General features: G+C 68.7%; 202 protein-coding genes and 4 pseudogenes (2 of these 206 cut by a window edge). 77 read left to right on the top strand and 129 right to left on the bottom strand.

Going from position 1 to position 230,686, the window contains the following annotated elements:
• From era to hrcA, 6 genes are all read right to left on the bottom strand, one after another.
• Positions 1 to 856, bottom strand: the 5' portion of a protein-coding gene (gene era / locus BLU77_RS06090; protein WP_089772137.1) for a GTPase Era. The gene continues 80 nt to the left of window position 1, outside the view; 856 of the gene's 936 nt are visible here — the first part of the coding sequence; it begins with the start codon at positions 854 to 856; its stop codon lies off the left edge, out of view.
• Positions 853 to 1,305 carry an rRNA maturation RNase YbeY gene (gene ybeY, locus BLU77_RS06085; protein ID WP_089772136.1) on the bottom strand — a complete coding sequence of 151 codons (453 nt, stop codon included), beginning with the start codon at positions 1,303 to 1,305 and terminating at the stop codon, positions 853 to 855. Before ybeY ends, era begins: the two co-directional genes overlap by 4 nt.
• Positions 1,302 to 2,375 carry a PhoH family protein gene (locus BLU77_RS06080; protein ID WP_089772135.1) on the bottom strand — a complete coding sequence of 358 codons (1,074 nt, stop codon included), beginning with the start codon at positions 2,373 to 2,375 and terminating at the stop codon, positions 1,302 to 1,304. Before BLU77_RS06080 ends, ybeY begins: the two co-directional genes overlap by 4 nt.
• 96 nt (positions 2,376 to 2,471) lie before the next feature.
• On the bottom strand, positions 2,472 to 3,242 hold the full coding sequence (locus BLU77_RS06075) for a 16S rRNA (uracil(1498)-N(3))-methyltransferase (protein ID WP_089772134.1): 771 nt from the start codon (positions 3,240 to 3,242) through the stop codon (positions 2,472 to 2,474).
• Positions 3,239 to 4,360, bottom strand: coding sequence for a molecular chaperone DnaJ (gene dnaJ / locus BLU77_RS06070; protein WP_089772133.1), 1,122 nt, complete (start codon positions 4,358 to 4,360; stop codon positions 3,239 to 3,241). The genes BLU77_RS06075 and dnaJ overlap by 4 nt, the downstream gene beginning before the upstream one ends.
• A 32-nt stretch (positions 4,361 to 4,392) precedes the next feature.
• On the bottom strand, positions 4,393 to 5,439 hold the full coding sequence (gene hrcA, locus BLU77_RS06065; RefSeq protein ID WP_089772132.1) for a heat-inducible transcriptional repressor HrcA: 1,047 nt from the start codon (positions 5,437 to 5,439) through the stop codon (positions 4,393 to 4,395).
• A gap of 122 nt (positions 5,440 to 5,561) precedes the next feature.
• Between hrcA and BLU77_RS06060 the strand changes: the two genes are divergently transcribed.
• Positions 5,562 to 6,416 (top strand): DUF3097 domain-containing protein, encoded by an 855-nt coding sequence (locus BLU77_RS06060; protein WP_089772131.1) that lies wholly within the window; start codon positions 5,562 to 5,564, stop codon positions 6,414 to 6,416.
• Positions 6,417 to 6,875: 459 nt separating this feature from the next.
• Positions 6,876 to 8,567: an HNH endonuclease gene (locus BLU77_RS06055; protein ID WP_089772130.1), complete on the top strand. Its 1,692-nt coding sequence runs from the start codon at positions 6,876 to 6,878 to the stop codon at positions 8,565 to 8,567.
• A gap of 276 nt (positions 8,568 to 8,843) precedes the next feature.
• Here BLU77_RS06055 and BLU77_RS06050 read toward each other — a convergent pair whose 3' ends face one another.
• The 4 genes from BLU77_RS06050 to lepA form a co-directional block, all read right to left on the bottom strand.
• On the bottom strand, positions 8,844 to 9,671 hold the full coding sequence (locus tag BLU77_RS06050) for a hypothetical protein (protein ID WP_089772129.1): 828 nt from the start codon (positions 9,669 to 9,671) through the stop codon (positions 8,844 to 8,846).
• A 583-nt stretch (positions 9,672 to 10,254) separates the two neighbouring features.
• Positions 10,255 to 11,178 (bottom strand): hypothetical protein, encoded by a 924-nt coding sequence (locus BLU77_RS06045; protein WP_139177635.1) that lies wholly within the window; start codon positions 11,176 to 11,178, stop codon positions 10,255 to 10,257.
• 124 nt (positions 11,179 to 11,302) lie between these two features.
• Entirely contained in the window at positions 11,303 to 12,511 is a 1,209-nt protein-coding gene (gene hemW, locus BLU77_RS06040; RefSeq protein WP_089772127.1) for a radical SAM family heme chaperone HemW, read from the bottom strand.
• Positions 12,508 to 14,373, bottom strand: coding sequence for a translation elongation factor 4 (gene lepA / locus BLU77_RS06035; RefSeq protein ID WP_281242054.1), 1,866 nt, complete (start codon positions 14,371 to 14,373; stop codon positions 12,508 to 12,510). Before lepA ends, hemW begins: the two co-directional genes overlap by 4 nt.
• A 107-nt stretch (positions 14,374 to 14,480) precedes the next feature.
• Here lepA and BLU77_RS06030 point away from each other — a divergent pair, with 107 nt between their 5' ends.
• Positions 14,481 to 15,122, top strand: coding sequence for a hypothetical protein (locus tag BLU77_RS06030; protein WP_139177633.1), 642 nt, complete (start codon positions 14,481 to 14,483; stop codon positions 15,120 to 15,122).
• A 6-nt stretch (positions 15,123 to 15,128) separates the two neighbouring features.
• Here the strand turns inward: BLU77_RS06030 and BLU77_RS23060 are convergent, their stop codons facing one another.
• The 4 genes from BLU77_RS23060 to BLU77_RS06015 are packed head-to-tail and all read right to left on the bottom strand — an operon-like array spanning position 15,129 to position 18,518.
• On the bottom strand, positions 15,129 to 15,257 hold the full coding sequence (locus tag BLU77_RS23060) for a hypothetical protein (protein ID WP_342741454.1): 129 nt from the start codon (positions 15,255 to 15,257) through the stop codon (positions 15,129 to 15,131).
• 5 nt (positions 15,258 to 15,262) lie between these two features.
• Complete coding sequence (locus BLU77_RS06025; RefSeq protein WP_342741453.1) at positions 15,263 to 15,970, bottom strand: transglutaminase family protein; 708 nt, start codon at positions 15,968 to 15,970, stop codon at positions 15,263 to 15,265.
• The gene (locus BLU77_RS06020; RefSeq protein ID WP_089772124.1) at positions 15,967 to 16,899 is read right to left on the bottom strand and encodes an alpha-E domain-containing protein; all 933 of its coding nucleotides are present in this window, start codon (positions 16,897 to 16,899) and stop codon (positions 15,967 to 15,969) included. The genes BLU77_RS06025 and BLU77_RS06020 overlap by 4 nt, the downstream gene beginning before the upstream one ends.
• A complete protein-coding gene (locus BLU77_RS06015) occupies positions 16,893 to 18,518 on the bottom strand; it encodes a circularly permuted type 2 ATP-grasp protein (protein ID WP_089773017.1) in 1,626 nt (541 codons plus the stop codon). Before BLU77_RS06015 ends, BLU77_RS06020 begins: the two co-directional genes overlap by 7 nt.
• Positions 18,519 to 18,587: 69 nt before the next feature.
• On the opposite strand from BLU77_RS06015, the gene BLU77_RS06010 reads away from it, so the two are divergent.
• Together BLU77_RS06010 and rpsT are read left to right on the top strand one after the other, a co-directional pair.
• Positions 18,588 to 19,118, top strand: a complete 531-nt coding sequence (locus tag BLU77_RS06010; RefSeq protein ID WP_175476957.1) for a type II toxin-antitoxin system PemK/MazF family toxin — start codon at positions 18,588 to 18,590, stop codon at positions 19,116 to 19,118.
• Positions 19,119 to 19,300: 182 nt separating this feature from the next.
• A complete protein-coding gene (gene rpsT, locus BLU77_RS06005) occupies positions 19,301 to 19,561 on the top strand; it encodes a 30S ribosomal protein S20 (protein ID WP_089772123.1) in 261 nt (86 codons plus the stop codon).
• Positions 19,562 to 19,642: 81 nt separating this feature from the next.
• On the opposite strand, the gene BLU77_RS06000 is transcribed toward rpsT, so the two are convergent.
• The 5 genes from BLU77_RS06000 to BLU77_RS22555 all read right to left on the bottom strand — a co-directional run bounded on the left by BLU77_RS06000 (position 19,643) and on the right by BLU77_RS22555 (position 27,366).
• Positions 19,643 to 20,713, bottom strand: a complete 1,071-nt coding sequence (locus tag BLU77_RS06000) for a glycosyltransferase family 4 protein (RefSeq protein ID WP_245708689.1) — start codon at positions 20,711 to 20,713, stop codon at positions 19,643 to 19,645.
• Between the two features lie 141 nt (positions 20,714 to 20,854).
• Positions 20,855 to 21,859 (bottom strand): DNA polymerase III subunit delta, encoded by a 1,005-nt coding sequence (gene holA / locus BLU77_RS05995; protein WP_089773016.1) that lies wholly within the window; start codon positions 21,857 to 21,859, stop codon positions 20,855 to 20,857.
• Between the two features lie 100 nt (positions 21,860 to 21,959).
• The gene (locus BLU77_RS05990; RefSeq protein ID WP_175476956.1) at positions 21,960 to 24,656 is read right to left on the bottom strand and encodes a DUF7927 domain-containing protein; all 2,697 of its coding nucleotides are present in this window, start codon (positions 24,654 to 24,656) and stop codon (positions 21,960 to 21,962) included.
• 602 nt (positions 24,657 to 25,258) lie between these two features.
• The gene (locus BLU77_RS05985; RefSeq protein ID WP_089772120.1) at positions 25,259 to 26,641 is read right to left on the bottom strand and encodes a ComEC/Rec2 family competence protein; all 1,383 of its coding nucleotides are present in this window, start codon (positions 26,639 to 26,641) and stop codon (positions 25,259 to 25,261) included.
• A complete protein-coding gene (locus BLU77_RS22555) occupies positions 26,638 to 27,366 on the bottom strand; it encodes a ComEA family DNA-binding protein (protein WP_245708688.1) in 729 nt (242 codons plus the stop codon). Before BLU77_RS22555 ends, BLU77_RS05985 begins: the two co-directional genes overlap by 4 nt.
• Before the next feature lie 143 nt (positions 27,367 to 27,509).
• Between BLU77_RS22555 and BLU77_RS05975 the strand changes: the two genes are divergently transcribed.
• Positions 27,510 to 29,312 carry a helicase HerA-like domain-containing protein gene (locus BLU77_RS05975; protein ID WP_089773014.1) on the top strand — a complete coding sequence of 601 codons (1,803 nt, stop codon included), beginning with the start codon at positions 27,510 to 27,512 and terminating at the stop codon, positions 29,310 to 29,312.
• A 1-nt stretch (position 29,313) separates the two neighbouring features.
• Here BLU77_RS05975 and leuS read toward each other — a convergent pair whose 3' ends face one another.
• The 8 genes from leuS to BLU77_RS05935 form a co-directional block, all read right to left on the bottom strand.
• Positions 29,314 to 31,812, bottom strand: coding sequence for a leucine--tRNA ligase (gene leuS, locus BLU77_RS05970; protein ID WP_089772119.1), 2,499 nt, complete (start codon positions 31,810 to 31,812; stop codon positions 29,314 to 29,316).
• A 182-nt stretch (positions 31,813 to 31,994) separates the two neighbouring features.
• On the bottom strand, positions 31,995 to 32,561 hold the full coding sequence (locus BLU77_RS05965) for a CE1759 family FMN reductase (protein WP_089772118.1): 567 nt from the start codon (positions 32,559 to 32,561) through the stop codon (positions 31,995 to 31,997).
• The gene (locus BLU77_RS05960) at positions 32,558 to 33,004 is read right to left on the bottom strand and encodes a MarR family winged helix-turn-helix transcriptional regulator (protein WP_089773013.1); all 447 of its coding nucleotides are present in this window, start codon (positions 33,002 to 33,004) and stop codon (positions 32,558 to 32,560) included. The genes BLU77_RS05965 and BLU77_RS05960 overlap by 4 nt, the downstream gene beginning before the upstream one ends.
• 16 nt (positions 33,005 to 33,020) lie before the next feature.
• Positions 33,021 to 34,157 (bottom strand): LLM class flavin-dependent oxidoreductase, encoded by a 1,137-nt coding sequence (locus BLU77_RS05955; RefSeq protein ID WP_089772117.1) that lies wholly within the window; start codon positions 34,155 to 34,157, stop codon positions 33,021 to 33,023.
• 129 nt (positions 34,158 to 34,286) lie between these two features.
• On the bottom strand, positions 34,287 to 35,666 hold the full coding sequence (locus tag BLU77_RS05950) for a mannitol dehydrogenase family protein (RefSeq protein WP_089772116.1): 1,380 nt from the start codon (positions 35,664 to 35,666) through the stop codon (positions 34,287 to 34,289).
• Positions 35,663 to 37,099 (bottom strand): glucuronate isomerase, encoded by a 1,437-nt coding sequence (gene uxaC / locus BLU77_RS05945; protein WP_089773012.1) that lies wholly within the window; start codon positions 37,097 to 37,099, stop codon positions 35,663 to 35,665. The genes BLU77_RS05950 and uxaC overlap by 4 nt, the downstream gene beginning before the upstream one ends.
• Positions 37,100 to 37,160: 61 nt before the next feature.
• Entirely contained in the window at positions 37,161 to 37,673 is a 513-nt protein-coding gene (locus tag BLU77_RS05940) for a GNAT family N-acetyltransferase (protein WP_089772115.1), read from the bottom strand.
• On the bottom strand, positions 37,670 to 38,680 hold the full coding sequence (locus BLU77_RS05935; RefSeq protein ID WP_089772114.1) for a LacI family DNA-binding transcriptional regulator: 1,011 nt from the start codon (positions 38,678 to 38,680) through the stop codon (positions 37,670 to 37,672). The genes BLU77_RS05940 and BLU77_RS05935 overlap by 4 nt, the downstream gene beginning before the upstream one ends.
• 77 nt (positions 38,681 to 38,757) lie before the next feature.
• On the opposite strand from BLU77_RS05935, the gene BLU77_RS05930 reads away from it, so the two are divergent.
• From BLU77_RS05930 to BLU77_RS05900, 7 genes are all read left to right on the top strand, one after another.
• A complete protein-coding gene (locus BLU77_RS05930) occupies positions 38,758 to 39,582 on the top strand; it encodes a sugar phosphate isomerase/epimerase family protein (protein WP_089772113.1) in 825 nt (274 codons plus the stop codon).
• Between the two features lie 23 nt (positions 39,583 to 39,605).
• Positions 39,606 to 40,658 (top strand): Gfo/Idh/MocA family protein, encoded by a 1,053-nt coding sequence (locus tag BLU77_RS05925; RefSeq protein ID WP_245708687.1) that lies wholly within the window; start codon positions 39,606 to 39,608, stop codon positions 40,656 to 40,658.
• Between the two features lie 94 nt (positions 40,659 to 40,752).
• Positions 40,753 to 42,192 (top strand): NADP-dependent phosphogluconate dehydrogenase, encoded by a 1,440-nt coding sequence (gene gndA / locus BLU77_RS05920; protein ID WP_089772111.1) that lies wholly within the window; start codon positions 40,753 to 40,755, stop codon positions 42,190 to 42,192.
• A 14-nt stretch (positions 42,193 to 42,206) separates the two neighbouring features.
• Positions 42,207 to 43,115, top strand: coding sequence for an ATP-dependent sacrificial sulfur transferase LarE (larE, locus tag BLU77_RS05915; RefSeq protein ID WP_139177629.1), 909 nt, complete (start codon positions 42,207 to 42,209; stop codon positions 43,113 to 43,115).
• On the top strand, positions 43,108 to 43,695 hold the full coding sequence (larB, locus tag BLU77_RS05910) for a nickel pincer cofactor biosynthesis protein LarB (protein ID WP_342741452.1): 588 nt from the start codon (positions 43,108 to 43,110) through the stop codon (positions 43,693 to 43,695). The genes larE and larB overlap by 8 nt, the downstream gene beginning before the upstream one ends.
• Before the next feature lie 372 nt (positions 43,696 to 44,067).
• Positions 44,068 to 45,570, top strand: a complete 1,503-nt coding sequence (locus BLU77_RS05905) for a hemolysin family protein (RefSeq protein WP_089772110.1) — start codon at positions 44,068 to 44,070, stop codon at positions 45,568 to 45,570.
• Positions 45,567 to 46,613: a hemolysin family protein gene (locus tag BLU77_RS05900; RefSeq protein ID WP_089772109.1), complete on the top strand. Its 1,047-nt coding sequence runs from the start codon at positions 45,567 to 45,569 to the stop codon at positions 46,611 to 46,613. The genes BLU77_RS05905 and BLU77_RS05900 overlap by 4 nt, the downstream gene beginning before the upstream one ends.
• 55 nt (positions 46,614 to 46,668) lie before the next feature.
• Here BLU77_RS05900 and BLU77_RS05895 read toward each other — a convergent pair whose 3' ends face one another.
• From BLU77_RS05895 to BLU77_RS05840, 12 genes are all read right to left on the bottom strand, one after another.
• The gene (locus BLU77_RS05895) at positions 46,669 to 47,379 is read right to left on the bottom strand and encodes a vitamin K epoxide reductase family protein (RefSeq protein ID WP_175476955.1); all 711 of its coding nucleotides are present in this window, start codon (positions 47,377 to 47,379) and stop codon (positions 46,669 to 46,671) included.
• Between the two features lie 219 nt (positions 47,380 to 47,598).
• Entirely contained in the window at positions 47,599 to 49,305 is a 1,707-nt protein-coding gene (locus BLU77_RS05890; RefSeq protein ID WP_139177625.1) for an HNH endonuclease, read from the bottom strand.
• A 272-nt stretch (positions 49,306 to 49,577) separates the two neighbouring features.
• Positions 49,578 to 51,362: a metallophosphoesterase family protein gene (locus tag BLU77_RS05885; RefSeq protein WP_089772106.1), complete on the bottom strand. Its 1,785-nt coding sequence runs from the start codon at positions 51,360 to 51,362 to the stop codon at positions 49,578 to 49,580.
• Positions 51,363 to 51,457: 95 nt separating this feature from the next.
• On the bottom strand, positions 51,458 to 53,080 hold the full coding sequence (locus tag BLU77_RS05880) for a hypothetical protein (protein ID WP_245708686.1): 1,623 nt from the start codon (positions 53,078 to 53,080) through the stop codon (positions 51,458 to 51,460).
• 100 nt (positions 53,081 to 53,180) lie between these two features.
• Complete coding sequence (locus BLU77_RS05875) at positions 53,181 to 54,644, bottom strand: sulfatase family protein (protein ID WP_089772104.1); 1,464 nt, start codon at positions 54,642 to 54,644, stop codon at positions 53,181 to 53,183.
• Between the two features lie 45 nt (positions 54,645 to 54,689).
• On the bottom strand, positions 54,690 to 57,281 hold the full coding sequence (locus tag BLU77_RS05870; protein WP_089772103.1) for a GH116 family glycosyl-hydrolase: 2,592 nt from the start codon (positions 57,279 to 57,281) through the stop codon (positions 54,690 to 54,692).
• Positions 57,282 to 58,205: a carbohydrate ABC transporter permease gene (locus BLU77_RS05865; protein ID WP_089772102.1), complete on the bottom strand. Its 924-nt coding sequence runs from the start codon at positions 58,203 to 58,205 to the stop codon at positions 57,282 to 57,284. It abuts the gene before it with no gap.
• Positions 58,205 to 59,143: a carbohydrate ABC transporter permease gene (locus BLU77_RS05860; protein WP_089772101.1), complete on the bottom strand. Its 939-nt coding sequence runs from the start codon at positions 59,141 to 59,143 to the stop codon at positions 58,205 to 58,207. Before BLU77_RS05860 ends, BLU77_RS05865 begins: the two co-directional genes overlap by 1 nt.
• Positions 59,144 to 59,201: 58 nt before the next feature.
• Complete coding sequence (locus BLU77_RS05855; RefSeq protein ID WP_089772100.1) at positions 59,202 to 60,545, bottom strand: ABC transporter substrate-binding protein; 1,344 nt, start codon at positions 60,543 to 60,545, stop codon at positions 59,202 to 59,204.
• 43 nt (positions 60,546 to 60,588) lie between these two features.
• Positions 60,589 to 61,758 carry a glycoside hydrolase family 183 protein gene (locus BLU77_RS05850; RefSeq protein ID WP_245708685.1) on the bottom strand — a complete coding sequence of 390 codons (1,170 nt, stop codon included), beginning with the start codon at positions 61,756 to 61,758 and terminating at the stop codon, positions 60,589 to 60,591.
• Complete coding sequence (locus BLU77_RS05845) at positions 61,755 to 62,843, bottom strand: glycoside hydrolase family 172 protein (protein ID WP_089772099.1); 1,089 nt, start codon at positions 62,841 to 62,843, stop codon at positions 61,755 to 61,757. The genes BLU77_RS05850 and BLU77_RS05845 overlap by 4 nt, the downstream gene beginning before the upstream one ends.
• A gap of 265 nt (positions 62,844 to 63,108) precedes the next feature.
• A complete protein-coding gene (locus BLU77_RS05840) occupies positions 63,109 to 64,125 on the bottom strand; it encodes a LacI family DNA-binding transcriptional regulator (protein ID WP_175476954.1) in 1,017 nt (338 codons plus the stop codon).
• Between the two features lie 133 nt (positions 64,126 to 64,258).
• On the opposite strand from BLU77_RS05840, the gene BLU77_RS05835 reads away from it, so the two are divergent.
• The 4 genes from BLU77_RS05835 to BLU77_RS05820 all read left to right on the top strand — a co-directional run bounded on the left by BLU77_RS05835 (position 64,259) and on the right by BLU77_RS05820 (position 68,587).
• Positions 64,259 to 65,260, top strand: coding sequence for a LacI family DNA-binding transcriptional regulator (locus BLU77_RS05835; protein ID WP_089772097.1), 1,002 nt, complete (start codon positions 64,259 to 64,261; stop codon positions 65,258 to 65,260).
• 190 nt (positions 65,261 to 65,450) lie between these two features.
• Complete coding sequence (locus BLU77_RS05830; RefSeq protein ID WP_175476953.1) at positions 65,451 to 66,791, top strand: ABC transporter substrate-binding protein; 1,341 nt, start codon at positions 65,451 to 65,453, stop codon at positions 66,789 to 66,791.
• Positions 66,792 to 66,794: 3 nt separating this feature from the next.
• Positions 66,795 to 67,745, top strand: coding sequence for a carbohydrate ABC transporter permease (locus BLU77_RS05825; protein ID WP_089772095.1), 951 nt, complete (start codon positions 66,795 to 66,797; stop codon positions 67,743 to 67,745).
• Complete coding sequence (locus tag BLU77_RS05820) at positions 67,742 to 68,587, top strand: carbohydrate ABC transporter permease (RefSeq protein WP_089772094.1); 846 nt, start codon at positions 67,742 to 67,744, stop codon at positions 68,585 to 68,587. The genes BLU77_RS05825 and BLU77_RS05820 overlap by 4 nt, the downstream gene beginning before the upstream one ends.
• Before the next feature lie 264 nt (positions 68,588 to 68,851).
• Here BLU77_RS05820 and BLU77_RS05815 read toward each other — a convergent pair.
• The 4 genes and pseudogenes from BLU77_RS05815 to BLU77_RS22875 form a co-directional block, all read right to left on the bottom strand.
• Positions 68,852 to 69,456 (bottom strand): annotated as a pseudogene (locus tag BLU77_RS05815) (RraA family protein).
• A gap of 55 nt (positions 69,457 to 69,511) precedes the next feature.
• Positions 69,512 to 70,675 carry a mandelate racemase/muconate lactonizing enzyme family protein gene (locus BLU77_RS05810; RefSeq protein WP_089772093.1) on the bottom strand — a complete coding sequence of 388 codons (1,164 nt, stop codon included), beginning with the start codon at positions 70,673 to 70,675 and terminating at the stop codon, positions 69,512 to 69,514.
• A gap of 32 nt (positions 70,676 to 70,707) precedes the next feature.
• Positions 70,708 to 71,421 carry an alpha-L-fucosidase gene (locus tag BLU77_RS22880; protein WP_175476952.1) on the bottom strand — a complete coding sequence of 238 codons (714 nt, stop codon included), beginning with the start codon at positions 71,419 to 71,421 and terminating at the stop codon, positions 70,708 to 70,710.
• Positions 71,418 to 72,011, bottom strand: a complete 594-nt coding sequence (locus BLU77_RS22875) for an alpha-L-fucosidase (RefSeq protein ID WP_175476951.1) — start codon at positions 72,009 to 72,011, stop codon at positions 71,418 to 71,420. The genes BLU77_RS22880 and BLU77_RS22875 overlap by 4 nt, the downstream gene beginning before the upstream one ends.
• Before the next feature lie 137 nt (positions 72,012 to 72,148).
• Between BLU77_RS22875 and BLU77_RS05795 the strand changes: the two genes are divergently transcribed.
• Both BLU77_RS05795 and BLU77_RS05790 read left to right on the top strand, forming a co-directional pair.
• Positions 72,149 to 73,492, top strand: coding sequence for an ABC transporter substrate-binding protein (locus tag BLU77_RS05795; RefSeq protein WP_175476950.1), 1,344 nt, complete (start codon positions 72,149 to 72,151; stop codon positions 73,490 to 73,492).
• A 35-nt stretch (positions 73,493 to 73,527) separates the two neighbouring features.
• A complete protein-coding gene (locus tag BLU77_RS05790; protein ID WP_089772089.1) occupies positions 73,528 to 73,830 on the top strand; it encodes an aldo-keto reductase family protein in 303 nt (100 codons plus the stop codon).
• Between the two features lie 38 nt (positions 73,831 to 73,868).
• On the opposite strand, the gene BLU77_RS05785 is transcribed toward BLU77_RS05790, so the two are convergent.
• The 4 genes and pseudogenes from BLU77_RS05785 to ku form a co-directional block, all read right to left on the bottom strand.
• Positions 73,869 to 74,549 carry a hypothetical protein gene (locus tag BLU77_RS05785; protein WP_089772088.1) on the bottom strand — a complete coding sequence of 227 codons (681 nt, stop codon included), beginning with the start codon at positions 74,547 to 74,549 and terminating at the stop codon, positions 73,869 to 73,871.
• 75 nt (positions 74,550 to 74,624) lie between these two features.
• Positions 74,625 to 76,448, bottom strand: a complete 1,824-nt coding sequence (locus BLU77_RS05780; RefSeq protein ID WP_089772087.1) for an ABC transporter ATP-binding protein — start codon at positions 76,446 to 76,448, stop codon at positions 74,625 to 74,627.
• Complete coding sequence (locus BLU77_RS05775; protein ID WP_089772086.1) at positions 76,448 to 78,391, bottom strand: ABC transporter ATP-binding protein; 1,944 nt, start codon at positions 78,389 to 78,391, stop codon at positions 76,448 to 76,450. Before BLU77_RS05775 ends, BLU77_RS05780 begins: the two co-directional genes overlap by 1 nt.
• 199 nt (positions 78,392 to 78,590) lie before the next feature.
• Positions 78,591 to 79,486 (bottom strand): annotated as a pseudogene (gene ku / locus BLU77_RS05770) (non-homologous end joining protein Ku).
• A gap of 132 nt (positions 79,487 to 79,618) precedes the next feature.
• Between ku and BLU77_RS05765 the strand changes: the two are divergent.
• Complete coding sequence (locus tag BLU77_RS05765; protein WP_089772085.1) at positions 79,619 to 82,096, top strand: ATP-dependent DNA ligase; 2,478 nt, start codon at positions 79,619 to 79,621, stop codon at positions 82,094 to 82,096.
• On the opposite strand, the gene BLU77_RS05760 is transcribed toward BLU77_RS05765, so the two are convergent.
• Complete coding sequence (locus BLU77_RS05760) at positions 82,080 to 83,363, bottom strand: MFS transporter (protein ID WP_175476949.1); 1,284 nt, start codon at positions 83,361 to 83,363, stop codon at positions 82,080 to 82,082. The two genes, BLU77_RS05765 and BLU77_RS05760, sit on opposite strands and share 17 nt — an antisense overlap.
• A 317-nt stretch (positions 83,364 to 83,680) precedes the next feature.
• Here BLU77_RS05760 and BLU77_RS05755 point away from each other — a divergent pair, with 317 nt between their 5' ends.
• Positions 83,681 to 84,520 (top strand): LysR substrate-binding domain-containing protein, encoded by an 840-nt coding sequence (locus tag BLU77_RS05755; protein WP_089772083.1) that lies wholly within the window; start codon positions 83,681 to 83,683, stop codon positions 84,518 to 84,520.
• An 83-nt stretch (positions 84,521 to 84,603) separates the two neighbouring features.
• On the opposite strand, the gene BLU77_RS05750 is transcribed toward BLU77_RS05755, so the two are convergent.
• Positions 84,604 to 85,167, bottom strand: a complete 564-nt coding sequence (locus BLU77_RS05750) for a hypothetical protein (protein WP_089772082.1) — start codon at positions 85,165 to 85,167, stop codon at positions 84,604 to 84,606.
• Positions 85,168 to 85,324: 157 nt separating this feature from the next.
• Here BLU77_RS05750 and BLU77_RS05745 point away from each other — a divergent pair, with 157 nt between their 5' ends.
• Entirely contained in the window at positions 85,325 to 85,849 is a 525-nt protein-coding gene (locus BLU77_RS05745) for an SRPBCC domain-containing protein (RefSeq protein WP_089772081.1), read from the top strand.
• A 12-nt stretch (positions 85,850 to 85,861) separates the two neighbouring features.
• Here BLU77_RS05745 and BLU77_RS05740 read toward each other — a convergent pair.
• Positions 85,862 to 87,753, bottom strand: a pseudogene (locus BLU77_RS05740) (phosphoenolpyruvate carboxykinase (GTP)).
• A gap of 106 nt (positions 87,754 to 87,859) precedes the next feature.
• Between BLU77_RS05740 and BLU77_RS05735 the strand changes: the two are divergent.
• Positions 87,860 to 89,371 carry a helix-turn-helix domain-containing protein gene (locus BLU77_RS05735; RefSeq protein ID WP_089772080.1) on the top strand — a complete coding sequence of 504 codons (1,512 nt, stop codon included), beginning with the start codon at positions 87,860 to 87,862 and terminating at the stop codon, positions 89,369 to 89,371.
• Between the two features lie 110 nt (positions 89,372 to 89,481).
• On the opposite strand, the gene BLU77_RS05730 is transcribed toward BLU77_RS05735, so the two are convergent.
• The 5 genes from BLU77_RS05730 to BLU77_RS05710 all read right to left on the bottom strand — a co-directional run bounded on the left by BLU77_RS05730 (position 89,482) and on the right by BLU77_RS05710 (position 93,449).
• Entirely contained in the window at positions 89,482 to 90,303 is an 822-nt protein-coding gene (locus BLU77_RS05730; RefSeq protein WP_089772079.1) for an SDR family NAD(P)-dependent oxidoreductase, read from the bottom strand.
• Positions 90,304 to 90,330: 27 nt separating this feature from the next.
• Positions 90,331 to 91,629, bottom strand: coding sequence for an ester cyclase (locus tag BLU77_RS05725; protein WP_175476948.1), 1,299 nt, complete (start codon positions 91,627 to 91,629; stop codon positions 90,331 to 90,333).
• Positions 91,630 to 91,690: 61 nt separating this feature from the next.
• Complete coding sequence (locus BLU77_RS05720; RefSeq protein ID WP_139177623.1) at positions 91,691 to 92,107, bottom strand: cupin domain-containing protein; 417 nt, start codon at positions 92,105 to 92,107, stop codon at positions 91,691 to 91,693.
• A 265-nt stretch (positions 92,108 to 92,372) separates the two neighbouring features.
• A complete protein-coding gene (locus BLU77_RS05715) occupies positions 92,373 to 92,756 on the bottom strand; it encodes a QcrA and Rieske domain-containing protein (protein ID WP_175476947.1) in 384 nt (127 codons plus the stop codon).
• 78 nt (positions 92,757 to 92,834) lie between these two features.
• The gene (locus BLU77_RS05710) at positions 92,835 to 93,449 is read right to left on the bottom strand and encodes a TetR/AcrR family transcriptional regulator (protein WP_245708684.1); all 615 of its coding nucleotides are present in this window, start codon (positions 93,447 to 93,449) and stop codon (positions 92,835 to 92,837) included.
• A gap of 91 nt (positions 93,450 to 93,540) precedes the next feature.
• On the opposite strand from BLU77_RS05710, the gene BLU77_RS05705 reads away from it, so the two are divergent.
• Positions 93,541 to 94,227: a DUF899 domain-containing protein gene (locus BLU77_RS05705; RefSeq protein ID WP_089772075.1), complete on the top strand. Its 687-nt coding sequence runs from the start codon at positions 93,541 to 93,543 to the stop codon at positions 94,225 to 94,227.
• Positions 94,228 to 94,306: 79 nt separating this feature from the next.
• Here BLU77_RS05705 and BLU77_RS05700 read toward each other — a convergent pair whose 3' ends face one another.
• The 4 genes from BLU77_RS05700 to BLU77_RS05685 all read right to left on the bottom strand — a co-directional run bounded on the left by BLU77_RS05700 (position 94,307) and on the right by BLU77_RS05685 (position 99,907).
• Positions 94,307 to 97,009, bottom strand: a complete 2,703-nt coding sequence (locus tag BLU77_RS05700; protein ID WP_089772074.1) for an ABC transporter permease — start codon at positions 97,007 to 97,009, stop codon at positions 94,307 to 94,309.
• On the bottom strand, positions 97,006 to 97,752 hold the full coding sequence (locus BLU77_RS05695; protein WP_089772073.1) for an ABC transporter ATP-binding protein: 747 nt from the start codon (positions 97,750 to 97,752) through the stop codon (positions 97,006 to 97,008). Before BLU77_RS05695 ends, BLU77_RS05700 begins: the two co-directional genes overlap by 4 nt.
• Positions 97,749 to 98,363, bottom strand: a complete 615-nt coding sequence (locus BLU77_RS05690) for a PadR family transcriptional regulator (RefSeq protein ID WP_089772072.1) — start codon at positions 98,361 to 98,363, stop codon at positions 97,749 to 97,751. The genes BLU77_RS05695 and BLU77_RS05690 overlap by 4 nt, the downstream gene beginning before the upstream one ends.
• Positions 98,364 to 98,740: 377 nt before the next feature.
• A complete protein-coding gene (locus BLU77_RS05685) occupies positions 98,741 to 99,907 on the bottom strand; it encodes a Gfo/Idh/MocA family protein (RefSeq protein WP_089772071.1) in 1,167 nt (388 codons plus the stop codon).
• Positions 99,908 to 100,043: 136 nt separating this feature from the next.
• Here BLU77_RS05685 and BLU77_RS22545 point away from each other — a divergent pair, with 136 nt between their 5' ends.
• Complete coding sequence (locus tag BLU77_RS22545; protein WP_089772070.1) at positions 100,044 to 100,649, top strand: YbjQ family protein; 606 nt, start codon at positions 100,044 to 100,046, stop codon at positions 100,647 to 100,649.
• 70 nt (positions 100,650 to 100,719) lie between these two features.
• Here BLU77_RS22545 and BLU77_RS05675 read toward each other — a convergent pair whose 3' ends face one another.
• Positions 100,720 to 102,108, bottom strand: a complete 1,389-nt coding sequence (locus tag BLU77_RS05675) for a mycothione reductase (protein WP_089772069.1) — start codon at positions 102,106 to 102,108, stop codon at positions 100,720 to 100,722.
• Between the two features lie 324 nt (positions 102,109 to 102,432).
• Here BLU77_RS05675 and BLU77_RS05670 point away from each other — a divergent pair, with 324 nt between their 5' ends.
• Positions 102,433 to 103,644, top strand: coding sequence for an IS110 family RNA-guided transposase (locus BLU77_RS05670; RefSeq protein WP_089773008.1), 1,212 nt, complete (start codon positions 102,433 to 102,435; stop codon positions 103,642 to 103,644).
• Between the two features lie 57 nt (positions 103,645 to 103,701).
• Here the strand turns inward: BLU77_RS05670 and BLU77_RS05665 are convergent, their stop codons facing one another.
• Positions 103,702 to 104,364 carry a hypothetical protein gene (locus BLU77_RS05665; protein ID WP_089773007.1) on the bottom strand — a complete coding sequence of 221 codons (663 nt, stop codon included), beginning with the start codon at positions 104,362 to 104,364 and terminating at the stop codon, positions 103,702 to 103,704.
• Positions 104,365 to 104,433: 69 nt separating this feature from the next.
• Here BLU77_RS05665 and BLU77_RS05660 point away from each other — a divergent pair, with 69 nt between their 5' ends.
• The gene (locus BLU77_RS05660; RefSeq protein ID WP_089772068.1) at positions 104,434 to 105,300 is read left to right on the top strand and encodes an SDR family oxidoreductase; all 867 of its coding nucleotides are present in this window, start codon (positions 104,434 to 104,436) and stop codon (positions 105,298 to 105,300) included.
• Between the two features lie 22 nt (positions 105,301 to 105,322).
• On the opposite strand, the gene BLU77_RS05655 is transcribed toward BLU77_RS05660, so the two are convergent.
• Together BLU77_RS05655 and BLU77_RS05650 are read right to left on the bottom strand one after the other, a co-directional pair.
• Positions 105,323 to 106,327, bottom strand: a complete 1,005-nt coding sequence (locus BLU77_RS05655; RefSeq protein WP_089772067.1) for a pirin family protein — start codon at positions 106,325 to 106,327, stop codon at positions 105,323 to 105,325.
• Positions 106,324 to 106,689 carry a DUF488 domain-containing protein gene (locus tag BLU77_RS05650; RefSeq protein ID WP_089772066.1) on the bottom strand — a complete coding sequence of 122 codons (366 nt, stop codon included), beginning with the start codon at positions 106,687 to 106,689 and terminating at the stop codon, positions 106,324 to 106,326. The genes BLU77_RS05655 and BLU77_RS05650 overlap by 4 nt, the downstream gene beginning before the upstream one ends.
• A gap of 188 nt (positions 106,690 to 106,877) precedes the next feature.
• On the opposite strand from BLU77_RS05650, the gene BLU77_RS05645 reads away from it, so the two are divergent.
• Entirely contained in the window at positions 106,878 to 107,177 is a 300-nt protein-coding gene (locus tag BLU77_RS05645; protein WP_089772065.1) for a DUF1540 domain-containing protein, read from the top strand.
• Complete coding sequence (locus tag BLU77_RS05640) at positions 107,174 to 107,377, top strand: hypothetical protein (RefSeq protein WP_089772064.1); 204 nt, start codon at positions 107,174 to 107,176, stop codon at positions 107,375 to 107,377. Before BLU77_RS05645 ends, BLU77_RS05640 begins: the two co-directional genes overlap by 4 nt.
• 13 nt (positions 107,378 to 107,390) lie before the next feature.
• Here BLU77_RS05640 and BLU77_RS05635 read toward each other — a convergent pair whose 3' ends face one another.
• The 3 genes from BLU77_RS05635 to BLU77_RS05625 all read right to left on the bottom strand — a co-directional run bounded on the left by BLU77_RS05635 (position 107,391) and on the right by BLU77_RS05625 (position 110,655).
• Positions 107,391 to 108,674: an MFS transporter gene (locus BLU77_RS05635; RefSeq protein ID WP_245708683.1), complete on the bottom strand. Its 1,284-nt coding sequence runs from the start codon at positions 108,672 to 108,674 to the stop codon at positions 107,391 to 107,393.
• A 17-nt stretch (positions 108,675 to 108,691) separates the two neighbouring features.
• Positions 108,692 to 109,885: an amidohydrolase gene (locus BLU77_RS05630; protein ID WP_089772062.1), complete on the bottom strand. Its 1,194-nt coding sequence runs from the start codon at positions 109,883 to 109,885 to the stop codon at positions 108,692 to 108,694.
• Positions 109,886 to 110,025: 140 nt separating this feature from the next.
• Positions 110,026 to 110,655: a GntR family transcriptional regulator gene (locus BLU77_RS05625; RefSeq protein WP_089772061.1), complete on the bottom strand. Its 630-nt coding sequence runs from the start codon at positions 110,653 to 110,655 to the stop codon at positions 110,026 to 110,028.
• A gap of 139 nt (positions 110,656 to 110,794) precedes the next feature.
• On the opposite strand from BLU77_RS05625, the gene BLU77_RS05620 reads away from it, so the two are divergent.
• On the top strand, positions 110,795 to 115,129 hold the full coding sequence (locus BLU77_RS05620; RefSeq protein WP_139177621.1) for a lamin tail domain-containing protein: 4,335 nt from the start codon (positions 110,795 to 110,797) through the stop codon (positions 115,127 to 115,129).
• Positions 115,130 to 115,273: 144 nt separating this feature from the next.
• Positions 115,274 to 116,053: a class I SAM-dependent DNA methyltransferase gene (locus BLU77_RS05615; protein WP_089773006.1), complete on the top strand. Its 780-nt coding sequence runs from the start codon at positions 115,274 to 115,276 to the stop codon at positions 116,051 to 116,053.
• A gap of 3 nt (positions 116,054 to 116,056) precedes the next feature.
• Here BLU77_RS05615 and BLU77_RS05610 read toward each other — a convergent pair whose 3' ends face one another.
• From BLU77_RS05610 to BLU77_RS05595, 4 genes are read right to left on the bottom strand one after another with little or no spacing between them, the layout of a single operon-like run.
• Positions 116,057 to 116,968, bottom strand: coding sequence for an exodeoxyribonuclease III (locus tag BLU77_RS05610; RefSeq protein WP_089773005.1), 912 nt, complete (start codon positions 116,966 to 116,968; stop codon positions 116,057 to 116,059).
• A 31-nt stretch (positions 116,969 to 116,999) separates the two neighbouring features.
• On the bottom strand, positions 117,000 to 118,439 hold the full coding sequence (locus tag BLU77_RS05605) for a glucose-6-phosphate dehydrogenase (protein ID WP_089772059.1): 1,440 nt from the start codon (positions 118,437 to 118,439) through the stop codon (positions 117,000 to 117,002).
• 27 nt (positions 118,440 to 118,466) lie between these two features.
• The gene (locus BLU77_RS05600) at positions 118,467 to 120,242 is read right to left on the bottom strand and encodes a glycoside hydrolase family 15 protein (protein WP_089772058.1); all 1,776 of its coding nucleotides are present in this window, start codon (positions 120,240 to 120,242) and stop codon (positions 118,467 to 118,469) included.
• Between the two features lie 50 nt (positions 120,243 to 120,292).
• Positions 120,293 to 120,709: a nitroreductase/quinone reductase family protein gene (locus BLU77_RS05595; protein ID WP_089772057.1), complete on the bottom strand. Its 417-nt coding sequence runs from the start codon at positions 120,707 to 120,709 to the stop codon at positions 120,293 to 120,295.
• A gap of 56 nt (positions 120,710 to 120,765) precedes the next feature.
• On the opposite strand from BLU77_RS05595, the gene BLU77_RS05590 reads away from it, so the two are divergent.
• Positions 120,766 to 121,491 (top strand): M23 family metallopeptidase, encoded by a 726-nt coding sequence (locus BLU77_RS05590; protein ID WP_139177619.1) that lies wholly within the window; start codon positions 120,766 to 120,768, stop codon positions 121,489 to 121,491.
• Positions 121,492 to 121,602: 111 nt separating this feature from the next.
• Here BLU77_RS05590 and BLU77_RS05585 read toward each other — a convergent pair whose 3' ends face one another.
• The 5 genes from BLU77_RS05585 to BLU77_RS05565 all read right to left on the bottom strand — a co-directional run bounded on the left by BLU77_RS05585 (position 121,603) and on the right by BLU77_RS05565 (position 126,726).
• Complete coding sequence (locus BLU77_RS05585) at positions 121,603 to 122,406, bottom strand: ABC transporter ATP-binding protein (protein WP_089772055.1); 804 nt, start codon at positions 122,404 to 122,406, stop codon at positions 121,603 to 121,605.
• Entirely contained in the window at positions 122,403 to 123,440 is a 1,038-nt protein-coding gene (locus BLU77_RS05580; protein WP_089773004.1) for a FecCD family ABC transporter permease, read from the bottom strand. The genes BLU77_RS05585 and BLU77_RS05580 overlap by 4 nt, the downstream gene beginning before the upstream one ends.
• A 56-nt stretch (positions 123,441 to 123,496) precedes the next feature.
• Entirely contained in the window at positions 123,497 to 124,480 is a 984-nt protein-coding gene (locus BLU77_RS05575) for a FecCD family ABC transporter permease (RefSeq protein ID WP_245708682.1), read from the bottom strand.
• Between the two features lie 96 nt (positions 124,481 to 124,576).
• Entirely contained in the window at positions 124,577 to 125,683 is a 1,107-nt protein-coding gene (locus BLU77_RS05570) for an iron-siderophore ABC transporter substrate-binding protein (protein ID WP_245708681.1), read from the bottom strand.
• Between the two features lie 92 nt (positions 125,684 to 125,775).
• Positions 125,776 to 126,726, bottom strand: a complete 951-nt coding sequence (locus BLU77_RS05565) for an NAD(P)-dependent alcohol dehydrogenase (protein ID WP_089772054.1) — start codon at positions 126,724 to 126,726, stop codon at positions 125,776 to 125,778.
• 368 nt (positions 126,727 to 127,094) lie between these two features.
• Between BLU77_RS05565 and BLU77_RS05560 the strand changes: the two genes are divergently transcribed.
• Together BLU77_RS05560 and BLU77_RS05555 are read left to right on the top strand one after the other, a co-directional pair.
• Positions 127,095 to 128,195, top strand: coding sequence for an S-(hydroxymethyl)mycothiol dehydrogenase (locus BLU77_RS05560; protein ID WP_089772053.1), 1,101 nt, complete (start codon positions 127,095 to 127,097; stop codon positions 128,193 to 128,195).
• The gene (locus tag BLU77_RS05555; protein ID WP_089772052.1) at positions 128,195 to 128,815 is read left to right on the top strand and encodes an MBL fold metallo-hydrolase; all 621 of its coding nucleotides are present in this window, start codon (positions 128,195 to 128,197) and stop codon (positions 128,813 to 128,815) included. Before BLU77_RS05560 ends, BLU77_RS05555 begins: the two co-directional genes overlap by 1 nt.
• Here BLU77_RS05555 and BLU77_RS05550 read toward each other — a convergent pair.
• Positions 128,806 to 129,861: a LacI family DNA-binding transcriptional regulator gene (locus BLU77_RS05550; RefSeq protein WP_089772051.1), complete on the bottom strand. Its 1,056-nt coding sequence runs from the start codon at positions 129,859 to 129,861 to the stop codon at positions 128,806 to 128,808. The genes BLU77_RS05555 and BLU77_RS05550 overlap by 10 nt on opposite strands.
• A gap of 193 nt (positions 129,862 to 130,054) precedes the next feature.
• Between BLU77_RS05550 and BLU77_RS05545 the strand changes: the two genes are divergently transcribed.
• The 4 genes from BLU77_RS05545 to BLU77_RS05530 all read left to right on the top strand — a co-directional run bounded on the left by BLU77_RS05545 (position 130,055) and on the right by BLU77_RS05530 (position 134,592).
• The gene (locus tag BLU77_RS05545; RefSeq protein WP_175476946.1) at positions 130,055 to 131,467 is read left to right on the top strand and encodes an FAD-dependent oxidoreductase; all 1,413 of its coding nucleotides are present in this window, start codon (positions 130,055 to 130,057) and stop codon (positions 131,465 to 131,467) included.
• 53 nt (positions 131,468 to 131,520) lie between these two features.
• Positions 131,521 to 132,837, top strand: a complete 1,317-nt coding sequence (locus BLU77_RS05540) for an ABC transporter substrate-binding protein (protein WP_089772049.1) — start codon at positions 131,521 to 131,523, stop codon at positions 132,835 to 132,837.
• Positions 132,838 to 132,919: 82 nt separating this feature from the next.
• Entirely contained in the window at positions 132,920 to 133,732 is an 813-nt protein-coding gene (locus BLU77_RS05535; RefSeq protein ID WP_245708784.1) for a carbohydrate ABC transporter permease, read from the top strand.
• Positions 133,733 to 133,743: 11 nt separating this feature from the next.
• Positions 133,744 to 134,592 carry a carbohydrate ABC transporter permease gene (locus BLU77_RS05530; protein ID WP_175476944.1) on the top strand — a complete coding sequence of 283 codons (849 nt, stop codon included), beginning with the start codon at positions 133,744 to 133,746 and terminating at the stop codon, positions 134,590 to 134,592.
• A 58-nt stretch (positions 134,593 to 134,650) separates the two neighbouring features.
• On the opposite strand, the gene BLU77_RS05525 is transcribed toward BLU77_RS05530, so the two are convergent.
• The 7 genes from BLU77_RS05525 to BLU77_RS05495 all read right to left on the bottom strand — a co-directional run bounded on the left by BLU77_RS05525 (position 134,651) and on the right by BLU77_RS05495 (position 141,660).
• On the bottom strand, positions 134,651 to 135,184 hold the full coding sequence (locus BLU77_RS05525) for a DUF6318 family protein (protein ID WP_139177617.1): 534 nt from the start codon (positions 135,182 to 135,184) through the stop codon (positions 134,651 to 134,653).
• Between the two features lie 177 nt (positions 135,185 to 135,361).
• Entirely contained in the window at positions 135,362 to 136,351 is a 990-nt protein-coding gene (locus BLU77_RS05520) for a class I mannose-6-phosphate isomerase (protein ID WP_089772045.1), read from the bottom strand.
• Positions 136,348 to 137,559: an ADP-dependent glucokinase/phosphofructokinase gene (locus BLU77_RS05515; RefSeq protein ID WP_089772044.1), complete on the bottom strand. Its 1,212-nt coding sequence runs from the start codon at positions 137,557 to 137,559 to the stop codon at positions 136,348 to 136,350. The genes BLU77_RS05520 and BLU77_RS05515 overlap by 4 nt, the downstream gene beginning before the upstream one ends.
• Position 137,560: 1 nt before the next feature.
• Positions 137,561 to 138,451 (bottom strand): ketose-bisphosphate aldolase, encoded by an 891-nt coding sequence (locus BLU77_RS05510; protein WP_089772043.1) that lies wholly within the window; start codon positions 138,449 to 138,451, stop codon positions 137,561 to 137,563.
• Between the two features lie 38 nt (positions 138,452 to 138,489).
• Positions 138,490 to 139,347, bottom strand: coding sequence for a carbohydrate ABC transporter permease (locus tag BLU77_RS05505; protein ID WP_089772042.1), 858 nt, complete (start codon positions 139,345 to 139,347; stop codon positions 138,490 to 138,492).
• A complete protein-coding gene (locus tag BLU77_RS05500; protein WP_089772041.1) occupies positions 139,344 to 140,195 on the bottom strand; it encodes a carbohydrate ABC transporter permease in 852 nt (283 codons plus the stop codon). The genes BLU77_RS05505 and BLU77_RS05500 overlap by 4 nt, the downstream gene beginning before the upstream one ends.
• Before the next feature lie 190 nt (positions 140,196 to 140,385).
• Entirely contained in the window at positions 140,386 to 141,660 is a 1,275-nt protein-coding gene (locus BLU77_RS05495; RefSeq protein WP_089772040.1) for an ABC transporter substrate-binding protein, read from the bottom strand.
• A gap of 299 nt (positions 141,661 to 141,959) precedes the next feature.
• Between BLU77_RS05495 and BLU77_RS05490 the strand changes: the two genes are divergently transcribed.
• The gene (locus tag BLU77_RS05490; protein ID WP_175476943.1) at positions 141,960 to 142,775 is read left to right on the top strand and encodes a DeoR/GlpR family DNA-binding transcription regulator; all 816 of its coding nucleotides are present in this window, start codon (positions 141,960 to 141,962) and stop codon (positions 142,773 to 142,775) included.
• Positions 142,776 to 142,790: 15 nt separating this feature from the next.
• Here the strand turns inward: BLU77_RS05490 and BLU77_RS05485 are convergent, their stop codons facing one another.
• The gene (locus BLU77_RS05485; protein ID WP_139177615.1) at positions 142,791 to 143,555 is read right to left on the bottom strand and encodes a hypothetical protein; all 765 of its coding nucleotides are present in this window, start codon (positions 143,553 to 143,555) and stop codon (positions 142,791 to 142,793) included.
• Positions 143,556 to 143,662: 107 nt separating this feature from the next.
• Complete coding sequence (locus BLU77_RS05480; protein WP_139177613.1) at positions 143,663 to 144,256, bottom strand: DUF6318 family protein; 594 nt, start codon at positions 144,254 to 144,256, stop codon at positions 143,663 to 143,665.
• A 166-nt stretch (positions 144,257 to 144,422) separates the two neighbouring features.
• Here BLU77_RS05480 and BLU77_RS05475 point away from each other — a divergent pair, with 166 nt between their 5' ends.
• Positions 144,423 to 145,100, top strand: coding sequence for an HAD family hydrolase (locus tag BLU77_RS05475; protein ID WP_139177611.1), 678 nt, complete (start codon positions 144,423 to 144,425; stop codon positions 145,098 to 145,100).
• Between the two features lie 22 nt (positions 145,101 to 145,122).
• On the opposite strand, the gene BLU77_RS05470 is transcribed toward BLU77_RS05475, so the two are convergent.
• The 4 genes from BLU77_RS05470 to BLU77_RS05455 all read right to left on the bottom strand — a co-directional run bounded on the left by BLU77_RS05470 (position 145,123) and on the right by BLU77_RS05455 (position 149,047).
• Positions 145,123 to 145,731, bottom strand: a complete 609-nt coding sequence (locus tag BLU77_RS05470) for a ClpP family protease (RefSeq protein ID WP_089772036.1) — start codon at positions 145,729 to 145,731, stop codon at positions 145,123 to 145,125.
• A complete protein-coding gene (locus BLU77_RS05465; RefSeq protein ID WP_089772035.1) occupies positions 145,728 to 146,330 on the bottom strand; it encodes a ClpP family protease in 603 nt (200 codons plus the stop codon). Before BLU77_RS05465 ends, BLU77_RS05470 begins: the two co-directional genes overlap by 4 nt.
• Before the next feature lie 99 nt (positions 146,331 to 146,429).
• The gene (locus BLU77_RS05460; protein WP_089773000.1) at positions 146,430 to 148,115 is read right to left on the bottom strand and encodes a DNA polymerase Y family protein; all 1,686 of its coding nucleotides are present in this window, start codon (positions 148,113 to 148,115) and stop codon (positions 146,430 to 146,432) included.
• A gap of 5 nt (positions 148,116 to 148,120) precedes the next feature.
• Positions 148,121 to 149,047 (bottom strand): hypothetical protein, encoded by a 927-nt coding sequence (locus BLU77_RS05455; RefSeq protein WP_089772034.1) that lies wholly within the window; start codon positions 149,045 to 149,047, stop codon positions 148,121 to 148,123.
• A gap of 170 nt (positions 149,048 to 149,217) precedes the next feature.
• Between BLU77_RS05455 and BLU77_RS05450 the strand changes: the two genes are divergently transcribed.
• From BLU77_RS05450 to BLU77_RS05440, 3 genes are read left to right on the top strand one after another with little or no spacing between them, the layout of a single operon-like run.
• Complete coding sequence (locus BLU77_RS05450) at positions 149,218 to 149,745, top strand: YbhB/YbcL family Raf kinase inhibitor-like protein (protein WP_089772033.1); 528 nt, start codon at positions 149,218 to 149,220, stop codon at positions 149,743 to 149,745.
• On the top strand, positions 149,745 to 150,302 hold the full coding sequence (locus BLU77_RS05445) for a YbaK/EbsC family protein (RefSeq protein ID WP_089772032.1): 558 nt from the start codon (positions 149,745 to 149,747) through the stop codon (positions 150,300 to 150,302). Before BLU77_RS05450 ends, BLU77_RS05445 begins: the two co-directional genes overlap by 1 nt.
• 15 nt (positions 150,303 to 150,317) lie before the next feature.
• A complete protein-coding gene (locus tag BLU77_RS05440) occupies positions 150,318 to 151,289 on the top strand; it encodes a hypothetical protein (protein ID WP_089772031.1) in 972 nt (323 codons plus the stop codon).
• 15 nt (positions 151,290 to 151,304) lie between these two features.
• On the opposite strand, the gene BLU77_RS05435 is transcribed toward BLU77_RS05440, so the two are convergent.
• Genes BLU77_RS05435 through BLU77_RS05425 form a run of 3 tightly spaced genes read right to left on the bottom strand, consistent with a single transcriptional unit; the run spans position 151,305 to position 154,632 of the window.
• The gene (locus BLU77_RS05435) at positions 151,305 to 152,378 is read right to left on the bottom strand and encodes a dihydrodipicolinate synthase family protein (protein WP_089772030.1); all 1,074 of its coding nucleotides are present in this window, start codon (positions 152,376 to 152,378) and stop codon (positions 151,305 to 151,307) included.
• On the bottom strand, positions 152,378 to 153,421 hold the full coding sequence (locus BLU77_RS05430; protein ID WP_217632363.1) for an NAD-dependent epimerase/dehydratase family protein: 1,044 nt from the start codon (positions 153,419 to 153,421) through the stop codon (positions 152,378 to 152,380). Before BLU77_RS05430 ends, BLU77_RS05435 begins: the two co-directional genes overlap by 1 nt.
• A complete protein-coding gene (locus BLU77_RS05425) occupies positions 153,418 to 154,632 on the bottom strand; it encodes an Nramp family divalent metal transporter (RefSeq protein ID WP_089772029.1) in 1,215 nt (404 codons plus the stop codon). The genes BLU77_RS05430 and BLU77_RS05425 overlap by 4 nt, the downstream gene beginning before the upstream one ends.
• A gap of 169 nt (positions 154,633 to 154,801) precedes the next feature.
• On the opposite strand from BLU77_RS05425, the gene BLU77_RS05420 reads away from it, so the two are divergent.
• A complete protein-coding gene (locus BLU77_RS05420) occupies positions 154,802 to 155,815 on the top strand; it encodes a LacI family DNA-binding transcriptional regulator (RefSeq protein ID WP_175476942.1) in 1,014 nt (337 codons plus the stop codon).
• A gap of 57 nt (positions 155,816 to 155,872) precedes the next feature.
• Here BLU77_RS05420 and BLU77_RS05415 read toward each other — a convergent pair whose 3' ends face one another.
• The 6 genes from BLU77_RS05415 to BLU77_RS05390 form a co-directional block, all read right to left on the bottom strand.
• Positions 155,873 to 157,735 carry an HNH endonuclease signature motif containing protein gene (locus BLU77_RS05415; RefSeq protein ID WP_139177607.1) on the bottom strand — a complete coding sequence of 621 codons (1,863 nt, stop codon included), beginning with the start codon at positions 157,733 to 157,735 and terminating at the stop codon, positions 155,873 to 155,875.
• 345 nt (positions 157,736 to 158,080) lie between these two features.
• Entirely contained in the window at positions 158,081 to 161,611 is a 3,531-nt protein-coding gene (metH, locus tag BLU77_RS05410; protein WP_089772026.1) for a methionine synthase, read from the bottom strand.
• Between the two features lie 133 nt (positions 161,612 to 161,744).
• A complete protein-coding gene (locus BLU77_RS05405; protein ID WP_089772025.1) occupies positions 161,745 to 162,581 on the bottom strand; it encodes a class II fructose-bisphosphate aldolase in 837 nt (278 codons plus the stop codon).
• Positions 162,568 to 163,506: a 1-phosphofructokinase family hexose kinase gene (locus BLU77_RS05400; RefSeq protein ID WP_089772024.1), complete on the bottom strand. Its 939-nt coding sequence runs from the start codon at positions 163,504 to 163,506 to the stop codon at positions 162,568 to 162,570. The genes BLU77_RS05405 and BLU77_RS05400 overlap by 14 nt, the downstream gene beginning before the upstream one ends.
• On the bottom strand, positions 163,436 to 164,455 hold the full coding sequence (locus BLU77_RS05395) for an ROK family protein (protein ID WP_089772023.1): 1,020 nt from the start codon (positions 164,453 to 164,455) through the stop codon (positions 163,436 to 163,438). The genes BLU77_RS05400 and BLU77_RS05395 overlap by 71 nt, the downstream gene beginning before the upstream one ends.
• Positions 164,455 to 165,363 (bottom strand): SIS domain-containing protein, encoded by a 909-nt coding sequence (locus tag BLU77_RS05390; protein ID WP_217632362.1) that lies wholly within the window; start codon positions 165,361 to 165,363, stop codon positions 164,455 to 164,457. The genes BLU77_RS05395 and BLU77_RS05390 overlap by 1 nt, the downstream gene beginning before the upstream one ends.
• An 80-nt stretch (positions 165,364 to 165,443) precedes the next feature.
• On the opposite strand from BLU77_RS05390, the gene BLU77_RS05385 reads away from it, so the two are divergent.
• Positions 165,444 to 166,226: a DeoR/GlpR family DNA-binding transcription regulator gene (locus tag BLU77_RS05385; RefSeq protein WP_089772022.1), complete on the top strand. Its 783-nt coding sequence runs from the start codon at positions 165,444 to 165,446 to the stop codon at positions 166,224 to 166,226.
• Position 166,227: 1 nt separating this feature from the next.
• Here BLU77_RS05385 and BLU77_RS05380 read toward each other — a convergent pair whose 3' ends face one another.
• Positions 166,228 to 167,181: a 5'-3' exonuclease gene (locus BLU77_RS05380; protein ID WP_089772997.1), complete on the bottom strand. Its 954-nt coding sequence runs from the start codon at positions 167,179 to 167,181 to the stop codon at positions 166,228 to 166,230.
• Positions 167,182 to 167,349: 168 nt separating this feature from the next.
• On the opposite strand from BLU77_RS05380, the gene BLU77_RS05375 reads away from it, so the two are divergent.
• Positions 167,350 to 167,763 carry a hypothetical protein gene (locus BLU77_RS05375; protein WP_089772021.1) on the top strand — a complete coding sequence of 138 codons (414 nt, stop codon included), beginning with the start codon at positions 167,350 to 167,352 and terminating at the stop codon, positions 167,761 to 167,763.
• A 23-nt stretch (positions 167,764 to 167,786) separates the two neighbouring features.
• On the opposite strand, the gene BLU77_RS05370 is transcribed toward BLU77_RS05375, so the two are convergent.
• Complete coding sequence (locus BLU77_RS05370; RefSeq protein ID WP_089772020.1) at positions 167,787 to 168,788, bottom strand: NAD-dependent epimerase/dehydratase family protein; 1,002 nt, start codon at positions 168,786 to 168,788, stop codon at positions 167,787 to 167,789.
• A 139-nt stretch (positions 168,789 to 168,927) separates the two neighbouring features.
• Between BLU77_RS05370 and BLU77_RS05365 the strand changes: the two genes are divergently transcribed.
• The 5 genes from BLU77_RS05365 to BLU77_RS05345 all read left to right on the top strand — a co-directional run bounded on the left by BLU77_RS05365 (position 168,928) and on the right by BLU77_RS05345 (position 174,231).
• Positions 168,928 to 169,623: a TetR/AcrR family transcriptional regulator gene (locus BLU77_RS05365; RefSeq protein ID WP_089772019.1), complete on the top strand. Its 696-nt coding sequence runs from the start codon at positions 168,928 to 168,930 to the stop codon at positions 169,621 to 169,623.
• A gap of 111 nt (positions 169,624 to 169,734) precedes the next feature.
• Positions 169,735 to 171,135 carry an extracellular solute-binding protein gene (locus BLU77_RS05360; protein WP_089772018.1) on the top strand — a complete coding sequence of 467 codons (1,401 nt, stop codon included), beginning with the start codon at positions 169,735 to 169,737 and terminating at the stop codon, positions 171,133 to 171,135.
• Positions 171,132 to 172,073, top strand: coding sequence for a carbohydrate ABC transporter permease (locus BLU77_RS05355; protein WP_089772017.1), 942 nt, complete (start codon positions 171,132 to 171,134; stop codon positions 172,071 to 172,073). Before BLU77_RS05360 ends, BLU77_RS05355 begins: the two co-directional genes overlap by 4 nt.
• Before the next feature lie 11 nt (positions 172,074 to 172,084).
• Positions 172,085 to 172,963, top strand: coding sequence for a carbohydrate ABC transporter permease (locus BLU77_RS05350; protein WP_089772016.1), 879 nt, complete (start codon positions 172,085 to 172,087; stop codon positions 172,961 to 172,963).
• Entirely contained in the window at positions 172,960 to 174,231 is a 1,272-nt protein-coding gene (locus BLU77_RS05345; protein WP_089772015.1) for a glycoside hydrolase family 32 protein, read from the top strand. The genes BLU77_RS05350 and BLU77_RS05345 overlap by 4 nt, the downstream gene beginning before the upstream one ends.
• Here BLU77_RS05345 and BLU77_RS05340 read toward each other — a convergent pair.
• The gene (locus tag BLU77_RS05340; protein WP_089772014.1) at positions 174,197 to 175,246 is read right to left on the bottom strand and encodes a LacI family DNA-binding transcriptional regulator; all 1,050 of its coding nucleotides are present in this window, start codon (positions 175,244 to 175,246) and stop codon (positions 174,197 to 174,199) included. The two genes, BLU77_RS05345 and BLU77_RS05340, sit on opposite strands and share 35 nt — an antisense overlap.
• Before the next feature lie 330 nt (positions 175,247 to 175,576).
• Here BLU77_RS05340 and BLU77_RS05335 point away from each other — a divergent pair, with 330 nt between their 5' ends.
• The 9 genes from BLU77_RS05335 to BLU77_RS05295 all read left to right on the top strand — a co-directional run bounded on the left by BLU77_RS05335 (position 175,577) and on the right by BLU77_RS05295 (position 186,943).
• On the top strand, positions 175,577 to 176,635 hold the full coding sequence (locus tag BLU77_RS05335; protein WP_089772013.1) for an SH3 domain-containing protein: 1,059 nt from the start codon (positions 175,577 to 175,579) through the stop codon (positions 176,633 to 176,635).
• 447 nt (positions 176,636 to 177,082) lie between these two features.
• On the top strand, positions 177,083 to 178,702 hold the full coding sequence (locus BLU77_RS05330) for a PTS sugar transporter (RefSeq protein ID WP_089772012.1): 1,620 nt from the start codon (positions 177,083 to 177,085) through the stop codon (positions 178,700 to 178,702).
• A gap of 33 nt (positions 178,703 to 178,735) precedes the next feature.
• Positions 178,736 to 179,605 carry a beta/alpha barrel domain-containing protein gene (locus BLU77_RS05325; protein WP_089772996.1) on the top strand — a complete coding sequence of 290 codons (870 nt, stop codon included), beginning with the start codon at positions 178,736 to 178,738 and terminating at the stop codon, positions 179,603 to 179,605.
• A 20-nt stretch (positions 179,606 to 179,625) separates the two neighbouring features.
• Positions 179,626 to 180,411 (top strand): GntR family transcriptional regulator, encoded by a 786-nt coding sequence (locus BLU77_RS05320; RefSeq protein WP_089772011.1) that lies wholly within the window; start codon positions 179,626 to 179,628, stop codon positions 180,409 to 180,411.
• Between the two features lie 37 nt (positions 180,412 to 180,448).
• Complete coding sequence (locus BLU77_RS05315; RefSeq protein ID WP_175476939.1) at positions 180,449 to 181,078, top strand: HAD family hydrolase; 630 nt, start codon at positions 180,449 to 180,451, stop codon at positions 181,076 to 181,078.
• Between the two features lie 106 nt (positions 181,079 to 181,184).
• A complete protein-coding gene (hutH, locus tag BLU77_RS05310) occupies positions 181,185 to 182,759 on the top strand; it encodes a histidine ammonia-lyase (RefSeq protein ID WP_089772009.1) in 1,575 nt (524 codons plus the stop codon).
• A 137-nt stretch (positions 182,760 to 182,896) separates the two neighbouring features.
• Positions 182,897 to 184,594 (top strand): urocanate hydratase, encoded by a 1,698-nt coding sequence (gene hutU / locus BLU77_RS05305; protein ID WP_089772008.1) that lies wholly within the window; start codon positions 182,897 to 182,899, stop codon positions 184,592 to 184,594.
• Positions 184,595 to 184,701: 107 nt separating this feature from the next.
• Complete coding sequence (gene hutI, locus BLU77_RS05300) at positions 184,702 to 185,952, top strand: imidazolonepropionase (protein ID WP_089772007.1); 1,251 nt, start codon at positions 184,702 to 184,704, stop codon at positions 185,950 to 185,952.
• Positions 185,953 to 185,998: 46 nt separating this feature from the next.
• On the top strand, positions 185,999 to 186,943 hold the full coding sequence (locus tag BLU77_RS05295) for an agmatinase family protein (RefSeq protein ID WP_089772006.1): 945 nt from the start codon (positions 185,999 to 186,001) through the stop codon (positions 186,941 to 186,943).
• Positions 186,944 to 186,989: 46 nt separating this feature from the next.
• On the opposite strand, the gene BLU77_RS05290 is transcribed toward BLU77_RS05295, so the two are convergent.
• The 7 genes from BLU77_RS05290 to BLU77_RS05260 form a co-directional block, all read right to left on the bottom strand.
• The gene (locus tag BLU77_RS05290) at positions 186,990 to 187,868 is read right to left on the bottom strand and encodes a TrmH family RNA methyltransferase (RefSeq protein ID WP_245708680.1); all 879 of its coding nucleotides are present in this window, start codon (positions 187,866 to 187,868) and stop codon (positions 186,990 to 186,992) included.
• Positions 187,869 to 187,927: 59 nt separating this feature from the next.
• Positions 187,928 to 189,100 carry a glycosyltransferase family 4 protein gene (locus BLU77_RS05285; RefSeq protein WP_089772005.1) on the bottom strand — a complete coding sequence of 391 codons (1,173 nt, stop codon included), beginning with the start codon at positions 189,098 to 189,100 and terminating at the stop codon, positions 187,928 to 187,930.
• A 120-nt stretch (positions 189,101 to 189,220) separates the two neighbouring features.
• Positions 189,221 to 191,125 (bottom strand): ABC transporter ATP-binding protein, encoded by a 1,905-nt coding sequence (locus BLU77_RS05280; protein WP_089772994.1) that lies wholly within the window; start codon positions 191,123 to 191,125, stop codon positions 189,221 to 189,223.
• Positions 191,126 to 191,416: 291 nt separating this feature from the next.
• The gene (locus BLU77_RS05275) at positions 191,417 to 193,147 is read right to left on the bottom strand and encodes an ABC transporter ATP-binding protein (protein WP_089772004.1); all 1,731 of its coding nucleotides are present in this window, start codon (positions 193,145 to 193,147) and stop codon (positions 191,417 to 191,419) included.
• A 136-nt stretch (positions 193,148 to 193,283) separates the two neighbouring features.
• Positions 193,284 to 194,486 carry an SPFH domain-containing protein gene (locus tag BLU77_RS05270; protein ID WP_245708679.1) on the bottom strand — a complete coding sequence of 401 codons (1,203 nt, stop codon included), beginning with the start codon at positions 194,484 to 194,486 and terminating at the stop codon, positions 193,284 to 193,286.
• Positions 194,487 to 194,589: 103 nt separating this feature from the next.
• Positions 194,590 to 195,075: an NfeD family protein gene (locus BLU77_RS05265; RefSeq protein WP_089772003.1), complete on the bottom strand. Its 486-nt coding sequence runs from the start codon at positions 195,073 to 195,075 to the stop codon at positions 194,590 to 194,592.
• A 103-nt stretch (positions 195,076 to 195,178) separates the two neighbouring features.
• Positions 195,179 to 196,006 carry an ABC transporter ATP-binding protein gene (locus BLU77_RS05260; RefSeq protein ID WP_089772002.1) on the bottom strand — a complete coding sequence of 276 codons (828 nt, stop codon included), beginning with the start codon at positions 196,004 to 196,006 and terminating at the stop codon, positions 195,179 to 195,181.
• 129 nt (positions 196,007 to 196,135) lie between these two features.
• Here BLU77_RS05260 and BLU77_RS05255 point away from each other — a divergent pair, with 129 nt between their 5' ends.
• Positions 196,136 to 196,969, top strand: coding sequence for a hypothetical protein (locus BLU77_RS05255; RefSeq protein WP_089772001.1), 834 nt, complete (start codon positions 196,136 to 196,138; stop codon positions 196,967 to 196,969).
• On the opposite strand, the gene BLU77_RS05250 is transcribed toward BLU77_RS05255, so the two are convergent.
• Complete coding sequence (locus BLU77_RS05250) at positions 196,941 to 197,528, bottom strand: GNAT family N-acetyltransferase (protein ID WP_089772000.1); 588 nt, start codon at positions 197,526 to 197,528, stop codon at positions 196,941 to 196,943. The two genes, BLU77_RS05255 and BLU77_RS05250, sit on opposite strands and share 29 nt — an antisense overlap.
• Positions 197,521 to 198,716 (bottom strand): annotated as a pseudogene (glgA, locus tag BLU77_RS05245) (glycogen synthase). The gene BLU77_RS05250 and the pseudogene glgA overlap by 8 nt, the downstream one beginning before the upstream one ends.
• Positions 198,717 to 198,810: 94 nt before the next feature.
• On the opposite strand from glgA, the gene glgC reads away from it, so the two are divergent.
• Both glgC and serB read left to right on the top strand, forming a co-directional pair.
• Positions 198,811 to 200,055, top strand: a complete 1,245-nt coding sequence (glgC, locus tag BLU77_RS05240) for a glucose-1-phosphate adenylyltransferase (protein ID WP_089771999.1) — start codon at positions 198,811 to 198,813, stop codon at positions 200,053 to 200,055.
• A 25-nt stretch (positions 200,056 to 200,080) separates the two neighbouring features.
• Positions 200,081 to 200,725: a phosphoserine phosphatase SerB gene (serB, locus tag BLU77_RS05235; RefSeq protein WP_089771998.1), complete on the top strand. Its 645-nt coding sequence runs from the start codon at positions 200,081 to 200,083 to the stop codon at positions 200,723 to 200,725.
• 15 nt (positions 200,726 to 200,740) lie between these two features.
• On the opposite strand, the gene BLU77_RS05230 is transcribed toward serB, so the two are convergent.
• Complete coding sequence (locus BLU77_RS05230) at positions 200,741 to 201,271, bottom strand: SixA phosphatase family protein (RefSeq protein ID WP_089771997.1); 531 nt, start codon at positions 201,269 to 201,271, stop codon at positions 200,741 to 200,743.
• 122 nt (positions 201,272 to 201,393) lie between these two features.
• Here BLU77_RS05230 and BLU77_RS05225 point away from each other — a divergent pair, with 122 nt between their 5' ends.
• The 6 genes from BLU77_RS05225 to BLU77_RS05200 are packed head-to-tail and all read left to right on the top strand — an operon-like array spanning position 201,394 to position 207,344.
• The gene (locus BLU77_RS05225; protein ID WP_089771996.1) at positions 201,394 to 202,680 is read left to right on the top strand and encodes an extracellular solute-binding protein; all 1,287 of its coding nucleotides are present in this window, start codon (positions 201,394 to 201,396) and stop codon (positions 202,678 to 202,680) included.
• A gap of 13 nt (positions 202,681 to 202,693) precedes the next feature.
• Entirely contained in the window at positions 202,694 to 203,596 is a 903-nt protein-coding gene (locus BLU77_RS05220; RefSeq protein WP_245708678.1) for a carbohydrate ABC transporter permease, read from the top strand.
• Between the two features lie 3 nt (positions 203,597 to 203,599).
• A complete protein-coding gene (locus BLU77_RS05215; protein WP_089771994.1) occupies positions 203,600 to 204,457 on the top strand; it encodes a carbohydrate ABC transporter permease in 858 nt (285 codons plus the stop codon).
• 55 nt (positions 204,458 to 204,512) lie between these two features.
• Positions 204,513 to 205,100 carry a PadR family transcriptional regulator gene (locus BLU77_RS05210; RefSeq protein ID WP_089771993.1) on the top strand — a complete coding sequence of 196 codons (588 nt, stop codon included), beginning with the start codon at positions 204,513 to 204,515 and terminating at the stop codon, positions 205,098 to 205,100.
• 4 nt (positions 205,101 to 205,104) lie between these two features.
• Complete coding sequence (locus BLU77_RS05205) at positions 205,105 to 206,673, top strand: sulfatase (protein WP_089771992.1); 1,569 nt, start codon at positions 205,105 to 205,107, stop codon at positions 206,671 to 206,673.
• A 50-nt stretch (positions 206,674 to 206,723) separates the two neighbouring features.
• The gene (locus BLU77_RS05200) at positions 206,724 to 207,344 is read left to right on the top strand and encodes a GyrI-like domain-containing protein (protein ID WP_089771991.1); all 621 of its coding nucleotides are present in this window, start codon (positions 206,724 to 206,726) and stop codon (positions 207,342 to 207,344) included.
• Positions 207,345 to 207,368: 24 nt separating this feature from the next.
• Here BLU77_RS05200 and BLU77_RS05195 read toward each other — a convergent pair whose 3' ends face one another.
• The 3 genes from BLU77_RS05195 to fabG all read right to left on the bottom strand — a co-directional run bounded on the left by BLU77_RS05195 (position 207,369) and on the right by fabG (position 209,381).
• Positions 207,369 to 207,803 carry a hypothetical protein gene (locus tag BLU77_RS05195; RefSeq protein WP_139177603.1) on the bottom strand — a complete coding sequence of 145 codons (435 nt, stop codon included), beginning with the start codon at positions 207,801 to 207,803 and terminating at the stop codon, positions 207,369 to 207,371.
• Between the two features lie 20 nt (positions 207,804 to 207,823).
• Entirely contained in the window at positions 207,824 to 208,591 is a 768-nt protein-coding gene (gene fabI / locus BLU77_RS05190) for an enoyl-ACP reductase FabI (protein ID WP_089771989.1), read from the bottom strand.
• Positions 208,592 to 208,658: 67 nt separating this feature from the next.
• A complete protein-coding gene (gene fabG, locus BLU77_RS05185) occupies positions 208,659 to 209,381 on the bottom strand; it encodes a 3-oxoacyl-ACP reductase FabG (RefSeq protein ID WP_089772992.1) in 723 nt (240 codons plus the stop codon).
• A gap of 98 nt (positions 209,382 to 209,479) precedes the next feature.
• Here fabG and BLU77_RS05180 point away from each other — a divergent pair, with 98 nt between their 5' ends.
• From BLU77_RS05180 to BLU77_RS05170, 3 genes are read left to right on the top strand one after another with little or no spacing between them, the layout of a single operon-like run.
• The gene (locus BLU77_RS05180) at positions 209,480 to 209,785 is read left to right on the top strand and encodes a DUF3099 domain-containing protein (RefSeq protein WP_089771988.1); all 306 of its coding nucleotides are present in this window, start codon (positions 209,480 to 209,482) and stop codon (positions 209,783 to 209,785) included.
• A 20-nt stretch (positions 209,786 to 209,805) separates the two neighbouring features.
• Entirely contained in the window at positions 209,806 to 210,015 is a 210-nt protein-coding gene (locus tag BLU77_RS05175; RefSeq protein ID WP_089772991.1) for a hypothetical protein, read from the top strand.
• Positions 210,012 to 210,968, top strand: a complete 957-nt coding sequence (locus BLU77_RS05170; protein WP_089771987.1) for an SURF1 family protein — start codon at positions 210,012 to 210,014, stop codon at positions 210,966 to 210,968. Before BLU77_RS05175 ends, BLU77_RS05170 begins: the two co-directional genes overlap by 4 nt.
• Here the strand turns inward: BLU77_RS05170 and BLU77_RS05165 are convergent.
• Positions 210,941 to 212,539, bottom strand: a complete 1,599-nt coding sequence (locus BLU77_RS05165) for an ABC-F family ATP-binding cassette domain-containing protein (RefSeq protein ID WP_089771986.1) — start codon at positions 212,537 to 212,539, stop codon at positions 210,941 to 210,943. The two genes, BLU77_RS05170 and BLU77_RS05165, sit on opposite strands and share 28 nt — an antisense overlap.
• On the bottom strand, positions 212,536 to 213,486 hold the full coding sequence (locus BLU77_RS05160; protein ID WP_089771985.1) for a DUF368 domain-containing protein: 951 nt from the start codon (positions 213,484 to 213,486) through the stop codon (positions 212,536 to 212,538). The genes BLU77_RS05165 and BLU77_RS05160 overlap by 4 nt, the downstream gene beginning before the upstream one ends.
• 187 nt (positions 213,487 to 213,673) lie before the next feature.
• Between BLU77_RS05160 and BLU77_RS05155 the strand changes: the two genes are divergently transcribed.
• Together BLU77_RS05155 and BLU77_RS05150 are read left to right on the top strand one after the other, a co-directional pair.
• Positions 213,674 to 214,639 carry a GNAT family N-acetyltransferase gene (locus BLU77_RS05155; protein WP_245708677.1) on the top strand — a complete coding sequence of 322 codons (966 nt, stop codon included), beginning with the start codon at positions 213,674 to 213,676 and terminating at the stop codon, positions 214,637 to 214,639.
• A gap of 332 nt (positions 214,640 to 214,971) precedes the next feature.
• Entirely contained in the window at positions 214,972 to 216,588 is a 1,617-nt protein-coding gene (locus BLU77_RS05150) for an HNH endonuclease (protein WP_089771983.1), read from the top strand.
• 76 nt (positions 216,589 to 216,664) lie between these two features.
• On the opposite strand, the gene BLU77_RS05145 is transcribed toward BLU77_RS05150, so the two are convergent.
• The 9 genes from BLU77_RS05145 to BLU77_RS22540 are packed head-to-tail and all read right to left on the bottom strand — an operon-like array spanning position 216,665 to position 223,436.
• Positions 216,665 to 216,991 (bottom strand): hypothetical protein, encoded by a 327-nt coding sequence (locus BLU77_RS05145; RefSeq protein WP_139177601.1) that lies wholly within the window; start codon positions 216,989 to 216,991, stop codon positions 216,665 to 216,667.
• Between the two features lie 5 nt (positions 216,992 to 216,996).
• Positions 216,997 to 217,392, bottom strand: a complete 396-nt coding sequence (locus BLU77_RS05140; protein WP_245708676.1) for a metal-sulfur cluster assembly factor — start codon at positions 217,390 to 217,392, stop codon at positions 216,997 to 216,999.
• A 14-nt stretch (positions 217,393 to 217,406) separates the two neighbouring features.
• Positions 217,407 to 217,883 carry a Fe-S cluster assembly sulfur transfer protein SufU gene (gene sufU / locus BLU77_RS05135; RefSeq protein WP_089771981.1) on the bottom strand — a complete coding sequence of 159 codons (477 nt, stop codon included), beginning with the start codon at positions 217,881 to 217,883 and terminating at the stop codon, positions 217,407 to 217,409.
• On the bottom strand, positions 217,880 to 219,205 hold the full coding sequence (locus BLU77_RS05130; RefSeq protein ID WP_245708675.1) for a cysteine desulfurase: 1,326 nt from the start codon (positions 219,203 to 219,205) through the stop codon (positions 217,880 to 217,882). Before BLU77_RS05130 ends, sufU begins: the two co-directional genes overlap by 4 nt.
• An 8-nt stretch (positions 219,206 to 219,213) precedes the next feature.
• The gene (gene sufC, locus BLU77_RS05125) at positions 219,214 to 219,969 is read right to left on the bottom strand and encodes a Fe-S cluster assembly ATPase SufC (protein WP_089771980.1); all 756 of its coding nucleotides are present in this window, start codon (positions 219,967 to 219,969) and stop codon (positions 219,214 to 219,216) included.
• A gap of 14 nt (positions 219,970 to 219,983) precedes the next feature.
• On the bottom strand, positions 219,984 to 220,340 hold the full coding sequence (locus tag BLU77_RS05120; RefSeq protein WP_089771979.1) for a non-heme iron oxygenase ferredoxin subunit: 357 nt from the start codon (positions 220,338 to 220,340) through the stop codon (positions 219,984 to 219,986).
• On the bottom strand, positions 220,337 to 221,611 hold the full coding sequence (gene sufD, locus BLU77_RS05115; protein WP_089771978.1) for a Fe-S cluster assembly protein SufD: 1,275 nt from the start codon (positions 221,609 to 221,611) through the stop codon (positions 220,337 to 220,339). Before sufD ends, BLU77_RS05120 begins: the two co-directional genes overlap by 4 nt.
• The gene (gene sufB / locus BLU77_RS05110; protein ID WP_089771977.1) at positions 221,611 to 223,062 is read right to left on the bottom strand and encodes a Fe-S cluster assembly protein SufB; all 1,452 of its coding nucleotides are present in this window, start codon (positions 223,060 to 223,062) and stop codon (positions 221,611 to 221,613) included. The genes sufD and sufB overlap by 1 nt, the downstream gene beginning before the upstream one ends.
• Positions 223,059 to 223,436 carry a helix-turn-helix transcriptional regulator gene (locus BLU77_RS22540; protein WP_245708807.1) on the bottom strand — a complete coding sequence of 126 codons (378 nt, stop codon included), beginning with the start codon at positions 223,434 to 223,436 and terminating at the stop codon, positions 223,059 to 223,061. The genes sufB and BLU77_RS22540 overlap by 4 nt, the downstream gene beginning before the upstream one ends.
• A gap of 477 nt (positions 223,437 to 223,913) precedes the next feature.
• Here BLU77_RS22540 and BLU77_RS05100 point away from each other — a divergent pair, with 477 nt between their 5' ends.
• The 3 genes from BLU77_RS05100 (at position 223,914) to BLU77_RS05090 (ending at position 226,565) form a co-directional block, all read left to right on the top strand.
• Positions 223,914 to 224,792: an ABC transporter ATP-binding protein gene (locus tag BLU77_RS05100; RefSeq protein ID WP_089771976.1), complete on the top strand. Its 879-nt coding sequence runs from the start codon at positions 223,914 to 223,916 to the stop codon at positions 224,790 to 224,792.
• Positions 224,789 to 225,559 (top strand): ABC transporter permease, encoded by a 771-nt coding sequence (locus BLU77_RS05095; RefSeq protein WP_089771975.1) that lies wholly within the window; start codon positions 224,789 to 224,791, stop codon positions 225,557 to 225,559. The genes BLU77_RS05100 and BLU77_RS05095 overlap by 4 nt, the downstream gene beginning before the upstream one ends.
• Positions 225,560 to 225,620: 61 nt before the next feature.
• On the top strand, positions 225,621 to 226,565 hold the full coding sequence (locus BLU77_RS05090) for a COX15/CtaA family protein (protein ID WP_245708674.1): 945 nt from the start codon (positions 225,621 to 225,623) through the stop codon (positions 226,563 to 226,565).
• Here the strand turns inward: BLU77_RS05090 and BLU77_RS05085 are convergent.
• The 4 genes in view from BLU77_RS05085 to murJ are tightly spaced (at most 14 nt apart) and all read right to left on the bottom strand, a layout consistent with a single transcriptional unit that may run on beyond the window.
• A complete protein-coding gene (locus tag BLU77_RS05085; protein WP_342741451.1) occupies positions 226,562 to 227,218 on the bottom strand; it encodes an NUDIX domain-containing protein in 657 nt (218 codons plus the stop codon). The genes BLU77_RS05090 and BLU77_RS05085 overlap by 4 nt on opposite strands.
• Entirely contained in the window at positions 227,211 to 228,917 is a 1,707-nt protein-coding gene (locus BLU77_RS05080) for a CTP synthase (protein ID WP_245708673.1), read from the bottom strand. The genes BLU77_RS05085 and BLU77_RS05080 overlap by 8 nt, the downstream gene beginning before the upstream one ends.
• A 14-nt stretch (positions 228,918 to 228,931) precedes the next feature.
• On the bottom strand, positions 228,932 to 230,026 hold the full coding sequence (locus BLU77_RS05075; RefSeq protein ID WP_089771973.1) for a glycosyltransferase family 4 protein: 1,095 nt from the start codon (positions 230,024 to 230,026) through the stop codon (positions 228,932 to 228,934).
• Positions 230,019 to 230,686, bottom strand: the 3' portion of a protein-coding gene (gene murJ / locus BLU77_RS05070; RefSeq protein ID WP_245708672.1) for a murein biosynthesis integral membrane protein MurJ. It continues 958 nt past the right edge of the window; the window shows 668 of its 1,626 coding nt (coding positions 959-1,626); the start codon falls outside the window, past its right edge; its stop codon occupies positions 230,019 to 230,021. Before murJ ends, BLU77_RS05075 begins: the two co-directional genes overlap by 8 nt.

Here is a 230,686-nt window from a genome sequence, read left to right as displayed (position 1 = left end):
CAGCGCCGAGCAGCGCCTCGATACCGCGGCGTGCCCGAGTGCCGACCTCACGGAGCCGGGAACCGCGAGTGCCGATCACGATGGCCTTCTGCGAGTCTCGCTCCACAAAGAGGTTCACCCGCACATCCAGCAACTCACGTCCGTCCTTCGCTGGCCGCTCTCGCGGCACGATCTCCTCCACCACCACCGCCAGGGAGTGCGGGAGCTCCTCACGAACACCGTCCAGAGCGGCCTCCCGCACCAGTTCAGCTACCATCACGTGCTCCGGCTCGTCGGTGAGCTCGCCGTCCGGGTACAGCGGAGGCGACTGCGGCATGTGGCTGCGGAACACCTCCACGAGCTCGTCCAGCTGGTACCCGGTGGGGGCAGCGACGGGTATGACGTCGGCCCACTCGCCCAGCTCGGCCACCTGCAGCAGGTGCTCGGTCAGGCGCGGGCGACCGACGGCGTCGGACTTGGTGGCCACCGCCACCACGGGAGTGCGTGCCTCCGCGAGCCGGGCCGCGATGTACCGGTCCCCCGGTCCGACCTTCTGATCAGCGGGCAGGCAGAAGGCGATCGCGTCCACCTCGGCCAGCGTGCCGATCACGAGCTCGTTCAACCGCTCCCCGAGCAGGGTGCGCGGGCGGTGCACTCCAGGAGTGTCCACCAGGATCAGCTGAGTGTCGTCCCGGTGCACGATGCCGCGGATGACGTGCCGGGTCGTCTGCGGGCGACCCGAGGTGATCGCCACCTTCTGCCCCACCAGGGCGTTCGTCAGGGTCGACTTGCCGGCGTTCGGGCGACCCACCACACAGACGAAACCTGCGCGGTGATCGCGCGCCCCGCCGTCGGGCGCCTTCATCTGGCCGCTCATCGGCCCGCCAGGAAGGTGAGCAGGAGCTGGCGTTGCAGGCCGAACATCTCCTTCTCCTCCTCAGGCTCGACGTGATCGAAACCGAGCAGGTGCAGGATCCCGTGCGTGGCGAGCAGCAGCATCTCCTCCTCGGCCGAGTGACCGGCGGTGCGCGCCTGCTCCTGAGCCACGTCCGGACACACCACGATCGAGCCGAGCATGCCCTCAGCGCTGGGCTCCCCCTCCACACCCGGGCGGAGCTCGTCCATCGGGAAGGAGAGCACATCGGTGGGGCCGTCTTCGTCCATCCACCGCACGTGCAGCTCGGACATCACCTCGGTGTCGGCGAACCGGATCTCCAGCTCGGCCTGCGGGTGCACGTGCATCGCGTCGAGCACGTGCCGAGCCAACGCAGCGAACTCGGACTCGTCCAGGCGGTGCCCGGACTCGTTGGTGATCTCCACACTCATCGATGCCCCTCCGAGCTGCCTCGTGCCGGACGGGAGGGTCGCGAGCCTCGACCACCGTGCTCGGCGCGGGCCGAGGCACTGGGACGCTCCGTCTCGAACCGCGAGTAGGCATCGATGATGTCGGCCACCAACCGGTGCCGCACCACGTCGGCGCTGGTAAGTCGGCAGAACGCGACATCGTCGAGATCGGTGAGGATGTCCTGCACCACCCGCAGCCCCGAGTCCGCCCCACCGGGCAGATCGATCTGCGTCACGTCGCCGGTCACCACGATCTTGGACCCGAAACCGAGCCGGGTGAGGAACATCTTCATCTGCTCGGCTGAGGTGTTCTGCGCCTCGTCGAGGATGATGAACGCATCGTTGAGGGTGCGTCCGCGCATGTACGCCAACGGGGCCACTTCAATGGTGCCGGCGGCCATCAACCGCGGGATCGACTCCGGGTCCACCATGTCGTGCAACGCGTCATAGAGCGGGCGCAGGTACGGATCGATCTTGTCGTTCAGCGAACCGGGGAGGAACCCGAGGCGCTCGCCTGCCTCCACTGCGGGGCGAGTGAGCACGATCCGGTTCACCTGCTTGGCCTGCAGCGCCTGCACCGCCTTGGCCATCGCCAGGTAGGTCTTCCCGGTACCGGCCGGTCCGATCCCGAACACCAGGGTGTTCCGATCGATCGACTCGACGTACTCCTTCTGTCCGAGCGTCTTGGGCCGGATGGTCTTGCCCCGGTTGGACAGGATGTTCATCGTGAGCACCTGGGCGGGGCGATCGGTGGTGCTGTCGGTGAGGATCTTGATCGCCCGCTCCACTGCATCCGAGGTGAGCGGCGTGGCCGAGGAGGCGATCTCGCTGAGCTCGTCCACGAGCCGTTCGGCGAGGGCGACGTCGCCCGGGCGTCCGGTCAGGGTGACCACGTTGCCGCGCACGTGGACATCCACCGAGGGAAAACCTGCCTCGATGGCGGTGAGCACTTCGTCACGTTGACCGAGCAACGCGACCATGGGCACGTGCTCGGGAATGGTCACCTGATGCCGCACGGAACCGTCAGCGGCGGGAGAGCTGGAACTTGTCATGGGCGGGGCGGATGTCCCCAATCTTCCCCTCGTGGGTGGGCTCGGATATGTCGATCCTACCGAGGCGACCCGACAGGCGCCGACCTCATATCGTCCTCAGGCCCAGCGACCGAGCCGCTGAGCGAGTAGCGCCAGCGCGATCGGCCCGGCCGTCGAGGTGCGGAGCACGTGCGGACCGAGGCGGACTGCCTGCGCTCCGACTTCGGTCAGGGCTGTGACCTCCGGCTCGGAGAGCCCTCCCTCGGGACCCACAACCACCAACACTTGCTCGGCTGAGTCGTCGATGCTCGCCTCAGCGATCGGGGCGCTCGCCTCCTCGTGCAGCACGAGCACTGTGCTGCGTGCGTCGACGGCGGACGTGACGGTCTTGAGGACCTGGCGCCCCACCAGCAGCTCCTCGACCACCGGCACCCACGCCCGACGCGACTGCTTGGCTGCCGCGAGGGCGATCTGCTGCCAGCGGGCGACCCCCTTGCGGGCCTTCTCGCCCCGCCACTGGGCCACCGAACGTTCGGACTGCCAGGGCACCACCCGGTCCAGGCCCACCTCGGTGCCGGCTTCCAGGGCGAGCTCGTCCCGCCCGCCCTTGGCCAGCGCCTGCACCAGGACCAGCTCCGGATCGGGGGCAGGTTCGCTGCTGATCTTTTCGGCGGTGACCGTGACGGTGGCGTCCTGGCCACCCGACGTCTCAGTGACGGTGCCGGAGACCCGCAACCCTGCGCCGTCGACGAGGTCGATCACCTCACCGCTGCGTACCCGCCGCACCGTGACGGCGTGCCGGGCGTCTGCACCGGTGAGGACGACAGACCGGCCCGACCGGGCGCCGTCGAGATCGCCCGCGACCGCATGGAAGACGGGGCGGCTCACCGGCCCTGCAGCTTCTCCCGCAATCGGGAGAAGACACCGTTGCCGGCCGGTGCCAGACGAGCCTCCGGGCGCTCTTCGCTCCGAAGCCCGGCCAGCTCACGCAGCAGGCGCTCCTGGTCCTCGTCCAGCTTCGTGGGCACGGTGACCTGGACGTGCACGTGCAGGTCACCTCGTCCGCCACCGTTCAGGTGCCCGACACCCAGACCTCTCAGCGTGACGATCTCGTCCGGCTGGGTGCCCGGGCGGATGTCGAGCTCGCGGGTGCCATCCAGGGTCTCCAGCTCGAGCACCGTGCCCAGTGCTGCGGCTGTCATGGGCAGGTCAGTCGTGCAGTGCAGGTCGTCCCCGCGGCGCGTGAACAGCGGGTGCCGCTTCTCCCGCACCTCCACGTAGAGGTCGGCCGGAGGCCCACCGGCTGGTCCCACCTCACCCTGCCCGGTGAGCTTGATCCGAGTGCCGTCGTCGACGCCGGCCGGCACGTTCACCCGGACCGTCCGGCGGGTGCGCACGCGGCCCTCGCCGGCGCACTCGGTGCACGGGTCGTTGATGGTGGTACCGAAGCCGGAGCAGTTGGCGCAGGCGGAGGTGGTCATCACCTGGCCGAGGAAGGAGCGAGCCATCCGCTGCACCGAGCCACGACCGTGGCACATCTCACACGTGGTGGGGCTGGTGCCGGGCCGGCAGCAGGTGCCACGGCAGGTGGTGCACATGACGGCGGTCTCGACCTCGACGTCCTTGCTGACGCCGAATGCAGCCTCGTTCAGGTCGATGCTGATGCGCAGCAGGGCGTCCTGACCGCGGCGCGACCGGGACGCAGGTCCACGGGAGCCACCGCCACCGGCGGCTGCCTGGAAGAAGGTCTCGAAGATGTCGGAGAAGCCGAATCCGGCACCGGCGCCACCACCGCCCATCCCGGGCTGTCCGCCCATGTCGTACATCTGGCGCTTCTCGGGGTTGGAGAGCACCTCGTGGGCGGCAGTGATGTCCTTGAACTTGTCCTCACTGCCCGGACCGGCGACGTCCGGGTGGTGCTGCCGGGCGAGCTTGCGGTAGGCCCGCTTGATCTCCTCGGTGCTGGCGTCGCGGGAGACGCCCAGGGTCGCGTAGTAGTCGGTCACGTGTGGCTTTCTGGGTCGGAGGTCACGGTGGGTCAGCCACCGAGGAAGCGGGAGAGATAGCGGGCGACGGCGCGCACGGCGGCCATCGTGGTGGGGTAATCCATCCGGGTCGGGCCGAGGATTCCGAGCTGCCCGACCGACTCGGTGCCCTCGCCACCGTAACCGCTGGCGACGATGGACGTCTCCAACAGGTTCTCATGGTGCGTCTCGCTGCCGATACGCACCGCGAGCGGGTGGTCCCTGCGTGCGGCTGCCTCGACGTCCCCGGCAGCCATCTCGGTGAGCAGCCGCAGGAGCACGACGTGCTCCTCGAGCGCCTCGAGGACCGGGCCGATGGTGCCGGAGAAGTCCACGTCGGAGCGGGCCAGGTTGGCGGTCCCTGCCATCACGATGCGCTCTTCGGCATCTTCGGACAAGGTGTCGGTGATCGTCCCCAGCACGTCGGCGACCAGCGGGCGGTCGGCGGGTGCGAACGCCTCCTCCACACTCGTCAGCACCGAACGCAGACGAGCGGCGTTGCGGCCGGCGACCTCCGCGTTCACGCGGGCGCGCAATTCGGCGACCATCGTCTCGTCGAGCTCGGTGGCCGACTCGACCGTGCGCTGCTCGACTCGGCCGTTCGCCGTGATGATCACCACGAGGAGGTGACGCGGGCTGGTGGGGATCAGCTCGACGTGTCGCAGCGCGGAGCGACGCAACGACGGGTACTGGACGACGGCGACCTGCTGGGTGAGCTGAGCGAGCAGGCGGACGGTGCGCTCGAGCACATCGTCCAGGTCCACAGCACCGTCGAGCAGCTCACCGATCGCTCGCCGCTCCACCCCGGAGAGCGGCTTGATCACCGAGATCTGATCCACGAACAGGCGGTACCCCTTGTCCGTGGGGATCCGCCCCGCCGAGGTGTGCGGCTGGGCGATGTAGCCCCCCTCTTCGAGGGCCGCCATATCGTTGCGGATCGTGGCCGGTGAGACATTGAGGTTGTGCCGATCGACCAGGTTGCGCGAGCCGACCGGTTCGCGGCTGCGCACGTAGTCCTGCACGATGGCGCGCAATACCTGCAACTGTCGCTGCGAACTCACCGGATCACCTCCCTGGCTCAACAAGCACTCGACGTGGGCGAGTGCCAATTCTACGCGGTTGTCTCGCCCACTTCACCGCGTGGCTCCTGGGGCGCGCCTGCTGTCACCTCTACTCTCACAGCGTGACTCAGGATCGATACGGCACGGACGTGCTCTCCCAGGACCCGCACGAGCGCACCCGGGTGCGCACCCAGGACATCCCGGCTGAACCAGGGCTGGTGGTGGAGGATGTGCAATCCGGGTGGGTCGGTGCCGTGGTCCGCGTGGAGAAGAGCGGTGGCCAGCAGGTGGTGGTCCTTGAAGATCGGAAGGGGCGCACCCGCACCTTCCCGCTCGGCGCGGGATTCTGGGTGGATGGCAAGCCGGTGCGGCTGGTTCCCCATCGACCTGCCGCTGCACCCCAGGGACGTGCCCGGACGGCGTCCGGCTCGCTCGCCGTGGCGGACGCACGGGCGCGTGTGGCGCGGGGGTCGCGCATCTGGGTGGAGGGCCGGCACGACGCTGAGCTGGTCGAGAAGGTCTGGGGGGACGACCTGCGGATCGAGGGCGTCGTGGTGGAGCTGCTCGACGGTGTGGACAACCTGGAGGAGCGTCTCACCGAGTTCGGACCCGAGCCGGGGCGGCGTGTCGGCGTGCTGGTGGACCATCTCGTCTCCGGGAGCAAGGAATCCCGGGTGGCGAGCGAGGTGGTACGGCGATTCGGCGCGGACAATGTGCTCGTGGTCGGGCACCCGTACGTGGACGTGTGGCAGGCCGTCAAGCCTGCCCGGGTCGGGCTACAGGCATGGCCGCACGTGCCCCGGGGTACCGACATCAAGGTCGGGACCCTGACGGCGCTCGGCTGGCCGGCCAGCAATCAGGCCGATATCGCGCGTGGCTGGAAGCGCATCCTGGGCACGGTGCGCGACTATCGCGATCTCGAACCCAGTCTGCTGGGACGAGTGGAAGAGCTCGTCGACTTCGTCACTGCTCCATAATCCTGTTCGCACCTCGACGCTGGACCTGCCCGCTGGGCCTGTCCTGCTCGCCATAATCTTGCCGGCCGCCGTTCCGTGCTCTCGGGCCCGGTCGTGCCGTGCTTCCTGTAGTCGGGACCGGTGTGCAGGCGAGGCTCTGGCAATGTCCGGGGTGTCGGTTGCACACCACTGACCCGGGGCGCTCGTTTCTGTTTCCACAGGAACTGGCCTGGGTAAGTCCACTGTCATACCCCGCTGGAAGAATGTGGGGATGACGTTGACAACCACTGGTTCCATGTTCTCGGCACGGGTCGAGAACGAGCTGGCTGCCGTGTGGATGAGCATTCCTGAACCGCTGACTGAGGGATTCTGTGTCAATGGTCCAGGACGGGCTATCACCATCTCTCGTCTGACCGGAACTTATCCACAGGTGCCGATGCTGTCCAGCGCAATGTCAGTGCCCTCTGGGAGAATAAAGCCATGACCTCGACAGCCACTGGTTCCGCGTTCTCGGCTCCGGCCGGGAATGCGGTGTTGGCTGCTGTGCGCGAGAACCGGACTGCGGCTCGGGCGGTTGATGTGGCGTGTGCTGAGCTGGTGATCGCCTGGGTGGGTGAGCGGGCGATCGACCCGGCCACCCTGGGCGCCTTGAGGGGTGGGCCGGTGTTCGACCCGGACGAGCACGCGGGCCTACCGGTTCCGGACGAGCACGCCGGACTACCGGGGACGGAGCAGCCGATGCGTCTGGCCGGGGATGGTGCCCCGTTGGTCTCGGACCTGGAGTTCACTCGGTTGGCGACCGCACTGGGGCAGTCGAACGAAGCAGCCCTGGCCTATGTGGGCGTGGTGGTCGAGCTCGCCTACCGGCTACCCCAACTCTGGGAACGGGTGCGGGCCGGGCAGGTCAGCATCCACCGGGCACGGGCAGTGACCCGGATGACGAAACGCCTCCCGTTCGACGGTGCCGCCTGGGTGGACGCCCAGGTGGCCTGGACCATCGGATCCTGCACGACCGCGCAGATCGAACGCACCGTGAGTGCCGCGATGGCCACCTTCGACCCCGACCAAGCCGCGAAGGATGAGGAAGCGGCGTTGGAGGGGCGCCACTTCGACATCCGCCTCGATGAAGCAGGCACCACCGCAGCACCTGGACCAGGAGCAGGATTGGGTGTGGGGTCGGTGGTGCGGGTCGAGGGTGGCCTCGACCTCACCGACGCGTTGGATCTCGAGGCTGCGGTCACCGACCAGGCGCGGGTGCTGGCCGGGTTCCTGCCCGGCACGAGTGAGGATGTGCGCCGCTCCATCGCCATCGGCGACCTCGCCCGCGGACACACCACACTCCCGATCCCCACCACCCCCGGCAGCGGTGAGGGCGGCAGTGAAGGAGTTTCCGGCGGTGGCGCAGCACCGACCACCACGACCGGGACCAGTGTCGTGGGGGCGCCAGGTGCTACTGGTGGGATGGGTCGGACTGTGATGCTCTACCTGCACCTGCCCGCTGACGCCCTCAACGACCACACCGAAGCCGGCACCGGTGAGAGCTCCGGTACCGGTGAGGGTGCGGGTAACTCTGGTGAAACGGGCCCTGTGTTCGGATCCGGGATCGTGGGCCGGTGCGAAAACACCAAATCACCGGTCACCAAAGAACAGATCCGTCAATGGTGTTCCACTGCCGGCCGAATACTGGTCCGTCCCGTGATCGATCTGGCCGGGCGCACCGATGCCACTACCTATGAGGCCAGCCCGACACTCCGCGAGCAGATCATTCTTCGTGACGGACAGTGCCGGTTCCCCTACTGCCACCGCTCCGCGCGTTCCGCCGACCAGGACCACATTGTTCCCTTCGACCAGGGCGGCCGAACCAGCTCGGTGAATATGGCCGCCTTGTGCCGACGTCACCACCGGGCGAAAACTCACACCGGGTGGTCGTATTCCATGATCACCCCCGGCGTCTATCACTGGGCCGCACCCGATGGTGCGCATTACCTGGTCACACCCACCGGCACCTACCCCATTCCCACCGCCGGCACCAGCGTGGGGGCGCGAAACGGGCGGAGCAGCCCTCGTGGCGGCAGTCCGCCCGAAAGCAGGCACGACCAGCCACGCAGCGAAACGGTCACGGATCCACCGCGCCCAAACCCGCACGGCCACACCGACCCACCACCAGACTGACCACCCCGCCCCGAACCCCGCCGACACCACCCGTCGACGGGGCCACCGGCATGCTCAGATGCGCGCGGCGCTCGGCATCAACGTCGCTCCACCCGCCGATCGTGAGCAGACGCGTCACCGAGGACGTCGCCCAGCATGCGCGGTCGGCGCCGCGTCTCCAGAGTTCGGCGGGTTCCAGCCATCGAAGTCGGTGGAGACAACGACGGCTGGCCACACCGACGTGTGGCCAGCCGTGGTTGGAGGCTCAGCACACCCTCATGCGGGCGTGCCTATCGGCTAGCGCACGCTGGGCATCCGCCCCAGGTTCTGCTGATACATCCAGGCAGTCGCCAACACAACTAGCGGCACGGTGACAAGGGAGCCGATCCCGCAGGTGAGGCTCGCCACCATCCCTGCCACGATCGACAGCAGGATGAGAATGATGGTCTGTCCGGCGGTAGCGGTCGCCATCTTGATCGTGTTACCGATCGCTTCGAAGGTACTGTCCCGGCGGTCCACGAGGAAGTAGTTGGCGTAGATCGCGAAGAACATCACCACGAGGGGCCCCACGATCACGAACGAGGTGACAGCTGCCGCGAGCGAGATCAACAACGTCGCTAGCAGCACGTGGCCTGCGTTGGGGATTTTGAAGAAGTCCGCCACCGAGACCTGTTCACCCCGGACTACCTTGACGGCGGCGTTCGCCACGCCCGCCGCCGAGAAGACACTGACGAGTACGACGACGACGATGAACAGCAGGATCCCGAAGAAGCCTGCTCCGGTCAGCACGGCGATAGCCGCTTCGTCACCCATGCCTGCGCCAAAGACACCGATAGCGCTGAGCAGCGCGAACCAGAGCAACGTCACGGCCAGAATGATCGCGCCCCAAGCGAGCTGTCCGAGGACGAAGGTGCTCCAGTGCGCCTTGAACGCGTTCCATGCCCAGCCGAACGCATCCGTCGCCTGTGGTTCAGCAGCAACCGGCGCGTACTGGCCCAGCGGCTGGCCGTACGGGCCGGGCTGGGGCTGCTGACCATAACCACCCGGCTGCGGCTGGCCATACGGGCCCGGCCCCGGCTGGCCATAGGTACCGCCATGCGGCGGCTGCCCCGGTGCGGCCTGCACGGGCTGACCATACGGACCCGTCTGCTGGGGCGGCGGCTGCCCTGGTCCCGGCTGAACCGGCTGACCATACGGACCCGGCTGCGGCTGACCGTAGGCTCCGCCTTGCGGCGGCTGGCCGGACGCAGCGCCATAGGACGGAGGGTGAGCTGAACCCGGCTGTGTGGGCGGTCCGTACCCACCGCCGGGAGGAGGTGGCTGAGCCGGGACGGGACCTGGCTGCGGCGTGCCGTATGGAGCAGCCTGGGGAGGCGGCCCAGCGTGGGGCGGCTGGCCGGACGCAGCATCGTGCGGAGGTTGCTGCCCCGAACCACTCTGCTGGGCGGTTTCCGTCGGCTGCTCGGGCGGCTGAGGCTGCTCCGGTTTGGGAGACTCGTCTGGACCCTCCGGCCGCCACTGCTCGTGATCACTCATGACATCTCACTTTCTCCACCCGGACGGTATCCGCCCCTGAAGACGACGGCGGCGGCCCGTGGTGTCCCGAGCCGCCGCCATCCCACGTAACTTCGTCAGGCCTTCGGCGCGATCGGCTGACCGCTGAAGGAGCGGTAGGCGAACGCCGTGGCGACAGCAGCCATCGGCATCGTCACCAGGAGTCCCAGACCGCAGGGGATCGCCCGAGGATGTTGATCCCGAAAAGCGCCAGGATCAGCAGAATCGTCGATCCCGCGTTCTGCTGCACGAGCTGCGCGGATACCTTGAGCCCGTCCACCCAGGAGATGCCCCGGTCGACGATCGCCGACATCGTGAAGATCACGAACACCGAGGCGACCAGAACGACCAACGGACCCACGCCCGGGATCATGTTCACGATGCCGGAGGCGACACCCCACACGACGGCCCAGATCAGCGCATTCTGCATGTTCGGGACCTGGAAGATGTCCCCGAAACTCGGCTTGTTCCCGGCGGTCTCGCGCAGTGCCGCGTTCTGCGCCACGGCCTGAACGAACCCGAGCACCAGCGCGGCCAGAAGGCTAGCGATGAACCCCATCGCCGAGAACGACTGACTGGTCGCGAAGTCCATGCTGCCGCTGGACGCATCGAACGCAGCCTGCGCACTCGGATTGAGCAGGCTCACCAGCACGAAAACGACGACGACCAGAAGCGCGCCGACGATCCATACCAGCGGGTTCTGGAACACGGTCTTCCACGCGTACCCCAGCGCAGCACCCACGCCGAACGGCTGCGGGACACCGGCGCCGTAGCCGCCGTGACCGTACTGGCCCGGGTTCACACCCGGTGCCGGCGGCGGGCCACCGTAGCCCGGCCCCGGCTGCCCGTACTGTCCGGGCTGGCTCGGTCCCGGCGGCGGAGGCGCCTGGAACCCGCCCTGCTCCGGCGACGGAAATGCGCTCGGTGGCTGACCGGCCGCCCCGTAGGGTGGCGGCTGCTGACCCGGAGGAGGCGGCGGCGGAGTTGCGGGCTGCTGCGGGGTTCCGTACGGCTGCCCGTCGTGCGAGTCGTCTGCCGGACCCTGCGGCGGGCCCTGCTCCGGTGGTTGCTGGCTCATATCTCCTCAAGCTTCTGCGTCGGGGGCCGTCACAGTGACGGCGGGAACACGCTATCGGTTTCCTCGCTCCAGAGCCACGACCTGAGCGCCTGATACATCGGGGACTGCTCCCCATCGACGCCCGCTACGTCAGGCGCCGGACCACCGCATCGGCGAGCAACCGGCCCCGCAGCGTCAGGACAGCCCGCCCTTCCACGGCCGGCCCACGCTCGATCAGCCCGTCGCCGGCGAGCGCCGACAGCTGGTCCGCCAGCTCCGGGCCCACGTCCAGTCCCTCTGCGAGCCGCACACCGAGCAGGATCCGCTCGACCTCCCGGTCCTCGGCGCTCAACATCTCGCGCCCTGCCACCGGCAACCGGCCCGCCGCCAGCTGTGCCGCATACGGACGCGGGTGCTTGACGTTCCACCACCGTTGCCCGCCCACGTGCGAGTGCGCCCCCGGGCCGATCCCCCACCAGTCCGCCGACCGCCAGTAGGCGATGTTGTGCCGGCACCGGTCAGCCGGGGTCCGGGCGAAGTTGGAGATCTCGTACCAGTCGTACCCGGCACGCGCCAGCAGGGCCGCCGCCAACTCGTACTTGTCAGCCTCGTCGTCCGGGTCCGGCATCGGCAGCTCACCGCGCCGTACCTGGGCCGCCATCTTCGTCCCGTCCTCGACCACCAGGGCGTAGGCAGAGACGTGGTCGGGTTCGAGAGCCACGACCGCCTCGACCGACCGTTGCCACTGCTCCAGCGTCTCCCCGGGTGCCCCGTAGATGAGGTCCAGCGACACCGACAGACCCGCCTCGCGTGCCCACCGGACGACCTGGGGCACTCGTTCCGGGTCGTGCGTACGATCCAGGGTGGCGAGCACCTCTGGCACTGCGGACTGCATCCCGAACGACACCCGCGTGAAACCCGCCTCCGCCAAGGCCACCAGATCATCGGCATCCACCGAGTCCGGGTTCGCCTCGGTGGTCACCTCCACGTCCGGCGCCAGCCCCCACGTGGACTCCACCGCCGTCAGCATCGACGCGAGCTCACCGGGCGCCAGCAGGGTGGGCGTCCCACCACCGACGAAGACCGTGCGCACCTCCCGCCGCGGCACCCCCGCATCAGACAGGGCGTGAGCCGCCAGTTCGATCTCGCGCACCGCTGTGGCCGCGTAGTCGGACCGGCTCGCTCCCTCCCCCAGCTCATCGGAGGTGTAGGTGTTGAAGTCGCAGTATCCGCAGCGCACCCGGCAGAACGGCACGTGCAGGTAGATCCCGAAGTCTCGCCCGTCAGCACCGTCGGCGACCGACGGCGGAAGGAAACCCTCCACGGCCACCCCAGGGGCCGCCGTCGGGCTCATTTCTTGGATTCCTTGCCCCCTGCGCCATCCGAGGAGAGTGCGGCGATGAAGGCCTCCTGCGGCACGTCCACCCGGCCGATGGACTTCATCCGCTTCTTCCCCTCCTTCTGCTTCTCCAGGAGCTTGCGCTTACGAGAGATGTCACCGCCGTAGCACTTGGCGAGCACGTCCTTGCGGATCGCACGTACCGTCTCGCGGGCGATGATCCGCGACCCCACGGCCGCCTGGATCGGCACCTCGAACTGCTGACGGGGAATGAGTTCCTTCAGCTTGGCTGTCATCATCACGCCGTAGGAGTACGCCTTGTCCCGGTGCACGATCGCCGAGAACGCGTCCACCTGCTCGCCCTGCAGCAGGATGTCCACCTTCACCAGGTTCGCCTCCTGCTCGCCGGCCACGTCGTAGTTGAACGACGCAAACCCGCGGGTGCGTGACTTCAGCTGGTCGAAAAAGTCGAAGATGATCTCGGCCAGCGGCAGCGTGTACCGCAGCTCCACGCGGGACTCGGAGAGGTAGTCCATCCCCTCCATCGAACCGCGGCGGCTCTGCGCAAGCTCCATCACCGTGCCCACGAACTCCGACGGGGTCAGGATGGTCGCCTTCACGATCGGCTCACGCACCGACGAGATCTTCCCGGCGGGAAACTCGCTCGGGTTGGTCACCACGTGCTCGGTCCCGTCCTCCATGGTCACGTCATAGATCACGCTGGGGGCGGTGGAGATCAGGTCGAGGTTGTACTCACGCTCGAGCCGTTCGCGCACGATCTCCACGTGCAACAGCCCGAGGTAGCCCACCCGGAACCCGAACCCGAGCGCCACCGACGTCTCCGGCTCGTACACCAGGGCCGCGTCGTTGAGCTTGAACTTGTCCAGCGCGTCCCGCAGCACGGGGTAGTCGGAGCCGTCGATCGGATACAGCCCCGAATACACCATCGGCTGTGGTTCCTGGTACCCCTCGAGCGCCTGGTCCGCCGGCTTCTGCGCATTCGTCACCGTGTCCCCCACCTTGGACTGGCGCACATCCTTGACGCCGGTGATGAGATATCCCACCTCCCCCACACCGAGGCCCTTGGTGGGGTGCGGTTCGGGCACGGATGCGCCGATCTCGAGCAGCTCGTGGGTGGCACGCGTGCTCATCATGATGATCTTCTCGCGGGGTGAGAGAGAGCCGTCGATCACCCGCACGTAGGTGACCACGCCGCGGTAGGTGTCGTACACCGAATCGAAGATCATCGCCCGTGCCGGGGCGTCCGGATCCCCGACCGGGGCCGGGATCTGAGCCACGATCTGGTCCAGCAGCTCGGTCACCCCTTCGCCGGTCTTGCCGGAGACCCTCAGGCAGTCCTCCGGTTCTCCACCGATCAGGGCGGCGAGCTCCTCGGCGAAGCGCTCCGGCTGCGCGGCCGGAAGGTCGATCTTGTTCAGCACCGGGATGATCGCCAGGTCGTTCTCCAGCGCCAGGTACAGGTTCGCCAGGGTCTGCGCCTCGATCCCCTGCGCCGCGTCCACCAGCAGGATCGCACCCTCGCAGGCGGCCAACGAGCGGGAGACCTCATAGGAGAAGTCGACGTGCCCGGGGGTGTCGATCATGTTCAGGGCGTAGCCCTGCTCGCCGACTTGCCACGGCATCCGCACCGCTTGGGACTTGATCGTGATGCCCCGCTCACGCTCGATGTCCATCCGGTCCAGGTACTGGGCTCGCATCGTGCGGTCGTCGACCACCCCGGTCAGCTGCAGCATCCGGTCAGCGAGGGTGGACTTGCCGTGATCGATGTGCGCGATGATGCAGAAGTTGCGCAGCAGCTCCGGCGCGGTCGCGCTGGGCGTGATCTGAGTGGCGGCGGCCGGTGTCACGATGGGCACAGGAAGGTCAACCTCGATCAGAGTCGGTCGTGGACAGGATGGGCCCATGGTCCCACGCCACGGCCTGGTACCTGACATCAGGCGTGCTCGCGGGAGATGATGGCGTGGTGAGCGCACTAGACGAATCCATCGGAGCGTTCGCCCGCGGGATCGGGCGATTCCTACGCCTGCCCACCGGCGCCCTGCTCATCCTCGCGACGGCGGCCCTCACCCTGGCCACCGTGCTCGCCGTGGTGAACGCCCTCACTGCCGAACCGATGACAGTCGGTCATGTGGTGGTGCTGGCACTTCCAGTGCTGCTCGCTGCGCCCGTGGTCGCCTTCGCGATCCGCCGACGGCGGTGGTTGCGCCTGACCGAGACCTCCAGTGGGCCTGTGGTCAGTACCGAGGTGCTGGGCCCGGACGATCTCGCCGACCGGGTGGAGGAACAGATGCGGGGCCAGCCCGGCGCCGAGGACGTCCAGGTGGTGCTCGACGCGTTCACCGAGAGTCAGTTGCCCGCCGGTTACGGTGCCGGACGGATGGGCCGATGGCTCGGTTCGGGGCGCCTCGGCATCGTGGGCTATGCCTTCACCCGAGTGGAGAAGGCCCAGCGTGCCTTGCTGGTGGCCGCCGGCGGACCGATGCATGCTCCCTACCTGAAGGACGACCTGCGGATCAGCGGCCTGGCCCTGCTCGGCACCGTGCTGGTGGTCCCACTCGCCTCACTGCTGGCGATCATCCTGGCCCTGGTGCTGCTCACCGCCTGAGCCTCCTCACGCCTCCTGGGTGATGGTCACCTCGACCTGCTGGGTGGACTTCCCACCGCCCGCATACACCCCACGCATCGGAGTGACGTCCGGGTATTCGCGGCCCCGACCGACCAAAACGTGGTGCTCCTGCACCGGAATCAGGTTCGTCGGGTCGAAGCCGATCCACTCCCCGCACCAGTACTCCACCCAGGCGTGCGACTCCCCGTGACGGGGACCCCGATCTCGGCTCGGCTGGTCTGCGGGTGCAGATAGCCGGAGACGTACCTGGTGGGAATGTCCAAGCTGCGCAGGGCCCCCGCCACCAGGTGGGCCAGGTCTTGGCAGACGCCGTTGCGGGCGGCCCATGCCTCGGCTGCGCGGGTGTGCACCCCGGTCACGCCGGGCACGTACTCGACCTCCTCGCGTACCGCCGTGGCGACCGCCGGTGCCGCATCGACGGGCTCGAGATCTCCGGCCGCCGACCTGGCCAACTGGACCAGGTCCGTCGCCGGCTCGGTGGTCGGTGTGGTGGCCAGATACTCGCTCATCCGATCGCGCAGCTCAGGCGACCGGAGCGTGGTCCATCCCGCCGGGCTCGCCGACCGTACCGGCGCGGTCACCTCCACCCGTGACTCGGCCACCACCGCCAACTCGTCGTGCGCGCCGAGCATCTCGAACGCGGTGACCGATGCACCCCAGTAGTCGCGGTATTCCGAGCTGTAGGTGTATGGGGTGGCCTGCAGGCTCGCTTCCAGCACTGCCTGGCCGGGGAGCGTCGCGGGCCGCATCCGCACCTCGTTGTAGGACGCGGTGACCGTGCGGGCGTACTGGAACGCAGTGCGGTGCACGATGTGCAGTCGGCTCACAGTCGGTCTCCAATCCAGTCCTCGGCGACGTCCGAGGGAAAGTAACGCAGCCGGATCGCGTCGCTCGCCTCCGAGCAGCCCTCCTGGACGGCCACCATCTCGTCGGTGAGCGATCCCAGCAGACTCAGCAGGGGTTGATACTCCAGCCGCGAACGCACCCGGCCGAGCACCTTGCGGGCGTCCTCCTCGCCGAGACCGCGCCCGTCGATCGGGGCGAGCCGGCCCAGGCACCGTTCGGCCTGCTCCAGGGAGAACAGCACCGAGCGCGGGAACAGGCGGTCCAGCAGCAGGAACTCGGCTGCCAGTGCCTCCGAGTCCCGGCCCCGGTACGTGCGCAGGAACGCCTCGTGCGCACCGCACGAACGCAGCAGAGTGGTCCAGCCGGGTCCGCTGCCACCGGCGAGCGTGTGACTGGTGACCAGTCGGGCGGTCATGTCGGCACGTTCGATGCTGCGGCCGAGCAGGAAGAACTGCAGTGTGTCGTCCCGCCGGGTGGCGGCATCAGTGATCCCACCGACGATCGCCGCACGTTCGCGCACCCAGCCGAAGTACTCGTGCGGGCTGGAGGCGCGGATCCGGCCCGGCAGCGCGTTCCAGGACGAGTTCAGGCATTCCCACAGCTCGGAGGAGAGCACCTCCCGGGCCCGGCGGGCATTCTCTCGCGCCGCTGCGAGGGCCCCTGCGATGGAGCCCGGAGCGGTGCGATCGTAGGCCAGCATGTCCAGCACGGTGGTACGGGTGGCCTCAGTGTCCTCCGGTGGCGGTGGGGCACCCATCACGGCCAGGAGCTCCCGGCAGGCACCGTCCTCCTCCATCCACGGGTCCTCGAGGAGGTACTGCAGGTGGGCGTCGACGATCCGGGCGGTGTCGTCCGCGCGCTCGACGTATCGGCCGATCCAGAACAGGGACTCGGCGATGCGGCTCAGCATCCTGGCCTCCGGGCGGTGAATCGCCGGGTCGGCGGCTCGGTCGTGCCGGTGGCTCCGGCCTGTTGCTGCTGCTGGTTCTGCTCCCGGATCTCGGTATCGGTGGGGTTGGCGTCCTGGCGGACCCCGGCGGGCCCCGACGGCTCTGCGGTGTCGTCACGTGGCACCACGGCAGGGCGAGCACCGCGCCGGGACGCACCGAGCACCCAGGTGTCCTTGGACCCGCCACCCTGGGACGAGTTCACCACCAACTGTCCCTCGGCGAGGGCCACCCGGGTGAGCCCGCCGGGCAGCACCCAGACGTCGTCGCCGTCATTGACGGCGAACGGGCGCAGGTCGACGTGCCGGGGCCGCAGGGAGTCTCCGGCGAGAGTGGGCACAGTGGACAGTTGCACCACCGGCTGAGCGATCCAGCCCCGCGGGTCGGCCCGCAGCCGCGAGCGCGCCTGGTCCAGCTCGTCCCGGGAGGCTGCCGGGCCGATGATGATGCCCTTTCCTCCGGAACCGTCCACGGGTTTGACCACCAGCTCGTCCAACCGGTCCAGCACCTCGGTCAGCGAGTCCGGGTCCTCCAGCCGCCAGGTGTCCACGTTGTTCAGCAGGGGTTCCTCACCGAGGTAGTAGCGGATCAGGTCCGGCAGGTAGGTGTAGGTGAGCTTGTCGTCGGCCACCCCGTTGCCAATGGCATTGGCGATGGTCACCGAGCCGGCACGGGCCGCGCCGAGCAGCCCGGGGCACCCGAGCAGCGAGTCCGGCCGGAACACCACCGGATCGATGAAGTCGTCGTCCACGCGCCGGTAGATCACGTCGACACGGCGGCGCCCTTCGGTGGTGCGCATGTACACCTTGCCGCCGGCGCAGAACAGGTCCCGGCCTTCGACCAGTTCCACGCCCATCAGTCGGGCGAGCAGGGAGTGTTCGAAGTAGGCCGAGTTGTACACGCCCGGTGTGAGCACCACCACCACCGGCTCGTCCACACCCGAGGGTGCGGCGGCGTGCAACGCGTGCAGCAGGCGGCGCGGGTAGTCGGCCACCGGTCGGATCCGCATGCGGGCGAACAGCTCCGGGAAAGACTGCGCCATCGCGCGCCGGTTGGAGAGCACGTAGCTGACGCCGCTGGGCACCCGCACATTGTCCTCGAGCACCCGCCATCCGCCGGCCCCGTCGCGGATCACATCGATTCCGCCGACGTGCACCCGCACCCCGTTCGGGGGTTCGATCCCCCGCGCTGCCCGGGCGAAATGCCCGGACGAGACGATCAGAGCACGGGGCAGGACGCCGTCGGCGATCGCCTGCTGCGGACCGTACGCATCGGCGAGGAGTGCTTCCAGGGCACGCACCCGCTGCGCGATGCCCGGGGCGAGCACGTCCCACTCCTCCGCGGCAATCACCCGTGGCACCGAGTCCAACGGGAACGGCCGCTCCTCCCCGCCGACGTCGAAGGTGACCCCCTGCGCCAGGTAGGAGCGCGCCAGCGCATCGGCGCGTACCCGCAGCTCGTCGGCGTTCAGGCTGCCCATGGTGCGGTGCACATGCTGATACGGGCCCCGCACCTCGTGCCCGGGCTCGATCATCTCGTCCCAGGCCACGCCGTCGGGGTAACCGTCGAACAGATCTGCCATACCCCCGACGCTAGTGCCCCGATGTGTCGGGCGCGTGCCGAATGCGACCGCACCGCTAGCCTGGCTGCCATGAGCCTGCTGAGTCGTGCCGTTCGCGTGGTCGCCGACGTCGCCGTCGAGGCGATCCGTCACCAGAGCCGCCGGCGGCGCGGCGCATCCTCCGGCGCGCGGCCCGCACCGCGACAGGAGGGGGTGCACGAGTTCGACGGGCCGCTGCCCACGCTCGCATACGCGCCCCGCTCGGACGGCCGGCCCGACCCGGGCGAGGTGGTCTGGGCCTGGGTTCCTTACGACGAGAACAACGGCCAGGGAAAAGACCGGCCGGTGCTGATCATCGCCGAGCACGCCGGTGGTCTCCTCGGACTGCAGCTGACCTCCAAGGACCACGACCGGGACGCCGAGGATGAGGCACGCTGGGGCCGCTACTGGGTAGATGTGGGCAGCGGCGGCTGGGACTCGCAGCGGCGACCGTCGGAGGCGCGCCTCGATCGCGTGCTCTGGCTCGCCGACGATGCGGTACGTCGTGAGGGCGCCGCACTGGAGCGAGCCCGGTTCGACGACGTCGTCGCAGCGCTGCGTGACCACCGACACGGCGACTGATCTGCCGCACGGCTGCTAGAATCGGCCGCTGGACATCAGCGCGGGATCACCGATGCTCGCGCGATAGCCGCCCATCGACCCACCACAGGGCATCCCCACGCCCCGTCCCGCGGTCATGGGACGCCCTCTACGACGTCATCAATGAGAGTTTCGCGCAAGCGAACGCACGAGAGAGTCAACACGTGGCAAACATCAAGTCCCAGATCAAGCGGATCCGCACCAACGAGAAGGCTCGCCTTCGGAACAAGCGGTACCGTTCCGAGCTGAAGACCTACGTCCGCAAGGTGCGCGATGCCGTGGCCGCCGGTGAGAAGGAGACCGCCGACGCCGCGCTTCGTACCGCGACGCAGAAGCTGGACAAGGCGGTGAGCAAGGGCGTGATCCACAAGAACCAGGCCTCCAACCGCAAGTCGGCGCTGGCCAAGCAGGTCGCCTCGCTCTGAGCCGACCCGGCCATCACAGCAGGTGAACGGCGCTGCACCCGATCCGGGTGCAGCGCCGTTTCGCGTCCCGACGCCGCCGGATCAACGGACGGTGAGCGGCCGGGCCACGCCTTCGTAGTAGTCCACCAGCTGCTCGCACAGCGCGTGCCAGCTGCGCGGCAGGATGGCCCGACGGCCCGCCTCCCCCATCCGGGCCCGCATCCCCCGGTCCTGCACCAGGGTGCGGACTGCACCGTACAGAGCCGTGGCGTCGTGCGGGGCGACCAGGTATCCGGTTTCCCCCGCCTGCACCAGGTCCAGCGGTCCACCGACGGCGGGAGCCACCACGGGCAGTCCGGACGCCATCGCCTCCTGCAGGGTCTGCCCGAACGTCTCCGACGTGCCCGTGTGCACGAACACATCCAGCGCGGCATACGCCGCGGCGAGCTCGTTCCCTTCCATCCGGCCCAGCAGGACCGCGTCCGTGCCGTGCAGCGTCCGCTCGAGCGCGAGCCGGTCGGGGCCGTCACCGACCACCACCAGGCGGGCACCGCGCATGCGCGCGAGCGGCGCCAGCTCCGTCACGTTCTTCTCCGGCGCGAGTCGACCCACGTATCCGATCAGCGCCTCGCCATGTGGGCTGAGCCGTTCCCGCAGTTCGCGGCCGGCCGTGCTGGTGCGCCATCGGGGGTGGTAGAGCGCCGAGTCCACGCCACGGCCCCACCACATGGTGCGCTCGACCCCGGCCGCGGCCAGATCGTCCAACGAGGCGCGCGACGGCGCGAGGGTCAGATCTGCGAGCCCGTGCACGTGGCGAATCCACCGCCAGGCGGCGTGGTGGGTCAGGGAGAGGCCGTAGGACCTCGTGTACCGCGCCACGTCGGTCTGGAACACGGCCACCGACCCGATGCCCTGACGGCGCGCCAGCGCCAGGGCTTGGGCGCCGATCCCGAACGGGGCCGCGGCATGCAGGACGTCCGGCTGGAAGTCCAGCACCGCCTTCGTCAGCCGCCGGCTCGGGACCGCTGCACGGAAGCCCCGGTAGTCCAGCGCGGGAACCGGATGCACCGGGAAACCCGCGTATTCACGTGGCGCGGGGCCCGGACAGACCACGATCGCCTCGTGCCCGCCGGCGCGCAGGTGGTCGAGCACCCGCAACACGGAGGTCGTCACGCCGTTGAGGCTGGGAAGGAACGATTCGGTCACCACAGCGACTCGCACACGCGCCATTCTTGTGACGGCGTGTGAACGCAGCGCAGCGGGGGTCCGACTCTCTGGTGAACCTTCGGGAGCCGCAGCAGGCTCCTCCTGGCATCATCCTTCGCGTGCGGTGATCACGCGGAGCACGGCACGTTCGACGGCGAAGCGGGCGTCCCGCCCTTCACCCTTGACCTGAGCATCGGCATCGGCGACGGCGGTGATCGCCGCGGCCAGCCCGTCCGGGCCCCAACCGCGTAGGTCCCGGCGCGCCCGGTCGATCTGCCACGGCGCCATGCCCAGGTCCGCGGCTGTTCCGCGGCCACGGGCGGCAGCCACCTTCGCCAAGGTGCGTAGCTTCATCGCGAGAACGGCGACCAGCGGAACAGGATCCACACCGGTCTCCAGGGCGTGCCGAAGCAACGTGATTGCCTCGGTGCGCTCCCCCGCCACGGCGGCATCGGCCACCCGGAACCCGGTGGCCTCCACCCGGCCGCCGTAGTAGCGCTCCACGACGTCCGGGGTGATGGTGCCGGAAGTGTCGGCGATGAGCTGGGAGCAGCCGGCGGCCAGCTCACGCAGATCGGACCCGAGTGCTTCCACCAGAGACTGGACAGCCGGTCGGGTCGCGCGGCGTTCAGCGGAGCTGAACTCCGCTGCAGCGAAGTCCACCTTGTCCGAGTCTCGCTTGATCACCTCACAGGTGACCACCGGGTAGCCGGCCTTGGCGATCGCGTCGAGGAGCTTCTTGCCGCGGGTGCCCTTCTCGTGGCGGATCACCATGGTCACGTCGCTCACCGTCTGACCGGCGGAGGCCACATAACTGAGCGCGTCCTCGACGAAGGCGTCCGAGGCAGCTTCTGCGCCGGATACGACGAGGTGGCGGTGCTCGCCGAACAATGACGGGCTGGTCAGCATGTCCAGCTGACCGCGGTCATACACCCCGGCTTCGATCTGGGTGACCTCGGCCTCTGGGTCGTGCTCGCGGACGAGCGCCGCGACACGGGCGACGGCCCGATCGACGAGGAGTCCTTCGCCGCCGCGCACCAGCACGATCGGTGCAAGCGGGACGTCGCGCCAGGATGGGCCGGCGGCAGGGCGGGAACGACGAGCAGGAGGCACGTGCACAGCCTGCCATCACCTGCCCACATCGGGTAATGCGTGCCCGGGATCGGGGCGGGAAGCACGGTGGCTGCCCGCCCCGACCTTGGTCAGGGCAGCGCTACTTCTCGGCGGCGCGGTGTCGTCGCGCGCCCATGAGCACCAGTGCACCGAGACCGGTCATCAGCAACGCCGCAGGAATCACCCACGCACCCACGCGTGCGCCCGTCGCGGGCAGGTCCGGTGACGGCGGCACCTGGTGTTCCGTCGCACAGGTGGCATCGGGGTCGCAGACGCCGCGTGGATCGTCCGTGAGGACGACATTGTCGACCGCCAGGTCCCCAGCCCCGGTCACCGTGACCGAATAGGTGATCTCGACAACGTCACCGGGAGCCAGACTTCCCGTCCAGTCCAGGGTCGAACCATCAACCCTGATCGAACCACTGCTCGCCGACGCATCATCGTTGAAGGTGGCATCATCCAGCACGCCGGACAGGTCATCACTCACCCTCGCCTCAGCCACCGGCCCTGCCCCGGTATGGGTCACGGTCACCGAGTACGTGATGACATCACCCTGGCTGACCTGCGAACCGGGACCACCATCAGCGGACTTGGAGTACACGAACCCACCGACCCTGTTCTCCGTGACGCAGTCGGCATCCGAGTCACATCCCGGACTGGTCACCACATTCCGCAACGAACCATCACCAGTACCCACCGGCTGCACCGTCACCGAATAGGAGATCGTCACCACATCGCCGCGTGCCAACGTGCCGTCCCAGTCGATCGTGCCGGACTCGGAATCGTAGGACGCCGCACCGGCCGAGGCCTGCAGATCGTCGTTGTAGACCGCATCATCGAGCACCGCGGTGAGATCGTCACTCAACTCAGCCGGCACACTCCCCTGCCCGGACTGGGTCACGGTCAACGTGTAGGCGACCGTCTCGCCTTCTGCCACACCACCACCCGGAGCAGGATCGGCAGACTTCACCACGCCGTACCCCCCGTAGGGATGACTCGACTGGCACTCCTCGGCCGTGCCGCACCCATCACTGGCCACGGTGTTGTCGACAGAGGTGTCACCCGAACCGGTGACCATGACCGAATACGAGATCGTCACAACGTCATCGATGCCAAGATCACCACTCCACCTCAACTCCTGGGCGTCCTCGTCGAACTCCGCCGCACCAGCCGAAGCAACGAGATCACCATTCCAGACCGCGTCATCCAACACATCAGAGAGGTCATCGACCAACGACGCCCCCTCCACCGCCGCAGCACCCTCCTGTGCCACTGTCAGCGTGTAGGCAACCGTGTCACCATCAGTGACCGCACTACCAGGCGCCGGCTCAGCAGACTTCTCCACCGAGTAGTCACCAACCGGGTGCTCAGTCGCACACGCATCCGACCCACACCCCGGACTCGTCACAACGTTCCCCACCTGTCCGTCGCCAGACGAGACGTCTCCGGCGTCGTCGACAGTCACCGAGTACGTGATCCTGGCACTCCCGCCGTCGAGAAGTGTCCCGTTCCAGTTGAGCGTCGTGCCGGTGACGTCCACCTCGCCGGCAGTAGCGCTGGCGTCACCGTTGTAGCTCGCATCATCGAGCACATCAGACAAGTCATCGCTCACGTTGGCCGCTGCCGAGTCGTTCCCGATCTGCGCGACCTCGATCGTGTAGGTCACCACGTCCCCTGGGTGAACAGCCGTTCCCGGCTCCGGGTCGGAGGACTTCGTCACGACGTAGTTCCCCTCCGCGGCCGGGATTTCCACCGATGCCGAGACATCGACCGGGTTGAACGTCCAATCGTCGATCAGCCGAACGTCACCCCACGGGCCTGTCACACCGTCGTTGGGGTTCCGCGGCGTACAGGGCCAGCCATGCACACCACCGGACACCGAACTGTCCTGCCCGTCACGTCCGTCCAGAACGGGGGGTAGGCAGGACTGATCCCGCTCCTCAGTCTGCAGCTCGGAATCATTCCAGTAGAGCGTCGAGGTACCATCTGCGGTTCCGGTCAACGCCGTGACCGAAATTCCGCCGCGGGACTCGACATCGCCGTTCACGAAGTGAATCTCGCCAGCCTGGGTGATCCGCATCGTCGCGTTGAACCGGGTGGACGGTGAGATCGCGTTTCCTTCACCGTCCAAGCCGTCGAAGGCCACCGACGGTTCCGCGCCGGTGTTGACCGAGACGGGGATCGTGCGATCCACAGTGTCGTCGTAACTGCCGTTTCCATCGGCATCGATCAACAGGTCCGCGTTCCCGACATGATTCGTCTCGAAGGAGAACGTCCCCTCCCGCGTGTCCGGCGTGTCCGGCGTGAATCTCAGCTCCGACACTGTGGGGGGCTGCACGGGAGGCAGAATGAACTGGGTCGCACCGGTCGCATCGGCAGCCGACGCCGGAAGATCAGCCGCAGGAGGAGCGAAGAACATGTTGTACAGCGGGCCGCACTCCTGACCGGAGTTGCTCAGGTGATCGTCGTAGTACGGCCCCGACGGGCGGTCCTCCGCACTCTGATAGGCCGATTCACACGTGCCGTCGTAGACGACGCCGAACTGGTTGGACGAGAACAGGCTCTCGATACCGTAGAAGTCGAAGTAGGACACCTCGTACTGATGGCCGGATGCGCCCACGTACCAGAGCGTGAGGTCGACGAACTCCCGGTTCCACATCAGGAAGCGGTCCGTCCAGACCCGCCCCGGGATAGCCGTTCCGCCATCGGCCACCGTGATGTCCCAGGTGAATGCTCCACCGAAATCACCAGGACGATGCACATCGACCGTCCAGACACCGGATGTCTCCGACGTCATCGGCCCGATCTCACACACGGATCCGAGGGCAGCCCCAGCGGGAGTGGTGCACGTCTGCGTCGCACCATCCGGCGCCGTCACGGTGAAGACCGCAGAGCCAGTGAAACTCCAGCGATTGACCACTTCGAAGGCCGCCGACACTGTCTCCCCCGCATCGGCATACGCATAGAACGTCTGTGATTGGCGGATACCTGTGCCGTCAGGACTCGAAGCCGCGCTCGCCGCGGGAGCCGGCGCAACCGTCGCCTCCACGGCAGCAAGGCCCGTCGCAACGAGCAGCGCGACCGTGAACACTCCGGCCGCCCTGCGCCATCGCGCACGCCTGGACATGACGCTTCTCAATGCGGTACTCATCTGGTCCCTTCAGTGCCCTCGCTGGCCGATGCCTCTCCCCCGAGAGGACGCGAGTGCGCCACACATCGACCGCCGTTCGTCGCAGATTACCGTCTGGCACACGAGCGCACCGGATGAGATCTAGGTGACGCCCGGGTGAGAGCGGGGTGAAATCCACGAGACCGGCACACAAACCGGACCGCGAGTGAGCGGAACGGCGTTCGTTCGCGATCAGAACCCTCACCTCGACACTTCAGGACGCTGACGGTTCAGGCGATCTCGACACGTGCACCCGGAAGGGCACCGAACACCAACGCCACCGAGGAGATCCACGCAGTGAACCAGGACGCCGCGATGGCCACCGCGGAGGCCGTATCGGGCGCCCACGGCGCCAGCAACGCGGCCACCAGGCCGAAGATCGTGGCCGGTGCGACCGCGGGACCTGCCAGCAGGTTCGCGGGCACGGCATACAGCGGGACGGCAGGGTCGAGCAGCAGCAGGACGGGGGTGCAGGCCAGCTGCGCGGCCACCGGCACCGCGACCGCCCACGCCAGCGGCCGGGGCAGCCACTGGCCGAGCCGCTCTGCGAGCGGACCGGTACCAGCGAGCAGGCCACCCGTGGCGAGGACGGAGAGGGCGAAGCCGAAGGAGCGCACCATCCACGGATCCGCGGCCAGCAGCACGATCACGGCAGTGGCGAGCGCCGGGAGCGCGGCACGCGGCCGGCGTAGGCACAGCCCCACCAGGAGCACAGCGCCCATCACCGCCGAGCGCAACACGCTGCCATCCGGACGCACCAGAGCGACGAAGGCGATCAGTACGACCCCGCCGACCCCAGCACGCACCGCCCGCGGTGCCCAGAACATCACCAGGAGTACGACCGCGAGCACCAGCGCCACGTGGGCGCCGGACACAGCGGTCAGATGAGTCAGGCTCGTGTCCCGCATCGCTTGCTGCAGCGCGGGTGGGAGCCCGCGATCGTCCCCCAGCGCGATGCCGGGCACGAGCCCCCGTGCTGCCGGCGGCAGCTCGGTGCTCACCTGCACCAGGCCGCTCCGGAGTTCGGCAACAACGCTCCACCACCCATGCGGTGGGTCGCGTTCCCCCGAGCCGGACGGGAGGACGAGCAAGGCACGGTCGTCACCGCGTTCGGTGGCCGCCAGCCGGCCAACGACGCGCAACTCCGTACCGACGAGCAGGTCGCGCCAGCTCTCGTCCGCAAGCACGAGCACCGGGAGGTCGACGTTCGCGCCGTTCGCAGTGACGAGGATCGCATCAGCGCGGACCCCGGGCCGCCCGTCCAGAGGCACCGGCTCCTTGGTGAGGCGCAACCACACCTCAGCCGTGACGCCGTCGAGAGCCGCCACCTCCTCGGCGCGTTGTTCCACCCGCACGGCGAGGCCGGCCAGCACCACGGCCGCGATCAGCAGTGCAAGCACTCCGGTGGTGGTGCAGGCGTGACCGGTACGAGCATGGTGGCGCCGCCGATGGCACCGTCGTTGGTGCCGCAGCAGTACGGCCGCACCGACGAGCAGGCACAGCACCCCTGCCCAGGTCACCGAGGTCGGCGCGACCAGCCCCGCCCAGCACCCCGCCCAGGTGAGGCCCGCGGCCGGAGCGAGGCGCCAGTCATGCGCGGGAGATCCGCTCACACCCGGACCCGGTCCCGCACTCTCTCAAGCGTCGCCGGTCCGATGCCGGAGATCTCGAGCAATTGATCAACCGAAGCGAAGCCACCGGCCTCCTCGCGCCAGGCGATGATGTCGGCAGCCCGGGCCGGGCCGACTCCTGGCAGGCTCTGCAAGGCAGCGGCGTCTGCGGTGTTCAGGTCCACCACGGTGCTTCCGTCCTGGCCCGGAGTGCCCGGCCCCGCCGCTCCTGAGCTGTTGCCCCCCGGTGGTGCGTTCTCCTCCGTGGTCGGTAGATACACCTGCTGGCCGTCGATGACCGGTGCAGCCAGGTTGACGGCGTCGAGGTCAGCGTTCGGGACCGCTCCCCCGGCGCCGTCGATCGCATCAGCGACCCGCGACCCGGCCGGCAGCACGACCAGTCCTGGCTCGTGCACCGCCCCGGCCACGTGCACCAGAGTGTGTGCCTCGGACGCCCCGCCAGTCGGCTCCTGGGTGGGCACCGCGCTGGGCGTGGACACCACGCTGGGCATGGGCATCGGCGCCACGCTCACGGGCGGGGACCCCAGGACCAGCACACCCGCTCCGAGCAGACCGAGCACCAGCACCACGATCCCGACCCGGGCCACCACCACGGTGCGGATCCCCCGCTTCCCGGACCGGCGCCGTACACGCGTGTCGGAGGACGCCACGGCCGGACGGTACGCGGCCACGGTGGCGCGGCGGAGACGGTCACGGGCATCGCTCACGCGGGCACGCTAACCAGTGGTCCGACACGGGTGTGCGGTGCGTCTCGGCCCCTGTGGACAGCGGTGCATCGGGACGGCCGTGGGGATGAACATTCGTTGTCCATCGAGCGCCCCGGGTGCCGACCCCGCTAGTCTCGGCGCTCATGAGCGAGATGAGCGAGGCAGAACTGGCGGCACTGCGGGCAGCAGCGGCTCAGGCCGAGGCGGAGGCCGCGGCGGCGCGGGCCGAAGCAGCGAAGGCGGCTCTGGCGGCCGCGGAGGCGCGGGCGGGCACTGGGGCTGATCCTGCGCCCCGTGGGGTTGAGCCTGCGCCGTCGGCCCCGCCTGCGCCGTCGGCCCCGCCTGAGCCGGCAGCCCCGGCGGACCTGAGCGAGCAGGCGGCAACGATCGCGGCCGGCTACCGCACGGACGTCCCGCACCTGCCCCTGGGGGCCCTGGTGGAGGCGGACGAGCCGGTGCCCGGTGTGCAGATCGGAGTACCGCTCGCGGTCCTGAACCGGCACGGCCTGGTGGCCGGCGCCACCGGCACCGGGAAGACCCGCACCCTGCAGGGCATGGCCGAGGGTCTCTCCGAGGCGGGGGTGCCGGTGTTCCTGGCCGACATCAAGGGCGATCTCTCCGGCCTGGCGGTGCCGGGCGAGAGCAGCGACAAGCTCCTCGAGCGCACCTCCGGGATCGGGCAGGGCTGGAGCCCAACGGACTACCCGGTGGAGTTCTACAGCCTCGGCGGCATCGGCAAGGGCGTACCGATCCGCACCACAGTGACCGACTTCGGTCCATTGCTGCTCGCCAAGGTGCTCGACCTGAACGAGACCCAGGAGTCCGCCCTCACCCTGATCGTGCACTGGGCGGACCAGCAGGGCCTGGCGCTCCTCGACCTCAAGGACCTGCGGTCGGTGATCGCCTATCTCACCAGCGACGAGGGTAAGGACGAGCTGACGGGCATCGGTGGCGTGGCCAGCTCCACCGCCGGGGTGATCCTGCGGGAGGTCTCCGCCCTCGAGGCACAGGGCGGCGACGCCTTCTTCGGCGAACCGGCGTTCGCGACCGCAGACCTGCTGCGCACGGTCGAGGACGGGCGCGGGGTCATCTCCGCGCTGGAGCTGCCCGCCCTGCAGGACCGGCCCGCGGTCTTCTCCACCTTCCTGATGTGGCTGCTCGCGGACCTCTTCGGCGAACTGCCAGAGGTGGGGGACGCGGAGAAGCCGAAGTTGGTGTTCTTCTTCGACGAGGCGCACCTGTTGTTCAACGGGGCGTCGAAGGCATTCACGGAACAGGTGGTGCAGACTGTCCGGCTGATCCGCTCCAAGGGGGTCGGCATCTTCTTCGTCACCCAGACGCCCAAGGACGTGCCCGACGACGTGCTGGCGCAGCTGGGCAGCCGGGTGCAGCACGCGCTGCGGGCACACACCCCGAACGACGCGAAGGCGCTGCGTGCCACGGTGCGCACCTACCCCACCTCCGGCTACGACCTCGAGGAGTTGCTCACCTCGCTCGGCACCGGTGAGGCGGTCGTCACCGTGCTGGACGACGAGGGGGTCCCCACCCCGGTGGCGTGGACGCGGATGCGCGCCCCGCGCGCCTCGATGGACCCGGCCCCCGAGCAGGCCATGGACCAGCGGATCGCCGCCTCACGGGGTCAGGAGAAGTACGGCGCCGCGGTGGACCGGGAGTCCGCCTTCGAGCTGCTCTCCCAACGCATCGAGGCCGAGGAGAAGTCCGCCGAGGAGGAAGCGGCAGCAGCGGCGAAGGCCGACGAGCTCGAGGAGATGGAGGCCAAGCTCCGCAAGGAGGCCGAGTCCGCCCGGAAAGCCGAGGAGCGTGCGGCGCAGCAGCGGGCCCGGGCGGGCCGGTCCGTGCTCACCTCGGTGCTCCGCAGCGCCGGCACGGTCGTCGCCCGGGAGGTCACCCGCTCGCTGTTCGGCACCCGGCGGCGCCGCCGCTGACTCAGGCGGGCACGATGTTGACCAGCTTGGGGGCGCGCACGATGACCTTGCGCACCCCGGCGCCGTCCAACGCACGCTGCACCCCGGGTGCGGCCAGTGCCAGAGCCTCCAGGTCGCCGTCGGAGATCGACGGGGAGACCTCCAGACGGTCGCGCACCTTGCCCTTGACCTGCACCACGCAGGTGACGGTGTCCTCCACCAGCAGCGCCTCGTCCACCTCCGGCCAGGAGGTGCGCGCGATGGTGGGCTCGTGGCCGAGCCGCTCCCACATCTCCTCGGCCGTGTAGGGCGCCACCAGGGAGAGCAGGATCGCGACCGTCTCGGTCGCCTCCCGCACCGCCGGGTCGGCCGGGCCGCAGCCGGAGTCGATCGCCTTCCGGGTGGCGTTCACCAGCTCCATCGTGCGGGCCACCACCACGTTGAACCGGTGCGCCTCGATCAGGGAGGCCGCCTCGTGCAGGGTCTTGTGAGTCACCTTGCGCAGGGCGGGATCGCCCTGGACTACCGAGGTCCCGACGGCGGAGGTCACGTCTCCCGCCAGGCGCCACGCCCGCTGCAGGAACCGCAGCGACCCGGCTGGGGACATGTCCGCCCAGTCGATGTCGTCCTCCGGGGGGCCGGCGAAGACCAGGGTGAGACGCACGGCGTCCACCCCGAACTCGTCCAGCTGCTCACCGAGGTTCACGCCGTTGCCCAGGGACTTGCTCATCTTCTTGCCCTGGTTGATCACCACGCCCTGGTTCAGTTGGGCGGCGAACGGCTCGCGGACCTCCAGCAGGCCCATGTCGGCCAGGACCTTGGTGAAGAAGCGCGCGTACAGCAGGTGCAACACGGCGTGCTCCACACCGCCGACGTAGATGTCGGCCGCCATCCAGGCGTTGGTGAGCTCGGGGTCGAACGCCTGGGTGTCGTCGTTCGGTGAGCAGTACCGCAGGAAGTACCAGGAGGAGTCCACGAAGGTGTCCATCGTGTCCGTGTCCCGCTTCGCCGGTGCGCTGCAGCTCGGGCACGGCACGTTGACCCAGTCGGTGGCGGTGGCGAGCGGGGAGACACCCTTGGGCTTGAGGTCGGCGCCGCGCATGTCGGGCAGCGTGACCGGCAGCTGGTCCTCGGGCACCGGCACGGCGCCGCAGGACTCGCAGTGGATGATCGGGATCGGGCAACCCCAGTAGCGTTGCCGGCTGAGCAGCCAGTCACGCAACCGGAAGTTCACGGCGCCGGTTCCGGTGCCCGCGGCCTCCAGCCGCTCCACGATCCGGCTGATCCCGGTGGCCTTGTCGCTCAGGCCGTCCAGTTCGCCGGAACTGACGTAGGTGCCGTCGCCGGTGGTGGCGATCCCGGAGGTTTCCGGGTTCTCCTCGCCGGTGTCGATCACGCGACGCACCGGCAGGTCCATGGCGCGGGCGAAGTCCAGGTCGCGCTGGTCGTGCGCGGGCACCGCCATGATCGCGCCGGTGCCGTAGTCGGCCAGCACGTAGTCGGCGGCCCACACCGGCACCTGCTCGCCGTTGACCGGGTTGGTGGCGGTGATGCCCAGGTCCACGCCGGTCTTCGGCCGGTCGGTGGACATCCGCTCGATGTCGGACTCCCGGCGGGTCTGCTCCAGGTACTCCTGGTAGGCGGTGCGGCGGTCCGGGGCCACGATCTCCCCGGCCAGGCCAGCGTCGGCGGCGACCACCATGAAGGTGGCGCCGTAGAGGGTGTCCGGGCGGGTGGTGTAGACGGTCACCGACCGGTCCGAGCCGTCGGCCAGGTGCAGGCTGAAGTCGACGTGCGCACCCTCGGAGCGGCCGATCCAGTTCCGCTGTGCCGTGACCACCCGGTCCGGCCAGGTCGGGCCGAGCGTGTCCAGGTCGTCCAGCAGCTCCTGGGCGTACTCGGTGATCCGGAAGTACCACTGGTTCAGCTCACGCTTGGTGACCTCGGCACCGCACCGCTCGCACCGCCCGTCCACGACCTGCTCGTTCGCGAGCACGGTCTGGTCGTTCGGGCACCAGTTCACCGGCGAGTACTTCTGGTAGGCCAGACCACGCTCGGCGAACTTCAGGAACAGCCACTGGGTCCAGCGGTAGTACTCCGGGTCGGAGGTGTGCAGCCGGCGGGACCAGTCGAAGCTGATGCCGAACTTCTTGAACGAGGCCGCCTGGGTCTCGATGTTGCCGTAGGTGTAGGTGGCGGGGTGCTCGTCATTGCGGATGGCGGCGTTCTCGGCCGGCAGGCCGAAGGAGTCCCAGCCCATCGGGTTCATCACCTCGAACCCGCGCAGCCGCCAGTACCGGGCGATCACGTCGTGCAGGGCGGTGACCTCGGCGTGCCCCATGTGCAGGTCCCCGGAGGGGTAGGGGAACATCGTCAGCGCGTACTTCTTCTCCTTCGCGCCGGAGACCACGGCAGCGTCGTCGGCGCGGAAGGGCTGGAGCTCCTCCCACACGGGGAGCCACTTTGCCTCCAGCTCGTGCGGGTCGTAGCCGGCCGGTTCGCTGCTGCGTGTCTCGCTCATCCCTCGTCTTCCGTTCGTGGGGTCCTGGGCACAAAAAAGCCCCTCACGCAGAGGGGCGGCCGCGGCGATGGAGTTACCGTCGCGGCTCGGTAAGGAGCAGGACCGACGTCATGGGCACATGGTAGCGCACCGCGTCACCACGAGGGTGGCCTGGATGTCGCGATCGCGCCGGATCTCGACACTCATGCCACCCTCGCGGCAGCCTGGGTGAGACGGGCCGCCTCTCGGCCCGCACGCTCGACGCGGGCCGCCAGCTCCGCACCGGGCGCTCCGGCGACGGCGAAGTCGTCCTTCGCGGCGTAGACAGCCGTCGGCACCACGAGGGCGCCGAAGTAGGCGAACAGCGGCCGCATCGCCTGGTCGATCATCAACTGGTGCCGCGAGCTTCCGCCGGTGGCGGCGAGGAGCACCGGCTTGCCACGCATCGCCACCGGGTCCACCAGGTCCCAGAACCCCTTGAACAATCCGGCGTAGGAGCCACGGAAGACGGGTGTCCCGGCCACCACCAGATCGGCGCGCTCTACGGCCCGCAGCGACTCGTCGAGGGTCGCCGACCCCAGCCCCATGACGGTCGCCTCCGCGATGTCGGAGGCCAGGTCGCGCACGTCGATGGTCCGGGTGCTCACTCCGGGTGCCGAGGCCGCGACCTCACGCACCAACGCGTCGGTGAGCGAACGGGTACTGGAGGGGAATCCCACTCCCCCGTTGACGGCCACCACCTGGATGGCCTCGTCTGTCTGTGTCGTCATGCCGATCCCTCCTCGTGGGTGGCTCGCTGGAGCTTGGTGCAGATCCGTACCAGCTGCGCCTGTTCGTCCTCGGTGAGCACGCCGTCGACCATCCCGGTGATCGAGCGGACGTGCCTGCGGCCGACCCGGCGCTGCAGCTCGGCCCCGCGCTCGGTGAGCGCGACCACCACACCGCGACCATCGCCGTCAACCACTCTCCGCTCCAGCAGCCCATCGGCGGCGAGCCGGTCCACCATCCGGGACAAGCTCGGCTGGCTGAGCAGCAGGTTCGGCACCATGTCCCGCATCCGTGCCGCGCCACCGCACCGGGAGAGCGTGAACAGCACGTCATACTCCCGGGCGCTGAGCGGCTCGAAGTCCTTGGCAGCCTCGAAGTGGCGCATCAGGTGCACCTGCGCGCGGAACAGCGCCTCCCAGGCGGGGGCCGCCGTCGTGGCACTCATCGTGCCCTCCTCGCGCTCATCGGGGCACCGCACTGCCGGACATCGGGTCCACGGCGAACTGCGGGGTGAGGTCCACCGGTCCACCGGCGGCCTCCACCCGGGCGGCGTGGGTGGGCCCGTGCGGTACGTGCGCGGGCCGGTTCTTGGCCAACTCCTTGCGCAGCACCGGCACTACTTCATCACCGAGCAGGTCGAGCTGCTCCAGCACGGTCTTCAGTGGCAGGCCGGCGTGGTCCATCAGGAACAACTGGCGCTGGTAGTGGCCGAAGCTCTCGGTGAAGCTGAGGGTCTTGTCGATGACCTCCTGCGGGCTGCCCACGGTGAGCGGGGTGGCCTCGGTGAACTCCTCCAGGCTGGGGCCGTGCCCGTACACCGGCGCATTGTCGAAGTACGGCCGGAACTCGTTCACGGCGTCCTGGGAGTTCTTCCGCATGAACACCTGGCCGCCGAGCCCGACGACCGCCTGGTCGGCGCTGCCGTGCCCGTAGTGCTCGAACCGCTCCCGGTACAGCCCGATCAACTGCTGGAAGTGCTGCTTCGGCCAGAAGATGTGGTTGGCGAAGAACCCGTCCCCGTGGAAGGCGGCCAGCTCGGCCACCTGCGGGGTGCGGATCGATCCGTGCCACACGAACGGGGCCACGCCGTCCAAGGGGCGCGGGGTCGCGGTGAAGCCCTGCAGGGGCTTGCGAAAGCGGCCCTCCCAGTCCACCACCTCCTCGTCCCAGAGGCGGCGCAGCAGCTGGTAGTTCTCCACGGTCAGCGGTACCGCCTGGCGCGGGTCCTGCCCGAACCAGGGGTAGACCGGTCCGTGGTTGCCGCGCCCGAGCATCAGGTCCACCCGGCCGCCGGCCAAGTGCTGCAGGTAGGCGTAGTCCTCGGCGATCTTCACCGGGTCGTTCGTGGTGATCAGGGTGGTGGACGTGGACAGGATGATCCGCTCGGTCTGCGCGGCCACGTACGCCAGGAACGTCGTAGGCGAGCTCGGCACGAAGGGCGGGTTGTGGTGCTCGCCGGTGGCGAACACGTCCAGACCGACCTCCTCGGCGTGCTTGGCGATGGTCGCCATCGCCATGATCCGCTCGTGCTCGGTGGGTGTGCGGCCGGTCGTGGGGTCCGTGGTCACGTCCCCGACGCTGAAGATCCCGAACTGCATGATGTCCCTCTCGTCTGCTGCCGTGGTTCTCACGGTACCTAATTCATGCGTTTGCATGAACTTCTGAGAGGTGTAACGCCACACACGTCGAGGTATTCCCGCACGCGTCAGTCGACTCCTGCCCGGCCGTCAGGTGGTGATGGCCCCCGCCTGGGCCACCACGGCGGCCACCAGCTCGGTGTCCTCGCCCAGTCCGGGCTGCAGGGTCTCCAGCACGGCCCCGGCCACGTCGGCCGCGTCCCCGGCGTTCGCGGCCTCCTGCGCAGGCCCGGCACCGGCGTCCTGGACCGGCGCCCCGATACCGCGCAGGTGCAGGATCCAGCCGGCCAGCGTGGTCGCACAGCCGGTCGGAAGCCGGCCGGCGGCGCGGTCGGCGTTCAGCGTCGGCAGAGTGCGCACCGGGAGCTTCTGCGACCCGTCGTAGGCGATCTGGGCGGTGAGGTGGCGCACCCTCGGGTTCTCGTACCGCGCGATCAGTGCGGCGCGGTAGGCCTGCACCTCCTCGCCCGGCAGGCCCAGGTTGCGCTCGGCCTCGTCCCAGTACTGCTCCACCCAGGCCCGGCACTGCGGGTCGGCGATGGCGGCATCGATGGTCTCGTGACCCCGAGCACTGCCCACGTACGCCAGCTGGGAGTGCGACCCGTTCAGCAGCCACAACTTGCGGCGCTCGTGCGGGGCCACATCATCGACGATCTGCGCGCCGGCGTCCTCCCAACGGGGGCGTCCGTTGGGGAAGGTCCCGGAGATGACCCACTCGGAGAACGGCTCGGTGGGCACCGGGGAGGCGTCGGCGTAGCCGAGCCGTTGCTCCACCAGGGCGCGGTCGTCGTCGGTGGTGGCCGGGGTGATCCGGTCCACCATCGAGGTGGCAAAGTCCACGTGCTGCTCGATCCACGGCACCAGGGACTCGTCCACGGCGGCCGCTCCACCCAGCACCAGGGCGCGCGCGACGTCACCGTTGTCCGGGAGGTTGTCGCACGGCAGGATCGTGATCGCGGTCGCCCCCGCCGCACGGCGGGCGAGTAGTCCTGCGACCAGCTTCATCGGTGCCGAGGTCACCACCGCACGAGGGTCGGCCCGCAGCGCCGTCACGTCGGCGGCCACGTCGTCGGCCGTCAGATCCAGGTTCCCGACGGCGTCCCTGCGGTAGCCGTGCTCGGTCACCGTCAGGGTCACGACGGCGAGTGCCGGGTCCTCGAGGTAGGTCAGGTAGGCCTCGTGATCGGTGGCCGGGTGCACGGCGACGATCGAGGAGATCACCTCGAGCTCGTCACCGGCGGCAGACTTGGTGATGAGGGTGTAGAGCCCGTCCTGCGGGCCGAGAGCGTCGGCCTGGTCGGGCCGCCGGCCGGTGAAGGCGGCGATGCCCCACTCCTCGGCGTCCGGCGCCTGGTGGGTGTACCAGGCCTGGTGGGCGCGGTGGAAGTTGCCCACGCCGAGGTGCACGATCCGCACCGGGGCCGAGCCGGCGGGCAGGCCATCGAGGCCACGGGCGAGGCGCTGCGTCATCGTGACTCACCTCCGAGCTTGAAGACCTTCCGCGGGTTGGCAACGACGAGGTCCTGGATGGCCTCGTGCGCTTCGTCCTCTCCCAGCCGGTGCTCGACCACGAGTTCGGAGAGGTAGCCGGCGTCGAGGCGGCGGCTCATGTCGTGCCGGGCGGGGATGGAGCAGAACGCGCGGGTGTCGTCGATGAAGCCGGAGGTGCGGGAGAACCCGGCGGTCTCAGTCACCGCGGAGCGGAACCGGCGGATCGCCTCGGGGGCGTCGATGAACCACCACGGCACACCCACGTAGACCGACGGGTAGAAGCCCGCCAGCGGGGCGAGCTCGCGGGAATAGACCGTCTCGTCGATGGTGAAGAGCACCAGGTTGAGATTCGGGTGCGTGCCGTAGGCGTCCAGGAGCGGCCGCAGCGAGTCGGTGTACTCCACCGAGATCGGGATGTCGCAGCCGACGTCGGGGCCGTAGGTGTCGAAGGTGGCCGTGTGGTGATTACGCCGCACCCCCGGGTGGATGGTCATCACGAGGCCGTCCTCGCAGGACATCCGGGCCATCTCGCTGAGCATGTGCCGCCGCAGGGCGGTCGCCTCCTCCTCGGTGGCGGTGCCGGCGCGCGCAGCAGTGAAGATCCGGCTCGCCTCGGCCTCGTCGAGGATCACAGTGACGGCGTCGATCACGCCGTGGTCGGCGGAGACCGCACCACGGGAGACGAAGTAGCGCCGCCGCTCCTCGAGGGCCGCGACGTATCCAGCGTAGTCGCCGGTGTCGATGCCGGAGACCTGGCCCAGACGGTCCACGTCCGCGGCCCAGGTGGCCAGGGCCGGATCGAGGTACTTGTCCGGCCGGAAGGTGGGCACCACGCGAGGGGCGAAGGTCGAGTCGGCGGCGAGGGTGGCGTGCTCGTCGAGCGAGTCGCACGGGTCGTCGGTGGTGGCAAGCACGTCGATGCCGAAGGCATCCATGAGGGCCCGGGGCCGGAAGCCGGGCTCTGCGAGCTTGGCTGCGATCTGGTCGTAGATCGCGTCCGCGGTCTCGGCGCTGGGCCGGACGGTCACCCCGAAGATGCCGGCCAGCTCCTCCTCGAGCCAGTACCGCACCGGGGTGCCACGGTAGGCGGACCAGTGGGTGCACAGGGCGGTGAACGCGGCACGGGCCGCACTGTCGTCAAGCGGACCACGGCCTACGCCGAGGTCGCTGAGCGGCACCCCGTGGGCGTGCAGCATCCGGGTGATGTAGTGGTCCGGTGTGATCAGCAACGAGGTGGGGTCCCGGAACGGGGTGTCCTCGCTGATCCAGCTCGGCGGGACGTGCCCGTGCGGGGAGATGATCGGCAGATCCTTGACGGACTCGTAGAGGCGGCGCGCGATAGGCCGCCGCTCACGGTCTGCCGGGAGTAGCCGGTCCGGGTGCAGCTCGAGAGAAGGCGTCGTCGTAGGCACGAGCCCCACGCTGGCCCGGCCACCATCGCAAGGCAACCCGTTGCCACGAGTTGCCCGCCGTTCACTCTGTCAGGTCCCGCACTCGACGCCGCTCGATCAGCGCCCCGCCGGGGCGTTCGTCGCGCACCTCGGCACCGTCCTCGACCCACCCGTGCCGCTCGTAGAAGCCGGCGGCGCGATCGTTCCCGACCAGCACCAGCAGGTACGCGCGGGCATAGCCCACCTCACGCAGGGCGTCCTCGATGGCGACCATCAGCGCGTGGCCCACCCCGGTGGACCAGTGGTCGGGGTCGGCGTAGAGCCCGTAGAGCTCCCCGGCGCCGGACCACTCGGGGTCGCGGGCCGGGCCGGCCACCGCCCATCCGATCACTGCCCCGTCGTCGTCGACGGCCACCAGCTCGGCATCTTTGGCCCGGGTGTCCCAGGTCGCGGTGCGCCGCTCCGCCTCCCGGTCCGCATCCAAAGAATCGAGCATCTCCTCCGGCACCAGTCCGCGATAGGCGGCATGCCAGCCGGCGATCCGCAGCTCGCTGATCGCCCGGGCGTCCCCACGCACGGCGGCACGGACCCTCACGAGCGAGCCTCCGCCGTCGAGCCGCGCGCGATCAGCCGGGTCGGCAGACGTACCGGCTCGGTGGCGCGCGAGCGCGCCCCGCGTGCCAGGGCGAGCGCGTTGCTCGCCCCTGTCTCACCGAGGGCGCGCAACGGGGCGGCGACGGTGGTCAGCGCCGGGGTCACCAGCTCCCCCACCGGGGTGTTGTCGAACCCGACCACGCTCACGTCCTGCGGCACCCGCACCCCCAGTGTCGTCAGCCGGCGGATCACCCCGATCGCCACCATGTCGTTGTAGGCGACCACGGCGCTGGTGCGATGTGCGTCCCAGTCCACGACCGCCGTCTGACCACCCGCCACAGTCGGGGCTACCGGCCCCACTCGTCGTAACCGCAGGCCGAGCTCCTCGGTCGCAGCGCGCAGACCGCGCCACCGCATCCCGTCCGCCCAGGACGCCTCCGGCCCGGCCACATAGGTGACCTGCCGGTGCCCGAGCTCGAGCAGGTGCTCGGTGATCCGGCGCATCGCCGGCTCGAAATCGACCAGCACGCACGGCACGCCGGCGACCTCCCGGTTCAGGACAACCAACGGCTCCACCTTCGCCACCTGGCGGATGGCGGCGTCGGACATCCGAGAGCTGGAGAGCACGATCGCGTCCACGGAGCCGAGCGCCCGGTCGACCATGGCGCGTTCCTTCTCGGCCGACTCCTCGGTCTCGGCCAGCAGCATCGTGTACCCGGCGTGGTCGCACGCCCGGCCCGCGCCGCGCACCACCTCGGCGAAGACCGGGTTCGTCACGTCGGCCAGCACCACGGCGAGCATGCCGGTGCGGGTGGTACTCAACGCCCGGGCCTGAGGGTTCGCGCGGTAGCCGAGCTCGGCCGCGATCGTGCGGATCCGTTCGGCCGTCTCGGCGTTCACGCGCCCCGGCCGGGAGAAGGCCCGAGAAACCGTGGACGGCGCCACGCCGGCCTTCTCGGCGACGTCATAGATGGTCGTCGTCTGCTTCCCGCCCGCTCTACTCGACACGGCTCCACGGTAGGCGGGGCTTGCAACAAGTGGCAACCGCTTGCCGCTCCGCGCACCTGGGCCGTTGGCTGGCAACCATGTGGACGCTCTCTGGATTCGTGGACGAGATCGATACCGACTTCGACCGCCAGGTGGAAGTGGCGACCGGGCTGGGACTCACGCACATCGAGTTCCGCAGCGCATGGGGCACGAACGTGCTGGACCTGACGAACGAGCAGCTGGGGCGGGTCTCGGACACGCTGGCCGACACCGGCCTGAAGGTCTCGGCGATCGGGTCGCCGATCGGCAAGATCGGCATCGGAGACGACTTCGCCCCGCACCTGAATCGGATGAAGCACGCCGCCGAGGTGGCGCACCGGCTCAAGGCCCCCTACATCCGGCTGTTCTCATTCTTCCTCAACGGTGCCGAGCCGGAGTCCGTGCGAGACGAGGTGTTGCGCCGGATGGACGCGCTGGCCACCGTCGGTGCCGCCGAAGGTCTGGTGCTGCTGCACGAGAACGAGAAGGAGATCTACGGCGACGTGCCGCAGCGGTGCCACGACATCGTCACCAGCGTGGACAACGACCACCTGCGGCTGGCCTGGGACGCGGCGAACTTCGTGCAGTGCGGAGTGCGGCCGTTCACTGACGGATACGAGCTGCTCCGCCCGCACACCGTGTACATCCAGATCAAGGACGCCCTGCTCGCAGACGGGCACGTGGTCCCGGCCGGTCAGGGCGACGGGGAGGTCGCCGAGACGATGCGGGCGCTCGCGGCAGACGGTTTCGACGGGTTCTTCTCCCTCGAGCCGCACCTGAGTGCCGTCGGCACCTTCGGCGGGTTCTCCGGGCCGGACCTGTTCACCGAGGCGCACCGCGCCTTCACCCAGCTCCTGGACGCCGAGGGGATTCAGTACGCCTGAGCGCCATGAGTAGCATGCCGAGGGTGCCGACTCCGGAACCCACATCCAGCCCTGAACCTCCGACGGCAGCGATCGTCGGCTGCGGAGACATCTCCGCGGTCCACCTGGAGGCGCTCCAGGATCTCCAGATCGATGTGGTGGGCGTGTGCGACGTCGACCCGGAGCGCGCCCGTACCGTTGCCCAGCGCCTCGACGTGCCGGCCTTCACCGACCATCGTGAGCTGCTCGCTGCGACCACACCGAGCGTGGTGCACGTGTGCACCCCGCACGCCGAGCACGTGCCGGTGGCCATCGACGTCCTCGCTGCCGGGGCACACCTGCTGCTGGAGAAGCCGGTCGCCGACTCCCCCGCTCAGGCGCGTGTGCTCTGTGACGCCGCCGACGCGGCGGCACACCAGGGCGTTCGCTCCGGTGTGGTTTATCAGAACCGGTACAACCCGCCGAACCAGCGTCTGCACGAGCTGATCACCTCCGGTGCCCTCGGTCGCGTGCACGGGGCGAGGGCCGCCGTCACCTGGCACCGCACCGCCGAGTACTACGCGGCGAGACCCTGGCGCGGCACCTGGACCGGTGCGGGAGGCGGTGTGCTGATGAACCAGGCGATCCACACCTTGGACCTGCTGCTCTGGATGCTCGGCCCGGCCACTGCTGTGCGCGGGCAGGCCGCCACGCATGCTCTCGCCGAGGCGATCGAGGTGGAGGACACCGCCGAGCTGCTGATCACCCACGACGGCGGAGCCTCCTCGACCATGTACGCCACCAATGCCTATCCCGTGAACGCTCCGGTGAGCGTGCAGGTGCACGCCGAGTTGGCCACGGCGACCGTGGCCGGTGATCTCGTGGTCGCCTGGAACGACGGCCGCAGCGAGACCGTGGCCGCCCAGGCGCCCGGCAGCGTGGGCCGGGCGTACTGGGGCGATTCGCACCGGATCCTGATCGAGGACTTCTACGCCCGACTGGGTGAGGAGGCACCGTTCTGGATCAGCCCGCGGGACGGTCTGGCGACGGTGCAGGCGATCCATCAGGTGTATGACGCCTCGCCTGCTCTGCGACACCCCGCGGACGCGAGGTCGTGAGACACCGTCGCACCGGCACGCTCTTCCTGGCACGATCAGTGCAGTGCTGGTCTCACGACCGGCCCGAGCCCGCAATCCTTCGGAAGGACCCTAGATGACCTCCTCTGCCAATGCTCACGTCGGAGTGGTCGGACTGGCGGTGATGGGGCGTAACCTCGCCCGCAACTTCGCCAACAACGGCTACACGGTGGCGCTGTACAACCGCACCACCGCCCGCACCGACGACCTGATGGCCGCCCACGGTGACGACGGCTCGTTTGTCCCGTCCACCACCATCGAGGAGTTCGTGGCCAGCCTGGAGCGGCCCCGCCGGATCGTGATCATGGTGCAGGCCGGTGCCGGCACGGACGCCACCATCGAGTCACTGCTGCCGCACCTCGAGGAAGGCGACATCGTGGTGGACGGCGGGAACGCCCACTACGAGGACACCCGCACGCGCGAGGAAGCACTGCGTGCCAAGGGCCTGCACTTCTTCGGCGTCGGCATCTCCGGTGGTGAGGAAGGCGCCCTGAACGGCCCCTCGATCATGCCCGGCGGCTCCAAGGAGGGCTACGAGGCGATCGGCCCGCTGCTGGAGACCGTCGCCGCCTCCTACGACGGCACTCCGTGCTGCACCTACATCGGCCCGGACGGTGCCGGTCATTTCGTGAAGATGGTGCACAACGGCATCGAGTACGCCGACATGGAGTTCATCGCGGAGGCCTACGATGTGCTGCGCTCGGCCGGCCTGACCGTGCCGGAGATCTCGGCAGCGTTCCGCGAGTGGAACACCGGGGACCTGGACTCGTACCTGATCGAGATCACCTCCGAGGTGCTCGACCAGACCGACGCCACCACCGGCAAGGCGCTGGTGGACGTGATCGCCGACTCCGCCGGGCAGAAGGGCACCGGCCGGTGGACGGTGCAGATCGCCCTCGATCTGGGCGTGCCGGTGAACACGATCGCCGAGTCGGTCTTCGCCCGCTCGGTCTCCGGTCACCTGGACCTGCGTGCCGCCGGCCGGGAGCACTTGAGCGGCCCGGCCCACTCGTTCACCCCGGAGGACAAGGCCGCGCTGATCGAGGACGTGCGCCAGGCGTTGTGGAGCGCGAAGGTCGTGGCCTACGCGCAGGGTCTACACCTGATTCGCTCCGCGAGCGAGCAGTACGGCTGGGACATCGATGTTGCTGGCGTGGCGACGATCTGGCGGGCCGGCTGCATCATCCGCGCCCGCCTGCTGGAGCGGATCCGTTCCGAGTACGCCGCCGGCCAGCTCCCCACCCTGCTCGCCGCCCCGAGCATCGCTGCCGGGCTGGCCGACGCCTCCGACGGCACCCGCCGGGTGCTCGCGCGGGCGTTCGAGGCCGGGGTGCCGGTGCCTGGGTTCGCGGCTGCGGTGTCCTACTACGACGCGGTCCGTGCCGAGCGGCTGCCGGCGGCCCTGATCCAGGGGCAGCGGGACTTCTTCGGTGCGCACACCTATCAGCGGGTGGACACCGAGGGCACCTTCCACACCGAGTGGTCCGCCGACCGGTCCGAGACCCGGCTCGACTGAGGTCCACTGCACGGATGAGCGAATCAGGAACCACTCCGACGGCGGCCGGCGCGGCTGAGGCCGTCGCCGCCGCCGTCGCGGGTGGTCACCTCGACCCTGAGGTGCTCGAGGTGGCCGACCGGGCGCGGGCGGTGCTGCGTGGCTCCGGTCCGCTCGGGGTGGCCTACTCCGGTGGAGTGGACTCCGCCGCGCTGCTGGCACTCGCTGTGCTCGAGCTCGGTGCCGACCAGGTGGTCGCGGTGCTCGGGGTCTCCCCCAGCCTGGCCACCGACGAACGGATCGCAGCCCACGACGTGGCCGCGGTGATCGGTGCACGGGTGGTGGAGGTGCACACTCGCGAAGCCGAGAACCCCGCGTACCAGCGCAACGCCCTGGACCGGTGCTTCCACTGCAAGGACGAGCTGTTCACCCGGATCTCCGACGAGGTGGTGGCCGCGCACGGGTTGCGCGCGGTCGCCTACGGGGAGAACGCCGACGACGCCGCTCGCCCGGACCGGCCAGGCGCCCAGGCCGCGACGAACCACCAGGTGCTGCGCCCATTGGCCGAAGCCGGGGCGACGAAGGAGCAGGTGCGCGCCATCGCACGCGCGTTTGCCCTGCCGTGCGCGGACAAGCCCGCCGCCCCGTGCCTGGCCTCGCGGATCCCGCATCACCAGAGCGTCACGCCCGAGAAGCTGCGGCAGGTGGAGCAGGTAGAGGCGGGTCTGCGGCGCTTCGGTTTCACCGACTCCCGGGTGCGTCACCACGGCGACGTCGCCCGGATCGAGCTCCTTGAGGAGGAGCTGGCACGGTCGGTGCAGCCCGAGGTGCGTTCCGAGCTGCACGCGCTGGTGACCTCAGCCGGGTTCCGGTTCGCTGCGGTGGACCTGCGCGGCATCCAGTCCGGGGCGTTCTCCCTGACGCTGCTGGGCGCCCATGACTGAGCCCTGGCACCCGCCCGCGGAGTTCGCCCGGCTCGACACCGACCGATTCGCCCGGCGCGGATATCCCGAGGCCGTGTTCTGCTCCGGAAAAACCCCGGAGCAGGTGCGGGCGATCGCTACACAGATCGGTGCCTCGTGCGACTCAGATTCTCCTGCACCGGTGCTGTTCACCCGCGCCACCCGCGAGCACGCACAAGCGGTCCTGGAGGCCCTCCCCGACGCGGCCGACCACGCCGACGCCGGAATGCTCGCCTGGCCGTCCGAGCCACCGCCGGCGGTCGGGGGCGCAGTGCTGGTGCTCACCGCAGGTACCTCCGACCTCCCGGTCGCCCGGGAAGCACAGCTGACGGCGACCTACCTGGGCCGGAACGCTTCCCTGATCTCCGATGTCGGGGTGGCGGGGTTGCACCGGATCGTCGGTGAGCTCGACGCGCTCCGGGCAGCCGACGCGATCGTGGTGGCGGCGGGGATGGACGGTGCGCTCCCCAGCGTGGTGGCCGGACTCGTGGAAGTTCCGGTGGTCGCACTGCCCACCTCGGTGGGGTACGGTGCCGCGTTCGGGGGATCGCGCCGCTCCTGACCATGCTGAACGCGTGCGCTCCGGGCGTCGCCGTGGTGAACATCGACAACGGCTACGGAGCGGGCCACCTCGCAGCCCAGATCGCTCACACCTCTCGGACCGCCTCATAACACCTGGATACAGAGCCGCGAGCCCGACGGTCCACATCAGGACCGAGACCCGCTAGAATCACCGGCATCCCTGCACCGTGCAGGAGTGAGACAGGATGGAGACCATGGCCGCCACCGGCGACTATGACAGTACCGGCGCACCACAGCATGCGGATTCCGCCGAGGAATCCGACTCTTTGGAGGGTCACAGACCCTGGCCCGACGGCGTCTCGCCCGGGCCCCCCGTACTCTCACCTTCCGGCGAGCCTGAGCAGGCACGTCGATGATCGAGATTCTCTTCCTCATCCTTGCCATGGCACTCGTGGTCGGATGCGGCGCCTTTGTGGCCGCCGAGTTCGCCTTCGTCACGGTCAACCGTGCGCAGGTGGAGGCCGACGCCGCCGCCGGTGATCGTGGCGCGACGCGCGTTCTTGGTGCACTCCGCACCTTGTCCACCCAGCTCTCCGGCGCCCAGCTAGGGATCACGGTCACCAACCTCGCGATCGGGTACCTGTCCGAGCCGTCGATCGCCCGACTGCTGCAGGGGCCACTGGACAGGTCCGGCCTCAGCGAGACGGCAGCGCGCTCGGTCTCCCTGACCGTCGCGATGCTGCTGGCCACCGCAGTGACGATGATCGTCGGCGAACTGATCCCGAAGAACCTCGCCATCGCTGCACCGATGCGCACCGCCAAGGCGGTGGTCAGGTTCCAGCGTGGCTTCACGTGGGTCAACACCTGGCCGATCCGGTTCTTCAACGGCACTGCCAACCGCATCCTGCGCCTGATGGGGATCGAACCGCAGGAGGAGCTGGCCTCGGCCCGCTCCGCTGAGGAACTCTCCGCACTGGTGCGCCACTCTGCTCGCGAAGGCACGCTTGCCGAGGACACCGCGGAACTGGTGGAACGCTCGCTCGCGTTCGGTGACCGGCGTGCGCGGGACGCGATGACCCCGCTCTCGCAGGTGATCAGCATGCGGCCGGAGGACTCGCTCACCGACCTGATCCGGGCGGCGAAGAGCTCCGGACACTCGCGTTTCCCGGTGATCGAGATGACCCAGGACAGTGGTCACACCGAGTCGCACGTGCTCGGCCTGGTGCACGTGCGCGGCGCGCTCTCGGTGCCGTTCGACCGGCGGGACATCACCCCCGTCTCGCAGGTGGTCACCGATGCGACGCTCGTTCCGGACTCGCTCGAGCTGGACACGCTGATGGACGACCTGCGCGACGGCGGACTGCAGATGGCCGTCCTGATCGACGAGTTCGGCTCCCCCGCGGGGCTGGTCACGCTCGAGGACCTGGTCGAAGAGATCGTCGGCGAGGTGAAGGACGAGCACGACGAGAACGAGCCGGAACCGGTGGCCGCTGACGACGGGACGTGGGCGATCCCGGGCTTGATGCGCGTGGACGAGGTGAGCGAACTCATCGACGCGGAGCTGCCCGAGGACGAGGCTTACGACACGATCGGCGGTCTGCTGGCCGACGAGCTGGAACGGCTCCCCGAGCCCGGTGACCACATCGAGCTCACCGTGGACCGACAGGAGTCCGAGGGCCAGTTGCTGGTGCGTTTCGAGGTGGTCAGCCTGGATGGGCACCGCGTGGACACGGTGCGCCTCGAACTCACTCCGATCACCCCGGACGAGGACGACGACCAGGACGAGATCCAAGACACGGCCACGAAGCGTGGGTCGACTGGGGAATCACCGGAGGACGCGCCCGAGGACGAGACAGGAACCGGGGACGCGGACGCTCCCACCGACCACGATCAGCGAACGGAGGCCGACCGATGAGCGACGGCTGGACCATTCTGCTGACGGTGGCTCTTCTCGCCATGAACGCGTTCTTCGTGGGTGCGGAGTTCGCGTTGGTCTCCGCACGCCGTACCAAGATCGAACCTGCTGCAAAGGCAGGCAAGCGCGTCGCTCGCATCACACTGTGGGCGATGGAGCGTGTCTCTCTCATGATGGCCGGTGCGCAGCTGGGCATCACGGTGTGCTCGCTGCTGTTGCTCCAGGTGAGCGAGCCGGTGATCGCGCATGCCATCGAGGACCCGCTGCTCGCGGCCGGCGTCGGTGAGTCTCTGGTGCACCCGATCGCGTTCGTCATTGCGTTCGCGCTGATCACCTTCCTGCACGTGGTGCTCGGCGAGATGGTGCCCAAGAACATTGCTCTCGCGGGACCGGAACGCAGCGCCATGGTGCTCGGGCCGCCGCTGGCGGGTCTGGTGCGGGTGCTCTATCCCATGCTGTGGGTGCTGAACCAGATCGCGAACATGGCCCTGCGCCTGCTGCGCATCGAGCCGAAGGACGAGGTGGCGAGCACCTATACCCGCGATGAGGTGGCCGGACTGGTCGCCGAGTCCCGGAACGGCGGGCTGCTGGAGCTCAATGACGAACGGTTGCTGATGGGGGCGCTGCAGTTCGCCGACCGTCAGATCTCCGCCGTGCTGCTCCCGGTGCAGACGGTGCGCACGATGCCGGAAGGGATCACCCCGGCAGCAGCGGAGGCGGTCTCCGCCGAGGGGTTCTCCCGGTTTCCGGTCAAGCGCAGTGACGGCTCCCTTGCCGGGTATGTGCACATCAAGGACCTTCTGGAGACCGATCCTGCGCAGCGGGACCAGCCAGTCGCACCTGAGGTGGTGCGCACCATGCCGGTCGTGCAGGCGACAGACTCGCTACGCACAGCGCTCGCCACCATGCAGTCCGGTGGTGCGCACCTGGCCGAGGTTCGTGACACTGGTGACATCACTCTGGGTGTGGTGGCCCTGGAAGACGTGCTGGAGGAACTGGTCGGCGTGATCCGGGATGACTCCCGCCGTCCGCGCCGCGCCTGAGCCCTCCTGTTCCCGAGCTCATTCGCAGGGCACGGTGCTGGGCTTCGGCCGACGCTCAGAAGACGGTGAGCCAGTCCGCGCCGAGGCCGAAGGCCGCTGCTGCCACCACGAGGAGATACCAGATCACGGTGATGAGCCACCGGTTCGGAACGACGAATGCTCTGACACCGTCCGGGACAGGTAGCGAGCCGTTCTGCATCGCACGTGCCACCGTGTGCACGAAGAACGGGATCATCACCAGCCACACCACGAGGCAGTACGGGCACAGAGCTCGGATCTGGGTGATCGCTTGGTACTGCAACCAGGTGACGAATCCGATCCCGAACGTGGCACCGACGAGAAGTCCGCGCCAGTACCACCGGGGCAGTCGGAGTCGAACGAGGAGCAGGATGCCCGTCGTGATGAGCACCGGGAAGGCCACCATCCCGATCACCGTGTTCGGGATCCCAAGAACACTCGACTGCCAGCTGCCGAGGAACATGCCGCAGCCGACCAGTGGATTGATGTCACATGCGGGAACGTAGTTCGGGTCAGCAAGCACTCGGAGGTAGTCGAGCATCAGCTCGATCGCTGCCAGCACACCGAGCACCCCGGCCACGATCGTCAGGATCGCGTACTCCCTGCGCGTCCCACCAGCCTGCTCGTGCTCGCTCGGCTGGCCGCGACCGAGTGAGCTCGTGGCGACCGGGAACTCGTCTGCGTACTCGTCGTCGGTATCGTCAGCGTCACCTTCGGTGCCCACGGCTTCGACGGGCTCGTCGGGCACACGATCGCTCGTCTCGTCGTGTGCGGGACTGCGCCCATCTTCAGAAGCCGACGAGTTTCCCTGAGTGCCTGCGTGCGAGCGTCTCACCCCCACAGTATGCGTCATCGTCACAGCCCGCGGTCAGTGGACCAGGTGCGCGCTGGTGTTCACTCCAGGTAGTCCTGAGCATGCCGGTGGCCCCGTCGACGGGTGGTGTCGGCGGGGTTCGGGGCGGGGTGGTCAGACCGGTGGTGGGTCGGTGTGGCCGGGTGGATCCGAGTGTGTGGAGTTGCCGGCGTGGCGGCCGGCATCTCCGGGATCACCGGGATCACCGGGATCACCGGGAGGTTCAGCCGCACCATGTGGGGGATGCCTGTGACCACCGGGCGGACTGCTCCCTGGTGGTCGGGCTGACCCAGCGCTCGGGATGGGATACGTGCCGGAGGGCGTGACCAGGTACTGCACACTATCGGGCGCGGCCCAGTAATACACGCCCGGGGTGATCATCGAATACGACCACCCGGCATGGGTTTTCGCCCGATGGTGACGTCGGCACAAGGCGGCCATATTCACCGAACTGGTTCGGCCGCCCTGATCGAAGGGAACACTATGATCCTGATCGGCAGAACGAGCGGAGCGATTGCAATAGGGAAACCGGCACCGTCCATCACGAAGAATGATCTGCTCGCGCAGTGTCGGACTGGACTCATACGTGGTGGCATCGGTATGCCCGGCCAGATCGATCACCGGACGCACCAGGATTCGTCCAGCGGTGGAACACCATTGACGAATCTGTTCCTTCGACACCGGGGAGCGGGTGTTTTCGCACCGGCCCACGACCCCGGAACCGAACACAGGGCCCGTTTCACCAGAGTTACCCGCACCCTCACCGGTACCGGAGCTCTCACCCGTGGCGGTTCCGGTGTGGTCGTTGAGGGCGTCAGCAGGCAGGTGCAGGTAGAGCATCACAGTCCGACCCATCCCACCAGTTGCACCGGGTGCCCCCGTCGGAACGGTGGCGCCGGTGGTCGCGTCGGGGATGGGCAAACTGCTCTGCCCGCGAGCGAGATCACCCACGGCGATGGAACGACGCACGTCCTCACTGGTGCCGGGAAGGAACCCTGCCAGCGCACGGGCCTGGTCGGACACCGCAGCCTCAAGATCCAACGCGTCAGCCTGGTCGAGGCCGCCCTCGACCCGCACCACCGACCCCACACCCAATCCCAGTCCCGGTCCCGCGGTGGTGCCTGCCTCATCGAGACGGATATCGAAATGGCGCCCCTCCAACGCCGCTTCCTCATCCTTCGCGGCTTGGTCGGGATCAAACGACACCATCGCCGCACTCACGGTCCGCTCAATCTGCGCGACCGTGCAGGACCCGATCGTCCACGCCACCTGCGCATCCACCCACGCCGCACCCGCGAACGGGAGCCTCTTGCTCATCCGAGTCACTGCCCGGGCCCGGTGGACACTCACCTGCCCGGCCCGCACCCGTTCCCAGAGTTGGGGCAACCGGTAGGCGAGCTCCACGATGGCGCCCACATAGGCCAGGGCGGCCTCGTTCGACTGCCCCAACGCCGTCGCCAACCGAGTGAACTCCAGATCCGAGACCAACGGGGCACCATCCCCAGCCAACCGCATCGGCTGCTCCGTCCCGGGCAACCCCGCATGCTCGCCCGGCAACCCGGCCCGCTCCAGCGTCTCCAGTAGTCCAGCGTGCTCGTCCGGAACCGGCATGCCCGCGTGTTCATCCGGGTCGAACACCGGCCCACCCGACCCGGTGCCCATGGTGGCCGGGTCGATCGCCCGCTCACCCACCCACTCCACCACCAGCTCAGCACGCTCAACATCAACCGCCCGAGCCGCGGTGACGTTCTCCCGCACAGCAGCCAACACCGCATTCCCGGCCGAAGCCGAAAACGCGGAACCAGTAGCTGTCGACGTCATGACTTTATTCTCCCAGGAACCACCGACAATGCGCCGGACAGCATCGACACCTGTGGATAAGTTCCGCTCAGACGAGAGATGGTGATACCCCGTCCTGGAACATTGACACAGAATCCCTCAGTCAGCGGCTCAGGAATGCTCATCCACACGGCAGCCAGCTCGTTCTCGACCCATTCCGAGAACATGGACCCAGCGGATGTCGACGTCATCCCCACATTCTTCCAGCCAGGTATGACATTGGACCTACCCAGGCCCTATCCGGAAGACGCCGCCTACTCTTGGTCGACCGACACCTCGGTGTACTCGGTGGGCTGCTCCGGGAAGGGGAACCACTCCGAGAGCAGTGCACTGGTGTCGGTGCCGATCGTGATCATCCGATACTCCAACGGCAGTCCGGTCTCGGTGTCCCAACGGAGCACCATCATCACTGCCTCGTTGTTGAGCGGCCCAATCGTCGGTGTCCCACTCCCCGCGCCTGCCGTGCTGGGCACCACCCATTGCACACCCCATCCCAGTTGACGGGGGCCGATCTGCCGGTGCAGGTGGCCCGAAATACTCAGCGGGGCGCACCCTGCTTCCACCACCTGTCGTCCTGCATACGGGCTGTGCACCAGCAGCAGGTTCACGCCGTCACCTGCTTCCTCCAGCTCGCATGCCTGCTGGGCGAGCCGGTTGCCCATGGCATTCACTGTCTCGTCCCGCTGCGGACGCGTCGGCGCCCCGAGCGAGGTGAGGGTCGGGTCGGTGTCGCCCAGGATGCGCAGACCGGCCACCTCCACCGGCTCCCCCTCCAGGACGATCCACCCGTTGGATCGCTCCTGCTCGGTGGTGGTGCGCGAATCGTGATTCCCGTCGGCCACCACCATCGGGACGTCATCGGGGATCCCGGCGGCGAAGGCGTTCACGCAGTAGGACTCCACGGACGTACCACCCATCACGGTGTCCCCCGCGTTCAGCACCACCTCAGCGTCGGAGCCCGCCACCGCGGCACCGATCACGTCAGCCATTCCCACATTGCAGTGCAGATCGCTCACGACCAGGCTGGTGGTGATGCCATCCTCGTCCGGCGTCTCGGCGGCCTCCTCGTTCTCAGCGGGTTCCCCGGTCGCCGTCGGCTCATCCTCGGCAGGGCCCTCGCTCGCGGCTTCCGCCTCGTCCTGGGCATCGTCCGTCGGTGGCGCTGAGGCTTCCTGTCCGCCCGCCCCGTCGTCGCCGGCTCCGTCGACACCAACGCCGTCCGCACCGCCGTCGGTGTCCGCACCGCTATCCACGTCGGCACCGTCGATGTCGGCGGGCTCCGGTGGTGCTGTGGGTCCGGTCGGCTCTGGATCAGCTTCGAAAGCCGAGACCAGGTTCTGCCGAGCAGCCTCGTAGAACGCAGTGTTCTCGTCCACAGCCTCCACCACGAAGCCGCCGTAGTGGTCCACCAGCGTGGCCAGGCGCCCCGTGATGCGCGCGTCCTCGAGCGGCGTTCCGGCCAGGATCGCCGACGTCCGCCCGCTCCCCCCTGATGGGCGCGTGAGCTCGATCAGTGGCACCCCAGCCACCACCACGGCGAGCGCGATGCTCAGTGCAGGGACGCCGGTCCGTGCCCAGGCGCTACGGAACGCGTCACGGAGCACACCGTGCGCGGCGAGCCTCCCCAGTGCCACCAGCACCAGCAACGTCGTCCAGATCAGCACCCACCGGCCCAGAGCATCCGTGATCAGCCCTTGGGCGGCATCGTCGATCGCAGCCTGCGGGTTGGCGAGGAACTGCGTGTAGCTGGACAGGTCCGCGGTCAGGCCGGCCACCGGGTTCGCCTCCGGATCGCTCAGCTCGACCGGGATCTCCTTGACCAGCACCTCCACCCCAAGCTGGGCCGGCAGCGGCGAGTCCACGATCAGTGCCCCGAGCGGGCCCATGTCCACCCGAACCTCACCGTTGAGACGTACCGAGTAGTCAGCGGCATGGGGTCCGAGGGACCCGGTGTAGCTCGCCGTCAGCATCCCGAGCACCCCGGCGATCAGTCCGGCCGCCACGAAGGCAAACCCGGCTCGCACCGTGCGGCGGGTCATCGGACGCAGCCGGTGCCACCACCCACGGCGCTCGGCGGGTGCCCCGTCATTCTCGTCGTGCGATTCCGGCTCTGCCGGAGGCGTTGTTGTATTGGTCACTGGTAGCTCACGAAGTCCGGGACGGGATCGACCTGCATCACCTCGGCTGCCCGAAGGCGCGGATCGTCCTCGTCGAGAAACACTTTCCACCCCCAGTACACGCCATCCGGAGCATCCGCGCGCACGGTGCGCCAGGTCGATTCCTTCGCTTCCGGTGTGCCGTAGCCGTCCACGTGAATCACCACCTCCACCTCAGGCCGCTCGGTCTGCAGCTCCGATCGGTCGGTGATCATGCTGGTCCGGAACTGGTGCAACACCACGATCTTCTGCGGCAACCGGCGCTCCTGGACGAAATCAGCGATGTACTCGATCACAGCGTTCACCTCATCGATGCCGACCGATCCGATCTGCTCCAGGTGAACCTGGTCCTGCTCGAGACGCCACTCGGGGTCGAGCGCGATTCCCACGTGCGGATAGGCGAGCAGGTCGGCGTACTGTTCCACCTGCTCCAGGAACGTCGATCGCCCGGGTTGGAAGTCCAGCACCACGTACTGCCCCGCCTCCGCCGCAGCCTCGACCAGTGGGACGAACCGCTCGGGTGCCAGTTCGTTGGAATAGTTCCCATCCGCTCCGGCCGCGCTGGCCGCCACGGTGACGATCACTTCCAGAGTCGGCACGACAACGTCGTCAGTATGTTGCTGGTAGGACGTGGCCAGCTCTTCCGCACGATCCACAGTGGCCCCCAGATCCTGCTCGCCGAGTGCGCCCAGCACCTCCGTGTGCGGGGTCCCGTACAGGCCCACATAACGCGTGCCGTCGAAAGCGAACTGACCGCCGCCCGGAAGCTGCACACCGGTCAGGGCCGTCTCGGATTGCCAGGCGAACGTCTCCGGGTCACCGAAGCTCACACCAAGCCCCAGGATGGCGTCGGGCTGTGCTGCCCCGTCGAACTGGTCCACCGAGGCGCGCGGGTCCCCGTCCACCACGGTCACCGTGGCCCCCGCTGCGCGGGCCGTCCCGACGGCGGCCAGCTGGGCCTGGTCTCCATCGGCCAGCACGCGTAGCCCGTCCACCGGTTCGCCCGGGAGTATCTGCGGCATGTGCCCCTCGGCTGCGGGCGTCCCGCCTGGGCCCGCCATCAGCTGTCCCTGCTCCAGCGAGGCCAGCGTGGCCACGTCAGCAGATGCATCAGCACCGGCTCCCGCAGTCTCGACGCCGAGAAGGTCGGTCACCCCGCCGTCGTCCGCGGGCGCCGGCTGTACATTCATCGAGGTGAGGTCGAAGGACGTGAGGTCGACATCACCGACCGGGAGCAGTGTGGTGGTCGAGAGCCGGAGCAGCTCCTGCCCCACGGCCGGGTCGTCAGCCCCGGTCGGCAGGACCGGCACCCCGAGCGCCATCGCGAGTGACGCCGCTCGGGCCATGGCAGCCTCGTCGCCGACCGGAGCGAGGACCACCACGCGGGCCACCTCGAACAGGGCGTCGCTGGCGGCGAGCGCCAGTGACGTCGGATCCTCGGACGGCACCAGGGTGCTCGCCTGCTCCGGCAGCCGTGCTTCCGCTGCCGGGCGAGGCTCCGGCGGGGGCGAACTCGGGCCGGAGTCGATCTCCATCGAACCGGTGCATCCCGACACGGTCGCGAGCACCACGCACACGATCAGGGCGGCAAGTCTGCGCAACAGGTCTCCCCCCGGGTGGGTCGAGTTCCGCCCATGTCGGCACGAACGACTCCCAGTCTACGTGGTCCCCCAGCGCTGCTCCCTGCTGCGCGGCGCAGCGTCAGCCCACCCGGTCGAGCCCGGTCTCGGCAATCACGCGTTCCATGCGGTCCGCCTCCTGGCTACTGCCCGTCTCCCGCAGATAGCGCGCCCACGGACCCGGCTGGATGTACCGGAACGGCCCACCGGTGCCGAGAATCTCGTCCATCGGGTCCGGCGCACCTGACCGGGCGAGATGCGCGGTCCGCCAGTCCTCCAGGTGCGCGGCGAGCTCAGCGACCACGTCGGGCTGCTCATTCGCCATGTTCCGCAGCTGAGCCCGGTCATCGACGGCGAACAGCCCCACGTCCTCGGCGGCATACAGGCCCGGGTGGTAGCTCCGGCGGTACAACCATTCGCGTGTGCGCACCACGCGCTGGGCGGAGTACAGGCCGTGGTCCCAGACGAGACGGTCACGTCCAGCAGCGCCTCCCGGCTGCCGCAACGCCGAGGCGAACGAACGCGAGTCCCATCCGCCTGGCACCGCGATCCCGAGCATCTCGCAGACCGTGGCCGCCATGTCGAGCTGATACACCAGCGCGTCACTGCGCCCTGGTTCGACGCCGGGCCAGTGAACGATCATCGGCACGTGGTGCACCACCTCGGCAGCCGAGGTGTGGTCGCCGTAGACACCCTCCTCACCGAGCGCCTCCCCGTGGTCGGCGGTCACCACGACGGCTGTCTCCTCCAGCACGCCGAGCTCGTCGAGCACGGCGAAGAGCTGCCCGAGCTGATCGTCCAGGAAGGCCACGGCGGCGTCATACCCGTTGATGAACTGGGCCGCGTCGTCCAACGAGGTGATCTGCCCGGGCATGGCGGGCACCGGACTGGCTGCATCGGTGCGGAACGGGAACAGGTGGCGCGGGGTGAACGGCCCCCACATCCCCCGGTGCCGATCGACCTCGTCCTCGGTGAGCCACGACGGCAGGTGGGGCGGGCCGGTGCGCTCCAGCCACGCCGTCGGCATCGTGTAGTTGCGGTGCGGGTCCCAGTACTGCAGGTGCAGGAACAGATCGGGCGTGTCCTGGATGTTCGCGCGGAGCCAGTCGATGACGGCGCCGTTCACCTCATCGGCGTTCTCGTCACCCTGCTTGAGGGTGTGCGTGTGCATCTGCGACCACCCGGCGCCGAACCAGAATGCCTGGTGCCGGTCCAGGAACGAGGAGAAGGAGACGGTCTCGTACCCGTGCTCGCGCAACAGGCGGGTGAGCATCGGCCGGTGCGGGTCGTAGTCGTGTGCATGCCCGGGGAACCGGAGCGTTCCGCCGGGGCCCCAGTGCGTGAGCGCCCCGTGCCGGATGGCGAACTGCCCGGTGAGCGTGCATGCGCGAGAGGGCACGCACGGTGAGCTGGAGCCGAAGGCCTGGCCCATCACCACGCTGCGGGCGGCGAGAGCGTCCAGGTTCGGGCTGGTCGGACGCGGGTACCCGTAGGCGCCCAGGTGGTCCGGTCGGAGCGAGTCGATGTCCAGGTAGATGATGCGCATGTGCTCTCCTTCTCGGCGGTGCAGTCCGCCGTGGTCATGCAGGTGTCACGGCCCCAGACGACGTCCCTCGCCGGCCGTCAGCCGCACCGGTCCGCATGTCGTCACGCCGCCAGGCGTGATCAGCTCGAGCCGGGCCACCTCCACGGAGCCGTGACGGCACTCCAGGTGAGCGCCGTCGTCGGTGTTCCGCAGGCTCCCCCATCCGGTGTCGAGCAGCACCGGCCAGGCACCTCCAGGCGGTGGGAGGCTGATCCGCAGCACACCGGTGGCAGCGTTCCACCGCTGCCCGGTACGGGCTTCGAGCACGCTCCAGCCGGACAGGGCACGCACGTAGTGGTCGCCGCACTCCACCTGGTTGTACGGATTGCGGCGGCGTCCGTCATAGCGCGACCAGAGAGCGGTCAGGATCTGCTGGGCCTCGGCATCGAGCCCTTCCATCAGGCAGTGCGCCGCGACCTGCTGCTCCACCCCGGTCCACACCTCGTCCGCGTACCGGGTGGGGACCTCCGGGCGCCCGCCGTGCGGCCAGGTGCACACCACCAGACCGGTTTCGTCGCCGTCGGCGAACACTCGATACGGGTGAGTGAATCCGGTGAAGTCGGTGCGCAGGTTGTGGCGCACCACGGCCTGCAGCGCTGTGCGCACGTGCTCCGCCGGCAGCAGGTAGCCCAGCTCGAGCGTGTGCGCCCACCACTGGCCGAGGAGCTGATCGGCGAGGCACCCGGCACCCCACTGGAAGTCGCGTGGGTCACCATCCTCGAGCACCTGGCGGTAGTACTCGCCGGTGAACAGCGCCTGGTCGTAGGCGGTCGAGGATTGCTCGAAAGTGCTCCGCCAGTGCGCGGCCGCCTCCGAGTCACGCTCCAGCAGCGCCAGTTCCTCCGCAGCGCGCAACGCCGCGAGCCAGAGCGTGCCCATGTACGAGTTGATTCCGGCGAGATCGATGTCATGGGTGGAGGGCTGAATCCCGTGCAGCACGCCGGTTCCCTCGGGGTCCCACCGCCCGGCCACGTAGCGCATCAACTGCTCCACCTTCGGGCGGTACCGGGCCAACCAGGCCGTGCCCGCTCCGGTGCGGACTTCTCGGTAGGTCTTCAGCACGGTGCCGAGCATCCCGTCCAGGGCGGGCTCGTCCGGGCCGCCGATCGGTCGGTCCCAGAGCTGACCGAGTGCGGTCGGCAGGATCAGCCGGTGCGGGATCGACCCGTCCGGTGCCTGCAGCACGTCGAAGTCGCTCTCCCGCATGTTCCGCTCCAGGTCCGGGAACAGTTTCGCCAGCACCTGTTCGTAGGTGAACACGTGGGTGCAGTTCAGCGGGCACGAACCGCCCACGTCCCCGGACCACATGGTGGTCGACTCGCCCTGCACGCCCTCGAAACCGTAGAACCGGCCGTCGGCGGTGCGGAAGAAGCTCGGGCTGCGGATCACCGCCGGCAGCGCGGCGAGATGCTCGACCGCCTGCTCGCCGAGCGAGCTCTCGGTGAGCGTGCGGATCCAGGTGGCCGTGTCCCGGTGCAGCGGTTCCCATTGCTCGGTGACCGTGTCGAGGACGTCGAGGGCGTCGTCGAACTGGTTCGTGTAGTGGTTGCCGAGCAGGTACCGGCTGGCGCCCCACTCCGGCCGGATGCCGCCGAACTGGGTGAAGTTCGCATACCGGTTGGGCAGGTGCCAGGTCAGGGCGACCCGCAGCTGTGTGCTCTGCCCGGGCTCCAGATGGAAGGGCACGGCCAGTCCCCCGTTCCAGGTGCTGCCCTCCGGGCTCGGGCCAGCCGCCGACCAGGTGCCCGTGGGTTGCGGGTCCGCCATCGAGACCGGCATGTGCGCCCAATCGCGGGGCCCGAACGGTTGCCGGCTGCCGAGGAAGGCGAGGAACTGGTCACCGCTGGTGAACGCCGGCAGCGCCGTGGTGCCTGGTGCGTCGGCGGCGAGCACCACCTGCCCGGCCCCGTGATGGTCGGGGGCGAGGGCGTGGTTCTCCATCACCAGGGCCGTCCAGTCCCGACGGCGATCGGTGCGGTTGGTGTTGCCGCCGTACCCGGGTGAGCGGACGCCGTCGGGAGGGAGGGCGCCATCGGCGCCCAGCGGATTCTGCATAGCGGCGCCGATCCACCCATGGGTGGGCACCTCGGAACGGTTCGTGATCCGCACGGTGAACAGCGCCGTCGGCAAGGAGCTGCGGGCCGTGTCCAACGGCACCAGCGGGGTCATCGCCTCCAGGCTCACCGTCACCGGGAGGGTGTCGTCGTGGTAGTCGATCCTGCCCGCCGGATAGATGCCACGGAAGGTGGTGCCCTGCACGCCGCGGTGCCGGGTGAGCAGCTCGCGCTGCCAGGGAGGCACGTGATCGTCGTTGACCATCGGAGTACGGGTCTGCTCCGGCGGTGCCGGAGGTGCCTGCAGCGCCCGGATCTCGTTCGACGGGGGCTCCCACTGGGCCACTCGGAGCGCGAACATCGCACCGGGCAGCTCGCCCCGGTGGTTGCCGAGATGGTGCAGCTGCCACTGCTTCAGCGCCCCATCGGCGCCCAGCGCCAGGTTTCCCGTGCCGATCCCGCCGAGCGGGAGCGCCACGTGCCGGGCGTCAGTGTGGGCGATCGCCCGGGCGGACTCGGGGACGAGGGGGATGTCCACACCCATCTACTTGATCCCCGAGATCCGGATCCCGGAGATGATGTAGCGCTGGAAGATCAGGAACAGCACGATCACCGGGGTGGCGGCCAAGGTGGATCCCGCTAGCAGCAACCCGTACTCGACCCGCCGTTCGGACCGGAACGTGGCCAGGTACTGCTGGATCTGGGTCAGCGGGGAGTCCGGTTCGGTGATCGTGAGGATCGGCCACACGTAGGCGTTCCAGAACACCAGGAACGAGGTGATGCCCACCACGACGAACACCGGCTTGGACATCGGCAGGAAGATGTGGGTGAAGATCTTCCACCGTCCGGCGCCGTCGATCAGCGCTGCCTCCTCCAACGAGGTGGGAATGCCGAGGTAGAACTGCCGGATGAAGAATACGTGCACCGCCGAGGCCGCTCCCGGCACGAGCAGCACCCAGAACGTGTTCAGCATCCCCATCCTGGTGACCACGATGTAGGAGGTGATCAGGATCGCCATCTGGGGGATGAACATGGTCATCAGCACGGCTGGCCAGAGCACGTTCTTGAATGCGAAGTCCAGGCGTGCGAAGACGTACGCAGCCATCGAGTTCACCGCGAGGGTGAGGGTGGAGAAGGCGACAGCCCCGGCGAAGGAGACTGCGAGCGCTCGGGTGAACCCGGGATCGGCGAGGATCTGCGCGTAGTTCTCCGGCATCCATACGTCCGGGAAGAACTGAAACGGTGAGGTGACCACCTCGTTGCGGGCCTTGAACCCGGAGATCGCCATCCAGGCGAGCGGGAACAGCGCCGCCAGGATGATGGCGGCCGAGAGCAGGTACCGCAGCACGAAGGAGGCGGGCCCTCCGGAACGGGACGAGGGGCGGTACCAGCTGCGTCGGGCGAGGGGTGCACCTGCGGACGGGCCGCCGTCGGGAGCTGGTGCTGTCTGGGTGGGGAGCGCGGCCATCAGCCGTCCACCGCCTTCTCGGAGTTGATGAGCTTGAAGATCACGAGACTGATTCCGCCGAGTACCAGGAAGAGCAGCAGTGCGGCCGCGATCGGGTATCCCAGGTAGGTGTCGTTGGTGAACCGTTGGAAGATCAGCAGGTTCGGCAGCAAGGTGGACTGGGTGGGTCCGCCCTGGGTCATCACCAGGGGCAGCTCGTACTGCTGGATGGTGACCACGAAGGTGGTGACCAGGACATAGAGCAGGATGTTCTTCATCAACGGGATCGTGATGAAGAACGTGCGCTGGAACCAGTTGGCGCCTTCCATCTCGGCCGCCTCGTAGTAGCTCTCCGGGATATCCAGCAGGCCCGCGAGCATGATCAGCGACGCCAGTCCCAGGCCGATCCAGATCGCCGGGACGGAGATGGCGAGCAGGGCCGTATCGGCGCTGCCGATCCACGCGATGTCGGACCCACCGAAGGAGCTAACCAGGTAGTTCAGCAGGCCTTGGCGGTACTCGAAGATCAGGACGAACACGATGGAGGCGATCACGAAGGAGATGACCGCCGGGATATAGATGCTCACCTTGAGCACCGTGGCCATCCGGGCGCTCATCGTCTTCACCAGGTTGGCGAACACGAAGGCGATGAGCATGATCGCCGGCACGGTGATCCCTGAGAACATCAGCCCGCGGCCGATGGAGTCCCAGAACACCGGATCCTCCAGCACGATGCGGAAGTTGCGCAGCCCCACGAAGATCGAGTCCTCGTAGAAGCTCCACTGGTAGAAGCTGACCACCCAGGCGTAGACCAACGGCCAGATCACGAAGATGCTGAGCAGGATCACCGCCGGGGCGAGCATCGCGAACGCGATCTTGTTGTCCTTGTGCTTGGGCCGCCGGCGCCCGTTCGGCAGGGTCGGCGCCCGTCGTGGGACGGGTGTCTCAGTCGTGGTCATGCCACCGCCTCCTCGCGATGGTGGTCGGGTGCCGCCGCGACGGCACCCGACCGGGGAGTCAGGATCCGGTGCCCGCCAGCTCGGAGTTGGCGATCTCGGTGGCGATCTTGTCGTTCGCAGTGGCCAGTGCCTCATCGACCGGGGTGCCCTGCATCGCCGCCTCGATCGCTTCACCCATCGCCAGGGAGACGTTCCACGGGTACGCAGGCTCCTGCTGAGCAAACGGAACGATGTCCTCCTGGATCGTCGCGTTCCACGGGTTCACCGAGTCCACGTCCGGCAGTTCGGCGATCGCGTCCGCCACCGACTGGCGTGGGGAGACTTTCGAGAACACCGTGGCCTCGAAGAACGGCACCACGTTCGCGGTGTCACCACCGAGGGACCACTCGATGAAGCCGGCGGCCTCCTCGGTCACCTCACTGTTGCCGTCGACCACCCAGGTCCAGCCGCCGAGCGTGGCGGTGGTCTCGCCCGGTTCGCCACTGAAGCTGGGCATCGCGGCTACCTCGGTGACCTCAGCGATCTCGGGGTAGTCGGCCAGCAGCTGACTGGCCGCCCATGAACCGTTCGCCATCATCGCGAACTCGCCCTCGCCGTAGGGCGTCGCGTCGGCGTAGCCGATCCCGTCCCCCGGAGGCAGCGCACCGGAGTCGAACAGATCCTGGTACGCCTGCAGCAGCGGGGCGAAGTCCTCGTTCGCCGCCGGCTCGGACCAGTCCTCGCTGATCGGCAGGTGGCCGGCCACGTTCCACTGGTAACCCCAGGTGGACCAGGACATGTCCACCGAGGTCTGCGCGAGCCGCATACCGAACACCTGGTCGTCGGTGAGCTGATTGGCGTAGTCGATCAGCTCGTCCCACGAGGTCGGGGGCCCGTCCAGGCCCGCGTCCTCGAACAGGTCGGTGCGGTAGTAGAGCACCGCAGAGGGTTCCACCAGCATCGGATAGGCGTAGCGTTCGCCGTCGGAGGAGACCGATTCCAGCACGTTCTCCTGCACGTCACCCCACGCGTCCTCGCTGATCAGGTCCGTCAGCGGAACGATCTGGCTGGTGCGTGCGGCGTCGCGGATGTCGCCATAGTTCATCGTGCGCACGTCCGGTGCGTTTCCGGCTGCCTGCGCGGCGGTCATCCGCTGCTCCCAGGCGTCGCCGGGAACCACGGTGAGCGAGACGTGCACGTCGTCCTGGGACTCGTTGTAGGAGTCGACGATCGACTCATACCACTCGTTCTCCTCGTCGGTGAACTGGGTCTGCCAGAACGTCACCTCGGTGGCACCCTCGGGCACATCCTCGCCACCTCCGGCATTGTCGGGGCCCTCAGGTGTTCCTGAGCATGCAGCCAGTGCGAGACCGGCCGCGACCACGGCGGCCAGGCCGCCGGCCATTCTTCGGGTGGTTCGCATCTCATCCTCCTTGATGGGTGACTCGTCGATGAGTCGGGTGGTGTTATTGAGTGACCAGATCGGCGCTGTACCAGAAGACGTTGTATGGCCCCCACAGGGACAGCGAGAAATAGAGCGTGCTGCCGTCGTCGCTCACGTAGCGCGGATTGAGGTAGGGGCTGTACAGACCGGGGTTCTCGGCCTGGGTGCTGATCGTGTGCGGCTGGCTCCACGGGCCCCACGGGGTGAGCCCTTCGAACAAGACCGCGTCCTCGTTGCGCAGTGTGCTCATCAACCATCGGTCCAGCTCGGGGTGGTACATCACGGAGATCTCGCCGACGGGCGCATCGACGATCGTCTCCGCCTCGCCCATCTCCTGCGACCAGAGAGGCCCTCCGTCGGCGTCGGTACCCGCGAAGTACTCGTAGGCACCGAGGTCTTCGACGGCATCGGTGGTGGCAGGCACCTTCATCAGCTGCACGCCGCCGAACCTCCCGGAGGGGATGGACCAGAGGTACAGGTAGTCCTCACCCTCCTCGGCCACGTGCGCCGCGGAGACCTGCACGAAGCCGGAGTCCCCCGGCCACTGCGGATCGTCCAGGGTCTCCCAGGTGGCGCCGTCATCGGTGGACCTGGCGAGCCCGGCGTGGTTGGCGTCCCACTGCCCGGCCTCGCCCCAGAAATTCACTGACATGTACTGCAGGTAGAGGGCATCCTCGACGACGAACCCGTGGGTGGGGATCTTCGTCACCTCTCCCTCACCGTTGTTGGCATCGTGCTCGCCGGGGATCACCTCGAGCGCCAGTCCGACGTCGTCCCTCGCCCAGTCCTCGAACGTGATCCCATCGGTGGGGTCGTCGTCAGGGGTCCAGGCCAGCGCGTTCGAGCGCCAGTTGCCACCGCCACCACCGAAGGCGTCCGGCTCGCGGGTGCCGAAGGTGTCGCCGAAGACGACGTAGGTGCGTTCGCCGTCGTTGAACATGGACCCGAGGTCGGTGCCGGCCACCGCGACTGCCTCGGTGTCGTTGATCGTAGAGTCGGGTCCGGTGAGCTGGGCGACCTGGGTGACGTTCTCGATACCCGTGATCAGGAACTCACCATCGGCCGGGGTCCCCGACGGCACAGCCGGTGTGCCGGAGGCATCCCCGCCCGGACCCGGCGTACACGCGGTCACCATCAGCGCGACCGCAGCGAGAGCGACGGCACCGAATCGGACACTGCGGGCTCCCTTCATCCCAGCCTCGGCAGCCGGTCGGCCACCGGCGGGAGCGACAGGTGGGTGGCCGGCTCGGCCTGGTACCAGTAGGCGGTCGAGGAAAGGTCGTCACTGCGTCGGTTGTCGTGCCCGTGCTCGATGGTGACGCGGATCGACTCGCGGAAAGTGACCGGATCCTCGATGTGGAAGCGGTACAACGAGATCTGCCCGGACCAGTTCTCCCCACCAGGCAGAGTGATCCCGTGATAGAGCGAGCTGTAGCTCTGGGAAGGGCACCATGCGGTGTTGAAGTAGTCCTCGGTGCCGGTGCCGTGCAGGCTCGGTGGCCAGGACTCGCCGTCGACGAAGATCATGTCGTCTCCTTCGCCATACCAGTTCCACTCGCTGGTGTGGCGCAGGTTCGTCACGTTCAGCACGCAACCGACGAAGTGACCGCGGCCGGTCGTCTCCAGGATCGTGTAGTTGCCCGCGCCGGTGGTGTTCTCGCCACCGAACAGGTGCTCGGCGTTGCTGCGACCCTCCTCGGAGGTGCCGTCGGTGGGGTTCTCCCGGTTCCAGCTCGCGTGGAAGCGGCCGAGCCCGTCCTCGAGCTCGTCGAAGGCGTCGTAGTCGATGTAGTAGTAGAAGTAGACGTCCTGTTCACATTCGCTGGTGATCTCCAGCCGGGCGCCGTCGGCGAAGGGCATCTGGAAGAACGAGTTCAGGCCCTTCCCGTTCTCCGGGCTCATCTGCAGCGGCAGGGACGCGAAGTTCACCGTACGGGCATGGCCGACGCCGAAGAAGTCACCGAGCGGCACCAGCACGCTCGGGGTTTCGGCGCCGTCCCAGAAGATCCGCAGGACGAGCTTGCGCAGGTAGTCCTTGTCCTTGGAGTCCGGACCGTCTCCCGCTGCCGGCGCGACGGTGATCCAGATGTGGTTGATCGACCCGGCACCGGTGATGTCGGCCAGTGTGCGGGCCTCGCCGGAACGGACCGTGAGGCGATCGTCGTTGCCGCCGGTCTGGTCCCAGCTGGACACGCGCAGCCGGCGATGGTCGCGGAGCCGGGGCAGGTCACGCAGGCTCGATCCATAGCTGCCGTAGCGCACCGGGTGAGTGCTCATCGTGATCCTCTCCATCGAGTCTTTGCCACGGGTGCTTTTCGGTCCGGAGCACGCCGCTCAGTAAACGTTTACTGTGATCGAGAATGGCACCGTCTCCGGGTCGTGTCAATAGAGCCGCCCACGCCGTGCAACACTCCCCCGGCGCCGCTCCGCCGTCCCCGGGCGCCGCTCCGCCGTCCCCGGGCACTCGAACGCAACCCTGTGCGGCTTCTTCCCGAGCAGAGGCCGCACAAGGTTGCGGTCACCAGGGCTCGAGCCGGTTGCTTCAGCGGCGCGGTGCGGTGGTGCCTCGGACGATGAGTTCGGGCTCGAGCAGCAGGTGGACCGGGGCGATGTGCTCGTCCGCGGCTCGGGCATTCAGCCGCTCGGCCGCCAGGGTGCCCATCTCCTCCACCGGTTGAGCGACCAAGGTGACAGCAGGGTGCACCATCTGCGTCCACGTATCGTCGTCCACGCCCACCAAAGAGATCTCCTCGGGCACCCGGAGCCCGGATTGTTGGATGCCGCGGTAGGCACCGGCGGTGAGGGGGCCGTTCATCGCCACCACGGCGTCCGGTCGGCGCGGTCCCTGCACGGCCGCGCGCACCGCCGCCTCGGCATCTGCCATCTGCAGATCGGTCCGCACCATCCGCTCCGACTCCAGCGGGATATCGGCATCAGCGAGCGCGTGGCGCATCCCGTCCAGACGGTCCTCGGTGGTGCTCACCCCGGACGGCCCGGCCAGGCACATGATGTCCCGGTGCCCGAGGGCGAGCAGGTGCTCCACCGCGATCCGGCCGGCCTTCTCGTTGTCCAGGAGGATCGAGTCCCCGGCAAAGTCGTGCACCCTGCGGTCCACCACCACGGTAGGAATCCCGGCAGCGAGCAGCGGTGTCAGATCCGAGTGGTCCTCCGACGTCACCGAGACCACCACGCCGGACATCCGCTGGGCAATGGCCGCGTCCAGGTATCCGCGCTCCCGGTCGAGATGCTCGTCGGTATTGCACAACATCACCGAGTGCCCGGACCGGACCGCCACATGCTCGACCGCAGTGACCAGGGACGTGAAGAAGGGGTTCTTCACGTCCGAGACGATCACGGCCCAGACGTCGGCACGCTGCCGTCGCAGGGCCCGGCCGTTCGAGTTCGGGACGTACCGGGTGGCCAGCGCGGCGGAGCGCACGCGTTCGGCCAGCACCGGGTCGACCGTGCTCGATCCGTTCAGCACCCTGGAGACCGTGGCGATGGACACGCCGGCGGCCTCGGCGACGTCCGTGATCCGGACCGGGCGGTCGGTACTCACTCGAGGATGCTCCCACATCACACGAGCTCAGAGTCGCTTCCACCTGGACCGCCCACTATCGATGGCCGAGGATCGGCAACGAGGAACGAACAACGACACATAGAATCACGGCACTACCCGATGAGGAGGGCGTGTGCCTGCTAGTCACGACGTTGCCAAGCGCGCAGGGGTCTCACCTGCCGTGGTTTCGCGCGTGTACAACGGCGATCCGACGCTGCGGATCTCGTCCGACACCCGCCAACGCGTGCTCAGCGCCATCGAAGAACTGAACTACGTCCCACGCCGTGCCGCACGAGCACTGCGGATGAACCTCCAGTCAGCGATCACGCTCGTCACCCCGGAACCGACGAGCGCGATGTACACCGAGCTGATCGGCGGGATCGAGCGCGCAGCACTCGGCCGCGACCTCCAAGTCGTCGTCGCCGGGGCAGAGACCGCGAACCAGGCACCGGGATGGCTCACTCGCATGGTGGACGAAGGGCGGACCGACGGCGTCCTGCTGCAGCCCACACCCGCCACCAGCGACGAGCAGCGCGCCGAGCTCATGAAGCTGCGTGTTCCGGTCGTGACCATCCTCTCGACCGACCCCCAGGTCCACCTGCCGTCCGTGGTGCTGGACGACGCCCAGGGCATCCGGGTGGCCGTGGACCATCTGATCGCCCACGGACACCACCGGATCGGCTTTCTCGGCGGCGTTCCGGGATTCGCCTCGGCAGATCGCCGCCACGACGGTTTCGTCCACGGCCTGCGCGCTCACGGCTTGCGCGCGCGATCCGAGTGGGCCACCGACGCCGGCTACCTCGCCACCGATGGCCGAGCAGCCATTCGGAAGCTCTGGACCCTCTCCGACCGGCCGACCGCCGTCGTCGTCGCGAATGTCAACGCTGCCATCGGCGCACTCGCCGAACTGCACCTGCTTGGCGCGCGCCTGCCCGAGGACCTCTCCATCGTCACCCTGCACGACGTCTGGTACGCCGACGCGGTCTGGCCACCACTGACGACAGTCAAGCTCCCTCTGCACGAGCTGGGGATAGCCGCCGTCGAGCACCTCTCCCAGAACACCTCGACCGGAGAGACCACGATCGAGGACCCGAAACCACAGCTCATCCCGCGCAGCTCCGTACAGCCACTCTGAGCGCGGGTACGCGTCGGTAGCAACCACCCCGGTCGCCCTCGCGCGCGAATCGCGCGGCACCGAGCCGCCGGCTCGCCCGCCACGCCACACCGCTGTACCGACGGAAGCGCTCACGTCCACGACGCGCTTGCAGCCTTAGGTAATTCCATTTACTCTGAAGCGTACGCACTTGATGTCAAGGAGGACACACATGAAGCGCTCCATCCCCCAAATCGCCATTGTTCTCGCAAGCTCAGCCACGCTGGCCCTGTCCAGCTGTTCGACGAACGCAAGTGGCGGATCGGATCCGGAATCCCTCAGCACGGACGAACCAGTGACGCTGACGGTGCAGCAGCAGACCGGTAGCGAAGACATGATCAGCTACATCGCGGAAGCGTTCGAAGAGGCGAACCCGAACGTCACGGTGGAGCTCGTCACCGTCTCGCAGGAGCAGAAGACCGGCTCCAACCTCGCCACGCTGGCCTCCAACTCACCACCCGACGTGGGGATCATCCCCGTCAACAGCGAGGTCTACACCCAGTTGGTCCGCGCAGATGCCCTGGCGGACCTCTCCCCCGTGTGGGAGTCCGCCGACCTGGACAACCGGTTCAGCGATGGCGGCGAATCGCTGAAGATCGACGGCGTGCCCCGCGTGGCTACCTACACGTCGGTGGGGTACAACATCGTCTACTACAACCCCGACCTGTTCGCCGAGGTCGGGATCGAGGCCCCGCAGAACCACCGCTTCGACTCCATCGACCAACTCGTCGAGGCCGCCGATGAACTGCGCGCCGCCGGCTACGGCCCGCTCCAGATGGGCGGAAGCTCCGGCTTCCAGGCCAGTTGGATGATCGACAGCTTCCTCCCGACCATTGCGACCGAGGAGGAGATGAGCAACTACCTCGGCAGCTACAACCCCGACGTCGAGGTCACCGCAGAGTACGCCTCCGCACCCTTCGTCGACGTCCTCGAGACCATCGACGGACTGGGAGAAGCCGGAGTGTTCCAGGACGGCTTCCTCGGCCAGGATGGGGCGATCGCGGAAGGGCCCTTCATCCAGGGCCTCGCCGGGATGGTCCTCGGCGCCACCGCATCGGTCGCCAGTTTCGCCGATGCGGAGTTCACCCCGGAGTGGGCGTTGCTGCCCCCGATGGACGGCGGGTCACCGACCCAGATGTCGATGTACTTCGGCGACGCCCTCGGCGTCCCCGAGAACGCCCCGAACCGGGCCTGGGCGATGGAGTTCATCGAGTTCGTCGTCAGCGACCAGATGCAGGAAGAAGCAATCATCGGTATCGGGGCATCCCTCCCCTCGGTCAACTCGCTGCCCGATGACGCCCTCGCTCAGCTGCCCGAGATCTCCCAGCAGTTCTTGACCGATATCAGAGACAACGGCGGTCAGCCAGGATGGACCTCAACCGTGCCGGGCGGCTTCGGCCAGCAGTTCATCGACCCCCTGCTGCAGGACATGCACGCCGGCCAGCTGACCCCGGCAGAGGTGGCCCAGACCCAGCAGGACCACCTCCTCGAGACACGCGAAGACGCGAGCTGACCGATGCCGTCGCAGATCAACACGCCCACTCCGGCGGGTATCTCGGACGTCCGCGGTCATCATGTCCAGCGCCGACGTCGAAGCAACGTGGGCTCGCTGACGGGACGGTGGGGCCTGCTCGGCGCCGTCCCGGCAGCGGTCCTGCTGGCCACGTTCGTCGGGGTAACGGTCGTGCAAGCCGGCGTCATAAGCCTCAGTGAGTGGCATGGCATCGGCCCCCTGGAATTCGTCGGGCTACGCAACTATGCCGAGGTACTCGCCGAGCCCGCGACGTGGGAGGCGCTGCGCGTCACGACCGTGTTCGCCTTCGCGAGCACGGCGGGAGTCATCGTCACCGCAACGCTACTCGCGGCAGCCGTCAGCGCCAAGATGTGGGGAAGTACCAGCTACCGCATCATCTGGTTCATGCCAGGAATTGCCCCGGCCGCGGCAGCTGCCATCTTCTGGGCGTCCGCGTTCCAACCCAACTTCGGAGCAATCAACGAGATCGCAAAACTCTTGGGATTCGAAGGCTCGTCGGCACTACTCGCCTCTGGTGCAACCGCCTTGATCCCGATCATCCTTGTGACGATCTGGAGTTCCGTCGGCTTTTCCTTCCTCCTCATCCTTGGTGCGCTGGAAGATGTTCCACCCACGACATATGAGGCAGCCAGGATCGACGGAGCAAGCGCGACGCGACAGTTCTTCAGCATCTCGCTTCCTCTCGCCCAGCCCGTGATCGCCACCACTTCGATCCTCGCGCTGATCGCGACGTTCAACGGGTTCACCCAGGTCTGGGCCATGACGCGTGGTGGGCCCGGATCCGCCACCAACACGATTCCGGTGGCCGTCTACAAAGAGGCGTTCCAGTTCGCGAACTACGGCACGGCCGCAGCCCTCGCGGTGATCGGTGCCGTGATCCTGACGATCCTCGGCGCTATCGGCCTCGCCCTGACACGGAGCAGACAACAATGAACCTACGTGCCACCCTAGGACGCTCCCTTGCTCAGTTCGGACTCCTGACCTGGACTGCACTGGCGATCGTCCCGTTCATTCTCATCATCCTGCTCAGCTTCCGCAGCAACGGTGACATCATCACGAGCGGCTTGGGCCTCAACGGCGAATTCACGATCGAGGGCTACCGCGCAGCCTGGACAGGGCCAAGCGGTGGTGGCGGGATGTCGACGTTCTTCGCGAACAGCATGCTCGTCTCCGCCACGGCGTTGACGGTCAATCTAGGCGCGGGCGTCACGGCCGCGTACTTCATCTCCCATGTATCGCAGAAGTTGCGTGCGATATTCCTACGGATCGTCCTCGCCGCGACCGTGCTGCCGATCATCATCCTGCTGATTCCCATGTATCAAGGCTTCAACGCCGTCGGGCTGGTGAACGTCCCGGTCGCCGTCGGGGTCGCCTACGGTGCGCTCGGACTGCCTGGCACGATCCTGATCTGTTCAGCCGCGTTCTCCGATTTCCCACACGAACTACTCGAAGCGGCCGCGATCGACGGGATGGGGCCGTGGCGCTCCTACCTGACCATCGTGATCCCACTCTCGCGCAGCATCATCGTGGCGATCGGTATCCTCACGCTGATCAATGTCTGGGGAGAGACCCAGCTCGGCGTGGTGCTCCTGCAATCCCCGGACAGTCAGACCATCCCGCTCGGCCTGTTGTCCTTCCAGGGACAGTTCACGTCGAACTACACGGCCATCTTCGCGGGGCTCGCCATGGGCACCGTTCCCATCATCGTCGTCTATCTGATCTTCCAACGCTACGTCACCAAGGGCATCGCCCTCGGTGGGTTCGGCGGCAAATAGGGCTGACAAGCCCAGCCGAGACCCCGGTGCCCGCTCCCCCGCAAGGGAGCGGGCACCGTTGTGCGCTCTCCGGCCGGAAGACGGCACAGTAGCGGCCGACGCCAAGCCGGCCCCGTGGGTGTGGGGCTCGACGCCGTCCCGTGCGCGGGACATCGCGTGGCTGTGTCGCACCGTCGGGTCCGGCTGCCGCACCAGCGACAAAAACGCCATCCCCGAGCCGTGACAGGCCCGGGGATGGCGTCGTGAGCGCGTTCAGCGCTGAGGTCAGAGGATTCGATACCGCTCCCACACCGAGCTCAAAGTCTCTCCGGCGAGCAGATCGGCAAGAACGTCCGACTCAGCCGTGGCCCGCTCCCGTGCCAGGGACAGGACCTCCTGCTCGTGGGCCTGGGGTACGACCGCCATCCCATCGTCGTCGATCGCGAGCAGGTCGCCGTCGGAGATCTCGATACCGTGAAAGGTCACTCGCTCCCCGACAGATTCCACCCGCATCCGCCCGCGGAAGTCGTTGGGGCGGCAGGTTGCCGAGTACACCGGGAAGCCGACGGCTTGGATCTTCGCCCTGTCACGCACTGCACCGTCGGTGACAGCAGCGACCGCTCCCCGGCCCTTGGCCGCGGCGCTGAACAGCTCCCCCAGGTCGCGGTGACATCGTTGCCGCCTGTCGCGCTCACGACGAGGTGTCCCGGACGAAGCGCGTCGATGTAGGCGATCGCGTCGTCGTACGGACCGTCGGGGGCGTCCACGCCGGTGGGGACGAACCGCAACGTGCGGGCACGCCCGATGCACACCACGCCGGGAACCACCGGGGACAAGCGGGTCGTGGTCTGGTGCCGCAGTCCGATCGCATCGAGCGAGTCGGAGATCATGGCCGTTGTGAGCCGCTCGTCCCCGGGTTGTGGCTCGAACGTCGGGACGATCGCACTATCGGATGACATGGCCGGACTCCTTACTGTAGGCGAACCGGTGCTCGAGCTCCGGAGTGAGCTGAACACCAAGTCCGATCGTAATCGGTGCATGGACGAAACCCTCAGCATCAATGTCGACAGGTTCGACGAGAAGCTCGTCGCGAAGGGGGTTGGGCAGGCGGCAGAACTCGAACAAGCGCACGTGCTCGTGCGCCAGCGTGGCGTGCAAGTTCGCCATGAATGTCACAGCCGAGCCCCAGACGTGTGGCACCACGGCGACGTCCACCCGGGCTGCCGCATCGGCGACGGACCTGAAGGCCGCCATACCGCCGACGAAGGTCGCATCAGGTTGTGCGATGCCCACCGCGTCAGCCGCGAACAGCTGCTCGAAGTCCTGCACGCGGCTCGTCGACTCGATCCCCGAGATGGGGACCGATGTGCGCGAACGCAGCGCGGCGTAGCCGGACACGTCGGACGCGCCGCACGGCTCTTCGAACCATCGCGCTCCGGCCTGTTCCAGCCGCTGCGCAACAACCAGTGCTTCCTCCCAGGTCCACGGTCGGGATGCGCTCGCCTGCACGCCGTCGAGGACGAATGAGGCTCCCTCCGGGAGTGCGGGAAGCACATGGTCGAGAAGCGCGACCGTGGTCTCAGCGTCCTGCATGGCGCGGAACTTCACGGTCGTGAACCCGTGCTCCAGCTGGTCGCACACCCATCGCAGGACCTCGTCGAACTCGCTGCCCACCCCGCCACTGGCATACGCCTCGACGCGCGACTTCGCCAACCCGCCCAGCAGCTCGTAAGCCGGGACGCCACTGCGCTTGGCCACCGCATCGAGCACAGCGATCTCGATGGCCCCGGCAGTACCGCTGGCGATTCCGCCGCGAGACCAGAAGGCCGTGTAGGCCCGCAGGTGATCGCCCACCTCGAGCGGGTGAGCGAACTCCCTACCGATGACGTACGGCCGATACACCTCGACGAGGCCAGGTACCGCCGCGGCGGCCATGATGCCGGCGCCCACTTCGCCGAGTCCGGTGGTGCCGTCCTCAAGCGTGACCTCCACCAGGGCGGCGTCCCACCCACGGATCGTCCCACCGATCCATCGCAACTCCTCACCGGGCGGGTACACCGCACTCAGAAGCACTGGGCGGAGGTCGGTGATTCGGATCTGGTCAGCCATCGCTTCGCTTGTCCTCTCGTGCACGGCGGTCGTCACGTCAACGCGATCGCAGTCGGGGCGCCGGTCGGGTTGTCGACGACGACCGTCGTTCCCTCGATCCGGGCATGAACGCGCGGATCCACGGCCTGTACGTCGACGAATCCCAGGTCGATCTCGAAGGACTGACGGGACGTGAGAGCGAAGGTGCGAGTCTCGGTCGCCGTGAAGCGCACCTCCGGGATCTTCGGTGGATCGAGGAGAGGTGCGGTCCCGTAGATCGCCGCCCCGTTGACCTCCAGCCACTGGCCGAGCTCACGGAGCGGCCGCTGCTGCTCGGCGCTGAACCCGCCGTGAGCGTCCGGACCGATACCGAAGATCAGATTCCCGCCGCCGGCGACAACATCGATCAGCAGGTCGATCGATTCTCGCCCGGAGAGGATGTGCTCCTCACTCTCGTTCATGTTGTACCCGAAGGACATCCCGAGACCTCGGCACAGCTCCCACTTCCGGTCTGACTGGTAGGTCGCGTCGTACTCCGGGCTCTCGAAGTCGTGGTCCGGGTGCTGGATGCGGTCGTTGATGACCGCATCGGGGACCGTGGCACGCAGGTGCGCGATGATGTCGGGCGCGTCACCGGCGTCCGGATACCCGATGTCGTTCCACAGGATGGACGGCTGGTATCGGTCGATGATTTCCCGGAGGTGAGCATGCGCGAGACGGGCATAGGGCTCCGGCCAGTACTGTTCGGTGAGCGGCGGCCGCCTCACGTCGCGGGGAGCATCACGATCAGTGACCAGGTCCTCCCGCGCGCCACCGGGAGTCCTGCAGCAGTCCAGTCGAGTCCGCCCGAGTAGTAGACCCCATAGCGGAGCCCTGCCGCTCGAGCGAGTTCAGCCAGGTCGCCGATCACATCACGTGGAGTGTGGAAGCCGTCGCGGTACGGCGACGGCACCTGCGAGGGGTACAGCAGATAGCCATCGTGATGCTTGGCCAACGGGACGATGTACTTCGCCCCGGCCGCGCATGCAAGCTCCGTCCAGCCAGAAAGATCGACGGTCTCGAGACCGGCCTCGAACTCATTCCTGAAGCTCTCGTACGAACGACCGGCCCACTGTGCCTGGTGGTAGAACCAGGTGGGCGAACCGATCAGACTCATCGAGTTCTGGTACCACTCCGCATAGCTCGTGGTTGCCAGTGGTGACATGTGACCCCATGGACCAGTCGATCCCGGGGTGCCACCCGCTACCTCCTCGAGCTGTCTCGGGTCCGTAGGTGCCCACGCTGGTACGGAATACAACCCCCACGTGTACATCAGTCCTAGTTTCGCGTCGTCGAACCACGCGCTCTCCCGCCGCATCTGCGGTATCCGTCGTTGCACCCTTGCCCTGCTGTTCATCAGCTCATCTCCGTCACGTCACGCACATGCAGCCCTTGCATGGTGGAGGTAATTCCATTTACTGTGCAACGCAAGCCATCCGATGTCAAGGAGGACACATGCAACGGGACACCACACGACGACTGGCTCTCACGCTTGGAAGCGCACTGGCGCTGGCCCTGGCCAGTTGCTCGTCGAACGCAGCCAGCGAGTCAGACCCGGACTCTCTCAGTACCGACGAACCCATCACGCTGACGGTGCAACAACAGCCGGCCGGCGAAGGGATGATGGCCCATATCGCGACCGCGTTCGAGGAGGCCAACCCGAACGTCACGGTGGAGCTCGTCACGGTCTCGGTCGAGCAGAAGACCGGCTCCAACCTCGCCACGCTGGCCTCCAACTCACCACCCGACGTCGGGCTGATCCCGATCAACAGCGAGGTCTACACCCAGCTGATCCGCGCGGAAGCGCTGGCCGACCTCACCCCCGTGTGGGAATCCGCGGACCTGGACAGTCGTTTTGGTCAGTCCGGCGAGTCGCTCAAGACCGACGGCGTGCCCTACGTCGCCACGTATACCTCCGTGGGGTACAACATCGTCTACTACAACCCCGACCTGTTCGCCGAGGTCGGGATCGAGGCCCCGCAGAACCACCGCTTCGACTCCATCGACCAACTCGTCGAGGCCGCCGATGAACTGCGCGCCGCCGGCTACGGCCCGCTCCAGATCGGTGGCAGCTCGGGCAACCGGCTGAGCTGGATGATCGACGCCTTCCTGCCCACGGTCACGACCGAGGAGGAAATGGCGAATTACCTCGGCAACTACAACCCCGACGTCGAGGTCACCGCAGAGTACGCCTCCGCCCCCTTCGTCGACGTCATCGAGACCATCGACGGACTGGGAGCGGCCGGAGTGTTCCAGGACGGCTTCCTCGGCCAGGACAGTCCGATCGCGGAAGGGCCCTTCATCCAAGGCCTCGCCGGGATGGTCCTCGGCGCCACCGCATCGGTCGCGAACTTCACCGATGCGGAGTTCACCCCGGAGTGGGCGTTGCTGCCCCCGATGGACGGCGGGTCACCGACCCAGATGTCGATGTACTTCGGCGACGCCCTCGGCGTCCCCGAGAACGCCCCGAACCGGGCCTGGGCGATGGAGTTCATCGAGTTCGTGCTCAGCGACCAGATGCAGGAAGAAGCGGTCGTCGGCGTCGGGGCATCCCTCCCCTCGGTCAATTCCCTTCCGGACGACGCCCTCGCTCAGCTGCCCGAGATCTCCCAACAGTTCCTCGCCGACATCAGAGACAACGGTGGCCAGCCAGGATGGACGGCGACCGTGCCGGGCGGCTTCGGCCAGCAGTTCATCGACCCCCTGGTGCAAGACATGCTGGCAGGCGAGCTGAGCCCGGCAGAGGTGGCCCAGACCCAGCAGGACCACCTCCTCGAGACACGCGAGAACGCAGGCTGACCGATGACTGTGCTCCCTGCACGACCCGTGGGCTCGTGACGGGGGTGGGTATCGGTTCCACCTCCGTGGACGCTGTAGCCACCTTGTTCCGCACAGCCGACATCGATCGGGCCATGCTCGCGGGGCGCCACACCCTGATGGAGTCACAGGCGGACGCAGTGTTCGAGGCCGCCGGTGGTCGGTCGGTCGTGATCGCGGGGGCATTCAACTCAGGGATCCTCGCCACCGAACGCCCTTCTCACGATGCCCGATATGACCACGCGCCCGCAGCGGCGGACAAGCTGCGAAGGCCTGCCCGGCTCGCCGCGGCGTGGGACGCCTTGGCAGCGATCGGCTGAGCATCGCGGCAGGTACCGGCGGTCGACCCGCCCGGTATCTACGTGCGAGGGGCCGATCCGTCCGTGCCATCGGGGGACGCGGGGTCGGTGCTCGACGCCTCCCGCTCGCGGGCAGCGGCGTCCCGGGCGGCTGCGCTGCGGGCCTCCTCGGCCGCGGCGTCCCGGGCATCCCGGTCCTTCTCCCGAGCCTTGCCCTTGGCGAGGTTGCCACGCAGGCTGCGTACCTCCCGGCGGGCGACGACCCAGCGCCAGGTCAGTGCAATAGTCGCCACACCCACCACCAGGGAGATGAGCGCACCCGCGTAGACCGCCCCGGTGAACGATGGCGCTCCGATCACCATCTCGGTGCGTGCCTGCGTGGCGGCGAGTGTGGTGGACGCGTCGATCGCGATGGTGAGCACCACCGGCAGGGTGAGGAGCAGCGCCACTGCGCCGATGATCAGCCGAGTTCGCCATGCCGTGCGGAGCCGGAATGCCAGGTAGCCGACCGCCACCGGCCCGAGCGTGAAGAGCACACCGATCAGCAGGCCCGCGAGGACGCCTGCGCTGGAGACACCGGCCACCCACCCGGTCACCACCGACGCCCACCACCCGGGCAGCAACGCACTCCCCAGGGCGAACAGCACCACCACGGCAATCACAGCGCCGAGCACGGTGGTGATCGTGCGGATCCAGGCAGGCGGCGCCGAGGACGCGGGCTTGCGAGCAGCATCACTCATGAACACATCCTTGCAGCAATGCTGCCCACACTGCCCACTGACGGGCCCGGATTCCTCTGGACGTGCGGCGCCGGCTCAGACCAGGGAGTCCTGCCACGCCTTGTGCAGGGCAGCGAACCGTCCTGTCCCGCCGATCAGCTCCTCCGGCGAGCCGTCCTCGACCACCTCACCCTCGCTCATCACCAGCACCCGATCGGCGACCGCAACCGTGGACAACCGGTGCGCGATGATCAGCGCGGTCCGGTCGGCCAGCAGCGTCTGCAGCCCCCGTTGCACGAGCCGCTCCCCCGGGATGTCCAGCGAGCTGGTCGCCTCGTCCAGGATGAGCACCGCCGGATCCGCGAGGAACGCGCGAGCGAACGAGATCAACTGGCGCTGCCCGGAACTGACCCGGCCACCGCGCTTGTTCACGTCGGTGTCATAGCCCTCGGGCAGGTCGAGGATGAACTCGTGCGCGCCGACCGCGCGGGCTGCCGCCTCGATCTCCTCGTCCGTGGCGTCCGGGCGTGCGAGGGCGATGTTGTCCCGCACCGTCCCGGAGAACAGGTACGCCTCCTGCGTCACCATCACCACGGCGCGGCGCAGGTCCTTCATCGAGATCTCCCGCAGGTCCACCCCGTCCAGGGTGAGCCGGCCGGCGGTCACGTCGTAGAACCGGGCGACCAGCTTGGCCACCGTGGACTTGCCCGCACCGGTCTGTCCCACCAGGGCGATGGTCTGCCCACCGGGGACGTCCAGGTTGAGGTTCGGCAGCACCACCGCGTCCGAACCGTACCCGAACCGCACTCCCTCGAAGCGGAGGTGACCGGACGCCGTCGGGAGTGCCACCGGCCTTTCGGCCTGGCGGACGGTGGGGACCTCCTCGAGCAGCCCGGAGATCTTCTCCAGGGCGGCCGCCGCCGACTGGAACGAGTTGTAGAACATCGCCATCTGCCCCACCGGTTGGAAGAACCGCTTGGTGTAGAGCAGGGTGGCGACGAGCACGCCCACCTCGAGCTGCCCGTCGAGGACCCGGAATGCACCGATCGCCATGGCGACCGCGACCGTGACATTCCCGGTGAGCTGCAGCGCCGGGTCGTAGATACCGTTCAGGCCCATGGTGCGGGCGTTGTTGTGCCGGTACTCCTCAGTCAGCCCTGAGTAGGTGACGTTGTTCGCGTCCTCGCGCCGGAACGCGTGCACGGCGCGGATCCCGTTCATCGTCTCCACGAAGTTGACGATGAGTCGCGCCGACGCCACCCGGGAGATGCGGTAGAGCACCTGGGACCGCTTCTGGAACCAGCGAGTGATCAGCGCCACCGGGATCACGGCGACCAACAGCACCAGGCCGGCCTGCCAGTCCATCAGGAACAGCGAGATGCCGACGAAGGTCATGTACAGGAACCCGGCAGCGAGCTGGGTGATCCCGGAGTCGAGCAGCTCCTTGAGCGCGTCCAGGTCGGCGGTCTGCCGAGAGATGATCCGGCCCGAGGTGTAGGACTCGTGGAACTCGAGGCTGAGCCGCTGCGTCTGCCGGAACACGCGCTGGCGCAGGTCGAGCAGGATCGCTTGAGCCACCCGGGCGGCCAGGCGCACATACCCTGCGGTCGCGGCGCCGGAGACCAGGGCAGCGAGCACGTAGATCCCACCGGTGACCACGGTCGGCACCCAGGTCCCGTCCTGGGCGGCGGGAAGGCCGACGTCGATCGCATGCGCAATCAGGGCCGGCCCGGCAGCGCGGGCTGCCTGCGCCGCGACCACGAGGGCCACGGTGAGGATGAACAACGTGCGCAGCGGTCGCAGCAGGCTGCCCAAGAGCCGGAGCGACCTCCGGCGGATGAACCGGGAGTCTGCGCGGTCGAGGTTGCTGTTCTCCTCGTCCTGCACTCCGCGTGGCGTCACGGGCGTGGTCGTACGCATCAGGAACTCACCTCCACCGGCCGGCTCTCGCCGGAGTCCTCGTCCACCAGGCTGGAGATCACGAAACGGTAGTGCTCGTGCGTGGCGAGTAGCTCGGTGTGCGTGCCGACGGCGGAGATCACCCCGTCCTGCAGCACCGCCACGCGGTCTGCGAGCGCCACGGTGGAGGGGCGGTGCGCCACCACGATGGTGGTGGTGTCGGTGAGCTCTTCCCGCAGGTGGGCAGTGACGATCTCCTCGGTCGCCACGTCCAGAGCGGAGAGCGGGTCGTCGAGCACCAGCACCCGCGGCCGGGCGGCTACGGCACGGGCGAGTGCGAGGCGCTGCCGTTGCCCCCCGGAGAGGCTGAGGCCCTCCTCGCCGATCGTGGTCTCCAGGCCGTGTGGCAGTCCGCGGGTGAACTGGGCCTGGGCGACGGTGAGGGCACGGTCCAGGTCGGCATCGCCGTCCTGTCCCTCCGGTGCGCCGAGCAGCACGTTCTCGCGCACCGTGGCCGAGAACAGCGTGGCGTCCTCGAATGCGATGGAGACGAGCTCGCGCAGGTCGTGGCGGGTCATGTCGCGCACGTCCACGCCGTCGATCCGCAGTGACCCTCCGGTGACGTCGAACAGGCGCGGCACCAGCGAGATCAGGGTCGTCTTCCCGGAGCCGGTCAGGCCCACGATCGCCATCGTCTCCCCCGGGCGGACGGTCAGATCGATCCCGTCCAGCACTTCCCGGCGGGGCTCCTCGCACGGGCGGTCGGGGTCACGCCAGGCATGATCCGGGGGTGGTTCATCGGGGTAGACGAATTGCACCTTGTCGAAGACCACTTCGCCCCGCGGATGCTCGGGACGCTGCGGCTCGGCTGGATCGTCCACGACGTTCGGTGTGTCCAGCACGTCGAAGTAGCGGTCCACCGCGGTCTTGGCGAAGAGCGTCATCGAGACGAGGTGCCCGAGCTGTTCCACCGGTCCGCTGACCACGACCGCCGTGGTGAAGAACGCGGCCAGGGCGCCCACGGTGATCTGGCCGTCGAGCGCGAGCCAGACACCGGCGATCAGGCACAGTCCGAGCATCACCTCCGAGATCGCGGTGATCGCGAACAGGAAGGCGCCCAGCGTGCGCGCCTTGTGCAGCTCGGTGTGGCGCAGCCGATCAGCCTGCGCGGAGAAGTTCTGGTAGGCCTCGCGGCCGCGGCCGAACGCCTTGAGTACGCGGATCCCATGCACCGACTCCTCCACCGTGGTGGCGAGATCGCCGGCCTGGTCCTGGCTGAGCCTGGAGATGCGGCGGAACCGGGAGGAGAAGCGGTAGGAGAAGTACATCACCGGCACCGCACTGGCCAGGTAGGCGATGCCCAGCCAGCCGCCCAGGTAGATCATCAGACCCACCCCGACGGCGATCGTGGTGGCGTTCACCACGAGCATCACCATCCCGAAAGAGAGCCAGCGGCGGAGCATGCCGAGGTCGCTCATCGAGCGGGACAACAACTGTCCCCCGGGCCACTGGTCGTGGAAGGCGACCGGCAGGTCCTGCAGGTGGCGGAAGAGTGCCAACCGCATGCTGGCTTCCACCCTGGTGCCGGGGATCAGGATGAATGCACGGCGCAGGGCGATGAACGCGGCCTCGAGCACACCGAGGCCGAGCACGAGCGCCACCGCGAGCCAGACGCCGCTGCGGTCGGCCGAGCCCACGGAGTCCAGCAGCGGGTTGTCGACGGCCCAACGAATCACCTGCGGGATGGCCAGGGCCGCCAGGCTCGCCCCGAGGGCGCAGAGCATCCCGGCGACGAATCGTGGGATCGCTGGGCGGAAGAAGGGGTACAGCCGGGCCAGGGTGGCAACGACGGCGGCGCTCGGCGGGAGGGTGCTCGGGGCGCCGGACCGTGGCTCGGACTGGTCGGAGTGGGACTGATCGGGTGCGGAACCGCGTCGCCCGCGGCCGGGATGATCAGAGGGCATGGGTGGAGTGGGCCTCCTCAGTCGTCGGCGGTGACCGTCTCGATGGCGGCGCGCAGCCTCGCACACCACTCGGGCCGGCGGTGCTGCCCGGCTCGGTCGTGCTGGTGCCCGGTGCGCGCGGTCCCCCACGTTGGACAGCGTTGTCCATAATACTCCTGCTCTCCCTCGAAGCGGCAGAGGGATCGCCGAGGTCGCGGGTTCAGGCGCTCTTGGTGGCTCGTTTCGAGGCGGAGCTGCTGGACTTCTTCGCGGTCTTCTTGCCGGCCGTGCTGGACTTCTCATCCTCGCCCGGGTCGTCGCTCGAGCTGGGCTCCGCCGCCCGACTCCCCCGGCTCGCCTCGACGCTACGGCGCAACGCCTCCATGAGGTCGAGCACCTCGCCGGACTCCTCTTCCACGGTCTCCTCCACCGCGACGCCTTCGCCCTTCTCCAGCTTGGCGTCGATCAGCGCCTTGAGCTGGATCTGGTAGTCGTCCTGGTGCTCCTCCGGTGCGAAGTCGGTCTCATAGGCAGAGACCAGAGCGGCGGACATCTCCAGCTCCTTGGCGCTGATCTTCACCTCGGTCTCGAGGCTCTCGAACTCGGGCGCACGGATCTCGTCGGACCACAGCAGGGTCTGCAGCATCAGCACGTCCCGCGCACCCGCAACGCGGCGAGCCGGGTCTTCTGCCGGAGCGTGAAGGACACGATCGCCGTACGGTCGGACTCCTCCAGAGTGCGCCGCAGCAGCACGTAGGACTTCGTGGAGTTCGAGGTCGGAGCGAGGTAGTAGGCGGAGTCCAGCATCACCGGCTCCACCTGGTCCGACGGGACGAACTCGAGCACATCGATCTCGCGGCTCCGCTCGGCCGGCAGGGTGCTGAAGTCCTCCTGTGAGAGCACGATGCTCTGCTCGTCGTCGGTGTAGGCCTTGTCGATGTGCTCGTACGGAACGATCTCCCCGCACTGCTCGCACTTGCGCTGGTACCGGATACGTCCGCCGTCGGCGTCATGCACCTGGTGCAGCCGGACGTCGTGGCTCTCGGTGGCGCTGTAGACGGAGACCGGCACGTTCACCAGGCCGAACGTGACCGAGCCCTTCCAGATCGCGCGCATCCCCGCTCCCTCCGAGTCACCATGAGCGAATCACTCATCACAGGCCAGTACACACGTCTCGAGCCTCAATTTCCACTGCGACCCTCACGCCGAGCCCTGCCGAAGGTCCGGCGGATGCGCCACGATGGGCACATGGCCGGCACGGAGACGATCGCGCAGGTGGACGGGCGCAGAGTGCGCCTGACCAACCTGGACAAGGTGCTCTACCCGGCCACCGGCACCACCAAGGCGGACGTGATCAGCTACTACTCCCAGGTGGCGCCGATGATGGTGCCGCACTGCGCCGGCCGGGCGGCCACCCGGAAGCGCTGGGTGAACGGGGTGGGTACGGCGGACGAGCCCGGGCAGGTCTTCTTCACCAAGAACCTGGACTCCGGCACGCCGGACTGGGTGCCCCGGGCGGAACTGCAGCACTCCGACCACCGGAACACCTATCCGATGGTGAACGATCGCGCCACGCTGGTGTGGCTGGCGCAGATGGCAGCACTGGAGATCCACGTGCCGCAGTGGCGGTTCGACTCCACCGGACAGCCCCGCAACCCCGATCGCATCGTCTTCGACCTCGACCCGGGCCCCGGGGTGGAGCTCGCCCAGGTGGCCGAGGTGGCGCGATGGATCCGGCTCGTGCTGGACGGAATGGGCTGGGACTGCGTCCCGGTGACCAGCGGGTCGAAGGGCCTCCATCTCTATGCCGCGTTGGACGGGAGCCACGATGCCGAGCAGATCCGGGCCCTGGCCCGCGAGCTGGCCACCAGCCTGGAGGCGGACCACCCGGACGCCGTCACCGCGCAGATGGCGAAGGCTCAGCGCGGCGGGAAGGTGTTCATCGACTGGAGCCAGAACCACCCGAACAAGACCACGGTCGCCCCGTACTCGTTGCGGGGGCGGGACCGGCCCACCGTCGCCGTCCCCCGCACGTGGGCAGAGCTGGACGACCCAGGTCTACGACACCTGGAGCTGGCCGAGGTGCTGGAGCGGATCGCGACGACCGAGGACCCGATGGCCGCGCTGGAGCGGCGCGCGCACGGGTCCGACACCTTCGCCGCCCCCGAGGGCGCAGCCGGTGCCGACCCGGCGCGTGCCGACCCGCTCGCCACCTACCGCTCCATGCGCCGCCCCGATCGCACCCCGGAGCCGGTCCCGGAGGCCGCGCCGGTGCCCGGCACCGAGCGCGTGTTCGTGATCCAGGAGCACCACGCCAGCCGGTTGCACTGGGATCTGCGCCTGGCCGACGACGGCGTGCTGGTGAGCTGGGCGGTCCCCAAGGGCATGCCCACCGAGCCGGCCCGCCAGCACCTGGCGGTGCAGACCGAGGATCACCCGATCGAGTACCTCACCTTCTCCGGCACGATCCCGAATGGTGAGTACGGCGCCGGGGAGATGAGCATCTGGGACACCGGTACCTACGAGGTGCACAAGTGGCGTGCGGGGGCCGAGATCATCGTCACGCTCACCGGCGCCCCCGACGGCGGACTGTCCGGTGGTCCGGGACGCACCAGCACGTTCGCACTCATCCATACCGGTGCCCGCGCCGAGTCCGCTGAGGAGAAGCGGCACTGGCTGCTACACCTGATGGCCGGACCACCGGGTGCGAAGGGCACGCGCAGGCCGGCGACGCCCCGGGTGCCCGCTGAGCCCCGGGCCACGCTGCTTCGTGCCCCCACGCCGATGCTCGCCGTCGCCGGCACGGCGGCCGACGTGGGCGAGGACTGGCCGGTCGAGATGAAGTGGGACGGGCAACGGTGCGTGGTGGAGATCAACGACGGCGTGGTGCGCCTCTGGGCACGCAGCGGTCGGGAGATCACTGCGTCCTACCCGGAGCTGGCCGAGGTGGCCGACGCTGTGGCCGCCTCGCATGCCATCCTCGACGGTGAGGTGGTCGCCCTGGACGCGGCCGGTCGCCCCTCCTTCGCCCGGCTCCAGCCACGGATGCAGGCAAGTCGGGAAGCTGACGTGCGTGCGGCGGCACGCCGCCAGGGCGTGCACCTGATGCTCTTCGACGCCCTCGCTCGGGAGACAGAATCCCTCCTCGACGAACCGCAGGTCCGCCGTCGGGAGATTCTGGAGGCCCTGGTGACGCCCGGACCACGGGTGCAGGTGCCCCCGGCGTTCGACGGTGATCTGGATGCCGCCCTGGCGGCCAGCCGCGCCTGGGGTTTGGAAGGGGTGATGGCGAAACGGCCGGACTCCCGCTACCTGCCGGGGCGTCGGAGCCGGTCATGGGTCAAGATCAAGCACGTCGAGACGGTGGACGCGGTGGTCTGCGGTTGGCGTCCGGGGCAGGGCGGGCGAGCCGGTCGCGTGGGTGCGCTCCTGCTCGGGCTGCCGCACCTGGACGGGTCCTGGCGCTACGTGGGCCGGGTCGGTACGGGTTTCACCGACGCCGAGACCCGCAGCTGGGTCGATCGGTTCGCCGCGGTGGAGGTGCCCGATCCGCCATTCGACGACGTCCCGCCCCTCGATGCCCGCGGGGCACGGTGGGTGCGTCCCGAGCAGGTGGCCGAGGTGGCCTTCGCGGAATGGTCCGACGGCGGACGGCTGCGCCATCCCGTGTGGCGCGGGTGGCGCCCGGACAAGTCCGTGGCCGATCTGCTCAGGCAGCCCGAGTGAGGCTGGGCTCGAAGTCCAGGCGTAACGCCGGGGCGTGCAGCCGACCGGCGTGCACCTGGGTGCGCCGTAGTACCGGACGCAGGTGGCCGCGGCGAGCGAGGATCAGCCCGACCACGACGGCTCCGAGCAGCGGCCCGGCCGCGCAGGCAACCAGGCCCGCGTGCACACCGCCGAGCTCGATCACCCAACCGATCACCAGACCGGACACCGCTTGAGCACCCATGTTGATGAGCACGTACAAGGACAGCACGCGGCCGCGCATCGCGGGGTCCACGCTCGTCTGCACCATGGTGTTGCTGCGGGTGAGGTAGAGCAGGCAGGTCATGCCCATCAGGTAGAGCACCACCAGGAACAGCCACAGGCTTCCGACGGCGGAGGCCACCAGTTGCAGGAGGCCGAGTACCACGGCACCGGACACCAGGGTGCGCAACCGCAGCCGCCGTGCGCGCCCGGCGAGCATGGCACCGGTGATGGCGCCGAGTGCGAGCGTGGAAGTGAGCAGGCCGTATCCGCTGGCACCGATCTGCACCACCTCATCGGCGTAGGCGGCGAGCACCGTCGCCATGTTCACGCCGGTGAGAGCCACGAACCCGACGAGCACGCACGCCCAGAGGATCTCCGGTGTGTGCCGCACGTAGTGCAGACCGGCGCGCAGCTGTCCCTTGGCACGCGTCAATCGCGGCACGGGATGCATCTCAGAACGCCGCATGGTGAAGATGAACCAGGCGGCCACCCCGCACGCGATCGAGTTCGCGATGAACGCCCACCCGTTGCCCACGAGCGCGATCAGGCCCGCGGCGAACATCGGCCCGACCAGGGCGCCGAGCTGGAACACCGACGTGTTCAGGCTGATCGCACGGCGCAGGTGCGTGGGCCCGGTGATCTCCGGAAGGAACGCCTGCCGTGCTGGATTGTCCACCACGATCGTCATGCCACCGGCGAACGCGGCCAGCAGCACGTGCCAGACCTCGACCACACCAACCAGGGTCAGCACCCCGAGCACCAGGGTGAAGAACCCGAACAGCGATTGGGTGACGCTGAGGATCTTGCGTCGGTCGTACCGGTCGGCCAGCACCCCTCCGAAGAGCCCGAACAGCAGCATCGGGGCGAACTGCAGGGCCACGGTCAGGCCGACGAGGGCCGCCGACCCGCTGAGCTCGAGCACCAGCCAGTCCTGCACCACCCGTGCTGCCCACCCGCAGGTGCTGGTCAGGATCATGGAGCCGACGTAGAAGCGATAATTGCGTACTCGCAGGGCCGCGAGCACGCTCGACTCCCTGCGACGGGGCTTCGTCCGCCGTTGTGAGCCGCGCGATTCGACCGGTGGGACGACGGGCGGCACCGGTGCGGTGCTCGGTGAGTGGGCGGGTGGGGTGGCTGTCGGGGCTGGTGTCGCCGAGCGCACGGAAAGTTCCCTCGAGAACGAAGTAGATGAAGGGGATGTGGTGCCCGATCGGGGCTACCTCATCCACCGTACGGAGGAACACCGTCATTAATCCAACGCATGCCTGCTATAAGAGCCATTGCGCACCACAATAGCCGGGCGTATCGTGGCCGAATCGATACAAGGTCTGGATACTCCCATTGTTCGAACCCGCACAACTACGCACGTTCCTCACCCTGAGCGAGACGCTCAGCTTCACCCGGACGGCTGAACGGCTCGGGATCAGCCAACCCACGGTCAGTCAGCACGTCGCCCGGCTCGAGAAGGCCGCCAACCGTCGGCTCGTGCTGCGGGACACCCACGAGGTCTCACTCACGGACAATGGTCACGCGATGGCCGGTTTCGCCCGGACGATCCTGGCTGCGCACGACCAGGCCACCGCATACTTCACCGGGTCGGCGATGAGTGGCCGGCTCCGGTTCGGTGCCGCAGATGATCTCGCCCTCACGCAGCTTCCCCGGATCCTGCGCGAGTTCCGGCAGCTGCACCCGAAGATCACGATGGAGCTGACGGTGGCCCAGTCCCTGGTGCTGCACCGTCGCCTGCTGGCCGGGCACCTGGACCTGGTCTTCATCAAACAGCTCCCGGACGAGACCACCGGCCGGCTGGTGCGACGGGACCGACTGGCCTGGGTCGGCCTGGAGAGCACGGCACTGACTGCGGACGACATCGTCCCGATGATCACCTACCCGAACCCGAGCCCCTCCCGGAATACCGCGACCGGGGTGCTGGAACGGGCCGGCCGCACCTGGCGGGTCACCTGCACCACCCGGGAGATCCACGGCGTCCTGGCAGCGGTACGGGCAGGACTGGGCGTGACGGTACTCGCGCAGAGTCTGGTGCCCTCGGACCTGGTGATCATGCCGGCCTCCAGCGGGCTGCCCGAGCTCGGTGACATCGACCTGACCCTGGTGGACAACCCACGTGCGGCCCGCGAGCCGGTCGAGGCGCTGGCCTCGGCGATCTTGGGGCGACACTAGCCCGCACCTGCCCGGCCGAACGCGACGTTGTGCGGCTTCTCGAGGCTGGAAGCCGCACAACGTTGCGTTCGCGGGAGTGGTGGTTAGCTTTCCTGCTCGGCCGCGGCGCGAGCAGCGGCCACCGCCTCACGCTCCTTGGCCGACTGCACCACGTGGTCCACGAGGAGGCGGCCGAGCACCAGCACAGCGAAGGCGAGCCCGCCGTAGAGCACTAGGTCGATGAGTCCACCGAGTGCGCTGACAGCACCGCCGAAACGCAGTTGCGCGAACTGAGCGATCGCTGAGAACAGCCCCGCGAGGGCGAGCGCACCGGAGAGCACGATCACTGCGACGAAGGCCGGCTTTGCGGTCTTGGCGATCGTGGAGGTGGTGAAGGTAGTGTCGAACAGTCCCGGTCCCTGCGGACCGGCCGGGTAGGACATCGGGGCGCCGGGCTGAGCTGGTGCACCTGCCGCGTGGGTCCCCGGCTGGCCGTAGGCGCTCGGCTGCTGTGCGTAGTCCCCGGGCGGCGGCTGCTGCCCGTAGGCCCCACCCGGCTGGGCCGGGTGACCGTAACCGCCCTGCTGGGCGGGCTGACCGTAGGCATCACCCGGTGGCGCCGCACCGGGCACCGGTGGCTGGCCTTGCGGCGGCTGGTACTGGCTCATCGGGTGCTCCACCTTCCTCGAAACGGTCTCGGCCACCCTAGTGCGGCGTCCGCGCACCATTCCTGTCCGCGGCAGGAGAGAACTCCCCATCTCGCGCCGCGCAGCGTATCGAGCGCGAACGCGCGCAGGAGTTGCCGGCGTCGGCGAGGATAGGGACATGGAAGCGACCGGATATCTGCGTGAGGACCCCTCCGGCCTGGAGCTCGTCTTCGAACGAACCTTGACCGCTCCCGTCGCCGAGGTGTGGGCCTCGTTCACCACGCCGGAAGGCACCGCTGCCTGGATCGGCACCTGGGCATGGGACGAGGGACAGAGCCCGCCGAAGACGGCCGAGCAGGGCGATGCCTTCGAGGGGCGCACGGTCACCTTCACCATGAACGCCGAGGAGAGCGCCGAGCCCGAGCAGGTCACGATCATCGACTGCCAGCCGCCGCACCGCCTGCAGGCCGCGTTCGCCAGCGAGGCGGGCACCTGGCACCTTCGGGTGGACCTGCATGAGGTGGACGGCACCACCCAGCTCGTGTTCGCCCATCTGCTGCGTCAGGGCGACGAGATCCGCTCCATCGGCCCCGGCTGGGACTACTACCTCGACCGCCTCGTGGCCGCACACACCGGCGCCCCGATGCCCGACTGGTCCGACTACTGGCCAGACCTGACCGAGCACTATCTCGAGCTGGGATAGGCGCCACCCCACCTACCCGAGGCGGCCCCGCAACGCCGTCAGTTCCTCGGCGAGCGCCTGCGGCAGCCGCGGCCCGAAGCCGGCGAAGAACTCGCCCGTCTGCCTGGTCTCGTACACCCACCCGTCTGGGTCCACGGTGAGCACCTGCTCCAGGTCTTCGGCCGGCAGGTCGAGCCCGTCCAGGTTCAGCTCGCTCGCCTCGGGCACCGTCCCGACGGCGGTCGCTCGCCCTGGTGCCGCACCCTCCAGGTGGCGCACCAACCAGTCGAGCACGCGGATGTTGTCCGCGAACCCAGGCCACAGGAAGGTGCCGCCGGCATCCTTGCGGAACCAGTTCACCTGCGCCACGGCGGGCGGCCCGGTCAGACCGGCCCCCACCCGCAGCCAGTGCGCCCAGTAGTCGGCCATGTGGTAGCCGCAGAACGGCAGCATCGCGAACGGATCCCGCCGCAGCTCCCCCACCGTGCCCTCGGCCGCCGCAGTGCGCTCGGAGGAGATCGTGGCGCCGTAGAACACGCCCTGCTGCCAGGTCTGCGCGGCTGCCACCAGCGGCACGTTCGTGGCGCGCCGGCCACCGAAGAGGATCAGGTCCACCGGGACGCCGTCGGGCGCCTCCCAGTCCTCGTCGATCATCGGGCACTGGGCGGCGGAAACCGTGAACCGGGCGTTCGGGTGTGCCGCGGTGCGGCCTGTCTCAGCAGCCTGCTGCGGCGTCCAGTCCTCGCCACGCCAGTCGACCAGGTGCTCCGGCGGGGTGTCGGTGAGGCCCTCCCACCACACGTCACCGTCGTCGGTGAGGGCCACGTTGGTGAACAGCACGTCCCTGGTCAGGGTGCGGACCGCCGTCGGGTTGGTGCTCTCCCCCGTGCCCGGGGCCACTCCGAAGAAGCCCGCCTCCGGGTTGATGGCCCAGAGCCGGCCGTCCGCGCCCGGACGCATCCAGACGATGTCGTCCCCGAGCGTGGTCACCTCCCACTCGGGCAGCACCGAGCGCAGCATCGCCAGGTTGGTCTTGCCGCACGCCGAGGGGAAGGCGGCGGCCACGTGGTAGCGGCGCCCGTCGGCGTGGGTGAGCCGGATCAGCAGCATGTGCTCGGCGAGCCAGCCCTCGTCACGGGCGATTGCTGAGGCGATGCGTAGGGCGTAGCACTTCTTCCCGAGCAGCGCGTTCCCGCCGTACCCGGAGCCGAACGACCAGATCTCCCGGTCCTCGGGAAGTGGGTGATGTACTTCGTCTCGTTGCACGGCCAGGCCACGTCGTTCAGTTCGTCGCCGGCGGGGGTGCGCAGCGGCATCCCGACCGAGTGCACGGCGGGCACCCACCCGGCACCCGTCTCGATCTCGCGCAGGGCCGCCTCCCCCATCCGGGTCATCAACCGCATGTTGGCCACGACGTACGGCGAGTCGGTGAGCTCGATGCCCACCTGGGAGAGCGAGCCGCCCACCGGGCCCATCGAGAACGGCACCACGTAGAGGGTGCGGCCACGCATGCAGCCGGTGAACAGGCCGCGCAGCGTGGTGCGCATCTGGGCCGGGTGCTGCCAGTTGTTGGTGGGGCCGGCGTCCTCTTCGCGCGCTGAGCAGATGTAGGTGGCCGACTCCACCCGGGCGACGTCGCGCGGGTCCGAGCGGGCCAGGTAGCTGTTCGGGCGCCGTTCGGGGTTCAGCCGGATCAGGGTGCCGCGAGCGCACAGTTCTGCCAGGAGGTGGGCGTTCTCCTCCTGGGAGCCGTCGCACCACACGACGGCGTCCGGTTGGGTGAGTGCGGCGACGTCGGCCACGAAGGTGCGAGCCGCCGCGATCCCGTGCGGGAGGTTCTCCCCCGGCTCTCGGTGCGGGGTGGGGATCCGGTTCTCGACGGCGGGGGCGTCGATGGCAGTGCGAGTGTCCAGCGTGGCGGTCATCAGAATCCTCTCCGAAGTGGCGATATGATCACGATGTCGCCTCCGACACGCCGCAATGCGCATCCTGCGCGTGCAAGTTTCGCGATTCTTGCCATATCGTCATGACATGGCAGATAGTGCATCGTCCAACCAGACCTACGGCACCGAGACGCTGGACGCGTTGACGTTGGGCAAGCGGATCCGACACGCCCGCACCCGGCAGCGACTCACTCTCGCCCAGCTCGCCGACCAGGTCGGATCCACCGCCAGTCAGCTCTCCCACATCGAGAACGGCCGGCGAGAGCCCCGCCTCACCCTGCTCTCCGCGATCGCGGCCGCCCTCGACGTGCCCACCGCTGACCTGCTCGATGCGGGACCACCACCGGACCGGCGCGCCGAGCTGGAGATCGCCCTGGAACGCGCGCAGCGCGGCCCCTTGTTCGCCCAGCTCGGCCTGTCGACCGTGCGTCCGAGCCGCACCCTGCCACTGCCGGTGCTGGAACAGCTCGTCGGCCTGCACACCGAGCTCGAGCAGCGAGCTGCTCGAGCCGTGGCCACCCCGGAGGAGGCACGGCGGGCGAACACCGAGCTGCGGGACTGGATGCGTGGGCACGACAACTACCTGCCGGAGATCGAGGAGCTCGGCGAGGAGGCGGTCCGCAAGGCCGGCTACACCTCCGGTGCGCTCACTCACTCCACGGTGAGCAACCTCGCCGGAAGCATGGGGTTCGAGATCATCCACGTGCCCGACCTGCCCCACTCCACCCGGACCGTGACCGACCTGGAGAACGGGCGGATCTACCTGCCACCAGCATCCATCCCGGGCGGCCACGGGCTGCGCTCCCTCGCCCTGCAGGCGATGGCGCACCGCGTGCTCGGGCACACGCGCCCCACCAGCTATGCCGATTTCCTGCGCCAACGGCTGGAGATCAACTACTTCGCCGCGACCTGCCTGATCCCCCGCAGCGCAGCACTGGAGCACCTGGAGCCACGCAAGCGCGCCAAGGAGATCGCGATCGAGGACTTCCGGGACGCCTTCGGCGTGACGCACGACGCCGCGGCGCAGCGGTTCACCAACCTCGCCACCGCGCACCTGGGGATCCCGGTGCATTTCCTGCGGGTGGCTGAGGACGGCACCCTGGAGAAGGGGTACGCGAACGACGGCGTGGGCTTGCCCAGTGATGTGACCGGTGCCGTGGAGGGGCAGTACGTGTGCCGGCACTGGGCGGCGCGCGCGGCCTTCGCTCGCCGCACGCGCACCACCGAGTTCCACCAGTACACCGACACTCCCCACGGCACCTTCTGGTGCTCCACCCAGACCGGCAGCACCGAGTCGGGCGAGTTCTCCATCACGGTGGGAGTGCCGTTCGAGGAGGCGAAATGGTTCCGCGGCCGGGAGACCCGCCGTCGGGAGGCCTCCACCTGCCCCGACGAATCCTGCTGCCGGCGACCGGAGGAGGCGCTCATCGCCCGGTGGCGGGATGCCTCCTGGCCCAGCGCTGCGGCGCACGCACAGGTACTCGCGCCACTGCCCGCCGGGCGCTTCCCGGGCGTGGACGACGCCGAGGTGTACGCCTTTCTGGAAGCGAACGCCCCCACAACTCCATCTCTCGAGAATGACACCCCACTTCAGCGGTGAAGGACGCGCCGGCCCTCCGTTGCAGGTCGCACCACTCACATCAGGTCACGCAACAGGCCTTCACACGTCATCAGCGGAACACCGGTCAAGAGGTTCCATCGCTGCGGACCTCAGAGAACGAGTTCTCCACCATCGACCGTCAGCACAGAGCCCGTCATGAACGCTGCGAGGTCCGTGGCCGCGAAGTACACCACCCTGGCAACTTCATCGGGTTCAGCGGCACGCCCCATCGGGATCTGGGCCACGAACGCCTCAAGGGCGGCACGACTGTGCTCGTCGTGGTCCAGGCCGGCTTGCACACCTGGCGTCCGCACCAGCGTCGGAGCGACCGCGAGCACACGGATTCCGTAGGGTGCGAGGTCACGTGCGAACGCTTTGGTAGAGCCGACGATTGCATGCTTCGCTGCGACGTAGTGCGCCGAGTTCGTTGCCGCGATCAACCCTGACACCGACGACATGTTGATGATGACACCGCCGCCGTGGTCGCGCATAGCGCGGGCCGCGTCGAGCGATGCGAGGAACATCCCCCGCTGATTCAAGGTCATCAACCTGTCGTAGTCACTCTCGCTGATGTCCAACGTGGCGATCTCCGGGAAGATCCCCGCATTGTTCACCCAGATGTGCAGGCCCGCGAGCTCAGTCGTCACCGTCTCGATAGCGGTGCGCACGGCAACACTGTCAGAACTGTCGACCATGCTGCCGAGCGTTCGCACACCGAAATCGCGGGCGATCTGCTCTGCAGCGTCGGCAACTCCTGCGCCGTCGATGTCGAACAGAGCGACGTCCGCCCCTGCCTCCGCGAGACGCCTCGCGCAGGCTAGACCGATCCCCTTGGCTGCACCTGTGACGACAGCAACTCGTCCCCGCAGCGAGCCCAGATCACTCAGACTCGGCAGATCAGGGATTTTCTGCTCAGATTGTCTGGATTCCACGAGCGTCTTCCTGACTAGGTGTTCGGATCAGGTGAGCTGATCGCGGATGTCATGGGTGTTGTAGATGGAGACGACCTCGACGAGCCGCCCGGCTTCGGAGAACTCGAGGAAATCCATCATGCGGAACTCCACGAATTTCTCGGTCGGAGGTAGCGGTTCCTCGCCCCCGATGGCGTAGGGACCACGATGAGTACCCCGCGCAAGGAGCGAGACCACGCGCCGATTTCCGTCCGCCAGGACCCGCTCGACGGTGACCACGAGATCGGGAAGCGCCGTCTGCCACGCGTCAAGCCGGGCCTTCCATGCCTTGGGACCGCGTTCAGGAGTGCCGTCGAGAATGACGATGGTCTCCGGATCGATGACTGGGGTGCCAGAGTCTCCGCCTTCGCAGTCGTAGAGCGAACGCGCAGCAGCTGTCACGGACTCGCCCATCGCGGCGGAGACCGGCACCACGGGCAGGAGTGTCACCTGCTCGTGGTCGGACACCTCACGGTGGCCGTGCACCTGCTCCTTCAGGTGTCCGAGGTGAGTGACGGTGAGGAGGTGAGCGAGCAGACCCTGCTCGTTGAAGTCGAAGATCTCGCCGCTGTATGCCTCGACCTGGTTACCCGTGGCGTCGATCCCTGCAAAGGGGCCACCGTGTGCTCCTTGAAGGACGTACAAGACTGCGGCGGAGCGGTCGTCTTCAATAATGATCCGGTCTCGCAGCTGCAGACCCGGGAACGGGGTCTCGTAGCGGCTGAGCCGCTGGACGAAGGAGTCGCGACCGTACACGTGCACACCATTGGAGTTCACCACGACGTCCTCGGCCGTACGTTCGCCATTCCGATCGAGTCGGCGACTATTGAAGTTCGGATGGAACCGCGCGGCCAGCTCTCGCGGCGACGAACTGTCCGGGAGCACCATCTCTCTTCGCCCCTCACCCAGTTCCCCTGTTTCACCGCTCTGCGCGGGCAGGTCCACCTGCTCGGCGTCGCTGACGGCGAAGTCCAGCCAGGCGCCAAGGATCGTCTCGATGGCATGGCGGACCTGACGCACGGTCGGATGATCGCTCGAGGCAGCGATCTGTGAGGGCTGTGCGGTGCGCACTCGCGTCCGACCGCCGGGTGCCTGCCAGACGTGCACGCGGATCGGGAGGTCGACGAGCAGTTCCAGGTCGACAGACGCCACCTGGGCGACGAGCGCAGGGTTCTCGATGATCAGCACCTCGGCCGGTGCCACGCGTGCTCCGCCGGTACGTGCGACCGATGTCTGGTCGACCCGAGCGATGTGGCGGATTCCTCCGTAGTCGCTGATCGCTGACTCCAAGCGATCCAACGTCGTCACGACGCTGTGCACGCTGGTGCGGTTCCATCGAGATCGGGAAAGGTGCTCGCGCTCAGCCATATCAGTGTCCCGGGGGCATCGTCGTGGGCAGGGGCGAGGCACTGTCGTCGAGCAGGTCGAACGTCAGCAGCGCCAGCGGCAGCTTGTCGGAGTTGTTCTGAGCCCAGTGCTGGACGTCACCGAACTCGGCTACGGCCTCACCCTCGTTGACCACGGCAGACGTCCCGAGGTTATCGTCGTGCACCGTCATGCTCCCGTGCAGGACGAACAAGATTGCTGGCCGATCGGAATGGTCGTGCAGACCAATGACTCCGCCGGGGTGTACGTCCATTCTCCGCAGGCGCATGGCCCGATCAAGGATCGGCAATGCTCCAGGTTTGAGCGGGATATCTCCAATGCGCACAGCAGCAATATGCGTCGACTTCTCGTCGACGGTCGAGTGCTTGTCGACAATCGTTTCCCGGGAGGGATCACTCACTACATCACCGATTTTCTGAATGCCAATACATTTTTCGGATGGACACTCCGATCGTAGGTGACGTCAGTGGGACCTGTCTGAGAGATGGTGCACGAATTGATCACATCATCTCGCCAGCATCTCAGGGCCGCCACCTCGCTTTATCAGAAAGAAGCGACCCGCCCAACAAGAACTGCGCTTTCGTGCCATTGTGTCCTCGATTTGTAAGATGCGAAGACCTTCTCACCGGCCATCGGGCCAGGACGAAGTCCGATCTCGGTCGCCGTCAGACGGTGACGACGTTGTCGTCCTCGATCGCCACGGCAACCTCGGGCAGCGGTTCCTCCGCAGGCCCGTCGGTCGGCTCGCCGGTGCTCTGGTCGAACCGGGACCCGTGGCACGGGCAGTACAGCTCACCCTCCTCCGGGCGGATCGAGCACCCCTGGTGGGTGCAGATCGCGCTGAACGCATGCACGTCCTGCTCCCCCGAGCGGACCACCATGATCTCCACCCCGTCCTCGGTGGTGACCGCCTTCGCCTCGCCCACGCCGACGTCGTCGAGGGGCATCAGCACCACCCCTGCGCCGAGCTCGTCCGGTTCGGGTGCGGGCTGAGAGCAGGCAGCGAGGGTGAGCGCGGCGGCGGCACCACCACCGGTGGCGAGCAACACCTGACGACGGTTCGGGCAGGAGCACATAGGAGGGACGCTACCGGAGGAGCGCGCATCGGGTTCGAGTCGGCGCTCGACTCAGGGGCGGGAACTGACCCCGTCGATGATGGCCGTCACCGTGGCACTCGCCAGCGCACGCAACTCCGGATCGGGACGATGCTGCAACGGCCCGGTGCTGGCCAGGTGGGCGAAACCGTGCACGGCGGACCAGCACGGCCACTCGGCGCCGCCCCGGGCACCTGGGCCGAGCGCACCGGCCTCGACCATCGAGTCGAGCGCCTGGGTGAGCAGAGCGAACGGGCGCGGCGGCTGCGCAGATGAGGGTCCGCCGTCGGGCGTGGCGCCTTCTGGCGGGAAGAAGGCGGCAAACCATCCGGGCTCGGCGAGCGCAAACTCGATGTAACCCGTTCCCACGGCATGCAGGCGCGCGCGGGCGGCCTCGGCGTCGCTACCGTCCGGCCAGTGCCGCAGCATGGCCTCGGCCATGTGTTCCTGCACGGCGGCCGCGACTGCGGCGAGCAACGCCTGGCGGCTGGCGAAGTGGCGATAGGCGGCACTCGGGGTGACCCCGACGGCGCGGGTCACCTCCCGTAGCGAGAGCGCCTCGGGACCTCCCGTGCGGATCATCTCCAGTCCGGCGTCGACCAGCGCGGCGCGCAGGTTCCCGTGATGGTAGGTACCGCTCTGAGCCACCTCTTGATCCTTTCCCGTCGGATGTCTACAGTGTATACATCGCCGATGTGCACATCGTACACATCGCAGACAGAGCGACGGAGGAGCGGCAATGACGAATGCAGCACAGCCACCGGTGGTGGCCGAGGACGAGTGGCGCAACGCGCTGGACGAGCTCCGTGTGCGGGAGAAGGCGGCAACCCGGGAGCTCGACGCGATCGCAGCCCAACGTCGACGACTGCCGATGGTGCAGCTGCCGGAGTACACCCTGGTCGGAGCCGACGGACCGGTGCGCCTGGCCGACGTCTTCGACGGCAAGACGCAGCTGATCACCTACCACCACATGTGGAAGCCGGGCGCGGAGTGGCAGTGCCCCGGCTGCACCGGGTTCACCTCGCAGTTCACCCGGCTCGGTTTCCTGGACAACTACGACGCACGATTCGTGATCGTCACCCAGGGTCCGATCGACGAGGCGCTCGCCTATGCCGAGAAGGTGGGCAACCGGATGACCTGGTACTCCACGGCCGACAGCCCGTTCGGCGCGGACATGGGCGCCGGGCCTGGGGAAGGTTTCGCAGTGAACGTCTTCTTCCGCGACGGTGACGAGGTGTACCGCACCTGGCACACGGACGGGCGCGGCACCGAACAGCTGACCTACACCTTCCCGCTCATCGATCTGCTGCCGTACGGGCGTCAGGAGGAGTGGCAGGACTCCCCCGAGGGGTGGCCGCAGCAGCCCGCCTACGCGGGCTGGTCCGGGTCGGAGAGCATCGCGGCCGCGTACGGCCCGAAAGCGTGATGTCGGCGACGGCGGAGCGTACGTGACGTAGCGGGGTCGCCGTGGGTGCACCGGCCCTCCCCCGGTGCACCCACGGCAGTCAGGAGGCGATCCGGCGCACCACCGGGAGCCGGGATCGCGTGAACAGCCAGCCGCCGGCGATGGCGAGGACCGGGATTCCGGCGAGCGCGAGCAGCAGCGGCTGCCACGGGATGATCGTCTGCCAGGCATCGCCGTAGCCGTAACTGGTGGCCGCCCACCGGCCCACCACGAAACTGAGCGCGATGCCAGTGACGATTCCGGTGGCCGTTCCAATCACCGCGATCACGCCGGCCTGGGCGGCAGTGACCCGACGCCGGATACGCGGGCTGGCGCCGACCGCGGCGAGCGTAGCCAGATCGGCACGGGAGTCGGCCAGAGCCAGTCCCACGCTCAAGCCGGTGGCGGCGAGAGCGACGAAGGCGGCGATGGCGAGCAGGACGAACGTAGTCACGCCGGAGTCCTGCTGGTGCATCTGGCCTTCGACCTGGAGGCGCGTGTTGGGCCCAATGTCGGAAAGCAGCCGGTTGACACGGTCCACCTCGGCTTGAGCCAAGGACACGCCGGTGATGGTGCCACCGCTGATCCGAACCTCGATGAGGCCCTGATCGAGCGCTGTGCTGCCGGGGTCGTCATCCGCGGGCAGCAGGGCCACCGAATCCAGGGGAAGCACGAGGTTGTACTGGATCGAGGACCACGGCACCAGGTGGGCCGGAAGCACCAGTGCTTCCTCCGGATTCTCTGGGTCGCCGTCTCCGGAGGAAATGTGCACATTGCCGTCTGGCCAGATCGCGTTCGGGTCATTAGTCAGGGCGTGGCCGCTGGCGAGTGCTGCAGCTGCCTCTTCGGCGCCATCCAGCCCGAGCGTGCTGACCCACGTTCCGTCGTCGACGAGTTGGTAGCCCCAGGTGAAACCGGCCGACATACTCGTCTCGAACCGGCATCGTGGATCCTCCGCGTCCGCTGCCCACAGGGACGGGTCGGGGCATGCCTGCGCAGGGTCGGTCATGGCGACGGGCCAATGGAACGCCCCGGTCTCGACTTCGGCGACCTCGAGCACCGGTGCGAGCGCCGCATCCGGGAGCTCGCTCTCGACGATCGCGGTCGCGTCCTCGAACAACGCCTGTTGCTCGGTTGCCGAGCTGTACCAGGTGCCGAGGTTGAGCAGCCCGGTTCCGTCGGCGGCGACCGGCTGCCGGATGTTCTCCTGGGCTCGGTCCTCACTCATCGTGAATGCCAGACCCGCCGTCATCGCCGCGACAGCGGCCACCACTGCCGCAACCGCAGGGGTGGTCCGACTGCGGTGCCTATTCGCATCGCGAAGCGCGAACCTCCCGGCCACACCGAGCCGTGGCGCGAGCCGCCCGACCAGCGCCACCAATGCTCCAACGGACACGATGATGCCGATCTCTACCGCGATCGCACCGACGGCGAGCAGGATGGGCTGCCTCACGGTCGCGGCAACGACGCCGAGCACGAGACCTGCGACGGCCACTCCGAGACCCACCCACGGAACTCCTCGCCGCTGCGGCGGTTCACTCCGGCGCCCGGCCAGCACCGTGACCACGTCCGCCCGGGACGCCGCGCGCGCCGGGAACCAGGCGGCAGCGAGGCCGAGCAGCAAGGCAACCGCCCCCACAGCCACCCACTCCCCCACAGGAAAGACCAGGTTCGCCATGGGGCTGGCCGAGCCGCGTAATGCCGCGAACAGGATCGAGCTGGCCACGACGCCGACCACGACCCCTACGACCGCGGCGATCAGTCCGGCCACGACGCCGCCTGCGAGCACGATCCGGCGCAGGTCGCCCGGTTGTCCGCCCGCGGCGGCCACCAGAGCCAGCGACCGTGCGCTCCGCTTCGCACCCACCGCGAACGCCGGACCCACCAGGAGGACCACCTCCAGCAGCCCCAGGCCACCAACCGCGAGGACGTAGCCGATCATCGTGGTGTCGGCACCGGGGGCGACGAACTGTCCGACGTAGACCACATCGTCCGGCGGCGGGTCGAGGATCACCGACCGGCTCTCCACCACAAGGCCGATCGTGTTGATCTCGACCACATCGGCCCAGCTGACCGGGGAATCCCCGACGACGAACCAGATCGGCTCGGCGACGCCGTCGGGAATGGTACCCGGACCGAGCACGGCGCCCGTCGTGGCGGTGGCACTGTCGCCGAGGCCGATGACCGTGACCGCAGTGAGGTCCCCGGCAAGGTCGATCTCCGCCTCATCCCCGACACCCACGCCGAGGCGGTCAGCGACGCCGCGGACCAGGATCGCTTCACCGGCAGTGGGCACGGGCTCCCCGGTGACAGACCCGAGCAACCCGGGCACGAGGTGCGCGTCCACCTCGATCACGTCGGCGTAGTCGATCAGCGCATCTGCCGAACGGATACTCGTCCCGATCTGCGCGCCGTCCACTGTGTCCGCTCCGTCCGGCAGCACGGACGCCCACTCTGCGTCGGTCACCGGCCCCAGACTGGTGCCTCCATCGCATGAAAGGGGCGAGCCGTCGGCCTCCTGAACCGTCGGGATCCGCTCACCGCACGGCAACGAGAGGCGGGCCTGGGCCGACTCACCCATCGCCCATTCGATCTGGGTCTCGGGCGTGGGCGAGGACATCCGCAGCACACCGATCGCGAAGGTCCCCGCAGCGACCGGCAGCATCATCAGCAGTACGACCAACACGGTGCGACCCTTGCTCCGCAGCGCGTCCCGGCGTGCGATACGCAAGGCAGCACGCCAGCGTGTCAGCCAGCGGCTCATCGCCCGTCCCGGTGCCTCGGTCCGGCAGTAGTCAGCAGGTGCTCGGGTTCGTCCGGCTCGGTGGCGTCGACGATCACCCCGTCGCGCAGGAACACGGTCCGATCGGCCCACGCAGCGAACCGCGGTTCGTGGGTGACGAGCAGGCCGGCGGCACCGGCGTCCACCCGGGCGCGGAGCACCTTCATCACGGCCTCACCGGTGGTGGAGTCGAGCGCGCCGGTGGGTTCGTCGGCAAGCACGAGGCGTCGCGGGCCCACGAGCGCCCGCGCTATCGCCACCCGTTGCTGCTGTCCGCCGGACATCTCATCCGGGAACCGATTCGCGAGCTGGCGCAAGTCCACCTCGTCCAGCGCCGCGAGCGCCTCCCGCCGGGCCTTGCGTGCCCGCACACCGTCCAGCTCGCGCGGCAATGAGACGTTCTCGGCCGCGGTGAGCGCGGGGATCAGGTTGAAGTCCTGGAAGACGTAGCCGATCCGTCGACGGCGCAACGCGGCTCGGCCCTTCGCGTCCAGATCGGAGAGGGAGTCACCGGCCAGGAGCACCTCGCCACTGGTCGGGGTGTCCAGGCCGCCGGCCATGTTCAGCAGTGTGGACTTGCCCGATCCGGACGGTCCCATCACGGCGACCAATTCGCCCATTCGGACGGAGAGGTCGACCTCGTCCAGCGCGCGGACCTCGCGAGCACCGTCACCGTGCACGCGGGTGGCCCCGACGAGCTGCAGGATCACCGGACCGGCGCTCATCGGGTGTGCTCCTCGGAGGGATTGCGCACCGCGTTGGCATCGCGCCGGGATGGTTCCGTCCGGAATCGCGAGGCACGTTCGGCTCTGGCCTCGATGTGATCGAGCCAGCGCAGCTCCGCCTCCGCCGCGAACACATGGTTGTCCAGGACCAGCGACCATGCGAGGTCCTCGGTACCGTCCCCCTCGACGCCGGCCTTGAGCCGGGTGAGGTCGCGCAGCGCCCGCATCGTCTCGGTGCGTTGGCGCTGCACCACGTCCCGCACCTGAACGCCGGGAGTGGTGACGGCAAGCGCCACCTTGATCACCAGTTCGTCCCGTTCCGGAGCGCCCCGCCGGACCGGGGTGAGCCACCACCCCTCGGCAGCCTCCCGACCCGCCGCCGTCAGCACGAACCGTTCGACGACGGCGCCCGAGTCATCCTCAGCCGGGTCCCCGTGGTCATCAGCTCGGTCAACGAGTCCGTCCCGCTCGAGCCGCTGAATCGTGGTGTACACCTGCCCGATGTTCAACGGCCAGGTCCCCCCGGTGCGTGCCTCGAACTCCTTGCGCAGCCGCGCGACACCCATCGGTTCCACGCTCAGCAGCGCCAGCATTCCCTGCTTGACCGACATCAGCCCTCCCCAGTTTCCCTCGGTTACCGAGTAACCTAGCAGTTACTGAGTAACCGTCAAGGCAAGACGCGCCGGTAGGTGCCGTCCGTCGTCGGAACGCGGCATCTCAACCGACGACAGATGGCACCAACCCGGGGCCGGGTCGCGGTAGGTGCCGTTCGCCGTCGGCTGGCGACGTGCAGACCGACAGCGGATGGCACCTAGCGGTCGGCCTCGCCCTGGTAGGCGCCATCCGTCGTCGTGTCGCGGCAGCAGTCCAACAGCGGATGGCACCCAGGGGCGGCCCGTGCCGGTAGGTGCCGTCCGTCGTCGCCATCCTTGCCCGAAGGCGACGGCGAGTGGCACCTACCGCACGAAGGCGCGCCGTCGGGAGGCGTTCAGGAACGCTCGGGGAACTGCCCCTCGTCGCGGATCCGGGAGTTCAGCTCGCTCAGGTACTCGGCCTCGTCGAAGTCGATCGGGACCTCGCGGCCGAGCCAGGCGGACAGGTGGATGGCGTTGGCCAACCGCACCCCGTTCATCCCGTCCGAGCCGGGGGCGAGCAGGGGCTCCTCGCCGCGAACGTTCGCGGCGAAGTTGCGCAGCACCTCACCGTGCTGGGAGCCCCACGCGGAGTCGAAGGAGATCGTCTCGGACTCGTGCATGTCGTCGAAGTTGAGCTGGCCCTTGAACATCTTGCCTACGTCCTCGGCGCCGACGTCGGCGCTGATCTCCTGCTCGTCCTTGACCAGCCGGGTCACCGTGGCGGTGGCGGAGCCGTCCACGACGATCTTGCCCTTGTCGCCGAGGATCTCGAACCGGTCGGTGCCGATCAGGTCGTGGGTGGCGGTGATGAACACACCGGTGGCGCCGTCGCCGTAGTCGACCATGGCGGTGACCTCGTCCTCGACGGCGATGTCCCGGCGGAACCCGAACCCGGCCTTGGCCACCACGGACTGCGGCACACCGCAAATCCACTGCCACAAGTCCAGCTGGTGCGGCGCCTGGTTCACCAGGACGCCGCCGCCTTCGCCACCCCAGGTGGCACGCCAGGCGCTCTGCTCGTAGTAGCCCTGCGGGCGCCACCACGTGGTGATGATCCAGTTCGAACGGCGGATCGCGCCGATCTCGCCCGCGTCCACGATCTCCTTGATCTTCCGGTACAGCGGGTTCGTGCGCTGGTTGAACATGATGGCGAAGGTGAGCTCGGGCTTGGTGGCCGCGAACTCGTTCAGCTCACGCACCTGCGCCGTGTATACCCCGGCGGGCTTCTCCACCAGCACGTGCAACCCGGCATCGAGGGCGGCCATCGCCACCTCCGGGTGCAGGTAGTGCGGCACCGTGGTGACCACGGCGTCCACGGATCCGCTATGGAGCAGGCTGGGGTAGTTCTCGAAGAGCGGCGTCTCGGCGTGCGTCTCGGCCGCGATGCTCCGGCGGGCCTCGTTGTGGTCGGCGACGCCGCCGAGCGTGGCGCCGGGGATCGACCCCTCGGCGAGCATCCGGGCGTACACCGAGCCCTGTGCCCCGTAGCCGATGATCCCGATCCTGACCTGCTCCGACACCTGGTGCCCCTTTCGCTGGCGAACGTTGCGTTCACCCTATGGCGGTGATCTCGGGTGGGTGAACGGTTGCCGCCGGTTGCCACCGGTGGGCAGTGCTCCCCTCCCACCGACGACGATTCGGTGTCAGGATGAGCCCATGATCGTTGTGACCACGAATGAGATCCCGGGGTACCGCATCGACGCTGTGATGGGAGAGGTGATGGGGATGACCGTGCGTGCCGCGAACGCCGGCCAGAACTTCGTCGCCAGCTTCCGTTCCATCGGTGGCGGTGAGGTGACCGAGTACACCCAGCTCGTCTACGAGAGCCGTCAGGAAGTGATGAACCGGATGACCACGGAGGCGCAGCGGCGCGGTGCGAACGCCGTGATCGGGATGCGGTTCGACACCGGTGACATCGCTCAGGCGTTCTCCGAGGTGTGCGCCTACGGGACGGCCGTGTATGCCGTTCCCCTGAACGAGGATGAGGAAGGGCACACCAAGCAGTCGGCGCAGGTGGCCGCCCAGGGCGGGGCCGCCTCGACGCCGCAGGGTCCGTCCGCTTCGCAGCCGCCCCCGGCCGCCGGCTACGGTGCGCAGGCCCCGGCCGCCCCCGATCAGCCGCAGCCGCAGACCAGCTACGGCCAGCATCCGGCTCAGCCCCAACCTCCACAGCCGGGCCAGCCGCAACCGGGTCAGCCGCAACCGGGGTACGGGCAGAACCCGCCCCCACCGCCGGGGTACGGGCAGAACCCGTACCAGTAGGGCAGGAAGTCACACGTCGATCTGGCGGTAGGGTAGCCCGATCGACGTGTGATTTCTCGATGTGGCGGTCTCACTCCAGCTGCAGCAGCGCGTTCTCCACCAGTTCCGGCATCGCCGGGTGGATCCAGTACTGGCCGCGGGCGACCTCGCGCACGTCTTGCTCGAAGCTCATCGCCTGGATGAGGGGTTGGATCAGCGTCGATGCCTGCGGGCCGATGATGTGCGCGCCGATCAGCCGGCCGGTCCCCTTCTCGGCGATGAGCTTGGCGAAACCGGTGGTGTCCTCCATCGCCCAGCCGTAGGCGATGTCGGCGTAGGCCTGCTGGGCCACTGAGATCTCCGTCCCCTGGGCGCGTGCCTGTTTCTCGGTGAGCCCGACCGCGGCGATCTGCGGTGAGGAGAACACCGCGTGCGGCACGTACCGGTGATCGCTCGCCCGCAAGTGGTCCGGGTGCAGCAGATTGTGCTGAACGACGCGTGCCTCGTGGTTGGCCACGTGCTTGAGCTCCCACGGGGAGCAGATGTCCCCGAGCGCCCAGACACCCTCGACGGTGGTGCGCTGGTATTCGTCCACCACCAGGAGTCCGGCCGGGTTCATCCCGAGCCCGCCCGCCGGCGCATCCAGCAGGTCAGTGTTCGGCACCCGACCCACGGCCACGAGCAACTCACCGGTCTCCAGCGTGGTGGACCCCTCCGGGCCGTCCAGCTCGAGACGGATCGTGCCGCCCTGCTGACTGACGCTGCGCACTCTCGTGTCCAGTCGCACGTCCCAGCGCTGCGCGGCGAGCTCGGTGAACCGGGCGGAGACCTCGTCGTCCTCCTGCCGCAGCAGTGCACCGGAGCGGTTGATCACGGTGACCGCCACGCCGAGCGAGCTGAACACGTGCGCGAGCTCGGCGGCGATGAAGCCGCCGCCGAGGATGGTCATGTGCTCGGGCAGCCGGTCCAACCGCATGACGGTGTCGCTGGTGTGGAAGTCCACGTCCTCCAGTCCGTCGATGGCCGGCACGAACGGTCGCCCACCGGCGGCCACCACGATCTGGTCGGCGGTCAGCTCCACCGGTGGGCCGCCGTCGTTGGGGGTCACCTGCACCCGACGTTCCCCGGTGAACGTGGCCGTGCCCTCGTGCACCTGCACGTGTGAGTTGTCCTGATGCACGGTGCGGTACTCCCGGCCACCCGAGGCGATCGGGTCGATCCGGCCGAAGATGCGGTCGCGGATGTCCAGCCAGCGCACCTGATCGAGCGTCTCGTCCACCCCGAGCCGCGAGGACACACCGGGCGTCGCGGCCACGTCGGCGGTGTGCACGAACATCTTCGTGGGGATACAGCCGACGTTCAGGCAGGTGCCGCCGAACGTCCCGCGTTCGACCAGTGCCACGGAGCGGTCGGAGAAGTCCTCGGACAGGATCGAATTGCCCGATCCGGTGCCGATCAGGAGCAGGTCGACGTGTGGCACAGGCAGTTCCTTCGGAGTTGAGGTGAGGATGCCCGCTCAGCCTAATGGGAGTGCAGTCACCGATCAGAGGTGAGGTCTTTCCTCGGGTGGGAGGCTGTTGGCCGAGCCGTCGGCCGGTGAGCACCGTCCTCAGCCTGAGGCATTGACCTCTATGGCTAGATCGTGCCCCGGTCGGCGGATAGGTCGCCCGTCGAGTGCTGATGGGGTGTCGTGCCCCGGCCGGTCCACCTGTGGTCGCGTGGTGAGCACTGATCCATTAGGTCGCTGCCTGGGCGGTCTCGGCTCCGCAAGAATGAACCGACACGAGGAGAGGAGGTGGTGGACATGATCTTCGTCGGGGACGACTGGGCTGAGGATCACCACGACGTGCACCTGATGGACGAGACGGGCAAGAAGCTGGCTACCAGGAGGCTGCCGGAGGGCATCACCGGGATCGGGGCCCTCCATGCCATGGTCGGTGCCCACACCGAGGACCCCGAGCAGGTGGCCATCGCGATCGAGACTGACCGCGGACTGTGGGTGCAGGCGCTCGTCGCGGCCGGGTATGTGGTCTACGCGATCAACCCCAAGGCCGCCGCCCGGTATCGGGAGCGTCACCACGTCGGCGGCGGCAAGTCCGACCCGGCCGACGCCAAGATGCTGGCCGACCTGGTCCGCACCGACGCCCACAACCACCGCCCGGTCGCCGGGGACAGCTCCCAGGTGGAGGGCATCAAGGTCTTGGCCCGGGCCCACCAGAACATGATCTGGTCACGCACCCGGGAGACCAACCGGCTGCGCAACGCCCTGCGCGAGTATTACCCGGCCGCGGTGGACGCCTTCGAGGACCTGGACGACCGCGACACCCTGGCCGTGCTGGGCCGCGCTCCCGACCCGGCCACCGGGGCCCGGCTGAGCATCACCCAGCTCAAGGCCGCGCTGCGCGCAGGCGGGCGCCGCCGCTACCTGGACGCCACCGCCGAACGGATCCAGGCCAGCCTGCGCACCGAGCAGCTGCGCGCGCCGCAGGAGATCGCCGACGCCTACGCGACCACCACCAGGTCCGCCGTGGCACTGCTGGTCACCCTCAACACACAGATCGACCAGCTCGAAAAGCAGCTGGACCAGTCTTTTGAGCAGCACCCGGACGCCGACATCTACCTCTCGCTGCCAGGCCTGGGTGACGTCCTCGGCGCCCGGGTACTCGGCGAGTTCGGGGACGACCCCGAACGCTTCGCCGGCGCCAAGTCTCGCAGGAACTACGCCGGCACCTCACCCCTGACCAAGGCCTCGGGCAAGAAACGGGCCGTGGTGGCCAGGCTCGTGCGCAACAAGCGCCTCTACGACGCGATCGACCAGTGGGCCTTCTGCTCCCTGACCCACAGCCCCGGAGCCCGCGACTACTACGACGAACGCCGCGCCGCCGACTACAAGCACCACGAAGCCCTACGGGCCCTGGGCAACCGCCTCGTCGCCATCCTCCACGGCTGCCTCAAGCACGCCACCCCCTACGACGAGCACACCGCCTGGGCACACCGCCAGAGCACAGCCGCTTGACACGTTAGACCCCTGGGCTATCTAGCCACGCGTGGCGAGGTTTCGGTGCGGGATCGGCTACTCCTCGCCGTCGAACAGACCGCCGTCGAGCAACCAGTGGTAGCGCAGGCGCAACGCACGTTCGGTGCTGGCCGCCAGGGTGGCGATCACCACAGCGATGTTGAGCGATGCCGGGAGCTCGATCGGTGCGGTGAAGGTGCCCCACCGCTCGGCGATGGGAGGAATCTGGGAGACCTCCTGCGCGATCTGTGGAAGGCCGAGGATCACGCCGACCACGAGCACAACCACGGAGATGACCCCGATGGCACGGCTCAGGCTCGGGTGCCGACGCTCCAGACGCTCCCGGCGGCCCTCAGCGGACGCCCGATCCGGGCGGAACTGCCGCTCCGGGCCCTCCTCACGCACGTAGTGGCAGCGCTTGAGTCCGAAGCTGCTGGCGGCCACCTCCACGACACCTCCGGGCACCGGGAAGATCGCGGGCAGTGTGGACCGTGCGTGGTGACGGCCCTCGCAGTACAGGTGGGCCAGGACCTCGCCGTCCTTGTCGCCCCACAATCTGACGTCGACCGACCAAGTGCGACCCGAACCGTTCTCCTCGGGGATCTCAAGGTGGAGCAGCGCCCGCGAGAGTGGCTGCCACCAGCGGTAGCGCGGCAGCGAGTGGCCGTCGCCGGGCTTGACCTTGCGGGCAGCGCGACGCCGCCTCCAGTCCGAGAACACCCGACCAGCGTAGCCATCGCAGCGAAGGTCCCAGATGCACCAGCACCAGAACCGGCACACGATGGAGACATGGCCACTCACGCACGCCTCGAGAATGTTCCAGCACAGCAACAGCAATGGCCCGGCCGGACGGCCGACATGGACCCACAGCCCGATCACGGCGAGACGAGCTACACCGGCAGGGGACGCTTGGAGGGGAAGAGGGCGCTGATCACCGGGGGTGATTCCGGTATCGGTCGAGCCACTGCCATCGCGTATGCGAAGGAAGGTGCCGAGGTCGCGATCGGGTATCTGCCCGAGGAGCAGGAAGATGCCGAGAGCACCCGCGCGGTGGTCGAGGACGCAGGCGGCAGGTGCGTCCTGCTCCCCACCGACCAGCGCACCGAGGAGGCCAACAACGAGTTGGCGGCCGCAGCCCTGGACGCACTCGGTGGCATCGACGTCCTGGTCAACAACGCGGCCTACCAGATGGCCCGCCCCGGCGGCATCGTGGATATCCCCAGCGACCAGTTGCGACGCGTCTTCGAGACCAACGTATTCGCCACCTTCTGGTTGACGAAGGCTCTCGTGCCGCATCTGAAAGCCGGAGCGAGCATCATCATCACCACCTCGATCCAGGCCTACAGCCCGTCCGAGCAGCTCCTTGACTACGCCGCCACCAAGTCCGCCCTGAACAACTTCATGGTCAACCTGGCCTCCGAGCTGGGACCGCGCGGCATCCGGGTCAACGCGGTGGCGCCGGGACCGATCTGGACCCCGCTCATTCCCAGCACCTTCGACGAGGACAAGGTGGCGGGATTCGGTTCCGACACGCCGTTGGGCCGACCGGGCCAGCCCATCGAGGTGGCCGCAGCATTGGTCTTCCTCGCCTGTGACGATGCCAGTTACGTCAGCGGAACGGTGCTCGGCGTCACGGGAGGAAAGTCCGTGTTCTGACCGCCGGTCACGGCCACCGCGCTCAACGTGGTGCTCCCCGCGGCTTGATCCGCACCGGTGGCAACGTCGGGGCGGGGAGCGGATCCCCTGGATCGTCGGGGATGCCGAACTGCGCGCGGGGTGCTCCGCCGTCGGCACCGGCAGCCGCCCCGATCTCGGCCTGCCACGCCTGCCGATAGGCAACGATCTCGTCGTGGCTGCGCCCCACGAAGTTCCACCACATCACGATCTGCTCACCGAACGGGGGCCCTCCGATGACGAGCACCCGGGCCCCCTGCTCCCCCGCCGTCAGGGTGATCGGGTCGGCGCACGCCTCCCGGAAGGCCAGGTGGTCGGTCGGCACCGGGGTGCCGTCCGCCGTGACGGTGCCGTGGTCCACCAGCACGCCCAGTTCGAAGATGCCCGACGGCGTCAGGCTCACCTCGGCGCCGGGGTCCAGCCGCACCTCGGCACCGAGAAGCTCAGTGGCCGTGGCGACCGGGGAGGTGTGCCCGAACGCACTGCCGAGAAACACCTGTGCGGTATATCCGTCTCCACGCAGCACGGGCGGTTCATAGTGGTCGAAAGCTCGATCGCCGAACCGTGCCTCCTCGGGCAGCGCCACCCACAGCTGAACACCGTGCAGGGTGGTGGTCTCGCTGGTGGAACGTTCGGAGTGGCTGATTCCGGAGCCGGCCGTCATCAAGCTCAGCGCACCTGGCCCGATCGTGGCGATATGCCCGGCGGAGTCGCGGTGCTCGACCTGCCCGGAGAACAGCCAGCTCACCGTCTGCAGACCGGTGTGCGGGTGCGGGGGGACATCCATACCGCCGGTGCGTGCCACATCGTCCGGGCCGTAGTGGTCCACGAAGCACCAGGCACCGATCAGCGACAGGGCACGTTGTGGGAGCGTGCGGCGCACGGACATCGCACGCGGTCCACCGAGCGGCACGTCGCGCGGCTCGAGCAGGCGCACCTGCGCCGGACCGGGGCCGCGCTCGACCGCCGTGCACACCACCTCCACGGGTGCGCTTTCCACGTTGCTCATGGTGTCTCCTCACCGTCGTCCGGGTCGATCAGTTCAGCCAGCACGACGGCGTGGGAGAGCTCCAGCGTCCGGGTCGCGGTGACCAGGGTGAGCCTGCCACCCGCGTGCAGGGAGCGCAGGTTCTCCAGGGCGTCCGCGGCGTCCTGCTGGTCCAGCTCGGCACGGTATCGCTCGGCGAACTCGGCGAACGTCCCGGGGTCGTGGCCGTACCACTGGCGTAGCCCGTTGCTGGGCGCGACGTCTCGCACCCAGGTGCCCACCCGGGAATCGTCCTTGCGCAGCCCGCGCGGCCAGAGCCGGTCCACCAGCACGCGGGTGCCGTCCTGCGGCGTGGGGTCGTCGTAGACGCGGGCGATACGCATGGTCCCATTGTGCTCCCTCGGGTGCCCTACAGCCCTGGGCGGACTCGTCCACACCCGTGGAAATACGTGATATTCGCGCAGCACAATTGCCATTCTTCGACTCGTCCGGAGGAATTCTTTGTTCCTCTTTCCGTGAGCCGGGAACGGGTCTAACCTTGACTCACCACGGCTACTCGGGAGGTTTTCGAATGAGTTCGCTCGCAGAAATGCCCACTGTCGCCGAGTGCTCGGTGGAGGGCTGCTCCTACAACGATCACTCGCACTGTCATGCCGCCGCCGTCACCATCGCCGGTACTCCGGGAGACGCGCATTGCGCCACGTTCATCCCACTGAGTTCCAAGGGTGGTCTGGACAAGGTGGTCTCCCACGTCGGCGCCTGCCAGCGTTCCGACTGTTCGCACAATTCTTCGCTCGAATGCACCGCTTCCTCAGTGCGTGTGGGCGCGGGAACCGATGAAGCAGATTGTCTGACCTACGACCCCAGGTGAACGGAGCCGACCCGGTCGCGGCCATCGAACGCTGGCTGGCAGCCGGCGGCGAGCTGCGGACCCGCCAGGTGCGCGGCGGGATCGCCGTGGACCTGGTCACCTGCGACCGCCTCGACGTCGTCGAAACGATCACGGTGCCCGCTGATGCCCACGACGCCACACTGGCCGCGCTGCTGACGGCCGCAGACAAACCCGACTGACCCGGCCTGGACCTCAGGCCGGTGGGAGTTCCGTCCGGCCCCGGCGGGCAAGCGGACCGCCACCGGCGGGGCCCTCGGTACCACCGGGGTCCTTGCCGTCGAAGCGCAGCAGCGCCGGTGTACGCAGCGCCACCACCGCCATGACCGCCACCAGCAGGCCCGCACTGACCATCGTCGTCGGGCCCACTCCGACCTGGTTCGCCACCGCACCGAGCACCAGCGAGGAGAGCGGCATCACCCCGATGGCGAGCTCCTGCAACCCGAGCGCCCGGCCGTGCACCCCGGGCTCGGTGGTGAGCAGCAGCAGGGTGGTCTGCAGCACGGCAAAAGCCGCACTGGTCAGCCCTACCCCGATCATCAGCAGGTACGACAGCGCCGGTAGGTGCGACCAGGCGAACGCCACCCAGAGCACACCCCACAGCCCGGTGCCGATCACGAACAGGCCACCCTTGCGTCGGAAGTCGCCGAGTCCGGCGATGGCCAGCGACCCGAGCAACCCACCGACCCCGGAGCAGGTGAGCAGAAACCCGAGCCCGGTCGCCGTCAGGCCCAGTTGATCCCCGGCGAAGACGGGAAGAAACGCCTGGTAGACCGGCCAGACGAGGATGTTCGCCGCGAGGGTGACACCCAGCACGGCGGCCGCGAGCCGGTTCCTGGCAATGATGCGCAGACCGCCGATCACCATCCGCACGGCGGAGACTGGCGCCCCCTCGCGTGTAGGAGCCGGGACGACCCCGCGCAACGGGAGGACAAGCAGCAGCGCCGCGGCGAACCAGCACGCCGCGATCCACAATGCGGCCGGAGCGCCGAGCAGGCCGATCATTACCCCGCCGAGCGCCGGCCCGACCACCTGGGTCATGTTCATCGCCATCGCGTTCAGGGCGTTGGCGCTACTCAGCCGGCTGCGCCCGACCAGCTCCAGCACCAGGGCCGCACGGGCCGGCTGCGACGGCGACTGCCCCAGCCCGATCGCCAGGCCGGCGAGCACCACCCACCAGTAGGTGAGGACGCCCGCCGAGGCGAGCACCGCCGTCAGCACCACCGCGCCCCACGTCCACGCGGAGGTGACCAGCAGGATGGTGACCCGGTCGTGCCGGTCGGCGAACGCTCCGGCGAACGGCCCGAGCAGCAGCGGCGCCAGCCGCACCGCCGTGAACAGCGCGACCAAGAACTCCGACCCGGTGAGCTCGAAGGCGAGCCAGGCCAGCACCAGCGTCTGGGTCCAGACGCCGCCGAAGAAGAACAGGTTCGACCACCACAGCAGGCGGAAGTGGCGGTTCTCGGACAGAACCGCCACGGACTGGCGCAGTCTGTTCACTGCTGCAGATCGCCCCCGGCCGCGACCACCCGTCCGCCGGCAAGCACGAGGTCACGTCGCGGTACCCGCACGAGCGCGTCGGGCACGTTCTGGGCGTCGACCAGCACGATGTCGGCGCGCGAGCCCAGTTCCAGGCTGTGCTGGTCACGACCCACGAAGGCGGCGGCCCGGGTGCCGGCCAGCTCCACGGCATAGCTCAGCTCCTCGTCGGTGCGCAGCCCGTGCAGGCGGGCGAAAGCGAGTGCGATGCGCAGCATGTCACCGTCACCGAACGGGGACCACAGGTCACGGATGCCGTCGGTCCCCAGCCCCAGCCCGATTCGGTCCCGCATCGCCCGCCACGGCAGCGGCGCCGAACGCACTGGGGCCACGGTGGTCCAGCTGATGCCCAGTTCGGCGAGCTCGTCGAGCAGGTCCGCTTGCCGCGCAGGGGCCAGCTCCCCGAGGGCGAAGCCGTGCGAGACGTTCACCCGGCCGTGCAGCCCGCTGCGGCGCACCCGATCGACGATCAGATCGCAGGTGAACCCGCCGAGCTCGCCACCGTCGTGCAGGTGGATGTCGATGCCGACGTCGCGTCGTTCGGCGATCTCGAAGAGGCCGTCGAGCTGTGCCACGGGGTCGCGGTCGATGGTGCACGGGTCGATCCCGCCGATGCTGGTGGCTCCGGCCGCGGCCGCGGCGTCGAGCAGCTCGAGCACGCCGGGCCGGCGGATCACGCCATCCTGCGGGAACGCGACGATCTCCACCTGCACGGCGCCGTCCAGCTCGGCCGCTGCCTCGCGCACCGACTCGATCCCGCGCAGCCCGACGCCGAGGTCGACGTCGACGTGGCTGCGGGTGGCGGTGGTGCCGTGGATCAGGAACTGCTCCAGGATGGCGCGGGCTCCGGGCACGCTCGGGATGGCGTACTTGTCCCGCTCGGCGCGCTCGTGCGCGATTCGCCCCTGCGTGCCGGGCTCACCCCCGTAGGAGACCCACGGCTGGTTCCACCAGCTCTTGTCGACGTGGGCGTGCGCATTGATGAAGCCGGGCAGGGCGAGCATGCCCTGCCCGTCCACGACGGCGGAGCTCGCCGGGGTCTGCGGCGTCTCGCCGGCAGGGCGGGTACCGGTGATCCGATCACTGGTGATCTCGATGTCGACCGGTTCCGCACCCCAGGGGCGCACATTGCTCAGGAGAAGATCAGCCATCCCGAAATGGTATACCAAACCTGACAACCCTCTCCGCCGAGCGCAACGTTGGCACGTGGGAATTTGCCGGTCCGCCGCACAAGGTTGCGTTCGCCGGGTGGGGCGGGGCGGGGGTGAGGCTGGGCCAGTGCGGCGGGTGCTCAGCGGACCCGGGCGACCCACTCACGGGAGCGCTGCAGGTGCTCCTCGGCGAGGGTTGCGGCGCGGGCGCTGTCGCCGTCGGCCACGGCAGCCAGGAGGGCGGCATGCTCGTCGGTCACCTGGGAGAGATCGTCGTGCTGGCCGAGCAGCCACCGCATCCGGCTGCGCAACGTATCCCCCAGCTCGCTGAGCAGGGAGTTGCCGGCCAGGTCGGTGGCCACCTCGTGGAAGTCCGCCGCCGCACGCCGCGCCGCCACACCGTCCCCGACGGCGGCCGCCTCGCTCTCCCGCTGCCACGCCTCCCGCAGCCGGTCCAGTCCCGCCTGGTCCCGCCGTACGGCCGCCAACCGGAAGGTGAGCACTTCGAGTGCTTCCCGCACCTCGGTCAGCTCGGCGACGTCGTCGGGGGTGAACTCGCGCACCACGGCCCACGAGCGGGGCCGGGGTGTGACCAGGCCTTCGGAGGTGAGCACCCGCAGTGCCTCACGCACCGGGACTCGACTCACCTGGAGCTCCTCGGCGAGTTCCCGCTCCACCAGGCGGCTTCCGGGCGGACGGACGCCGTCGATGATCTCGTCCCGGAGCCGTCGGGTGACCCGCACGGACTCGGACTCGAACACCTCGACCATTCCCGCAGTCTAAGCCGGGCTGGGTGACCTGCCGGTGCCCTGTTCGTCACCGGCCGGTCGCCCGCTGCTCGCCCTGCGTTCGCCTGCCCTCACTAGCGTGAACCGGTCCGTTGCTCCCCGACCGGAGGCTCAATTCCCCGTGGCCAGCAGATCGGGTCGGCTCCTCGCCGCCCTCACCGCATCCGCCCTCGCCGTCATCGGCGCCGTCAGCGCGGCCCCGCCCGCGAGCGCCGCAACCCGCGACTCGGTGTTCGTCACCGAGATCGTGGCGAACAACGCCGGCCACGACGAGTTCGAGTGGATCGAGGTGCACAACCCCGGCTCGGCAGGCGTCGACCTGAGCGCCTACCAGCTCTCCTACATCTATGGGGACACGGCCGACACCGGCTCCGATGTTCCGCTGAGCATCGACGGCGAGGCGCCGCTGGCGGCCGACGAGACGATCGTACTCTGGCTCAGTTACACCAATTCCGACGGCACCCTCGACTCCTTCGCCCGCACCGAGGCCGAGTTCCGCGCCCACACCGGCACCCCGGAGGCCACCCGGGTGGTTCGGCTCACCGGTCAGCCCGGGATGGCCAATGGCGGCGATCGGGGCATCCGGGTGACCGCGCCCGACGGCGACGAGACCCGGTCGTTCTACCCGGCCGACTCCATGGGCACCGACCTGAGCACCACCTTCCGCCTCCCGGCCGCGGCCGAGGAGCCGTCCTACCCGGTACTGGCCACGCAGGCCTCCCCCACACCCGGTGTGCTAGCGGCCGACACCCTGGTCCCGGCCGAACCGGAGCCCGAACCGGAGCCCGAGCCGGAGCCGCAGCCAGAACCGGACCCGGAGCTGACCACGGCGCCGCTGCAGGTGACCGAGCTGCTCCCGGACTCCACCAATGTGGGTACCGCCGACGGGTACGAGTTCATCGAGGTCTACAACGCCACGTCCGAGCCGGTGGACTTCTCCGACTACGCGATCACGTACCTGTACCCGCAGGACACCACCACGAACAATAACGAGGCGCACTGGCCCAGCGTCCCCCGCGACGTCACGATCGCTGCCGGCGGCACGCTGGTGCTCTGGGTGAAGAACGGGCAGAACGACGACCTCGGCGACGCCGAGTTCAACGCCCAGTTCGGCACGGACCTGACCCTGGGTGAGGACCTCGTGGAGGTCTTCCAGGGCGGGATGGCGAACGGGTCGCCCCGCGGTGTGACCATCCGCACCAACACCGGCTTCGGGATCAACCGCGCCTACTACAACATGACCGAGGCGGACGACACCTCGGCCGACCAGGGCATCCGGTACGCCGTCTCCGAGGACCTCGGCCTGCAGACGCTGCTGGACACGGCACCGGCGACCCCCGGTTCGGTGCAGGCCGACCAGGTGCCGGGCGGGCTGATGGTGGTGCCCGCGGACACCACCGCCCCCGAGGTGACCGACAACACTCCCGCCGAGATCGACCCGACGCAGGACTTCACCCTGGAGTTCGCGCTCACCGATGACGTGCAGGTGCGCACCGCCACCCTGACGCTGAGCAACGACGTGGACACCACCCCGCGGGAGTTCTCCCTCACGCACAGCGGCGAGGACACCTACACCCACACTGTCACGGCCGCGGACCTGACCGGGAAGGGCTCGTACTCCTACACCCTCACGTTCACCGACGGCACGAACGAGGTGACCACCGAGACGGTGCACGTGCCGGTGGCGGGCGCCGAGACCGATCCGGTCCGGCTGAACGTGACCGACGGGCAGCACGTGGCCGGCACCACCACGGTCTCGGCCGCCGGGGAGGCGTACCCGCCGGAGCTGGAACTGAGCATCGGGGATGCCCCGGTGGCCACCGAGTCCAGTCTCGAGGCCGCCCCGCTGTTCGTGTTCGAGGTGTCCCAGACGGACTTCTACTTCCGCAACGGGGTCCGTATCGGGGACGAGGTGCTGTACATCTTCGACGAGGGCACCTACTCGGAGACGGTCACCATGTCCACCCCAGTCCCGCTGGAGCACATCGCCCGGGGCGAGGACCTCACCGTGAGCGTGTGGGCGGGCACCAAGGCCGCGCCGGAGATCGACGAGAACGAGAACAACGACGACTTCGTCATCTCCGGGATGCGGCTGATCCTGCCCGACGGCCGCACCCTCACGCCGGCCGGCTACGACGACCCGAGCCAGACCATCGCGATGGGCGACAGCAGCGGCAAGCACGACTTCTATGACTCCGTGTTCGCCCTCCCCGAGGACGCCTTCACCGCCGTGGCTCATCAGTGGGACACCACCGCCGTTGCCGACGGGGAGCACCTGATCAGCGCGACCGACGGTGAGAACACCGCGTCTGCCACCATCCAGGTGGACAACACCGCGCCCGAGGTGACCCCGTCGGTGACCGACGGCGAGACGCTGCAGGGCGAGATCGTGCTGGACGCCGCGATCACCGATGTCGGTGCCGGAGTGGAGTCCACCACGGTCACTCTGGACGAGGAGCCCATCGAGCTGCCGCACACCACCTCCTCGGTGGATCTGGCCGCCGGTGAGCACGTGCTGGCGATCACCGCGACCGACAGCCTCGGCAACACCGCGGAGTCGGTCACCACCTTCTCGGTGCCGGAGGAGCAGCCCACCGGGACCGGCACCGCGCCGGCCGACGGTGCCGAGGTGCCCGCAGGGGACGTCGACCTGACCGCGACCGTGACCGATCCGACCGACGACCCGCTGGACGTACAACTGCGGCAGGGCTACCGCTACCCACTGGGCAGCGAGCAGATCGCCACCGTCCAGGGCACCACACCGGACGCGGGCGCACTGACCCGGGAGGGCACCACGCTGACCGCGCAGGACCTGGCCACCCAGGACGGGTTGGAGCCGATCACGTCGACCTCCGCGCTGCCGTACACGCAGTTCCAGGTGCAGGTGCCCGCCGAGGCCGGTGCCGATGCCCGCGTCCGCCTCGCCTGGGAGGGCTCCGCGAACGACGGCGCCCAGGTGATCCTGTACGCCCTGGCCGCCGACGGCGGAGCGTGGGTGGAGGTGGACCGTCACCTGACCACGGGCGAGGGTGAGGAGATCTCCCTGGGCGGGACGGTCGCCGTCGGCGATCACGTGGCCGATGGTGCGGTGACGGTGCTGGTGCAGCACTCCGAGGGTTTCGCGGGTGCGGACCTGAGCCCGCGGGAGGATGTGGACCCGTACCACCCGGATGACACCCCGCGCAGCGAGTACGACTTCACGATCGGCTGGGAGTCGGACACGCAGTACTACAACGAGGAGTTCTACGACCATCAGGTGGCGATCCACGATTACCTGCTGGAGCGCCGTGAGGAGCTCAACCTGCAGTACGTGATCCACACCGGTGACATCGTCGATGACTTCGACCAGCCCTACCAGTGGGAGAACGCCGACCCGGAGTACGCCCGCTTCGACGACGCGGCCCTCCCCTACGGGGTGCTGGCCGGTAACCACGACGTGGGCAACCAGCTCGCCGACTACAGCCAGTACTCGGCCTACTTCGGCGAGGACCGGTACGCCGGCAACCCCTGGTACGGCGGCAGCTTCGAGGACAATCGCGGCCACTACGACCTGATCAGTGCCGGCGGGATCGACTTCCTGATGCTGTACATGGGCTGGGACCCGGGCACCGACGCGATCGCGTGGATGAACGAGGTGCTCGCGCAGTACCCGGAGCGGGTCGCGATCGTGAACCTGCACGAGTTCATGCTCACCACCGGCGGGCTGGGCCCGATCCCGCAGCAGATCATGGACGAGGTGGTAGCCCCGAACCCGAACGTGCGGATGGTCTTCTCCGGCCACTACCACGACGCGTTCACCCGGGTGGATGGATTCGACGACGACGGTGACGGCGTCGAGGACCGGCTGGTGCACTCGATGCTGTTCGACTACCAGGGGCTGCCGGAGGGCGGGCTCGGGTACCTGCGGCTGCTGCACTTCGACAACGAGTCGGCGCAGATGAGCGTGCGCACCTTCTCGCCGTCCGAGGACCGGTACAACTCCGACGAGCCGAGCCTGCTCGGCCCCGCCGAGGACCCGTACCAGTTCCAGGACTTCTCGATCTCGTACTCCGATCTGGGGATCGAGCCACAGGAGCGGGAGCTGGTGACCTCGGCGTTCACGGCGGAGGTGCTGGGGACGACGGTGATCGAGGAGTTCGCCGATGTGCCGAGCGGATCCGAGGTGACCGGGACCTGGTCGGTGACTGAGCCCGGCGAGTACGGCTGGTACGTGCACACCAGCGATGAGCACGGCGCCGAGCACGACTCCGCGGTCTACCGGGTCACCGTGACCGACGGGCATCCCGGGAACGGCAACGGACCCGGCAACGGGAACGGGCCCGGCAACGGGAACGGGCCCGGCAACGGGAACGGGCCAGGTAACGGGAACGGGCCAGGTAACGGGAACGGCAACGGCCGTGGGCCGGGCAACGGCAATGGGCACGGCCCTCCCTGGTTCGTCGAGCGCCCCGTCTGACAGTCCGCCGTCACGCCCAATCGACGGTGATACGTAGAGCCAGGGCCCAGAGGCACGTGGGTCTACGTATCACCGTCGTCCAGGCCCGGTCGGCACGCGAAAAGGAGTGGACCGCCGTCGGGTGCTCTCGCCAGGATGGCGACCATGGACGACCGCACTGCTCCCCTGCCCGACCCTGCCTCCATCTGGGACGACCGGGCCGCCGCGGACTACGACACCCCTGGTGAGGGGATGTTCTCGGCCGAGGTGCTCGACCCCACCGTGGACCGGCTGGTGGAGCTCGCCGAAGGCGGGGAGGTACTGGAGCTGGCCGTCGGCACCGGCAGGGTCGCCATCCCGCTCGCCGACCGCGGCATCGCCGTCACCGGCATCGAGCTGTCCGAGGCGATGGTGGCCCGGCTCCGGGAGAAGGCCGGCCCGGACCAGCTCCCGGTGCTGCTCGGCGACATGACCACCACCCGGGCACCCGGTGAGTTCTCTCTGGTGTACCTGGTGTTCAACACGATCTCGAACCTGCTCACCCAGGCCGAGCAGGTGGAGTGCTTCCGCAACGCCGCCCGGCACCTGCGCCCCGGCGGGCGGTTCCTCATCGAGCTGGGGCTGCCTGAGCTACGCAGCCTGACCCCGGGCAAGCGGGCCACGGTCGGTCACGTGGAGGACGGGTACGTGCTCTTCGACACCTACGACGTGCTCCGCCAGCACGTGGTCTCCCATCACGTGCGGTTCGCCGCGGACCCGGCCGACGGGCACGAGGCGGCGCTGTTCCGCTCCGCGCACCGCTACATCTGGCCGGCCGAACTGGATCTGATGGCCCAGTTGGCCGGATTGGAGCTGGAGTCTCGGCACGCGGACTTCGCCGGCACCGCGTTCACCGGGGAGTCCCCCTCGCACGTGAGCGTGTACCGGCTGCCCAGCACGCCGTGACGCCTACAGGTCGTAGTCGACGACGACCGGGGCGTGGTCGCTGAGCCGCACCCCGCGGCGCTCCCGGTCGACCTCCGCGCACACCGCCCGCCGTGCCAGCCCGGGCGAGGCGAGGTGGTAGTCGATCCGCCAGCCCGCGTCCTTCGCATAGGCCTGCCCGAGCCAGCTCCACCAGGTGTACGGACCGTCAGCGTCTGGATGTAGCCGGCGCACCACGTCCACCAGCCTCCGGGGAGAAAGCTGGCGGCTGATCCAGTCCCGTTCCTCCGGCAGGAAGCCCTCGGCCTGCTGGGAGCGGCGCCAGGCAGCGACGTCCTGCCGGGTGTGGGCGATGTTCAGATCACCGGTGAGCAGGAACTCACGCCCGTTCGCCCGGGCCGTTCGCCGGGCCCGGTCGAGCTGGCGGGCGAAGGCGTCCAGGAAGTGCATCTTGCGCCGGTACTTCGCCCCGCCGTCCGGCGCCTCCCGCATCCGGCCCGGCCGCTGCAGATGCTCCGGCAACCCACCCTTGGGAAGGTAGAGGGTAGCGACGGTCAGCGGCACATCGGCGAGGTCGGCCTCGATATAGCGCCCCTCGGTGGCATAGCGGGAAATGCCCCGCGCGAGCGTGCCCGGGTCGTCACTGGGCACCCAGGTGGCCGGTTCACCGGGCGATCGCACGACGACGTCCGCACCCCACGTGCGCACCGCCGCCACCGGCCGCCGGGTCAGGATGGCGACCCCGTTGCGGCCGCTGATGCTGCCGGGATCGTAGACCGCGTGGTAGCCGCCGAACGCGTCCTCTGGCAGGTCGGCCACGGTGCACCGGACCTCCTGCAGGGTGAGCACGTCACAGTCCCGGGATGCCATCCAGTCGGCGAAGCCCCGCCGATGGGTCGCGCGGATACCGTTCACGTTGACCGAAGCGATGCGCACCGCCTCAGCGTACGCACGCCTCCAGAATGCGTCAGTCGAGCGCGGCACCCCAGTCGCGGGGCACCGCGGCGCCGGCCGGGTATTCCTCCATCGGCACGGTCCCGCCGGCCCAGGCGGCGAGCACCTCGTCGCAGATGCGCCAGCACTCCTCGGCGGCGTCCCCACGGACGGTGAGCATCGGGTCACCGTCCAGGATCCCGGTGAGCACCTCGCCGTAGGCCTCCAGCTCGGCCTCGCGCAGCGTGGTGGCGAAGACGCTCTGCTCCAGGGCGAGCGGGTCGGAGGTGCCGTTGGTGGTGATCCGCAGCTCCATCACGTCCGGGCTCAGCCCGATCACCAGCTGGTCCTGGGGATCCGGCCCGGTGAGACCGTCCGGTAGGTGCCGCACGTCGGCGAAGGTGATCACCACGTGCTTGCGGGTCACCCCGAGCGCCTTGCCGGAGCGCAACGTGATCGGCACGCCCGCCCAGCGCGGGTTCGCCACCTCCACCGTCACCTGGGCGAGGGTCTCCGTTTCCCGCCCAGGGTCCACGCCGTCCTCGTCGACGTACGCCGGCACCTGCCGGTCCCCGATCTGCCCGGCCGTGTACCGGGCGCGCCGGCTCGCCGTCTCGGGTCCGCCACCCCACAGCCGGGTGGCGCGCAGCACGGTTGCGGTGGCATCGCGCAGGTCCCGGTCGGTGATCCGCGCCGGTGGCTCCATCGCCACGAGCGCCAGCACCTGCAGCAGGTGGGACTGGATCATGTCCCGCAGCGCACCCGCGTGATCGTAGTAGCCGGCCCGGCCCTCCAGCGCGAGGGACTCGTCGTAGGCGATCTCGATGCTCTCGATGTGCTCGGCGCTCCACACGGCCTGGAACAGGCGGTTCGCGAAACGCAGCGCGATCAAGTCGAGCACGGTGGACTTGCCGAGGAAGTGGTCCACCCGGTGCACCTGCGCCTCCGGCACGAGCGTGGCGACCCGCTCGTTCAGCTCCCGTGCGCTGGCCTCGTCCCGCCCGAACGGCTTCTCCATCGCCAGGTGCGTCCGGTCCGGCAGATCCACCTCCTGCAAGGCTGCGCAGGCCCGCTCGGTGACCGCCGGCGGCAGGGCGAAGTACAGCACGAGGTGACCTCCGCCGTCGGCAGCCCCCTGGTGCGCGCGACGGCCACTGCCGCGCCGCCCCACAGCGCACCCGGCTGCGGTCCCCACCACCTCACGCAACCCGGAGGGATCGGTGACGTCCGCGCACACGTACGCTGCGCCGTCGGCGATCCGACGGGCCACCGCCTCGGGGGCACCCCCGGCGGTGAGCGTACGCATCAGGAGCTGACCGAACTCACCATCGGTCATCGGCGCGCGGTCCGAGCCGACGATGCGCAACGCCCGGTCCGGTTCCCGCTCAAGCAGTGACCCGATCCCAGGCAGCAGGAGCCGCTCGGTGAGGTCGCCCGAGGCGCCGAGGATCACCAGGGTGCAGGTGGGGGTCATGCAGGCTCCGATTCGCTGAGGTGGGGGCTACTGCCCGAGGGCGTCGGCGGCGCGCACCAAGGCGAGGTGCGAGAACGCCTGGGGGAAGTTTCCCATCTGCCGGGAGCCGGCCGGGTCGTACTCCTCGGCGAGCAGGCCCAGGTCGGTGCGCAGCCCCACCAGGCGGTCCATCAGGGCGACGGCGTCGGATCGCCTGCCGCTGTGGGCGTACTGCTCCACGAGCCAGAACGAGCAGGCGAGGAAGGGGTACTCGTCGCCGCTGAGCCCATCCGTACCGATGGTGCGGTAGCGCAGCAGCAGGCCCTCGTGCAGCAGCTCGCGCTCCATCTGCGCCACGGTGGCGAGCATCCGCGGGTCGTCGTAGCCGACGAACCCGGTCTGCGGAAGCTGCAGCAGGGAGGCGTCCACCTCCCGGGTGTCGTAGTGCTGGGTGAAGGCGCCGGTCTCGGGGTGGACGCCGCGGGTGAGGATCTCCTCGCGCAACTCGTCCCGCAGCCGGGACCACTCCTGCGCCGGGCCGGGCAGGTGGTGCTCGGTGACCGCTCGCACGCCCCGGTCCAGTGCGGCCCAGATCATCACCCGGGAGTGGGTGAAGTAGTGCGGGTCGCCGCGCATCTCCCACAGGCCCTGGTCCTTGCGTTCGATCGCGCGCACTGCGTAATCGATCATCGCCCGCTGCAACGGCCAGGAGAAATCGTCCTCGGCCACGCCGGCCGTGCGCAGTTTGTCCAGGGCGATCAGCACCTCCCCCACCACGTCGGCCTGGAACTGCCCGACGGCGCCATTCCCGATCCGTACCGGGCGTGAGGCCAGGTGCCCGGGCAGGTGCTCCAGGGTGCGCTCGGGCAATTGCCGCTCCCCCGCGATCCCGTACATGATCTGCAGGTCCTCGGGGTCGCCGGCCACCGCTCGCAGCAGCCAGTCCCGCCAGTGGTGGGCCACCTCGGTGCGCCCGTGCGCGAGCAGCGCCTCCAGGGTGAGCGCGGAGTCGCGCAGCCAGCAGAACCGGTAGTCCCAGTTGCGCACCCCGCCGGGGTCCTCCGGCAGCGAGGTGGTCGGGGCCGCGACGATGCCACCGGTCTCGATGTGGGTGAGCGCCCGCAGCACCAGCAACGACCGCTCCACCGCATCCGCCCACGGCCCCTCGCACACGGCCCGGGCAGCCCAGTCACGCCAGTAGGCGCGGGTGGTCTCCAGTGCCGCGGACACGTCGAGCGGGGGCGGGATGGGGCGATACGACGGCGCCCAGGTGAGGTCCCAGACCGCCTCCTGTTGCGCCGTCAGGGTGAACGCGCCCTCGTGCCGGCGCCCGGCTGATGTCAGTGCCGGTCCACGCAGCGCGTACGCGTCCGGGCCGGCGATAGCGAGCAGGTACGCACTGCCGTCGGAGGTCTCACCGGGATCATCGACCCTCCGAACCCATGGCAGCGAGGCGGCGTACTCCGGGCGCAGCCGCAGGTCGTGCACGATCGTGACCTCACCGCTGGTGCAGCGGGCGATCCGCACGATGTCGGCACGGTCGCCGTCGATCGGCATGAACTCGGTGATCTCCGCGGTGCCGGTGGGCGTGCTCCAGGTGCTGCGCAGCACGAAGGTTCCGGGTTCGTAGACGCGCTCGGTGAGCGTGCCCTCCGACGGTGCCATCAACCATCGACCGTGGTCGGGCGTGCCGAGGATCGCCGCGAACACGGAATCGGAGTCGAACCGGGGCAGGCAGAGCCAGTCGATACTCCCCTCGGCCGAGACGAGAGGTCCGGTGTGCAGGTCGGCCAGGAGGGCGTAGTCGCCGATCGGGGTGCTCACCCGACCAGACAATCATGACGACGGGGTACTCACCATCGGTTCGAGTCGGATCAGGTGGCTGGTTCCAGCCGGAAGATCGGGAAGACCCGCCCCTGCGCGCTCTTCTCATACTCGGCGAACCCCGAGGAGAAGGCCTTGAACCTCTCCCACATCGTCGCCCGGGCCGGCTCCTCGAGCTCATTCACGGCAGCGGTGAGCGTCTGCACCGGCTCCCCGGGCACCTCGATCGTGATGGTCTCGGCGCGACGCAACCCGAACACCCACACCGGGTGCTTCGGTGACCCGCCCGCAGAACCGACCACGTGCCAGCCACCGTCCTGCGGTATCGCGGCCAGCGGCACCACCCGCTCGGTGCCGTCCTTCTTGGGCACGTGCACGAGCACGAGGGCCTTGCCGAACTGCATCGGTTCGTTCACCTCGCCGCCGTTCGCGCGGAAGGTGTCGATGATCTGCTGGTTGAAATCCATGTGTCAGGCAACCGGAAAGTGGTGCCGGTCATTCCCGCGGCAGTAGCGTGAGGTTCGTGCCCCGACCTAGCGCCATGCCGGACCCGATCGTCGTGCAGTTCCCGCTCCGCGGGGCCGGATGGACGGCGGTGACCACGCCGGCGCACCGGATCCCCAGCCACGGCACCGACCTCCTCGGGCAGCGCTACGCCTACGACTTCGTGCAGGTGGACACTCGCGCTGGCTTCCACGCCCACCCGGCCCCCACCTGGCGGATGTTGCTCAGCGGAGCGCCCACCCGGGAGTTCTACGCGTGGGGTCAGCCGGTGCACGCACCGTGCGACGGCGAGGTGGTGCGGGTGGTGGACGGCGCGAAGGAACGCTCCTGGGTGCACCCCGCCCGCGAGTCCGCCCGCGCTGTGCACGTCGGCGCCACCTTCACCCCCGACAACCCGAAGCAGATGGCTCAGGTGCTCGGCAACTACGTGATCATGCGGGCCGATCGTGGTGACGCGGTGTACGTCGCAGTCGGCCACCTGGCACCGCGCACAGCGGCGGTCCGGGCCGGTCAGCAGGTGCGCGCGGGTGACCTGCTCGGCTACGTCGGGCACACCGGGAACTCCACGATGCCGCACCTGCACGTCCAGCTGATGGACTCCCACGACCTGAAGGTCGCCCAGGGGTTGCCGCTCGCGTTCGCACGCTACGACCTGGTGGAGTCCTCCGACGGCGGAGCCACCCTGGTCACGCCCGTCACCAACGGAGTGCCGGGGCGGTTCGAGCGGATCATCGGCTCTCGCTGACCCGGCCGCGCGCCATCCACCGAGCCCACCACCGCGCCGAACGCAACCTTGGCACGTGAGAAATCGCCCGCGACGCCGCACATCGTTGCGTTCGCGGCGAACGGTGGCCGATCAGACGAGGCTGTGGTGCCGGCCCTTGGGCAGCATCAGCGGCTGTCCGGACACCGGGTCGGTGATCACATCGCTGTTCAGGCCGAACACGGTGCGGACCATCTCCGGGGTGAGTACCTCGGCGGGAGTTCCCGCGGCGTGCAGCTGGCCGTCGGCGAGCGCGATCAGATGGTCGGCGTAGCGGGCGGCCAGGTTCAGGTCGTGCAGCACCATCACGATCGTGGTGCCGCGCTCGGCGTTCAGATCGGTGAGCAGATCGAGCACCTCCACCTGATGGCTCACGTCGAGGAACGTCGTCGGCTCGTCCAGCAGCAGTACATCGGTGCGCTGGGCCAGTGCCATCGCGATCCACACACGCTGGCGCTGCCCACCGGAGAGCTCGTCCACGGGCCGGTCGGCGAGCTCGAACGTGTCGGTCACCGTAAGCGCATCGGCGACCGCTTCGTCGTCGGCGGTGGACCAGCGGCTCAGGATCCGCTGGTGCGGGTGCCGCCCCCGGCCGACCAGGTCGCTCACCGTGATCCCCTCCGGAGCGATCGGAGCCTGCGGGAGCAACCCGAGCTCCCGCGCGAGCTGCTTCGCCGGCATTCGATGCACGGCCTTGCCGTCCAGCAGCACCTGCCCGGCGCGAGGGCTCAGCAGCCGGCTCATCGAGCGCAGCAGCGTGGACTTCCCGCACGCGTTCGCCCCGACGATCGCCGTGATCGCCCCCGGCGGGATCGCCAGGTCCAGCGCTTCGATTACCAGACGTTCGTGGTAGCCAACACTCAGGTGCTCCACAGAGAGTTCGCGGTCGCGGGTCACAGCGCACCTCCGGTGCGGTTCGTGCGGATGATGAGGTAGACCAGGTAGGGCGCGCCGAGCACGCCAGTGACCACGCCCACCGGGAACTTCGTGCCGAAGGCGAACTGGGCGCCCAGGTCGGCGACCAGCACCAGCAACGCCCCGACGAGGGCGGCGGGCACCAGCATGGACCCGCGTGGGCCGACGATCCGCGCGGCGATGGGACCGGAGAGGAAGGCGACGAACGCGATCGGTCCGGCGGCCGCCGTCGCGAACGTGATCAGCCCGACTGCGGCCACGATCGCCACGATCCTGGTTCGCTCGGTGCGCACGCCGAGGGCCGCAGCGGTGTCGTCGCCGAGCTGCAGCGCGCCGAGGTTGCGAACCTGCGCCAGCAGCAGCGGCCCGAGCACCAGCAGCGCGACGGCGAGCGGCGTGGCGTCCTTCCAGGAGGCACCGTTCAGGCTCCCGGTGAGCCAGCGCATCGCCTCCTGCAGCTCCCACTGCGGCGCCTTGTCGAGGGCGTAGTAGGTGAGGCTGTCCAGCATCGCGGCCACGCCGATGCCGATCAGGATCAGGCGGGTCCCGGCCACCCCGTTGCGGTAGGAGAGCAGGTAGACGGCCATCGCCACCCCGAGCCCGGCGATCACGGCCACCACGGACACCGCGAACCCGCCGAGGGAGAAGAAGACGATCGCGATGGCGGCGGCGGCACCGGCGCCGGAGGTGATGCCGATGATGTCCGGGCTGGCGAGCGGGTTGCGCAGCATGGTCTGGAAGGTGACGCCGCCGAGGCCGAAGCAGCAGCCGGTCAGCACAGCCACGGCAGCGCGCGGCAACCGCAGGGTACCGACGGTGAATCCGGCCCCGGGCACGTCCTGGCCGAGGAGCACCGCGAGGACATCCATGGGCGGGTAGAAGGTGCGCCCCACCATCAGCGTCACGGCGAAGAGGGTGACCACCAGCACCGCAAGCACGGTGATCACGACCCGGCGCCGATGGCTGCGTGCTCGTCGCCCCGCCGCCACGGCGCGCACGGCGGCAGGGTCGGGCATCCGCCCGCCGGGCCGATGCCCGACGGCGGTGGCTGCGGGGGTCTTCACGGGTGCGCTCACAGGGCACGCACCTTCTGCCGGCGCACGATCGCGATGAAGAACGGCGCGCCGACGATGGCGGTGATGATCGCGACGTCGATCTCCTCCGGGCGTGCCACCACCCGGCCGAGCACGTCCGCCGCGGTGAGCAGGATCGCCCCACCGAGGGCGCTCAACGGCAGCAGCCAGCGGTGGTCCGGGCCGGCGAGCATCCGGCATGCGTGCGGCACCACGAGCCCGACGAACCCGATCGGGCCGGTGACGGCGGTCACCGCCCCGGCCAGTACCACGGCGCCCAGCGCAGCCACACCCCTGGTCAGGGCGACCCGCTCCCCCAGGCCGGCCGCCAGCTCGTCACCGAGCGCGAGGGTGTTCAGTCCCTTGGCCACGAGCAGGCAGATCACGAAGCCGACCACGAGGAACGGCAGCACGGTGGTGATCGAGGCGGCGGTGGCGCCACCCACACCGCCGATCCGCCAGGAGGTCGCTCCTTCGGCGATGTCCGGCCGGGGCAGCACGACGGCGGTGACCAGCGAGGCGAGTGCCGCGGTGGTGGCGGCACCGGCGAGGGCCAGCTTCAGCGGGGTGGCGCCCTCCCGCCCCAACGAGCCGACGACGTAAACGAAGGCACCCGTGCCCGCTGCCCCGACGATGGCCACCAGGATGTAGGACGTGGCCGACGCGAGCCCGAACCAGGCCAGCCCGATCACCACGGCCAACGATGCACCGGTGGTGATCCCGAGGATGCCCGGGTCGGCCAGCGGGTTCCGCGTGACCCCCTGCAGCACCGCACCGGAGACGGCGAGACCGGCGCCGGCGAGCACCGCCATCCAGGTGCGTGGGATCCGCCGGGCGACGGCGCCGTGGTCGAAGCCCTCGGTGGAGCCGCCGAGCGCGGCGAGGATGTCGTCCAGGCCTACCTCGCGGGACCCGTACGAGACGGACACCGCCATGAGCACCAGCAGCACCGCCGTCAGGGTGAGCAGGACGAGCACGCGCACCCGCCGCGACCGTTGCAGCCTGGCGGCTCCGGTTGCGGCGGGTGCGGCGGTGATGGCGGGCGTGATCGGGGCTCCTCAGCGGTCTGTCACGGGTGGTCAGCCGTTGTCGGCGGCGTCCGCGAGGAGCGCCACGTACTGCTCCACCAGGTCGGACTCGAGCACCTGCAGCGGCGTGGGGTTCGCGGCGGTGCCGAGCGGCGAGTCGCCGGGCAGGTTCACCACCGAGCCGTTCGCGACGGCGGGCAGCTGGGAGAGCAGCGGGTCGGCCTCGAGGGCGTCGATGAGCTCCTGGCCGCCGTAGGTGACGAAGATGTCGACGTCGGAGAAGACATCGGCCTGCTCGGTGCTCACGCTGCCGTTCCACACGGTGGGGTCGGTGGAAACCTCCACGAGGCTCTCCGGGATGGTCATACCCAGGTCCTCGAAGAACTGAGTGCGCGTGTCGTAGGCGTTGTAGAAGTTGATCTCGCTCAGGTCGGAGGGGTCCACGTGGGTGACCATCATCGCGGTGGCGCCGTCGAGCTGGGGGTGCTCGGCCACGGCGGCGGCGATCTTCTCCTCGATCTGGGTGACCAACGCGTCACCTTCGTCGGCCAGACCGAGCGCGGTGGAGTTCACCTCGATGATCTGGCGCCAGGGCGTTCCCCACGCGGTCTCCGGGTACGCCACGACGGGCGCGATCTGGGAGAGCGTGTCGTAGTCGTCCTGGGTGAGGCCGGAGTAGGCGGCGAGGATCACGTCCGGGGCGGAGTCGGCGACAGCCTCGAAGTCGATCCCGTCGGTCTCGTCGTAGAGCACGGGGGTCTCGGCGCCGAGGTCCTCGAGCGCGGACTCGACCCAGGGGTGCACGCCGTCGCCGTCGTCATCGCCCCACTCCGTGATGGGCATGCCGACCGGCACGATCCCGAGCGCGAGCGCCACCTCGTGGTTCGCCCAGCCGATGGCAGCAACCCGCTCGGGCTCCTCCTCCACGGTGGTGGTGCCGAGGGCGTGCTCGACCGTGACCGGGGTCCACTCACCGGCGGACGCGCTGGTGGTCTCCTCCGGCGAGGTGTCGGTGGAGTCGGCAGCACCGGAACAGCCGGCGAGGCCGACGGCGACCAGGGCGGCCGCAGCGATGGCGGTGCGTCGTGTAGCGCGGAACATGGTGTCCTTCCGGAGGGTGCGGAGCAGCACGCCAGGTGAGGTGTGCCTAACCAACATAGCGAGGGCTCACCTTTTTACGCAAAACGCGTCACACCTATTTCATGATGTGGCAGAGGGGTGGAGCAGACGCGAGACGTGGGCCCCGCCGTTCAGGGCGCGATGACGACCTTCCCCAGGGCATGGCCCGTACCAGCGTGCCGGAGCGCCTCTGGTACCTGCTCCAGCGAGAAGATCTGATCAATGTGCAGAGTGATGGAGCCGGAGAGGACGCGATCGGCGACGGGGCGGAACTCATCGGGACCACCGGTGGCCATCGCCATCCCGATCGATCGGTGCGTCATCGCCCCGAGCAGCCCGCCCCACATCACGGCACTGAGCACCGCGGGCATCGAACCACCGACGCACCGGTAGGACCCTCCGCGGGCCACCGCCCGAGCGCGAGCCGCGATCGAGCGGTGCGCCACCATATCGAGCACGACGTCGTAGCGACCCGAGCGGGTGTAGTCCTCAGCGCGGTAGTCGATCACCACATCGGCACCCAGGGAGCGCATGAACTCGCCCTTCGCCGCGTTGTCCACCCCCGTCACGTGGGCTCCAGCCTCCTTCGCGAGCTGAATGGCGAACATCCCCGAGCCGCCACCGGCGCCGTTGATCAGCACGCGCATCCCCCGCTCCACACCCGCCGTGCCGACGGCGGCGATCACTCCGGCCTGCGGGATCGAGGCCGCCTGAGCAAAGGTGAGCCCGTCGGGCACGGGTGTCAGCACCCGCTCCGGCATCACAGCGAACTCGGCAAAACCACCCTTGAGCACGAGGTTGTCGCCGTAGACGCGGTCACCGGGCCGGAATACCTCGACCCCGGGACCGACCGCCTCGACCTCCCCGGCGATGTCCGAGCCCAGCACCGAACGCGCCGGTCGCCATAGACCCCCCATCCTCGCGTACAGCGGTCGGCCACGAAGAGTCTCGTAGTCGGACAGGTTCACCGAGGTGGCGCGCACCCGCACAAGCACCTGACCGCGCCCAGGTTCAGGTCGCGGAAGGTCCACCAGGCGCATCACTTCGGGTGGGCCGTACCGGTCATAGACGACGGCTCGCACAGTGGATGCTCCCGGTATGGGCGACAGGGCTTTGAGGAGCCTATCCGGCGCCGAGGGCGGCAAGCTGTGCTGCGCCCGAGCCATCCGCCCGTATCTCTCTCGCACGGTCACGGACCGCCGCCGAGGTGGAGGAGCCGAACCAGCGGGGTACGCGCGAAGAAATAGGCGCCCGTGGCACCCGTCCCCACCCAGCCCCTCCCCCACCCTCCGCGTCCCTCAGCCCCATCCCGCCGAGCGCAACCCGGTGCGGCGTTTCTCGTGAATTTCGCCGCACAAGGTTGCGCTCGGCGGGTCGTGAAGCGGTGTTGCGAGCGGCCACTCGCCGATAGGGTTTGTCGTGAGACCGGGTCACAGTGAGAGGGAACGACATGCAGCAAGTTCAGGCCGTCATCGCGCGGAGCAAGGGAGCTCCAGTGGAGCTGGTCACGATCAATGTGCCGGACCCGGGCCCGGGCGAGGCAGTGGTCTCGATCCAGGCGTGCGGGGTGTGCCACACCGACCTGCACTACCGGGAGGGCGGCATCAACGACGAGTTCCCGTTCCTGCTCGGGCACGAGGCGGCGGGCGTGGTCGAGTCGGTCGGTGACGGTGTCACCTCCGTGGCCCCCGGCGACTTCGTGGTGCTGAACTGGCGTGCGGTCTGCGGTCAGTGCCGGGCGTGCAACCGCGGCCAGGCGCAGTACTGCTTCGCCACGCACAACGCCACTCAGAAGATGACCCTCGAGGACGGCACGGAGCTGAGCCCGGCACTGGGCATCGGGGCTTTCGCCGAGAAGACTCTCGTGGCGGCGGGCCAGTGCACGAAGGTCGACCCGTCGGCGCGGCCGGCGGCGGTGGGACTGCTCGGCTGCGGTGTGATGGCCGGGATCGGTGCGGCGATCAACACCGGCGCCGTCACCCGCGGAAAGTCCGTGGCCGTGATCGGTTGCGGGGGTGTGGGCGCCGCCGCGATCGCCGGATCTGCGCTCGCCGGCGCCAGCCCGATCATCGCCGTGGACATCGACCCGAAGAAGCTCGAGAAGGCGAAGACGCTCGGGGCCACGCACACGGTCGACTCCTCCCAGGAGGACCCGGTGGAGGCGATCAAGCGGATCAGCGCCGAGACTTATCCCGGCGCCGAGGGCGCAGACGTGGTCATCGAAGCGGTCGGGCGCCCGGAGACCTGGAAGCAGGCGTTCTACGCTCGCGATCTGGCCGGCACGCTCGTCCTCGTCGGGGTCCCCACGCCGGACATGAGCGTCCCGGAGATCCCGCTGATCGACGTCTTCGGCCGCGGTGGTGCGTTGAAGTCGAGCTGGTACGGCGACTGCCTGCCCAGCCGCGACTTCCCGATGCTGGTGGACTTGTATCGCCAGGGACGGCTCGACCTGGACGCCTTCGTCACCGAGGAGATCGGGATCGACGGCGTGGAGGCCGCGTTCGAGAAGATGCACCACGGTGACGTGCTGCGTTCGGTGGTGGTGCTCTGATGACCGCCCGCGTAGACCACGCCGTCACCAGCGGCACGTTCAGCCTCGACGGCGGCACGTTCGACGTCGACAACAACGTCTGGGTCGTCGGGGACGATGCCGAGTGCATCGTGATTGACGCTCCGCACTCGGTGGACGACATCCTCGCCGTGGTGAACGGTCGCACGGTGCGTGCGATCGTGTGCACGCACGCCCACGACGACCACGTGCGGGTCGCTCCCGAACTGGCCGAACGCACCGGTGCCCCGATCTGGCTGCACCCGGACGACGAGCCGCTCTGGGAGCTCACCCACGCAGGATCCCGCTGGGATGAGAACCTCGAGGACGGCCAGGAGATCACGATCGCAGGAACGACGCTGCAGGTGCTGCACACCCCGGGCCATGCGCCCGGCGGGGCCTGCCTGTACGCACCGGAACTGGGCTGTGTGTTCACCGGGGACACCCTGTTCAACGGTGGCCCCGGGGCCACCGGGCGATCCTTCTCGGACCTGCCCACGCTGGAGGCCTCGATCCGGGCGAAGCTGTTCGCGTTGCCGGGCGAGACGGTGGTGCACACCGGGCACGGGGAAGGCACCACCATCGGTGCGGAGGCGGAGAACCTGGGGCGTACTCAGGCCTGATCGATCAGGGGATCCCTGGTCCTGTCGCGGGGCCGCCCCGTAGAATTGCGCAGCATCAGTTCGGGCGCCGGCTCGGTGATGAACACGTCCTGGACGGGGCCGCGTCCGTCGATCGTGTCGATCAGGAGGGTCGCTGCGGCGGCACCGAGATCCTGCAGGGGCAGGCGGACCGCCGTGAGTGCCACGGCCAGGTGGGCAAGGAACCACGAGTCGTGGATCGTGACGACGGAGATCTCGTCGGGCACGGCGACCGGCGCGTCCCGGAGCGCGCTAAGCACACCCGAGGCCGTGACGGCGTTCGCCACGACGAGCGCCGTCGGGAGGGTCGCCGCGTGACGGAGCTTCTGGACCGCCGCCACGCCGGAGTCGGCCGACCACCCTGCGTGCATCACGCGCGCGGAGCCCGCACAACCGTGACGGGTCAGCGCGTCCCGATAGCCGGACTCGCGGCGATCTGACGTCTGTGAGCCCTTGGGACCGGCGAGGAAGGCGATCTCGCGGTGGCCGAGCTCGAGGAGGTGCTCGGTGGCCAGTGCCGCGGCGGCGGCGTCGTCGACCCGTACGGTCGGCACAGCGCGACCGTCGTCGGAGTTCACCAGGACGGCGGGCACGGATCGGGAGATCGCTTCCACGAGCCGATCCTCGTGCCCGTAACCGCTGTGCAGGATCACGCCGTCGAGCCGGCCGCGCGCAAGGAAGGCGCTTAGCTGACTGTGGTCCTCAGCGAGCTGTTCGGCCTCGGCCAGCAGGGTCACGTAGCCCGCCTGCGCGCAGCGGCTCTGTGCCCCGGCGAGCACGTCCACGTTGATCGGGCTCTCCAACTCGTGCATGACCAGGCCGATGGCGCCGGTACGTGCACCGCGCAGCGAACGAGCCACGCTATGCGGTACATAGCCCATCTCTTTCGCGACCGCCTGGACCCTCTGCCGGGTCTCCTCCCGCACACGAACGGTCGGGTCCACGTTCAGCACCCGCGAAGCGATCGCCGGGGACACTCCCGCCTCCCTGGCGACGTCGCGCAGCATCGGGCGACCACCGGAAGACATGGCTTCACGATATCGAGGAGGTGGGGTTGACACACATGCAGTATGCCACTAGTTTATCGAGAAATCGATTGTTCAGAGGGTTTCATGGCTCCGCACACTGGATCTGCGAGGTCCACGGTGCGCCACCCCGCGCTGCTCTGCGTGCCCATCGACGCGGGACTCTGCCCCGCCGTGCCAAGGAATGAAGGTTGATATGCGACCCACCCTGCGTGAGAACGCAGTCCGCTACGACGTCGCCGTGATCGGCGGAGGCCCCGGCGGCCTCCCCGCAGCCATCGCGGCGGCCCGCGCCGGTGCCCGCACGGTGCTGGTGGAACGCACCTCCGCGCTCGGCGGCGCGGCCGCGTCCGGGCTGGGCGTCCTTGGGTACCTGGACCGGTCCGGGAACCAGGCGCTCGGCGGCATCGCCCAGGAGGTGGTCGACCGGTTGGTGGCGATGGGCGGATCACCCGGGCACTTCCGATGCCCGGTGCACAACTCGATCACGCCGGTCTCCCCCGACCTGGTGAAGATCGTTGCGGTGCAGATGTGTCAGGAGGCGGGCGTCGACATCCTCTTCGACCACGAGCTGCTCGACGTCGGCGTCGACGACACCGACACGGTGCGATCGGTGACGGTGTACGGGAAGCTCACCCGTACCCGCATCGACGCCGAGGTGTTCATCGACGGCACCGGTGACGGTGACGTCGCTTATCTCGCCGGGGTTCCGCACACTCTCGGTCAGGACGGCACCCAGACCATGCAGCCGAGCACGCTGATGTTCACGGTCACCAACTACGACCTGCCACGATTCTGGGCGTTCCTCGACGACAACCCCGAGGAGATGGGCATCAAGGAGGACTACGCCGCCGGGTACGACGTGGATTTCCTACGCCGCACCCGTGGCCACTGCTACATCGGGCTCACCGAGCGCGTCGCCGACGCCCGTTCCGCGGGCACGTTCACTATCCCGCGCAACCAGTTCATCTACATCAGCACCGCCTCCGAGCGGATGCTCGCGATCAACACCTCCCGGGTGACCCGGATCGACGCCTCCGACCCGGTCCAGCTCTCGAAGGGCCTGGAGACCGGCTATACCCAGGTGTGGGAGCTGGTGGAGTTCATGCGTTCGGCCATGCCCGGTTTCGAGAATGTCGAGATCACGCAGATCGCCCCGGCACTCGGGATCCGGGAGACACGGCACTTCGCCGGCGAGGTCCGGCTCACCATGGACACGCTCTACAGCGAGGCCACCACCTCACAAGCCATCGCCCTGTCCGCGTACAACATCGACATCCACTCCGGCACCGGGGACGGTATCGACCTCCAGGTCGTCGAGGAGCCCTTCGGGATCCCGTTCGGGAGCCTGGTGCCGCAGGGCGTGGACGGCCTGCTGTTGAGCGGCCGGACGATCTCGGTGGACTCCACCGTGTTCGCCGCGGCACGAGTGATGGGCACCTGCATGGCCGTCGGTGAGGCGGCCGGCCTGGCCGCTGCCATCGCTGTTCGGGCGGGCGGCTCTCCCAAGGACGTCGACGTCACTGAGCTCCGGCAGGAGCTGACCGCTCGAGGAGCCATCCTGCCCGGCGCCGTCCCGCGCGCGAGCGTCGGCACACCCATCCACTGATCAGCCACACCCGACCGGGCACCAGCCCAGCGGTTCGAGAGAAGGAGACGACGATGTCGACACCGAGGACACACACCCGGCGCAGAATGCTGACCGCCACCGGTGCAGCCCTGGCCCTGGGAATGGTGGCCGCGTGCGGGAGCGGCAACGAGGAAGCAGCGGACGAAATCACCATGTGGACCTTCCTCGACCCCGCCGGATCGAGCGGGCGCGAACAGGTCCTCGCGAACCTGATCGAGTCCTACGAGGAGGACACCGGAATCCGAGTGAACGTGGAGGTGCAGCAATGGGACACGATGACCCAGCAGTTCCTCGCGGCGGACGTCTCCGGATCCGCACCGGACGTCATGTGGGTGGCCCTGGACCAGGTCTCCAACGCCGTCGAGCAGGGCGCCCTGGCCGACCTGAACTCGCTCGCCTTCAGCGACCTCCCCGAGGACCAGCTCGCTGACCTGCGCGACGTGTACTGGGAGACGATGGAGACCGGCGACGGTTCCATCTACGGCGTGGTGCACTCGCGCAACTACTTCGGGATCATGTACCGGGCGGACCTGCTGGCCGAGGCGGGTGTGGATCCGGCACAGATCCGCACCTGGGACGACCTGATCTCGGCTGCTGAGGAACTCACGGCGCCGAACGAGAACCGGTGGGGCCTCGGGCAGGCGTTCGGGACCTCCTTCGCGGACCCGCAGATCCTGTCCGCTCGCCTGGTCGAGAGCCAAGGGACGATGTTCGACGACGACGGGTCGCCCCTGTGGGACACGGACGAGGCGATCGAGGCCATGGAGTTCCAGGCCGGCTTCGTCACCGAGGCGCAGGTCACCGCCCCGGACGCCGTGCGGCTCACTGCCGAGGACCTGTACGAACTCTTCTCCGCCGGTCAGGTCGCGATGATCAACGCCGCAAGCGTGCGGGTCCCGGCGATGCAGGAACAGGTCGGGACTGAGAACGTCGGGTTCATGCACTACCCATCGGAGGACGGCGAGGGCTACGCGCCGGGCAGCCTGGCAGGCTGGTCCGTCGGGGTGTGGAGCGGGAGTGAGGCGGCGGAGCAGGCTGCTGACTTCGTGGCATACATGTCCAGCCCCGAGGCGGACGAGCAGTGGATGCTCGACGCTCAGCAGCCGCCGCTGTACGCCTCCACCGCCGAGAACAACGCCGACTTCCTTGACGAGCCCGAGAACTCCTTCCTGTCCATCGTTCTCGAAGGTGCACAAGAGCACGGCTGGCTGCCACCCACGAACGTACCCACGGCCGGCTGGCGGGAGTCACTGAACGGGGCGGTGCAGCAGGTGCTGCTGGAGGAGGCGAGCCCTGGCGAGGCCATGGCAGCCGCGGAGCAGGAGCTCGGCACCGGCGGCAATGGCTGAGCAGATGCTCGCGCCCGCTCGGACTGCGGCCACCAGGCGGGACAGGCGCGACCTGGTGGGGCTAGTCTACGTTGCCCCGGTGATGCTCGTCCTGCTGGTCGTGCTCATCCTCCCGGCGCTCTTCGCGGTCTTCTACAGCCTGCTGGAACTGCAGTCCGTGCGGCCGGTGGGGTTCGCCGGGCTGGACAACTACCGGAGAGTGTTCAGCGATCCGCAGATGGTCGATGTGCTGCTGCGGACGCTCGGCTTCGCCGTCGTCACTGTGGCGCTCACCCTGGCGGTGGCGCTCGCCGTGGCGGTGTTCCTGGATCGGCTCACCACCGGGCGAGCCACCCTGGTGCAGATCCTGGTGATCCTGCCGTGGGTGATCTCGACCATCGTGGGTGCGCTGCTGTTCCGCTGGTTCTTCGTCACGGACATCAGCCCCGGTGTCTACCTGCTGAGCCAGCTGGGCATCCACGTCAAGCCCCTGACCGATCCCACGCTCTCGATGGTCACACTGGTGCTGGTGGCGACGTGGCGCACACTCGGCTTCGCGGTGCTGCTGCTGCTCGCCGGGATCAAGGCGGTGCCGGCAGAGTTCTACGAGGCGGCCACGGTGGACGGCGCGAGCTCCCGTCAGCAGTTCCGGCTCATCACGTTGCCGATGATCAAGACGTCGCTGACGATCACCACGGTGGTGCTCACGATGAGCAACCTCAACAACGTCGAGGCGCCGCTCGTGACCACCGGCGGCGGCCCCGGAGACGCCACCCAGATCCTGCCCCTGACGATCTACCAGCAGGCGTTCACCCACTTCGACTTCGCCGGGGGCGCTGCCCTCGCTGCTGTCGCCCTGGTACTGAACGTGGGCTTGGTGTTCGTCTACCTCCGACTAGCCCGGTGGAGCGTCTGATGGAAGACACGATGCCTACTCGCGACGGCAGACGGCGCCAGCTGGCGCGCATCGCGCTCGTACTGGCTGCCGCCGTGGTCGCGCTGGTCAACGTCGCACCCGTGCTGTGGGGGGTGACCACCTCGCTGCGGCCACCCGAGGAGATCTTCACCTTCCCGCCGTCGTTCCTGGTCAGTGATCTCACCGGGGAGCACTACTCCCAGGTACTGAACGGTTCATTCGCCCGGAACATAACCAACAGTCTCCTTTACTCGACCACGGCAACCGTGGTGGCAGTCCTGCTGGGTGCGATCGCTGCCTATGCGTTCGATCGATTCCGGTTCCCGCTGCGGCGCTCGCTGTTCGGCGTCATCGTGGCGTGCATCCCGTTGTCCATGGGCGCCGCCGTGTTGGTCATCCCGAACTACCTGTACTTCGCCGCACTCGGCCTCCTGGACACTCCGGTGATCCTGCCGCTGCTGTACCTGGGTTACAACCTGCCGATGGCCGTCTGGATCCTCAAGGGTGCGATGGAGGGCATCCCGACCGAACTCGACGAAGCGGCAAAGATCGACGGTGCCTCACGTCTGCGGACATTCGCGGCCGTGATCCTGCCGCTGTGCCGGCCGAGCCTGGCCGCCGCGAGCATCTTCGTCTTCATCGGCGCCTGGAACGAGTTCGTCGCCGGATCGGTCATGGTGAACACCTCCGACTACCGGCCGGTGCAGGTGGCCGTCTACCAGTTCATCAGTGCCTTCGGCAGGCAGTGGGGCCCGTTGACTGCCAGCGCCGTGCTCGCCCTCCTACCGATCCTGGTGCTCGTGGTGTTCTTCGGCCGATATCTGGTCGCCGGACTGATGCGCGGGGCCGTGAAGGGCTGACACCCGGACTGTAGCGATACAACGCCGGATCATGGCGTCGAGCCGGTCCACTCATCGGTCAGGCCTGGCCCGCGTCATGGAGCTGCCACCCTTCCGGCGTCCACTCCAGTTGAAATCCCATAGCGAGGCCATAGGGCTCGAGAATCCTGGTGCCACCCCTGGCGTCGTACGTGGTCTCGGCGAGGAAACTGATATCGAGTATGACGACGTACTGAGCCTCGCCTGTGACGGTGTCGTACTCGAGGCTTCCACGTTGCACCCTCGAGCGAAAGCCGTCGCTGATGACGACGGAGCCCTCCGCCTCCAGGCCGGTCACCATCCGCCGCACGTCATCACAGAACGCGCACTCCGGCGCGCAGATCTGTTCGAGTTCGGTCATGTCGCCACTGGCCCGGGCGTAGAGCATCAGGTCGACGATGTATGCCGCGGCGGCTTCGGCCCCGTCAAGAGACTCCTCTCCCATCACCTCAGGTCGCAGCGGGGCGTCGACGGTCGGGATCGACGCCGCTGGTGTCCTCGTCGGCTCCGCCCCGTACGCACTCCCGGCCCGCTGCGGGTCCGAAGACACCTCCTCAGAGGCGGCCTCACGCACCGGCGATGAACTGTCCGGGTGCGGGTCAGCGCACGCAGCAAGACTCAGCAGCGCGGCAATCAGCGACACCACGAGCCGGTGCCATGCAGTATCGATGGTCATGCACCCAGCCTGGCAAGGTCCGCCAGACGCTGCAGAGGCCTGTGGATAACCGGCCAGGACCGCTTCGGGCGGCCCTCAGGGAGCAGGGGGCCGGCAGACCAGCACTTCCGCATCCCCGACCAAGGTCAGCGAGCCCGCCGCGTGCGGCGCCACTGCCGTGGCGCCCCGCTCGAGCGTCACCGTTCCTTGCGCACCCGGCATCTCCACCTGGCCGGTCAGCACGATCATGACGGCGAAGCCCGCCTCCACCTGTTCCTCACCCTGGATCTGCACGCGCTCGAGCCGGAAGTAGGGGTCCGCCGCGGCGGGGAACACCGACGGGCCGAAGCCTGCGGGCCGCACCAGCTCGCCGATCTCCTCCGCCGTGCGGGCGCGTCGTTCCATCGCCTGCAACGCCAGGTCGTACCCGATCCCGAGGTGACCGTCCTTCGGCCCGTCGATCGGGTACCCCTTCCACTCGAGCATGAGCGAGAAGTCCTCCGGCTCCTGCAGCTCCACAAGCAGCAACCCACCACCGATGGCGTGCAGCACGCCTGCGGGCACCAGCACCACATCGCCTGGGTTGACTTGCACCTCGTGCATGAGCCCGAGGATCTCGTCGGCGTCCTGCCGCTCCAGCACACCTGCGAGCTCGTCGTGGGTGAGGTCCTCCTTCAAAGCCAGGTGCAGGCTTCCGCCGGTCAGCAGGAACCATGCCTCCGTCTTGCCGTGCGCGGCGGCGAAGTGCTCCTTGGCGAACGCGCGGTCGGGATGGGCGTGCACGGGAAGCCGCTCGCCGGCGTCGAGCAGCTTCACCAGCAACATCGCGTCCGCGCCGTAGGCGGCCACGTGGTCCGGGCCGAGCCACCACTGCGGATCCGTCTCGATGGCCTCGCGCAGCAGCCGTCCGTCCGGCAGCCTCGTGAGCCCGGTCGGTGCTTCTCCATGCACCGTGGTGGCCGACCCGACCCAGTCCTCCGGCTCGTACTCCCCCACGGTGTTCTCCCCGCGGAGCTCCGCTAACCGGGTGCCGCCCCGGTAGAACCGGTCGGGTGGGCGATTCGCGGGGAGCGGGATTACGGTCATCGATGCGTTCCTTCCAACAGTGCGGTGCGATCGGTCGTGAGAGCGGCGACGAGTCCGCCGATGAAGGTGTCCCCGAGGCCGATGGTGGTGGGGGTGTCGGTGGTCAGGTGCAGGGCCGGCACACACACGAGATCGGTTTCCGACTCCAGTGCGGCAGCCACCTCGGCGGCGCTTGGCTGGACCGGCAGCTGAGCAGTGGCCTCGTGGTGAGCCTGCGTCGCACCGTCACCGACCAGATAGCGGGTTCCGGCGGCCACAACGCCCGAACGCAGCGCCGGCACGAGCGTGTGCGCGAAGGGCCCGGCGGCGGCTGCCCAGTGCTGAGTGTGCACCACCAGGGTGCGCACGCCGATCCGTTCGCGTGCCTCACGCAATGCCTTCCCGACGGCGGTCGCGTCGTTCAGATCGAACGTCCGGCCCAGGTGGCCGAACAGTTCGTCCTCGTTCATGCTGACGACGTCGGCGAGCCTCGCCATCGTGGCGAGCACCCGCTCCCCCAGCGCTGCCACGTGCTGGCCGGCGTCCTCGAAAAGGACGACTCCGCCGTCGGGCATCGCATCGACCACCTGGGCGATCCGATGCAGCCGGTCCTCCACGAGGGCCGGGTCCTGCATGCTGTTCAGCCCGGTGACCAGCAGCACCCGCAGGTGCGGTGCCACATCGTCGATCTTGTCGCTGAGCACGAGGTCACGGTTCGGCGGGTCGTTGACGTAGATGAGCCGGTTGGCTTTCGGCGCTGTCACGTCGAGGCGCTCGGTGCGCACCCGTGCACCGCGAGGGAATTGCACGATCAGGTGCGGGTGCAGGGAGTCCTCGGTGGCGCTGCTCAGGCGGTGCACGTCGGTGGGCAGCAGCTCCCGGATGATCGGGTTGGTGCTGACCAGATGCACCATGCTCGGCACACCGAGGGTGCGTAGCGTCAGTGCCGCACGGATCCCCGTTCCGCCGAGGGTCCACCTGCGCGCGAACTGTTCCGGGAATCTCCCGAGCGTCTCGCCGTCGGCGACGAACCGTTCACCGCCCTGACCTGCCTGGACGAAGGCAAGGATGGAGATCACCAGGCTGCGTTCGTCGGTGATCTCCACCTCGGTGTCCAGCTCGCGCTGGGCGATGCCGTGCTCGGCGGCGAGGCGCGTGAGCACGGCATCGTCCCAGGTGATCTCGACGTCGACGTTGCCGCCGAAGCCGAGGAGAACCTCCGGTGTCATGTCAGACCCGGGCCTGGACACCGCTGATAGCCGGCACCCCGGAGGCGCGACCGTCTGCGCCGAACAGCCGGATCTTGTGCGCCGCCACCTGCTTCATGGCCTCGATGCAGCGAGGCTGGATCACGTTCGGCTCGCGCACCTTCGGGTCGGCCAGCACCGCGCGCATCTCCTCGTGATAGGCCACCTTGATGTCGCTGGAGATGTTGATCTTGTTGATCCCAAGTTTGGCGGCCTGGCCGATCTCCTCGTCCGGGTTGCCCGAGCCGCCGTGCAGTACGAGCGGGATCTGTACCGCTTCCTTGATCTCGCGCAGCAGATCGATCTTGATCTCGGGGGTGACCTCGGGTGGGAAGAGCCCGTGCGAGGTGCCGATCGCGATGGCGAGGCTGTCCACGCCCGTCTGGCGCACGAACTCCACCGCCTCCTCGGGGGTGGTGTAGATGATCTCCAGCGCCCCCGCCTCACCGTAGGAGTCCGCGGCGCCGATGGTGCCCAGCTCGGCTTCCACGCTCACGCCCACCGCGTGCGCCGTCTCCACCACCTTCTGGGTGACGCGCACGTTCTCCTCGAAGGAGTCCATCGACCGGTCGATCATCACCGAGGTGAATCCGACCTGGATGGCGGTGAGCATCTGCTCATAGCTGCCACCGTGGTCCCAGTGGATGGCGACCGGGATGCTGGACCGGTGGGCCCGTTCCCGGAGGGCGGCCACGGCGTCGCGGCCGAAGTGAGCGAGCTCGTCGGGGTGGATCGCCGCGATCAAGGGCGCCTGTTCGGCCTCGCTGATCTCCATGATCCCGTTGAACATGGCGTAGTCGCTGATGTTGAACGCCGGGACGGCATAATTCCCCTCGTGGGCGGCGGTCAGCAGGACGTTTCCATTAGTGAGCACACTTACTCCTTGTTGTTGTGGTGGTGTTATCGATGCGGTCAGTGCTTGACCGCGCCCGAGGTCAGGCCGCTCATGAAATAACGCTGGAAGAAGAGGAAGAGAGCGAGAACAGGAATGGATCCGAGAATGCTCATCGCCATGATCTCGTTCCACTGGAACGAGTGCTGGCCCATGAGCAACTGCAATCCGATCGGAACGGTACGCATTGACTCGCTGCTGGTGAGGGTGAGCGCGAAGAGATACTCGTTCCAGGCGATCATGAATGTGTAGACACCCACCGAGACGATCCCGGGGACCGAGACCGGCACGAGCACGCGCCACAGCGCCGTCATGGAGCTTCCGCCGTCCACGCGGACGGCCTCGTCGAGCTCCCGCGGGAGGGAGTTCAGATAGCTGGTCATCATGATGATCGCGTAGGGCAGCGTGAACAGCATGTACGTGAATATCAGGCCGGGATAGGTGTCGTACATCTTCAGCGCCACGATGATCCCAAAATAGGGAATCAGCACGGTGATCGGTGGGACTGCCTGCACGCTGATGATCAACAGTTTCAGCGGGTGTTTCGCCCGGAACGCAAACCGACTGAATGCATAGGCGGCGTGGATCGCCACGATCAATGTCAGGATCGTCACGCAGATCGCCACCACGTAGCTGTTGGTGAAGAAGCGCAGCCGGCTGGGGTCACCGAGGATCGCCAGGTAGGAGTCGAAACTGAACGATTCGGTCAACAACCTGGGCGGGAACTCGAAGATCTCCCGGTTGGACTTGAACGAACTGGAGAGCATCCACAGCACCGGCAGGCCTGCGAAGGCGGCACCAATCAGTAGGCCGATCCAGGTGAAGATCCGGGCCGGGATGTCCCGGCGAGTGGAAGCGTGTGTGGCCGGGGCTGTCATGCCGACTCCCTTGCCTTCTCGTGGCGGACGTAGAAGAACGCCAGCACCATGGACACGAGCAGCACGAGCACGGCACTGGCCGAGGCGAGCCCGAACTCGTAGTCGTCGAAGGCCAGCTTGTAGGTGTAGGTGGAGAGCATCTCGGTAGTACTGAGCGGGCCACCGCCGGTGGTCATCCAGATCAGCGCGAACTGTTGCGCGGAAGTCCAGATCATGTCGAGCAGCAGCAGGCTGACGATGATCTGCCGCAACTGCGGCAGGGTCACGTGGAAGAACTGCTGCACCGGGGAGGCACCGTCCACGCGGGCGGCCTCATACAGATCGCCGGGAATACCCTGCAGGCCGGCGAGCAGGCTCACCATGAAGAACGGGTAACCGGCCCAGATGTTGATCACGGTGACGGTGCCCAGTGCGAGACGCGGGTCGGCCAACCACTCCACATTGGTCGAGAGCAGGTAGTTGATCACGCCGCTCGGTGCCAGCAACATCCGCCACAGCACAGCGATGACGGCCACGGTGAACAGCCACGGGAGCACATAGATCGCACGCAGCACCGCCCGACTGGCGGCGGAGATCCGCTTGCTGTTCAGCAGCATCGCAAAGGTCAGCCCGAGGATCATGTGCGCGATCACGCTGACAACGGTGAACACCACCGTGTTGCGCAGGGCGATGTGGAAGGTGGGGTCGGTGGCGATCTCGACCAGATTGGCCGTGCCGACGAACTCCGGGTCCGGGTTCGTCACTACGTTGTCCATGAACGCGTACCCGATCACCAGCACGATCGGCAGCACCATGAGCACGGCGAGCAGGATCAGCGTCGGTGAGAGGAACGCCAGCGGTTCGAGCATGCGGCCCACGTGTGAGGGCCGCCGGCGCGGCGCCGTCGGGGACGTGTTCTCCCCACCCGACGGCGGAGGGCCGGCTTGGCCGGACGCCCTCGCCGGGGAGGTGGGTCCAGATGCGAGCGGTGTGGTCATGTCGGTCTGCGCCGCCCTGCCCGCCACCACGTGTGTGGCGGGCAGGGGCACGGCTGCCTCCCTAGAACTCGTCGGACCAGGCGGTCTGGGTCTGCTCGAGCATCTGGTCGACACTCTGATCACCGTTCAGGGCAGCCTGGAGCTGCTCGGCGAAGGAACGCATCAGCTGCTCAGCGGCGGGCAGACCGGAGAACTCGTTGACCGGCGTGGTGTTCTGGTAGATCTCGAAGGCGTCCGCCATCAGCGGGTCGTCCTCGACGAAGCCGGGCACGGCCTCGGTGTTGCCGGGGAACCCGTTGGCGATGGTGGAGAGTTCGCCGTTCGTCTCGGTCTCCATCAGGTACTCGATCAGCGCCCAGGCTTCCTCGGGGTGCTCAGTGCTCTCGGAGACACCGATGCCCCAGGAGGCGTAGGTCAGGCCGGACTCGCCGTCGTAGCCTTCTTCGGTGGGGATGGCCGAGACGCTGAAGCTGAGGTCCGGGTTGGTCTCCTGCAGCAGGTTGATGTGCGCGAGCGAGGAGATCATCATCCCGACGCGGCCGTTGGTGAACTCCTCGACCTTGTCCTGCTCCTTCATGGTGAACGAGCCAGGGGCCACGGCGCCGGCGTCCCACAACTCCTGGACGTACTCGACCGCCGAGGTCATCTCGGGGTTGGTCAGGTCGGGCTGGCCATCGGCGAGCATCGAGCCACCGGAGGACCACGCCCAGGGCATCACATCGTTGAGCACGCCGTTGGGCTGCTCGAGGGAGAGCGGCAGCGCCCATCCGGTCGTGTCCCCGCCGAGCTCCGAGATCGCCACGGCGGTGTCGAGGAACTCCTGGCGCGTGGTCGGCGGGGCGTCCACCCCGGCCTCGGCGAGGAGGTCGTCGTTGGTGAAGAGGGGGTAGATGAAGTTGACCACCGGGATCATGTAGGTGGAGCCGTCCACCTGCACCTGGCTGGCGAGCTGGCTGTCGTCGTAGCCGTACTCGCCCATCATCGCGCTGAGGTCGGCGATCGCGCCTTGATTGGCGAAGTCGTTCACCCAGACGGCGTCCAGGCCCATCACGTCGGGCATGGTTCCCGACGCCGAGCCTGCGAAAAGCTGTTCCTGCGTGGAGGCATATGGGGCGGAGACCAGTTCCACGGTGACGCCGGGGTTCGCCTCCTCGAAACCGGCGATGATCTCAGCGAACGCACCGTCGGGGAGTTCGGGCTCCCACCACTGGGCGAACTGGATGGTGACGTCACCGTCGGCGTCGCCCCCTCCGCTGCAGCCGGCGGCTACCAGGCTCAGTGCGGCCAATCCGGCCACACCGGCGAGCCGCCGTGTGCGTCGAGCGCCAGTGCTCATGTCGTACTCCTGTCGTCATTGTCAGTCCGAACCTGCCGAAGTGTGCACTTCAGTGCTGCTCCATGCAGTTTTCTGCTGTGTTGTGCGACCTTAATGCGGCATGACGACGACGTCAAGGCGGAGGACTGCAGCTCTGCAGGCACGCAGGGTACCTGCACTAAGCGCGAATGGTGGCCGATTTCGAGCGCTATTCCGGTTCGCGCGGTGGCCAACGAGCGGGCCCACAGGCGCCGTTGCAGGCCACGCCGGATTGTGCTGTTTTCTGCGCGAGGCATGCAACCCGTGCTACCAATAGGTGCATGCCGCCAACCGACTTGGACTCGCAGGACCGCTCCCGCCACCTCCCCGCGCACCGGCGTGGAGCATTGGCCGACTTCGTCGCTGAGCGGGGGCAAGTGGTCGTCGGGGAACTCGCGGAGCGGTTCAACGTGTCCATCGACACGATCCGGCGGGACCTGGACCAGCTGGACGCGGACGGCCTCGTGATCCGCACCCACGGAGGCGCCGTCAGCAAGTCCGCGGCTCCCGTCGGCGACCGCAAACTTGACCTGCGGTTGCGGCTGCACACGGAGCAGAAGGAACAGATCGCCGCGCTCACTGCCCGACTCGTCCAGGACGATTCGGTGATCATGCTCAACGGGGGCACCACCACGCTCGCCGTGGTCCGGCACCTGCGAGATCGTCGCGGCCTGACGATCGCGACGAACAATCTACGAGTCCCCGCCGAGCTGCCGAGCGGGATGGAGTGCGAGCTGTATGTCTTCGGCGGGCATGTGCGTACCGTTGCGCAGACCACCACCGGTTCGGTGTCGTTCGGGGTGACGAACCGACCTGACGAGATCGCTGTGCGGGCAGACCTGGCGATCATCGGCGTGGGCGCCGTGGCGACCAGCGGCTTCTCCACGAGCAATGTCGGCGATGCGGCAATGATGGCCGAGATGATGGACCATGCGGAGCGGGTGGCCGTGGTGGCGGACTCGTCGAAGTTCTCCCGGCACCTGTTCGCCCAGATCGCCACGCTCGACCGGGCCACCTACCTGGTCACCGATGCTGCTCCCCCACCGCAGATCGCGGCGAAACTGAAGGAGTACGGCGTCTCCGTCATCACCCCTTGATCGTTATCTCGCGCTTCAGCCGTTCGCTTGCGGGCCGGGAACCAGGCGTGTGGTCACCTCCACCACCTCAAAGGCAGCCGACTCACTCGTGGTCTGCGCCGTCCCCGCAATCGGAATCCACGGACCCTGACCACCCACCTGAAACTCCCCCACCCACGTCGTCGTCAACGACACTCTCGTCTCCTCCACCGGCTGCGCGTAGGCGTAAGCCACCGTGTGATCCGGATACGGCGCACCAGGATCGGTCGTCACCAACGGATCCGACCCATCACCAAAATCCCACGCAAACTCCACCGGCGACGCCCGCACCGCCACCGGGAACCCCAACACCTGCGTACTCACCACCTGCGGATCATCCGAGGCATACGCAATCGTGTCCATATTCACCACCGTCCACGCCCCATCAGCAGGATCAGGCTGCACCCCAAACTCCGCCGGCGCCAACGGCAACTCCGCAAAATCCGACTCCGACACCGTAATGATCACCGGCTCCGGCTCATCCGCCTCCTCCTCAGGATCCTCAGGAGCCTCAGGAGCCTCCTCATCCACGGGGCGATCGTCACAAGGGACGAGGTTCGCGACGGGAGCGACATAGTCTGTCGCCATGCACAAGCCATCGGGGCCGTCGAAGACGAACTCTGAATCGTCCTCGGGAACAGGTAGTCCGATGTCGACGGAAGGCACGCCTTGATCGGCAGCACTGTTGCCAACGACCTCTCTCAGTCCAGACTGAATCTCCCACTGCCTCAATCCTGTAAGGCTGGCGCCCGAGTCATCCATGTCTGCGTCAAGCCAGTCCTCCCCGTCGCCCGACTCTGCAGCCGTGGAACCCCCAGTCGCAATGAGCACGGTGGCCGCGACTAGTGCAATGACCGCGCGCCTAGCCATTACGCCCCCTCCTCGCCCTGACTGATACCGAGCACGATCCAGGACGCATCGCGCCAGATCATGGAAACGAGAAACCGCGGCTCTACTACTTCGTTGTAGGTAGTGCTCGTTCCATCAGCGTGGCGGAACTCTGATTCCGCGATAGTGAGGGCGAACTCGACGACGTAGCTGTCATCTTCGTAGGGCCCACCACCTTGTGCTCCCGCAACCTCGACATCACCGCCGACACTGTATCCACCATCAGCGTGCAGTTCTTCAGCCCGTTCTCGAACGTTCGAACAGAACCCACACCCCTCATCACTGAGGGCATCCCACTCCGTCAGATCACCACTGGCATACACATACGGATACAACTCCACGAAATACTCCGCCGCGGCCACCGCCCCCTCAACGGTCTCCTCCCCCATCTCCACCGGCCGCTCCGGCGCCTCCACCTCCGGCCGCTCATCCGTCGACTCCCCACTCGCCTCCCCAGAAGGCGACGGACTCTCCGACGTAGGCTCCGCCGTCGGCGTCGGCTCCTCACCAGAAGGCGTACACGCCCCCAACACCACCCCCACACCCAGCACCACAACCCCAGCGCGCACCCTCATCCCCCGAGCAACCATGCCCACGAGAGTGCCACAACCCCTCCCACCACAGCACTCCCCCTGTGGATATCCCACCGAGCGATCCAGACCACGTCAGTTGTGACCAACCGCACCGACGAGCCCACCACTGTCTGCCACTCCGGCGACCCCATCCCAGTACCGTGAGGAGGTGACTTCTCCTCTCCCCGCCGGCGTCCTGTTCGACATGGACGGCACCCTCGTCGACACCGAGCCGCACTGGCAAGCAGCCCAGGAGGCTCTGGCCGCCAGCATCGGCACCACGTGGACCCAGGCAGACTTCGAGGCCTCCATCGGCCGCCCGATGGAACGGTGGGCCGAGGTGCTGATTGCGCGCGGAGTGCCGGGCACGCTCGATCAGATCATCGCTCGCGCCGTCGCCTATGTCTCCGACATGATGCGGGCCGAGATGCCGTGGCTGCCCGGCGCCTACGAGCTCCTGGAACAGCTCGCCGCCGACGGGATCCCCTGCGGCCTGGTCACAAACAACGCCGGGGTGAACGCCGCACTGCTGGCCGATGCCGCCCCGGCCGGCTCGCTCCAGGTTCTGGTGAGCACGGACGACGTCACCTCCCCCAAACCGCACCCGGAGCCGTACCTGACGGCGATCGCCCGGCTTGGCATCGACCCGGCCCGGAGCATTGCCTTCGAGGACTCCACCTCCGGTGCGACAAGTGCGCACGAGGCAGGTCTAGGCGTCTGGTTCATCAACTCCCACACCGCCGACCCGGGTATCCCCACCGCTCGGGTGATCGGTTCCCCAGCCGAAGTGACCGTCGCCGAGGTGCGCGCCACCCTGGCCGGCAGCCACACAGCTGAGCTCGCCTGACCCGCGCGATCGAACCTCGCCGTCAGGCGGCCCGCAGTTCCTTCCGGCTCGCCACCACCTCGTCGACCAGGCCATACGCCACCGCCTGCTCGCTGGTGAAGATCCGATCTCGGGACGTGTCCTCCTGCAGCACCGTCAGCGATTGCCCAGTGTGCGCGGAAAGCACCTCGTCCACGGCATGACGAAGCCGGGCGATCTCGGCCGCCTGGATCTGCAGGTCGGGCAGTGCGCCCTGCCCACCCATGGAGGGTGGGTGCAGCAGCACCCGGGCGTGTGGGAGTACCCCACGCCGCCCTGGATCACCGGCGGCGAGCAGCACCGCGGCGCTCGAAGCCGCCTGTCCCACACAGATCGTCGCGATCGGTGCACGCACGAACTGCATGGTGTCGTAGATGGCGAGCATCGCCGTCACCGAACCACCCGGTGAGTTGATGTAGAGGTTGATCTCACCGCCTGGATCGGCCGATTCGAGATGGATGAGCTGGGCAATCACCGTGTTGGCCACCCCGTCGTCGATCTCGGTGCCGAGGAAGACGATGCGGTCCCCGAGCAACCGGGAGTACACGTCTGCGGCGCGTTCACCACGGCTGGTCCGTTCGATCACGCTGGGGATCGTGTACTGGCCGGTCATCGCTGCGCCCCCAGTCCCGCCCGGCGGCGCCCGGGAAGTACCTGAGCCATCGAAGTGACGATCTCGTCCACGAACCCGTACTCGACTGCCTGTTCGGCGGTGAACCAGCGGTCACGATCAGAGTCGCGTTCGATGCGTTCCACCGGCTGTCCGGTGTGCTCGGCGATCAGCGCCAGCATGGTGGCCTTGGTGTGCTCGAGGTTCTCCGCCTGGATCGCGATGTCCACGGCGGTGCCTTGCAGCCCGGCCGACCCTTGATGCATGAGGATGCGAGCATGCGGCAGGGCATAGCGCTTCCCCGCAGCACCGGCGCACAACAGCACCTGGCCCATGCTGGCGGCCAGTCCCATCCCGAGGGTGATCACATCGTTGGGGACGAGGCGCATCGTGTCGTACATGGCCAACCCTGCCGGCACCGACCCGCCGGGTGAGTGGATGAGCAAGGCGATGTCCGCCGTCGGATCCTGGGCGGAGAGCAGCATGAGCTGGCTGCACACCCGGGCCGCAAGCGGATCGTCGACCTCCTCGGCGATGAGGATCACGCGTTGCTGCATTAACTGGTCGGCGAACCGCTCGGACAGCGGCAGTGTGTCACTCATGAGAGCTCCGTTCTTTGTGGAGCTCCACCATGCGCAGCACCGCCACGCCCGCGGGGCGCACGCGTCTGAGGGCAGATCTGCTCAGGGCAGATCTCACACTCAGTCGTAGATCCCTTCCGCCCACCACTGTTCCCCGTCTCCGGCGAGCAGCAGAGCAACCCCGTCCTCCTCGACCACCTGCAAGTAGTGTCGGGGTCGGCCTCCCGCCCACCATCGCTCGTGCACCGGCCAGGGACCGGCCCACCGGGAGACGGTAAGCCGGCGTGGCACCCCGGGCATCGACACCTCCACCCGGGTCGGCGCCGCGGACAGCGCACCTCGGGCATCGATACGCACCGGCACTCCCGCGGCGTCCTGCACTCGCGCAGGGACAGGCTCTGCGGGCACCGTGGCCGGCAGCGGCCGCGGGATCTGGCCCGGCCACGGGGCTTTCGGATCACGCAGCGGACTCACCTCATCCCCCCAGGTCACCAGGCGTGCCCGGTCCCGCGGGGCGCGACCTCCTTCCAGCACTGGTGCCAGCACGCCGTTCTCACCGAGCATCCCCTGCACGCGCAACGCGGCCCGACCCGCCTGTCGCTCCCCGCGACCGACCTGCCCCCACAGCCCTTCGGCCACGGTGGCCGCAGGACTGACCTCTTCAGCGGCGATCTCCAGATGGGTCAGCGCCGCACTCGGTGCCCGGCCGCTGCGACCGCTGAGCCATCCGTCGAGCTGCCAGCGCACCCGGTCGGTCAGCTCGGCAGCGGTGAGTGCACCTTCGATCCGCCAGGTACGCACCAGTTCGGCTCCGTCCTCGGTGCGCGCCCGCACCCGCAGCCGTCCGCACAACACTCCACGGCGCATCATCCGCCCCTGCAGGTCCTCGGCGAGCCGCCTGGCCACGAATGTGGCAGTGTCCACGCGCTGGGCGGGAGGGTCCAGCTCGGCAGTGCTGGTCAGCTCCGGCTCCCCACGGCGCCCCGACGGCGGAGCACCGTCTCCCCCGATGGCCAACCGGCGTGCCCGCTCACCCAACGACCCGAATCGGGCAGCCACCTGCCCCGACCGCATCGCTGCCAGCCCGCCGAGCGTGGAGATCCCCAGACGGCGCAGCACTCCGGTGAACTCAGTCATCTCCGCTCGCGCCTGCCGGGTGGTGGTCACATGGATGAGATCGCGGACATCCCGATCGGCGAGAAATGCACCGGACCGTCCCGGCGAGACGATCGTGGACTCGCGAGCAGCGAGCAGGGCTGCGAGCTGCCCGTCGGCGATCCCCACCTGAGCCTCGGCACCGGCACCGGCCACAGCCCCGATCAGCACGTCGGCCACTGCCTCCTCGGACCCGAGGTAGCGACTCGGACCGTCGGCCGCGAGCACCACCGCGCCGGGGCGCATCACCTGAACCAGCGGTATCTCCTCCTCCACGGCCTGTACCACCGGTTCAAACGCTCGCACGTCCCGCCCTTCGTCGATCGGGACGAGGACGAGGTCGGGGCAGAGACCTTGGGCGCTGCGACGGCGCATCCCGCGCCGCACCCCTTCGGCGCGGGCGCGTGCCGAGGCGGCGACGATCCCGCGCGCGTCGTGGATCGCCACCGGCTCGTGCGCGCTCACCACACCGTCAGCCACCGCTGCAGCGACCGGCCAGTCCGGCACCCAGAGCACGGCGAGGCGGGTGGCGGGCTCGTCGGCTCGCCCCGACCTGCTCGATGGACGGCCTCGCTGCCCACCGCGTGCTCTCTCGTTCTGCCTGCCGCGCGGCGGCACCGACGGCCCCTGCTCAGGAACTGCTGCACTCATCACACTCACCCCGCTCGTACCAAGTCGTCATGCATGACGCCGTCACGCACGCGGTCCGGCGGACCACCTGTGACCGCCAGGACCGGTTCCGTGGCACGCCACTGCAGGTCGGCGGTTGAGGCACGCCGTGGGGCCGATCCGGTCACCGCCACCTCTCTCGCCGGCTCCCACCCACGTGCCCCGAGCATCGCGTGCACGGTGACGGACCGGCCGACGCGCCGGTGGTGGGCGGTGATCGCCAGCTCCCCGGCCTGCAGCACTCCGCTGCCCTGGCCGATCCCGTGCCACGCCCGGGGCACCACCTCGAGAAGCACATCAGCACCCGGCCACGGCGCACTGGTCAGCAGAACGGCCTCACGCACCCGGACCCGTGAGGCAATCGTGCGGCGCTCCCGATCGGCGAGCGCCGCCCCCTGACCGAGCACCACCACGTCCACACCATCCACCACGGCGCCAAGCACGGCGGCGGCGTCCGGACCGCTCCGGGGCACCACGACGGTCCGTTCCAGTGGGACCCCCAGCTCGGCGGCCGCGGCGAGACCGAGATCAGGCAGGTCCACCACCGCGCACCACGCCCCGCGTGCCACGGCTGAAGCAGCCAACGAGAGCAGCACCGAGGTGCCACCGACCACCTGGACGGCGCTCCCTCGGCGCAGCCCTGCTGGGAACAACGGGGCCAGCACGCCGGGAACACCGAACGCCCGCTCCGGGTCGATCTCGCCGCCAGCATCGGCCGGCTCGCTCCACGGGCCCGCTGGAGACTCACTCACCGAGGAGGGATCCACGGAGTCAGGTCCTGCTGGCGCGCCTGCCGATCGACCCAACCGGGTGCGCACTCCCACCCCGGCCTCGGCCACGGCAAGCACCCGCCGCGCAGCGTCCAGCTTGCCTGCCACATCCAGCGCGGGGGCCTTGTTCGTCCTGACGTTCATCGTCCCTCCTCTCTTGCCTGCACGGTAGGAGCGACCACCGACATCGAACATCGGTTCGAACAGTGAACGACGAGACACACCCGTTGTCAAGTGGCCCCTACAGCGCGAACCGCGGCCGAGTCGTCGTAGGTTAGGAGAGGAAGTCCGCCGTCACGCCGCAAGGAGTTGTCATGGACCTGGAACGTCCCCTGGCCCCGCACCCCTACGAAATGCTGCCCGCGGTTCCCGCGTTTGCCCTGAGCAGCCCGGACATCACCGACGGCGCAGCAATGGCCGCCCGGCACGCCGCCGACGGGGAGAATGTCTCCCCCGCGCTGACCTGGACGGATCCGCCGGAGGGAACCCAAGGTCTGCTGGTGACCTGTTTCGACCCGGACGCCCCGACCCCCGCCGGTTACTGGCACTGGGTCATCACCGACCTGGATTCCTCCGTGACCACGCTCGACGCGGGCGCCGGCGAGAGCGACATCGCCCTGCCCGGTGCCGCATTCCACCTACGCACCGACGGTGGCGAGTTCGGCTACGAAGGCGCCGCACCCCCTCCCGGAGACCGGGCGCACCGGTACGTCTTCGCCGTGCACGCCCTGGACGTACCCACCCTCGACCTCACCCCCGAGGACAGTGCCACCAAGGCGAGTTTCCTCGCCCTGTTCCACACCCTCGCCCGCGGTGTACTGACCCCCACCTACCAACGTTGATGCGGTACGGCACCCTCGACTGGGTCCCCGCCCTGGACCGTCCGGATCTGCTCGCCGCTCCGGTCACCGAAGCATTGGCGAGCTGGGCGCAGGCCGCACCGGACGCCGTCAGGCAGGTGCTCGTGGCCGAGATCGATCCGGACCAGGCCGACACGGCCGACATGACGGCCACCTATGACTTGCCACTGGAGGCCTCGGCGAACTGTGTGCTGGTGGCCGGCAAGCGCACCGGTGAGGAGCGGATCGCGGCCGCGGTGGTGCGGGCGACCACCCGTGCGGACGTGAACTCCGCCGTCAAGAAACTTCTCGATGTGCGTAAGGCCTCCTTCCTGCCGATGGATCGAGCGGTGGCCGACTCGCAGATGGAGTACGGCGGGATCACCCCGATCGGGCTGCCCGCCGGCTACCGGGTATTGCTGGACACACGCACCAGCGCCGGCCCGGCGATCATCGGCAGCGGTATCCGCGGTTCGAAAATCCTGCTGCCGGGTGAGGTGCTGGCCGAGCTTCCCGGTGCGGAGATCGTGGCCGGGCTGGCGACCGAGATCGCGGCGTAGCTAGGCTCATCCGGGATGAGCAACGACGCTGCCACCCCGCCCGAGGTCTCCGGTCCTTTCCTCACACCTACCCGCACATGGCCGGCCGAACCGCGCTGGGGGCATGCCGATGGCCTGCAGGTCGGTCTGCACCCGCTCCCCGGGCCCCGGGGTTTGCTGCGGATCTTCACCCCATACCTGGGCCAGCCGCGCGAGCGGATGATGAACTTCATCGCTGTGGAACCGATCCCCACCGGGCAGACCTCGCGCGGCTTCTCCGAGCTTGAGCACTCCACGCTGGACGATGCCCCGGGCAAACGTTTCTGGTCCACCGACAGTCCGGATGATCCCACCCCGCGCGATCCTGCCGAGCCCGCCCGAGGCATCATCGAGTCCGTCGACGGCGTCCCGCACCAGCGCGTGTACGTCCAGGTGGAGCCGTTCGACAACGGGGCCGACGTGTACCTGCGCCTCACCTTCCGTGCCGATCGCCCCCAGGAGGTCGCGATCGCGACCTTCGTCCGGGACTCCTCGGTGCCGCTCGAGACGGTGATCACCACGGCCACGATGGGCAACTACGCACGGTTGCGGCTCCTGCGCCTGACCGACCGGATCGTCACGCCCAGTGAGTTGTGGCCCGACTTCCCTGGCGAGGACTCCTCGAGGCACCACTTCGCCCCGCACGCCCGGTTCGGGCTGGACGACCTGGCCCGTACCGATAACGGCGAGGTGCTGTTCGCCGCCTGCCCGGACGAAGCCGACCCCGCGAGCACCTCCTACGCCGAGGACGTCCGCCCGAACTGGCACTTCGTGGGGATGAAGGCGGTGCAGTACTGGCGCGCCGCCGACCCCGACCCCCTGATCGAGGGGCTCGTGAATGCCCGGGCCTCCTACTGGGCGAGCGAGTCCGAGATCCCGGGCGGCCCGTCCTACGAGAATCTCGAGCTGGTGGAGCCGTTCCGGCAGGGCCGTGAGCGAGTATTCGGGATCGAGGCGATCCCGGCATAGGCCTAGGCGGCGTTGTCAGCCCAGCCACTCCTCGCGACGGGCGGCCACGAACTCCTCGTCGAGCAGCTGCGGGTAGTCCTGCCGCACCTGCGCGATGAGGTCAGCCTGACCGGATGAGAGTCGCTCCCGGTCGGACAGGCAGCGCGCCGAGGCGAGCACTCCTTGCTGGCGGAGCACCTCGTTCACCCCGGCCACACAGCCGGCGAAGTCGTGCTCGACGTCGAACACGGCGGCATTGATCTGCACGAGCGCGTTCGCCTGCGCGAGCAGGTCCATCGGCACCGTCCCGGCGTCCACGGCCGCCCGCACCTGGGTGATCAGGTCCACCGCAGCCCGCGCGCCCACGGCCCACTGCCCGAGCAGCCCGCCGCGCACCCGCAGCTCACGACCGTGCCCGCGCGTGGGAGTGAGGAGGTCGTGCACGATGGAGTCGTCGTTGCCGGTGAGGAGCACGACGGCGTCCCACCGGTCGTGCGCGAGCAGCACCTGGGCCACGTCGTTCGTCCGATACCGGTCGAACGGGGCCGTCTTGACGGCCACCACGGACTCCAGGTCGAACAGACGCCGCCAGTAGTCCCGGCTCAGGCGTTGCCCGCCGACGCTCTCCTGCAGGTAGAAGCCGATGGTGGGCAGCACCTCACCGACCGCGCGGGCGCGGTCGAGCAAGGCATCCTCGCTGCGATCGGCCATCCCCCACGGGCACAGCAGGGCCGCCTGATAGCCGAGCTCGGCGGCCAGCTCCGCCTCGGCGACCGCCTGGGGGGTGTCCCCGACGATCCCGGCCACGAGCACCGGTGCGGTGGCCTGCGCAACTCCGGCACCCCCGCCACCGGGCATCCCGGCAGCGGCAGTCTCGGCAGCGGCAGTCTCGGCAGCGAGGCGCCACACATCCGTGAGCGCCGCGCGGTCCTCGTGCAACTCGAACTGGGTGGTGTGCACGCCGACGGCGAGGCCGTCCACGCCGGCGTCGAGGTAATACCGGGTGAGGGCGCGTTGGGCGCGCTCGTCGATCGCGCCCTCGGTGGTGAGCGCCAACGGGTGGGCCGGGATGGCAACGCCGGCCGCCAGGCGTGCGGTCAGGTCGATCATCAGAACTTTCCCTCCCGCTGAGTGAACTTGGTGGCCTTGCCGAGCTGCCGTCCGCCGTCGGCGACCCATCGGCCCACCCACCGGACCAGCCGGCGCAGTGGCACCGACGGGTAACCGAACAGCTCATGACACGGGCCGGCGTCGCTGAGCAGTGCATCGGCGGACTCGGTGCCGGTGAAGCGAGGCTCGATCCCCATCTCCTCGCCCAGCAGCTCGGCCAGGCGGCGCACCGAGACGGTCTCCGGGCCGGTTGCGTTGAGGATGTGCGGCGGCACGCCCGCCACTCCGATGGAGCGCAGCGCCCAGGCGTTGATGTCGCCCTGCCAGGCCACGTTCACCGCGGGCATGGTGACGTCCACGGCATCGCCGCCCGCCATGGTGGCGGCGATGTCGGCGATCACGCCGTAGCGCAGTTCACAGGCGTAGTTGAGCCGGTAGATGGTCACCGGGGTGTCCCAGGTGTGGGCGGCGTTGGTGAAGAGTCGTTCCCGGGCGAGGGCCGACTGGGCGTACTCCCCCACCGGGGCCGGGGTATCGGTCTCGATCGAGCCGCCGCCGGCGAGCGGGGTGAGGTGGTAGACGTTTCCGGTGGAGTAGACCATCGTCGGCACACCGCGGTAGCGGTTCGCGGTGAGCACCGGGATAGCCGCGTTGGACCACCAGGTCTGGTGCTCGGCGTTCGTGGTCCCGAACTTCATCGCGGCGAGGAAGAACACCCCGGCCGCGTCGGGAAGGTCGGCGTAAGACTCCGGGGCGGCGAGATCGGCGCGGTGCACCACGACCCCTGCATCCCGCAGCAGATCCGCGCCGGCCGGGTCGGAGAATCGGGAGACGGCGATCACCTGGGCGTCGGACCCCGCGGCGTCCAGAGCGCGGCGGGCCATCATTGCCATGCTCGGCCCGATCTTTCCCCCGGCTCCGAGGATGACGATGTCGCCGCCGAGTGCGGTGAGCGCGGCACCGACTCCCTCGGTGGGCCGGGAGAGCAGGTCCTCGAGGGTGCGCTCGTCGGTAGGGGTATCGATCGGCAGCGTGTCGGTCACAGCAGGTTCCTGATGTAGGTGACGGCGAGCAGGACGAGGAAGACGACACCGGCGATGGCGAGCACGAGTTGCGGGATCGGCAGCCGCAGCTCGCCGCGCTCGGGGGCGCGACTGAGCCGGACCAGGACGAACCCGATCAACGGGACCACGAAGATGGTCACCGCTTGCGCGGTCACGATGAGCGGCAGCGGGAGCCCGCCGAAGGTGACTGCCACGATCCCACCGAGCACGATCACCACGGTGATGCACATCTTGACCGCGCGTGAGCTCAGCCCACCTTGCTCGATCCCGAGCGCGCCGGCGAGCATGCTGCCGCCGATGGTGGAGTTGCCGATCAGCGAGGAGAACGCCGCTGCCCACAGGCCGAGGGCGAAGAGCGCGGCGGCCCAGCCGCCGATGGCCGGTTCGAGGATGGAGGCCATGTCTGCCGGGGACGAGACCGTGACGCCCTGCGGGTGCAGCACCGCCGCGGCGGCGATCATGATGGCGAAGGAGAGCCCGCCCAGGATGAGGATGCCGGTGATCGCGTCCCGTCGCGCGGTGCGGTAGTCGGCGACCGTCCACCCCTTCTCCCGGACGAGCTGGATCTGGTACAGCGCCCCGACCACGGAGAACGTGGTGGCGACGGCACCCACCACGAGGGCGGAGGCGCCGCTCGGGATCCCCGGGACCAGGCCGCGCAGCACCCCGCCGAGATCAGGCTGCGAGACCACCAGGGTGACCAGGAAGATCGTCAGCATCGCGAGGATGATCACCACCATCACGCGCTCGAGACGGCGGTAGAAGGCCGGGAGCCACAGGAAGCCCACCGCGAGCAGGGTGAACAGGGCCGCAAACAGCGTGGTGCTGCCGTCGAAGAGCACCGACATGGCGGCCCCGGTGCCCACGGAGTTGCTGCCCTGAAAGCTGGCCGTCACGGCGAACGCCCCGAGCCCCACGAGGATCGCGACGACACGCCCGAAGCGCCGCCGGATCGTCTCCACAGGCCCGACGTCGGTACTGAGCCCGATCCGGACACAGAGATCCACGAAGCACAGCATCAGGACCGTGGCCACGACCGGCACCCAGACGAGGTCGTAGGCGAACTGCGCGCCGAGGGAGCTCGTGGTGGCGATGCTGCCCGGACCGAACATGAGGGCGGCGGTGATGAAGGCCGGGCCAAGGCGGGCAGTGAAGCGCCCACGCGACGTCGTCGGTGCGGAGCTCGTCATGAGAAAGCCTTTTCTTAGGGGTTTGAGAAGGACGGTAAAGGGAAGACGGCGACGGCGTCAAGGCCGGCTTGTGCCGGGACGTCACAGCGGGCCCGTGCGAATGACGTCACGTCGAGCGGGTACCGTCCCACGCCCCGCAGCACGCCCTGCGGTGCTCTACTCTCGTCCCATGGCCGTGAACCTGCGTGATGTCGCGCGCCATGCCGGGGTCTCGGTCCCAACCGCTTCTCGGGTGCTCTCCGGCAGTGACTACCCCGTGGCCGAGCACTTGCGCGTCAAGGTGCTGGCAGCCGCGGACGAGCTGGACTACGTCCCGAACGCACAGGCGCAGGGGCTGCTCTCCGGCAACCCCGGAACGGTCGGCGTGCTCGTCGGCACCGTGGACGACCCGTACTTCTCCGAGATTGTGAACGGGGTTCAGGACGTCGCCACGGAACGACACCTACTCGTCACCATCTGCAACACCGATCGCGACGTGGACCGCGAGCTGGACTACTTCCGGCTGCTGCAGGCGCACCGCACCGGGATCGTGGTCATCGCCGGCTCGGGTCTGCTGGACGCGCGCTACGCGGAAGGGATGACGGCGCGCGTCCGCTCATTCGAAGGCAGTGGCGGGCGCGTGGTCGCGATCGGTCATCCGCTCATCGATGTCGACCGGGTGCTCGTCGACAACGTCGGTGGGGCGCGCCAACTAGGTCGGCACCTAGTCGACCTCGGCCACCGTGATATCGGTGTGCTGGTGGGTGTGGCGGAGGTGAGTTCCACCGTCGAGCGACTGGACGGGCTTCGCGCACCTGTCGAAGGCGCCGGTGGACGTCTACACCTGCGGCACGGGGGTCCGACGCGCGACGAGGGGTATCAGGGGGCTGGCGAGCTGCTTGAGGCCCACCCGGAGATCACTGCTCTGGTCGGCACGGCCGATCAGATGGCCATCGGAGCGGTGTCGTGGCTGCGCGATCATGGCCGGCGTGTTCCCGAGGAGGTCGCCGTGGCCGGATTCAACGACATCGCCGTCTCCCGTGACTTCGACCTCACCTCGGTCCGTCTCCCGCTGCGCACCATGGGGGCGATGGCGCTCGAGGTCGCCCTGTCCCCCGCGCCCGACGAGCCCGTGGTCCGCGAGCTGGGCGCCGAGCTGGTGGTGCGCGGGACGACGGTGCCACGAACGGCGACCGAGACCTAGAGCTGAACACCGAGAACGGAAACCGAGAGCAGCCCGCCGAGGGCCAGGGGCCAGGGGCTAGGCGGCGTTGCCGCGCTGGTTCGTGATCTCCTCGAGCACGTCACCACCGGGGAGGATGTCGCGTTCGTCGAGCAGGTGCACCGGCGGGGGTGTCATGTCCTCGGGTGGATCGTCCCACCAGAACACATCATCAACATCCTCACCCGTCCAGATCGCAGCCGCGTCCCGGCGCAGCTGCACCGTCAGGGCACTCAGGTCCACCCGCTCGGGCAACCGGGTATACACATGCCCGGTCCTGGTCCGCCACGTCGTGATCCCGCTACGGGAGTCCCGCTCGACACTGAAGACCCGCTCCGTCTTGCCCTGATGGTGATGGGCACACAAACACTGCAGATTCGTCTCCACCGTCTGCGCCCACGCTGGCACCTGCGGATCAAAAGGCACGATGTGATCAAGCTGGCACCGCCACGCCGGCACCATGCACCCCGGAAACCTGCACGTCTGATCCCGCCCGGTCACCAAATCCCGCAACCGACGCGAAGGCGCATAGGAATCACACGCCACCAACCCCAGCTCGCCGACCATCACAGTCAACGGATCCCCAGCACCAGCAGCAGCAGTGTCAGTAGTGTCGGCAGTGTCAGTGTTGCTGTGGCGAGCACCCCCACCACCGGTGCGTCGACGCACCCACTCCAGGCGCGCATGCACCCAGTTCACTAAGCGTTCCGGATCCGTCCCATCAGGCACACCCGGTGCCCGCGCGGGCGGCAGCACCTCATTCATCGGATCAAACAACCCACGACGAGCCGCACCACCCGGCGGGCCAGTCCCACCAGCGCCCGGTGGACCGGTCCCGCCATACCGCGACTGCTCAAGTACTCCCCCAGCCGCCAGGCGCCGCGCCGTCGCCGCCGTGATCGGCCCATACCCATGCAGCACCGCCGGAGACTGCTCATCACCAGCCAGCACCGGCTCGGTCACCGAGACCCGCACCACTGGACGACGCCCCTGCCGATCGGGCACCACGACCCCACCCACCGTCGCACCAGTTGCCAGGATCTCCTCGAACACCCCCGTGAACGCATCCGCCCGACGCTGATCTACCGTCCGCTCGTCATCAGCCGCACCATCAGCGGCCAACCCATCAACAGCCGTGTACACGCACGCCGCAGCCTCCGCCGGCAACAACGCACTCACCCACTCCATCCCATGCCGAGCAGGCTCACGCACCACCCGCCGCCGAGCCACCGCCTTCTCCCGAGCGCGCTCGGCTTCGGCCGGGTCCACCGCCAGCACCGCTGCCTCCAGCTCACGCCGCAACTGCGGCACCGTGTGATCGGCACCAAAGACCACCGCATGCTGCTGCACCGCACGCGCCTGCGCCAACCCCAGCTCGTCCGTGGCCTCCGTGATCAGGTCCGCCTTCCGGGGGGACAGGCAACCCCGCCGAACCGCCTCAGCCACATCCGGCGCACCGGCCAACGCCCCCGCACGCGCCACCACGGTCTCGGCCGCATACCCCGTGGTCGCCAACCGCAACGCCAGCTCATCCCTGGTGCGGGATACCCCCATCGACCCGCGCCGACGCTCCAGCAATTCCTCCACGAAAGTGGCCTGCACACCCGCTAGGTGGTTCTGCAACCGGTCCGTGGCTGCGACCAGCTCCACCAGGAGCCCCTCGTCCGGCGTGGTCCGGCCGTCACACTCCTCCTCCAGGAGAGCAAGCAGTTCAGCATCCGCTGCGGCCTCCGCCACCACCGCCGCAGCCTGTGACCACCCCGTCTCGAACGACCAGGCAGGGTTCGCCCGGTCCGCACGCCGGGCAGCCTGGAAGCGGGCACCGATCGGTGCCCCAGCAGGCACCGAAGCCTCCTCACCCATCGACGACCACCTCCTCGCGGTCTCGTCCTCGTCGCTCATCTGCAGTACACCACCGACCACCGACACTGAGCCTCAGCCCGTCGACAACCCTGAGACTCTCCTCGTCAGAGCAACAACTGCAGGTGTCGCTGGCCGGCATAGAACCATCCCATCGGCACCCACTGACATCGAACATCCGTGCCGAACGCAACCGGCGTCCCGGCGGCTCGTCACCAGACCGCTCGACAGGTCGCGCCCCGTGGTCGTCTCGAACGGCTTGCCGGGGTGCCGACCGGTGCGTTCAGAGCACGGGCGCTGGCCCTTCCTAGGGCTTGCGCAGGGCGTGGGTCAGGATGCGGTGGACGTAGCCGACATCTGCGTACGTCAGCCTCGAGGGCCCAGTCCCTACACCGAGAAGTACTTCGCCTCCGGATGGTGGAAGACCACCGCATCGGTGGACTGCTCCGGGTGCAGCTGCAGCTCCTCGCTCAGCGTCACCCCGATCCGCTCCGGACGGAGCAGCTCGATGATCTTGGCGCGGTCCTCCAGGTCGGGACAGGCCGGGTAGCCGAAGGAGTACCGCGCGCCCCGGTAGTCCACCTTGAACATGCCCTCCAGATCGGCCGGGTCCTCCCCGGCGAACCCGAGCTCGCCGCGCACCCGCGCGTGCCAGTACTCCGCGAGCGCCTCGGTGAGCTGCACCGACAACCCGTGCAGCTCCAGGTACTCCCGGTAGGCGTTCGCCTCGAACAGGCGCGCGGTGTGCGTGGCCACCCCGGACCCCACAGTCACCAACTGCACCCCGAGCACATCAGTCTCGCCCGATTCACGCGAGCGCACGAAGTCGGCCAAGCACAGGTGCCGGTCGCGTCGTTGCCTGGGGAAGGTGAAACGCATCCGTTCGGTCCCCGGCTCACCGCCACTTCCGCCGTCGGGCCCCTCGTGGTGCAGCAGCACCACATCATCGCCCTCGGCGACCACCGGGAAGTAGCCGTACACCACCGACGGGGTGAGCATGTCCTCGGAGGCGATCCTCGCCATCCACTCACGCAGCCGCGGACGCCCCTCGGTCTCGACCAGCTCCTCATACGAGGAACCGCCCTCCCCGCGGCCGGGCTTGAGGCCCCACTGCCCCATGAAGGTCGCGCGCTCGTCCAGGAACGCTGAATACTCCGCGAGCGCGATGCCCTTGACGATCCGTGTTCCCCAGAACGGCGGCTCCGGCACCCTGTTATCGGTCGCCACGTCCGAGCGCTCCGGCAGATCCTCGGCCGGGGTTTCGTCCACCGTCACCTTCGCATGCCGGCGCTTCTTCAGCTCCGGCAGCCCGACGGCGTCCGGTGCCTCTCCCCGTGCCACCCGCACCAAAGGCTCCATCAGGCGCAGCCCTTCGAAAGCGTCCCGGGCGTAGCGCACCTCGCCGTCGTAGACGTCGTCCAGGTCGTCCTCGACGTACACGCGGGTCAGCGCCGCACCACCAAGGAGCACCGGATACTTCTCGGCGAGCCCACGAGAGTTGAGCTCCTCCAGGTTCTCCTTCATCACCACGGTGGACTTCACCAGCAGCCCGCTCATGCCGATCACATTGGCCTTGTGCTCCTCGGCGGCCTCGATGAAGGCCGACACCGGCTGCTTGATGCCGATGTTGACGACCGTGAAGCCGTTGTTGGTGAGGATGATGTCGACGAGGTTCTTGCCGATGTCGTGCACGTCCCCACGGACGGTGCCGAGCACAATGGTGCCCTTGCCCTCGCCTGCCTCGACCTTCTCCATGTGCGGCTCGAGGTGAGCCACGGCGGTCTTCATCGTCTCAGCGGACTGCAGCACGAACGGCAGCTGCATCTCCCCGGCGCCGAACCGTTCGCCGACCACCTTCATCCCGGCAAGCAACTGGTCGTTGACGATGTCGAGCGCCTTCCAGCCCTGCTCCAGCGCTGCGTCGAGATCGTCGTGCAACCCCTTCATCTCACCGTCGATAATGCGGCGAGCCAAGCGTTCGTCCAATGGCAGGGCCGCCAGCTCGGCCGCGCGAGCGTCCTTCAGCGCGGCCGAGTCCACCCCGGAGAACACCTCGAGCAGGTGCGCGAGCGGGTCGTGGGTCATCTGGTCGCCGTCGTAGGCGCGCCGGTCCCAGACCAGGTCCTCGGCGGCCTGGCGCTGCTCCTCGGGGATCTGCGCGAGCGGCAGGATCTTCGCGGCGTGCACGATCGCCGAGTCGAGCCCGGCCTCGACGGCGGCGTGCAGGAACACCGAGTTCAGCACCACCCGGGCGGCCGGGTTGAGACCGAAGGAGATGTTCGAGACGCCGAGGGTGGTGTGCACGGCCGGGTAGCGGCGCTTGAGCTCACGAATCGCCTCGATCGTCTCGATCGCATCCCGGCGCGTCTCCTCCTGCCCGGTGGCGATCGGGAAGGTGAGGGTATCGACGATGATGTCCTGCACCGCCATCCCCCAGGTACCGGTGAGGTCGTCGATGAGGCGGGAGGCGATCGCCACCTTGTGCTCGGCGGTGCGGGCCTGCCCCTCCTCGTCGATGGTCAGCGCCACCACGGCGGCACCGTGCTCGAGCACGTGCGGCATGATCTTCGCGTACCGGGAGTCCGGGCCGTCCCCGTCCTCGAAGTTCACCGAGTTCACCACGGCGCGCCCGCCGACCAGCTCCAGTCCGGCGCCGATGACGGCCGGCTCGGTGGAGTCGATCACCAGCGGCAGCGTGGAGGCGCTGGCCAGGCGGGAGACCACGCTGCGCACGTCGGCCACCCCGTCGCGCCCCACATAGTCCACGCACACATCCAGCAGGTGTGCACCGTCGCGGGTCTGCGCCCGGGCGATCTGCACGCACTCGTCCCAGTTCTCCGCGAGCATCGCCTCCCGGAACGCCTTGGAGCCGTTGGCGTTGGTGCGCTCGCCGATGGCGAGGAATGCCGCGTCCTGGTCGAAGTCGGTGTGCGCGTACAGGCTCGCCACGCCGTGCGTGGGCTCGGGGTGGCGGTCGACGACGGCCCTCCCCCGGACGCGCTCCACGACCGCCCGTAGGTGCTCCGGTGTGGTGCCGCAGCACCCACCGACGAGGGAGAGGCCGAACTCGGCGGTGAACTGGTCGTGCGCGGCGGCGAGCTCTTCCGGGGTGAGCGGGTACTCGGCGCCGTGCTTGCCCAGCACCGGCAATCCGGCGTTCGGCATGCAGGTGACCGGGACCGGGGAGTGCTTGGACAGGTGCCGCAGGTGCTCGCTCATCTCGGCGGGCCCGGTGGCGCAGTTCAGGCCGATGGCGTCGATGCCCAGGGCGGCGAGCGTGGTGAGAGCGGCCCCGATCTCGGAGCCCATCAGCATGGTGCCGGTGGTCTCCACGGTGACCTGGGCGAAGATCGGCACCTCGAGGCCGGTCTCGACCTGGGCCTGCTTGCACGCGTTCACGGCGGCCTTGGTCTGCAGCAGATCCTGGCTGGTCTCGACGAGTAGTGCGTCCGCGCCGCCACGGATCAGGCCCGCGGCCTGCTGCGCGAAGGAGTCCTTCAGCGAGGCGTAGGTGACGTGCCCGAGGCTGGGCAACTTGGTGCCCGGGCCCATCGAGCCGAGCACCCAGCGCGAGTGGTCGGGCGTGGCGTGCTTCTCGGCGCTGCGCCGGGCGATCACGGCGCCGGCCTCGGCGAGCTCACCGATGCGCTCGATGATGTCGTAGTCGCCGAGGTTGGAGGCGTTCGCGCCGAAGGTGTTGGTCTCCACGCAGTCCACGCCGACGGCGAAGTACTGATCGTGCAGGGACTCGACCACCTCGGGGCGGGTGACATTGAGGATCTCGTTGCAGCCCTCGAGGTTCTGGAAGTCCTCCAGGGTGAGCCCGGCGTCCTGGATCATCGTGCCCATCCCGCCGTCGGCGACCACCACCCGGGTGCGCATGGTCTCGAGCAGGGCGGCGGAACGAGGTGGGCGCATGGGAAAAGTGTAGGGATCGATGCCCCGAGGTCGGCTCCACGTCTGGGATGCGGGATCTCACCGGCGCTGATGCACGCTCCGGTGTGATTCCGACCTATCAGGTACATCGGAATCACACCGCAAGCGACGATGCTCAGCCGCCCGCGTACCACCGCAGCAACCGCTCCACCTCGGCGCTGATCGCCTCCAGCCCTGGCCGGAACCACTTCCGGGAGTCCACCAGGTCCGGGTTCTCCGCGAGCGCCTCGCGCACCTCGCCGGTGAAGATCTTGTTCAGGTGGGTCGAGACGTTGATCTTCGTCATCCCCGCCTCGATCGCCGCCCGCATTCCCTCGTCGCTCACCCCGGAGGACCCGTGCAGCACCAACGGCACGTCCACAGCCGCCGCGATCTCGGCGATCAGGTCGGTGTCCAGCACGGCACCGCGGGAGGTCATCGCATGCGAGGAGCCCACCGCCACGGCCAGCAGGTCCACCCCTGTCTCGGCCACGAACTGAGCCGCCTCGGCAGGGTCGGTGCGGGTGGACGGGTCGTGCACCCCGTTCTTGCCACCGATCTCCCCGAGCTCGGCCTCCACGGACACACCGCGGTCGTGGGCGAGGCGCACCACCTCCGCCGTGGTCGCCAGGTTCTCGTCGGCCGGCAGCTTCGACCCGTCGTACATCACCGACGTGAAACCCAGGTCGATCGCCTCGCGGACGAGAGTGACGTCGTCGGCGTGATCCAGGTGCACCACCACGTCCACCGACGCCGCCCGGGCCAGGGCGAGCACCGCCGTCCCGAGGGGTGCCAGGGCGCCGTGGAACTTCACGGCGTTCTGGCTCACCTGCAGCACCACCGGCCGGCCGGCACGTTCGGCGGCCGCCACGAACGCCCCGCCGTGCTCGAGGTGCACCACATTGAATGCGCCGAGTCCCGTTCGGTCGGTGCGCAGTGGACCCGCCACGGCGGTCAAGTCAGCGAGGGGCATCGATGGTCTCCGTCTGGATCGTGGGGCGCATGCGGTCGTAGGCGTCGTGGTCGGCCGCTCCTGCGGTGGGCATCAGCACGGCGGCGGCGGAGAGGGCGACCACCGCGGGCAGGTGGGCGGCCAGGTCGGCGCCACGTGCGCCGTCGGCCACTGCCATCGCGAGGGCTGCCACGGCAGCGTCCCCGGCACCAGTGGCATTCCCGGTGATCACCTCGGGCGGGCGGGCCCGCCACGCTCCGTCAGCGGTCACCAGCAGCACACCCTGGCTGCCGCAGGAGACCAGCACGGCGCCCGCACCACGGTCGATCAGGTCACGGGCGGCAGCGATCGGGTCGTCGATGCCGGTCGCCTCGCGAACCTCGTCGACGTTCGGCTTGAGCACGACCGGCTCCTCTGCGGCCACCGCCAGCAGTGCCGGCCCGGAGGTGTCCACGATCACCGGGATGCCCCGCCCGACGGCGGCCCGCACCAGTGCGGGAAGGTCACCATCGCTGGTGCCCGGCGGGGTAGAACCCGAGATCACCAGTACACCGGCCCCGTCCAGACCCGCGAGCACTGCGCGGGTCAGCCGGTCCCAGTCCCGGGCGGTCACGGTGGGTCCGGGTTCGTTGAAGAGCGTGGCACCCTGGACCCCGTCGTCGTCGACGATGGTCACGGTGCGCCGAGTCTCCCCCGCCACCAGAGTCCATGCCTGCTCCACCTGATCGGCGTCGAGCAGGTCCTGCAGGTGTTCGCCCATCACCCCGGCGAGGAAGCCGGAACAGCTCACCTCGCGCCCCAGGCCGGCGAGCACCCGAGCCACGTTCACGCCCTTGCCGCCGGCCGAATCAGTCACCTGCTGCACACGGTGCACCTCACCGTGGTTCAGGTGCGGCACCGCGTAGGTGACGTCCACGGCGGGGTTCGGTGTGACAGTACGGATCATCGGCTGCTCCCCAGGTCGAGCGCGATCCCGCCGGCGCCGAGGCAACCGGCCCAGGAGCCGAGCGCTGCCCCCGGACCGACGGGCGCAGTTCGGCGGGGAGCCGCTCCTCCAGCCCGGCCTGCAACGGCCCAAGGAGATCCTCTCCGGCGTGCGCCAGTCCGCCGCCGAGCACGATGGGGACCGGGCCGAGCAGTCCGGCGGCCTGGGCGAGCACGTCGGCGAGCGTCTCGACGGCGGTGCGCACCACCTCGACCGCGATCGGGTCGGCGGGGTGGTGCTCCGAGCCGGCCGCCCGTTCCAGGACGTGAGCGGAGCCGCCCGAGACATCGGTGCTCCCGGTGCGCCGGGCGTACCGGTCGGCGATCGCGGAGGCAGAGGAGATCTGTTCGAACGCCCGGCGAACGGGGCGACTGGGCCGCGTGGGGCCCGACGGTGGGAGCTGCTCGTCGGGGTCGGGCACGAGCACCTGCCCGATCTCCCCGGCCCAGCCGGTGCCGCGCACCGCACCGTCGAGCACGAGGGCGGAGGCGATCCCGGTGCCGAGCGGGACGAAGAGCATGTCGGTCGAACCCGCGCCCCAGAGCGACTCGGCGAGTGCACCGGCGCGCACGTCGTGGCCCAGCGAGACGGGCCTGCCCAGGCGCTGCTCGAGGATCTCCCGCATCGGCACGTCCCGCCAGCCGAGGTTGGCGGCGAAGGAGATGATCCCGCTCTGCTCGTCGGTGATCCCCGGGGTGACCACGCCGACTGTCGGTGCCGGGCTGCGCTCCACCTCGGCGGCGATCGCATCGGCGAGGTGGTGCGGGTCTCGCGGCGTAGGGACGGTCCGCGTGTCGGTCAGCGTGCCGTCTGCCCGGACGCGGCCCACCTTGATGGTGGTGCCGCCGACGTCCACGCCCAGGGCCGTGGCCGTCCCTGGGTCGCGGGTGGTCTGGTCGCTGGCCGGCATCAGTCGCTGGTGTCCAGGATCACGGCGCGGGAGAGGTGGCGGGGGGTGTCCGGGTTGAGGCCGCGCGCCTCCGACCGGGCCACGGCTACCCGGTGCAGCAGCACCAGGTGCGCCAGCGGGTCGAGTTCGCTGACGGCGAGGGTGGCGCCGGTCTCCTGAACGTCACCGGCGAGACCGTCGGGGGCCGTACCGAAGACCCACACCACACGTCCCGGCTGGGCGATCGAGATGGGACCGTGCCGGTACTCCATCGCGGGGTAGGACTCGGTCCAGGACTGGGAGGACTCGCGCAGCTTCAGGGCTGCCTCGTGCGCGAGTCCGATGGTCCAGCCGGTACCGAGGAAGCTGAGCTGGTCCGCTGACACCCACGCGTCCTCGATCGGTTGGGTCAGGGCGGTGCGGGCATCGGCGACGGCCGCCGTCAGGTCTTCCCCGAGGCTGGCCCGGAGCACCACCAGGGCGGTGGTGGCGAACCGGGTCTGCACCACGGAGGTTTCGTCGGCCCGGTCGAGCACGATCTCATGGTCGGCGTGGGCGGCCGCGGGGCCTTCCCCGACGGCCGTGAGCAGCACGCTGGGGGTGTCCGTGCGCTGCAGCAGGTGCACGATCTCGGTGGTGGTGCCGGAGCGGGAGATCGCGACCAGCCGGTCGTAGGAACGCTCGGCCGGGAACTCGGAGGCGGTGAAGGCGTCCGTCACACCGTGCCCGGCGCTCTCGCGCTGCGCGGCATAGGACTGCGCCATGAACCAGGAGGTGCCGCAGCCCACCACGGCCACCCGCTCCCCGGCGGCGGGGAGACCGGTTGCGCCGTCGTGCTCGGCGAGAGCCCACTCCCACACGTCTGGCTGGGAGGCCACCTCGATGGCTGTCTGTGACTGGCCCGAGGCTGAGATTGCTGCATCCGACACGTGTGAAACCCTTCATGGAGTGCGTGTTTGTGAGCATAATAGCCATGATTCGCTCATAAAACATCACTTTGGGAGATCCGATGAATCGCCACGATCGCCTGGCCGCCCTGCTCGAGATGGTGGTCGCTCGCGAGCACGTGCAGGTCGAGGACGTCGTCACCGAGCTCGGCGTCTCCCCTGCCACCGTACGCCGGGACCTGGATTCCCTCTCGGCGCAGCAGCTCGTGGTGCGTACGCGCGGCGGAGCGAGCGTGCCGCCGTCCTCCGCTGATCTCCCCCTGCGCTACAAGACGGCCCGGCAGAGCGCCGAGAAGGCGCGGATCGCCCAGGCCGCGGCATCTCTGGTTCATCCCGGGGAGGTGGTCGGGATGAACGGTGGCACCACGACCACGGAGGTGGCCCGCGAGCTGGCCGTCCATCCCGGGCTCCGTGAGACCGGCCGAGCCCCGGTGACCGTGGTGACGAACGCCGTCAATATCGCCGCCGAGCTGGCCGTGCGCACTCATCTACGGGTGGTGATGACCGGTGGCGTGGTGCGCGCGATGAGCTACGAGCTGACCGGTCCGCTCGCCGACCTGCTGCTCGGGCAGGTGTCGGTGGACACCCTCTTCCTGGGGATCAACGGGCTGACCGTGGCTGAGGGCGCATGCGCGCACGACGAGGGCGAGGCCTCGGTCGCGACCGCACTGGCCCAGCGGTCCGGACGCGTGGTCGTCGTCGCCGACTCCACCAAGCTCGGCCGGCGAGCGTTCGCGCGGATCGTCACCATCGATCGCATCGGGACGGTGATCACCGACGACGGTGCCGACCCCGGCGTCGTGCGGGACCTGGAGGCCGCCGGGCTGACGGTCACCTGCGTGTGACTCAGCGGAGCACCTCGAGCAGCCGCTCGACCGAGTTCCCGATCCCCCACCGCTCGACCAGTCGCGCGAGCTCCTGCGAGTCGGCCGGTGCGGGGCGATCGGCAGCAGTGCCGGGCAGGCGCAGGTCCAGCTCACCGAGCTCGATATCACGCACCACCGCGACCACCTGCGGGGCAACGTCCAGGTAGTCCGCAGCAGCAGTGATCTTCGCGCGCATCCCGGCGGCGAGCGGCGTGCCCGGATCGGCCGCGGCGGCTCGCACCCCGGCGAGGTCGCCATAGCTGGCCAGCAGCGACGCCGCCGTCTTGTCCCCGACCCCCTTCACGCCCGGCAGGCCGTCGGAGGTATCCCCGCGCAGCGTGGCGAAGTCGGCGTAGCGAGCCGCCGGTACCCCGTACTTCTCCTGCACGACGGCGTCCGTGAGTACTTCATGCCGGCCCACCCCGCGCGCGGTGTACAGCACCCGGACCGGCCCACCAGGGGCTTGATCGTCGACCAACTGGAACAGGTCGCGATCGCCGGTCACGACGTTCACCGGCATCGGTGCACCGGTGGCCAGGGTGCCGATCACGTCGTCGGCCTCGTACCCGTCGGCACCGACAACGGCGATCCCGAGCGCCGCGAGGGTCTCGGCGATCACCGGCACCTGGACCGCGAGCGGGTCCGGGACCTCCTCCACGTCCGATCCTGCGGGCACCTCCTCGACCACGCGGTGCCCCTTGTAGCTGGGCAGCAGGTCCACCCGCCACTGCGGCCGCCAGTCGTTGTCCCAGCAACAGGCCACGTGCGTCGGCTGGTACTGGCCGATCAGGCGGGTGAGGAAGTCGAGCAGCCCGCGCACGGCGTTCACGGGTGTGCCGTCCGGTGCGGTGATCGAGTCGGGCACCCCGAAGAAGGCGCGGAAGTACAGCGAGGCGGTGTCGAGCAGCAGCAGGGACGGCCGAGAGGAGGTCATGAGCACAGCCTGCCTCATCCGTGAGACACCCCGCTTCTCGAGTGGCGGGGGCGGCGACGCATTACTACCGTCACGGACCGTGGGCGACCGACCTCCACCCTCCGAGAGTGTCGCGTCGTCGCACATCAGTCGGTAAGAGTTGCCGGCTGGAACACGAAAGGATGCCCCATGCGCGTGACACAGCGACGAACGACCGCAGCGATCGCGACCCCCGCCCTCGGTCTTGCCCTGGCCCTGGGATCCGCCACGGCCGCATCGGCCGACGTCGACGTCGAGGCCGAGGTCACCACTGCGGTGGAGGCCGCTGTCGAGAGCTCGCTCGGCGACCTCGACGCCGACCTTGCTGGAGACGTCACCACGGACGTCAGCGTCACCGACGACACGGTGACGGTAGACGTGGACGTGGACGTCGAGGGCGATGCGGCACTGCTCGACGACACGCTCGAGGCGAGCCTCGAGGCGACCCTGGAGGCCGAGGTCGATGCAGCGGTCGAGGCCGAGCTCAACGACCTGAGCGTCGAGGCCGACGCCGATGTGGACGTGGACGTCGAGCTCGTCGGCGACGCGGTTCTCGGTCTCTGAACCGGCCTGATCAGTGAGCTGACTCAGGGGGTCGGCTCACTCGCGATGGCCTCCGGGACGGTCGTACCGCCTCGGGGGCCATCGTCATTCCAGCCGGCGCTCACATCGCGCCACCACCGCACCGTCCGATCCAGCCCCACCGTGACCGGGGTCGCGGACAGTCCGAGCACGCGTTCACTCTCGGTGGAGTCCATCACGAACGGACGGTCGAACATGTACCCCGTCTCGGCCAGCTCCCTCATCTCGCGCGAGATGAGCCCGCCCGCGCGCAGCACCCCGACCGGCACGACAGCCATCCGGGGCACACGCACTCCCGCGGCCTCAGCCACGGCGGTGATCAGTTCACGCTGCGTGAGCGCCGGAGCGGTCGGAGCCAGCAGGAACGAGTCCCATAGTGTGCGATCAGCAGCGGCGGCGATCATCGCGCGCGTGAGGTCCGGCACGTAGGTGAACGAGTGCGGCTGGTCGAGGCTCCCGACGACCCGCATCGTCTTTCCGGCCAGCACCGTCGGCACCAACCGCTCCCCCGCATGCGCCATCCGCACGCGTGGCCCGTAGAAGTCCGATGCCGCGACACTCACCGTCGCCGCCGCATGTGCCTCTCGCGCGGCGAGCAGCTCCGTACGCACGCCTAGCTTCCCACCGGTGGCACGTCCGTAGCCTTCCTCGGTCATCACGGAATCTCCCGGGCCGTAGGAATACAGGCTCTCCGGAAAGACCACGACGGCGTCCGCCTCCTCCGCGATGTCCAGCACCACCCGCTCGGCGCGCGGGAGCTCGGAGCGCCATGTGCGCGCGTCGTACCGTGAGCCGTGGATGCAGTGGTGGATCGCCTGTGCGCCCCTGGCCGCTGCCGCGAACGCAGCACGGTCGGCGACGTCTACTCTGCGTCGCTCGATCCCTGGATGATCGGGCCCGCTCCCGGACCGGGTGAGCAACCGAACCTGCTTCCCTGCCTCGGCGAGCTGCAGAGCGAGGGTGGCGCCAACAGGCCCGGCGCCGGTGACGAGGTGGAACGAGGACATGGCGTCTCCTGAGGGGTCGAATCGAATCTAAACACGAGAGCACTGCTCTCGCTTTCAAGAGTGGCATGGCCATCGCCAGAAAACAAGAGCACTGCTCACTCTTGTTGCACCCGCTCACTGAACGCGTCAGGATCAAGGCATGAGCCCCACGCCACGCGAACGAGCCCGCGCCCAGACCGAGCAGGACATCCTGCGCATCGGCCGGGAACATCTGGCCCGTCACGGCGCCGCCGGCCTGTCGCTACGCGCCGTGGCGCGGGACCTGGGCGTGGTCTCCTCCGCGGTGTACCGATACGTGCGGAGCCGTGATGAGTTGCTCACCGCCCTCCTCGTGGAGGGGTACACCGAGCTGGCCGACGCCGTCGACGAGGCCCTGGCGACAGTGGAACCGCTGGACTACCGCACGCAGTTCCTTACCCTCGGCGCAGCGGTGCGCGACTGGGCGCGGGACGAGCCCGCGATGTACGCCCTGTTGTACGGGACCCCGGTCCCGGGCTATCACGCCCCGGGGGAACAGACCACGGGCCCCGGCACCCGGGTGCTCATGACCCTCGCCACTCTGGTCGAGGATGCACATCGAGCTGGCCGGCTCGACCCCCCGCCGGCCACCCCATCGGCCACCCCCTCCCGGGACTATGCGACCATGCGCGCCGAGCTTGGCCTGACCGGGGACGACGACACCTTCGGTCGCACCTTCCTCGCCTGGAGCGGCCTCATCGGCGCGATCACCGCCGAACTCTTCGGCCAGTACGGCACCGACACCTTCACCGACCCCGGCGCGCTGTTCACGCAACAGCTCACCCTGCTCGCCGACACGCTCGGCCTTCCCGCCTGACCTGACCGGCCCGTCACCTCACAACCCAGCACCCTTGACAGCCGACACGGCGTCGTGCATGCTACCTGTCACGTGTTAGGTAACACGTGACAGGTAGGAGAAAGTGCGACGATGCCACCACCACTCGATGCCGAGATCACTCGGCGCCTCGCACTCGGCGGGCTGGGCGCCGCCGGGCTGGCCGGACTCGGCCTTGCCTGGCCACGCCTCAGCGGCCAGGACATCCCCGGGCGCGACGACGACGTCCTCACCATCGCCGTCCTCGGCACGGCGCAGGACGCCGCCGCACGTCAAGGGCTCGTCGATGCCTTTGCTCGGATCCACCCGGACATCGAGGTCCGGATCATGGGGATCCAGGGCAACGACTGGGGCGACTTCTTCTCCAAGATCCTCACCATGATCGCCGCCGGCACCCCACCGGACGTGGTGAACGTGGCCACCGAGGGCACCCAACTGTTCGCCTCGATGATGGCCGAGCCGCTGGACGAGTACGTGCTGCGGGATGCCGACGAGCTCGAGGAGTACTTCGACGACGTGCACCCCACCCTCCTCGAGGCGTTCATGTACGAGGGGAGCCTGTTCCAGCTCCCCACGGACTTCAACGCCGCGAACATCTATTACAACGCCTCCGCCCTGGACCGCGCCGGGCTGGACCGGCCCCCGGCGGACTGGACCAAGGACGACTTCGTGGACATGCTCCGCGCGATGCGCGCTGCGAGCGAGCCCGGATTCGTCCCGTACTTCTGGACGAACCGGCTCTTCGGCGGTCTCGTGCCGTGGCTGTACGTGAACGAGACCAGCTTCCTCACCGAGTCCACCGCCCCTGGTGGCCAGTGGTTCTGGGACCGCTTCTACCCCGGTGAGCAGCGCAGCGGTGGCTACCGCTGGCTGGAGTCGAACGCCGGGGCACCGCGGGTCGCCGAGTCCGTGGAGTTCCTGCGGACCCTGGTGGCCGACGGGCTCGGCACCCGTCCGGAGGAAGGTGGCGGTGGCGCCCTCGTGGGCCTGTTCGCCTCAGGGCGGATCGGGAGTACCCCCGCCGGCGGGTACTGGGTGCAGGGCCTGCACGAGGCCGGGATGGGTGCCGAGGACTTCGACGTGCAGTTCTTCCCCGGCTGGCGCAGCCAGCGGCACCAGTTCGGAGCCGCCGGGTACGCCATCATGTCCACCTCGCCGCGCAAGGATGCCGCCTGGGAGTGGGTGAAGTTCACCGCCTCCCGCGAGGCCATGGAGCTCGCCTACCCGCAGCCCACCACCACGCCGACCCGTCGGTCGATGGTGAACGAGGCACGGTACGCCGAGAAGGGGCCGCGGCACTGGGAGGTCTTTTACGACACCCTCGACCGGTTCCCGACGACCGGCCCGATCCCCGCTCCTCCGCAGCAGGCCGCGGTGGAGTCCGCCCTCATCAAGAACATCTCCAGCGCGGTGAGCGGCACCGCAGGCAATGTGGCACCGGCCCTGGCCGCCCTGGATCGCGACCTGACGCTGGCCCTGAGGAGGCAGCCATGAGCGCACCCGCACGAACCCGCTCGGCGGCGGCACCGACGGCCGCGGGTGGCTCTGTCGCGCAGGGTCCGGCGTGGAAGCGCCGCGCCGTCATCTGGGTATTCCTCGCCCCGACGATCGTCGGCATCGGCGTGTTCACGCTGCTGCCGATCGTGGCGTCGATCGGTCTGGCGTTCTTCCGCTGGGACATCATCAGCCCGCCCGAGTTCGCCGGCCTGCAGAACTTCGCCGACATCGCCGCAGACCCGACGGTGAGCCGCTCGTTCCTGAACACGCTCGCGTTCGTGGTGGTGGCCGTCTCCCTGCAGATCGCCGTCTCCCTGGCCCTGGCAGTCCTCGTCTCGCAACGGTTGCCGGGGTGGTTGCGCACGTTCTTCCGCTCGGTCTTCTTCTTCCCGCTGATCCTGTCCGCGGCAAGCGTGTCGGTGGTGATGCGGTACCTGTTCAACGAGGAGTTCGGGGTGGTCAACTGGCTGCTCTCCCTCCTCGGGATCCCGGGTGTGCCGTGGTTGTCCAGCAGCGCCTCGGCCGCAGTGGTCGTGCTGGTCTACGTCTGGCAGCAGTTCGGGTTCACCTTCCTGCTCTTCGTCGGTGGCCTCGCGGCCATCCCCGAGGACGTCTACGAGGCGAGCTCACTGGACGGGGCAACCGGGTGGCGCCAACTGCGCACGATCACCCTGCCGCTGCTCTCCCCCACGATGCTGGTGGCCTGCGTGATGAGCGTGATCGCCGCGCTGCAGGTGTTCGACCAGCCGTGGGTGCTCACCCGCGGTGGCCCGGGTGACACCACCCGGACCGCGGTGATGGTGATCTACGAGTCCGCCTTCCGGCAGCTCGAGTTCGGCCGCGCCAGCGCGGTCGGCGTGGTGCTGATGGCACTCATCATGGCCGTGACGGCACTGCAGTTCCGGCTCTCCCGACGCTACGTCCACTACCAGTGAGGAACGCCGTCATGACGACCACTACCGTTCCCGCCCCGCCGCGGACCCGCACGGCGCGGCCCCGGCGGACCATTCCCGCACCGTCCTCGGTGGCCCGGCTGGCGTTCCTCGTCGTGGCCGCGGCACTCACCCTCGGTCCGGTGATCTGGACGATCTCGACGTCGCTCCGTTCCCCGGCCGAATCGTTCACGCTGCCCCCACAGCTGATCCCCACCGATCCGGACGTCACGCCCTACGTCGAGGTCTTCAGCCAGATCAACATGGGCCTGCTCACCCTCAACTCGGCTCTCGTCACGGGCATCATCGCGGCCGGGCAGATGCTGACGGCGGCCCTGGCCGGCTATGCCTTCGCCCGGTTGGAGTTCCGTGGCCGGCAGCTGTGGTTCGCCCTCGTGCTGGCCACCATGATGGTGCCGCCACAGGTGACCATCGTGCCGGTCTTCATGCTGGTGCGCGGGATGGGGCTGTCGGACACGCTGCTCGCGCTGATTATCCCGGCCCTCCCGACGGCGTTCGGCACCTTCCTGATGCGGCAGTACTTCCTGGGACTGCCGGTCGAACTCGGTGAGGCCGCCTCGATCGACGGCGCGGGACCGCTGCGCACCTTCAGCAGCATCTATGCGCCGCTCGCCCTCCCCGGGATGGCCATCGTGGGCATCCTGGCCTTCAACTTCCACTGGAACGAGTTCTTCCGGCCCCTGATCTTCTCGATCAGCGAGCAGAACTTCACGCTGCCGCTCGGCTTGGTCTCGCTCCAGGGGAACCTCGGTACCGGCTCCATCTCCGTGGTGCTCGCCGGTGTCGTGCTCTCCATGATCCCCGCGCTGGTCGTGTTTCTGGTCGGTCAACGACCGTTGCGCGCCGGCCTCACCGCAGGAGTGTCCAAGTGACCGTCACCACCACGCTCGCCCCGTTCCCGCACCTGCACGTGCGTCCACCGCAGGGCTGGGTGAACGACCCGAACGGCATCGGGTTCTTCGACGACCGGTGGCACGTGTTCTACCAGTACAACCCGGACGCACCGGTCCACGCCGACATCTGCTGGGGCCTGGCCACCTCGCCGGACCTGGTCACGTGGACCGACGAACCGGTGGCGCTGCGCCCCCGCGCCGGGACCATCGACGCCGCCGGCGTGTGGAGCGGGGTCGCCACCGTCGCCGATGGCGAACCAGTGCTGGTGTACACGGCCGTTCCGGACGACCCGGCCAACGCCGGGATGGCCCTTGCGCGCCGCGAGGACGGCACCTGGCGGGCCGCGGAGAGTTTCGCCGCTCCCCCGCCCGCCGATCCCGACCTGCGGGAGGTGCGCGACCCGTTCCTGGTCACCGTCGCCGATCGCCGGTACGCGATCGTCGGCGGTGGGCGCACCGACGGCACGCCGCTGGTGCTCGTCTACGACGCCACCGACCTGGAGCACTGGACCCTTCTCGGGGAACTGCTCACCGGCACTAATCGGATCGCGAGCGAGCTCGCTTTGGCCCAGATCTGGGAGTGCCCACAGCTGGTGCGGCTCCCCGGGACCGGGACGTGGGCCCTGATCGTCTCGCTCTGGCACGACGAACCGGGCGTGCCGCAGCTGGACGGCGTCACGGTGCTGCTCGGCGACCTGGACACCACCGGGCCGCACCCGCAGTTCGTGCCGAACGGCGGGCACCGTCTCGATTCGGGTCCGGATTTCTACGCCCCGCAGGCCCTCGCTCACGAGGGGCGTGTGCTGCTGTGGGGCTGGACCTGGGAGGGCCGCGATCGCCCACAGGCCGAGATCGACGCGGCCGGCTGGGCGGGCTGCCTCACCTTCCCACGCGAGCTGACGGCGGAGGGCACCCAGGTGCGCAGCGCACCCGCCGCCGAGCTCACCGCGCTCCGCCGGCGGCCACTCCCCCAGGACGCCGAGCTCACCATCGAGGTGCCGGCCTGGGAGATCGAGACCCGCGGTGCGGTGCACCTCACCCTGACCGGTGCCGCCGGCGACCGGGAGATCTGGTCCGCGCCCGCGGACGCCGACCACGTGCGGGTGCTCGTGGACGGGTCGGTGATCGAGGCGTTCGTCGACGGCGTCGCCACCACCCTGCGTGCCTACCCCCAGGCCGGGGAATGCTGGCAGATCGAGGCGAGCTCCGCCGTCACCGGCTGGGAGCTGGGCCCACCGACTCCCTGACCACGAGCCGGCACGGCACCAGGATGTCCGACTCCGGTAGGGGTGTGTCGTCAAGCAGGTGGGCGAGCAGGGTCTGCATGGCCTGCCGCCCGATGTGGTGGTGCGGCAGGTCGACGGTGGTCAGCGCGGGCACCATGCCCGCCGCCACCTGGCTCTCGTCGTCGTAGCCCACCACGGACAGATCCTCGGGCACCCGCAAGCCCAGCCGTGCGGCGGCGAGGATCACCCCCACGGCCACCCGGTCACGGGCGGCCACGATCGCCGTCGGGCGCTGCGAGGCAGGCGCATCCAGCACCTGGGTGGCCCCGTGCACCCCGTCGCCGATCTGCCAGCCGGCGTCGATCACCGGCGCCTGGGTAGCGCCCGCCTCGGCGGCGGCCCGCTCGAAACCGCGGACCCGATGTTCGGTGGCCGGGTTACGGGCCGGGCGACCCTCGGCGGGCTCGTCGACCCCGGCGAGCATCACCACGCGGCGGTGTCCCTGCGCGAAGACCGCCTGGGCGGCCAGGTAGCCGCCCTGCTCCTCGTCGGCGAGCACGCCGGCGGGACCGGTGGCGCTGAAGCAGTTGGCGAGCACCGTGGGCAGTTCGAGCATCTGCGTCGGCGGCGTGTACGCACGCATCGACATGGCCGCGTGCAGGAAGGCATCGACCTGCCGAGCACGCAGCGTCTGCACCAGCGTCTCCTCGCGGGCGGCGTCGTTGCCGTAATCGGCCACGATGGTGACGAATCCACGCTCGAACGCCGCCTCCCTGGCTCCTTGCAGCAGGTGGCCGGCAAACGGGCTCTGGGTGATCTCGTCAGTGACGATGCCGATGGTGGCGGTGGAGCGACGCCGAAGGTTCACCGCTGCCGAGTTCGGCAGGTAGCCGAGCTCGGCCGCGGCGGCGTGGATGCGTGCGGCGTTCTCGGCGGAGATGTTGCCCGAGTCGCGGCCGTTCAGCACGAGCGAGACGGCCGTGCGCGAGACCCCCGCACGGCGGGCCACGTCGGCACTCGTCGGTCGTCGTGTCACGGTGCTCCCTCCTGATACGTGTCAGGAGTGTACGCATCACCCATGCCCCGGCGTGCGACGCCTGCCCCCGCCACTCCGGTTCGACCGGAAGGCGCCGATCCGACGTTCCTGGCCCGCGATCGATCGGGGTCCGATTCGCACCACGGGCCTGGCTCCGAGGGGCCATACTCAGGTTCACTCAGGATATTCGCTCCACTCAGGATATTCGCATCCATGTGAGAGGTCGTCGTGGCACGTCAGCGAATCACCAGCACAGCCCGCTCCCTCCTGGCCGCATTGGTGATCGCCGCTGCGACCCTCAGTACGAGCGCTCCTTCGGTGTCTGCATCTATGCGACCGACTGCCGTTCCTGCCACATCCGCGGCTTCCACCGTCCCCTTCCTCGACGTCGCGGCTCGCGCACCGGGTGTCGACGTCAGTCGGGGCAGATTGACCTCGAGGGTCACGATCCAGACGACTGCGCCGCTGAATCTGCGCCAGCGTGCCACGGCCTCGTCCACACGTCTGGCCACGCTCCCCAGAGGCGCGAAGGTGACGTCGATATACCGTGCCTCCAACGGCTGGTACAAGGTGACCTACCGGGGCAGGACCGGCTATGTCTCCCACAGGTACGTCATCAGGGTGACCTCCAGCACGTCCGCCAGGTCATCGTCGTCCGCGCGCATCCCGACAGCCCACAATCAGCGCTACGCCGGTCTGAGCTACGCCACGATCGACGGCGGGGTCGACTGGAGCAGGAGAGTCGGCATGGTCATCTTCCTCGACGGTGACTACTACCGGCGCGGATATTCACAGGCGGTCTCCGAGCACACCAGGGGCGCGACGGCCGCAGCCATGGCCGAGGTCGCAGCCAGGGACAACAAGATCCTCGTGATTCCGCGCATCCCCCGCCAGGGATACATCTCAAGCCTGGGCTACACGTGGTGGGGAAGGACCGCCACGAATGCTGTGATGCTCCGCAAGCTCGATCAGCACTTGCGCAGGACGGGCAACATCACCAGGAGCCGGACCGTCTACATGGGCTACAGCGGTGGGGCCGAATTCATCACCTATGAACTGGCTCGCCGCTCTCAGGGCTCATATGGCTACGGAGGCGCGATCCTGCTCGCCGGTGGTGGGGGACGCAGCGATGGAAGGAACATCCGCATCAGCACTCCCCCGAGCTCCTTCACGCGCAACTTCGACATGCATTGGTTCGTCGGGTCCAAGGACGGTGTCGGCCAGAGCTCGAACGCCCAGAGCTGGAGCGCCTACACAGCGTCTGCCCAGGGGCGCAGTCTCTACAAGAGCAAGGGCTTCAGGACGTCCAGGACGGTCCTGCGCGGGCAGGACCATCACTCCTACAACCTGGCCTCGGTCCTCGAAGCGGGGCTGAAGAAGGTCAAGTAGGCCCCTGCGGCGAGCTCTCAGAAAGGCCTGAGAGGTCGAAGGTGCGCAGCAGTCCCATCTCGCGATGGTCTCGGCCCCGTCCTGGCGCTCGCCATGGCCCGACGATGGCTTGATCGGATAGAGCCTGGATACCAGCAAGGTTCCACGCTATTCCTCGGTGATGCCGAGTGACATGTGGCCGGCGCTAGACCGCTGCCACCGATCACGGCCACTGTCACGGGGCGACGATCCGCCACAGGAGCACGCGGCTGATGCATGTCGGCGACGTGGACCTCGAGATCGACGAGCTCGTGCACCCGATGCAGCCAAACATCTATACAAATACCCAACCGAAGCTGGACCACCCCTTGAGGTGGACGATTCGCCCGTAACACTGCGCTTGACGGGCGAGCGGTCGTGAGCTAACGTCCCCATAAATGTATACACATTTCTGAAGGGACTTCTTCGATGGCCGATGATCATGGAGACGTGCAGAGCGGCACGACGACTCACTCCGTCGCCGTTCTGGGCAGTAGCGGCGGAAATCTCCGCAGTCACGGCGGTAACGATCCGGCGAAGCTCATCCGCGATGTGCAGCAGCAACTCGCGGCCGCCGGATTCACACTCGGCGAGGTGCAGTTCGTCAGCGCCTCGTCGTCGATGGACGGCGTCTCGCAGTCCACCCCCGCCGAGCTCTGGGGGATCGACGACGGCACCCCGATCGTCCTCGAGACCGGCACTCTCGGTGAGATCAATGAGATCGCCCGTTCCTACGACGAGCGCCTGGCGGCCAAGGTAACCTCCGGCGAGATCGACGGTCTCATTCTGATGAGCGCCGATCCGACGGACACGAACGCGCAGACGATCGCTGCCGCCGCAAAGGCCGGCATCCCCGCTGCCGGAACCGGTGGGAGCTCCATCGCCAAGGCCCAGCAGCTCGGGGTCAATCTGGTATCCGCCTCGGGTACCACCGGCACGACGAGCTCCACCCGCGCAGTGTCGTACGTCTCCGGCCTCGCCCGCCACTGGAAGGTCAAGTACCGCCCGGTCCTCGGCTCTTCCTCAGCGGGCTCGACCAATGCAGCCACGGAGGAGGCCGCGTGGCGCCGCATCAGCATCCGCGGCATCATGGTCGGCTCGATCCCCGCCTTCATCGCCCTGGCTCTCGTGCTTGCCGTCAGCAAGATTCCGTGGCTGGACGGGCTGACTCCGGTCTTCGACGCGCTCATCGCGGGCCTCCCGATCGTCGTCGCGGCCGTTGCCGCACGTAAGGTCAGCGGCCTCGACGAGGTCGGACTCGTCGCGGGCGCCATCGCAGGCATCCTGTCCCAGCAGGGGGGCATCCTTGGCGGCCTCGTCGGCGGCGTCCTCGCCGGTCTCGTTGTGTCGTGGCTGATCAAGTGGACCTTGGCGCACCGATTCCCGGCCACGACCGCGAACATCGTGACCGGGGCGCTCGCCGGTCTACTGCCCGGCCTTGTGGTCTATTTCCTTCTCGCTCCGTTCACCAGCCTCCTCGGCGAATGGGTGAAGTACGGCATCGAGTGGACGGTCGACTTCAGCCCGCTTCTCGCTGGCGCTCTCGCCGGCTTGGCCATGTGGCCAGCGATCATTGGTGGGGTATACCACTCGGTGATCCTCCCGCTCGTGCTGCTCGAGATGGGGCAGAAGGGACACAGCTTCTTCGGCGCTATCGACATGGTCGCTCTGGTCATGGTGTCTCTCGGTATCACCCTCGCGAACGTCGTCAAGCCGCGCACCTCCGGGGAGCGGGCGCTGGCGGGATCGGGGGCAGGCGTGAACTTCTTCTTCGGCACATTCGTGGAGTCGTCTTATCCGTTCATGTTCGGCGACAAGAAGGTCTTCGGGATCGCATTGGTTTCCGCAACCATGGGAGGCACTCTGGTCGGGCTGTTCGGCGTCGAGGCGACGGCCTATCTGCCCGCGATGGTCGCCCCATTCATCGCGACGAACGCCCTGGGAATGGTCGTTGCGATGGTCGCGACCGCAGCGCTTTCCTTCACCCTGACGCTTCTCGCGAACCTCGCCGCTATCCGCAAGGCTCGCCAGGTCCCTTCCGCAGTCTGAATCATTCCTGTAGCACGAGAGGCATCACAAATGATGAACGATTTCCAGTCCGCCGATATGGAGCGCCGCCGTGAGCACGCGATGGCCAAGGTGTGGAACGCGATCAACGATCACGGCGGCACCACTCTGCTGAGCACGGGTATCACAGCCGACGACGCCCGCCTGGCCAAGGCCGTCGTCGACGCCGGTGTGCGCATGCTTGAACCCAACCACCCCGCCATCGCGCTGGCCCGTGGCCTGCACGGCGTGAAGGACATGCACAACGCCGAAGCCGTCCGCCACGAGCTCGATCTGACCGAGATCGATCGCGTCGTCCAGGGCGTGCGCGCGGTGGCGGGTCCAGACGTGTTCGTCACCGTGGGGATTCCCGGCGGCTTCACCGAGCTGCAGCCCGTGGACCTGGGAGAACGGCACTTCTACGACCTCGCCCGCGCGGGCGCGGACGGTCTGCACACTCACAAGTCGTGCTTCCAGGACCTCGACGCCTGGGTGGCCATGGCGCACAGCCACGGTCTCACCGTCGACGCGTACATCGCCCATCCCGACGACCGTCACCCGTTCGGAATTCCGGCGGGAACACCGGAGGAGGTCGCCGCTGTCGCGCGCCGGATGGAAGACCAGGGCGTGGACATGATCGGCCTGATGACCGGCATGTCCTACGGCGGCACCGAGGCCGGGGACATCCCCGGCGAGATCAAGGAGCGTCTGGCCGCCCTCACCGAGGCAGTGTCCGTGCCCACCCTCGCAGAGGGCGGCATCAACGCCGACAACTATCATGCGTTCCGCGGCACTGGGGTGCACGTGATCGTGGTCGGCACATCCTTCGACGACGTCGCCCGACGTGCGGTCGCCGAAACGGCGTCCAAGTACATCGGTACGGCCGTGCCCGTGCCCTCCTCCTGAGCTATGGGATGATCTGAGTCATGGTTGCCGCCAGAACGCGTCGCACCACCCTTCATCAGAAGATGTACCAGGAGTTACGCTCGCAGATCGACAACGGCAGCCTCCGCGACGGCGAACAATTGCCCACCGAGTTGGAACTAGCGGAGCGGTTCGACGTCAGCCGCGGTACCGCCAGGCACGCGGTCACCCGGCTGGTCAACGAGGGGCTCGTGGTGAGGACGGCGGGTCGTGGCACATTCGTTGCGACCCGCCGCCTCACCTACACAGCACGGGAGCTGCTCGGGTTCACCGAGCAGATCCGCGCATCCGGTCGGGTACCCAGCTCCCGGGTCGTGGCGGTCGGTATCATCGATTCGGAGAAGGCTGCCGGTGGCGGACCCGACCTCTTTCTGTCGGGCACGAAGCTCCTGTCGATCGAGCGTGTCCGACAGGCGAACGACGAGCCGGTTGCCCTGGAGAGACTTCTGCTGCCCTGGCCGCGGTTCGCGGGCTTGCGCGACCTGGATCTCGCGAGCGTGTCGATCTACGACACCCTGGAGGAACTGTTCGGGGTGAGGTTGCAAATCGGCGTATTCGAGCTGGACATCGCCGATCTCGACAGCCGTCAGTCGGGCCTGCTGCACGAGCCGACCGGAACGTCCAGCTTCCTCATGCAGGGCACCGTCGTCGATCAGGACGAGCAACCGATCGTGTCCGTTCGGTCGTTGTATCGGCGCAGCCATTACACGTTCCGGTTCTCCATCCCCCGTGGGAGCAATCCCGCCACCCAGTTCGTTCCCCCGCGCCTCGTTCTCGCGCCGCAGTAGCCGGTGTCGCTGGCGCAATCCCACCCGGAAGATGGCCATGCCTCAAGTCGCCCTTGCCTTCAAACCCGCCGACCTTCGGCCGCGAGAGCATGTGCGCTCGCTCCTTTTCGACTGGGACGGCACGCTGTTCGACAATCACGGGTTCAATTTCCGAGCGTTGCGGCATGCTCTGCTGCTGCACAACATCGCGATCACAGAAGACTGGTTTCACGCACACTCGGGCTTCTCTGCTCGAGGGATCGTCGAGGAGGCCGCACGCATCGCTGGCTCCGGAGCGGATGCGGGCACGGTGCTCGGAGACCGAGACGCCTACGCTGAGGACCGCTTGCACGAGATCGCACCCGTCGAACCCGTCCTCGCTGTCCTCCTGGATGCTGGAGACCGCAAGGTCGGGGTGGTCACCGGTTCGAACAGGTCCAACATCGAAGGACTGCTGCGGCTGCACGGGCTCGAAGAGCGGCTGGACACCATCGTGACCCGGGACGACCTGCAGCACGGCAAGCCGGACCCGGAGGGCTATCTGCTCGCTATGCGGCATCTCGGCGTCGACAACGGCAACCATGTCTTGGTCTACGAGGACAGCGATCAGGGCATCCGCGCAGCGCTTCAGGCCGGTGCCGACGTGATCGACGTGCGCCCCTTACTGAATACGCAGGCGCCGGCATGACCGCGCGACCGCGGCCACCGACCCGCAGGGCCATGACTGCGCACCGACGATGTGCACCCTTCCGCCCGCCCACGTCAGAACGTCGCTGTCCCTTCGAAGGAGGAGCATGAATCAAGCGCCCAACTCAGCAGTCGACCTCGCAGCGTCGACGGTCACGGTCGGGGACGCGCCCCTGAGCATCGACCAGGTCGTCGCCGTCGCCCGGTACCGGGCCGGCGTTCAGATCTCCGAGGACGCACGGATCGCCATGCGCGCCGCACGCAGCATCGTCGACGATCACGCGAGGTCCGATCGAGCCATCTACGGGGTCTCCACCGGGTTCGGTGCCCTCGCGACCCGCAAGATCGACGTCGAGTCGCGGGAGCGGCTGCAGACCGGGCTGATTCGGTCGCACGCCGCCGGATCCGGACCGGAGGTCGAGGCGGAGGTCGTACGTGCGCTCATGCTGCTCCGCCTGCAGACCTTCACCACCGGTCGCACCGGTGTCCGCGCGGAGGTCGCCGACCGTTACGTAGCCCTCCTCAACTCGGACGCCACTCCCGTGGTGTTCGAGTTCGGCTCTCTCGGATGCTCTGGAGACCTCGCCCCTCTGGCGCACTGCGCCCTCGCGGCCATCGGTGATGGTGAGGTGCGCGATGAGCGCGGGATCGTCCGCCCGAGCGGCGAGGTGCTCGCCGAGCTCGGATTCGGCCCACTCACCCTCGCAGCGAAGGAGGGGCTCGCGCTGATCAACGGCACCGACGGGATGCTCGGCATGCTCACACTCGCGGTCCACGACCTGAACCGGGCGGTGCGCACGGCGGATGTGGCCGCGGCGATGAGCGTGGAGGCTCTGCTCGGGACAGATCGGGTGTTCACCGCCGATCTGCAGGCCGTGCGGCCGCATCCTGGGCAGGCCGCCAGCGCCGCGAACCTCACCAGGCTTCTGGCCGGTTCGGAGATCGTCGCCAGCCATCGCGGAGAGGACTGCAGCGTGGTCCAGGACGCATACTCGCTGCGGTGCGCACCACAGGTTGCCGGTGCCGTGCGCAGCACCATCGCTCACGCGACCGGCATCGCCGACATCGAGCTAGCCAGTGCTGTGGACAACCCTGTCGTGCTGCCGGACGGGCGGATCGAGAGCAATGGCAATTTCCACGGAGCACCGGTCGGCTACGTCCTCGACTTCCTGGCCATCGCGACGGCGGACCTCGCCTCGATCAGCGAACGGCGCACCGATCGCCTCCTGGATCCCAGCCGATCCAACGGCCTTCCCGCCTTCCTCGCCGCGACGCCGGGCGTAGATTCCGGGCTGATGATCGCCCAATACACGCAGGCGGCCATGGTGAGCGAACTGAAGCGGCTCGCGTCCCCCGCAAGCGTCGATTCGATCCCGTCCTCCGCCATGCAGGAAGACCATGTCTCGATGGGCTGGTCCGCCGCCCGCAAGCTGCGCCGGGCGATCGACGCGCTTCAGCGGGTCATCGGCATCGAGGTGATGGCGGCCGCACGCGGATTGGATCTCCGCGCGCCTCTGGCCGCGGCACCGGCCACCGCCGCCGTCGTGGCGGCGTTGCGAGCCGAGGTCGCCGGCGTGGGCGAGGACCGGTACCTCTCCCCCGATATCGAACGCGCGGTGGAGATGGTCTGCGCCGGGACGATCCTCTCCGCTGCGGAGGAGGCCGTCGGCCCGCTCGACTGATCGGCTCGCGGCGACCGCACTCCCTCATAGATCCGGACACGATGGCGCAGAGTCCCGTTGTTCGGGTGGTCAGCACGTGCTGAGATAGAAGTTACCGGCCCCGCCTCGACCAGGCGGAACCCAGCGAAAGGATCCCGATGGCCCTCCCCGGCGCGCGCCCCGTCCGTTCACCCCGCGGCACGGAGCTCTCCGCGAAAAGCTGGCAGACGGAGGCTCCGCTGCGCATGCTCATGAACAACCTCGACCCCGAGGTCGCCGAACGCCCGGACGACCTCGTCGTCTACGGTGGCACCGGCCGCGCGGCGCGCAGCTGGAAGGCGTTCGACGCGATCGTCGAGACCCTCCGCACTCTCGAAGAGGACGAGACCCTGCTCGTGCAGTCGGGCAAACCGGTCGGTGTCTTCCGCACGAACGTCTGGGCACCGCGCGTGCTAATCGCCAACTCCAACCTCGTGGGCGACTGGGCGACCTGGCCCGAGTTCCGCCGGCTCGAGGCCGCAGGACTCACCATGTACGGCCAGATGACCGCCGGATCATGGATCTACATCGGCACCCAGGGCATCCTGCAGGGCACCTTCGAGACCTTCGCCGCGATCGGCCGCAAGCGGTTCGGAGGATCCCTCGCAGGCACGATCACGCTCACCGGCGGCTGCGGCGGCATGGGCGGCGCACAGCCTCTCGCCGTCACCCTCAACGATGGCGCCTGCCTCATCGTCGACGTCGACGAGAGCCGATTGCACCGCCGCGCCGGCAAGCGCTACCTCGATGAAGTCGTCTCCAACCTCGATGAGGCGCTCGCCAGAGCGCAGCGAGCCAAGGACGAGGGGACCGGCTGGTCGATCGGCCTCGTGGGCAATGCGGCCGAGGTGTTCCCCGAGATCCTGCGCCGCCACCGCGCAGGCGAGATCACGATCGACATCGTGACCGACCAGACCTCGGCGCACGACCCGCTCAGCTACCTGCCCACCGGCTACACCGTCGCGGAGTGGCAGGCTCGCGCGGCTGCTGACCCTGAGGGCTTCACGCGGGACGCCCGCGATGCCATGGCGGCTCAGGTCAGAGCAATGGTGGAGTTCCAAGACGCTGGCGCGGAGGTCTTCGACTACGGCAACTCGATCCGCGACGAAGCCCGTCAGGCCGGCTACCACCGCGCCTTCGAGTTCCCCGGCTTCGTACCCGCCTACATCCGACCGCTCTTCTGCGAGGGCCTCGGCCCGTTCCGCTGGGTGGCCCTCTCGGGCGACCCCGAGGACATTCGCGTGACCGACGCGGCCATCCTCGAGCTCTTCCCCGAGAACGAGCACCTGCACCGCTGGATCCGTGCCGCGCAGGAACGTGTCGAGTTCGAGGGACTTCCCGCCCGTATCTGCTGGCTCGGCTACGGCGAACGGGCCACGGCAGCCATGCGCTTCAACGAACTTGTGGCTGAGGGCCGGCTGAAGGCGCCGATCGTGATCGGCCGGGATCACCTCGACTCGGGATCCGTGGCGTCGCCCTATCGCGAGACCGAAGGGATGGCCGACGGCTCAGACGCCATCGCCGACTGGCCGCTGCTCAACGCGCTGACGGCGACCTCGTCGGGCGCTACCTGGGTGTCGCTGCACCACGGCGGAGGCGTCGGCATCGGCCGCTCCATCCACTCGGGGCAGGTCTCGGTGGCCGATGGCACCCCGCTCGCGGCCGAGAAGCTGCAGCGCCTGCTGACAAACGATCCGGGCATGGGCGTGATCCGCCACGTCGACGCGGGCTACCAGCGCGCGGTCGACGTCGCAGCCGAGCGCGGTGTACGCGTGCCGATGCAAGGAACCGTTCGCGACGCCGGCGATACCGGCTAGGACCAGGCCCCGATCTGCGCCACGCGCGCACCGGTCGCAGGATCCGTTTCGCCCGCGGCCTGATCCCGTCGCCGTTCGCCCAGCACACCGCCGACCCGGAGGAGACCATGACGAACGCCCTGCTGATCGAGAGCATCGGTGAGCTCACGACGAACGACGAAGCGAACGGCGGGCGCCTCCGCGACGCCGCCGTGGTCGTCGAGGACGACCGGATCGCCTGGGTCGGCGCCACCGACCGCGCCCCCGCCGCCGACGAACGCCTCGACGCCGGGGGTCGGGCAGTGCTGCCCGGGTGGGTCGACTCGCACACGCACATGATCTTCGCGGGCGATCGAACGGCCGAGTTCGAGGCTCGCATGTCGGGCGAGACATATGCCGCGGGCGGCATCAATGTGACCGTGGAGGCGACTCGCGCAGCGTCCGACGCTGAGCTCGAGACGAATCTCAAGCGGCTCGTGGCCGAGGCGAACCGAGGCGGCACGACAACCCTCGAGACGAAGACGGGGTACGGCCTTACCGTCGCCGATGAGGTGCGCGCCGCCGAGATCGCCGGACGCCACGTGGACGCGGTCACCTTCCTCGGGGCGCATGTCATTCCCTCCGGCAAGGATCCGACAGAGTATCTCGACCTCGTGACCGGTCCGATGCTCGACGCCGTCGCGCCACACGTGAGTGCGGTGGACGTCTTCTGCGAGAGCGGCGCCTTCGACGAGGAGGCATCGCGCCGCGTCCTCGCGTCGGCTCGCGCCGCAGGGCTCTCGCGCCGCGTGCACGGCAACCAGCTCGGCCACGGTCCGGGTGCACTCCTCGCCGTCGAGTACGGCGCGAGGAGCGTCGACCATCTCGGCTTCCTGGACGACGCCGACGTCGCCGCGATCGCGGATTCGTGGTCGAGTTGGGACGGTGGATCAGGGCATCCGGGCACAGTAGCGACCGTGCTACCCGCCTGTGACCTGTCGACTCGGATGCCACTGGCGCCGGCTCGTCGCCTGCGCGACGCCGGCGCGGTGCTCGCGATCGCCTCGAACTGCAATCCAGGAACCTCCTACACATCGTCGATGGGGTTCTGCGTCGCCACCGCGGTGTTGCAGATGGGGCTCACGATCCAGGACGCCGTACGCGCGGCGACGATGGGCGGCGCGATCGCACTCGGCATGTACGAGGACGGCTGGTGCGATCCGCGCGGCATCGCTCAGCCCGCCGTCGGAGCGATTCGTCCCGGTGCGCGCGCCGACCTACAGCTACTCGATGCGCCGTCCGTGACGCACCTCGCCTATCGACCCGGCATGCCGCTCACCGTAGCCACGTGGCGAGCGGGCGAGTACGTAGTCTCTCCATGGAGTAGCAGTGACGTCTGATATCGGCTCTACGACGCACCGCCTCGGATCGAAAGGACCACACGTCATGCCGCTTGCCCTTTCACATGATCCCAATTGGCCCAGGACAGGCGGATGGCCCGGCGCCGGTCAGGTCCCGGAGTTCGATCTGGCCTTGATCGGCATCCCGACCTCTCGCACCTCACTCTCCCCGACCCGGGCGCACGAGACGCCTCGAGCAGTGCGCGAGACGCTGCGCCGGTACTCGGGTCACGTCGTCGCCCCGGGACGTTTCGGGAGGCGTGGCTCCGAGGCGGAGACGGTCCTCGACCAGGCATTGCGCATCGTCGATGCCGGCGACGTCGCAGACCCCGACAATGACACGGGCGAGCGGGTGGCTGTGGCTCAGATCGCCGATCTCGCCCGTCGGGCAGAGCTTGTCGTGGCGCTGGGCGGCGACAATGCACTCACGGTGCCCGCCGCGCTCGGTGTGGCCGGCGACGAACTCGCCACAGCCGGCCTCATCACGCTCGACGCCCACCACGATCTTCGCGACGGGCGCAGCAACGGCTCGCCGGTGCGGCGTCTCGTCGAGGCCGGTCTCGACCCTCGGCGCATTGTGCAGATCGGCATCGCCGACTTCGCCAACTCGCTCGCCTACCGGCGGCGCGCGAGGGAGCTGGGCATCACGGTCATCCACCGAGACGAGCTCCACGACCGGTCGATCACCGAGATCGTGGACGAAGCGCTGTGCGTGGCCGGCGGCGGCGGTGGACCCATCCACGTCGACCTCGACGTCGACGTCTGCGATCGCTCGGTCGCGCCGGGATGCCCCGCGTCGATTCCGGGCGGCATCCAGGCGTACGAACTGCGCCGCTTCACCCGGCTACTCGCCGCCGATGCGCGGGTACGAGGCATCGATATCGCGGAGGTGGACGCAACTGCGGACGCCCCCGACGGCCGCACCGTGCGGCTGGCGGCGCTCTGCGTGCTCGAAGCGGCAGCCGGCTTGGTGCAGCGCCTCGAATCCTGAGCTTCGTCAGGAGATCGAGGGGCAGTGCTTCCAGGCTTCGCCTCTGTCACCGCGTCGCGTAGAACGCGACGGCTGACGACGCCGCGACGTTGAGAGAGTCGACGCCGCCCATCATCGGGATCGTCACCCTTCGATCGAGTACCTTCTCCGTCTGCGGCCCAAGCCCGTGTCCCTCGGTCCCGAACACCAGAGCCAGCTTCTGATGGTCCTCGGCGACCAGTTCGTCGAGGGTGATCGCGCCGTCCCCGAGGGTCATGCCAGCGACAACGTAACCAGCCGCCTTGAGCTGCTCGACACCGCTCGGCCACGGATCGATCCGCGTCCACGGCACCTGGAAGACCGTGCCCATCGACACGCGGATGGCTCTGCGATAGAGGGGATCCGCACAGCGCGGTGTCACCAACACGGCGTCGACACCCATGGCTGCAGCCGAGCGAAAACACGCGCCAACGTTCGTATGGTCGACCAAGGAGTCGAGAATCGCGATACGTGAACGTCGTAAGTTGGCCGCTGGTGAAGGTCGTTCGCGCACGTTGGAACCGTTCACCTTCGTGTGATCCACCACATCGGCCACCGGCGGGAGCTCCGGCCGGTGCATGGCCGCGAGCGCCCCGCGGTGCAGGTGGAAGCCGGTGATCGTGCGCAGCAGGTCCTCCTCGGCGAGGTAGACCGGGATCTCCCCGTGCTCGCCGGCGCCCACCTCACGCAGCAGGTCCTGCAGGTCAGGCAGCCACCGCGGCGCCATCAGGAACGACCGCGGCCGGTAGCCCGCCCGCACTGCGCGCCGGATCACCGTGGAGGACTCGGCCATGAACAGCCCGCGCTCAGGCTCCAGCCGACGGCGCAGGGCCACGTCGGTCAGCCGGGTGTAGTCGGCGAGCAGGTCGCCACTCAGGTCGTCGGCAGTGAGAGTGAGACAAGGCACCAGCAGACCCTATAGGGCCGGATCCACGCACCGCCCGCCCACCGTGGCGGGCGCACGATTCAGCGGGTGAGCAACCAGCGGCGGGCCGGACGGTGGCCCGCGGCACGGTCCCGCGCGGAGAAGGAGATGGCGTTCCGGTAGTGCACGGTGACCTGGTGGTTGACGGCCTCCCAGGTGCGTTCCGCCGTCGAGTCCCGCGCCGCCAGGCCCATCTCTGCCCGTCGCACCGGGTTCGCGGCCAGAGTGGCGACGTACTGGCGCATCGCGTCGAGCTGGCCGGGTTGGTAGAGGAAGCCGGTCTCGCCGTGCTGGACGAGGTCGATCGGACCGCCCCGGGCCGGGGCGATCACCGGAACCCCGCAGGCCTGCGCCTCCTGGATCGTCTGCGCAAAGGTGTCCATCTCGCCGGTATGCACGAACATGTCGAGGGAGGCCATCATCCGGGGCAGCTCAGCGCCGTCGAGCCGGCCAGTGAACACGGCACCAGGGAGCGTACGACGCAACCACTCCTCCCGCGGGCCGTCACCGACCACGACCACCCGCACGCCCGGCAGCTGTTGCAGCACCGCCAGGTCCTCCACCTGCTTCTCCCGTGCCAGGCGTCCGACGTAACCGACGAGCACCTCACCATCGGTGAGCAACGACGTGCGCAGTGCCTCGTCACGATGCACCGGGGAGAACCTCTCCCGGTCCACCCCGTGCGGCCACACGGCGACCCGGTGCACGCCGCGGTCGATGAGCTGTTGGCAGGCGTAGCTGGACGGCGCGAGGGAGAGCGTGGCGCTCTTGTGGATGTCCTCGATCCGGCGCCACAGCAGCGGTTCGATCTGGCGCACCTTGTACCGTTTGGCGTAGCTGGGCACCTCGGTCTGGTAGACCGCGACCGAGGGCAGGCCCAGGGTGTGCGCAGCACCGATCGCCTGCCATCCGAGCATGAACGGCGCCGCCAGGTGCACCACGTCGGCGTCGAAACACCGCAGGTGCTCCTCCAGCGTGCGCACCCGCGGTGTGGAGAGTCGCAGCTCGCTGTACCCCGGCAGCGGGACGGCACGGAAACGCCGCACGCTGGCACCGGCGTAAACGCTCACGGAGTCCTGGCCACGGCCCGCCGCGGGCGCGAGCACGATCACCTCGTCCCCGTTCGCGGCAAGGTACTCCAGCAACCGCAGCAGGGTCACCGTGACCCCATTGGCCTGCGGAAGGAACGACTCGGCGACCACAGCGATGCGCACACGAGCATCGTGGCAGATCGGGGCGCGAGAACGGATCACCCCAGAGGCGGATGTTGCCTGTGTTCACTCACCCTAAAGAGTGACGCCGATGGCCCCGCGCCGATCACGACGCTGCCGCTACTACTCGACCTCGGCGGCGGCGGCCGCGAACTGGGCCTGGTACAGGCGTGCGTACGCACCGCCGGCGGCGAGCAGGTCCGCGTGATTGCCCTGCTCCACGATCGCGCCCGACTCCATCACCAGGATCACGTCGGCGTCGCGGATGGTGGAGAGCCGGTGCGCGATCACGAAACTGGTCCGGCCCTTGCGCAGCGCGTTCATCGCATCCTGGACGAGCACCTCGGTGCGGGTGTCCACCGAGCTGGTGGCCTCGTCCAGGATGAGGATCGCAGGGTCGGCGAGGAACGCGCGGGCGATCGTGAGCAGCTGCTTCTCCCCCGCACTCACCGCCGTCCCATCGGTACCCTCGTCGTCCATCCGGGTCTCGTACCCGTCGGGCAGGGTGCGTACGAACGGGTCCACACCGGTGGCCTCGGCGGCGGCGACGAGGTCGGCGTCGTTGACCTCCCGGTGCGAGCCGTACCGGATGTTCTCGGCGATGGTGCCGCCGAACAACCAGGTGTCCTGCAGCACCATGCCGATGTTGGACCGCAGCTCGCCCCGGGTCAGGTGACGGGTATCGGTCCCGTCGAAGGTGATTCGACCACCCTGCACCTCGTAGAACCGCATGATGAGGTTCACCAGTGTCGTCTTCCCGGCACCAGTCGGCCCCACGATCGCGATCGTCTGACCCGGCTCCGCCACGAAGGAGAGGTCCTCGATCAGCGGGCGCTCGGGCGTGTAGGAGAAGGACACGTCCTCGAACGCCACCCGCCCGGAGACGGGGCCGAGCGTCTCGGGAGCACGCGGGTCGGCATCCTCCTCGTCGGCGTCCAGCAGGTCGAACACCCGCTCGGCGGAGGCAGCGCCGGACTGCATGAGGTTCATCAACGACGCGATCTGAGTGATCGGCTGGGAGAACTGCCGGGAATACTGCACGAACGCCTGCACGTCACCGAGCGACATGGTGCCCGAGGCCACCCGCAACGCTCCGAGCACGGCGATCGCCACGTACCCCAGGTTCGCGATCCAGCCCATCACCGGTTGGATGGTGCCCGTGATGAACTGGGCTCGGAACGAGGCACGGTAGAGCCGCTCGTTCTCCTCCTGGAACGTGTCCACCGCCGCCTGCTCGTGGCCGAACACGCGCACCAGGTCGTGCCCGGTGTACATCTCCTCCACGTGGGAGTTCACCGTTCCGGTGCGCTTCCACTGCTCCACGAACTCGGGTTGCGACCGCTTCGCGATCTGCCCCACCACGACGGCGGAGAGCGGGATGGTCACGAGCGCCACCAAAGCGAGCTGCCAGGAGATCCACAGCATCATGGCGACCACTCCGACGACGGTCAGCACCGACGTGATCAGCTGGGAGAGCGTCTGCTGCAGGCTCTGGGCGATATTGTCGATGTCGTTGGTCACCCGGGAGAGCACCTCACCGCGGGCCTGCCGGTCGAAGTAGCGCAACGGGAGGCGGTTCAGCTTCGTCTCCACCTGTTCCCGGAGCCGGAACACCACCTGCTGCACCACCGTGGTGGTGATGCGCCCCTGCAACCAGGTGAACAGGAAGGCGCAGGCATAGACGACCACCACGATCCCGAGACTGGCGGCGAGCCGATCGAAGTCCACTCCCTGGCCCGGGACCAGGTTCGGCATCCCCTCGAGGGTGTCCGCCCGCGTGTGCTCCCCAGACGCACGGAGCGCGTCGATCCATTCCTCCCGCGTCATCTGCGGATCGAGCTCGCGGCCGACGAGACCGTCGAAGATGATGTTCGTGGCATTGCCGAGCATCTTCGGACCGATCACGGTCAGGACGGTGCCGACCACCCCGAGCAGCACGGCCACGAGCACCCAGATGCGGTCCGTCCGCAGCGCACCGACGATCCGGCGTGCCGCACCGAGCAGATCCTTGGGCTTCTCGGTCGGCATCGCCAGACCGCCGGCAGGGCCGCCCCCCGGGCGGGGCCGTTCCTCGACCTTCGCCTGCGCCTGCAGCTCGGAGTCGTCGGCACGCTCCCCGGCGGTGACGTCGTTCGGATCACTCACGCTGTGCTCTCCTTGCCTGAGCACTGCGGTGCCTCACTCCGGCACACCTCGTTCCTCGCCGTACCTACGCGGGGGCTCCTCGCGCTCATGCTGTGCTCTCCTTGCCTGAGCACTGCGGTGCCTCACTCCGGCACACCTCGTTCCTCGCCGTACCTACGCGGGGGCTCCTCGCGCTCATGCTGCTTCCTCCGCGGTGAGCTGGGACGCCACGATCTCCTGATAGGTCGGATTCTCGGCGAGCAGCTGCTCATGGGTGCCGCGCCCCACCACGCGGCCGTGCTCGAGCACCAGGATCTCGTCCGCCCCACGGATCGTGGCCACCCGTTGCGCCACCACGATCACACTCGCCTGGCGGGTGCGCGGGAACAGGGCAGCGCGCAGCGCCGCGTCGGTCGCATAGTCCAGGGCGGAGAAGGAGTCGTCGAACAGGTACACAGCCGGCCGGCGCACCAGGGCACGTGCAATCGCGATCCGCTGCCGCTGCCCACCGGAGACGTTGGTCCCGCCCTGCGCGATCGCTGCGTCCAGCCCGCCGTCCATGGAGCGCACGAAGTTCTCCGCCTGCGCGACCCGCAGCGCCTCCCAGAGCTCGTCGTCCGTGGCGTCCGCGCGTCCGTACCGCAGGTTCGACGCGACGGTCCCTGTGAACAAGTACGGCTTCTGCGGCACCAGTCCGATCACCGAGGAGAGCACCGCCGGGTCGAGGTCGCGCACGTCCACCCCGTCGATCCCGATCGCACCGGAGGTCACGTCGAACAGGCGCGGCACCAGGTGCAGCAGCGTGCTCTTCCCCGACCCGGTGGAACCGATGATGGCGGTGGTGGTTCCGGGGCGTGCGGTCAGGTCGATCTCGTGCAGCACGTCGTTCTCGGCGCCCGGGTAGTGGAACGTCACACCCGCCATCTCCACCAGACCCCGAACGTGCGTGGGTCGCTGTCCCTGCTGCGGCGGGTGCACGGTCGGCTCCGAGCTGAGCACCTCCTGGATCCGTTCCGAGGAGACGGCCGCTCGAGGGGCGAACATGAACATCATCGTGGCCATCATCACGGCCATCAGGATGAACATCAGGTACGAGAGGAAGGCCACCAGAGAACCGATATCGGCCAGGCCCGCGTCCACCCGCCTGCCACCGAACCAGATCACCGCCACCGATGCGATGTTCACGATCAGCATGACCATCGGCATCGCGAACGCCATCACGCGCCCGACCTTCACGGCCACGTCCCGCAAGGTCGCGTTGGCGCTACCGAACCGGAGAGCCTCGTCGGCTTCCTTCACGAAAGCGCGTACCACCCGGATCCCAGTGATCTGCTCCCTCAGGATGCCGTTCACCCGGTCGATCCGCTTCTGCATGGAGCGGAAGTAGGGCACCATGCGCATCGCCACCAAGGCCATCGTGACGCCGAGCACCGGCACCACCGCCACCAGCAGCAACGACAGTCCGGGGTCCTCCCGCACCGCCATGATCACGCCACCGATCAGCATGATCGGCGCCATGATCACCACCGTCAGGGACATGAACACGAACATCTGGACCTGCTGCACGTCGTTGGTCGAGCGAGTGATCAACGACGGTGTCCCGAACGCGGACATCTCCTGGGTGGAGAAGCGCATCACGCGGGTGAACAGGTCGTCGCGCAGATCTCGACCCAGCGACATGGCCGTCCGAGCGCCGAAGTAGACCGCGACGACACTCGTCACGGCCTGCACGGCGCTGACGGCCAGCATCAGGCCACCGATCCGCCAGATCAGATCGGTGTCCCCGAGCACCACCCCCTGGGAGATGATGTCGGCGTTCAGGCTCGGCAGATACAGGGCCGCGAGCGTCTGCACCAGCTGCAGCAGGCAGACCAGGGTGATAGCACCGCGATACGGGGTCAGCGAGGTGCGAAGAAGACCGAGCACCCCACGAACTTACACCGCGTCAGGAAAGCAATTTCCACGCCGCATACGCGAATCCCCCGTCGATCTGGCGGCTGTCACCGACCAGATCGACGAGGGATTCGCGTGAGAGAGCGTCAGCCTCGAGGCTCCTGCCCCGTCACTGGTGCGGCTGCCACGGTTCCTGCGGGGCGGGCGGTGGCTCCTCGCCCTCCGGCGGACGCTGACCTGCTGCACTGGACGGGTCGAACGGACGTCCGGAGGTCTCGCCAGCCTGAGTGGCCTCAGCAGTCGCCTCGGTCGCCTGGCCGCGGGCCTCGCGAAGGGCCTCCGCAGGGTCCTGCAGGGATGTCTCCGGCAGTTCCACGTCAAGCCCCTCGATGTGCTCGAGGTCCTTCTCGCGCTTCTCGCGGCGAGTCTCGCCGCCGCCACCCGAGGAGGGGGCTCCGCCGCCGCTGACGCCGCCGCCACCGCTGGGCCCGCCGTCGCCGAAGGCCGAGGAGATCGACCCAAGGGCGGCGGTGAGCTCGGTGGGAACGACCCAAAGCTTGGACGAGGTGCCGTTGGCGATCTCCGGCAGCATCTGCAGGTACTGGTAGGCCAGCAGCTTCGGGTCGGCGTCGCCGCGGTGGATCGCGTCGAAGACCTGAAGGATCGCGCGGGACTCACCCTGCGCCTTGAGGATGGCGGCCTGCGCCTGGCCCTCGGCGGTCAGGATCGCGGACTGCTTCTCACCTTCAGCGGTGAGGATCGCGGACTGCTTCACACCTTCAGCGGTCAGGATCGCCGCACGACGGTCCCGCTCGGCACGCATCTGCTGCTCCATCGCGCCCTGCACGCTGGGCGGCGGGTCGATCGCCTTGAGCTCGACCCGGTTCACGCGGATACCCCACCGACCGGTGGCCTCATCGAGCACACCACGCAACTGACCGTTGATCTGGTCACGGCTGGTGAGGGTCTGCTCCAGGTCCATCGAACCGATGATGTTACGCAGCGTGGTCACGGTGAGCTGCTCGATCGCCTGGATGTAGTCCGCGATCTCGTAGGTGGCCGCCTTCGGGTCCGTCACCTGGTAGTAGACGACGGTGTCGATGCTCACCACGAGGTTGTCGGAGGTGATCACCGGCTGCGGGCGGAACGGCACCACGCGCTCACGCAGGTCGACCCCGGCACGGATCCGGTCGACGAACGGGATAAGGAAGTGCAGACCCGCATACATGGTGGACTGATAGCGGCCGAGCCGCTCGATGATCAGCGCACCGGCCTGCGGCACGATGCGGATCGCACGCGAGATCGCGACGATCACGAACAACGCGACGAGGGCGATGATGATCAAGCCGATGATGGCTCCTGCGTCACCCACTGGTTACCCCTTCGATGGTGGTGGTGGACCCGAGCTGACGCCGGGTCCCTGCTTCGTCTGTGATGGTGTTGTCGGGCGCCATGCGGTGGATCCGCTGGAGCGTTCAGAATCCCTGTGTGGCAGGGCCGTACGGCTGACTCGGATCTGCTGGCGTCTCCGGCTGGGCGACGTACGCCGTCGCCCCCTCGATACGCACGACGACCACGTCGGTGCCGGCGGGGAGGACCACCCCGGTCCGTTCGATCCGCGCCGTCCAGACCTCACCGGAGAGCTTGACCCGACCCGCGCGGTCGCTCACATCGGCGACGACGGTGGCCGGTCGCCCGATCTGAGCGTCCACACCCGTCTTGGCGTCCGGTGTCGTCGACTTCAGCTTCGCCAAGGCCCACGGGCGCACGCCGAACAACAGCAGCACCGAGACGAGGGCGGCGACGAGGATCTCCAGCCAGAGGGGAGCTCCGAGCAGGCCGGCGAATGCGGCGGCGACCGCGCCACCGGCGAGCATGAGGAACAACAGGTCTACGGTGAGCATCTCCACGACGCCCAGCACCAACGCGGCGCCCAGCCACCACAGCCAGCCCAGATCCATCGTGAACCTCTCCCCATCGTCGTATTGATCAGTCTACGGGACGCGCCTGCTCACGCGGGTGTGGAAACCCGTCTCCAGACGGGCAGAACTCCCCGGCGGCGCCTCACCACCGGGGTGGATGTCCGGCCGTGTGTGCTCCGCTCTCCGAGGCCAGTGCGCGGGCGGTCCAGCGGGCACCGTGACGTTCGACCACCAGGTCCAGCCCAAAGGTCTCCGAGAGATGCTGCGGGGTCATCACCGTCTCCAGTTGCCCCGCCGCGACCGTCTTCCCCTCGCGCAGCAGCAGGCCGTCGGTGAACCCGGGCGGGATCTCCTCCACGTGGTGGGTGACCAGGATCAGCACCGGCGAGCTCACATCCGCGGCCAGCTCGCCGAGGGCGGCCACCAGGTCCTCCCGGCCACCCAGATCGAGGCCGGCGCCCGGCTCGTCGAGGATGAGCAGCTCGGGGTCGGTCATCATCGCGCGAGCGATCTGCACCCGCTTGCGCTCTCCCTCGGAGAGGGTGCCGAACAGTCGGTCGGCGAAGGCGGCCATCCCGAACACGCCCAGCAGGTCCCGCGCTCGACCCTCGTCGAGTTGCTCGTAGGACTCCCGCCACCGTCCGGTCACGCCGTAGGAGGCGGTGAGCACCACATCGAGCACGCGCTCACTGCCCGGGATGCGGTCGGCGAGGGAGGCGCTGGCCAGACCCACCCGCGGGCGGAGCTCGAAGACGTCGATGCGACCGAGCTCCTCGCCGAGCACGGTCACCCGGCCCCCGGTCGGGTGCATCCGCGCCGCCGCGAGCTGGATGATCGTGGTCTTACCCGCGCCGTTCGGGCCGAGCACCACCCACCGTTCACCCTCTTCGACCGACCACGACACCGAGTCGAGGATCAACTTCTGGCCACGCCGGACGGTCACGTCGTCGAACTGAAGCACGTCACCCATGCAGGTGAGCCTATCGGCCCGGGAGCATCCTCCGGGACGTCCTGGCGAGGCAACCGCACCCGGTGACGGCGGAGATTCACCCGTGCCGTGGATGTGACACCTGGCGCGTGCTCACCTAAGTTCTGGCGTGTGCCGATCGATCTCCCCCGCTCCGTCCTCACCGCACTGTGGGTGGCTGAGCTGCGTGCTGTCGGCGGCCCGCACGGTCCAGGGACGGACGAGCTCACCGCCGCCGCCGTGCCGGCCATCCAGGGCGAGGACGAGCCGCACACGCTCATCGAGGCACCCACCGCCGAGGTGCCGCTGAGCGTCGGCCGCTCGGGGCTGCGCACAGCCGTGCCGACCGTCCTGGACCGGCTGGCCGCACATCCCGGGGTGGTACACGCTGCGCTGCCGGTGCCCGGGGAGGTCGGTGTGCCTGCCCCCGTGGCGCAGGAGGCGATCGAGACGGGAGAGGCGGTGGTCGCCGTCGGGAATCCTGGTGAGACCACCGTGGTGGCCCTCCCGCACGTACAGACCTTCGGTTCGGCACTGGAACCCGGTGCGATGGTGACCTGGGCGGTGCACCGGTGCGAGGGCAACACGGGAGTGCCGGACTCACCGGCAGACGCCCGGCGCAGCCTCACCGAGGCCCTGGAGCTGGCGATCGACGCACTCACTCGGATGGACGTCGCGCGGTGGCGACCCGAGGCGGCCGAGGACATCGCAATGCTGGCCTCGGCTACCGTGCCACCCGAGCTGCACCTGCGCCTTCCCGGCGGACTGGACGGGCGCCGGCTCGACCTGCTGGTGCGGGCCGCACGGCTGAACGCCATCGTGGACCTGGCCACAGAGGACGACGGCGCGGCGGTGAACGTCTGGCAGGTGGATCAGCGCAGCGCGGCCATGCGGCACGTGGCGGCCGCGGCGCGGCGCGCGATGGTCTCAGCCACGGTCAGCGCGCCGCCTTCCACTCCGGCCTGAGCAGCGACATCATCACCTGGTCCACCCAGCCGTCGTCGAAGCGCAGCGCATCGCGCTCCCGGCCCTCCACCACGAAGCCGGCCTTCTCGTAGACCCGCTGGGCCCGGGGGTTGAAGGTGAACACCCCGAGCGAGATCCGGTGCAGCGGCAGGTGCGTGAATGCGTGATCGACCATCAGCCGCATCGCCTCGCTGCCGAGCCCGCGGTCCCGCCCGGCCGGCCCGATCAGGATGCGGATGTTGCAGGAGGAGTTCTGCTCGTCCCAGTCGTTCAGCACCACTTCCCCGACGCAGGCACCCTCGGGGGTGGCGGCCTCGGCGATCATCAGGTCCAGCCGCCCGGACTGCTCGGCGCGGGTGGAGTACCACTGGTGCACCTCGGCGCGGTCCGCGGTGGCCGTGTTCGCCTCGGCCGTGGAGTGCACGCTCCCGGTGAGCCGGTTCACGTCCGGGTCGGTGAGGATCTCCACCAGGGCGTCCAGATCCTGGTCCCGGTAGCCGCGCAGCACGGCCCGGTCCCCAGCGAGCGTGGGGACCTGCAGCCAGGGGTCCTCAGGCATCGAGGACCGCCCGGTAGACCTCGAGAGTGCGCTCGGCGATGGCCGCCCAGGAGAACTCGTCCTCTGCGCGACGGCGGCCCGCCTCGCCCATCCGACGTGCCCGCTCGGCGTCGGTGGCCACCTCGGTCAGGGCACGGGTCAGGTCGGCGGCAAACGTCTCCGGGTGCACCGGCGTGCCGGTGCCGTCCTCCCTTTGCTCCAGGGGCACCAGCAGGCCGGTCTCCCCGTCGGCGACCACCTCGGGGATCCCCCCGGTCGCGGACGCCACCACGGGCACTCCGACGGCCATCGCCTCGAGGTTGACGATGCCGAGCGGCTCGTACACCGACGGGCACACGAAGACCATGGCGGCGGCGAGCAGGCCGACCACCTCAGCCCGCGGCAGCATCTCGTCGATCCAGACCACACCCGTCCGGGTGCGCTGCAGCTCGGCGACGGCCTCGCTGACCTCGGTGGCCAGCTCCTTGGTGTCCGGCGCGCCGGCGCAGAGCACCAGCTGCACCTCCTCGGGCAGGTCACGTACCGCGGCGAGCAGGTGCGGCAGTCCCTTCTGCCGGGTGATGCGCCCGACGAAGATGACCGCGGGCCGGTCCGGGTCCACGCCGTGCTTGCGTGCGATCTCGGCGGCCTCGGTGGCCTCCGGTCGCTTCCACGAGTCCAGGTCGATCCCGTTGTGCACCACCACCACCTTGTCCGGGTTGAGCTGGGGGTAGGAGCGCAGGATGTCCCGGCGCATCCCGGCACTGACGGCGATCACCCGTTCGGCCCCTTCGTAGGCCGTGCGTTCGGCCCAGCTGGACAGGGCGTACCCGCCGCCGAGCTGTTCGGCCTTCCACGGGCGCAGGGGCTCCAGGCTGTGTGCGGAGAGCACGTGCGGGATGCCGTGCAGCAGGCCGCCGAGGTGGCCGGCCATGTTGGCGTACCAGGTGTGTGAGTGCACCAGGTCCGCCCCGGCGACGTCGTTGGCGATCTGCAGGTCCACCCCGAGGGTGGCCAGCGCGGCGTTCGCCCCGTCCAGTTCGGCGGGCACGTCGTACCCGGTCACGCCGTCGCCGTCGCGGGGGCCGTCGAAGCAGCGGACCCGCACGTCCGCGTGACTACGCAGCACCCGGGAGAGTTCGTCCACGTGCACCCCGGCACCTCCGTAGACGTGCGGGGGTACTCCCTGGTGAGGATGTCGACACGCATCTGAGCTCCTTCACTGGCGGCTGAGGATGAACAATTTTGGACCAGGTGCCCATACCGATGGTGCGACCTGCTTTGTGACTCTAGGGTTCTGAGCATGGCAGCACCACGGGTTCTCGCAATCGTTCTGGCCGGCGGAGAAGGCAAGCGGCTGATGCCGCTGACCAAGGACCGTGCGAAACCGGCCGTCCCCTTCGGGGGCATCTATCGCCTGATCGACTTCGCCCTGTCCAACGTGGTGAACTCCGGCTATCTCAAGGTCGTGGTGCTCACCCAGTACAAGTCGCACTCGCTGGACCGGCACATCGCGATCACCTGGCGCATGTCGGCCCTGCTGGGCAACTACGTGGCCCCGGTGCCGGCGCAGCAGCGGGTGGGCAAGAACTGGTTCCTCGGCAGCGCCGACGCGATCTACCAGTCCCTGAACCTCATCGACGACGAGAAGCCGGACATCGTGGTGGTAGTCGGTGCCGACCACGTGTATCGGATGGACTTCTCCCAGATGGTCGACTCGCACATCGCCTCCGGCGCGGAGATGACCGTGGCCGGGATCCGGCAGCCGAAGTCGCTGGCCGACCAGTTCGGAGTGATCGACGCCGACCCCAGCGACCCGCGCAAGATCGCAGCCTTTTTGGAGAAGCCGACCGACCCGCCAGGCCTGGCGGACTCCCCCGACGAGGTGCTCGCCTCGATGGGCAACTACGTGATGAACGCCGACGCCCTCGTGGACGCCGTCACCAAGGACGCGGCCTCGAGCGACTCCAAGCACGACATGGGCGGCGACATCGTGCCCTACTTCGTCTCCAAGGGGCAGTGCGGCCTGTATGACTTCATCGAGAACGATGTGCCCGGGTCGAAGGACCGGGACCGCGACTACTGGCGCGACGTGGGGACGCTGGACGCCTACTACGAAGCGAACCGCGACCTGATCGCCGTGCAGCCGGTGTTCAACGTGTACAACGACTCGTGGCCGCTGCACACCGGGTACACGGGCCTGCCGCCGGCGAAGTTCGTGCATGCCGTGGAGGACCGGATCGGGCACGCGACCGACTCGATCATCTCCCCCGGTGTGGTCGTCTCCGGCGGTGAGGTGTCCGGCTCGGTACTCTCCCCCGGCGTTCGTTTGAACTCGTGGTCGCGGGTGGAGGACTCGGTGCTGATGGACGGGGTGATCGTGCACCGGCACGCCACCGTACGCCGGGCGATCCTGGACAAGGGAGTCACCGTCGAGGCCGGCGCCACCGTGGGGGTGGATGCCGAGCGGGACAAGGCTCGCGGGTTCACCATCACCGACACCGGGATCACGGTCGTCCCGAAGAACGGTCGGATCACGGCCGACTGACGATCTGCTGGCATGATCGGGCGGCATGAGTGAGCGTGCCCCGCGGACCCGCCGTCTGATCATCGTCGACGTGGACTCCACGTTCATCACCAGTGAGCAGATCGACCTGCTCGCCGATCGCGCCGGGACCGGCGACCGGGTCGCCGCGATCACCGAACGTGCGATGGCCGGGGAACTGGATTTCGCCGCGTCGCTGACCGAGCGGGTCAGCGCGCTGGCCGGGTTACCTGTGAGCGCCCTGGAGCAGGTGCGTGATCAGGTGCGGCTCAGCGCCGGTGCGGCCGAGCTGGTGACGGCGGCCCACGAGCGGGACTGGCCGCTCGCCCTGGTCTCCGGCGGCTTCCACGAGATCGTCGACCCGCTGGCGGAGCGGCACGGCATCACCCGGGTGCGGGCGAACCGGCTGGAGGTGGCCGACGGCGCGCTGACCGGGCGAGTGACGGGTGAGATCGTCGACCGGGCCGCGAAGGCGCGGTGGTTGCGCTACTTCGCCGATCAGGAGGGCATCGACCTGGCCGACACGGTCGCGATCGGGGACGGCGCGAACGACCTCGACATGCTGGCAGTGGCCGGTCTCGGGGTCGCCTTCAACGCCAAGCCGGTGGTCGCGGCGCAGGCCGACCGGGCGATCACCGAGGGCGGACTGGACCGCGTGCTGGAGTGGCTCTGAGGCGACCGGTCGCCGTCAGCCGTTCTCCCGCCCGCTGACCAGGCCGGTGAGCACGCTGCTGCGCCGGCCGAGGCTGCTCCACGAGCCGTCGTGGGTGAGCAGGGCCGCCATCGCGGTGGAGATCCCGGTGCGCACCCGGTGGGTGGCAGCATCCTCGGACCCGGGGCCGGCGAGCAGGTGCGCGACGGCGGAGGTCACCGGTTCGTGGCCGACCACCAGCAGGCGGGTGGCCGCCTCGGGCGCCGCGCAGAGCACGTCGAGCATGTCCGTCACGTCCGCCCCGTAGAGCTCGTCGAGGTGGCGCACCTCGACGTCGTCGGCGGCCCCCTCCATCCCGACGGCGACCAGCTGCCAGGTCTGCCGGGTGCGCACGGCGGCCGAGCACAGCACCAGGTCGGGCACGCCGGTCGAGGCGAGTAGCCGCTCCCCCACCAGACGTGCATGAGCGCGCCCGTCGATGCTGAGCGCCCGGTCGACGTCGCGGAGCGCGCCGTGTTCGGCCTGGGCGTGCCGCAGCAGCACCAGGCGCTTGGGCTCGGAACTCATCGACCCAGGATACGCGTGCACCTGCCGGCGGCAGTCCTTGACCGGTCGACCCTGTTTGCCCTACATTCCGTGCTAAGTGATTTTTCACTTAGCCCCTAACCGCTATCGACGGAGATACCGGAATGACCTCCTCATCACGCACATCCATCAGCCGGCGTACCCTGCTGCAGACGGCTGCGGCCGGCGCCGGCGGCCTCGCCCTCGCTGGGTGTGGCAGCGGCACATCATCCGGCTCGAGCGGCGACTCGCTCTCGCTCATGCTGTTCGGACCCACCGAGGAATTTCTCACCTGGTTGCGAGAGACCGTTCTCACGCCGTTCACCGAGGAGCACGGGATCGACGTGGAAGTTCGCCAGTCCGACTGGGGCTCAGGATTCCAGAAGCTGCTCACCGCGACCGCGAGCGGGTCCCTCGCGGACGTCACGATGCTCGGGCAGGTGATGACGCCCGCACTCGCCTCCAAGAACGCCTTCCTCCCGATCGACGAATACCTCGCCGACTGGCCAGAGAAGGACGCCATCTATCCCGACATGCTTGCCGACGGCACCTACGACGGTGTCAGCTACGCCGTTCCCGTGTACGCCGACGTGCGCGCACCGTTCTACCGCACCGACCTGCTCGACCAGGTCGGTGCCTCCATCCCGACGACCTGGGACGAGTACCGCGCCGTCGCCGAAGCACTGGACGCCGAGTCCGGTGGCCCTCTGGAGTTCCCGACGTTCTGGAGCCAGGACAACGCGGTAGGGATGATGCAGGCGTGGAGTCAGCTGCTGTACCAGGCCGGCGGGGCGTTCTTCTCCGACGACGGCGCTTCCACCCTCGCCAGCGCCGAAGGCCACGCCGCGCTCGAGTATCTCGTCGGCTACTTCGACTCTGGCCTCTCCGACCCGCATCTGGTGTACCAAGGCACCGGCGCACGCCCCACGATCGCGGGTACAGCAGGGATGGTCTTCGGCAGTCAGACGCAACTGCGCAACGCCGCTGAGTTCGCACCGGAGGTCCGGGACCATCTGGTCGCCGGCCCTCCGCTAGGCGGCACGGCGACAAGTGAGCCCACCACGATCGCGTGGATCAACAAGCTGGCGATCTCCGCGACCACGGACCAGCCGGACGCCGCCTGGGCGCTGGTGTCCACGCTCGCTTCCAAGGATAATGCCGAGCGCTACGCCGAGTTCTTCGGCGGGCTGCCGGCCCGGTCCGATCTCACCGATGCGGCCTACCTCGAGGACTCCGAGCCCGAGCTGATCGCCGCCCTCGCCGACGCACGGGCGCTGCCGACGTCCCCGAACCTGCTGGAGATCCAGCAGGAGATCAACACAGCGCTCCAGGCGGCGATCCGGCAGGAACGGTCTGTCGAGGAGACCCTCCAGCAGCTCGACGCGACGATCGACGGCATCAATGCTGACTGATCAGGCAACAGCGGTGACGACGTCCGCACCCTCGACGGGCCGGGTCGACCTCCGCAGCGGCCAGCGGCGGGCCGGCAACCTGCTGGTCGCACCGGCCTACACCGGGATCGTCATCACCGCCCTCGTCCCACTGCTCGCGGCCTTCGCGCTCAGCTTCACCAGCTACGGCCTGCTCGAACCTCCGCAGTGGGTGGGCCTTCGCAACTACCGCACCGTGCTCGGTGACCCCGTGTACTGGGAGTCGTTGCGCAACACGGTGAGCTTTGCGTTCGGTCAGGTCCTCATCGGGATCGTGGTCACCATCTTCGTGGCGCTGCTGTTCAACAGGGCCCTGTTCGGCGGGGCGGTGATGCGCACGATCGTCTACATCCCGCAGGCCGCGTCCTACGTGGTGGTGGCGCTGATGTGGAACCTGCTCCTCGATCCGGCCGTCGGACCTATCAACGCCGCACTCGGTGCGCTCGGAGTCGACCACCCCGTGTACTTCCTCACGGACAGCTCGCTCGCGATGCCGTCGATCATCGTGATGAGCCTTTGGCGCAACCTCGGCTACTTCATGATCATCGTGCTGGCCGCCCTGCAGTCCGTTCCGGAGGAGCTCACCGAGGCCGCCATGATGGACGGCGCCGGTCCGGTGCGCCGATTCTTCGCGGTGACCCTGCCCTCGATCTCCAAGGTCGTCTCGTTCGTGGCCATCACCTGGTTCCTGGGTGCGTTGCAGATGTTCACCCAGTCCTACGTGATGACCGGTGGTGGCCCTGTGAACGCTACTCGAACGCTCGTCTACCTGATGTATGACGAGGCGTTCCTCCGGCTGGACATCGGGACCGCGTGCGCGATCGCCGTCATGCTCTTCGTTCTCGTGGTGGTGCTGTCGGTGCTGCTCCGGGTGCTGTTGCGGACCAGGAAGGACTGATCCATGACCATGAAGACCTCACGCCGCACGGCCGGCATCTGGCAGGCCGTAGCCCTGATCCTCGCAGCCCTGTACGCGGTACCGGTCGGCTACATCGTGATGATCTCGCTGACACCGAGCGGGCAGAACCTGGGTCAGTGGCCCACGCACCTGGACCTCGGCAACTACGCCGACGCCTTCGGGAGCACCGATTTCGTGCGGTTCTTCGGCAACAGTGTGGCCGTGGCCGTGGTCTGTACGCTGACCCAGCTCCTCCTCTCCTGCTCAGCCGGGTACGCACTGGCGCTGCTCCCTGTGCGGGCCAAGAACACCCTGACCCTGCTCGTGGTCGCCTTGCTCGTCGTGCCGCCCGAGGTTGCCATGGTGCCGCTGTTCGTGATGATCACGCGGGTGCCGTTGCTCGGCGGGAACGACATTCTCGGTGCGGGGGGCACCGGCATGCTGGACACCCTGCCGGCGCTGATGCTCCCGCACCTGGTGAGCGCCCTGCCGATCTTCCTGATGCGCCAGTTCTACGCGGGTCTCCCGACCGAACTCGGGGATGCCGCCCGGGTCGATGGCGCATCGGAGGTACACATCTTCGCCCGCATCTACACACCGCTGGTCAAGCCGGCGGCCGCGATCGTCGCCGTCATCGCCTTCCAGGCGGCCTGGAACGACTTCCTCTGGCCGCTCGTATCCACCACCAGCAACGACATGCGCACCCTCCAGCTGGGACTGACGATCTTCTTCCAGGAGAACTCCACCCAGTGGACGCTACTGATGGCCGCCGTGCTGGCAATCAGCATTCCGATCGTTATCGGCTTCCTCCTGGTGCAGCGGTTCTTCCGCAGCGGTGTCCTCAGTGGAGCGCTGAAGTAGATGCCTACGATGAGGCGGTCCTGCCCCAGCACACACACGCCCCTGAGGATGAACGATGAAGCTCGAGATCGCCCTGCTGAGCTGGCTGCTGGTCCGCCGGATGAGCGGCTACGACATCGTCGCCTGGCTCAAGCAGGAGGGGAAGTTCATCGGCTACGACCGGTACGCGAGCCAGGTGTACCGATATCTGAACCGACTCCACGAGGCGGGGCTGCTGGAGTTCGAGGTCGAGAAGCGACAGAACGCCCCGGATGCGAAGGTGTACCACATCACCGATTCGGGAGTGCAGCGGCTGCGGGAGTGGCTGGCGAGCACCTACGCACCGAAGGGGTACCTGGACGACCCGGAGCTGAAGTTCCGCATCGAGGTCGGCGCCTTGCTCGACCTGCCGCGGGCGCTGGAACTGATCGACCAAGAGCTTGCCTTTCGCACCGAGGAGATCGCCCGCAATCGGGGGCGCGACCGATCGATCGACACCACGTTCGCTCGCCCGGAGGCGAACATCGCTGCCCTCGAGGCGCTCCGCGAGGAGCAGCACGTACATGGCAACTGGCGAACCGACCGCTACATGGAGTGGATGGTCCGCCTGCGAAGCATGCTGGACGACCTGAGCGACAGGACGATCGCACCGAGAAGAGAGTGAGCCGATGAAGGCCATCGTGGTCATGTTCGACACCCTGAACCGCCGTTACCTGCCCCCGTACGGCTGCACGTCGACATACGCGCCGAACTTCCAGCGACTGGCCGAGCGCACCGTCACCTTCGACAACTGCTATGCAGGCTCCATGCCGTGCATGCCCGCCCGTCGAGAGCTGCACACCGGTCGCTACAACTTCCTGCATCGCTCGTGGGGACCGCTGGAGCCGTTCGACGACTCATTGCCGGAGCTACTGCGCGAGCTCGGCGTCTACAGTCACCTCGTCACCGATCACCAGCACTACTGGGAGGACGGCGGGGCGACCTACCACCAGCGCTTCTCCACCTTCGAGCTCTTCCGCGGGCAGGAGGGCGACAAGTGGAAGGGCCATGTGCCGTCGTCGACAGAAGGTTCTCCCCCGCCCTCGGCGCACACTGGTGCCGGCGCGCATCAGGGAGCCCACGACGCCCGCCGGCAGGACGCGATCAACCGGCAGTACCTCACCGACGAGGCCGACCATCCGCAGACGAAGGTATTCGACGCCGGCATCGAGTTCATCGAGACCAACGCTGCTCAGGACCGGTGGCTGGTCCAGATCGAGACGTTCGACCCGCACGAACCGTTCTTCTCCGCCAAACGCCACAAGGAGCACTACCGACGCGACTACGACGGCCCCGACTTCGACTGGCCGCCCTACGCCCCGGTCTCGGAGCCGCCGGAGGTGGTCCAGCATGCCCGGGACGAGTACTCGGCTCTGCTGACCCAGTGCGACGAGTCACTCGGGCGCGTACTGGACGTCATGGACGCCCACAATATGTGGGAGGACACGATGCTCATCGTCTGCACCGACCACGGATTCCTGCTGGGTGAGCACGGATGGTGGGGCAAGATCGTCCAGCCCTGGTACGACGAGACGATCCACACACCCCTGTTCGTGTGGGATCCCCGCAGCGGTGTCCGTGGCGAGCGTCGGTCGGCACTGGTGCAGACGATCGATCTGCCCGCCACTCTTCTCGACCACTTCGACGGCGACCCGACACCGGACATGGAGGGCCGCTCCCTGGCCGACACGGTCGCGGCGGACCACCAGATCCGTTCGCACGCCCTGTTCGGCAGCTTCGGCGGGCATGTGAACGTCACCGACGGCCGGTACGTCTACATGCGCGCGTCCGTCTCTCCGGAGAATGCACCGCTGGAGGAGCACACGCTGATGCCCACCCACATGCGGGCGAGGTTCGCACCGGAGGAGCTGCTGGAGACCGAGCTGGCTGCCCCGTTCCCGTTCACGAAGGGGGTGCGACCGTTGCGTATGCCGGGCACCACGTTCGGAAACCTGAATGCCTACGACTTCGGCACGTTGCTGTTCGACCTCCAGCAGGACCCGCAGCAGCTGGACCCCATCGTCGACGACGACATCGAGCTCGCCCTCGCCGACGCGATGGTCGAGCTGATGCGAGCCAACCATGCCCCGCGGTCGCAGTTCGAACGGCTCGGACTCCCGTTCACCGGCCCGGTCACCGGTGAGCACCTCCTGGCACAGCGGCAGCAGCGGCTCGTGGCGGCAAGCATCCGCACCTGAGGTCCGCGGTATCGTCCACGGGTGCTGTCGCCACCGCCGGGAGTCGCGTGATGAAGATCGACCTCAAGAAGACGATCCCCTCCTACTCCGCCCGGCACGGCCAGTTCTCCCTGATGCAGGTGCCGCCACTGCAGTACCTGATGCTCGACGGGCAGGGCGACCCGAACACGTCGGTGGACTACTCCGACGCCGTCAGCTCGCTGTACCCGGTGGCCTACGTCGTGAAGTTCCTCAGCAAGACCGAGCTGGACCGGGACTACGTGGTACCGCCCCTGGAGGCACTCTGGTGGGCCGACGACATGACGGCGTTCACCACCGAGCGGGACAAGTCACGCTGGCACTGGACAGTGATGATCGGCCTGCCGGACTGGCTCGATGCGGAACACGTCGAGACGGCACGGGAGCGGGTGCGCCACAAGGGAGGCGCCCCCGTGTTGGACCACGTCCGCCTGGAGACCCTGGAGGAGGGGCTGAGCGTGCAGACCCTGCACGTCGGGTCCTACGACGACGAGGCGCCGGTGCTGGCCGCGATGCACACCGAGTTCATCCCCGCCCAGGGGCTGCGGAGGACCGGCAGGCACCACGAGATCTACCTCAGTGACCCGCGGCGCATGCCGGCGGAACGCTTGCGCACGATCCTGCGCCAGCCGGTGGAGCGGGATTCAGCCTGAACCGCCCCCTGAACCTGGGCCCGGTCAATCGCTCGGATCACGCGGTTGCTCGGGACTCGTCTGCGGAAACAGTCGCCGATCGCGCCGCACCTCCCTGGCCCATCGGGGATAGCAGACGTCCGGGATCGGGATGAAGACCAATACCCAGTACAGCAACGGGAGAGCCAGCAGGCCGAGCAGCATGATCGCCATGACCATGACGACGCTCAGCACATGTGGCGTGAGGAACTCGATACCGAAGGCCCCTGGCGGAAGCGCGACGGCGCTCAGAGCGAGCAGACCGAATCCACAGGTGGGCGCGCCCAGGATGACCATCCGCTCGGTCCTCATCGGGCCCGCCGGCGTGTACATCCAGCTCCGAGCGCGGAACGACCGGCCCCGCCTGGCCCAGACGGTGCCGCCTACGAAGCACAGGCCAAGGGTCAGGCAGAGCAGGAACATCAGCTCTCGCTCAGACACGAAAACGACCTGGTCGAGACCTAGAGCCCCATGGCGTGCACGCCACCGTCGACGTGCACGATCTCCGCGGTGGTGGCCGGGAACCAGTCCGAGAGCAGGGCCACGATCGTACGGGCGGTGGGCTCGGCGTCGGAGACATCCCAACCGAGCGGTGCCCGGTCCGGCCAGCCCCCTTCCATCTCCTCGAAGCCGGGGATCGACTTCGCCGCGGTGGTACGCAGCGGACCGGCGGAGACGAGGTTCACCCGGATCCCGTCCGGGCCGAGGTCCCGAGCCAGATACCTGGCCGTGGCCTCGAACGCGGCCTTGGCCACGCCCATCCAGTCGTAGACCGGCCAGGCGTACTGGGCGTCGAAGGTCAGGCCCACCACGCCCGATCCACGGGTGAGCAGCGGCTTGGCCGCCACCGCGAGGGACTTCAGCGAGAACGCCGAGACCTCCACTGCGGTGGAGACGTCCTTCCACTCACCGGCGAGGAAGTTGCCGCCCATCACCGACTGTGGGGCGAACCCGATCGAGTGCACCACCCCGTCGAGGTGGTCGACATGCTCGGACACACGATCGGCCAGGGCAGCCAGATCCTCCTCGTTGGTGACGTCGAGCTCGACCACCGGCGCGGGCTGCGGGAGGCGTCGCGCGATCGCCTGGGTGAGCTTGAGCTGGCGACCGAACGAGGAGAGCACCACGGTGGCGCCCTGTTCCTGAGCCAGGCGTGCCACCGAGAACGCGATCGAGCTCTGCATGAGCACGCCGGTGACGAGCAGGGTCTTCCCCTCGAGCAGTCCCATGGGGTGTCCTTCCGTGATGATGAGTTGATCCGGCGCCGAGCCTAGCGTCCCTGGAGCCTGATGCGGCTCAGTGCCCCATCCCGAGCCCGCCGTCCACCGGGATCACAGCCCCGCTGACGTACCCGGCGGTGGCGAGGAAGGCCACGGCGTCGGCGATCTCCTGCGTCTGGCCGAACCGGCCGGCCGGGATCGACCCGAGGTAGCTCTGCTGTGTGGCCTCGGGCAGCTCGGCCGTCATGGCTGTGTCGATGAACCCGGGTGCCACCACGTTCGCGGTGATACCGCGCCCGCCCAGCTCGCGAGTGATGGAGCGGGCCATCCCGACCAGGCCGGACTTGGTGGCCGCATAGTTCACCTGACCGGGTGAGCCGTACAGGCCCACCACGGAGGAGATCATGATGATCCGGCCGGTGCGCTTGCGGATCATGCCCTTCGTGGCGCGGCGTACGCACCGGAACACTCCGGTGAGGTTCACGTCCACCACGTCGGTGAACTCCTCGTCGCTCATCCGCATCAGCAGCGTGTCCTTGGTGATGCCGGCATTGGCCACGAGCACCTCGGTGGGCCCTTGGTGCTCTTCGATCGCCGTGAACGCGGCGTCCACGGAAGCGCTGTCCGTCATGTCCGCCTCGGCGAAGAACACGCCGTCCGGCAGATCGTCCTTGCGAGCGATCCCCGCCACCCGATACCCGTCGGCCACGAAACGCTCCGCGATCGCCCGTCCGATACCGCGGTTCGCTCCGGTGACGACGACGGTACGACCGCCCTGCTGCTCGACCTGCTCGCTCAACGTGTGCTCCTCTCGCGTGTGCTCGGGCCACGCTAGCGCGTTCACTGCCACCACGGCGCCAGGTCCCCTGATGGAGCGAGGCGGCGTACCCTGGAAGGGTGTCCGAAGTTCATGCGATCACCAGCGCCGGACGCCCACAGAGTGTTCAGTCCCACGACCGGATCGTGCGGTACCTGATCACCATGGGCATCCGGACGGCATGCTTCGCGGGCGCGTTCTTCATCGACGGCTGGATCCGCTGGGTGTGCCTCGCCGCGGCCGGTATCCTGCCGATCGTCGCCGTCATGCTGGTCAACGCCGGAGAGCGTCGCACAGAGCCGGACACCATGATCGACCAGGTCCCGATCGAGCCCGACCACCAGGTCGGTGCCCGGGTGATAGAGGCGGACGAGGTGCGTCAGTGAGCAACACCAGCCCCGCGAACATGCCGAACGACGAGCTGATCTGCAGCGCGAAGGGGTGCCGCGCCACCGCGGCGTGGGGACTGCGCTGGAACAACCCCCGCCTGCACACCCCCGACCGGCGCAAAACGTGGCTGGCGTGTGAGGACCACCGCCAGCACCTGGAGCAGTTCCTCGGGGCACGATCTTTCCTGTGCGAGACCGTCCCCGTCTCCGAGCTGCCCGCTCCATGACCGAACCGTCACCAGCGGTCGGTTCCCGGTACGCCTTCCTCCGATCACGCCGGTGGGCGGGCATCGGGGCGGTCACGCTGGTGGTGTGCCTGGCGTGCACCCTCCTGGGGCACTGGCAGCTGACCCGCTACCAGGGCAAGGCCGACGCTGCCGCGCTGGTCACCGCGAACTACGAAGCCGCGCCGGTGCCGCTGTCCGAACTGCTCCCGACGGCGGACGCCCCCTGGGACGACGACCTCACCTGGCGCCGGGTGCAGGTGAGCGGGACCTATCTGACGCCGTCGGTGCTGCTCCCCCAGCGCCCGATCGAGGGATCACCGGCCGACCACGTGCTGGGGATCTTTGTCGCTGACTCGGGCGATCCGGAGCAACCGTGGCTGTTGGCGATCGATCGTGGGTGGTATCGCACCGACGCGTTCGGCGATCATGCGGCTGAGCGCGAGTTACCGGACGGGAACGTCACCCTCACCGTCCGCCTGCGCGGGGCCGAACCTGCCTCTGACCGTGAGCTGGCTGCCGGGTCGGTGCGCGCGATCCACCCCGGTCAGGTGCTCGAGGAGGCGGCGCCAGGAGCGGCCGTCGCCGGATCGATCGTCTCCGGCACCTACGGTGTGCTGGCCGAGGAGAGCCCGACGACGGCCCGTCCCCCGGCACCGCTGCCGCGCCCGTCCGTGGACGTCGGCAACCATCTCTCCTACGCCTTCCAGTGGTGGGTCTTCGCGATCGGTTCACTGGTCGGATTCGTCGTGCTCGCCCGCCGGGAGGCGGCTGCACTGGCTGACGGTGCCTCGGCGAGGCGACCGGACGCCGTCGGGAATCGTGACACGCCCCGCCGGCCTCGGCGGCCCAGCGCGGAGGAGGAAGAGGACGCGATGATCGACGCCCAGCTGGCAGCGATGCGCCCGCCGGACTCCTCGGACGGTGCTCAGGCGAGCGAGACCAGCTCGAGGTAGTTGGTGTTCCACAGGTCTTCATCACCGTCCGGGAGCAGCAGCACCCGCTCCGGCTCGAGGGCCTGAACCGCTCCTTCGTCGTGCGTGACCAGTACGACCGCTCCGGTGAAGCTGCGCAGCGCGGCGAGGATCTCCTCGCGGCTGGCCGGGTCGAGGTTGTTCGTGGGCTCGTCCAGCAGCAGCACGTTGGCCTGGGAAACCACCAGGACGGCGAGCGCCAGCCTGGTCTTCTCCCCGCCGGAGAGCACCGCGGCGGGCTTCTCGGCATCGTCACCGGAGAACAGGAAGGACCCAAGCACGCTCCGCACCTGCGTATCGGTGAGGTCCGGGGCGGCGGATCGGAGGTTCTCCACGACGGTGCGGCTGGTGTCGAGCGTCTCGTGCTCCTGGGCGTAGTAGCCGACCTTGAGCCCGTGCCCGGGGAGTACGCCACCGGTGTCACTGGTCTCCACGCCGGCCAGCAGGCGAAGCAGGGTGGTCTTGCCGGCACCGTTGAGCCCGAGGATCACCACTTTGGAGCCGCGATCGATGGCGAGGTCGACGTCGGTGAACACCTCGAGCGAGCCGTAGGACTTGGACAGTCGCTCGGCGCGCATCGGCGTCTTCCCGCATGGTGCGGGGTCCGGGAAACGCAGCTTCGCGACCTTGTCGGAGGCACGGGCCTCGTCCAGTCCGGCGAGCATCCGCTGCGCCCGGCGCTCCATGTTCTGTGCCGCCACGGCCTTGGTGGCTTTCGCGCGCATCTTGTCCGCCTGCGCCATCAGAGCGGAGGCCTTCTTCTCGGCGTTGGCCCGCTCCCGCTTGCGGCGTCGCTCGTCGGTCTCACGCTGTTCGAGATAGGCGTGCCAGCCGAGGTTGTAGATGTCCAGCTCGGCACGGTTGGCGTCCAGGTGATACACCTTGTTCACCGTGGCTTCGAGCAGGCCGGTGTCGTGGCTGATCACGATGAACCCGCCCGGGTAGCTGGCCAGGAACTCGCGCAACCAGACGATCGAGTCGGCGTCGAGGTGGTTCGTGGGCTCGTCCAGCAGCAGCGTCTGGGAGTCGGAGAAGAGGATGCGGGCCAGCTCCACCCGACGGCGTTGCCCACCGGAGAGGGTGTGCAGCGGTTGGGAGAGCACGGAGGTGGGCAGGCCGAGGTTGGAGGTGATCCGCGCCGCTTCGCTCTCAGCTGCCCAGCCACCCTGGGCACTGAACTCGGCGTCCAGCCGGGTGTACCGGTCCATGGCGCGCGCCCGGACGGCGTCGTCCTCGCTGGCCATGTCCGTCTCGGCCTTGCGCACGCGGCGCAGCACCTCGTGCAGGTTGCGGGCGGAGAGCACACGATCGAGGGCGAGCTGGTCGAGGTTGCCGGTGCGTGGGTCCTGCGGGAGGTACCCGACCGTCCCGGTCCGGGTGATGGTGCCTTCGGTCGGTTCGCCTTCACCTGCGAGCGTCTTGGTGAGGGTGGTCTTGCCTGCCCCGTTCCGCCCGACCAGACCGATGCGATCTCCGGAGTCGATCCGGAAGTTGGAGGCACCGAGCAGTTGCCGAGCACCGATCCTGAGTCCGACGCCCTGCGCAATAATCACTGGGCCGACTGTACCGCCCGTCGCAGTTCGAGAATAATCAATAGTCCGACGACGGCTGCCCCCAGCACCGCGAGGACGATCGGCCCGCCGATCGGGGCGTGCGGGGCGATCAGCTGACCGACGCCGGACTCGTCGCCGCCCCCGTCCGCCTGCCAGGGCCACAGCGCCCGCAGGGATCCGATCATCAGGCCGATCATGGCCAGCAGCGTGAGTCTGCGTCGCGAGTGCAGCAGCCAGCGCAGCACCTGCACGAAGGTCGCCAGGCCGACGGCGGCCCCGGCAGCAAAGACGGCGATGTAGCCAAGGTCACGGTCGTGCACGGCGCCCAGGGTGGTCGAGTACAGCCCGATCGCGAGCAGGAAGAACGCGCCGGAGACTCCGGGCACCACGAGGGCGCAGATGGCGATCGCTGCGGCGAAGAACACGAGGATCATCGGCGGGTCCGACTGCGTCTGGCCACCGGCGAAGCCGATGAGCACGAAGGCGACCACTGCGGCCAGCACCACCACAAGGGTGTCCCGCACGCGGCGCACCCCGTCAGGCGGCAGCATCCGGACCGGGACGACGATGCTGGCGGCCACCAGACCGAAGAACAGGCCGCGGGCGTGCTCGGGGTGCGAGGTCACGAACGCTTCCATCACGCCGGCGGCGGTGAGCACCGCTGCCACCATGCCGAGGAGCACCGGCGCCACGAGCCACCAGTCGGTACGCCGCAGCTCGGTGGTGAAGCTGCGGCGGTCCGGGCCTGCCAGGAGCCGACGAGCGGCGGCGAGCACGTGTGCGGCCGCATCGATGAGGCGGTCATAGACGCCGGTGACGAGGGCGACCGTGCCACCGGAGACACCGGGCACAAGCTCGGCCGAACCGATGAGGAATCCCCGCAGCAGGTGCAGTACAGCGGTCCACGGGCGAGGGCGGGCCGGGGCCGTCGGAGTCTGGGACGTCACCGGAGCGAGGCTACCGCGTGCGTGATGGTGACGTGCTGGGTGAGAGCGCTCATCTGCCCACCGTAGAAACGGGTGCCGGGCGGCGCATCAGGCGGTGGGTGGATCGGCAGGTCAGCCCGCGGGCGGATCCGAGCGATAGCCTGGGCACAGCCATCCGTCCGCGAGCACGCCCTGGAGGCAGGCCATCGTGACCGTCACTTTCCGACCCTGGCGCGAGGGCGACGAGATCGCCGCTGCCGCATCGTTCGGTGCACCCGACACGCCGGAGGCAGGGCTCGACCGCCCCCTGCTCGGTCTGGACGCCGAAGATCCGTGGCGCCGTTGCCTGGTGGCGGAGAGCGACGGTGAGGTGGTCGGGGCCGGCGCGGTCAGTGACGCGCGCCTGCACCCGGACCGGCTGTGGGTCTACGTGGAGGTTGCCCACTCCCATCGACGGCGTGGGATCGGCACCGAGCTGGTCCGCAGGCTCCGGACCGAGCAGGCACCGTCCGGAACACAGGCGCTCCGTGCACGGTTCACGGCGGACGCCGAGCATGCGGCTGGATTTGCGGTGTCGCTCGGCATGGCGCCGATCCAGCGTTCGCGCCAAGTCGTGGTGCGGCCGGGCGCTCTGGACGTGCCGACGTTCGGTCCGACCGGCCCAGCGCTGGAGGATCTGGCGACCGGCTCGGTGGAGCTCACCAAGGCGGTGATGGGCTTCTACGACGCCACGCACGCGCCCTGGGATCGTTCCGAGATGACGCTCGGGCGCGCGCAGGACCTGCTATTGGCCCCGTCGACCGGGGCCAGGAGTGCGATCGTGCTCCGGGACCGGCCGAAGGACGCCGGTGGAACACTCCTCGCCTTCGCGATCGCCTACGACCCGCCGGTGCTCGACCCTGACGACCCCGACGCCGCACCCGACCCCAACGCCGCACCCGCGGAGCCAGATCCGGACCGGCCCACCGAGGTGCTCCTCGGGTACCCGCCGGAGGCGAACGAGGCCAAGACACGTGCGGCGGTGCGTCAGCTGCTCGCCATGGTGGCTGCTCGGTACCCGGTGCAGCTGGAGGTGGATGACGCGATGACGCCACTGAGTACAGTCGTGGACGACCTGCTGGCGGTCGGGTCAGCAGAGTTGGTCACCGAGACCCGGATCGTCGCCACCGGGTGAGGCCAACAGCGGTTCCGATCGGCGCACTTCTTCCACCAGCCTGACTCCGTCACGCGCAATGTCAGTGGTGCCTGGAAGAATTTCGGTATGACCTCGATATCCCCTGGTATCGCATTCTCGGCACTAGCCGAGATGCGGGTGGTTGCTGTGCGGGGTGATATTCGGCAGGTGCATCCGGCGATGCCGCTTGTTTCACGTCACACCGCCACCATTCTGGATCTTCCCGGTGCCTTTCTCTCGTCCACCGACAGCGGACTGGGCACCGCAGAGACTTTTCCACAAGCCGCGACTCCGGCAGGGCCAATGTCAGTGCTCTCTGGGAGAATCAAGGCATGACATCGACAGCCACTGGTACGGCATTCTCGGCTCCGGCTGGGAAGGCAGTGCTGGCTGCCCTGCGGGAGAACGTCACCACGGCTCGGGCTGTTGATGTCGAGCGTGCTGAGCTGGTGGTGGAGTGGGTGGGTGAGCGGGCGATCGACCCGGCCACCCTGGGCACCTTGAGGGGTGGGCCGGTGTTCGACCCGGACGAGCACCCCGGCCTCCCAGACCCGGACGAGCATGCCGGTCTGCCGGGTGAGCGTGCAGGATTGCCGGGGACGGAGCAGCCGATGCGTCTGGCCGGGGATGGTGCCCCGTTCGTGTCCGATCTGGAGTTCACCCGCCTGGCGACCGCACTGGGACAGTCCAACGACGCCGCACTGGGATATGTGGGCGCCATCGTGGAACTGGCCTACCGGCTCCCCCAACTCTGGGAACGGGTGCGAGCCGGGCAGGTCAGCATCCACCGGGCACGGGCAGTGACCCGGATGACGAAACGCCTCCCGTTCGCGGGGGCGGCCTGGGTGGACGCCCAGGTGGCGTGGACGATCGGGTCCTGCACGACCGCGCAGATCGAACGCACCGTGAGTGCCGCGATGGCCACGTTTGATCCCGACCAAGCCGCCAAGGATGAGGAAGCAGCGTTGGAGGGGCGCCACTTCGACATCCGTCTCGATGAGGCAGGCACCACCGCGGCACCAGGACCGGGACTGGGGGTGGGTGTGGGGTCGGTGGTGCGGGTCGAGGGCGGCCTCGACCTTGCTGACGCGTTGGATCTTGAGGCTGCGGTGTCCGACCAGGCCCGCACGTTGGCAGGGTTCCTGCCCGGCACGAGTGAGGATGTGCGTCGTTCCATCGCCATCGGTGACCTCGCCCGCGGACACACCACACTCCCCATCCCCGACGCGACCACTGGCGCCACCGTTCCGACAGGGGCACCCGGCGAAGCGGGCGGGATGAGGCGCACTGTGATGCTCTACCTCCACCTGCCCGCCGACGCCCTCAACGACCACAACGGCCCAGGGGCGGACGACGTCGGGAGCGTGTTCGGTTCCGGGATCGTGGGCCGGTGCGAAAACACCAAATCACCGGTCTCGAAAGAGCAGATTCGCCACTGGTGCGCCACCGCCGGCCGAATACTCGTCCGCCCGGTGATCGACCTGGCCGGTCACATCGATGCGAGTACCTATGAGGCCAGCCCGAACCTGCGCGAACAGATCATTCAGCGCGATGGTCGGTGCCGGTTTCCGTATTGCAACCGCAGCGCTCGTTCCGGGGACCAGGACCACATTATCCCCTACGACCAGGGTGGCCCCACTAGCTCAACCAATATCGCGATCCTGTGCCGCCGGCACCACCGAGCGAAAACCCATGCCGGATGGTCATATTCCATGATCACACCCGGGGTCTATTACTGGGCCGCACCCGATGGTGTCCATTATCTGGTGACGCCTTCCGGCACCTACCCCATCCCCACCGCCGGCACCAGCGTGGGGGCACGAAACGGACGGGGCAGCCCCCGTGGCAGCAGTCCGCCCGAGAGCGGACTCGTCTATCCACGCAGCGAAACGGTCACGGACCCGCCGCACCCGGACCTGCCTGGCCACACCGACCCACCACCAGTCTGACCACCCCGCCCCGAACCCCGCCGACACCACCCGTCGACGGGGACCTCGGCATGTCCGAGGCGACCCAGAGGTTCGATCAGAGCTGAACGACAAGGAGGATCAGGGCACCGAGCACTCCAATGCCCAGCAGCGCGGAACCGGCGATCCGCAACCCCGGTACATCCCGACCGGACGTCCTCGCGACAAGCCGGCGCAGGCTCTCCAGCCAACCAGCCACCAGGAACGGAAGGACACCCACGAACGTCGGCTGTTCCTGCCAGAGACCGGAACCCAGACCGTGGCCCATGACAAGACCGAGCCCGAGCGTCACGAACAGCAGCACCGCAAGCGGCCACACCAGGTCACGAGCGCGCTTGGTGGATCCATCGGAAGGCACTGGATCGTCACCGGCGCGATCAGTCATGGAGGTCACACGTTGAAGCCGAGCGCCCTCAACTGCTCGCGACCGTCATCGGTGATCTTCTCCGGGCCCCACGGCGGCATCCAGACCCAGTTGATCCGCTGCCCGGCCACGAGCCCTTCGAGCGCCTGCGCGGCCTGGTCCTCGATCACGTCAGTGAGCGGGCACGCAGCGGACGTGAGCGTCATGTCGATCACCGCGTGGTTGTTCTGGTCCAGGGTAACCCCATAGATCAGGCCCAGATCCACCACGTTGATCCCGAGCTCGGGGTCGATCACGTCACGGAGCGCTTCCTCGACGTCGGCCGCGGTGGGCACCGCGTCGCTGGCCGGCGCAGCAGGCTCGCTAGCCGGTGCAGCCTGCTCCGGTGCCTCGGTGTCGGGGGCGTTACTCGTCTCAGTCATAGTCTTCCTCGCCTCTAGCCCGCCCGCGGCGGGGATGTCACGGCATGTGCGAGTGCGTCACGCAGGGCCATCCAGCCCAGTAGTGCGCACTTGATCCTGGCGGGGTAGCGCGCGACGCCCACGAAGGCTGCGGCATCGCCAAGCAGCTCCTCGGACTCGGCATCCAACGGTTCACCCCGGTTGTTCATCAGCCTGCGGAAGGTCTCGGTGAGCTCGTCCACACGCCCCACATCGGCGCCGGCGACCAGGTCGCTGAGCACCGACACCGACGCCTGCGAGATCGAGCACCCGGCGCCGTCCCAGGTCACGTGATCCACAGTGGGCGCAGCGGCATCGTTCGCCAGGTGCACGCGCAGCCGGACCTCGTCCCCGCACGTCGGGTTCACCTGGAACGACTCGGCGGCCGCGTCCGGACCCGGGCCGGCCCCGTGCCGCTCCCGCGAGTGATCAAGGATCACCTGCTGATAGAGCTGCGTCATCGCATCAGTCATGCCAGCGCACCTCCCGTCACGGTCTCACCCAAGAAGAATTGTCTCACTCGCGCCAGTTCAGCGCAGAACTGGTCGATCTCGGCGGTCGTGGTGTGCAGCCCCACCGACGCGCGCGCCGAGGACTGTGCACCGAGCCGCCGATGCAGTGGCTGTGCGCAGTGGTGCCCCACCCGCACGGCGATGCCGGCGTCGTCGAGCAGCTGACCCACGTCGTGCGGGTGCACTCCGTCCACGGTGAACGCCACGACCCCAACACGATCGGCAGGGTCGGTCGGCCCGAGCACCCGCACACCGTCGATCTGCCCGATCCCGTGCAGCAGGTGCGCGGTCAGCTCTGCCTCGTGCGCGGCCACCGCTGCCATCCCCAGTTCGGTCAGATAGTCGGCGGCGGCGTGCAGCCCGACCGTCTGGGCGACCATCTGAGTCCCGGCCTCGAACCGTTGCGGCGGCGCGGCGTACGTGGTCTCGGTCATCGTGACGACCTCCACCATCGAACCACCGGTCCCGAACGGCGGCATCGCCTCGAGCAGCTCACGCCGCCCGTAGAGCGCTCCGATCCCGGTCGGCCCGAGCATCTTGTGTCCGGAGAATACGGCGAAGTCCACGTCCAGGGCCCGCAGGTCCACAGGCAGGTGTGGCACGCTCTGGCAGGCGTCCAGCACCACCAGGGCGCCGGCGCGGCGCGCGGCCCCGACCACCTCGGCGACCGGGGAGATCGCCCCAGTCACGTTCGAGACGTGCGTGAAGGCCACCACTCGCGTGCGGTCGCCGATCACATCCAACGTGCCGGTGTCGATCCGCCCGGAGTCGGTGACTCCGAGCCAGCGCAGCGTGGCGCCGGTACGTGCGCACAACTCCTGCCATGGCACCAGGTTCGCGTGGTGCTCGGCCTCGGTGACCACCACCTCGTCCCTCGGCCCGAGGCGGAACTGCTCGGCCGCCGTCCCGCCCCGCCCCAGCGAGGCGTTCGAGAACGCATACGCGACCAGATTGATGCCCTCGGTGGCGTTCTTCGTCCAGACCAGCTCGTCGGTATCGATCCCGACGAGCCCGGCGACCGCGGCACGCGCGTTCTCGTACGCCTCGGTCGCTTCCTCAGCCAACGCGTGCGCGCCGCGGTGCACGGCGGCGTTCCGTCGCAGGTAGTAGTCCTGCTCGGCGTCGATCACGCACTCCGGCTTCTGGCTGGTCGCCGCCGAGTCGAGGTATACCAACGGCTTGCCGTCGCGCACGGTCCGCGTGAGCAGGGGGAAGTCAGCCCTGACGGCGGCCAGCTCGGTCGCCGTCAGAGCCGTCGAACCTACGTCCTGCGTCACGCTCACCGCCGATCTCAGGCCGGGCTGAGGAAGCGGTCGTAGCCCTCGGCCTCGAGCCGCTCCGCGAGCTCCGGTCCGCCTTCCTCGGCGATCTTGCCGTTGACGAAGACGTGGACGTAATCCGGCGTGATGTAGCGCAGGATGCGCGTGTAGTGGGTGATCAGCAGCACACCCACATCGGTGGAACCCTTGACACGGTTCACACCCTCGGAGACCACGCGCAGCGCGTCGACGTCCAGACCGGAGTCCGTCTCGTCGAGCACCGCGAACTTCGGCCGGAGCAGTTCCAGCTGTAGGATCTCGTGGCGCTTCTTCTCACCACCGGAGAAGCCTTCGTTCACGTTCCGCTCGGCGAACGCGGAGTCCATCCGCAAGTTCTCCATCGCACCACGCACGTCGGAGACCCACTGGCGCAGGGCCGGGGCCTTACCGTCGATCGCGGTCTTCGCGGTCCGCAGGAAGTTCGAGACGGTCACGCCCGAGACCTCCACGGGGTACTGCATCGCGAGGAACATGCCGGCGCGAGCGCGCTCGTCCACGCTCATCTCGAGCACGTCCTCCCCGTCGAGCAGCAGCTCGCCGCTGGTCACCTCGTACTTCGGGTGCCCGGCGATGGCGTAGGCGAGGGTGGACTTGCCGGAGCCGTTCGGCCCCATCAGCGCGTGCGTCTCACCGCTGTTCACGGTCAGGTCCACGCCGCGCAGGATCTGCTTGGGTCCATCAGCGGTCTCGACGTTGACGTGCAGGTCCCGAATCTCAAGTGTCGACATTCGTTTCTTCTCTCTCAGTTCTGATCGGCAGTGACGGTGAGCGGTGCATCGACGTCCACGAAGACGTTGTCGCCGTCATAGCTCACCGGATAGGCAGGGACCGGCCGGGTGGCCGGAAGGGACAAGGGGCGACCGGTCTTCATGTCGAAGGTGGACCCGTGCAACCAGCACTCGAGCGTGTCACCCTCCACCTCCCCCTCGGAGAGGGAGACCTGCCCGTGCGAACAGACGTCCGCGAGTGCGTAGTAGGTGCCGTCCTCGGCCCGAGCGAGCGCCACCTCGACGAGCGAGCCGTCGGCGGCGTCGAGCTCGAGCCGCATCGCCTCACCCGGCTCCAGGTCTTCCCGGGCGGCGACGAGCTGCGCCGTCATCGGTCCTCCTGAACCTGCTCGCCGGTTGCGATGACCTCGTTGACGGTCTGCTCGACCTGGTCATCCCCGGTGAGCTCGCCCATGACGGCGTCCAGCTCGGCGTCGATCGAGGCCAGCAGCCGCTCCTCGACGGCGGGTACGCCGATCTTGGTGATCATCTCGGCGAAGAAGCCACGCACCACCAGGCGCCGGGCCGCAGCCTCGGGGATCCCGCGGGAGCGCAGGTAGAAGAGCTGCTCGTCGTCGAACCGGCCGGTCGCCGAGGCGTGCCCGGCTCCCTCGATCTCGCCGGTCTCGATCTCCAGGTTCGGCACCGAGTCGGCACGCGCACCGTCGGTGAGCACCAGGTTCCGGTTCAGCTCGTAGGTGTCAGTCCCTTCGGCCTCCTTGCGGATCAGCACGTCCCCGATCCACACCGCGTGCGCATCGTCGCCCTGGAGCGCGCCCTTGTACGTCACTCGCGAGGTGCACTGCGGCACCGCGTGGTCGACGAACAGGCGGTGCTCCTGGTGCTGACCGGCGTCGGCGAAGTAGAGACCGTTCATCTCCACGTCTCCGCCGGTGGCGGTGAATGCCGCCTCCGGGGCGAGCCGGACGACGTCGCCACCGAGGGTGACCACCACGTGCTTGAGCGTGGCGTCCCGGCCGATGCGGGCGCGGTGGGTGGAGGCATGCACGGTACCGGCATCCCAGTCCTGCACCGAGACCACCCGCAGCGAGGCGCCGTCATGGACGTGCACCTCCACCGTCTGGGCAAGCTCGGCGAGGCCACGGTGGTCCAGCACGACCACGGCCTCGCTGTGGTGCTCGGCGACGATCGTGATGTGCTGGGCGGCCGGAGCGCTGTCCGTCCCGCGCACGGTGATCATGGTCTCGGCGGAGGCGACGTGCTCGGCGGGCACGGTCACCAGCAGCCCTTCGGCGAAGGACTCCCAGGCCACCGCGGCGATCCGGTCACCGGGGGCGCCGGCTTTGCCGAGTCGCTCGTCGCTGCGGTCCACGTGCTCCACACGCACGCCGGCGTCGGCCTCGACCTCAACGGTCGGGCCCGCTCCGGTGAGCACACCGGAGGTGAGCGTCTGCAGCCGGTTCATCGGGGAGAAGCGCCACTCCTCCTCACGCCCGTTCGGGACGTCGAAGTCGGCGAGTGCGAAAGACGTCGCCCGGTCGGCGCGTGAACCTTGCGGCGCGGTGCCGTGGCTGTGCGCCTCGTCCGCGGTCGCCCGGGTGTGGTCGGTCGTCAGACCCTGATCGGTGGTGGTGGTCGACATCAGCCGACGGCCCCTTCCATCTGCAGTTCGATGAGCCGGTTGAGCTCGAGGGCGTATTCCATGGGCAACTCACGCGCGATCGGTTCCACGAACCCACGCACGATCATCGCCATCGCTTCGGTCTCCTCCATCCCGCGGGACATGAGGTAGAAGAGCTGGTCCTCGCTCACCTTGGACACGGTGGCCTCGTGGCCCATCTCCACGTCGTCCTCGCGGACGTCGACGTAGGGGTAGGTGTCCGAGCGGGAGACGGTGTCCACCAGCAGCGCGTCACAGAGCACGTTGGACTTCGACGCGGCGGCACCGTCCATCACCTGCACGAGGCCGCGGTAGGAGGCCCGTCCACCTCCGCGGGCGACCGACTTGGAGACGATCGAGGAGGAGGTGTGCGGCGCCATGTGCACCATCTTGGAGCCAGTGTCCTGGTGCTGACCTTCGCCGGCGAACGCGATCGAGAGGGTCTCACCGCGAGCGTGCTCACCCATCAGGTACACGGCCGGGTACTTCATGGTGACCTTGGAACCGATGTTGCCGTCGATCCACTCCATGGTGCCGCCGGTCTCGACCGTGGCGCGCTTGGTGACGAGGTTGTACACGTTGTTCGACCAGTTCTGGATCGTCGTGTACCGGACGCTGGCGTCCTTCTTCACGATGATCTCGACGACCGCCGAGTGCAGCGAGTCCGAGGTGTAGATCGGCGCCGTGCATCCCTCGACGTAGTGCACGGAGGAGCCTTCGTCGGCGATGATCAGGGTGCGCTCGAACTGGCCCATGTTCTCGGTGTTGATCCGGAAGTAGGCCTGCAGCGGGATCTCCACGTGCACACCCGGCGGGACGTACACGAAGGAGCCACCGGACCACACCGCCGCGTTCAGTGCCGCGAACTTGTTGTCTCCGGCCGGGATCACGGTGCCGAAGTACTCCTCGAAGATCTCCGGGTGCTCACGCAGCGCGGTGTCGGTATCCAGGAACAGCACGCCCTGGCGCTCGAGCTCCTCGTTGATCTGGTGGTAGACCACCTCGGACTCGTACTGCGCGGCGACGCCGGCCACGAGGCGCTGCTTCTCCGCCTCGGGGATGCCGAGCTTGTCGTAGGTTTCCTTGATCTCCGTGGGCAGGTCTTCCCAGGACTGGGCCTGCTTCTCGGTGGAGCGCACGAAGTACTTGATGTTGTCGAAGTCGATCCCGGTGAGGTCCGCACCCCAGTTCGGCATCGGCTTCTTCTCGAACAGCCGCAGGCCCTTGAGCCTGTTCTTGCGCATCCACTCCGACTCGTCCTTCATGTCGGAGATGTTGCGCACCACGGCCTCGGAGAGCCCGCGCTCGGCGTTCGCGCCGGCATCGTCGGCGTCGTGCCAGCCGTAGTTGTAGGTGCCGATCGAGGCGATGGTCTCGTCCTGCGTCAGCGGGGCGGCCTGTGTGGCCTCTGTGGGTGTGGTTTCGGTTGTCATGGGCGCACTCTCATTCCTTCGGCGCGAGTCGGGATCGTCACGGGGATGTGGGTGGTACAGACGTGCTCGCCACCGGCAAGGGTGGCCAGTCGTTGGACGTGCACTCCGAGCAGGTCGGAGAACGCCTGGGTCTCGGCTTCGCACAGCTGCGGGAACTGGGCGGCAATCTGCTGCACCGGGCAGTGCCCTTGGCAGAGCTGGACGGCGATCGTGTCCGTCGCGCCGATCGGGCGCGAGGTGGCCGCGTACCCGTCCTCGCTGAGCACTTCCGCGAGCGCCTCGGTGCGGTCGTGCACGTCGGGGCCGGCGGCGTCGACGAGTGACCGGTACCGCTGGACGAGCTCGTCGGCGCGCAACCGCGCGAACTCCTCCACGGCCTCGGGCCGACCTCCGCGCCGAGCTGCTGCAGCGCCAGCACCGCGAGCCTGGCATAGGCCTCACCCGCCTGCGGGTGTGCTGCCGGTGTGGCGATGTAACGCTTGGCCGGGCGTCCTCGGCCGCGCGGGGTGGAGGTGGTGTCCTCCCGCACGGTGATCTGACCGGCACGCTCGAGCTGCGCCAGGTGACGACGCACGGCCGCCGAGGTCAGGTCCAACCGGTCGGCCATGTCGGCCGCCGTGATGGGCCCGAACTCGATGATCAGGTCACGCACCCGGTCGCGCGTGGTGGCTTCACTGTCTTCCATGTGGTCCACAGGTGCTCACCTCCGCTCGACTCGTGCGGGGGTTCCCGCAACATCTGATTTAGTGAACATTCTCGTTGCTCAAATGACCTACCGCAAGCAAGGCGAGCCTTAGTGAGGTAGGCCACGGTGGTCGTCGCATCGCCGTCAGCGCGTACGCTTGACCGCCGTGACCTGCTGTGTCGAGCTGACGGACGTCCAGAAGTCCTTCGGCACCACCCGTGCCCTCGCCGGACTCTCGCTACGTGCCGCGGCAGGGTCCATCACGGCCGTCCTCGGCCCCAACGGTGCCGGCAAGACGACCGCGATGGAGATCTGCGAAGGGTTGCAGCGCCCGGACGCCGGGACGGTGCGCGTGCTCGGCCGCGATCCCCGCTCCGACGCCGGTGCGCTGCGGCCCAGAGTCGGCGTGATGGTTCAGGACGGCGGGCTCCCGGTGATGTCTCGCGCCGTCGAGCTGTTGCACCACGTGGCCCGGTTGTACGACCAGCCACGGGACGTCGATGAGCTCGTCGAGGCGCTCGGTCTCGCACCGTTCGCGCGCACCTCCGTTCGTCGTCTCTCCGGTGGGCAACGCCAGCGTCTCGCCCTGGCGATCGCGCTGGTGGGCCGTCCCGAGCTGGTGTTCCTCGACGAGCCGAGCGCCGGCCTGGACCCGCAGGCACGCCTGGCAGTGTGGGACCTGGTCCGGGGCCTGCGTGCCGACGGCGTGAGTGTGGTGCTGAGCACCCACTTGATGGACGAGGCCGCCCAGCTGGCCGACCGGGTCGTCATCATCGACCACGGTCGGGTCCTGGCCGAGGGCAGCGTGCCCGAGCTGACGCGACGCAGCGCATCCAAGAACACGGCACCGGACAGCCGCACCCCCGCCCCGGGCGCCATCCACCTCACCGGGACGATCACACCGGAGGCGAGGGCCGACGTCGAGGACCTCGCCACCCGGCACGGCCTCCACCTGCACCAGAACAGCCCTACCGGGCCGTCCGCCGTCGGCGCACGCACCCTCGAAGACGTGTTCCTGGAGCTGACCGGACGGAGCCTGCGATGAGCACCAGCCCGACGGCGGCCCGCCCCCGCCCACATGCCGGCGCCAGTCCATGGGTCACCCGGGTGCTCTCCCACGCCGGCTTTGAACTCCGCAACCTGCTCCGCAACGGCGAGCAGCTGCTGCTCACCCTGATCCTGCCGGCGCTGGTGCTGGTGGTACTGGCGCGCACCACGCTCATCCGCCTGGACGCCGGCGGGCTGGCCCCGGTCGACGTGGCCGCTCCGGGCGTACTGGCGCTGGCGGTGATGTCGACGGCCTTTACCTCGCAGGCGATCTCCACCGGCTTCGACCGGCGCGCGGGCGCGCTGCGACTGCTCGCCACCACTCCCCTGGGCCGCACCGGCCTGCTCGGGGGGAAGGTGGTCGGGGTGCTCGCCATGGAGGTCGTCCAGGTGGCGGTGCTCGGGTCGCTCGCATTCGTCCTGGGCTGGCAACCAGTTCTGGCGGGCGTCGGACCCGCTCTGCTGGCCGTGCTGCTCGGCACGGCCTGCTTCACCTCCCTAGCGCTGCTGCTCGCGGGGACGCTGCGGGCCGAGGCCGTTCTCGCCGGAGCGAACCTGCTCTGGCTGCTGCTGGTGGTCGGTGGCGGTGTGCTGCTGCCGGCCACCGGCTTCACCCGGTACCTGCCCTCCGGTGCGCTCGGTGAGGCGTTCCGGTCCTCGCTCACAGGCGCGATCACCGCCACCACGTGGGTGTCCCTGGCGGTGCTGGCCGGCTGGACTGTGGTGTTCGCCGCTGCGACCGCGCGCTGGTTCCGGTGGCACTGATCACACCTGTGCTCCGGTCCCAGCGGCGCCGGTGCCTGCGCGGCGCCGATACCGTAAGAGAGTGCGCCCGCAGACCCTGAGTCGCCTCATCGGCATCGTCGTGGTGGCGAACCTGATCACCCAGATCGCGATCATCGTCACCGGCGGTGCGGTGCGCCTGACCGGGTCCGGGCTGGGCTGCTCGTCGTGGCCGAACTGCGAACCGGGCGAGTTCAGTCCGGCGTTCCACGAGGCCACCTCGATTCACCCGTACGTGGAGTTCGGCAACCGGGTATTCGGTGCGGTCGTCGTGCTGGTGGCGCTGGTCCTGGCGCTGCTGGTCGGGTGGGCCGCCCGGTCTGCGCACGGGCCCACCCCGACGCCCACGGTCCGGTATCGCCGTCTCGCGGTCGCACCGTTGGTGCTCTCAGTGGCGCAGGCCGTGCTGGGCGGGATGACCGTCCGGTTCGAGCTGCATCCCGCGCTGGTGGGCTCGCACTTCCTGATCTCGGCAGTGCTGGTGTGGATCGCGGCCTGGCTGGTGGTCGGCTGGTTCCGGCCCGGCACCCCACGCTCCGTCCTCCCGCGGCCGGTGCATGTGCTCGGTTGGGTGCTGGCAGCGCTGGTGGGTGTCGTGGTGGTGCTCGGGATGATCGTCACCGGCGCCGGACCGCACTCCGGCGACGACGAGGTGGGTTACCGGTTCACCGTGGACCCGGTGGCGGTGGCACGCCTGCACAGCACGTCGGTGTGGGTGTTCCTGGCGCTGCTGATCGTGTTCGTGGTGCTGGTGCACCGAGCCCGGCCTCCCGCCGACGGCGGCACGCATCTCGGCGCAGCAGTGCGCCTGCGTCGTTGGTCCCTGGTGCTGGTCGCCGTCACGCTCGCGCAGGGCGCGATCGGGTATGTGCAGTACTTCACCGGGCTGCCCGAGCTCCTCGTCGGCCTGCACATGCTCGGCGCAGCACTGCTCGTCGCGACCACCGCGTTCACGGTGTCTGCGATGTCAGCGCGAGGGCGGCGCTAGCGCTCCTCGCGGTGCCAGGGTGGGGTCCATGGCGCCTCCGCGGGCCGCAACGCCGACCAGGAGTCCGCGTGCGCAGCGTGCGCCGCGAGCACCCCGGTCACGGTGCTCGGGTTGTGCATCCGCCCGGCGAGGGCTGCGGCGACCGCGTCCGCGAGCGGGATCCAACGCAGCTCCATCCCGATTTCTTCGGCCTCCCGGTCGTGGCGTTCGGCCTCCGGCACCTCGGTGAGGTCGCGGGCGAGGAAGATGCGGATGCGCTCGTCGCTCCCACCCGGCGTGGTGTAGAAGTCCACCAGGGTGTGCCACGTCCCGGCCCGCAGGTCCGCTTCCTCGGCCAGCTCGCGCGCCGCGGCTGCCTGCAGCGGCTCCCCCGGGACGTCCAGCAGCCCGGCCGGTACCTCCCACAAGGACGAGCGGACCGGGTGCCGGTACTGGTGCAGCAACGCCACCCGCTCCTGGGCGTCCAGGGCCACCACAGCGACCGCGCCGGGATGGCGGACGAACTCGCGCCGCACCTCCCCGCCGGTACCCAGGTCCACAGACTCGGCCACCAGGTCCATCACGTACCCGGTGTGCAGCGTCTCTTCGGCCGAGGTGGGCAGGTCGGTGCGCCGGTCCTGCACCGGCTCCGAGGGGGCGGTGGAGTCAGCCACGCGCGGTCGGCTCCACCTCGAGCAGCCGGGTCTCACGCTGCCGGTCCAGGGCCGCCGACACCAGTCCGACGAACAGCGGGTGCGCCCGCGTGGGCCGGGACTTGAACTCCGGGTGTGCCTGGGTGGCCACGTAGTACGGGTGCTTGTCGCGGTCCAGCTCCACGAACTCCACCAGCGAGGAGTCCGGGGAACGACCGCTGATCTGCAACCCAGCCTCGGCGAGCGCGTCCCGGTAGGAGTTGTTCACCTCATAGCGGTGCCGGTGCCGTTCGCTGACCCGCTCGGCGCCGTAGGTCTCGGCCACTACGGAACCGGGCGACAGCACAGCATCGTAGGCGCCGAGGCGCATCGTGCCGCCGAGATCCCCCTCGCCGTCGACGAAGGCCAGCTGTTCGGACATCGTGGCCACCACCGGGTCGGCCGTGTTCGCGTCGAACTCGGTCGAGGAAGCACCCTCCAGACCGAGTACGGTCCGTGCGTACTCGATCACCATGCACTGCAGGCCGAGGCAGATTCCCAGGGTGGGCACCTGCTGCTCGCGGGCCCACCGCAACGCACCGAGCTTGCCTTCGATGCCGCGCACCCCGAACCCGCCGGGGACGAGCACGCCGTCCACGCCGCCGAGCGCCTTGCGGGCCCCCTCCGGGGTCTGGCAGTCGTCCGAGGGGACCCACCGGATCCGGACGCGGGTGTTGGTGTGAAATCCGCCGGCGCGCAGCGCTTCGGTGACCGAGAGATAGGCGTCCGGCAGGTCGATGTACTTACCGACGAGGGCGATCTCCACCTCGTCCGCGGGGTGGTGCACGCGCTCCAGCAGCACATTCCAGGTGTCCCAGTCCACGTCCCGGAACGGGATCGCCAGGCGGCGGATCACGTACGCGTCCAGCCCCTCGGAGTGGACCACCTTCGGGATGTCGTAGATGCTCGGGGCGTCCACGCAGGTGATCACGGCGTCCCGGTCCACGTCGCACATCGAGGCGATCTTCGCCTTCACTCCCTCGGGGATGTCGCGGTCCGCACGGCAGACGATCGCATCGGGCTGGATACCGATGCTGCGCAGTGCGGCCACCGAGTGCTGGGTGGGTTTGGTCTTCAGCTCACCGCTCGGGCCCAGGTAGGGCACCAGCGAGACGTGCACGAAGAAGACGTTGTCGCGGCCGATGTCCTGACGGACCTGACGCGCGGCCTCGAGGAATGGCTGGGACTCGATGTCACCGACGGTGCCGCCGACCTCGGTGATGATCACGTCCGGCGCGTCACCGGTGGCAGGGTGCGCCTGGGCCCGCATCCGTCGCTTGATCTCGTCGGTGATGTGCGGGATGACCTGCACGGTGTCGCCCAGGTACTCCCCGCGCCGTTCCTTGGCGATCACGTGCGAATACACGACGCCAGTGGTCACATTCGCACCGGCATCCAGGTTCACGTCGAGGAAGCGCTCGTAGTGACCGATGTCCAGGTCGGTCTCCGCACCGTCCTCAGTGACGAAGACCTCCCCGTGCTGGAACGGGTTCATCGTGCCTGGATCGACGTTGAGATACGGGTCCAGCTTCTGCATGGTCACCCGGAGGCCGCGGCCACGAAGCAGGTGGCCGAGGCTGGACGCCGTCAGGCCTTTCCCGAGGGAGGAAGCGACCCCACCTGTGACGAAGATGTGTCGAGGGACGTTGCCCTGGGGCCCGGAGTTCGAAGTGATCACCACGGGCTTCTACGCTATCACCCGCGAGCCGCGGTCGCGTAGATCTCGAGGAGCTGCGCCGCCGCGTCGTCAGCAGTGGGTAGTTCCGCCGCGCGGGAGAGCGAGCGTTGCCGCAGCTCAGCAGCCAGCGTGGGTTCGTTGAGCACCCGCGTGATGGCCGTCGTCAGCGCGTCGGGGTCGGCATAGGGCACCAGCAGGGCCGCGTCGCCGGTCACCTCGCGAGTTCCACCCACATCGGTCGCCACCACCGCGGCACCGGCGGCGAGCGCCTCCTGCAGGTTGATCGGTTGGCCCTCCCAGGCGCTGGTACTGACGACGACATCCGCCGCGGCGAACAGGGAGGGCACGTCCGGGCGATGTCCCAGCAGAGTCACCGGGAGCACCTCGCCGAGCACCTGCTCGGCCAGATCGTCCATCAGTGGCCCGCCCCCAGCCACGAGCCAACGCGCCTCGGGGACCCGATCCGCGAGCAGCGCGGCGGCGTCGGCGAGCAGGCCTAGTCCCTTCTGTGGCGCGAGCCGCGCCACCGTGAGCACAATCGGCTGCCCCGGATCGAGGCCCAAAGCGCGCCGTTCGGCCTCGCCGAGCGGCTGCGCCGGCTCACGTCCCGGTGCCGGGACCAGTGCCCGCTCGGCACGCCGGGCGCCATGGGCGAGCGCGTCGGCCACCAGGTCGCCGCTCACCCCGAGCACCACGTCGGCCCGGGCGGTGATCACACGTAGCAGACCGGCCGCCACGGATCGCACTCCCTGACCTCCCACGGCGGCGTTGTGCAGGGTGACCACGAGCGCCGTCCGCTCCGGGGTGGGCGTGCTCAGCGCGAGGGCGGCGAGGGCCCCGGCCCGCAACCCGTGCGCGTGCACCACGTCGGCTCCCTTGGCGATCGCCCGGATCCGTGCCACGGCTCGAGCATCGCTCATTCGCGGACGGTCCTGCACGTCGACCACCGTGGTGTGCACCCGCGACTCCGGATCGAGGCCGGCGATGACCCCTCGGGGCCCGGCCAGGATTACCCGGTGGTCCGCTGACAGCATCGCGGCCAGCTCCCGGGCGTGCCGCCCGACTCCGCCGTCACTGGATCCGGTCAGTTGCACGATGCGATGGTCAGGCACGGCTCCTCCTCAGCACTCTCACGATCCCACGGTCTGCGAGCAGCACCGCACCGGCCACCGCCAGGACAGCCAGCATGGCACCAAGGAGCCCAGCGAGCACTGCCGCCACGGCACCGGTACCGGCGAGCTCGAGGATCGTCCCGGTCACCCACCGGCCGACGAACGCCCCCACGACCGCCCCGCCACCGGCCACCACGCAGGTGCGCAGCAGGTTCGCGGGCACCCGCGTGTGCATGGCGGACGCGAGCAGCACCACCAGTGCGACTCCGGCCACGGTCATCCCTGCCGTGTGCGCGAGGCCGAGGACGAGCAACGTCGTCTGGCCCTGGCCCCCGCCGGGTGCCAGCAACGCCACGCCGAGCAACGCACCGGCGGTGACTACCAGCCAGCCGAGCGCCGTCGCGGAGACGGCAGCACGGCTGCGGTCCATGCTGTACAACGCGCGACTGATCAGGAAGATCAGCGACAGCCCGATCACGCCCGGCGCCATCGCCGTCAGGCCCTGGGCCATTCCCGCCGTGTCATTGCACTGCCCCGCCCCGTCGCAGCGGGCGAACAACTGCTGCACAGCCGGCGCCACGGCCACCAGTACCCCGGTGCCGAGGATGGCCACGGCCAGCACGGCACGCGTGGCGCTCCACGTGGTGCGCTGAAACAGGT

The sequence above is a fragment of the Ruania alba genome (assembly GCF_900105765.1).
Classification (GTDB): Bacteria; Actinomycetota; Actinomycetes; order Actinomycetales; family Beutenbergiaceae; genus Ruania; species Ruania alba.
Note: the sequence above shows the minus strand (reverse complement) of the source record. Positions and strands in the feature narration are given on the sequence as shown.

Bases quoted from the DNA above. Each gene is read 5' to 3' on its own strand.
- BLU77_RS05670 (WP_089773008.1), top strand. From the start codon at position 102,433: ATGATCTTCGTCGGGGACGACTGGGCTGAGGATCACCACGACGTGCAC.
- BLU77_RS05395 (WP_089772023.1), bottom strand. From the start codon at position 164,455: ATGCCGGCCAGCGACCAGACCACCCGCGACCCAGGGACGGCCACGGCC.
- ybeY (WP_089772136.1), bottom strand. From the start codon at position 1,305: ATGAGTGTGGAGATCACCAACGAGTCCGGGCACCGCCTGGACGAGTCC.
- BLU77_RS05435 (WP_089772030.1), bottom strand. From the start codon at position 152,378: ATGATCGACCTGACCGCACGCCTGGCGGCCGGCGTTGCCATCCCGGCC.
- BLU77_RS05505 (WP_089772042.1), bottom strand. From the start codon at position 139,347: ATGACAGCCCCGGCCACACACGCTTCCACTCGCCGGGACATCCCGGCC.
- BLU77_RS05850 (WP_245708685.1), bottom strand. From the start codon at position 61,758: ATGAAGGGAGCCCGCAGTGTCCGATTCGGTGCCGTCGCTCTCGCTGCG.
- fabI (WP_089771989.1), bottom strand. From the start codon at position 208,591: ATGGGACTGCTCGAGGGGAAGACCCTGCTCGTCACCGGCGTGCTCATG.
- hutH (WP_089772009.1), top strand. From the start codon at position 181,185: ATGAATCAAGCGCCCAACTCAGCAGTCGACCTCGCAGCGTCGACGGTC.
- BLU77_RS05140 (WP_245708676.1), bottom strand. From the start codon at position 217,392: ATGACTGAGACGAGTAACGCCCCCGACACCGAGGCACCGGAGCAGGCT.
- BLU77_RS05625 (WP_089772061.1), bottom strand. From the start codon at position 110,655: ATGGTCGAGGTGTTCGAGTCCGAGTCCGTGCGGGTCACCCGACGGCTC.
- BLU77_RS05845 (WP_089772099.1), bottom strand. From the start codon at position 62,843: ATGAGCACTCACCCGGTGCGCTACGGCAGCTATGGATCGAGCCTGCGT.
- BLU77_RS05145 (WP_139177601.1), bottom strand. From the start codon at position 216,991: ATGACTGATCGCGCCGGTGACGATCCAGTGCCTTCCGATGGATCCACC.
- BLU77_RS05965 (WP_089772118.1), bottom strand. From the start codon at position 32,561: ATGACGACACAGACAGACGAGGCCATCCAGGTGGTGGCCGTCAACGGG.
- BLU77_RS05655 (WP_089772067.1), bottom strand. From the start codon at position 106,327: ATGAGCAACGTGGAAAGCGCACCCGTGGAGGTGGTGTGCACGGCGGTC.
- BLU77_RS05370 (WP_089772020.1), bottom strand. From the start codon at position 168,788: ATGTCCTCGTTCCACCTCGTCACCGGCGCCGGGCCTGTTGGCGCCACC.
- BLU77_RS05315 (WP_175476939.1), top strand. From the start codon at position 180,449: ATGCCTCAAGTCGCCCTTGCCTTCAAACCCGCCGACCTTCGGCCGCGA.
- BLU77_RS05885 (WP_089772106.1), bottom strand. From the start codon at position 51,362: ATGACCCGCCGCACGGTGCGAGCCGGGTTTGCCTTCGTGGCGGCCGGA.
- BLU77_RS05445 (WP_089772032.1), top strand. From the start codon at position 149,745: ATGCGGTACGGCACCCTCGACTGGGTCCCCGCCCTGGACCGTCCGGAT.
- BLU77_RS05150 (WP_089771983.1), top strand. From the start codon at position 214,972: ATGACATCGACAGCCACTGGTACGGCATTCTCGGCTCCGGCTGGGAAG.
- BLU77_RS06080 (WP_089772135.1), bottom strand. From the start codon at position 2,375: ATGACAAGTTCCAGCTCTCCCGCCGCTGACGGTTCCGTGCGGCATCAG.
- BLU77_RS05870 (WP_089772103.1), bottom strand. From the start codon at position 57,281: ATGGGTGTGGACATCCCCCTCGTCCCCGAGTCCGCCCGGGCGATCGCC.
- BLU77_RS05890 (WP_139177625.1), bottom strand. From the start codon at position 49,305: ATGACGTCGACAGCTACTGGTTCCGCGTTTTCGGCTTCGGCCGGGAAT.
- BLU77_RS05415 (WP_139177607.1), bottom strand. From the start codon at position 157,735: ATGAGCGACGAGGACGAGACCGCGAGGAGGTGGTCGTCGATGGGTGAG.
- BLU77_RS05690 (WP_089772072.1), bottom strand. From the start codon at position 98,363: ATGTCGGTCAAGCAGGGAATGCTGGCGCTGCTGAGCGTGGAACCGATG.
- BLU77_RS05205 (WP_089771992.1), top strand. From the start codon at position 205,105: ATGAAGGCCATCGTGGTCATGTTCGACACCCTGAACCGCCGTTACCTG.
- BLU77_RS05320 (WP_089772011.1), top strand. From the start codon at position 179,626: ATGGTTGCCGCCAGAACGCGTCGCACCACCCTTCATCAGAAGATGTAC.
- BLU77_RS05225 (WP_089771996.1), top strand. From the start codon at position 201,394: ATGACCTCCTCATCACGCACATCCATCAGCCGGCGTACCCTGCTGCAG.
- BLU77_RS06020 (WP_089772124.1), bottom strand. From the start codon at position 16,899: ATGCTGAGCCGCATCGCCGAGTCCCTGTTCTGGATCGGCCGATACGTC.
- BLU77_RS05495 (WP_089772040.1), bottom strand. From the start codon at position 141,660: ATGAGCACTGGCGCTCGACGCACACGGCGGCTCGCCGGTGTGGCCGGA.
- BLU77_RS05630 (WP_089772062.1), bottom strand. From the start codon at position 109,885: ATGGCTGATCTTCTCCTGAGCAATGTGCGCCCCTGGGGTGCGGAACCG.
- BLU77_RS05330 (WP_089772012.1), top strand. From the start codon at position 177,083: ATGGCCGATGATCATGGAGACGTGCAGAGCGGCACGACGACTCACTCC.
- BLU77_RS05540 (WP_089772049.1), top strand. From the start codon at position 131,521: ATGTCGACACCGAGGACACACACCCGGCGCAGAATGCTGACCGCCACC.
- BLU77_RS05745 (WP_089772081.1), top strand. From the start codon at position 85,325: ATGGAAGCGACCGGATATCTGCGTGAGGACCCCTCCGGCCTGGAGCTC.
- BLU77_RS05480 (WP_139177613.1), bottom strand. From the start codon at position 144,256: ATGAGGGTGCGCGCTGGGGTTGTGGTGCTGGGTGTGGGGGTGGTGTTG.
- BLU77_RS05400 (WP_089772024.1), bottom strand. From the start codon at position 163,506: ATGATCCGTACTGTCACACCGAACCCCGCCGTGGACGTCACCTACGCG.
- larE (WP_139177629.1), top strand. From the start codon at position 42,207: ATGAGCGAATCAGGAACCACTCCGACGGCGGCCGGCGCGGCTGAGGCC.
- BLU77_RS05460 (WP_089773000.1), bottom strand. From the start codon at position 148,115: ATGAGTGCAGCAGTTCCTGAGCAGGGGCCGTCGGTGCCGCCGCGCGGC.
- BLU77_RS05820 (WP_089772094.1), top strand. From the start codon at position 67,742: ATGAACCTACGTGCCACCCTAGGACGCTCCCTTGCTCAGTTCGGACTC.
- sufB (WP_089771977.1), bottom strand. From the start codon at position 223,062: ATGACAACCGAAACCACACCCACAGAGGCCACACAGGCCGCCCCGCTG.
- BLU77_RS05450 (WP_089772033.1), top strand. From the start codon at position 149,218: ATGGACCTGGAACGTCCCCTGGCCCCGCACCCCTACGAAATGCTGCCC.
- BLU77_RS05555 (WP_089772052.1), top strand. From the start codon at position 128,195: ATGACCGCCCGCGTAGACCACGCCGTCACCAGCGGCACGTTCAGCCTC.
- BLU77_RS05520 (WP_089772045.1), bottom strand. From the start codon at position 136,351: ATGACCGTAATCCCGCTCCCCGCGAATCGCCCACCCGACCGGTTCTAC.
- BLU77_RS05280 (WP_089772994.1), bottom strand. From the start codon at position 191,125: ATGCCGACCGAGAAGCCCAAGGATCTGCTCGGTGCGGCACGCCGGATC.
- BLU77_RS05855 (WP_089772100.1), bottom strand. From the start codon at position 60,545: ATGCGAACCACCCGAAGAATGGCCGGCGGCCTGGCCGCCGTGGTCGCG.
- BLU77_RS05485 (WP_139177615.1), bottom strand. From the start codon at position 143,555: ATGGATGACTCGGGCGCCAGCCTTACAGGATTGAGGCAGTGGGAGATT.
- BLU77_RS05900 (WP_089772109.1), top strand. From the start codon at position 45,567: ATGAGCGACGGCTGGACCATTCTGCTGACGGTGGCTCTTCTCGCCATG.
- BLU77_RS05210 (WP_089771993.1), top strand. From the start codon at position 204,513: ATGAAGCTCGAGATCGCCCTGCTGAGCTGGCTGCTGGTCCGCCGGATG.
- hemW (WP_089772127.1), bottom strand. From the start codon at position 12,511: ATGAGCCCGACGGCGGCCCCTGGGGTGGCCGTGGAGGGTTTCCTTCCG.
- BLU77_RS05595 (WP_089772057.1), bottom strand. From the start codon at position 120,709: ATGGATTTCAACCAGCAGATCATCGACACCTTCCGCGCGAACGGCGGC.
- BLU77_RS05950 (WP_089772116.1), bottom strand. From the start codon at position 35,666: ATGACGCAGCGCCTCGCCCGTGGCCTCGATGGCCTGCCCGCCGGCTCG.
- serB (WP_089771998.1), top strand. From the start codon at position 200,081: ATGAGTGAGCGTGCCCCGCGGACCCGCCGTCTGATCATCGTCGACGTG.
- BLU77_RS06015 (WP_089773017.1), bottom strand. From the start codon at position 18,518: ATGGCAGATCTGTTCGACGGTTACCCCGACGGCGTGGCCTGGGACGAG.
- BLU77_RS05580 (WP_089773004.1), bottom strand. From the start codon at position 123,440: ATGCCCGACCCTGCCGCCGTGCGCGCCGTGGCGGCGGGGCGACGAGCA.
- BLU77_RS05355 (WP_089772017.1), top strand. From the start codon at position 171,132: ATGAGCGCACCCGCACGAACCCGCTCGGCGGCGGCACCGACGGCCGCG.
- BLU77_RS05990 (WP_175476956.1), bottom strand. From the start codon at position 24,656: ATGACGTCGGAGACATCCGGTGTCTGGACGGTCGATGTGCATCGTCCT.
- hutI (WP_089772007.1), top strand. From the start codon at position 184,702: ATGACGAACGCCCTGCTGATCGAGAGCATCGGTGAGCTCACGACGAAC.
- BLU77_RS05615 (WP_089773006.1), top strand. From the start codon at position 115,274: ATGGACGACCGCACTGCTCCCCTGCCCGACCCTGCCTCCATCTGGGAC.
- BLU77_RS05350 (WP_089772016.1), top strand. From the start codon at position 172,085: ATGACGACCACTACCGTTCCCGCCCCGCCGCGGACCCGCACGGCGCGG.
- BLU77_RS05365 (WP_089772019.1), top strand. From the start codon at position 168,928: ATGAGCCCCACGCCACGCGAACGAGCCCGCGCCCAGACCGAGCAGGAC.
- leuS (WP_089772119.1), bottom strand. From the start codon at position 31,812: ATGAGCGAGACACGCAGCAGCGAACCGGCCGGCTACGACCCGCACGAG.
- hutU (WP_089772008.1), top strand. From the start codon at position 182,897: ATGGCCCTCCCCGGCGCGCGCCCCGTCCGTTCACCCCGCGGCACGGAG.
- BLU77_RS05295 (WP_089772006.1), top strand. From the start codon at position 185,999: ATGCCGCTTGCCCTTTCACATGATCCCAATTGGCCCAGGACAGGCGGA.
- BLU77_RS05650 (WP_089772066.1), bottom strand. From the start codon at position 106,689: ATGCGTATCGCCCGCGTCTACGACGACCCCACGCCGCAGGACGGCACC.
- BLU77_RS06010 (WP_175476957.1), top strand. From the start codon at position 18,588: ATGAGCCTGCTGAGTCGTGCCGTTCGCGTGGTCGCCGACGTCGCCGTC.
- BLU77_RS05200 (WP_089771991.1), top strand. From the start codon at position 206,724: ATGAAGATCGACCTCAAGAAGACGATCCCCTCCTACTCCGCCCGGCAC.
- BLU77_RS05250 (WP_089772000.1), bottom strand. From the start codon at position 197,528: ATGCCTGAGGACCCCTGGCTGCAGGTCCCCACGCTCGCTGGGGACCGG.
- BLU77_RS05930 (WP_089772113.1), top strand. From the start codon at position 38,758: ATGTGGACGCTCTCTGGATTCGTGGACGAGATCGATACCGACTTCGAC.
- BLU77_RS05380 (WP_089772997.1), bottom strand. From the start codon at position 167,181: ATGACCTCCTCTCGGCCGTCCCTGCTGCTGCTCGACACCGCCTCGCTG.
- BLU77_RS05705 (WP_089772075.1), top strand. From the start codon at position 93,541: ATGACGAATGCAGCACAGCCACCGGTGGTGGCCGAGGACGAGTGGCGC.
- BLU77_RS05830 (WP_175476953.1), top strand. From the start codon at position 65,451: ATGAAGCGCTCCATCCCCCAAATCGCCATTGTTCTCGCAAGCTCAGCC.
- BLU77_RS05795 (WP_175476950.1), top strand. From the start codon at position 72,149: ATGCAACGGGACACCACACGACGACTGGCTCTCACGCTTGGAAGCGCA.
- BLU77_RS05955 (WP_089772117.1), bottom strand. From the start codon at position 34,157: ATGCAGTTCGGGATCTTCAGCGTCGGGGACGTGACCACGGACCCCACG.
- gndA (WP_089772111.1), top strand. From the start codon at position 40,753: ATGACCTCCTCTGCCAATGCTCACGTCGGAGTGGTCGGACTGGCGGTG.
- glgC (WP_089771999.1), top strand. From the start codon at position 198,811: ATGGCAGCACCACGGGTTCTCGCAATCGTTCTGGCCGGCGGAGAAGGC.
- BLU77_RS05530 (WP_175476944.1), top strand. From the start codon at position 133,744: ATGCCTACTCGCGACGGCAGACGGCGCCAGCTGGCGCGCATCGCGCTC.
- BLU77_RS05215 (WP_089771994.1), top strand. From the start codon at position 203,600: ATGACCATGAAGACCTCACGCCGCACGGCCGGCATCTGGCAGGCCGTA.
- BLU77_RS05335 (WP_089772013.1), top strand. From the start codon at position 175,577: ATGCGACCGACTGCCGTTCCTGCCACATCCGCGGCTTCCACCGTCCCC.
- sufD (WP_089771978.1), bottom strand. From the start codon at position 221,611: ATGTCGACCACCACCACCGATCAGGGTCTGACGACCGACCACACCCGG.
- BLU77_RS05265 (WP_089772003.1), bottom strand. From the start codon at position 195,075: ATGGATCTGGGCTGGCTGTGGTGGCTGGGCGCCGCGTTGGTGCTGGGC.
- BLU77_RS05645 (WP_089772065.1), top strand. From the start codon at position 106,878: ATGAGTTCGCTCGCAGAAATGCCCACTGTCGCCGAGTGCTCGGTGGAG.
- BLU77_RS05605 (WP_089772059.1), bottom strand. From the start codon at position 118,439: ATGACCCCCACCTGCACCCTGGTGATCCTCGGCGCCTCGGGCGACCTC.
- BLU77_RS05860 (WP_089772101.1), bottom strand. From the start codon at position 59,143: ATGACCACGACTGAGACACCCGTCCCACGACGGGCGCCGACCCTGCCG.
- BLU77_RS22875 (WP_175476951.1), bottom strand. From the start codon at position 72,011: ATGCGGCGGGAGAGCGCGTGGTTCGACGACGCGAAACTAGGACTGATG.
- BLU77_RS05825 (WP_089772095.1), top strand. From the start codon at position 66,795: ATGCCGTCGCAGATCAACACGCCCACTCCGGCGGGTATCTCGGACGTC.
- BLU77_RS05810 (WP_089772093.1), bottom strand. From the start codon at position 70,675: ATGGCTGACCAGATCCGAATCACCGACCTCCGCCCAGTGCTTCTGAGT.
- BLU77_RS05535 (WP_245708784.1), top strand. From the start codon at position 132,920: ATGCTCGTCCTGCTGGTCGTGCTCATCCTCCCGGCGCTCTTCGCGGTC.
- BLU77_RS22545 (WP_089772070.1), top strand. From the start codon at position 100,044: ATGATCGTTGTGACCACGAATGAGATCCCGGGGTACCGCATCGACGCT.
- BLU77_RS05765 (WP_089772085.1), top strand. From the start codon at position 79,619: ATGGCCGGCACGGAGACGATCGCGCAGGTGGACGGGCGCAGAGTGCGC.
- BLU77_RS05490 (WP_175476943.1), top strand. From the start codon at position 141,960: ATGCCGCCAACCGACTTGGACTCGCAGGACCGCTCCCGCCACCTCCCC.
- metH (WP_089772026.1), bottom strand. From the start codon at position 161,611: ATGCGCCCACCTCGTTCCGCCGCCCTGCTCGAGACCATGCGCACCCGG.
- BLU77_RS05960 (WP_089773013.1), bottom strand. From the start codon at position 33,004: ATGAGTGCCACGACGGCGGCCCCCGCCTGGGAGGCGCTGTTCCGCGCG.
- BLU77_RS05230 (WP_089771997.1), bottom strand. From the start codon at position 201,271: ATGAGTTCCGAGCCCAAGCGCCTGGTGCTGCTGCGGCACGCCCAGGCC.
- BLU77_RS05550 (WP_089772051.1), bottom strand. From the start codon at position 129,861: ATGTCTTCCGGTGGTCGCCCGATGCTGCGCGACGTCGCCAGGGAGGCG.
- BLU77_RS05545 (WP_175476946.1), top strand. From the start codon at position 130,055: ATGCGACCCACCCTGCGTGAGAACGCAGTCCGCTACGACGTCGCCGTG.
- BLU77_RS06055 (WP_089772130.1), top strand. From the start codon at position 6,876: ATGACCTCGACAGCCACTGGTTCCGCGTTCTCGGCTCCGGCCGGGAAT.
- sufC (WP_089771980.1), bottom strand. From the start codon at position 219,969: ATGTCGACACTTGAGATTCGGGACCTGCACGTCAACGTCGAGACCGCT.
- BLU77_RS05750 (WP_089772082.1), bottom strand. From the start codon at position 85,167: ATGAGCCAGTACCAGCCGCCGCAAGGCCAGCCACCGGTGCCCGGTGCG.
- BLU77_RS05325 (WP_089772996.1), top strand. From the start codon at position 178,736: ATGAACGATTTCCAGTCCGCCGATATGGAGCGCCGCCGTGAGCACGCG.
- BLU77_RS05175 (WP_089772991.1), top strand. From the start codon at position 209,806: ATGCCGAACGACGAGCTGATCTGCAGCGCGAAGGGGTGCCGCGCCACC.
- BLU77_RS05695 (WP_089772073.1), bottom strand. From the start codon at position 97,752: ATGAGCGCCGGTCCGGTGATCCTGCAGCTCGTCGGGGCCACCCGCGTG.
- BLU77_RS05465 (WP_089772035.1), bottom strand. From the start codon at position 146,330: ATGAGTGACACACTGCCGCTGTCCGAGCGGTTCGCCGACCAGTTAATG.
- BLU77_RS05360 (WP_089772018.1), top strand. From the start codon at position 169,735: ATGCCACCACCACTCGATGCCGAGATCACTCGGCGCCTCGCACTCGGC.
- BLU77_RS05420 (WP_175476942.1), top strand. From the start codon at position 154,802: ATGGCCGTGAACCTGCGTGATGTCGCGCGCCATGCCGGGGTCTCGGTC.
- BLU77_RS05170 (WP_089771987.1), top strand. From the start codon at position 210,012: ATGACCGAACCGTCACCAGCGGTCGGTTCCCGGTACGCCTTCCTCCGA.
- BLU77_RS05515 (WP_089772044.1), bottom strand. From the start codon at position 137,559: ATGACACCGGAGGTTCTCCTCGGCTTCGGCGGCAACGTCGACGTCGAG.
- BLU77_RS05570 (WP_245708681.1), bottom strand. From the start codon at position 125,683: ATGTTGGTTAGGCACACCTCACCTGGCGTGCTGCTCCGCACCCTCCGG.
- BLU77_RS05260 (WP_089772002.1), bottom strand. From the start codon at position 196,006: ATGGGTGACGTGCTTCAGTTCGACGACGTGACCGTCCGGCGTGGCCAG.
- BLU77_RS05700 (WP_089772074.1), bottom strand. From the start codon at position 97,009: ATGAGCCGCTGGCTGACACGCTGGCGTGCTGCCTTGCGTATCGCACGC.
- BLU77_RS05470 (WP_089772036.1), bottom strand. From the start codon at position 145,731: ATGACCGGCCAGTACACGATCCCCAGCGTGATCGAACGGACCAGCCGT.
- BLU77_RS05405 (WP_089772025.1), bottom strand. From the start codon at position 162,581: ATGCCCCTCGCTGACTTGACCGCCGTGGCGGGTCCACTGCGCACCGAC.
- sufU (WP_089771981.1), bottom strand. From the start codon at position 217,883: ATGACTGATGCGATGACGCAGCTCTATCAGCAGGTGATCCTTGATCAC.
- BLU77_RS06045 (WP_139177635.1), bottom strand. From the start codon at position 11,178: ATGAGCCAGCAACCACCGGAGCAGGGCCCGCCGCAGGGTCCGGCAGAC.
- BLU77_RS05425 (WP_089772029.1), bottom strand. From the start codon at position 154,632: ATGACGAGCTCCGCACCGACGACGTCGCGTGGGCGCTTCACTGCCCGC.
- BLU77_RS05455 (WP_089772034.1), bottom strand. From the start codon at position 149,047: ATGAACGTCAGGACGAACAAGGCCCCCGCGCTGGATGTGGCAGGCAAG.
- BLU77_RS05975 (WP_089773014.1), top strand. From the start codon at position 27,510: ATGAGCGAGATGAGCGAGGCAGAACTGGCGGCACTGCGGGCAGCAGCG.
- BLU77_RS05905 (WP_089772110.1), top strand. From the start codon at position 44,068: ATGATCGAGATTCTCTTCCTCATCCTTGCCATGGCACTCGTGGTCGGA.
- BLU77_RS05775 (WP_089772086.1), bottom strand. From the start codon at position 78,391: ATGCCCTCTGATCATCCCGGCCGCGGGCGACGCGGTTCCGCACCCGAT.
- BLU77_RS05785 (WP_089772088.1), bottom strand. From the start codon at position 74,549: ATGAGTGATGCTGCTCGCAAGCCCGCGTCCTCGGCGCCGCCTGCCTGG.
- BLU77_RS05095 (WP_089771975.1), top strand. From the start codon at position 224,789: ATGAGCACCAGCCCGACGGCGGCCCGCCCCCGCCCACATGCCGGCGCC.
- larB (WP_342741452.1), top strand. From the start codon at position 43,108: ATGACTGAGCCCTGGCACCCGCCCGCGGAGTTCGCCCGGCTCGACACC.
- BLU77_RS05560 (WP_089772053.1), top strand. From the start codon at position 127,095: ATGCAGCAAGTTCAGGCCGTCATCGCGCGGAGCAAGGGAGCTCCAGTG.
- BLU77_RS05875 (WP_089772104.1), bottom strand. From the start codon at position 54,644: ATGCGCATCATCTACCTGGACATCGACTCGCTCCGACCGGACCACCTG.
- BLU77_RS05735 (WP_089772080.1), top strand. From the start codon at position 87,860: ATGGCAGATAGTGCATCGTCCAACCAGACCTACGGCACCGAGACGCTG.
- BLU77_RS05120 (WP_089771979.1), bottom strand. From the start codon at position 220,340: ATGACGGCGCAGCTCGTCGCCGCCCGGGAAGACCTGGAGCCGGGTGAG.
- BLU77_RS05375 (WP_089772021.1), top strand. From the start codon at position 167,350: ATGCGCGTGACACAGCGACGAACGACCGCAGCGATCGCGACCCCCGCC.
- BLU77_RS05780 (WP_089772087.1), bottom strand. From the start codon at position 76,448: ATGCGTACGACCACGCCCGTGACGCCACGCGGAGTGCAGGACGAGGAG.
- BLU77_RS05440 (WP_089772031.1), top strand. From the start codon at position 150,318: ATGAGCAACGACGCTGCCACCCCGCCCGAGGTCTCCGGTCCTTTCCTC.
- BLU77_RS05500 (WP_089772041.1), bottom strand. From the start codon at position 140,195: ATGCTCGAACCGCTGGCGTTCCTCTCACCGACGCTGATCCTGCTCGCC.
- BLU77_RS05865 (WP_089772102.1), bottom strand. From the start codon at position 58,205: ATGGCCGCGCTCCCCACCCAGACAGCACCAGCTCCCGACGGCGGCCCG.
- BLU77_RS05385 (WP_089772022.1), top strand. From the start codon at position 165,444: ATGAATCGCCACGATCGCCTGGCCGCCCTGCTCGAGATGGTGGTCGCT.
- BLU77_RS05660 (WP_089772068.1), top strand. From the start codon at position 104,434: ATGGCCACTCACGCACGCCTCGAGAATGTTCCAGCACAGCAACAGCAA.